The organism is Streptomyces sp. NPDC060035 (genome assembly GCF_042736635.1).
Classification (GTDB): Bacteria; Actinomycetota; Actinomycetes; order Streptomycetales; family Streptomycetaceae; genus Streptomyces.
The window spans coordinates 1-228,757 of record NZ_JBHWVO010000011.1 but is presented as its reverse complement, the minus strand read 5'-3'; the positions used below and the strand labels follow the sequence as shown (position 1 = coordinate 228,757).

Annotated in this window: 195 protein-coding genes, 1 tRNA gene, 4 pseudogenes and 1 riboswitch (1 of these 201 cut by a window edge); of the genes and pseudogenes, 65 read left to right on the top strand and 135 right to left on the bottom strand. The window is 69.7% G+C overall.

Annotated elements, in window-relative coordinates; genetic code table 11:
• From ACFWBQ_RS19850 to ACFWBQ_RS19810, 9 genes are all read right to left on the bottom strand, one after another.
• Positions 1–2,567: the 5' portion of a glycoside hydrolase family 3 N-terminal domain-containing protein gene (locus tag ACFWBQ_RS19850; RefSeq protein WP_385490429.1), read on the bottom strand. It extends 520 nt beyond the left edge of the window; 2,567 of the gene's 3,087 nt are visible here — the first part of the coding sequence; it begins with the start codon at positions 2,565–2,567; the stop codon falls past the left edge of the window.
• A gap of 39 nt (positions 2,568–2,606) precedes the next feature.
• Positions 2,607–4,478: a discoidin domain-containing protein gene (locus tag ACFWBQ_RS19845; RefSeq protein WP_385490426.1), complete on the bottom strand. Its 1,872-nt coding sequence runs from the start codon at positions 4,476–4,478 to the stop codon at positions 2,607–2,609.
• Positions 4,479–4,499: 21 nt separating this feature from the next.
• Positions 4,500–5,912 carry a GH1 family beta-glucosidase gene (locus tag ACFWBQ_RS19840; RefSeq protein ID WP_385490424.1) on the bottom strand — a complete coding sequence of 471 codons (1,413 nt, stop codon included), beginning with the start codon at positions 5,910–5,912 and terminating at the stop codon, positions 4,500–4,502.
• 48 nt (positions 5,913–5,960) lie between these two features.
• Positions 5,961–6,956: an ABC transporter ATP-binding protein gene (locus tag ACFWBQ_RS19835; protein WP_385490421.1), complete on the bottom strand. Its 996-nt coding sequence runs from the start codon at positions 6,954–6,956 to the stop codon at positions 5,961–5,963.
• Positions 6,953–7,966, bottom strand: a complete 1,014-nt coding sequence (locus ACFWBQ_RS19830) for an ABC transporter permease (protein ID WP_385490418.1) — start codon at positions 7,964–7,966, stop codon at positions 6,953–6,955. The genes ACFWBQ_RS19835 and ACFWBQ_RS19830 overlap by 4 nt, the downstream gene beginning before the upstream one ends.
• 2 nt (positions 7,967–7,968) lie before the next feature.
• A complete protein-coding gene (locus tag ACFWBQ_RS19825; RefSeq protein WP_385490416.1) occupies positions 7,969–8,949 on the bottom strand; it encodes an ABC transporter permease in 981 nt (326 codons plus the stop codon).
• Positions 8,946–10,001, bottom strand: a complete 1,056-nt coding sequence (locus ACFWBQ_RS19820) for an ABC transporter ATP-binding protein (RefSeq protein ID WP_385490413.1) — start codon at positions 9,999–10,001, stop codon at positions 8,946–8,948. Before ACFWBQ_RS19820 ends, ACFWBQ_RS19825 begins: the two co-directional genes overlap by 4 nt.
• A 19-nt stretch (positions 10,002–10,020) precedes the next feature.
• Positions 10,021–11,700: an ABC transporter substrate-binding protein gene (locus ACFWBQ_RS19815; protein ID WP_385490411.1), complete on the bottom strand. Its 1,680-nt coding sequence runs from the start codon at positions 11,698–11,700 to the stop codon at positions 10,021–10,023.
• Positions 11,701–11,838: 138 nt separating this feature from the next.
• A complete protein-coding gene (locus ACFWBQ_RS19810; RefSeq protein ID WP_385490408.1) occupies positions 11,839–12,813 on the bottom strand; it encodes a LacI family DNA-binding transcriptional regulator in 975 nt (324 codons plus the stop codon).
• 302 nt (positions 12,814–13,115) lie between these two features.
• Between ACFWBQ_RS19810 and ACFWBQ_RS19805 the strand changes: the two genes are divergently transcribed.
• On the top strand, positions 13,116–14,984 hold the full coding sequence (locus ACFWBQ_RS19805) for a ricin-type beta-trefoil lectin domain protein (protein WP_385490406.1): 1,869 nt from the start codon (positions 13,116–13,118) through the stop codon (positions 14,982–14,984).
• A gap of 13 nt (positions 14,985–14,997) precedes the next feature.
• Here the strand turns inward: ACFWBQ_RS19805 and cimA are convergent, their stop codons facing one another.
• From cimA to ACFWBQ_RS19780, 5 genes are all read right to left on the bottom strand, one after another.
• Positions 14,998–16,605, bottom strand: coding sequence for a citramalate synthase (cimA, locus tag ACFWBQ_RS19800; protein ID WP_385490403.1), 1,608 nt, complete (start codon positions 16,603–16,605; stop codon positions 14,998–15,000).
• Between the two features lie 373 nt (positions 16,606–16,978).
• A complete protein-coding gene (locus ACFWBQ_RS19795; RefSeq protein WP_385490400.1) occupies positions 16,979–18,082 on the bottom strand; it encodes a branched-chain amino acid aminotransferase in 1,104 nt (367 codons plus the stop codon).
• Positions 18,083–18,351: 269 nt separating this feature from the next.
• Positions 18,352–19,395 carry a 3-isopropylmalate dehydrogenase gene (locus ACFWBQ_RS19790; protein ID WP_385490398.1) on the bottom strand — a complete coding sequence of 348 codons (1,044 nt, stop codon included), beginning with the start codon at positions 19,393–19,395 and terminating at the stop codon, positions 18,352–18,354.
• Positions 19,396–19,513: 118 nt separating this feature from the next.
• Positions 19,514–19,642, bottom strand: a complete 129-nt coding sequence (locus ACFWBQ_RS19785) for a hypothetical protein (RefSeq protein WP_385490396.1) — start codon at positions 19,640–19,642, stop codon at positions 19,514–19,516.
• A gap of 286 nt (positions 19,643–19,928) precedes the next feature.
• The gene (locus tag ACFWBQ_RS19780; RefSeq protein WP_385490393.1) at positions 19,929–20,528 is read right to left on the bottom strand and encodes a TetR/AcrR family transcriptional regulator; all 600 of its coding nucleotides are present in this window, start codon (positions 20,526–20,528) and stop codon (positions 19,929–19,931) included.
• A gap of 137 nt (positions 20,529–20,665) precedes the next feature.
• Between ACFWBQ_RS19780 and ACFWBQ_RS19775 the strand changes: the two genes are divergently transcribed.
• On the top strand, positions 20,666–22,957 hold the full coding sequence (locus ACFWBQ_RS19775) for a glycoside hydrolase family 3 N-terminal domain-containing protein (RefSeq protein ID WP_385490390.1): 2,292 nt from the start codon (positions 20,666–20,668) through the stop codon (positions 22,955–22,957).
• 119 nt (positions 22,958–23,076) lie between these two features.
• On the opposite strand, the gene pruA is transcribed toward ACFWBQ_RS19775, so the two are convergent.
• Both pruA and ACFWBQ_RS19765 read right to left on the bottom strand, forming a co-directional pair.
• A complete protein-coding gene (pruA, locus tag ACFWBQ_RS19770; protein WP_385490387.1) occupies positions 23,077–24,708 on the bottom strand; it encodes an L-glutamate gamma-semialdehyde dehydrogenase in 1,632 nt (543 codons plus the stop codon).
• 57 nt (positions 24,709–24,765) lie between these two features.
• Positions 24,766–25,692, bottom strand: a complete 927-nt coding sequence (locus ACFWBQ_RS19765) for a proline dehydrogenase family protein (RefSeq protein ID WP_385490384.1) — start codon at positions 25,690–25,692, stop codon at positions 24,766–24,768.
• Between the two features lie 180 nt (positions 25,693–25,872).
• On the opposite strand from ACFWBQ_RS19765, the gene ACFWBQ_RS19760 reads away from it, so the two are divergent.
• Complete coding sequence (locus tag ACFWBQ_RS19760; RefSeq protein ID WP_385490381.1) at positions 25,873–27,012, top strand: PucR family transcriptional regulator; 1,140 nt, start codon at positions 25,873–25,875, stop codon at positions 27,010–27,012.
• A gap of 468 nt (positions 27,013–27,480) precedes the next feature.
• Here ACFWBQ_RS19760 and ACFWBQ_RS19755 read toward each other — a convergent pair whose 3' ends face one another.
• The 8 genes and pseudogenes from ACFWBQ_RS19755 to ACFWBQ_RS19720 all read right to left on the bottom strand — a co-directional run bounded on the left by ACFWBQ_RS19755 (position 27,481) and on the right by ACFWBQ_RS19720 (position 37,997).
• Positions 27,481–28,020 carry an RBBP9/YdeN family alpha/beta hydrolase gene (locus ACFWBQ_RS19755; RefSeq protein ID WP_385490378.1) on the bottom strand — a complete coding sequence of 180 codons (540 nt, stop codon included), beginning with the start codon at positions 28,018–28,020 and terminating at the stop codon, positions 27,481–27,483.
• 51 nt (positions 28,021–28,071) lie between these two features.
• A pseudogene (locus ACFWBQ_RS19750) lies at positions 28,072–28,137 on the bottom strand (hypothetical protein); the annotation flags it as partial.
• 195 nt (positions 28,138–28,332) lie between these two features.
• Complete coding sequence (gene serA / locus ACFWBQ_RS19745; protein ID WP_385490375.1) at positions 28,333–29,925, bottom strand: phosphoglycerate dehydrogenase; 1,593 nt, start codon at positions 29,923–29,925, stop codon at positions 28,333–28,335.
• A 297-nt stretch (positions 29,926–30,222) separates the two neighbouring features.
• Positions 30,223–31,221, bottom strand: coding sequence for a ketol-acid reductoisomerase (gene ilvC, locus ACFWBQ_RS19740; protein WP_385490372.1), 999 nt, complete (start codon positions 31,219–31,221; stop codon positions 30,223–30,225).
• A gap of 105 nt (positions 31,222–31,326) precedes the next feature.
• Positions 31,327–31,854 carry an acetolactate synthase small subunit gene (gene ilvN, locus ACFWBQ_RS19735; RefSeq protein ID WP_385490368.1) on the bottom strand — a complete coding sequence of 176 codons (528 nt, stop codon included), beginning with the start codon at positions 31,852–31,854 and terminating at the stop codon, positions 31,327–31,329.
• Positions 31,855–31,876: 22 nt separating this feature from the next.
• Positions 31,877–33,733, bottom strand: coding sequence for an acetolactate synthase large subunit (locus tag ACFWBQ_RS19730; RefSeq protein WP_385490365.1), 1,857 nt, complete (start codon positions 33,731–33,733; stop codon positions 31,877–31,879).
• A gap of 217 nt (positions 33,734–33,950) precedes the next feature.
• On the bottom strand, positions 33,951–36,779 hold the full coding sequence (locus tag ACFWBQ_RS19725) for a putative bifunctional diguanylate cyclase/phosphodiesterase (protein WP_385490362.1): 2,829 nt from the start codon (positions 36,777–36,779) through the stop codon (positions 33,951–33,953).
• A 267-nt stretch (positions 36,780–37,046) separates the two neighbouring features.
• Positions 37,047–37,997, bottom strand: coding sequence for a 2-hydroxyacid dehydrogenase (locus ACFWBQ_RS19720; protein ID WP_385490359.1), 951 nt, complete (start codon positions 37,995–37,997; stop codon positions 37,047–37,049).
• Between the two features lie 131 nt (positions 37,998–38,128).
• Between ACFWBQ_RS19720 and ACFWBQ_RS19715 the strand changes: the two genes are divergently transcribed.
• The 3 genes from ACFWBQ_RS19715 (at position 38,129) to ACFWBQ_RS19705 (ending at position 40,640) form a co-directional block, all read left to right on the top strand.
• Positions 38,129–39,085: an aldo/keto reductase gene (locus ACFWBQ_RS19715; protein WP_385490530.1), complete on the top strand. Its 957-nt coding sequence runs from the start codon at positions 38,129–38,131 to the stop codon at positions 39,083–39,085.
• A gap of 93 nt (positions 39,086–39,178) precedes the next feature.
• On the top strand, positions 39,179–40,399 hold the full coding sequence (locus tag ACFWBQ_RS19710) for a PQQ-dependent sugar dehydrogenase (RefSeq protein WP_385490357.1): 1,221 nt from the start codon (positions 39,179–39,181) through the stop codon (positions 40,397–40,399).
• A gap of 37 nt (positions 40,400–40,436) precedes the next feature.
• Positions 40,437–40,640 (top strand): DUF6191 domain-containing protein, encoded by a 204-nt coding sequence (locus ACFWBQ_RS19705; RefSeq protein WP_385490355.1) that lies wholly within the window; start codon positions 40,437–40,439, stop codon positions 40,638–40,640.
• Positions 40,641–40,954: 314 nt separating this feature from the next.
• Here ACFWBQ_RS19705 and ACFWBQ_RS19700 read toward each other — a convergent pair whose 3' ends face one another.
• The 14 genes from ACFWBQ_RS19700 to ACFWBQ_RS19635 form a co-directional block, all read right to left on the bottom strand.
• Positions 40,955–44,089 (bottom strand): AAA family ATPase, encoded by a 3,135-nt coding sequence (locus ACFWBQ_RS19700; RefSeq protein WP_385490352.1) that lies wholly within the window; start codon positions 44,087–44,089, stop codon positions 40,955–40,957.
• Positions 44,090–44,091: 2 nt separating this feature from the next.
• Complete coding sequence (locus tag ACFWBQ_RS19695; RefSeq protein WP_385490350.1) at positions 44,092–44,277, bottom strand: hypothetical protein; 186 nt, start codon at positions 44,275–44,277, stop codon at positions 44,092–44,094.
• Between the two features lie 154 nt (positions 44,278–44,431).
• A complete protein-coding gene (locus tag ACFWBQ_RS19690) occupies positions 44,432–45,082 on the bottom strand; it encodes a hypothetical protein (protein WP_385490347.1) in 651 nt (216 codons plus the stop codon).
• 43 nt (positions 45,083–45,125) lie between these two features.
• Positions 45,126–45,680: a GNAT family N-acetyltransferase gene (locus ACFWBQ_RS19685; protein ID WP_385490344.1), complete on the bottom strand. Its 555-nt coding sequence runs from the start codon at positions 45,678–45,680 to the stop codon at positions 45,126–45,128.
• Positions 45,681–45,698: 18 nt separating this feature from the next.
• On the bottom strand, positions 45,699–47,918 hold the full coding sequence (locus ACFWBQ_RS19680; RefSeq protein ID WP_385490342.1) for an MMPL family transporter: 2,220 nt from the start codon (positions 47,916–47,918) through the stop codon (positions 45,699–45,701).
• A gap of 214 nt (positions 47,919–48,132) precedes the next feature.
• The gene (gatB, locus tag ACFWBQ_RS19675; RefSeq protein ID WP_385490339.1) at positions 48,133–49,641 is read right to left on the bottom strand and encodes an Asp-tRNA(Asn)/Glu-tRNA(Gln) amidotransferase subunit GatB; all 1,509 of its coding nucleotides are present in this window, start codon (positions 49,639–49,641) and stop codon (positions 48,133–48,135) included.
• A 16-nt stretch (positions 49,642–49,657) separates the two neighbouring features.
• On the bottom strand, positions 49,658–49,891 hold the full coding sequence (locus ACFWBQ_RS19670; RefSeq protein ID WP_385490527.1) for a hypothetical protein: 234 nt from the start codon (positions 49,889–49,891) through the stop codon (positions 49,658–49,660).
• Positions 49,892–49,896: 5 nt separating this feature from the next.
• Positions 49,897–51,399: an Asp-tRNA(Asn)/Glu-tRNA(Gln) amidotransferase subunit GatA gene (gatA, locus tag ACFWBQ_RS19665; protein WP_385490336.1), complete on the bottom strand. Its 1,503-nt coding sequence runs from the start codon at positions 51,397–51,399 to the stop codon at positions 49,897–49,899.
• 5 nt (positions 51,400–51,404) lie between these two features.
• Positions 51,405–51,701, bottom strand: coding sequence for an Asp-tRNA(Asn)/Glu-tRNA(Gln) amidotransferase subunit GatC (gatC, locus tag ACFWBQ_RS19660; protein WP_014048481.1), 297 nt, complete (start codon positions 51,699–51,701; stop codon positions 51,405–51,407).
• A 143-nt stretch (positions 51,702–51,844) separates the two neighbouring features.
• Positions 51,845–54,007 (bottom strand): putative bifunctional diguanylate cyclase/phosphodiesterase, encoded by a 2,163-nt coding sequence (locus tag ACFWBQ_RS19655; RefSeq protein ID WP_385490333.1) that lies wholly within the window; start codon positions 54,005–54,007, stop codon positions 51,845–51,847.
• 327 nt (positions 54,008–54,334) lie between these two features.
• On the bottom strand, positions 54,335–56,530 hold the full coding sequence (gene ligA, locus ACFWBQ_RS19650; protein ID WP_385490330.1) for an NAD-dependent DNA ligase LigA: 2,196 nt from the start codon (positions 56,528–56,530) through the stop codon (positions 54,335–54,337).
• A 31-nt stretch (positions 56,531–56,561) separates the two neighbouring features.
• Positions 56,562–57,587: a methionine synthase gene (locus ACFWBQ_RS19645; RefSeq protein ID WP_385490327.1), complete on the bottom strand. Its 1,026-nt coding sequence runs from the start codon at positions 57,585–57,587 to the stop codon at positions 56,562–56,564.
• Between the two features lie 33 nt (positions 57,588–57,620).
• Positions 57,621–58,310 (bottom strand): SDR family oxidoreductase, encoded by a 690-nt coding sequence (locus tag ACFWBQ_RS19640; RefSeq protein WP_385490324.1) that lies wholly within the window; start codon positions 58,308–58,310, stop codon positions 57,621–57,623.
• 28 nt (positions 58,311–58,338) lie between these two features.
• Positions 58,339–58,878 (bottom strand): TIGR00730 family Rossman fold protein, encoded by a 540-nt coding sequence (locus ACFWBQ_RS19635; protein WP_385490321.1) that lies wholly within the window; start codon positions 58,876–58,878, stop codon positions 58,339–58,341.
• A 76-nt stretch (positions 58,879–58,954) separates the two neighbouring features.
• Between ACFWBQ_RS19635 and ACFWBQ_RS19630 the strand changes: the two genes are divergently transcribed.
• On the top strand, positions 58,955–59,290 hold the full coding sequence (locus ACFWBQ_RS19630; protein ID WP_385490318.1) for a DUF427 domain-containing protein: 336 nt from the start codon (positions 58,955–58,957) through the stop codon (positions 59,288–59,290).
• 62 nt (positions 59,291–59,352) lie between these two features.
• Positions 59,353–60,153 carry an alpha/beta fold hydrolase gene (locus ACFWBQ_RS19625; protein WP_385490315.1) on the top strand — a complete coding sequence of 267 codons (801 nt, stop codon included), beginning with the start codon at positions 59,353–59,355 and terminating at the stop codon, positions 60,151–60,153.
• Positions 60,154–60,220: 67 nt separating this feature from the next.
• Here ACFWBQ_RS19625 and mnmA read toward each other — a convergent pair whose 3' ends face one another.
• A complete protein-coding gene (mnmA, locus tag ACFWBQ_RS19620; RefSeq protein ID WP_385490312.1) occupies positions 60,221–61,351 on the bottom strand; it encodes a tRNA 2-thiouridine(34) synthase MnmA in 1,131 nt (376 codons plus the stop codon).
• A gap of 61 nt (positions 61,352–61,412) precedes the next feature.
• On the opposite strand from mnmA, the gene ACFWBQ_RS19615 reads away from it, so the two are divergent.
• A complete protein-coding gene (locus tag ACFWBQ_RS19615; protein WP_385490309.1) occupies positions 61,413–62,111 on the top strand; it encodes an N-acetylmuramoyl-L-alanine amidase in 699 nt (232 codons plus the stop codon).
• Here the strand turns inward: ACFWBQ_RS19615 and ACFWBQ_RS19610 are convergent.
• From ACFWBQ_RS19610 to ACFWBQ_RS19600, 3 genes are all read right to left on the bottom strand, one after another.
• Positions 62,104–63,273 (bottom strand): cysteine desulfurase family protein, encoded by a 1,170-nt coding sequence (locus ACFWBQ_RS19610; RefSeq protein WP_385490306.1) that lies wholly within the window; start codon positions 63,271–63,273, stop codon positions 62,104–62,106. The genes ACFWBQ_RS19615 and ACFWBQ_RS19610 overlap by 8 nt on opposite strands.
• Before the next feature lie 190 nt (positions 63,274–63,463).
• Positions 63,464–63,808: a DUF4190 domain-containing protein gene (locus ACFWBQ_RS19605; protein WP_385490303.1), complete on the bottom strand. Its 345-nt coding sequence runs from the start codon at positions 63,806–63,808 to the stop codon at positions 63,464–63,466.
• 47 nt (positions 63,809–63,855) lie between these two features.
• Complete coding sequence (locus ACFWBQ_RS19600) at positions 63,856–64,011, bottom strand: hypothetical protein (protein WP_383177001.1); 156 nt, start codon at positions 64,009–64,011, stop codon at positions 63,856–63,858.
• Between the two features lie 106 nt (positions 64,012–64,117).
• Between ACFWBQ_RS19600 and ACFWBQ_RS19595 the strand changes: the two genes are divergently transcribed.
• Both ACFWBQ_RS19595 and ACFWBQ_RS19590 read left to right on the top strand, forming a co-directional pair.
• Complete coding sequence (locus ACFWBQ_RS19595) at positions 64,118–64,741, top strand: TetR family transcriptional regulator (protein ID WP_385490299.1); 624 nt, start codon at positions 64,118–64,120, stop codon at positions 64,739–64,741.
• A gap of 10 nt (positions 64,742–64,751) precedes the next feature.
• Positions 64,752–65,585, top strand: a complete 834-nt coding sequence (locus tag ACFWBQ_RS19590) for an alpha/beta fold hydrolase (RefSeq protein ID WP_385490296.1) — start codon at positions 64,752–64,754, stop codon at positions 65,583–65,585.
• Here the strand turns inward: ACFWBQ_RS19590 and ACFWBQ_RS19585 are convergent.
• The 11 genes from ACFWBQ_RS19585 to ACFWBQ_RS19535 all read right to left on the bottom strand — a co-directional run bounded on the left by ACFWBQ_RS19585 (position 65,557) and on the right by ACFWBQ_RS19535 (position 77,069).
• Entirely contained in the window at positions 65,557–66,528 is a 972-nt protein-coding gene (locus ACFWBQ_RS19585) for a helix-turn-helix transcriptional regulator (RefSeq protein ID WP_385490293.1), read from the bottom strand. The two genes, ACFWBQ_RS19590 and ACFWBQ_RS19585, sit on opposite strands and share 29 nt — an antisense overlap.
• An 82-nt stretch (positions 66,529–66,610) precedes the next feature.
• A complete protein-coding gene (locus tag ACFWBQ_RS19580; RefSeq protein ID WP_385490290.1) occupies positions 66,611–67,477 on the bottom strand; it encodes a thioesterase family protein in 867 nt (288 codons plus the stop codon).
• Positions 67,478–67,528: 51 nt separating this feature from the next.
• Positions 67,529–68,200 carry a trimeric intracellular cation channel family protein gene (locus ACFWBQ_RS19575; protein WP_385490287.1) on the bottom strand — a complete coding sequence of 224 codons (672 nt, stop codon included), beginning with the start codon at positions 68,198–68,200 and terminating at the stop codon, positions 67,529–67,531.
• 46 nt (positions 68,201–68,246) lie between these two features.
• Positions 68,247–69,629: an oligopeptide/dipeptide ABC transporter ATP-binding protein gene (locus ACFWBQ_RS19570; RefSeq protein WP_385490284.1), complete on the bottom strand. Its 1,383-nt coding sequence runs from the start codon at positions 69,627–69,629 to the stop codon at positions 68,247–68,249.
• On the bottom strand, positions 69,626–70,618 hold the full coding sequence (locus tag ACFWBQ_RS19565; protein WP_385490281.1) for an ABC transporter ATP-binding protein: 993 nt from the start codon (positions 70,616–70,618) through the stop codon (positions 69,626–69,628). Before ACFWBQ_RS19565 ends, ACFWBQ_RS19570 begins: the two co-directional genes overlap by 4 nt.
• Before the next feature lie 6 nt (positions 70,619–70,624).
• The gene (locus ACFWBQ_RS19560; protein WP_385490277.1) at positions 70,625–71,587 is read right to left on the bottom strand and encodes an ABC transporter permease; all 963 of its coding nucleotides are present in this window, start codon (positions 71,585–71,587) and stop codon (positions 70,625–70,627) included.
• A gap of 1 nt (position 71,588) precedes the next feature.
• Positions 71,589–72,593 (bottom strand): ABC transporter permease, encoded by a 1,005-nt coding sequence (locus tag ACFWBQ_RS19555; protein ID WP_385490274.1) that lies wholly within the window; start codon positions 72,591–72,593, stop codon positions 71,589–71,591.
• Positions 72,594–72,678: 85 nt separating this feature from the next.
• Positions 72,679–74,346 (bottom strand): ABC transporter substrate-binding protein, encoded by a 1,668-nt coding sequence (locus ACFWBQ_RS19550; protein WP_385490271.1) that lies wholly within the window; start codon positions 74,344–74,346, stop codon positions 72,679–72,681.
• 186 nt (positions 74,347–74,532) lie between these two features.
• Entirely contained in the window at positions 74,533–75,324 is a 792-nt protein-coding gene (locus tag ACFWBQ_RS19545; protein ID WP_385490268.1) for an enhanced serine sensitivity protein SseB C-terminal domain-containing protein, read from the bottom strand.
• Positions 75,325–75,484: 160 nt separating this feature from the next.
• Positions 75,485–76,252, bottom strand: a complete 768-nt coding sequence (locus ACFWBQ_RS19540) for an enhanced serine sensitivity protein SseB (protein WP_385490265.1) — start codon at positions 76,250–76,252, stop codon at positions 75,485–75,487.
• A gap of 142 nt (positions 76,253–76,394) precedes the next feature.
• Positions 76,395–77,069 (bottom strand): AAA family ATPase, encoded by a 675-nt coding sequence (locus tag ACFWBQ_RS19535; protein WP_385490263.1) that lies wholly within the window; start codon positions 77,067–77,069, stop codon positions 76,395–76,397.
• Positions 77,070–77,257: 188 nt separating this feature from the next.
• Positions 77,258–77,355, top strand: a riboswitch (glycine riboswitch).
• A gap of 156 nt (positions 77,356–77,511) precedes the next feature.
• Here ACFWBQ_RS19535 and gcvT point away from each other — a divergent pair.
• The 5 genes from gcvT (at position 77,512) to ACFWBQ_RS19510 (ending at position 83,273) form a co-directional block, all read left to right on the top strand.
• Entirely contained in the window at positions 77,512–78,633 is a 1,122-nt protein-coding gene (gene gcvT, locus ACFWBQ_RS19530; RefSeq protein WP_385490260.1) for a glycine cleavage system aminomethyltransferase GcvT, read from the top strand.
• Positions 78,634–78,723: 90 nt separating this feature from the next.
• Positions 78,724–79,101 carry a glycine cleavage system protein GcvH gene (gcvH, locus tag ACFWBQ_RS19525; RefSeq protein WP_385490257.1) on the top strand — a complete coding sequence of 126 codons (378 nt, stop codon included), beginning with the start codon at positions 78,724–78,726 and terminating at the stop codon, positions 79,099–79,101.
• An 18-nt stretch (positions 79,102–79,119) separates the two neighbouring features.
• The gene (gene glyA / locus ACFWBQ_RS19520) at positions 79,120–80,379 is read left to right on the top strand and encodes a serine hydroxymethyltransferase (protein WP_385490255.1); all 1,260 of its coding nucleotides are present in this window, start codon (positions 79,120–79,122) and stop codon (positions 80,377–80,379) included.
• Between the two features lie 155 nt (positions 80,380–80,534).
• A complete protein-coding gene (locus tag ACFWBQ_RS19515; protein WP_385490252.1) occupies positions 80,535–81,920 on the top strand; it encodes an L-serine ammonia-lyase in 1,386 nt (461 codons plus the stop codon).
• Positions 81,921–82,295: 375 nt separating this feature from the next.
• Positions 82,296–83,273, top strand: a complete 978-nt coding sequence (locus ACFWBQ_RS19510; RefSeq protein WP_385490249.1) for a terpene synthase family protein — start codon at positions 82,296–82,298, stop codon at positions 83,271–83,273.
• A 213-nt stretch (positions 83,274–83,486) separates the two neighbouring features.
• Here the strand turns inward: ACFWBQ_RS19510 and ACFWBQ_RS19505 are convergent, their stop codons facing one another.
• Positions 83,487–83,702, bottom strand: a complete 216-nt coding sequence (locus ACFWBQ_RS19505) for an EF-hand domain-containing protein (protein ID WP_385490245.1) — start codon at positions 83,700–83,702, stop codon at positions 83,487–83,489.
• Between the two features lie 103 nt (positions 83,703–83,805).
• Between ACFWBQ_RS19505 and ACFWBQ_RS19500 the strand changes: the two genes are divergently transcribed.
• Complete coding sequence (locus tag ACFWBQ_RS19500; protein WP_385490243.1) at positions 83,806–84,444, top strand: GNAT family N-acetyltransferase; 639 nt, start codon at positions 83,806–83,808, stop codon at positions 84,442–84,444.
• A gap of 20 nt (positions 84,445–84,464) precedes the next feature.
• Here ACFWBQ_RS19500 and ACFWBQ_RS19495 read toward each other — a convergent pair whose 3' ends face one another.
• From ACFWBQ_RS19495 to ACFWBQ_RS19470, 6 genes are all read right to left on the bottom strand, one after another.
• Positions 84,465–85,652, bottom strand: coding sequence for a hypothetical protein (locus tag ACFWBQ_RS19495; RefSeq protein WP_385490240.1), 1,188 nt, complete (start codon positions 85,650–85,652; stop codon positions 84,465–84,467).
• Complete coding sequence (locus ACFWBQ_RS19490) at positions 85,652–86,443, bottom strand: polysaccharide deacetylase family protein (protein WP_385490237.1); 792 nt, start codon at positions 86,441–86,443, stop codon at positions 85,652–85,654. The genes ACFWBQ_RS19495 and ACFWBQ_RS19490 overlap by 1 nt, the downstream gene beginning before the upstream one ends.
• A gap of 379 nt (positions 86,444–86,822) precedes the next feature.
• Complete coding sequence (locus ACFWBQ_RS19485; RefSeq protein WP_385490524.1) at positions 86,823–87,338, bottom strand: ATP-binding protein; 516 nt, start codon at positions 87,336–87,338, stop codon at positions 86,823–86,825.
• A gap of 251 nt (positions 87,339–87,589) precedes the next feature.
• On the bottom strand, positions 87,590–88,357 hold the full coding sequence (locus tag ACFWBQ_RS19480) for an enoyl-CoA hydratase-related protein (protein ID WP_351168796.1): 768 nt from the start codon (positions 88,355–88,357) through the stop codon (positions 87,590–87,592).
• A 90-nt stretch (positions 88,358–88,447) separates the two neighbouring features.
• Positions 88,448–89,701, bottom strand: coding sequence for an Ig-like domain-containing protein (locus ACFWBQ_RS19475; protein ID WP_385490233.1), 1,254 nt, complete (start codon positions 89,699–89,701; stop codon positions 88,448–88,450).
• Between the two features lie 204 nt (positions 89,702–89,905).
• Positions 89,906–91,129: an Ig-like domain-containing protein gene (locus ACFWBQ_RS19470; protein ID WP_385490231.1), complete on the bottom strand. Its 1,224-nt coding sequence runs from the start codon at positions 91,127–91,129 to the stop codon at positions 89,906–89,908.
• A gap of 269 nt (positions 91,130–91,398) precedes the next feature.
• On the opposite strand from ACFWBQ_RS19470, the gene glgX reads away from it, so the two are divergent.
• Positions 91,399–93,519 carry a glycogen debranching protein GlgX gene (gene glgX / locus ACFWBQ_RS19465; protein WP_385490521.1) on the top strand — a complete coding sequence of 707 codons (2,121 nt, stop codon included), beginning with the start codon at positions 91,399–91,401 and terminating at the stop codon, positions 93,517–93,519.
• Between the two features lie 9 nt (positions 93,520–93,528).
• Here glgX and ACFWBQ_RS19460 read toward each other — a convergent pair whose 3' ends face one another.
• The 4 genes from ACFWBQ_RS19460 to ACFWBQ_RS19445 are packed head-to-tail and all read right to left on the bottom strand — an operon-like array spanning position 93,529 to position 97,183.
• Positions 93,529–94,182, bottom strand: coding sequence for a response regulator (locus tag ACFWBQ_RS19460; protein ID WP_385490228.1), 654 nt, complete (start codon positions 94,180–94,182; stop codon positions 93,529–93,531).
• A 22-nt stretch (positions 94,183–94,204) separates the two neighbouring features.
• Positions 94,205–95,446 (bottom strand): sensor histidine kinase, encoded by a 1,242-nt coding sequence (locus ACFWBQ_RS19455; RefSeq protein ID WP_385490225.1) that lies wholly within the window; start codon positions 95,444–95,446, stop codon positions 94,205–94,207.
• A gap of 55 nt (positions 95,447–95,501) precedes the next feature.
• On the bottom strand, positions 95,502–96,278 hold the full coding sequence (locus tag ACFWBQ_RS19450) for an ABC transporter permease (RefSeq protein ID WP_385490222.1): 777 nt from the start codon (positions 96,276–96,278) through the stop codon (positions 95,502–95,504).
• Positions 96,275–97,183 (bottom strand): ABC transporter ATP-binding protein, encoded by a 909-nt coding sequence (locus ACFWBQ_RS19445; protein WP_385490220.1) that lies wholly within the window; start codon positions 97,181–97,183, stop codon positions 96,275–96,277. The genes ACFWBQ_RS19450 and ACFWBQ_RS19445 overlap by 4 nt, the downstream gene beginning before the upstream one ends.
• Positions 97,184–97,336: 153 nt before the next feature.
• Between ACFWBQ_RS19445 and ACFWBQ_RS19440 the strand changes: the two genes are divergently transcribed.
• From ACFWBQ_RS19440 to ACFWBQ_RS19430, 3 genes are all read left to right on the top strand, one after another.
• Positions 97,337–99,142 carry an ABC transporter ATP-binding protein gene (locus tag ACFWBQ_RS19440; protein ID WP_385490218.1) on the top strand — a complete coding sequence of 602 codons (1,806 nt, stop codon included), beginning with the start codon at positions 97,337–97,339 and terminating at the stop codon, positions 99,140–99,142.
• Positions 99,139–101,007 carry an ABC transporter ATP-binding protein gene (locus tag ACFWBQ_RS19435; RefSeq protein WP_385490215.1) on the top strand — a complete coding sequence of 623 codons (1,869 nt, stop codon included), beginning with the start codon at positions 99,139–99,141 and terminating at the stop codon, positions 101,005–101,007. The genes ACFWBQ_RS19440 and ACFWBQ_RS19435 overlap by 4 nt, the downstream gene beginning before the upstream one ends.
• Positions 101,008–101,390: 383 nt before the next feature.
• On the top strand, positions 101,391–103,424 hold the full coding sequence (locus ACFWBQ_RS19430) for a M4 family metallopeptidase (protein WP_385490213.1): 2,034 nt from the start codon (positions 101,391–101,393) through the stop codon (positions 103,422–103,424).
• Positions 103,425–103,539: 115 nt separating this feature from the next.
• On the opposite strand, the gene ACFWBQ_RS19425 is transcribed toward ACFWBQ_RS19430, so the two are convergent.
• The 3 genes from ACFWBQ_RS19425 to glgP form a co-directional block, all read right to left on the bottom strand.
• Entirely contained in the window at positions 103,540–104,769 is a 1,230-nt protein-coding gene (locus ACFWBQ_RS19425) for an alginate lyase family protein (protein WP_385490210.1), read from the bottom strand.
• 198 nt (positions 104,770–104,967) lie between these two features.
• Positions 104,968–106,758 carry a SpoIIE family protein phosphatase gene (locus tag ACFWBQ_RS19420; protein WP_385490207.1) on the bottom strand — a complete coding sequence of 597 codons (1,791 nt, stop codon included), beginning with the start codon at positions 106,756–106,758 and terminating at the stop codon, positions 104,968–104,970.
• 256 nt (positions 106,759–107,014) lie between these two features.
• Positions 107,015–109,705 carry an alpha-glucan family phosphorylase gene (gene glgP / locus ACFWBQ_RS19415; protein WP_385490205.1) on the bottom strand — a complete coding sequence of 897 codons (2,691 nt, stop codon included), beginning with the start codon at positions 109,703–109,705 and terminating at the stop codon, positions 107,015–107,017.
• Positions 109,706–110,415: 710 nt separating this feature from the next.
• On the opposite strand from glgP, the gene ACFWBQ_RS19410 reads away from it, so the two are divergent.
• The 4 genes from ACFWBQ_RS19410 (at position 110,416) to glgB (ending at position 118,439) form a co-directional block, all read left to right on the top strand.
• Entirely contained in the window at positions 110,416–112,536 is a 2,121-nt protein-coding gene (locus ACFWBQ_RS19410; RefSeq protein WP_385490202.1) for an alpha-1,4-glucan--maltose-1-phosphate maltosyltransferase, read from the top strand.
• Positions 112,533–114,239: a maltose alpha-D-glucosyltransferase gene (gene treS, locus ACFWBQ_RS19405; protein ID WP_385490199.1), complete on the top strand. Its 1,707-nt coding sequence runs from the start codon at positions 112,533–112,535 to the stop codon at positions 114,237–114,239. The genes ACFWBQ_RS19410 and treS overlap by 4 nt, the downstream gene beginning before the upstream one ends.
• A 229-nt stretch (positions 114,240–114,468) precedes the next feature.
• Positions 114,469–115,914, top strand: coding sequence for a maltokinase (locus ACFWBQ_RS19400; RefSeq protein ID WP_385490197.1), 1,446 nt, complete (start codon positions 114,469–114,471; stop codon positions 115,912–115,914).
• Between the two features lie 50 nt (positions 115,915–115,964).
• Positions 115,965–118,439: a 1,4-alpha-glucan branching enzyme gene (gene glgB / locus ACFWBQ_RS19395; protein ID WP_385490194.1), complete on the top strand. Its 2,475-nt coding sequence runs from the start codon at positions 115,965–115,967 to the stop codon at positions 118,437–118,439.
• Positions 118,440–118,532: 93 nt separating this feature from the next.
• Here glgB and ACFWBQ_RS19390 read toward each other — a convergent pair whose 3' ends face one another.
• Genes ACFWBQ_RS19390 through ACFWBQ_RS19375 form a run of 4 tightly spaced genes read right to left on the bottom strand, consistent with a single transcriptional unit; the run spans position 118,533 to position 123,405 of the window.
• Positions 118,533–119,705 carry a Gfo/Idh/MocA family protein gene (locus ACFWBQ_RS19390; RefSeq protein WP_385490191.1) on the bottom strand — a complete coding sequence of 391 codons (1,173 nt, stop codon included), beginning with the start codon at positions 119,703–119,705 and terminating at the stop codon, positions 118,533–118,535.
• A gap of 39 nt (positions 119,706–119,744) precedes the next feature.
• Complete coding sequence (locus ACFWBQ_RS19385; RefSeq protein WP_385490188.1) at positions 119,745–121,385, bottom strand: hypothetical protein; 1,641 nt, start codon at positions 121,383–121,385, stop codon at positions 119,745–119,747.
• 53 nt (positions 121,386–121,438) lie between these two features.
• A complete protein-coding gene (locus tag ACFWBQ_RS19380; protein ID WP_385490185.1) occupies positions 121,439–122,398 on the bottom strand; it encodes a carbohydrate ABC transporter permease in 960 nt (319 codons plus the stop codon).
• Entirely contained in the window at positions 122,395–123,405 is a 1,011-nt protein-coding gene (locus tag ACFWBQ_RS19375) for an ABC transporter permease (protein WP_385490182.1), read from the bottom strand. The genes ACFWBQ_RS19380 and ACFWBQ_RS19375 overlap by 4 nt, the downstream gene beginning before the upstream one ends.
• 399 nt (positions 123,406–123,804) lie before the next feature.
• Between ACFWBQ_RS19375 and ACFWBQ_RS19370 the strand changes: the two genes are divergently transcribed.
• On the top strand, positions 123,805–125,049 hold the full coding sequence (locus ACFWBQ_RS19370) for a DUF3472 domain-containing protein (protein ID WP_385490179.1): 1,245 nt from the start codon (positions 123,805–123,807) through the stop codon (positions 125,047–125,049).
• 42 nt (positions 125,050–125,091) lie between these two features.
• On the opposite strand, the gene ACFWBQ_RS19365 is transcribed toward ACFWBQ_RS19370, so the two are convergent.
• Complete coding sequence (locus ACFWBQ_RS19365; RefSeq protein WP_385490177.1) at positions 125,092–125,892, bottom strand: DeoR/GlpR family DNA-binding transcription regulator; 801 nt, start codon at positions 125,890–125,892, stop codon at positions 125,092–125,094.
• 185 nt (positions 125,893–126,077) lie between these two features.
• Here ACFWBQ_RS19365 and ACFWBQ_RS19360 point away from each other — a divergent pair, with 185 nt between their 5' ends.
• Both ACFWBQ_RS19360 and ACFWBQ_RS19355 read left to right on the top strand, forming a co-directional pair.
• Positions 126,078–126,962: an SIS domain-containing protein gene (locus ACFWBQ_RS19360; protein WP_385490175.1), complete on the top strand. Its 885-nt coding sequence runs from the start codon at positions 126,078–126,080 to the stop codon at positions 126,960–126,962.
• A gap of 53 nt (positions 126,963–127,015) precedes the next feature.
• The gene (locus ACFWBQ_RS19355) at positions 127,016–127,858 is read left to right on the top strand and encodes an acyl-CoA thioester hydrolase/BAAT C-terminal domain-containing protein (RefSeq protein ID WP_385490173.1); all 843 of its coding nucleotides are present in this window, start codon (positions 127,016–127,018) and stop codon (positions 127,856–127,858) included.
• On the opposite strand, the gene ACFWBQ_RS19350 is transcribed toward ACFWBQ_RS19355, so the two are convergent.
• The 6 genes from ACFWBQ_RS19350 to ACFWBQ_RS19325 all read right to left on the bottom strand — a co-directional run bounded on the left by ACFWBQ_RS19350 (position 127,819) and on the right by ACFWBQ_RS19325 (position 132,369).
• Positions 127,819–128,697 carry a ketose-bisphosphate aldolase gene (locus tag ACFWBQ_RS19350; RefSeq protein WP_385490170.1) on the bottom strand — a complete coding sequence of 293 codons (879 nt, stop codon included), beginning with the start codon at positions 128,695–128,697 and terminating at the stop codon, positions 127,819–127,821. The two genes, ACFWBQ_RS19355 and ACFWBQ_RS19350, sit on opposite strands and share 40 nt — an antisense overlap.
• Positions 128,678–129,610 carry a 1-phosphofructokinase family hexose kinase gene (locus tag ACFWBQ_RS19345; RefSeq protein WP_385490519.1) on the bottom strand — a complete coding sequence of 311 codons (933 nt, stop codon included), beginning with the start codon at positions 129,608–129,610 and terminating at the stop codon, positions 128,678–128,680. The genes ACFWBQ_RS19350 and ACFWBQ_RS19345 overlap by 20 nt, the downstream gene beginning before the upstream one ends.
• Entirely contained in the window at positions 129,607–130,587 is a 981-nt protein-coding gene (locus ACFWBQ_RS19340; RefSeq protein WP_385490167.1) for an ROK family protein, read from the bottom strand. Before ACFWBQ_RS19340 ends, ACFWBQ_RS19345 begins: the two co-directional genes overlap by 4 nt.
• A complete protein-coding gene (locus ACFWBQ_RS19335; protein WP_385490165.1) occupies positions 130,580–131,530 on the bottom strand; it encodes an SIS domain-containing protein in 951 nt (316 codons plus the stop codon). The genes ACFWBQ_RS19340 and ACFWBQ_RS19335 overlap by 8 nt, the downstream gene beginning before the upstream one ends.
• A gap of 90 nt (positions 131,531–131,620) precedes the next feature.
• Entirely contained in the window at positions 131,621–132,199 is a 579-nt protein-coding gene (locus ACFWBQ_RS19330) for a DUF664 domain-containing protein (protein ID WP_385490162.1), read from the bottom strand.
• Positions 132,145–132,369: a hypothetical protein gene (locus ACFWBQ_RS19325; protein WP_385490159.1), complete on the bottom strand. Its 225-nt coding sequence runs from the start codon at positions 132,367–132,369 to the stop codon at positions 132,145–132,147. Before ACFWBQ_RS19325 ends, ACFWBQ_RS19330 begins: the two co-directional genes overlap by 55 nt.
• Before the next feature lie 262 nt (positions 132,370–132,631).
• On the opposite strand from ACFWBQ_RS19325, the gene ACFWBQ_RS19320 reads away from it, so the two are divergent.
• The gene (locus ACFWBQ_RS19320; protein ID WP_385490156.1) at positions 132,632–132,967 is read left to right on the top strand and encodes a hypothetical protein; all 336 of its coding nucleotides are present in this window, start codon (positions 132,632–132,634) and stop codon (positions 132,965–132,967) included.
• A 103-nt stretch (positions 132,968–133,070) separates the two neighbouring features.
• On the opposite strand, the gene trxA is transcribed toward ACFWBQ_RS19320, so the two are convergent.
• From trxA to ACFWBQ_RS19305, 3 genes are all read right to left on the bottom strand, one after another.
• Positions 133,071–133,409, bottom strand: coding sequence for a thioredoxin (gene trxA / locus ACFWBQ_RS19315; RefSeq protein ID WP_385490153.1), 339 nt, complete (start codon positions 133,407–133,409; stop codon positions 133,071–133,073).
• A complete protein-coding gene (locus tag ACFWBQ_RS19310) occupies positions 133,406–133,822 on the bottom strand; it encodes a MerR family transcriptional regulator (RefSeq protein ID WP_385490150.1) in 417 nt (138 codons plus the stop codon). Before ACFWBQ_RS19310 ends, trxA begins: the two co-directional genes overlap by 4 nt.
• 175 nt (positions 133,823–133,997) lie before the next feature.
• Entirely contained in the window at positions 133,998–135,398 is a 1,401-nt protein-coding gene (locus ACFWBQ_RS19305) for a cation:dicarboxylate symporter family transporter (protein WP_385490148.1), read from the bottom strand.
• A gap of 154 nt (positions 135,399–135,552) precedes the next feature.
• On the opposite strand from ACFWBQ_RS19305, the gene ACFWBQ_RS19300 reads away from it, so the two are divergent.
• The 3 genes from ACFWBQ_RS19300 (at position 135,553) to ACFWBQ_RS19290 (ending at position 138,664) form a co-directional block, all read left to right on the top strand.
• The gene (locus ACFWBQ_RS19300; protein ID WP_385490146.1) at positions 135,553–137,205 is read left to right on the top strand and encodes an ATP-binding protein; all 1,653 of its coding nucleotides are present in this window, start codon (positions 135,553–135,555) and stop codon (positions 137,203–137,205) included.
• Complete coding sequence (locus ACFWBQ_RS19295) at positions 137,202–137,882, top strand: response regulator (protein WP_385490143.1); 681 nt, start codon at positions 137,202–137,204, stop codon at positions 137,880–137,882. The genes ACFWBQ_RS19300 and ACFWBQ_RS19295 overlap by 4 nt, the downstream gene beginning before the upstream one ends.
• A 158-nt stretch (positions 137,883–138,040) precedes the next feature.
• On the top strand, positions 138,041–138,664 hold the full coding sequence (locus ACFWBQ_RS19290) for a helix-turn-helix domain-containing protein (RefSeq protein WP_385490516.1): 624 nt from the start codon (positions 138,041–138,043) through the stop codon (positions 138,662–138,664).
• A gap of 108 nt (positions 138,665–138,772) precedes the next feature.
• Here ACFWBQ_RS19290 and ACFWBQ_RS19285 read toward each other — a convergent pair whose 3' ends face one another.
• Entirely contained in the window at positions 138,773–139,798 is a 1,026-nt protein-coding gene (locus ACFWBQ_RS19285; RefSeq protein ID WP_385490140.1) for an ATP-dependent 6-phosphofructokinase, read from the bottom strand.
• Positions 139,799–140,072: 274 nt separating this feature from the next.
• On the opposite strand from ACFWBQ_RS19285, the gene pta reads away from it, so the two are divergent.
• The 3 genes from pta to pyk all read left to right on the top strand — a co-directional run bounded on the left by pta (position 140,073) and on the right by pyk (position 144,879).
• Entirely contained in the window at positions 140,073–142,145 is a 2,073-nt protein-coding gene (gene pta / locus ACFWBQ_RS19280) for a phosphate acetyltransferase (RefSeq protein WP_385490138.1), read from the top strand.
• A gap of 5 nt (positions 142,146–142,150) precedes the next feature.
• A complete protein-coding gene (locus ACFWBQ_RS19275) occupies positions 142,151–143,374 on the top strand; it encodes an acetate kinase (protein WP_385490136.1) in 1,224 nt (407 codons plus the stop codon).
• Positions 143,375–143,448: 74 nt separating this feature from the next.
• Positions 143,449–144,879 carry a pyruvate kinase gene (gene pyk, locus ACFWBQ_RS19270; protein WP_385490132.1) on the top strand — a complete coding sequence of 477 codons (1,431 nt, stop codon included), beginning with the start codon at positions 143,449–143,451 and terminating at the stop codon, positions 144,877–144,879.
• A 287-nt stretch (positions 144,880–145,166) separates the two neighbouring features.
• Here the strand turns inward: pyk and ACFWBQ_RS19265 are convergent, their stop codons facing one another.
• The 4 genes from ACFWBQ_RS19265 to ACFWBQ_RS19250 all read right to left on the bottom strand — a co-directional run bounded on the left by ACFWBQ_RS19265 (position 145,167) and on the right by ACFWBQ_RS19250 (position 149,340).
• The gene (locus ACFWBQ_RS19265; RefSeq protein ID WP_385490129.1) at positions 145,167–146,450 is read right to left on the bottom strand and encodes a hypothetical protein; all 1,284 of its coding nucleotides are present in this window, start codon (positions 146,448–146,450) and stop codon (positions 145,167–145,169) included.
• Complete coding sequence (locus ACFWBQ_RS19260) at positions 146,440–147,024, bottom strand: DUF6114 domain-containing protein (RefSeq protein ID WP_385490126.1); 585 nt, start codon at positions 147,022–147,024, stop codon at positions 146,440–146,442. The genes ACFWBQ_RS19265 and ACFWBQ_RS19260 overlap by 11 nt, the downstream gene beginning before the upstream one ends.
• A 97-nt stretch (positions 147,025–147,121) precedes the next feature.
• Complete coding sequence (locus ACFWBQ_RS19255; RefSeq protein WP_385490123.1) at positions 147,122–147,760, bottom strand: DUF6230 family protein; 639 nt, start codon at positions 147,758–147,760, stop codon at positions 147,122–147,124.
• A gap of 599 nt (positions 147,761–148,359) precedes the next feature.
• Positions 148,360–149,340 (bottom strand): tetratricopeptide repeat protein, encoded by a 981-nt coding sequence (locus ACFWBQ_RS19250; protein ID WP_385490120.1) that lies wholly within the window; start codon positions 149,338–149,340, stop codon positions 148,360–148,362.
• 316 nt (positions 149,341–149,656) lie between these two features.
• On the opposite strand from ACFWBQ_RS19250, the gene ACFWBQ_RS19245 reads away from it, so the two are divergent.
• Positions 149,657–150,283: a TetR/AcrR family transcriptional regulator gene (locus tag ACFWBQ_RS19245; RefSeq protein ID WP_385490117.1), complete on the top strand. Its 627-nt coding sequence runs from the start codon at positions 149,657–149,659 to the stop codon at positions 150,281–150,283.
• 45 nt (positions 150,284–150,328) lie between these two features.
• Here the strand turns inward: ACFWBQ_RS19245 and ACFWBQ_RS19240 are convergent, their stop codons facing one another.
• The 3 genes from ACFWBQ_RS19240 to ACFWBQ_RS19230 all read right to left on the bottom strand — a co-directional run bounded on the left by ACFWBQ_RS19240 (position 150,329) and on the right by ACFWBQ_RS19230 (position 153,033).
• A complete protein-coding gene (locus ACFWBQ_RS19240; RefSeq protein WP_385490114.1) occupies positions 150,329–152,029 on the bottom strand; it encodes a methylmalonyl-CoA mutase in 1,701 nt (566 codons plus the stop codon).
• 106 nt (positions 152,030–152,135) lie between these two features.
• Positions 152,136–152,468, bottom strand: a complete 333-nt coding sequence (locus ACFWBQ_RS19235; protein WP_385490112.1) for a DUF3817 domain-containing protein — start codon at positions 152,466–152,468, stop codon at positions 152,136–152,138.
• Positions 152,469–152,523: 55 nt separating this feature from the next.
• On the bottom strand, positions 152,524–153,033 hold the full coding sequence (locus tag ACFWBQ_RS19230) for a MarR family winged helix-turn-helix transcriptional regulator (RefSeq protein WP_385490109.1): 510 nt from the start codon (positions 153,031–153,033) through the stop codon (positions 152,524–152,526).
• Positions 153,034–153,128: 95 nt separating this feature from the next.
• Here ACFWBQ_RS19230 and ACFWBQ_RS19225 point away from each other — a divergent pair, with 95 nt between their 5' ends.
• Positions 153,129–153,254, top strand: coding sequence for a hypothetical protein (locus ACFWBQ_RS19225; RefSeq protein WP_385490106.1), 126 nt, complete (start codon positions 153,129–153,131; stop codon positions 153,252–153,254).
• 23 nt (positions 153,255–153,277) lie between these two features.
• Here the strand turns inward: ACFWBQ_RS19225 and ACFWBQ_RS19220 are convergent, their stop codons facing one another.
• The 4 genes from ACFWBQ_RS19220 to ACFWBQ_RS19205 form a co-directional block, all read right to left on the bottom strand.
• Positions 153,278–155,233, bottom strand: coding sequence for a galactose oxidase-like domain-containing protein (locus ACFWBQ_RS19220; RefSeq protein WP_385490514.1), 1,956 nt, complete (start codon positions 155,231–155,233; stop codon positions 153,278–153,280).
• Between the two features lie 9 nt (positions 155,234–155,242).
• Positions 155,243–157,009, bottom strand: coding sequence for a glycosyltransferase family 2 protein (locus ACFWBQ_RS19215; RefSeq protein ID WP_385490511.1), 1,767 nt, complete (start codon positions 157,007–157,009; stop codon positions 155,243–155,245).
• Between the two features lie 158 nt (positions 157,010–157,167).
• Positions 157,168–157,461 carry an MTH1187 family thiamine-binding protein gene (locus ACFWBQ_RS19210; RefSeq protein ID WP_015578763.1) on the bottom strand — a complete coding sequence of 98 codons (294 nt, stop codon included), beginning with the start codon at positions 157,459–157,461 and terminating at the stop codon, positions 157,168–157,170.
• Entirely contained in the window at positions 157,458–157,808 is a 351-nt protein-coding gene (locus tag ACFWBQ_RS19205) for a DUF3817 domain-containing protein (RefSeq protein WP_356423900.1), read from the bottom strand. Before ACFWBQ_RS19205 ends, ACFWBQ_RS19210 begins: the two co-directional genes overlap by 4 nt.
• Positions 157,809–158,029: 221 nt before the next feature.
• Between ACFWBQ_RS19205 and ACFWBQ_RS19200 the strand changes: the two genes are divergently transcribed.
• Both ACFWBQ_RS19200 and ACFWBQ_RS19195 read left to right on the top strand, forming a co-directional pair.
• Complete coding sequence (locus tag ACFWBQ_RS19200) at positions 158,030–158,662, top strand: AIM24 family protein (protein WP_385490509.1); 633 nt, start codon at positions 158,030–158,032, stop codon at positions 158,660–158,662.
• Positions 158,662–159,312: an AIM24 family protein gene (locus tag ACFWBQ_RS19195; RefSeq protein WP_385490103.1), complete on the top strand. Its 651-nt coding sequence runs from the start codon at positions 158,662–158,664 to the stop codon at positions 159,310–159,312. The genes ACFWBQ_RS19200 and ACFWBQ_RS19195 overlap by 1 nt, the downstream gene beginning before the upstream one ends.
• Here ACFWBQ_RS19195 and ACFWBQ_RS19190 read toward each other — a convergent pair.
• Positions 159,263–160,549: an RNA-guided endonuclease InsQ/TnpB family protein gene (locus ACFWBQ_RS19190; protein WP_385490100.1), complete on the bottom strand. Its 1,287-nt coding sequence runs from the start codon at positions 160,547–160,549 to the stop codon at positions 159,263–159,265. The two genes, ACFWBQ_RS19195 and ACFWBQ_RS19190, sit on opposite strands and share 50 nt — an antisense overlap.
• Before the next feature lie 50 nt (positions 160,550–160,599).
• Here ACFWBQ_RS19190 and ACFWBQ_RS19185 point away from each other — a divergent pair, with 50 nt between their 5' ends.
• The 3 genes from ACFWBQ_RS19185 (at position 160,600) to ACFWBQ_RS19175 (ending at position 162,170) form a co-directional block, all read left to right on the top strand.
• Positions 160,600–160,758 carry an Arc family DNA-binding protein gene (locus tag ACFWBQ_RS19185; RefSeq protein WP_385490097.1) on the top strand — a complete coding sequence of 53 codons (159 nt, stop codon included), beginning with the start codon at positions 160,600–160,602 and terminating at the stop codon, positions 160,756–160,758.
• Positions 160,759–160,824: 66 nt separating this feature from the next.
• Positions 160,825–161,598 (top strand): AIM24 family protein, encoded by a 774-nt coding sequence (locus ACFWBQ_RS19180; protein WP_385490094.1) that lies wholly within the window; start codon positions 160,825–160,827, stop codon positions 161,596–161,598.
• 95 nt (positions 161,599–161,693) lie between these two features.
• Positions 161,694–162,170 carry a MarR family winged helix-turn-helix transcriptional regulator gene (locus ACFWBQ_RS19175; protein WP_385490091.1) on the top strand — a complete coding sequence of 159 codons (477 nt, stop codon included), beginning with the start codon at positions 161,694–161,696 and terminating at the stop codon, positions 162,168–162,170.
• Positions 162,171–162,190: 20 nt separating this feature from the next.
• Here ACFWBQ_RS19175 and ACFWBQ_RS19170 read toward each other — a convergent pair whose 3' ends face one another.
• Together ACFWBQ_RS19170 and ACFWBQ_RS19165 are read right to left on the bottom strand one after the other, a co-directional pair.
• Positions 162,191–163,654, bottom strand: a complete 1,464-nt coding sequence (locus tag ACFWBQ_RS19170; protein ID WP_385490088.1) for an ATP-binding protein — start codon at positions 163,652–163,654, stop codon at positions 162,191–162,193.
• Positions 163,651–164,313 carry a response regulator transcription factor gene (locus tag ACFWBQ_RS19165; RefSeq protein WP_385490086.1) on the bottom strand — a complete coding sequence of 221 codons (663 nt, stop codon included), beginning with the start codon at positions 164,311–164,313 and terminating at the stop codon, positions 163,651–163,653. The genes ACFWBQ_RS19170 and ACFWBQ_RS19165 overlap by 4 nt, the downstream gene beginning before the upstream one ends.
• 116 nt (positions 164,314–164,429) lie before the next feature.
• Here ACFWBQ_RS19165 and ACFWBQ_RS19160 point away from each other — a divergent pair, with 116 nt between their 5' ends.
• On the top strand, positions 164,430–165,029 hold the full coding sequence (locus tag ACFWBQ_RS19160) for a PepSY domain-containing protein (protein WP_385490083.1): 600 nt from the start codon (positions 164,430–164,432) through the stop codon (positions 165,027–165,029).
• A 71-nt stretch (positions 165,030–165,100) separates the two neighbouring features.
• On the opposite strand, the gene meaB is transcribed toward ACFWBQ_RS19160, so the two are convergent.
• Both meaB and ACFWBQ_RS19150 read right to left on the bottom strand, forming a co-directional pair.
• Entirely contained in the window at positions 165,101–166,069 is a 969-nt protein-coding gene (gene meaB, locus ACFWBQ_RS19155; RefSeq protein ID WP_385490506.1) for a methylmalonyl Co-A mutase-associated GTPase MeaB, read from the bottom strand.
• A 38-nt stretch (positions 166,070–166,107) separates the two neighbouring features.
• Complete coding sequence (locus tag ACFWBQ_RS19150) at positions 166,108–167,310, bottom strand: acetyl-CoA C-acetyltransferase (protein ID WP_385490081.1); 1,203 nt, start codon at positions 167,308–167,310, stop codon at positions 166,108–166,110.
• A gap of 134 nt (positions 167,311–167,444) precedes the next feature.
• Here ACFWBQ_RS19150 and mce point away from each other — a divergent pair, with 134 nt between their 5' ends.
• The 7 genes from mce (at position 167,445) to ACFWBQ_RS19115 (ending at position 177,060) form a co-directional block, all read left to right on the top strand.
• Positions 167,445–167,873, top strand: a complete 429-nt coding sequence (gene mce, locus ACFWBQ_RS19145; protein ID WP_385490078.1) for a methylmalonyl-CoA epimerase — start codon at positions 167,445–167,447, stop codon at positions 167,871–167,873.
• Between the two features lie 165 nt (positions 167,874–168,038).
• Positions 168,039–171,833, top strand: a complete 3,795-nt coding sequence (scy, locus tag ACFWBQ_RS19140; protein ID WP_385490075.1) for a polarized growth protein Scy — start codon at positions 168,039–168,041, stop codon at positions 171,831–171,833.
• Positions 171,834–172,017: 184 nt separating this feature from the next.
• Positions 172,018–172,956 carry a cellulose-binding protein gene (locus ACFWBQ_RS19135; protein ID WP_385490072.1) on the top strand — a complete coding sequence of 313 codons (939 nt, stop codon included), beginning with the start codon at positions 172,018–172,020 and terminating at the stop codon, positions 172,954–172,956.
• An 86-nt stretch (positions 172,957–173,042) separates the two neighbouring features.
• On the top strand, positions 173,043–174,050 hold the full coding sequence (locus ACFWBQ_RS19130; protein ID WP_385490069.1) for an ATP-binding cassette domain-containing protein: 1,008 nt from the start codon (positions 173,043–173,045) through the stop codon (positions 174,048–174,050).
• Positions 174,051–174,055: 5 nt separating this feature from the next.
• Positions 174,056–174,835 (top strand): ABC transporter permease, encoded by a 780-nt coding sequence (locus ACFWBQ_RS19125; protein WP_385490066.1) that lies wholly within the window; start codon positions 174,056–174,058, stop codon positions 174,833–174,835.
• Between the two features lie 174 nt (positions 174,836–175,009).
• Complete coding sequence (locus ACFWBQ_RS19120) at positions 175,010–176,167, top strand: ATP-binding cassette domain-containing protein (protein ID WP_385490064.1); 1,158 nt, start codon at positions 175,010–175,012, stop codon at positions 176,165–176,167.
• Entirely contained in the window at positions 176,164–177,060 is an 897-nt protein-coding gene (locus tag ACFWBQ_RS19115) for an ABC transporter permease subunit (RefSeq protein ID WP_385490061.1), read from the top strand. Before ACFWBQ_RS19120 ends, ACFWBQ_RS19115 begins: the two co-directional genes overlap by 4 nt.
• A 16-nt stretch (positions 177,061–177,076) precedes the next feature.
• Here ACFWBQ_RS19115 and ACFWBQ_RS19110 read toward each other — a convergent pair whose 3' ends face one another.
• The gene (locus ACFWBQ_RS19110; RefSeq protein ID WP_385490058.1) at positions 177,077–177,406 is read right to left on the bottom strand and encodes an ATP/GTP-binding protein; all 330 of its coding nucleotides are present in this window, start codon (positions 177,404–177,406) and stop codon (positions 177,077–177,079) included.
• A 209-nt stretch (positions 177,407–177,615) separates the two neighbouring features.
• Between ACFWBQ_RS19110 and ACFWBQ_RS19105 the strand changes: the two genes are divergently transcribed.
• On the top strand, positions 177,616–178,647 hold the full coding sequence (locus tag ACFWBQ_RS19105; protein WP_385490055.1) for an LLM class flavin-dependent oxidoreductase: 1,032 nt from the start codon (positions 177,616–177,618) through the stop codon (positions 178,645–178,647).
• A gap of 97 nt (positions 178,648–178,744) precedes the next feature.
• Here ACFWBQ_RS19105 and ACFWBQ_RS19100 read toward each other — a convergent pair whose 3' ends face one another.
• Positions 178,745–179,137: an SCO5389 family protein gene (locus ACFWBQ_RS19100; RefSeq protein ID WP_385490052.1), complete on the bottom strand. Its 393-nt coding sequence runs from the start codon at positions 179,135–179,137 to the stop codon at positions 178,745–178,747.
• A 262-nt stretch (positions 179,138–179,399) separates the two neighbouring features.
• Between ACFWBQ_RS19100 and nucS the strand changes: the two genes are divergently transcribed.
• Positions 179,400–180,071 (top strand): endonuclease NucS, encoded by a 672-nt coding sequence (gene nucS / locus ACFWBQ_RS19095; RefSeq protein WP_385490049.1) that lies wholly within the window; start codon positions 179,400–179,402, stop codon positions 180,069–180,071.
• Between the two features lie 249 nt (positions 180,072–180,320).
• On the opposite strand, the gene ACFWBQ_RS19090 is transcribed toward nucS, so the two are convergent.
• The 4 genes from ACFWBQ_RS19090 to ACFWBQ_RS19075 form a co-directional block, all read right to left on the bottom strand.
• Positions 180,321–182,822 (bottom strand): ATP-binding protein, encoded by a 2,502-nt coding sequence (locus tag ACFWBQ_RS19090; RefSeq protein ID WP_385490046.1) that lies wholly within the window; start codon positions 182,820–182,822, stop codon positions 180,321–180,323.
• A 216-nt stretch (positions 182,823–183,038) separates the two neighbouring features.
• Positions 183,039–183,362, bottom strand: a complete 324-nt coding sequence (locus ACFWBQ_RS19085) for an STAS domain-containing protein (protein ID WP_385490044.1) — start codon at positions 183,360–183,362, stop codon at positions 183,039–183,041.
• Positions 183,363–183,605: 243 nt separating this feature from the next.
• Positions 183,606–184,454 carry a 3-hydroxyacyl-CoA dehydrogenase family protein gene (locus ACFWBQ_RS19080; RefSeq protein ID WP_385490040.1) on the bottom strand — a complete coding sequence of 283 codons (849 nt, stop codon included), beginning with the start codon at positions 184,452–184,454 and terminating at the stop codon, positions 183,606–183,608.
• Positions 184,455–184,586: 132 nt separating this feature from the next.
• The gene (locus ACFWBQ_RS19075) at positions 184,587–184,832 is read right to left on the bottom strand and encodes a hypothetical protein (protein WP_385490037.1); all 246 of its coding nucleotides are present in this window, start codon (positions 184,830–184,832) and stop codon (positions 184,587–184,589) included.
• A gap of 28 nt (positions 184,833–184,860) precedes the next feature.
• Between ACFWBQ_RS19075 and ACFWBQ_RS19070 the strand changes: the two are divergent.
• Both ACFWBQ_RS19070 and ACFWBQ_RS19065 read left to right on the top strand, forming a co-directional pair.
• A pseudogene (locus tag ACFWBQ_RS19070) lies at positions 184,861–185,238 on the top strand (ABC transporter permease); the annotation flags it as partial.
• A gap of 13 nt (positions 185,239–185,251) precedes the next feature.
• Positions 185,252–185,824, top strand: coding sequence for a cob(I)yrinic acid a,c-diamide adenosyltransferase (locus ACFWBQ_RS19065; RefSeq protein ID WP_385490034.1), 573 nt, complete (start codon positions 185,252–185,254; stop codon positions 185,822–185,824).
• On the opposite strand, the gene ACFWBQ_RS19060 is transcribed toward ACFWBQ_RS19065, so the two are convergent.
• Positions 185,825–186,382, bottom strand: coding sequence for a hypothetical protein (locus ACFWBQ_RS19060; RefSeq protein ID WP_385490032.1), 558 nt, complete (start codon positions 186,380–186,382; stop codon positions 185,825–185,827).
• A 151-nt stretch (positions 186,383–186,533) separates the two neighbouring features.
• On the opposite strand from ACFWBQ_RS19060, the gene ACFWBQ_RS19055 reads away from it, so the two are divergent.
• The 3 genes from ACFWBQ_RS19055 (at position 186,534) to ACFWBQ_RS19045 (ending at position 190,430) form a co-directional block, all read left to right on the top strand.
• Entirely contained in the window at positions 186,534–187,730 is a 1,197-nt protein-coding gene (locus ACFWBQ_RS19055) for a sensor histidine kinase (protein WP_385490029.1), read from the top strand.
• Positions 187,727–188,377 carry a response regulator gene (locus ACFWBQ_RS19050; protein ID WP_385490027.1) on the top strand — a complete coding sequence of 217 codons (651 nt, stop codon included), beginning with the start codon at positions 187,727–187,729 and terminating at the stop codon, positions 188,375–188,377. The genes ACFWBQ_RS19055 and ACFWBQ_RS19050 overlap by 4 nt, the downstream gene beginning before the upstream one ends.
• A 172-nt stretch (positions 188,378–188,549) precedes the next feature.
• Entirely contained in the window at positions 188,550–190,430 is a 1,881-nt protein-coding gene (locus ACFWBQ_RS19045; RefSeq protein WP_385490025.1) for a glycosyl hydrolase family 18 protein, read from the top strand.
• Between the two features lie 97 nt (positions 190,431–190,527).
• Here the strand turns inward: ACFWBQ_RS19045 and ACFWBQ_RS19040 are convergent, their stop codons facing one another.
• The 26 genes from ACFWBQ_RS19040 to ACFWBQ_RS18915 form a co-directional block, all read right to left on the bottom strand.
• Positions 190,528–190,974, bottom strand: coding sequence for a DUF2550 domain-containing protein (locus ACFWBQ_RS19040; protein ID WP_385490022.1), 447 nt, complete (start codon positions 190,972–190,974; stop codon positions 190,528–190,530).
• 142 nt (positions 190,975–191,116) lie between these two features.
• Positions 191,117–191,491, bottom strand: coding sequence for a F0F1 ATP synthase subunit epsilon (locus tag ACFWBQ_RS19035; RefSeq protein ID WP_385490019.1), 375 nt, complete (start codon positions 191,489–191,491; stop codon positions 191,117–191,119).
• 109 nt (positions 191,492–191,600) lie between these two features.
• On the bottom strand, positions 191,601–193,043 hold the full coding sequence (gene atpD / locus ACFWBQ_RS19030) for a F0F1 ATP synthase subunit beta (RefSeq protein ID WP_385490016.1): 1,443 nt from the start codon (positions 193,041–193,043) through the stop codon (positions 191,601–191,603).
• Entirely contained in the window at positions 193,043–193,960 is a 918-nt protein-coding gene (locus ACFWBQ_RS19025) for a F0F1 ATP synthase subunit gamma (RefSeq protein ID WP_385490013.1), read from the bottom strand. Before ACFWBQ_RS19025 ends, atpD begins: the two co-directional genes overlap by 1 nt.
• A gap of 3 nt (positions 193,961–193,963) precedes the next feature.
• Positions 193,964–195,535, bottom strand: a complete 1,572-nt coding sequence (gene atpA / locus ACFWBQ_RS19020; RefSeq protein ID WP_385490010.1) for a F0F1 ATP synthase subunit alpha — start codon at positions 195,533–195,535, stop codon at positions 193,964–193,966.
• Positions 195,536–195,678: 143 nt separating this feature from the next.
• Entirely contained in the window at positions 195,679–196,494 is an 816-nt protein-coding gene (locus ACFWBQ_RS19015; RefSeq protein ID WP_385490008.1) for a F0F1 ATP synthase subunit delta, read from the bottom strand.
• On the bottom strand, positions 196,491–197,036 hold the full coding sequence (locus tag ACFWBQ_RS19010) for a F0F1 ATP synthase subunit B (RefSeq protein ID WP_351165893.1): 546 nt from the start codon (positions 197,034–197,036) through the stop codon (positions 196,491–196,493). Before ACFWBQ_RS19010 ends, ACFWBQ_RS19015 begins: the two co-directional genes overlap by 4 nt.
• Positions 197,037–197,073: 37 nt before the next feature.
• Positions 197,074–197,313 (bottom strand): ATP synthase subunit C, encoded by a 240-nt coding sequence (locus tag ACFWBQ_RS19005; protein ID WP_005311859.1) that lies wholly within the window; start codon positions 197,311–197,313, stop codon positions 197,074–197,076.
• A gap of 71 nt (positions 197,314–197,384) precedes the next feature.
• Positions 197,385–198,206: a F0F1 ATP synthase subunit A gene (gene atpB, locus ACFWBQ_RS19000; protein ID WP_385490005.1), complete on the bottom strand. Its 822-nt coding sequence runs from the start codon at positions 198,204–198,206 to the stop codon at positions 197,385–197,387.
• A 225-nt stretch (positions 198,207–198,431) separates the two neighbouring features.
• Positions 198,432–198,869: a hypothetical protein gene (locus tag ACFWBQ_RS18995; RefSeq protein ID WP_385490002.1), complete on the bottom strand. Its 438-nt coding sequence runs from the start codon at positions 198,867–198,869 to the stop codon at positions 198,432–198,434.
• Between the two features lie 265 nt (positions 198,870–199,134).
• Positions 199,135–200,544 carry an MraY family glycosyltransferase gene (locus tag ACFWBQ_RS18990; RefSeq protein ID WP_385490000.1) on the bottom strand — a complete coding sequence of 470 codons (1,410 nt, stop codon included), beginning with the start codon at positions 200,542–200,544 and terminating at the stop codon, positions 199,135–199,137.
• Between the two features lie 84 nt (positions 200,545–200,628).
• On the bottom strand, positions 200,629–201,909 hold the full coding sequence (glyA, locus tag ACFWBQ_RS18985) for a serine hydroxymethyltransferase (RefSeq protein WP_385489998.1): 1,281 nt from the start codon (positions 201,907–201,909) through the stop codon (positions 200,629–200,631).
• Between the two features lie 196 nt (positions 201,910–202,105).
• The gene (locus tag ACFWBQ_RS18980) at positions 202,106–202,747 is read right to left on the bottom strand and encodes a protein-tyrosine-phosphatase (RefSeq protein ID WP_385489995.1); all 642 of its coding nucleotides are present in this window, start codon (positions 202,745–202,747) and stop codon (positions 202,106–202,108) included.
• Positions 202,744–203,391, bottom strand: a complete 648-nt coding sequence (locus tag ACFWBQ_RS18975) for an L-threonylcarbamoyladenylate synthase (RefSeq protein ID WP_385489993.1) — start codon at positions 203,389–203,391, stop codon at positions 202,744–202,746. The genes ACFWBQ_RS18980 and ACFWBQ_RS18975 overlap by 4 nt, the downstream gene beginning before the upstream one ends.
• Before the next feature lie 67 nt (positions 203,392–203,458).
• A complete protein-coding gene (gene prmC / locus ACFWBQ_RS18970) occupies positions 203,459–204,304 on the bottom strand; it encodes a peptide chain release factor N(5)-glutamine methyltransferase (protein WP_351165906.1) in 846 nt (281 codons plus the stop codon).
• A 42-nt stretch (positions 204,305–204,346) separates the two neighbouring features.
• Complete coding sequence (prfA, locus tag ACFWBQ_RS18965; RefSeq protein ID WP_385489991.1) at positions 204,347–205,423, bottom strand: peptide chain release factor 1; 1,077 nt, start codon at positions 205,421–205,423, stop codon at positions 204,347–204,349.
• Between the two features lie 157 nt (positions 205,424–205,580).
• Positions 205,581–205,805 carry a 50S ribosomal protein L31 gene (rpmE, locus tag ACFWBQ_RS18960; protein WP_385489987.1) on the bottom strand — a complete coding sequence of 75 codons (225 nt, stop codon included), beginning with the start codon at positions 205,803–205,805 and terminating at the stop codon, positions 205,581–205,583.
• 177 nt (positions 205,806–205,982) lie between these two features.
• On the bottom strand, positions 205,983–207,086 hold the full coding sequence (locus ACFWBQ_RS18955; RefSeq protein WP_385489984.1) for an LCP family protein: 1,104 nt from the start codon (positions 207,084–207,086) through the stop codon (positions 205,983–205,985).
• Positions 207,087–207,430: 344 nt separating this feature from the next.
• Positions 207,431–209,212 (bottom strand): trypsin-like serine protease, encoded by a 1,782-nt coding sequence (locus ACFWBQ_RS18950; RefSeq protein ID WP_385489981.1) that lies wholly within the window; start codon positions 209,210–209,212, stop codon positions 207,431–207,433.
• Between the two features lie 209 nt (positions 209,213–209,421).
• Positions 209,422–211,485 (bottom strand): transcription termination factor Rho, encoded by a 2,064-nt coding sequence (rho, locus tag ACFWBQ_RS18945; protein WP_385489978.1) that lies wholly within the window; start codon positions 211,483–211,485, stop codon positions 209,422–209,424.
• 389 nt (positions 211,486–211,874) lie between these two features.
• Positions 211,875–212,792: a homoserine kinase gene (gene thrB / locus ACFWBQ_RS18940; protein WP_385489975.1), complete on the bottom strand. Its 918-nt coding sequence runs from the start codon at positions 212,790–212,792 to the stop codon at positions 211,875–211,877.
• Between the two features lie 282 nt (positions 212,793–213,074).
• Positions 213,075–214,145: a threonine synthase gene (thrC, locus tag ACFWBQ_RS18935; protein ID WP_385489972.1), complete on the bottom strand. Its 1,071-nt coding sequence runs from the start codon at positions 214,143–214,145 to the stop codon at positions 213,075–213,077.
• A 6-nt stretch (positions 214,146–214,151) separates the two neighbouring features.
• Positions 214,152–215,453, bottom strand: a complete 1,302-nt coding sequence (locus tag ACFWBQ_RS18930; RefSeq protein WP_385489968.1) for a homoserine dehydrogenase — start codon at positions 215,451–215,453, stop codon at positions 214,152–214,154.
• Between the two features lie 95 nt (positions 215,454–215,548).
• The gene (lysA, locus tag ACFWBQ_RS18925) at positions 215,549–216,940 is read right to left on the bottom strand and encodes a diaminopimelate decarboxylase (protein WP_385489965.1); all 1,392 of its coding nucleotides are present in this window, start codon (positions 216,938–216,940) and stop codon (positions 215,549–215,551) included.
• Between the two features lie 19 nt (positions 216,941–216,959).
• The gene (gene nrtL / locus ACFWBQ_RS18920) at positions 216,960–218,024 is read right to left on the bottom strand and encodes an ArgS-related anticodon-binding protein NrtL (protein ID WP_385489962.1); all 1,065 of its coding nucleotides are present in this window, start codon (positions 218,022–218,024) and stop codon (positions 216,960–216,962) included.
• Positions 218,025–218,127: 103 nt separating this feature from the next.
• Complete coding sequence (locus ACFWBQ_RS18915; protein WP_385489957.1) at positions 218,128–218,562, bottom strand: response regulator; 435 nt, start codon at positions 218,560–218,562, stop codon at positions 218,128–218,130.
• Positions 218,563–218,817: 255 nt separating this feature from the next.
• Here ACFWBQ_RS18915 and ACFWBQ_RS18910 point away from each other — a divergent pair.
• From ACFWBQ_RS18910 to ACFWBQ_RS18885, 6 genes and pseudogenes are all read left to right on the top strand, one after another.
• A tRNA-Arg gene (locus ACFWBQ_RS18910) sits at positions 218,818–218,889 on the top strand.
• A gap of 1,150 nt (positions 218,890–220,039) precedes the next feature.
• Positions 220,040–220,321, top strand: a complete 282-nt coding sequence (locus tag ACFWBQ_RS18905; RefSeq protein ID WP_385489954.1) for a hypothetical protein — start codon at positions 220,040–220,042, stop codon at positions 220,319–220,321.
• Positions 220,322–220,629: 308 nt separating this feature from the next.
• Positions 220,630–221,022, top strand: coding sequence for a hypothetical protein (locus ACFWBQ_RS18900; protein WP_385489951.1), 393 nt, complete (start codon positions 220,630–220,632; stop codon positions 221,020–221,022).
• Between the two features lie 195 nt (positions 221,023–221,217).
• Positions 221,218–222,216, top strand: a complete 999-nt coding sequence (locus tag ACFWBQ_RS18895; protein WP_385489949.1) for an ArsR/SmtB family transcription factor — start codon at positions 221,218–221,220, stop codon at positions 222,214–222,216.
• A 154-nt stretch (positions 222,217–222,370) separates the two neighbouring features.
• Positions 222,371–223,084 (top strand): annotated as a pseudogene (locus ACFWBQ_RS18890) (C39 family peptidase).
• Between the two features lie 202 nt (positions 223,085–223,286).
• Positions 223,287–224,276, top strand: a complete 990-nt coding sequence (locus ACFWBQ_RS18885) for an alpha/beta hydrolase (protein WP_385489946.1) — start codon at positions 223,287–223,289, stop codon at positions 224,274–224,276.
• 525 nt (positions 224,277–224,801) lie between these two features.
• On the opposite strand, the gene ACFWBQ_RS18880 is transcribed toward ACFWBQ_RS18885, so the two are convergent.
• Positions 224,802–225,533, bottom strand: a complete 732-nt coding sequence (locus tag ACFWBQ_RS18880) for a hypothetical protein (protein WP_385489943.1) — start codon at positions 225,531–225,533, stop codon at positions 224,802–224,804.
• 304 nt (positions 225,534–225,837) lie between these two features.
• Between ACFWBQ_RS18880 and ACFWBQ_RS18875 the strand changes: the two genes are divergently transcribed.
• Both ACFWBQ_RS18875 and ACFWBQ_RS18870 read left to right on the top strand, forming a co-directional pair.
• Positions 225,838–226,461 carry a hypothetical protein gene (locus tag ACFWBQ_RS18875; protein WP_385489940.1) on the top strand — a complete coding sequence of 208 codons (624 nt, stop codon included), beginning with the start codon at positions 225,838–225,840 and terminating at the stop codon, positions 226,459–226,461.
• 60 nt (positions 226,462–226,521) lie between these two features.
• On the top strand, positions 226,522–226,884 hold the full coding sequence (locus ACFWBQ_RS18870; RefSeq protein WP_385489937.1) for a DUF4180 domain-containing protein: 363 nt from the start codon (positions 226,522–226,524) through the stop codon (positions 226,882–226,884).
• A gap of 71 nt (positions 226,885–226,955) precedes the next feature.
• On the opposite strand, the gene ACFWBQ_RS18865 is transcribed toward ACFWBQ_RS18870, so the two are convergent.
• The 3 genes and pseudogenes from ACFWBQ_RS18865 to ACFWBQ_RS18855 all read right to left on the bottom strand — a co-directional run.
• On the bottom strand, positions 226,956–227,576 hold the full coding sequence (locus tag ACFWBQ_RS18865) for a hypothetical protein (RefSeq protein WP_385489934.1): 621 nt from the start codon (positions 227,574–227,576) through the stop codon (positions 226,956–226,958).
• A gap of 28 nt (positions 227,577–227,604) precedes the next feature.
• Positions 227,605–228,279, bottom strand: a complete 675-nt coding sequence (locus ACFWBQ_RS18860) for a formylglycine-generating enzyme family protein (RefSeq protein ID WP_385490503.1) — start codon at positions 228,277–228,279, stop codon at positions 227,605–227,607.
• 100 nt (positions 228,280–228,379) lie between these two features.
• Positions 228,380–228,757: pseudogene (locus tag ACFWBQ_RS18855) on the bottom strand (2-oxoacid:ferredoxin oxidoreductase subunit beta); the annotation flags it as partial.

Below are 228,757 nucleotides of genomic sequence, written 5' to 3'. Positions count from 1 at the left end.
CAGACCTTGTCGACGGCTGCCTTGTCGGCGGCCGTGAGCTCCAGGTCGTGGCCGTTGCCGACGTCACCGATGCCTTCGGCGTACGGGGTCTCGCCGACGACCACGACACCGACGTCGTAACCGTCCGTGGCAGCCGAGGCGTCCTTGGAGTACGTGGCCGAGGCCGTGTTCTTCCTGATGCCCTCCAGGATCGTCGTGCCCGTGGTGGTTTTGCCGGAGGCACCCTGCCAGCTGATGGTCCAGCCGCCGGCCTGGTTGCCGATGTCGTCGGCGTTGGAGCCGGCGACGTAGACCTTCTGGGCCGGCTTGAGCGGGAGGACCGCACCGTCGTTCTTCAGGAGGACCTGGGACTTGGCGACTGCCTCGCGGGCGACCGTGCGGTGTGCGGCCGAGCCCACCTTGTCCAGGTTGGAGGGGTCCGCGTACGGCTTCTCGAAGAGGCCGAGGCGGAACTTCTGGGTCAGGATCCGGGACACCGCGTCGTCGATCCGGGCCTGGCTGATCCGGCCGGCGGTGACCTCGTCCTGGAGGGTCTTCGTGAATCCCTGGTACGCCGTCGGCACCATGATCATGTCGAGGCCGGCGTTGATCGACGTACGCACGTCACTGGCGTAGTCGCCGGGGATCTGGTCGATGGCCTGCCAGTCGCTGATGACGAAGCCCTCGAAGCCCATCCGGTCCTTCAGCACACCGTTGATCATCTCGGCGTGGGCGTGCATCTTCACCGGACCCTCGTCGTCCCCGATGATGTCCAGCGAGGAGTACGACGGCATGACCGTGCCGACTCCGCGCTTCACGGACTCGGCGAACGGCGCGAGGTGGACCGCTTCGAGCTCCTCGCGGGTGACCTTCGTGATGCCCTGGTCGATGGGGTACGAGCCGGTGGTGGACGAACCGAACTCCGTACCGCCGTCACCGACGAAGTGCTTGGCGCTGGCCAGCACCTTGTCGCTCCGGTCCAGGTCCTTGCCGGAGGGGTGGCCCTGCATACCGGTGATCACCGTCTCCATGGCTTCCACCAGGGCCGGGTCCTCGCCGTAGGCCTCGTAGGAACGGCCCCAGCGCTCGTCGCGGGACACGCAGACACAGGGGGCGAAGTCCCACGGGATGCCGGTCGCGCGCACCTCGCTCGCGGTGACGGCCCCGGTCTTCTCGGCGAGCTTCGGGTCGCGGCCCGCGCCGATGCCGATGTTGTGCGGCATGATCGTCGAGCCGATCACGTTGTTGTGGCCGTGCACCGCGTCCACGCCGTAGATCAGCGGGATCTGGAAACGGGTCGTCCGGGCGCGCAGCTGGTAGGCGTCGACCATCTTCGCCCAGGCCGCGGCCGTGTTCGGGTTGGGCACGGAACCGCCGCCGGAGAGCAGCGAGCCGAGGTCGTACGTGGCGATGTCGCCCTGGGACTTCAGCGCGTTGCGCTCGGCCTGGGTCATCTGGCCGGCCTTCTCGGCGGGCGACATGCGGGACAGCAGATCCGCGACGCGCTTCTTCACCGGAAGCTTCGCGTTCTGGTACGGGAGTCCGTGGGCATCGATGACGACCTGCGGGTTCTCCTTGGGCGGCTTGGCCCCGGTGACGGTGAGTTCGAGCGGGATCGTCTCGGCCGACTCGGCGCCGTCGTCCTTCGCCGTGGTCACCGAGACCGTGTGGGTGGTGCCGGAAGCGGTACCCGCGGGGAAGGTGTGGGTGCCGGTGACCGGGGTGTAGTCCTTGCCGGACTCGGCGCTGCCGCCGTTGGTCGTGTACGCGACGGTGACGGGCTCCTCGATGGGGACGGAGCCGGTGGTGGCGACGGAGATCCTGATGTCCGCCGTGCCGCCCTCCTTGACCGGGTGCACGGCCGAGTCGATGACGACGCTCGACTTCAGCGCCGGGTCGGCCTTCCCGTACAGCTCCACGGCGTCCATGGCGAACGCGCCGGGGGCGCCGGTCGGGAGGGTGAGGGCGTAGCCCCACATCTCATCGAGGCCGAGGACCTGGTCGATGCCGCCGACAGGCTGGTAGTCCGCCCGGTAGACGAAGTCCGCGAACGGGATCTCGACCTGCTGCCAGCCCTCCCAGTCGTCGGTGAAGGACGTGGTCCACAGCTCGGACGCGCCGCCGCTGGCGCCGCCGTCCTTGATCTCGAAGTTGATGCGCTTGCCCGAACCGGGCGGCAGGGGCGCGGTGTTCTGTCCGTACCACCAGAAGCGGATGCCCTTGTGGGCGGTCCAGTTCTTCGGGGACTGGTCGACGGCGAACTCGTGGCTGAGTCCGCCCCAGGCGCTGATGTCGTAGGTGCCCTGAAGGACCTTGGTGCCCTCGGGGGCGTCGGCGCGCTCCTTGAACTCCAGAGCGGGATGGTCGTCGGCGTCGCCGCCCCAGGTGAAGAGGGAGTCGGCGGGCGGGTTGCCGAGCGGGACCTCGCCCTCGAAGCGGTCGACGAGGACCGGTGCGGGTTCGTCGCCCTCGACAGCCGCGCTGGGGACGGCCCCGGCGAGCAGTCCGGCGAGGACGGTGACGGCGGCGAGCGCGGCGGTCGCCGGTCTCGCTCGGTTGAGTGCGCGGGTGTGCGGTGTGCGTGGCATTGCGGCTCGTCCTTCGTTTCTGTCGTTCTCTGGCGTCGGCTACTTCTGTTCGACCCGCACCCAGTCGATCTCCGCCTTGATGCCACCCTGCGCGACACGGTCGACGCTGGACTGCGGAAGACCCCAGTAGGGCTGGGTGACCTTGTTCCACCCGGCGGGGTAGGCGCCGCCGAGGGCCAGGTTGAGGATCACGTACTGGTTGTGGTCGAAGACCCACTTGCCGCGGGTCGACTCCAGCTTCTGGCGGGAGGTCTGCTGGACGACACGGTCGTCGACGGTGAACGTCATGCCTTCGGGCGTCCACTCGACGCCGTAGGTGTGCCACTGATCGGCCCGGCCGCCGTTCGCGAAGGTCTGCTGCTTGCCGATGTTGCCGTCGGCGGAGTAGCCGGGGCCGTGCAGGGCGGAGCTGGTCCAGTCGCCGTAGCCGATGTTCTCCATGATGTCCGTCTCACCGGAGCCCGGCCAGGAGACCGCCGGGTCGTCGACATCGCTGCCCAGCATCCAGAAGGCGGGCCAGTAGCCGTCGCCGACCGGCAGCTTCATACGGGCGCTGACCTTGCCGTAGGTGAAGTCGAACTTGGTGTTGGTGTCGACGCGGCCGGAGGTGAAGTCGAAGGTGCCGTTGGGCGTGGAGGTGCAGCCCTTGCAGTACTTCGACTCCAGGACCAGAGCCCCGTTCTCCGTGCGGATGTTGTCCGGTGAGTCGACGTAGGCCTGCGACTCACCGTTGACCGGACCCATCTCCGTACCGGTGCGCACCGCACGCCACTTGGAGCGGTCGAGGCCCGAGCCGGTGAAGTCGTCGAAGAAGGTGGTGTTGTAGGCGCCGCCCTGGTCCTTGGGCAGGGCCGGGTAGGCGGCGCCGGCGTTGCCTCCCGTGCCCCAGACCTGGAACTCGTAGAGGGAGTAGCCGAACTGGGCGGTGGAGGGCGCCGGGTTGTAGAAGGAGCGGCGCTCCTTGCCGAGCATCCGGACGTACCGGCCGTTTGCCGGGGCGGCCAGGTTGATCGTGTCGTGGCGCCCGACGGCGTCGCCCGGGGATTTCACGTCGGCGCGCCTGGCGGCGACCTCGGCGGCGGACGGGCGGTGGACGGTCCGCCAGTTCCTGTTGTCGTCGGAGACCTGGATCTCGTAGTCGACGGCGTAGGCCGCCTCCCAGTACAGGTCGACGCTGCTGATGGTGGAGGTGGCGCCGAGGTCCACGCCGACCCAGCGGTCCGCGTTCCAGTCGGAGGACCAGCGGGACCGGTCGGCCTTGAGGTCGGCCGGCCAGCCGCCGTCGGTGACGTAGGCGGGCGAGTTGCCTGCGTGCTGGTAGAAGTTGCCGAAGGTGGGGTGGTTCAGGGCGAGGTTGGCGCGGGTCGTCGAGGCGGGGGCCGGCTCACCTCCGTACACCTGGAAGGAGAAGAGGGAGTAGCCCCAGCCGGTGGCCCGCTGCACTCCGCGCATCCGGACGTAGCGGCCGGTGACTTCCTGCGGGTAGGTGTGGGCGGTGACGGTGCCGCCGGTGCCTTCGGTCTCGGTGTAGAAGTTCGTCCAGTTGGTGCCGTCCGCGGACACTTCCAGGACGTACTTCTTGCCGTAGGCGGCTTCCCACTCCAGCTTGACCTGGTTGATCCGGACCTGCGCGCCGAGGTCGATCCGTATCCAGGCGTCGTCGGCGGCATTGCTGGACCATCTGGTGGTGGCGTTGCCGTCGGCGGCGGCCCCGGGCACCGTTGCGGCGTTCTCACTGCCGGACGCGGTGACCGCGCCGGGGTCGGCCGTGTAGGCGGCCGCCGCCCTGTCCGTGTCCCAGGCGACTGCGGCGGCGGCTTTCACGGCGGGGGCGGGGGCGGCGAGGGCGACGGGGGTGGCGAGGGCCACCAGGGCGGCGGTGGTGGCGATCAACGTCGTACGAGAGGGCATGTGGGGGTGCTCCGATACGGGTCAGTCGTGACGAGCGTTCCGGGTGAGGTGGATCGTGTCGCGGTACCACTTGGCGCTGTCCTTGAGCGTCCGCTCCTGCGTGTCGTAGTCGACCCGGACGATCCCGAACCGCTTGTCGTAGCCGTAGGCCCACTCGAAGTTGTCCATCAGCGACCAGGCGAAGTAGCCCCGGACGTCGGCGCCCTGGGAACGGGCGTCGGACACGGCGGCGATGTGGTCGGCGAGATAGGCGGTGCGATCCGCGTCGGGGACGGAGCCGTCGGCGGCGACGGTGTCGTCGAAGGCCGCCCCGTTCTCCGTGATGACGGTCGGCAGCGCGTAGTCGCGCTGGAGGCGCAGCAGCAGACCGGTGAGTTCGGTCGGGGTGATCTCCCAGTCCATCGCGGTGCGGGGCAGGTCGCGCTCCACACCACGGGTGACGGGGAGTCCGTCGGCATCGGTGGGCGATCCGTCCTCGGTGACTCCGGAGAACAGGGCGCCGCGGTAGAAGTTGACGCCGAGGACGTCGAGGGGGGTGGCGATGGTGGCCAGGTCGCCGTCCTGGACGGGCAGTTCGATGCCCTGGGCCGCGAGGTCCGCGACGATGTCCTGCGGGTAGCTGCCGCGGACGATCGGGTCGAGGTAGAGGCGGGTGCCCATCCCGTCGGCACGGCGGCAGGCCTCGCGGTCGGCCTCGCTGTCGGTCTCCGGGGTGGCGGTGCCGAGGTTGAGGGTGATGCCGAGCTCGAGCGGGTTGTCGCCCGCCGCCTCGCGCATCCGCTGCGACGCGAGGCCGTGGCCCAGCAGGAGGTGGTGGACGGCACCCATGGCGTCGCCCATGTCGCACCGGCCGGGGGCGTGCGCTCCGTAGGCGTACCCGAGCATCGCCGAGCACCACGGCTCGTTCAGCGTCGTCCAGTGCTCGACCCGGTCGCCGAGCGCCTCGTAGGCGAGCATCGCGTAGTCGGCGAAGCGGAACGCGGTGTCACGGGCGGGCCAGCCGCCGGCGTCCTCCAGCTCCTGCGGCAGGTCCCAGTGGTAGAGGGTGATCCACGGAGTGATGTCCCTGCCCTGGAGCTCGTCGATCAGCCGCTTGTAGAAGTCCAGGCCCTTGGCGTTGGCGGGTCCCCGGCCGCCCGGCTGGATGCGCGGCCAGGCGAGCGAGAAGCGGTACGTGTCGACGCCGAGGCCGTCGATGAGCTCCACGTCCTGGGGCATCCGGTGGTAGTGGTCGCAGGCCACATCGCCGTTCTCCGCGTTGTGCACAGCGCCCGGGACCTCACAGAAGGTGTCCCAGATCGACGGGGTGCGGCCGTCCTCCCGTGGCGCCCCCTCGATCTGGTACGAGGAGGTGGCGACGCCCCAGCGGAAGTCGGCCGGGAGTCCCTGGACGGCGGCGGGCTGCAGGCTGCTGCGGGGCGTGGCGAGATTCATGGGTCTCCGTAAGTCCTTTGTGGGGTGCGGTGGGACGTGAGGCGCAGGTCAGGCCGGCTGGGTGTGCAGCCAGCAGGCGACCTCGCGGTCCTGGACGGCGTCCGGCGCGGCCAGGACCGGGACCCGCACGGTGCACGGCTCGAAGGCCTTGTCGCAGCGCGGGTGGAAGGCGCAGCCGGTGGGCATCGCGCTGAGGTGCGGGGGAACCCCGGGGATGCCGGTGAGCTCGCGTCGGGGGCCGTGCAGGGCGGGGAAGGAGTGCAGCAGCCCGTCGCTGTAGGGGTGGCGGGGGTCGCGGTAGATCTCGGCCGCGCCTGCCTGTTCCACGATCCGGCCCCCGTACATGATCGCGATCCGGTCCGAGAACTCGATCAGCAGGGAGATGTCGTGGGTGATGAACACGACGGAGAAGGAGAGCTGTTCCCTCAGCTGGACCAGCCGGCGCAGGATCTGGCGCTGCATCACGACGTCGAGCGCGGTGGTCGGCTCGTCCATGATGACGATCTCGGGTTCCAGGGCGAGCGCCATCGCGATCATCACGCGCTGGCGCATGCCGCCGGAGAGCTGGTGCGGATAGGCGGCGAGCCGGTCGGCGGAGATGCCGACCAGGGTCAGCAACTCCTCGGCCCGCGCGGTCCGTTCGCGGGACCGCATGTCGGGGCGGTGCGCCTTGAGCACATCGGTGAGCTGACTGTGGACGGTGTGCACGGGGTTGAGGGAGTTCATCGCCCCCTGGAACACGATCGACAGCTCCTGCCAGCGGAAGGCACGCAGCTCGTCCGGGGACAGGGAGAGGATGTCCACGGGCTCGGCGCCCGGCCGGTGGTAGTGGACGTCGCCTCCGGTGATCACCCCGGGCGGGGAGAGCAGCCGGGTGACGGCGTACGCGAGTGTGGACTTCCCGGATCCCGACTCTCCTGCCAGGCCGAGGACTTCGCCGCGGTGCAGGGTGAGGTCGATGTCGCGCAGCGCCTGGACGCCGCTCGCGCCGGTGCCGTAGTCGACGTTCAGTCCGCTGATGGTGAGGATCGGGTCGCCGGTCATTCGCTCTGCTCCTTGGTGCGCGTGCCGGTGCGGGCGGCGGGGGTGCCGGTGCGGTCCGTACGGGCCACCGGGGTGAATCCGACGCGCATCCTGACCTTCCGCGAGGCGCCGGTCGCCGTACGCAGTCGCGGGTTGACGAACTCGTCGATGCCGAAGTTGATCAGGGCGAGGGCGGTGCCCAGGAGGGCGATGCACAGGCCTGCGGGGACGAACCACCACCAGGCGCCCTGGGCCAGGGCCTGGTTGGACTGGGCCCAGAAGAGCACGGTGCCCCAGTTCCAGTGGGAGATGTCGGCGACGCCGATGAAGGCGAGGGTGATCTCCGAGAGGATGGCGAAGATGACGGTGCCGACGAAGCCGGACGCGATGACGGCGGTGAGGTTCGGCATGATCTCGAAGAGGATGATCCGCCAGGTCGACTCGCCGGTGGCGCGGGCCGCTTCCACGTAGTCGCGCCGTCGGAGCGACAGGGTCTGCGCCCGCAGGATCCGCGACCCCCAGGCCCACGAGGTGAGGGCGATCACGGAGGCGATGAGCAGATCCCCGGTGTCCGGGACGAAGCTCGCGATGATGATGATCAGCGGCAGTCCGGGGATGACCAGGAAGATGTTGGAGAGCATCGAGAGGATCTCGTCGGCGGCCCCGCCGATAAATCCGGCGCTGACCCCGATCAGTACGGACAGGGCGGTCGCGAGGATGCCGGCGATGAAGCCGACGACGAGGACGCCCCGGGTGCCGACGAGGATCTGCGAGAGGACGTCCTGCCCGGTCTGGGTGGTGCCGAACCAGTGGGCGGCGGACGGCGCCTGCAGGAGGTCCTCGCTCATCAGGTCGGGGTCGTACGGGGCGAGCCAGGGGCCCGCGACGGCGAGGATCACGAAGACCGCGAGGATCAGCAGCCCGGTGCGGGCCTTCCCGCCGCGCAGGAAGCGGAACCTGGCCCTGCTGGTGGGTGCGGCCGGGGCGGGCACCCCTTCGAGCACGGCGGTGTCGGTGGCGGTGACGGCCATCGTCAGGCCTCCTTACGGGTGCGCGGGTCGAGGAGGGCATAGATCATGTCGGCCAGCAGGTTCGCGGCGAGCACCGAGAGCGTGATGATCAGGAAGACGCCCTGCATCAGCGGGTAGTCCTTGGCCCCGACGGCCAGGAAGAGCTGGTAGCCGATGCCGGGATAGGAGAAGACCATCTCGACCAGCAGCGTGCCGCCGACGATGAAGCCCAGGGAGAGGGCGAATCCCGAGATGTTCGGCAGGACCGCGTTGCGGGCGGCGTAGCTGAACATCACGCGCCGCTCGGAGAGCCCCTTGGCCTGCGCCACCATGACGTAGTCCTCGGAGGAGACGGTCACCATCATGTTGCGCATGCCGAGGATCCAGCCGGCGATGGCGCTCAGGACGATCGTCACGCCGGGCAGCACCGCGTGGTAGAGCGCACTGGAGATGAACGGCCAGTCGAAGGCCGGGACGAGGGAGTTGTCGTACCCTCCGGCGGCCGGGAAGAGCGGCCACTTCACGGCGAACAGGGCGATGGCGATGAGGCCCAGCCAGAAGTAGGGGATGGCGGAGATGAAGGTGGTGACGGGCAGCAGGCCGTCCAGCCAGGAGCCGCGCCGCCAGCCGCTGTAGACGCCGATCCCGGTGCCGAGAAGGAAGCTGATCATCGTGGTGACCCCGACGAGTGCGAGCGTCCACGGCAGTGACTGGGAGATCACCTCGCTGACCGGCGTCGGGAAGAAGGTGAACGACAGACCGAGGTCGCCGTCCAGGAGATGCGACCAGTAGTCGGTGTACTGGTCCCAGATGGACTGGTTCTCGTCGAGTCCGAACAGTGCCTTCAGGGAGGCGATGGCATTGGTGTCGAGCTGGCCCTGGTAGCGGCTGATCAGCGCCTCGACGGGGTCACCCGGCATCATTCGCGGGATCAGGAAGTTGATGGTGATGGCGGCCCACGCGGTGACGGCGTAGAAGGCGAGCCTCTGGAGCATGTACTTCACTTGCCGGCCCCCTGTGCGGTGGTTCCGTCGTACAGCCAGCAGGCGGCCCACTGGCCGTCCGCCAGGTCGAAGCGCGGCGGCAGCTCGGTGCGGCAGCGTTCCATGGCCTTCGGGCAGCGGGGGTGGAAGCGGCAGCCGCCCGGCGGGGAGATCAACGAGGGCGGTTCGCCGCTTCCGGTCTCTTCCTGCGCCCGCTCGTCGGCCACCCGGTCGGGGTCCGGCGCGGAGGCGATCAGCAGCTGCGTATAGGGGTGCGCGGGGCTCTGGGTGACGGTCTCGCTGTCCCCGCCCTCGACGATCCGGCCCGCGTACATCACCAGGGTCGTGTCCGCGAAGTAGCGGGCGGAGGCGATGTCGTGGGTGATGTAGAGGATCGCGAGGTGCATGCGCTCCTTGAGGTCGCGCAGCAGGTTGAGGACGCCCAGCCGGATCGACACGTCGAGCATCGACACCGGCTCGTCGGCCAGCAGCACCTGCGGGTCGGCGCCGAGCGCGCGCGCGATCGCGACGCGCTGGCGCTGCCCTCCCGACAGCTCGTGGGGGAACTTCTCCAGGAACTGCTGAGGAGGGGTCAGCTGGACCCGCTCCAGCAGAGCGGCCAGGTTCTTCTCCAGGTCCACCTCCCCGTTCCCCGCCCGGCCGTGGATCTTCAGCGCCCGGGTGAGGTGGTAGCGCACCGTGTGCACGGGATTCAGTGAGGCGAACGGGTCCTGGAATATCAGCTGGACCTGTTTCACATAGGTACGGAAGGACCGGCCACGTCCGGCCTTCACCGCCTTGCCGCCCATGTGTATCTCGCCCTCGGTGAGCGGATACAGCTGGGCGAGCAGCCGTGCGACGGTGGACTTCCCGGAGCCGGACTCCCCCACCAGGGCCGTGACGGTGCCGCGCCGGAGCTTCAGCGAGACGTCGTCGACGGCGTGGACGGTACGGCGTCTGCGGGCGAGGATGTCGCCGCCCGTACGCCGCACGGGGAAGTGCTTGGTGACTCCGCGTGCTTCGAGGACCACATCGGTCTCGGGGTGCACGTCTTGGGGCTGTTCGGTGCTCATGGCCGGTTCTTCCCTGTACTTACTTGGCGGGCGTCAGGTTCAGCACGATCTCCAGCGCGGTCGGCTGGGTGTGCTGCGGCGGCGCGTAGGGAGAGGCTTCGGTGGGCCAGCCCGCCCAGTTCTTCGTGGAGTACTCGGCACCGATGGGCGCTGCGGCCGTCGGGATGACGGGGGCTTCCTCGACCATGATCTTCTGAATGACGTTCAGGGCCTTGGTGCGGGTGGCGTCGTCCTTGGCGTTGGCGTACTCCTTGAGCGCGGCGGTGGCCTCGGGGCTCTTGAAGCGGCCGAAGTTGCCGAGCTGGGCGCTCTTGCCGATGGGCTGGAGGATCGCGCCGTCCATGATGTTCTGGTACAGGTCGTACGGCGTGGCACCGCTGTTGGTCCAGTGCAGAGTGGCGTCGAAGTTGCCGGTGGCGACGTCGTTGCCCCAGGCCTCGGCGGTCTGCGTCTTGACCTTGGCCTCGATACCGAGCTGCTTGATGTTGTCCTTGATGATCGCGAGCCCGGTGATGTAGTCGTTCCAGCCGGCCGGGTCGGTGAGGGTCAGCTTCACCGGCTTGCCGCTCGGGTCCTTCAGGACGCCGCCGCTGAGCTTGAAGCCCGCCTCGTCGAGGATCTTCTTGGCGCCGGCCACATCGGGCTTGGTGGTGGCGTTCTTGTACTCCGGCGCGAGGAACGGCTCACCTGCGGGCAGCGGGATGCCGGTCGGGTTGGTGATCTCCGGGTAGAGGGTCGCCTCGGCCTGGACGTAGATGGCCTTGCGGTCGACGACCATGGCCATCGCCTTGCGCAGCGCCGGGCTGTCGAACGGCTTGCGGGCGGTGTTGAACCACAGCCCGTGGATGCCGAGGCCCGAGGGGAACCACAGCTTGTGGTTCTTGGGGTCCTTGGACACGTACAGCTGCTTGTAGTTCGGCATGAAGACGAACGACCACTCGACCTTGCCGCCCGCGAGCGCCGTGGTCGCCGCGCTGTTGTCGTTGTACGCGGTGTAGCGCAGCTCCTTGACCTTCGTCTTGCCCTTCCAGTAGGTGGGCGTGGCGGTCAGGGTGGTGGTCTGCGGGGTGAACGTCTTCAGCTTGTACGGGCCCGAGCCGATCGGGGTGCGGTTGGGCCAGGTCTCCGGGTTCTCGACCTTCTCCCAGATGTGCTTGGGCACGATGAACGTCTGGATGATCTTGTTCTGGTTGACGAACTGGGATTCCTTGAAGGTCAGGACGACCTTCTGGCCCTCGACGGTGATCCCGTCGAACGGGATGCCGTTGCCGTTGAGCGCGGGGTGCTTCTTGAGGAGCTCGAAGGTGTACGCGACGTCCGCAGCGGTCAGCGGCTTGCCGTCGGCCCACTTGGCCTTGTCGTCGAGGCTGAAGGTGACCTTGGTGAAGTTGGCCTCCCACGTCCAGTCCGTCGCCAGCCAGGCATCCGCCTTCTCGGTGGGGCGGATCTGGTTCGTCATCGCCAGCGGCTCGTAGATCATGTGGCGGTAGCCGAGCACGGCGCCCGCCGACGTCGACAGGAACGGGTTGCTGTTGTTCGTCTGCGGCCCGTCCGGCTTGCCGATGGTCAGAACGCCGGAGGCCCCGGCGCCGCCCCCTTTGTTGGCGCCCGAGTTGGCGGACGAGCAACCGGTGGCGAGTGCGACCACGGCGGTGGCAACGGCGACCGCTCTGAGCGTGGTGTGACGGCGTGCGGACATGGCGACTCCAGGAAGGACTGCGGGTCTGGGAGATCCGGGATACGGGCAGCGCTCGGCGCGCCGGTTACGGGTCGTGCGACTACGGGTGGTGCGTCGTGAAGGACTTCAGGAACGGACGGGGCCTGTCGGCCCTGCCCGTTACGGCGCCGAGTGGCGCACGACCAGTTCGGTGGGCAGCACGACCGGTTCGTCCGGTACGGCGGTGCCGCCCAGGTGGGAGAGCAGCAGCCGCGCCGCCGTCTCGCCCATCTGCCGTGTGGGCTGGTGCACGGTGGTGAGTGGCGGTTCGGTGTGTTCGGCCATCGGGATGTCGTCGAAGCCGACCACCGCGATGTCGTCCGGCACGCGACGGCCGGCGGCCCGCAGGGCCCGCAGGACACCCGCCGCACTGATGTCGTTGTGGGCGAAGACCGAGTCGAACTCCGTACCGGCGGCAAGGAGTTGTTCCACCGCCAGCCGGCCGCAGCGTTCGGTGAAGTCTCCGCTCACGACCAGATCGGTGGGCAGGACCGACCGGAATCCTGCGAGCCGGTCACGTACGCAGCCGAAGTTCTCGGGTCCGGTGAGGACCAGGGGCCTGGTGCGTCCGGCTGCCCGCAGATGGCGGGCGGCCGACGCGCCTCCTTCGTAGTTGGTGGTCACGACGGAGGGGAATTCCGGGTGGTGGCCGCGATCGTCGATGAGCACGATCGGCAGACCGGACCGGTGCAGCTCGGTGAGGTGGTCGAGCGTGTTCTCCGGTTCGACGACGACGAGTCCGTCGAAGGCGCGCGCCGACACCTGGCTGGTGAAGCGCTCCACGGACTCGGCACCCCGGTTGCAGGTGAAGAGCAGCAGTCCGTAGTCGGCGGCCTCCACCGTGTCGACGACGCCCTGGAGCACTTCGCCCATCCAGGGCCAGGTGAGCGAGGGCACCAGCATCCCGACCGTGCGGCTGCTGCCGCGGGCCAGTCCGACGGCACCCGAGCTGGGCACATAGCCGAGATGTGCGATCACTTCACGAACGCGGGCGGCCGTGGAACCGTCGACGTCTCCCTTGGTGTTGATGACCCGGGACACGGTCGTCTTGCTGACGCCGGCCTGACGGGCGACATCGGCGATGGTGACACGCAACGGGGCCTCCAGGGACAAGGCAGGACAGGTCAGGGCAAGCGGTGGACCACGACTTCGGTACCGGTTCCGCAACCGGTACCGGAACCGGTACCGGCGTTGCGGCTGGAGTTAACCCCGCCGGAACAGAGCCGTCAATACTTCACGCCGAGATTGGTCCGTACCCATTGTCGAAGCAGGTCCGGCGAGCCGTTCGTTCACTTCTTGAACGTACGAATCTCTTGACGCGAACGCGTAAGAGCAGTTCACTCACGCCTCGTTCGACGGCACTTCCCCCACGCCCCTGCCGAGAAAGGCAGCAGCCCATGATCCGAACAAGCAGAGCGGCGAGAGTCATCGTCGCCACGGCGCTCGCGACCGCAGGCCTGGCCGGGCTCTCCTCCGGTACCGCGCAGGCGTCCGGCGAGAGCGTGAACATCGTGCTGACCACGACGGACGACTCCGGTGGCCGCCATGTGACCCGGGGCCTCCAGGCACAGACGCCGGTCTCCTTCGGCGCAGGCAACGGCGGCTCCGGCACGAACATCACGATCGACGAGAACACCCGGTACCAGACCTTCACCGGCGGCGGCGCCTCGTTCACGGACACGGCGGCGTGGCTGATGAAGGGCAGCGGCGCGCTCAGTCAGGCCACCCGCGACGAGACGATGAAGAAGCTGTTCTCCCCCACGGACGGCATCGGGCTCTCCTTCGTACGCAATCCGATGGGCGGTTCCGACCTGGCTCGGTTCGGCTACACGTACGACGACATGCCCGCCGGCCAGACGGACCCAAATCTCGACAACTTCTCGATCGCACACGATCTGCAGGACGTGCTGCCGCTCACCAAACAGGCCAAGCAACTCAACCCGGCCCTCACGACGGTCGCTTCGCCGTGGACCGCGCCGGCCTGGATGAAGGACAACGGGCAGCTGAACGGGGGCTGGCTGAAGGCCGAGAACTACGGCGCGTACGCCAACTACTTCGTGAAGTACCTCCAGGCCTATCGGGACCAGGGCATCGCGGTCGACTACGTCACCGCGCAGAACGAGCCGACGTGCTGTTCGGGCTACCCCTCGATGAGCTGGAACGGCTCGGGGCTCGCGTACTTCACCAAGAGCGAGCTGCTGCCCAAGCTCCAGTCCGCCGGCCTCGCCACCAAGGTGCTGGCCCACGACTGGAACTGGGACACCTACGACGCGTACGCCGCCGCGACGGTCGACGACGCCGCGGTGCGCAACCACCCCAACTTCGGCGGGATCGCCTGGCACGGCTACGGCGGTGACATCGCCAAGCAGACCGCCGTGCACAACCAGTACCCGGAGCTGAACGCCTTCCAGACCGAGCACTCGGGCGGCACCTGGATCGCCGACCAGCAGCGCGAGGACATGCTCAACATCATCGACTACACCCGCAACTGGGCGAAGTCGGTGACCAAGTGGTCACTCGCCGTGGACCAGAACCGCGGCCCGCACAACGGCGGTTGCGGCACCTGCGACGGGCTGGTCACCGTGCACAACGGGGACAGCAGGCACGGCCAGGTCGACTACACCGTCGAGTACTACACGATGGGCCACCTGACGAAGTACGTCCGGCCGGGCGCCGCCCGCATCTCCTCGACCGCCAGCTCCACCGTGCCCAACGTGGCCTGGCGCAACCCGGACGGCTCCAAGGCCCTGATCGCCTACAACGGCTCGGCCTCGGCCCAGCAGGTCACGGTCAACTGGGGCGGGCAGAAGTTCACCTACTCGCTGCCCGGTCGCACGTCGGCGACGTTCACCTGGTCCGGCACCCAGTCCGGATCGTCCGGAACCTCCGGCGCCCTCACCGGCATCGGGGGCAAGTGCCTGGACGCCACCGGCAACACCCCGGCGGACGGCACACCCGTCCAGATCTGGGACTGCACGGGCGCGGCCAACCAGCGCTGGACGGTCTCGGGCGACGGTTCCATCAAGGTTCTCGGCGCCTGCCTGGACGTGACCTCGGGCTCGACGGCCGACGGAGCAAAGGTCCAGCTGTACAACTGCAACGGGTCGGGGGCGCAGCGCTGGACGTACAACTCCTCGACCGGGGACGTGGTCAACACGGCCGCGGACAAGTGCCTCGACGTGACCGGCCAGTCCTCGGCGAACGGGGCCCTCGCCCAGATCTGGACCTGCACCGGAGCCGCCAACCAGAAGTGGCGGCTCCAGTAGGGGCTCCGGCGGGCTAGTCGGTGGGCTCGACGCCGGCCCGCAGCAGACCGTAGGTGTACGCGTCCTCCAGGGCCTGCCAGGACGCGGCGATGACGTTCTCGGCCACGCCGACCGTCGCCCAGTCACCGGATCCGTCACCCGTGGTGATCAGCACCCGGGTGGTGGATTCGGTGCCGGTGCGGCCCTCCAGGATGCGGACCTTGTAGTCGACCAGCTCCAGCTTGGCCAGCTGCGGATAGATCCGCTCCAGACCGACGCGCAGCGCCCGGTCCAGGGCGTTGACCGGGCCGTTGCCCTCGGCCGTGGCGACGATCCGCTCGCCCTTCGCCCAGAGCTTCACGGTCGCCTCGTTGGCGTGGGTGCCGTCGGGACGGTCCTCGACGATCGCCCGCCAGGACTCGATACGGAAGTAGCGGCGGGGCCTGCCCTCGACCTCCGCGCGCAGCAGCAGCTCGAAGGAGGCGTCGGCCGCCTCGAAGGTGTAGCCCTTGAGTTCGCGCTCCTTGACCCGCGCGACGACCCGCCCGACGAGCTCCCGGTCGTCGCCCAGGTCGATCCCGAGCTCCTTGCCCTTGAGCTCGATGGACGCGCGGCCCGCCATGTCGGAGACGAGCATCCGCATGGTGTTGCCGACGAGCTCCGGATCGATGTGCTGGTACAGGTCCGGGTCGACCTTGATCGCGGAGGCGTGCAGCCCTGCCTTGTGGGCGAAGGCGGAGACACCCACGTAGGGCTGGTGGGTGGACGGGGTGAGGTTGACGACCTCGGCGATGGCGTGCGAGATGCGGGTCATGTCGGCGAGCGCGCCCTCGGGCAGGACGGTCTTGCCGTACTTGAGTTCCAGCGCGGCGACGACGGGGAAGAGGTTGGCGTTGCCGACCCGCTCGCCGTAGCCGTTGGCGGTGCACTGCACATGGGTGGCGCCCGCGTCCACCGCGGCAAGGGTGTTGGCGACCGCGCAGCCGGTGTCGTCCTGGGCGTGGATCCCGAGCCGGGCACCGGTGTCGGCGAGGACGGTGGCGACGACGGCCTGGACCTGGGCGGGGAGCATGCCCCCGTTGGTGTCGCAGAGGATGACCACGTCGGCGCCGGCCTCGGAGGCGGTGCGCACGACCGACTTGGCGTACTCGGGGTTGGCGCGGTAGCCGTCGAAGAAGTGCTCACAGTCGACGAAGACCCGGCGGCCCTGTTCGCGGAGGTGGGAGACGGTGTCGCGGACCATCTCCAGGTTCTCCTCGAGGGTGGTGCGCAGGGCCAGTTCCACATGGCGGTCGTGGGACTTGGCGACCAGCGTGATCACCGGGGCGCCCGACGCCAGGAGCGCCTGGACCTGGGGGTCCTCGGCGGCCTTGCCCCCCGCTCTGCGGGTGGCGCCGAAGGCGACGAGCTGGGCGTGCTCGAAGGTGATCTCCTGCTGTGCGCGGGCGAAGAACTCGGTGTCGCGGGGGTTGGCACCCGGCCAGCCGCCCTCGATGAATCCCACACCGAAGTCGTCCAGATGCCGGGCGATGGTCAGCTTGTCCGCGACCGTCAGGTTGATGCCTTCACGCTGCGCTCCGTCGCGCAGGGTGGTGTCGAAGACATGGAAGCTGTCGTCGGAGGCCGTGGCCTTGGTGGTCATGCTGTCTGACTCCTGTCGGTGAGCGGATCCGGACGAATCGGCTCCACTTGCCCCCATCATCTCGCGCGCCTCGCCCCGGCCGTGGTGGGGGCCGGAAAACGAAAAAACCCCTCGCGGGTGCGAGAGGTCTGCGCGCGGGTCTGGGGCACGATGGCCGTGCCGTACGAGGTGGTACGGGACGGTCACTGCGGACCGGCGCGCCTGCTGCCGATAATCATGGCGAACGAGGACACGCACGCAGTCTTGCACAGCACCGCGCCCGCACTCCGGCCCGTCTCAGGATGCGGGCGTGATGTCCGCCGCGCCGGGCGGGACGGCGCAAGGGCCGCGCCCTGCCGGGTGCGGCCCTTGCCTGCGTACGACCGAGGCGACCTCAGCCGAGGGGGTGCATCCAGCCGTGGGTGTCCTCGGCGATGCCGCGCTGGATGTCCAGCAGACGCTCGCGCAGCCTGAGGGTGACCTCGCCGGGCGTGCCGTCACCCTGGGTCCACTCGCCGTCCGCGGACTTCACCGTGCCGACGGGCGTGATGACGGCGGCGGTGCCACAGGCGAACACCTCGGTCAGGGTGCCGTTCGCCGTGTCGTCCCGCCACTGGTCGATGGAGACGCGGCCCTCCTCGGAGGCGTAACCGAGGTCCTTGGCGACGGTGAGCAGCGAGTCACGGGTGACGCCGGCGAGCAGCGAGCCGGTGAGGGAGGGGGTGACGATCCGCTTGCCGCCGTCCTCCTGGTCGTACACGAAGTAGAGGTTCATGCCGCCCAGTTCCTCGACCCACTTGTGCTCGACGGCGTCGAGGTAGGCGACCTGGTCGCAGCCCTTCGCGGCGGCCTCGGCCTGGGCGAGGAGGGAAGCGGCGTAGTTGCCGCCGGTCTTGGCGTCTCCCATGCCGCCGGGAACGGCACGCACCCGGTCCTGGGAGAGCCAGATCGAGACAGGCTTCACACCACCGGGGAAGTAGGCGCCGGCAGGCGAGGCGATGACGAGGAAGAGGTACTCGTTGGCGGGCCTCACACCGAGACCGACCTCGGAGGCGATCATGAACGGGCGAAGGTAGAGGGACTCCTCACCGCCGTGGGCCGGAACCCAGTCCTTGTCCTGCTGGACCAGGGCGTCGCAGGCCGCGATGAACGTCTCGGCCGGCAGCTCGGGCATGGCGAGCCGGGCGGCGGACCGCTGGAAGCGCGCGGCGTTGGCCTCCGGGCGGAACGTGGCGACCGTTCCGTCGCTCTGGCGGTAGGCCTTGAGACCCTCGAAGATCTCCTGCGCGTAGTGCAGGGTCATGTTGGCGGGGTCGATCGACAGCGGCCCGTACGGGACGAGCTGGGCGTCGTGCCAGCCGCGGCCCTCGGTCCAGCTGATCGTCACCATGTGGTCGGTGAAGTGGCGGCCGAATCCCGGGCTGACCAGGATCGCCTCGCGCTCCGCGTCGGACAGCGGGTTCGAGGAGGGCTTGAGCTCGATCGTGGGCGTCGTCATGAGTGCGTGTCCTTCACCGGTCTTGTGTGTGATGGACCGCGCTCACGCCCGCTCCCGTCCGACACATACCAGACAGGTTGTAGGACGTCCGAGCTCTCCCGCAAGCCGCGGCCCCGCGTTCGATTATCTCTCGCGGGCGTCCGTGCACGAAATGGTGCGCTTGCGGTGACGTGATTGCGGTCCAGGGGTCGATGGTGGCACCCGGAGACCGCAAGGTGAAGCCGCCGGGTGCGGATGCGACCCGGCGGCTTCGAAGTGGAGGCGTCGGGTCAGCTCGCTACGCGTACCGCGAGCGCGTCACCGATCTCGTCGGTGGTCCGCGCCGTCTTCCCGTCACGCTCCGCGAGGTCGGCGGAGACGGCCTCCTCGATGCGCACGGCCTCGGCCTCGTAGCCGAGGTGCCGCAGCAGGAGGGCGACGGAGAGGACCGTGGCGGTCGGGTCGGCCTTGCCCTGGCCCGCGATGTCGGGGGCAGTGCCGTGGACCGGCTCGAACATCGACGGGAACGCGCCCGTCGGGTTGATGTTGCCGGACGCGGCCAGGCCGATGCCGCCGGTCACGGCAGCGGCGAGGTCGGTGAGGATGTCACCGAAGAGGTTGTCGGTGACGATGACGTCGAAGCGCTCCGGCTGGGTGACGAAGAAGATCGTCGCGGCGTCGACGTGCAGGTAGTCGGTGGTGACCTCGGGGTACTCGGCCGCAACCTTGTCGAAGATGTTCTTCCACAGGTGGCCCGCGTACACGAGGACGTTGTTCTTGTGGACCAGCGTCAGCTTCTTGCGCGGGCGGGCGGCCGCACGCGCAAAGGCGTCACGGACGACGCGCTCGACACCGTAGGCCGTGTTGACGCTGACCTCGGTGGCGATCTCGTGCTCCGTACCGGTGCGCAGGGAACCGCCGTTACCCGTGTACGGACCCTCGGTGCCCTCGCGGACAACGATGAAGTCGATCTCGGGCAGGCCTGCCAGCGGCGTCGCGGTGTTCGGGAAGAGCTTCGACGGCCGCAGGTTGATGTAGTGGTCGAACGCGAAGCGCAGCTTCAGCAGCAGCCCGCGCTCCAGTACGCCCGACGGCACCGACGGGTCTCCGATGGCGCCGAGCAGGATCGCGTCGTGGCTCTTGAGAGCCTCCAGCTCCGCATCCGGGAGGGTTTCACCGGTGCGGTGCCAGCGCTGGGCGCCGAGGTCGTACTCCTTGGTCTCCAGCTTCACGTCCTGCGGGAGAACAGCGTTGAGGACCTTGAGGCCCTGGGTCACGACCTCCTGGCCGATACCGTCGCCGGGGATCACTGCGAGATTGAGGCTGCGAGACATAACGGCACCCTAGCCCTCCGTCCCACCCAATGACATCCGCTGTCCATGATGCGGACACCGCATGCGGACGGCGCAATGCGTACGGCGAGCCCGGGGGCCAAGGGCGCACCGAGGGCCGTCAGTGGCCGGTGGAGCCGCCGTTGTCCCGGCGGTCGAGGGCCCGCTGCAGAGCGGCGGCGGCGTTCTTGCGCTCCGAGTCGGTCGGGCGGGGGGTGTGACGGACGCGGCGGACAGTCGTCTCGGCCATGGTGGATCGACTCCTTGAGATCGCGTGGATTTCGAGATCGGGACTTCGGGGAAACGTGATGTCGAGATCAGGATTTCGAGGCGCCGGAAGGGGCGGGGAGCGGTGCCGCAGGGGTTGCCTGCTTCGGGGCACGTGCTCGCGACCGCCAGTCGCTGGATCATGCGAGTCGTTCGGCTTCTACAAAGTTAGGACAGCTCGGGCCATCTGTCTCTACAGATACTCGGACTTCCTACTATCTGAGACGGGCACGCGAGCGCCACGTGCTACGGGCGCCCCTGCGAGCCGCTCAGAACGGCACGGTGAGCTGCGCCTGGACATGGGCGCGCAGGACGCCCGCCATGTCCGTCGCACCGTCGGCCAGGAGCCACTGCACCTGGAGCCCGTCCATCAGAGCGATCAGCTGCTGCCCCGCCGCCGCGGGGTCGACGCCCTCGCGCAGCGCACCCTCCTCGCGCACCTGGGCGTAGGCGTCCTGCGCCCCCGACACCGAGTTGCGGTAGCGCTGTACGAAATAGGCGTGGGCCGGGTGCTCGGCCGAGGTCGCTTCGGCCGAGCACACCGAGAACAGCTCGACGATCCCGCGGCGGGTGGCGTTCAGCGCGGCCAGCTCGGCGAACCTGCGGAGCCGGTCGACGCCGGTGACCGCATCGGTCGAGAGCCACTCGCCATCCACTTCGTCGCGGTGTTCGAGCACCGCGAGCAGCAGGGACTCCTTGGTCGGGAAGTGGTGCAGCAGACCGGGGTGCGAGATACCGCACCGGTTCGCGATGACCCGCAGAGACGCCCCCCGGTATCCGGCCTCGCCGAACTGGGACATGGCCTGGTCGAGGATCTCGCGTCGCTTCGCACGGCCCTTGGCGTAGCCACGCCGTACTTCGGCGGTCACGCGCCACCTTCCCGGTTCTTCCGACCGGTTTGCGCCGGCCGGAATCGATGATCGGACTCGCACACCCGAAGTTACTTACCAGGTGGTCGGTATTGACTCTATGGTGAACCCGAACCGTGTCGCGAAAGGACCCCCTCGTGTCCCCCACCCTGCCCTACCTCGACCCCGCGCTGTCCGTCGCCGAGCGGGTCGGCGACCTCCTCGGCCGTATGACGCTGGCCGAGAAGACCGGTCAGATGCTCCAGCTGAACGCCAAGGACGGGGTGCGGGACCTCATCGAGGACCTGCACGCGGGTTCGATCCTCCACGCCTCGCCCGACAGCGTCCTCGAAGCGGCTGCGCTCACCGAGCGCACGCGCCTGCGCATCCCGCTGCTGGTCGCCGAGGACTGCATCCACGGGCACTCCTTCTGGGAAGGGGCCACGATCTACCCGACACAGCTCGGCATGGCCGCGACCTGGGACCCGGAGCTCGTGCAGCGCATCGCCAGGGCGACCGCCGTGGAGGTCGCCGCGAGCGGGGTCCACTGGACGTTCTCCCCGGTGCTCTGCATCACGCGCGATCTGCGCTGGGGCCGGGTCAGCGAGACGTTCGGCGAGGACCCCTTCCTCATCGGCGAGCTCGCCTCGGCGATGGTCCGCGGCTACCAGGGCGAGGGGCTTTCGGACCCGACGGCGATCCTCGCGTGTGCCAAGCACTTCGCGGGCTACTCCGAGACGCAGGGCGGCCGTGACGCGAGCGAGGCCGACATCTCGCGGCGCAAGCTGCGCTCCTGGTTCCTCCCCCCGTTCGAGCGGGTCGCCCGCGAGGGCTGCCGTACGTTCATGCTCGGCTACCAGTCCATGGACGGTGTGCCGGTCACGGTGAACAACTGGCTGCTGAACGAGGTGCTGCGCGGGGAGTGGGGCTACACCGGCACCCTGGTGACCGACTGGGACAACGTCGGCCGCATGGTGTGGGAACAGCGGATCCACGCCGACTACGCCCAGGCCGCTGCCGCAGCGGTCCGCGCGGGCAACGACATGGTGATGGCGACTCCGAAGTTCTTCGAGGGCGCGCAGGAGGCGGTGGCCCGGGGCACCCTCGACGAGGCGGAGATCGACGCGGCGGTCCGTCGCATCCTGACGCTGAAGTTCGAGCTCGGTCTCTTCGAGAACCCGCGCCACCCCGACGCCGACCGACAGGCCGCGGTCATCGGCAGCGCCGAGCACGCCGTACTGAACCTCGAGGCCGCCCGCCGCTCGCTGGTCCTGCTCACCAACGACGGCACCCTGCCGCTGGCCGGCGGCCTCGAGCCGGGCCGCGACGGCCGCGCCCTCGCCGGCCCCGGCTCGGGACCGCGCACGGTTGCCGTCATCGGGCCCAACGCCGACGACGCGCAGACCCAGCTCGGCGACTGGGCGGGTTCCTCGGGACAGGCGAACTGGCTGCCGGACGGCCACCCGCGCGGAATGATCCGTACGGTGCTCGACGGATTCCGCGCGCACGCCCCTGAGAGCTGGACCGTCTCCTACGCCCGTGGCGCCGAGATCCTCACGGTGGGTCCCGACCCGGAGGGGGCGCTCTTCCCGGACGGGCAGCCCCGGCCCCATGTCGTCGTCCCGGCAGAGCCCAGTGGCGCTCTCATCGCCGAGGCGGTGGCCGCCGCCGAGGCGGCCGACCACGTCGTCGCGGTCGTGGGCGACCGCATCGAGCTGGTCGGCGAGGGGCGCTCGACCGCGACCCTGGAACTGGTCGGCGACCAGATCGCGTTGCTCGACGCGCTCGCCGCGACCGGCAAGCCGCTGGTCGTCGTCGTCATCAGCTCCAAGCCGCTGGTGCTGCCGCCGTCCGCGCTCGGCGCGGCGGCGATCGTGCACGCCTTCAACCCGGGCATGCAGGGCGGCCGGGCCGTGGCCGAGCTGGTGCTCGGCCTCATCGAGCCGTCTGGGCGGCTGCCGGTCTCCTTCGCTCGGCATGCGGGCCAGCAGCCGACCTACTACAACCAGATCCGCGGCCAGCACGGCACCCGGTACGCCGATCTCACCCAGAGTCCGGAGTTCGTGTTCGGCGAGGGCCTGAGCTACACGACCGTCACGTACGCGGATCTGGAGGTGCTCACGACGAGCGTCGGCGTGTCCGACACCGTGCACGCACGCGTCACGGTCAGCAACACCGGTGACCGGCCCGTACGGGAGACCGTGCAGGTGTACATCAGCGACACGGTGACCTCGGTGACCTGGGCCGAGAAGGAACTGAAGGCGTACCGGCAGGTCGAACTCGCCCCCGGCGAGACGCGCGAGGTCCTGGTCGAGCTGCCCGTCGCCGCGTGCACGCTCGTGGACGCCGAGGGCGCCCGTATCGTCGAGCCGGGCGGCTTCGAGCTGCTTGTCGGCCCGTCCTCACGCGACGATGTCCTCCTGCGGGCGGGCTTCACCGTGAAGGGCTGAGGTCACTGCCCGCACCCCGCCGCCCGGAAATGGAAACCGCCTCCCGGCCGGCGGGGGGGGGAGCCGGTCGGGAGGCGGAGTACGGGGCGGGGCGCCGCAGTGCGGTGCCCCGGGGGGTGTCAGCCCTGGTGGGGGTAGACGTAGTCGGTCGGCGGGACCAGCGTCTCCTTGATGGCGCGGGTCAGCGTCCAGCGCTGCAGGTTCTGCGGGGCGCCCGCCTTGTCGTTGGTACCCGAGGCACGGCCGCCGCCGAAGGGCTGCTGGCCGACGACGGCGCCGGTCGACTTGTCGTTGATGTAGAAGTTGCCCGCGGCGTAGCGGAGCTTGTCCATCGTGTACGCGGCAGCCGCCCGGTCGTGGGAGATGACCGCGCCGGTCAGCGCGTAGTCGGAGACCGACTCCATCTGCTCGAGCATGGCGTCGTACTTCTCGTCCTCGTAGACGTGCACGGCGAGGATCGGGCCGAAGTACTCGGTCGTGAAGACCTCGTTGGCCGGGTCGTCGCAGGCGATGACCGTCGGACGGACGAAGTAGCCGACGGAGTCGTCGTACGTACCGCCCGCAACGATCGTGCAGGACGGATCGGCCTTCGCACGGTCGATCGCGGCCTTGTTCTTCGCGAACGAGCGCTCGTCGATGACGGCACCGATGAAGTGCGACAGGTCGGTGACGTCGCCCATGGTGATGGAGTCGACCTCGGCCGCGAACTCCTCCTTGAAACCGGAGTTCCAGATGGAGGCCGGGACGTACGCACGGGAGGACGCGGAGCACTTCTGGCCCTGGTACTCGAACGAGCCACGGGTCAGCGCGGTCTTCAGGACGGCGCGGTCGGCGCTCGGGTGCGCGACGACGAAGTCCTTGCCGCCGGTCTCGCCGACGAGCCGCGGGTAGGTGCGGTAGTTGGCGATGTTGTTGCCGACCGTCTTCCACAGGTGCTGGAAGGTCGGGGTCGAGCCGGTGAAGTGGATGCCGGCCAGGTCACGGTGGTTCAGCGCCACCTCGGAGACGGCCTTGCCGTCGCCGGTGACCAGGTTGATGACGCCCTTGGGCAGACCGGCCTCTTCCAGGAGCTGCATCAGCAGCACGGCGGCGTGGGTCTGGGTCGGGGACGGCTTCCACACCACGACGTTGCCCATGAGGGCGGGCGCGGTGGGCAGGTTGCCCGCGATGGCGGTGAAGTTGAAGGGCGTGATCGCGTAGACGAAGCCCTCCAGCGGGCGGTGGTCCATACGGTTCCACACGCCGGGGGAGTTCGCCGGGGGCTGCTCGGCGAGGATCTGGCGCGCGTAGTGCACGTTGAAGCGCCAGAAGTCGACGAGCTCGCAGGGGCAGTCGATCTCGGCCTGCTGGGCGGTCTTGGACTGGCCGAGCATCGTGGACGCGGCCAGCGTCTCGCGCCAGGGGCCGGCCAGCAGCTCGGCGGCGCGCAGGATGATCGCTGCGCGGTCGTCGAAGGACATCGCGCGCCAGGCCGGGGCTGCGGCGAGGGCGGCGTCGATTGCGTCCTGCGCGTCCTGCTGCGTGGCGCCGGCGAACGTACCGATGACGGCCTTGTGGTTGTGCGGCTGTACGACGTCGAAGCGCTCGCCGCCACCCATCCGCTTCTCGCCGCCGATGGTCATCGGCAGGTCGATCGGGTTCTCGGCGAGCTCCTTGAGCTTCAGCTCGAGGCGGGCACGCTCGGGGGAACCGGGGGCGTAGGAGCGGACCGGCTCGTTGACCGGCGCGGGGACCTGGGTCACAGCGTCCATGAGTGCCTTGTCTCCTTGGTTGGGGTGGGTGGTCGGCCGGGCGGGTCAGCCCTTGGTTCAGCCCTTGGTGAGGATCGAGCGGGCGAAGAACAGCAGGTTGGCCGGCTTCTCCGCGAGGCGGCGCATGAAGTAGCCGTACCAGTCGGTGCCGTACGCCGTGTAGACGCGCATCCGGTGGCCCTCGGCCGCGAGCCGGATCTGCTCGTCGCTGCGGATCCCGTACAGCATCTGGAACTCGTACTCGTCCAGTTTGCGCCCGGCCTGGCGGGCGAGCTCCTGGCCGATGGCGATGAGGCGCGGGTCGTGCGAACCGATCATCGGGTAGCCGTCGCCCAGCATCAGGGTCTTCAGGATCCGGACGAACGCCTTGTCGATCTCCGGCTTGTGCTGGTACGCGACGGAGGCGGGCTCCTTGTACGCACCCTTCACCAGGCGGACCCGGCTGCCGGCGTCGGCGAGGCGTCGGGCGTCGTCCTCGGTGCGGAACAGGTAGGCCTGGATCACGCAGCCGGTCTGCGGGAAGTCCTTCCGCAGCTCCTCGTGGATGGCGAACATCGAGTCGAGGGTGGTGTGGTCCTCGGCGTCCAGCGTGACCGTGGTGCCGATCGCGGCGGCGGCCTCGACGACCGGCCGGATGTTGGCGAGCGCCAGCTCGTGGCCGCCGTCGAGGGACTGGCCGAACATCGACAGCTTGACCGACATCTCGGCCTTGGTGCCGAGCCCGAGCTGCTCGAGGCGGCCGATCAGCTCCAGGTAGGCGTCACGCGCGGCGGCGGCCTGCTCGGGGGTGGTGATGTCCTCACCCACGACGTCCAGGGTGACCTCGAGGCCCTGGCCGGCCGAGTCCCGGACGACCTGGACGACCTGGTCGACCGCCTCACCGGCGATGAACCGGTCGACGACCTGCTTGGTGCCCGGGGCAGCCGAGATGAAACGACGCATCTTGTCGCTGCGGGACGCGGCGAGAATCACGGGACCCAGCACGGGGCACCTCCACGGAATGTACGAACGAGGGCCGTACCGGTACGCATATGAACAGACCGGGACGGCACGGAGAACCACCGTGAAATCTATGGATCCTTCCGATCCTGTGCCATCGACACCTGTCACGCATCCGTGGCCGTCACCTCAGACATATGTCTGAAGAGATGCGAGACTGGCGGGGTGAAGGGCGATTACCAGGAGCTGGTCGACGAGATCTCCGCGCTGCTCGGCGCCCCCGCGACCCTGGAGAACCGGGACTTCGGCCTGGTCGCCTTCGGGGCCCATGACAGCGACGACGACACGGCGATGGACCCCGTCCGTACGCGCTCGATCCTCACCCGGCGCTCCACTCCCGCGGTCCGGGCCTGGTTCGAGGGCTTCGGCATCGCGCGCGCGACGGGCCCCGTCCGCATTCCGGCCGCCCCGGAGGCCGGAGTGTTCCGGGACCGGATCTGCCTTCCGGTACGCCATCGGGGTGTCGTACTCGGGTACGTATGGCTGCTCGACGCCGACCCCCGTCCGACCCCCGACCGGCTGACGGCTGCGATGGACGTGGCAGCCCGGATCGGCGCGCTGCTCTCCGACGAGGTGCGGGCGGGCGCGGACCTGTCCCGGGAGTTCGGCGCGGTCCTCGCGGCCGGGCGGGGGTGGCAGCGCGACATGGCGGTGGCCGCGCTGCACGAGGCCCTGGGACCGGACGCGGACGGGCTGCACACCGTGGTGTGCGTGACCCCGTGGCCGGACGAGGCCCCGTCGGTCGCTACGGTGCCCTCCGCAGCGGCCCTCGCCACGGTCGCCTCGGCAGGCACCCTGTCACTGGCCGCGCTGATGCGGCTGCGCTCCCCCGACACCCTGGACCCGGCGACGACGGCCGCGGACCGTCTGCGCACCACTGCGGGACCCACCGCCACGGGCGGGATCGCGATCGCCCGCCGGGGTCTGGCGGAGCTGGCCGACTCCTGGCACGAAGCCCTGTCCGCGGCCCGCGCGGCCGGGGCGGAATCCCGCTTCGGCCACGTCGCCGACTGGCGGGCCATCGGCCCGTACCGGCTGCTGGCCTCACTGCCCCCGGGTCCGGACACCGCCCCGGACCACACGGTCCGCACCCTGCTGACCCCGCCGCACACGGAACTGGCCCGCACCGCCGAGGTGTTCCTCGACTGCGCGGGCCAGGCGAGCCGGACGGCGGCCGAGCTGGGCATCCACCGCCAGACGCTCTACTACCGCCTCGCGCGGGTCCAGCAGCTCACCGGCCTGGACATGAACGACGGCGAGGACCGGCTGCTCCTCCACATGGCACTGAAGGCGGCGCGGCTGTAAGTCGGCGGTGCGGGGCCCGCGGTTTCGTGAACAGTTCCACGTGATCAAGAGCGCTGTCAGGGCGGATCCGGGTGGCCGGGAGAGCCCGGACGTCCTCACGCGGCTCGTACAGCCGGTGATGCCACCGCCACCGCCGTTGTCAGGTGGCCGCCGTCGGGGCCGCAGGGTGTGCCGTCGTTCGGTGATCCCGCCCGCCGACCACGGCCGGCGGCCCTCTGTGGCGGACCAGCACGGTGAAGAGGGTCCCGACGGCGAAGGCCAGGGATACCGCGCCGTGACGTCAGCGGTGCACTCCGTGGTCCTGTCCGCCTCCCGCGGCGCGGCGGCCCCGGGCACGTCCAGGGAGCCGCGGCAGCCGTCAGGACCGGTCGGAGCCGGGGCGCTTTCCGAAGTCGGTGCCGTCCGCCCGCGGGGCATGCGGGACTTCCGGAACACGCTTCGGCGGAGGGCACGGCTCCCGGCAGGTGATCAACGGGCGAACCGGTCACTGAAGACGGACCAGCCCTCGGGCCAGTCGCCGACCCCGGATTCGACGTTGAGGTGTCCCTTGCGGCCGACGTTCACCAGCCGGGCTCCCAGTTGCTCGGCGCCTGCCGCCGCATGCTCCAGGGAGCCGTAGGGGTCGTTCTCGCTGGCGACCACGACCGCCGGGAAGGGCAGCCGGCCGTGCCGGGACGAGTCGAAACCAACCGCCGCAGTGGGGAAGGCGGCGCCGGACACATCCGGCATCGCGACCAGGAACGCACCGGCCACGGTCTCGTCCTGGTGCGCCGAGGCCCATTCGGCCACCAGCGTGCAGCCGAGGCTGTGGGCGATGAGGACCTTGGGACCCTCGATCGCCCGGAGGGCGTCATCGAGCTCCTTCACCCACACGTCGCGCACGGGGGTGTCCCAGGAACTGTGCTCCACCCAGACGCTGTTCGCCATCCGGCTGCGCCAGACGGACTGCCAGTGCGCCGGTCCGGAGTTGCTGATACCGGCGATGAAGACGTGCGTTGCCAAATCCATGTCAGACCTCGTACTCGACGCGACGCCGTCGAGGCGCAGGCGATCCTGGATGAGGACACGGCTGTCGTTCTTGTCGTGTCCGAGCAGCAGGCCCGCTTCCCCCAGGCGGATGACGATCTGCGCACAGCCGCGGCGGTTCGGTGCCGAGCCGGGGAGCGGACGGCCGTCCGGGGGGAGTCAAGAACTCTTCCCGGCGCGGAGCACTGCTCCGGCCGGCCCGGACCGCGGCGGGTGCGTGTCTCCGGACAGCAGTGCACCCGACAGGCAGATGTTGCGTCTGCCTGCCGGGTGCGGTTGCCGTGCGGCCGTGAATCAGTCGGTGAGGTTCACCGAGCGGGCCGAAGTGGCGCCGATCTCCTCCGCGATCTCGGTCAGGACCGACTGCGGGATGGTGTCGTCGACGGTGAGGACGACCAGCGCCTCGCCGCCCGCGTCCTGCCGCGAGACCTGCATGCCCGCGATGTTCAGTCCGGCCTCGCCGAGGATCTTGCCGACCGCGCCGACGACGCCGGGACGGTCCTCGTACCGCAGGACGACCATGTGGTCGGCGAGCGCCAGGTCCACGTCGTGCTCGCCGATGCCGACGATCTTCTGGAGGTGCTTGGGGCCGGCCAGCGTGCCGGAGACCGCGACCTCCTCGCCGTTGGACAGCGTGCCGCGGACGGTCACCACATTGCGGTGGTCCGGCGACTCGGAGCTGGTGGTGAGGCGGACCTCGACACCGCGTTCCTGCGCGAAGAGCGGGGCGTTGACGTACGAGACCGTCTCGTCGACGACGTCCTCGAAGACACCCTTGAGCGCGGAGAGTTCGAGCACCTTCACGTCGTGCTGGGTGATCTCGCCGTAGACCTCGACGTCGAGCCGGGCCGCGACCTCGCCCGCGAGCGCGGTGAAGATACGGCCGAGCTTCTCGGCGAGCGGCAGCCCGGGGCGCACGTCCTCGGCGATGACGCCGCCCTGGACGTTGACCGCGTCCGGCACGAGCTCACCGGCGAGGGCGAGGCGAACGGACTTGGCGACCGCGATGCCCGCCTTCTCCTGCGCCTCGTCGGTGGAGGCACCGAGGTGCGGGGTGCAGACGACCTGGTCGAACTGGAACAGCGGGGAGTCCGTGCAGGGCTCCTTCGTGTACACGTCCAGACCGGCTCCGGCGACCCGGCCCTCCTTGAGGGCGGAGGCGAGCGCCTCCTCGTCGACGATGCCGCCGCGCGCGGCGTTGACGATCCTCACCGAGGGCTTCACCTTGTGCAGCGCGTCGTCGCCGATCAGGCCGAGCGTCTCGGGGGTCTTGGGGAGGTGCACCGTGATGAAGTCGGAGACCTCGAGCAGCTCGTCCAGGGTGAGGAGCTTGACGCCCATCTGCGCGGCGCGCGCGGGCTGCACATAGGGGTCGTACGCAACGATCTTCATGCCGAAGGCCGACATGCGCTGCGCGACGAGCACGCCGATACGGCCGAGGCCGACGACACCGAGGACCTTCTCGCTGAGCTCGACGCCCGTGTACTTCGAACGCTTCCACTCGCCGTTCTTGAGGGCGGTGTTGGCCTGCGGGATGTTGCGCGCGGTGGCGACGAGCAGACCGCAGGCGAGCTCGGCGGCCGTGACGATGTTGGACGTCGGCGCGTTGACGACCATCACGCCGGCCTTGGTGGCCGAGGAGACGTCGACGTTGTCCAGACCGACGCCCGCGCGGGCGACGACCCTGAGCTTCTTCGCGGCGGCGATGGCCTCGGCGTCGACCTTGGTGGCCGAGCGCACCAGGATCGCGTCGACATCGGCGATCGCGGGGAGGAGTTCGGCGCGGTCCGCGCCGTTGCAGTGCCGGATCTCGAAATCCGGACCCAGAGCGTCGACCGTGGCGGGCGACAGCTCTTCAGCAATGAGTACGACAGGTTTCGAGCTCACGTGTGTCCTCACAAGTCCAGTGCGGACGGCCGTCCCGACGGCCGCAGGCGGTGGAGGGGCTAGCCGCGTGGGAGACGCACGACACTGTGGGCCCTGACGCGTGTATGTGTTGAGAAGTGTAGTCATGCGGCCGGGCGGCATCTGCGCCCCGGTGGAAGGATCACCCGCACGAGGTGGACGGCCTGTACAGACGTACGGTGCCGTCTCCTTCCACCGCCCCTCCCCCGCAGTGACACGGGGCCGAGACAGACCGTGCACCGGGGGCGGGCCCGTGCGGACCCGCCCCCGGTCAGAGGCTCAGGCCTCGTTGTCGACCCAGCTCATGAGCTTGCGCAGCTCCTTGCCGGTGCTCTCCAGCAGGGACTCGCTGTCGGCCTTCTTGTACTCGTTGTACTTGGGCAGACCGTTGTGGTACTCCGCCATCCAGGCCTTGGCGAAGGTGCCGTCCTGGATCTCGGTGAGGACCTTCTTCATCTCGGCCTTGGTGTCGGCCGTGATGATGCGCGGGCCGGTGACGTAGTCGCCCCACTCGGCGGTCTCCGAGATGGACCAGCGCATCTTCTCCAGGCCGCCCTCGTACATCAGGTCCACGATGAGCTTCAGCTCGTGCAGGCACTCGAAGTACGCGATCTCCGGCTGGTAACCGGCCTCGGTCAGCGTCTCGAAACCGGCCTTGACCAGTGCGGCCGTTCCGCCGCAGAGGACGGCCTGCTCACCGAACAGGTCGGTCTCGGTCTCCTCGGTGAAGGTCGTCTTGATGACGCCGGCGCGGGTGCCGCCGATGCCCTTCGCGTAACTGAGAGCGAGCGCCAGGCCCTTGCCGGTGGCGTCCTGCTCGACGGCCACGATGCACGGAACGCCGCGGCCCTCTTCGTACTGGCGGCGGACCAGGTGACCCGGGCCCTTCGGGGCGACCATGCAGACGTCGACGCCCGCCGGCGGCTTGATGAAGTCGAAGCGGATGTTCAGGCCGTGGCCGAAGAACAGCGCGTCGCCGTCCTTGAGGTTGCCCTTGATGGACTCCTCGTAGACCTGGGCCTGGATCGGGTCCGGGACGAGGATCATGATGACGTCGGCCTCGGCGGACGCCTCGGCCGGGGTCACCACGCGCAGGCCCTGCTCCTCGGCCTTGGCCTTGGACTTCGAACCCTCGTGCAGACCGACTCGGACGTCGACACCCGAGTCGCGCAGCGACAGCGCGTGGGCGTGGCCCTGGCTTCCGTATCCGATGACCGCGACCTTACGGCCCTGGATGATGGACAGGTCGGCATCGTCGTCGTAGAACAGCTCGGCCACTGGGTCTTCTCCTTGGTGTGCAGGTGTTGCGTCCCACCGTACGGCGGGGTGCGTCAGATACGTTGTCGGGTCTCGCCATGCGAGCGGCGAGAGTGCCCTGAATGATTACGCCGAGCGGTCGAGTGCGCGCAGAGAACGGTCGGTGATCGAGCGCGCGCCGCGCCCTATGGCGATGGTGCCGGACTGGACGAGCTCCTTGATGCCGAACTGCTCCAGCATCTTGAGCATGGCCTCCAGCTTGTCGGCGCCCCCGGTCGCCTCGATCGTGACGGCCTCGGGGGAGACGTCGACGGTCTTGGCGCGGAACAGCTGGACGATCTCGACGATCTGGGAGCGGGTCTCGTTGTCGGCGCGGACCTTCACCAGGACGAGCTCCCGCTGGATCGCAGCGGAGGGCTCGAGTTCGACGATCTTCAGGACGTTGACCAGCTTGTTGAGCTGCTTGGTCACCTGCTCCAGGGGCAGGCCCTCGACATTCACCACGATGGTGATGCGGGAGATGTCGGGATGCTCGGTGGTACCGACCGCGAGTGAGTCGATGTTGAAGCCGCGCCGGGAGAACAGTGCCGTGATCCGGGCGAGGACACCTGGCTTGTTCTCGACCAGGACGGAGAGCGTGTGCTTGCTGGACATGGAGTCGGTCTCTCTCTGTCTCTCAGTCGTCTTCGTTGTCGCCGAAGTCGGGGCGGACACCGCGGGCTGCCATGACCTCGTCGTTCGAGGTGCCGGCGGCGACCATCGGCCACACCATGGCGTCCTCGTGGACGATGAAGTCGATGACGACCGGGCGGTCGTTGATCGCGTTGGCCTCGGCGATGACCTTGTCCAGGTCTGCCGGGTCCTCGCAGCGGATCGCGTAGCAGCCCATGGCCTCGGACAGCTTGACGAAGTCCGGCACGCGGGTGCCCTTCGCCGGGGCTCCGTCCGTGTCCGCGCCGGAGTGCAGCACGGTGTTGGAGTACCGCTGGTTGTAGAACAGGGTCTGCCACTGGCGGACCATCCCGAGCGCGCCGTTGTTGATGATCGCGACCTTGATCGGGATGTTGTTGAGCGCGCAGGTGGTGAGTTCCTGATTGGTCATCTGGAAGCAGCCGTCGCCGTCGATCGCCCAGACGGCGCGGTCCGGCATGCCGGCCTTGGCGCCCATCGCGGCCGGAACCGCGTACCCCATCGTCCCGGCGCCGCCGGAGTTCAGCCAGGTGGAGGGCTGCTCGTAGTTGATGAAGTGCGAGGCCCACATCTGGTGCTGGCCGACGCCCGCGGCGAAGATCGTTCCTTCGGGGGCGAGTTGACCGATGCGCTGGATGACCTGCTGCGGTGAGAGGCTGCCGTCCTCCGGCAGGTCGTAGCCGACCGGGTAGGTGTCCCGCCAGCGGTTGAGGTCCTTCCACCAAGCGGTGTAGTCGCCGGTGTTGCCCTCGGTGTGCTCCGCCTGGACCGCCTGGACGAGGTCGGCGATGACCTCGCGGGCGTCACCGACGATCGGCACGTCGGCGGCGCGGTTCTTGCCGATCTCGGCCGGGTCGATGTCGGCGTGGACGATCTTGGCGAACGGGGCGAAGCTGTCCAGCTTGCCGGTGACGCGGTCGTCGAACCTGGCCCCGAGCGCGACGATCAGGTCGGCCTTCTGCAGCGCGGTGACGGCGGTGACCGCACCGTGCATGCCGGGCATTCCCACGTGCAGCGGGTGGCTGTCGGGGAAGGAGCCGAGCGCCATCAGAGTCGTGGTGACGGGCGCTCCGGTGAGCTCGGCCAGGACCTTCAGCTCGGCGGTGGCGCCGGCCTTCATGACTCCGCCGCCGACGTACAGCACCGGGCGCTTGGCCTGGGTGATGAGCTTGGCGGCCTCGCGGATCTGCTTGGCGTGCGGCTTGGTGACCGGGCGGTAGCCGGGCAGGTCCATCGCCGGCGGCCAGCTGAAGGTCGTCTTCGCCTGCAGCGCGTCCTTGGCGATGTCGACGAGGACCGGTCCCGGGCGGCCGGTCGAGGCGATGTGGAAGGCCTCGGCGATCGTGTGCGCGATGTCCTCGGCGCGGGTGACCAGGAAGTTGTGCTTGGTGATCGGCATGGTGATGCCGCAGATGTCGGCTTCCTGGAAGGCGTCCGTACCGATGGCGGCGGAGGCCACCTGACCGGTGATCGCGACCAGGGGCACGGAATCCATGGCCGCGTCGGCGATCGGGGTGACCAGGTTGGTGGCGCCGGGGCCCGAGGTGACCATGCAGACACCGACCTTGCCGGTGGCCTGCGCATAACCCGTGGCCGCGTGACCGGCACCCTGCTCGTGGCGGACGAGGATGTGGCGGACCCGGGTGGAGTCCATCAGCGGGTCGTACGCCGGGAGGATGCAGCCGCCGGGGAGGCCGAATACGGTGTCGGCCCCGACTTCCTCGAGAGAGCGGATGAGGGACTGCGCGCCCGTGAGGTGCTCAACAGAGGCGGAGGACGGTCCGCCGTTACGGGCCCGCGGCTGCGGGTGGTGGGCCCCGGTGGCCTGCTCGGTCATCGGCATTCTCTTCTCGAAGCTGAGGGTTTATGCGGCGTGTTTGTGGGGTTTTGAGTGGTGCCGGTGCAACAAAAAACCCCTCGTGCCGTGAGGCAAGCGAGGGGAGCGCGCCGGTGCGGTCTGCAAGGTGTCCATGAGTGACCCTGCTTCAGCCGACGCGCTTTCCAAGTACGAGAATTCGGGTGCGCATGGCATTGACCCTCTCTCCGGCACGTACACGGTGTCAAGTAGGTGGGACGGGCGTCTCATCATGTGAGCGGCACTGGAGCGGGATCGAGCCGCCCGCAAGGACGGGCTGCGCGGTGGGGCCACCGCCTGGAACAGGGAACTTTCCGCGGATCAGGGCGCGCCGCAGCCGGTACTCGTCGAGCGGTCCGGAGAAGGCCATCCCCTGGCCGTGCGTACATCCCATGGCCCGCAGCGCGCGCACCTGCTCGGGCAGGTCGACGCCGTCGGCCACGGACTGCATGCCGAGGTCGCAGGCGATGCGCAGCAGCCCACTGGTGATCTTGTGCAGGCGGGCGGACTCCACGACTCCCTCGACCAGGCCCCGGTCCAGCTTCAGTACGTCGATGGGGAGCCGGCGCAGGGCATTGATCGCCGCGTAACCGCTGCCGAAGCCGTCGAGCGCGATCCGCACCCCGAGCCTGCGCAGCGTGACCAGCCGCTGCTCCAGGTCTTCGAAGGCGATCCGCGGGTCGCTGTCGGCCACTTCGATCATGAGGGCCCCGGAGGGCAGCCCGTGCCGGGTGAGGAGCGCCTCCACGGAACCGAAGGGCAGGGAGCGGTCAAGGAGCCGTCCGGCCGGCACGCGGACGGAGACCGGGACCGGGTGGCCGGCCCTGGCCCGCTCGGCGGCCTGTTCGACGGCTTCCTCCAGCAGCCAACTGCCGAGTTCGGCGGCGCGGTCGCTGTCTTCGGCGACACGGAGGAATTCGGCCGGGGTGAAGAGAATCCCCTGCGCGGAGCGCCAGCGCGCCTGGGCGGCAACGGCTGCGACGGTGCCGCTGGCCAGATGGATCACGGGCTGGTGCAGCAGCGCGAACTCGCCGTCCCGCAGGGCTGTGCGCAGCCGCACCGCGATCTCGGAGCGGCGGACGACCTCGGCCTGCATCTGGGGGGCGTAGAGCTCTACCCGGTCCTTGCCGCTCGCCTTGGCGCGGTACATGGCGAGGTCGGCATTGCGCATGAGGTCCTTGGGCGTGATGGTGGGCTCGGCGAAGGCGACCCCGATGGAGGCGGCCACCCGGACCTCGCCGGTACCGATCCGGTAGGGCTGGGAGAGCGTGAGACGCAGCCGGTCAGCGATCTCGTGGACCTGGTACTCCCGGGCGGCCTGGTCACGGGTGCCGTCGCCGACGATGAGCGCGGCGAATTCGTCGCCCCCGAGGCGTGCGGCCGTGTCGGAGGCGCGTACGGACTCCTGGAGGCGGCGGGCGGCCTGGATGAGCAGTTCGTCGCCCGCCTGGTGGCCGATGGAGTCGTTGACCGCCTTGAAGCCGTCCAGGTCGATGAAGAGCACGGCGGTGCCCGGGTCGCCGGAGCGCCGGCCGCCGAGCGCCTGGCTGACCCGGGCGGTGAACAGGGCGCGGTTGGGCAGGTCGGTGAGCGGGTCGTGCTCGGCGTTGTGCTGCAACTGGGCCTGCAGCCGGACTCGTTCGGTCACGTCGCGACTGTTGAGCAGCAGACCGCCCTGGTGGCGGTTGACGGTGGACTCGACGTGGAGCCAGTCGCCGCCCCCCGACCTGAAACGGCATTCGATCCGGGTGGTGGGTTCTTCACGGGGCGGTGCCGCGAGGAACCGCCGGACCTCGTGGACCACGCCTCCGAGATCCTCCGGGTGGATGATCGAGGCCAGCTCGGCGCCGACGAGGTCGTCGGCGTCGCGCCCGTAGACCCCGGCCGCCGCGGGGCTGACGTAGCGGAGCATGCCGGTGGGAGCGGCGATCATGATGACGTCGCTGGACCCCTGCACCAGGGAGCGGAAGTGGTTCTCCTTCTGGGCCAGCTCGTGGGTGAGGGCGATGTTGTCGAGGAGCATGATGGCCTGGCGGACGACCAGTGCGAGCACCACCGCGCAGCCGGTGAAGATGACGACCCGGTCGACCCTGCGTCCCTCGACCACGTTGTACAGAATGCCGAGGGTGCACACGGCAGCGGCCAGATACGGCGTGAGCGCGGCCAGGGAACCGGCGACGGGACGGCTGGTGGTGCGCGGCTCCCTGCTGGGCTCGACAGCGTTGTCCTCACTGCGACGAGCCCCCCACGGCGCATAGGCGAGCAGCAGGGATCCGGCGAACCAGCCCGCGTCGAGCAGCTGGCCGGACCGGTAGGTCGAGCGGAGCAGCGGCGAGGTGAACACCGCGTCGCACAGCACGGTCAGGGCGAGAGCGGCGATGGCCGTGTTCACTGCCGAGCGGTTGACGTTGACCCGCCGGAAGTGCAGGGCGAGCACCATGGAGACCAGCACGATGTCGAGCAGCGGGTAGGCCAGGGAGAGAGCGGCCCGGGCGACGCTCTCCCCCTCCACGTTCGCGACATGGGCGGTGTGGGCGAGCGCGAGGCTCCAGGAGAGCGTGAGCAGGGACCCGCCGATCAGCCAGGCGTCCAGCACCAGGCAGACCCAGCCGGCCCGGGTGACGGGCCGCTTGGCGAGGACAAGCAGCCCGACGATGGCCGGCGGGGCGAAGCAGAGGAAGAAGACGTCGGCCAGGGACGGGGAGGGCACCGGGAGCCCCAGCACCACTTCGTACCAGCCCCAGACCGCGTTGCCGCCGGCGGCCATCGCGGAGGAGAGCGAGAACAGCAGCCAGGCGGGCCGGAACCGGCTGCCGCTCCTGCGCGCGTGGAGGAAGCAGGACACGGCGGCGATCAGAGCGGCGATGGTGAGGCCGAAGTCACCCATGAACAGGGCCAGTCCGGGCGATCCCCAGTCGACCGCCGCCCCCACGGCGTATCCGGCGCAGATGGCGGCGAGGAGCAGCTGGGAGCGCAGTCCCGCACTCCGGCCTGAGACCGGCTGCCGGGAGAGCAGCGCCCCGAGGGCGCTCACCGGAGAGCTCCTCGGGCCGAGCCCGGGGTCCTCGGCGCCGACGACCGGCGCCGTCCGCCCTGCCGCGTCGGATCATCTCTCCATCGCCCGCGCATCGTCTGTCGCCCCCTCTCGTTCCGCTTCCTCCCCGGCACCGCCCCTGCCATGGCGCTGCCCCTTCTGGACGATACACCAGAGCCGTCACGCAGGGACATAGCTTCTCTACTCTCCGTGACCACCTGGGGTGTTGTGGGAAACCTCGTACGGCCGAACCGTTTCGGAGCGTCGTCAGCCGGTCGTGAGTACGAGGTTGTGAACCGGTTCTCCTGCGGCGAACCGGGTGAGCTGGCCGGCCAGCAGACGCTTGGCGCGCGGCAGGAACGCCGAGGTGCTGCCGCCCACATGGGGGGTGATCAGAACGTTGGGAGCATGCCAGAGCGGATGGCCCGCGGGCAGGGGTTCGGGATCGGTGACATCGAGTGCGGCACGCAGCCTGCCGGACTCGAGTTCGGACAGCAGGGCCGCGGAGTCGACAACGGCTCCCCTGGCAACGTTGACGAGCAGGGCGCCGTCCGGCATCGCGGCGAGGAAGTCGGCGCCCACCAGCCCTTGCGTGGAGGGGTTCAGCGGGGTGGACAGAATGACGATGTCGGCTTCGGGCAACAGTGCGGGCAAGTCCTCGAGTGCATGTACGGGGCCGCGCCCGGTTGTCCGTGCGGAGCGTGCGACGCGCACGACCCGCGCGCACTCGAAGGGTTCGAGCCGGTCCTCGATGGCCGCGCCGATCGATCCGTAGCCCACGACGAGTACCGACTTGTCGGCGAGCGCGGGATAGAAGCCGGAGAGCCACTCCTCCTTGTCCTGACCGCGCACGAAGCCTGGGAAACCGCGCAGCGAGGCAAGGATCAGGGCGAGAGCGAGTTCGGCGGTCGACGCCTCGTGAACACCCTTGGCGTTGCACAGCCGTACGCCGGTCGGCAGGAGGCCGAGACCCGGCTCCACATGATCGATCCCCGCGGACAGCGTCTGCACGACCCGGACCCCGGCCATCTCCTTGAGCGGGCGGACCGCGACCTCCGGTCCCTTCATGTAGGGAACGACGTAGAAGGCACAGTCCGCGGGGTCCGCCGGGTAGTCCCGGCCGCCGTCCCAGAAACGGTAGTTGAGACCCTCGGGGAGCCCGTCGATCTCATCGGCCGCGATCGGCAGCCATACGTCGGTGGCAGGTGTCGAAGTCATGGTCAGGAGGCTATGCGAAGGGCACGGGACGGCAGAGGCTACTTTGGGGTCCGGAGTGGTCCAGCGACGGCGGGACCGAGGGAGGGTTCGGGGAGTTGGAGCGCAGGACTATCGGTGCGGCGGCACTCGCCGTGGGCGCGGTCGGGCTGGGGTGTATGCCGATGAGCTGGGCCTACAGCACGTCTCAGCAGCGCGGCGACCGTTCACTGCGGACGGTGCACGCCGCGCTGGACGCCGGCGTCCAACTGCTCGACACGGCCGACATGTACGGCCCCTTCACCAATGAGCTGCTGGTCGGGCGGGCGCTCAAGGGGCGCCGCTCCGACGCCTTCCTCTCCACCAAGTGCGGGCTGCTGGTGGGCGATCAGCACATCGTCGCCAACGGGCGCCCCGGCTATGTGCGCCGGGCCTGCGATGCCTCGCTCAGGCGGCTGCAGACCGATGTGATCGATCTGTACCAACTGCACAGGGCCGACCCCGAAGTGCCGGTGGAGGAGACCTGGGGCGCCATGGCGGACCTGGTGACCGCGGGAAAGGTCCGGTCGCTCGGACTGTGCGCGGTGGGAGCACGGGCCGAGCGACGGCCGGGGGCCCGGATGCACGACGGAACGATCCGCCAGCTGGAGCGGGTGCAGCAGGTCTTTCCCGTCAGCGCGGTCGAGGCGGAGCTCTCCGTGTGGTCACCGGAGGCGCTGGAGCAGCTGCTGCCCTGGTGTACGGCGCGGGGTGTCGGCCTGCTGGCGGCGATGCCGCTGGGCAACGGCTATCTGACAGGGACACTGAAGCCCGGCCAGGGCTTCGAACCGGACGATCCGCGGGCCAGGCACCCGCGGTTCACCGCGGAGATGATGGCGGCGAACCAGCCGGTGGTGGCGGGTCTGCGGCGGATCGCGGAGCGGCACGGCGCCACTCCCGCCCAGGTGGCACTGGCCTGGGTGCTGCGGCAGGGCCGGCATGTGGTGCCCGTACCCGGCGCCAAGCAGGAGCGGTGGGCCGTGGAGAACGCGGGGGCGGCGGAACTGGTCCTCACGGACCGGGATGTGGCGGAGATCGCCGGGCTGCCGCGGGCCCGTGGGTCGTGGGACTGATCACGCGGCGGGAGAATTGGCGGAGATCGGGAACCCGCGGCGGGGCAGCGGTGTAAGAACAGTAGTCATGCGGCCGTCGAAAGGATCGGTGCTGTGCGCGGTGCTGTGTTCGGATCTGTGCAAACTCCTGCGGTGCGCAAGGGGGTAGTGGCCCTGTGTGCGGCGGCCTCGCTGCTGCTGTCCGCCGCCTGTTCCTCCGGTGGTGAGTCCGGTGACGGCCCGGCGGGCCGTGAGGGCGACACCTCGCCACCGGCGAGCGCTTCCTCTCCCGCCCCCGCCTCGTCGAGCCCCGCGGCCGATCTGCCGCCGGCCAAGGGCTCCGTGGAGGTGGTCTCGACACTCACGGAGGACCTCGCGTCGCCGTGGGGGCTGGCGGCATTGCCCGGGGGTGATCTGCTGGTGGTCTCGCGCGACGAGGCGACGATCAGCCGGATCGACGGGCGGAGCGGCAAGAAGACCCTGCTGGGCTCCGTGCCCGGGGTCGCCCCCGGCGGTGAGGGCGGGCTGCTGGGCCTGGCGGTCGCCCCGACGTACGGCGCGGACCATCTGGTGTACGCGTACTTCACCACCGAGTCCGACAACCGCATCGCCCGCATGCAGTACGACGAGCGGAAGCCGGCCGGCCGGCAGCTGGGCGCCCCGGACACGATCCTGCGGGGCATCCCGAAGGGCTCCGTCCACAACGGCGGGCGGATCGCGTTCGGCCCGGACCGCATGCTGTACGCGGGCACGGGCGAGACGGGAGACACGGGTCTCGCCCAGGACAAGGCGTCTCTCGCGGGCAAGATCCTGAGGATGACGCCCGACGGCGAGCCGGTGCACGGGAACCCCGAGGCCGACTCGTTGGTGTATTCGTACGGGCACCGCAATGTTCAGGGGCTCGCCTGGGACGGCCGGAAGCAGCTCTGGGCGGCCGAGTTCGGCCAGGACACCTGGGACGAGCTGAACAGGATCGAGCCGGGGAAGAACTACGGCTGGCCCGACGTCGAGGGCAAGAAGGGCGAGAAGGGTTTCGTCGACCCGGTTGCCCAGTGGAGGACATCCGAGGCGTCCCCGAGCGGTATCGCCTTCGCAGAGGGATCGATCTGGATGGCGGGCCTGCGCGGCCAGCGGCTCTGGCGGATTCCGCTGTCCGGCACCGCGGACAAGGAACCATTGGCCCCGCCCCAGGCGTTCCTCGAGGAGAAGTACGGTCGGCTGCGCACCGTGCTTGCTGCGGGCGGCGACAAGCTGTGGCTGGTCACGAGCAACACGGACGGACGCGCCACCCCGAAGCCGGGGGACGACCGGATCCTGCTGCTGAAGGTGCGGTAGCGACCTACCGGGCGGCATGTCGGAGGGAGCACGGGCGGTGTTCAACTTCTTCGAGGAACTGTTCGCGCCGGGCCGTAAACACACGGCCGAGGAGCAGAGACGGCTGGAGCTGAGCCGCGTGGACCTGGGCATCGGCGACCCTGCCCGGGGCCCGATAGACCTCACCTCCGGCAAGGTAAGGGTGCGCCGTGCACCAACTGATCCAGCCCCGCCGACTGATGCGGCCCCGCCGGACGCCTGAGCCCGCAGCGCGTCCGAATCACCGCCCGAGTTCCCAGCGCGCTCAAACACTGCCCGAGCCCGTCCACCACGCCCATCCACCACCTGGGCACACCCGCGTGAACCGAACCACGCCCCTCCGGCACCCGAGCACACCCGCGTGAACCGAACCACGCCCGCCCGGCACCCGGGCACACCCACCCGAGCCCAGCCGACCACGCCCCTCCGGCACCCGGGCACACCCCGGCACACCAGGGCGTTCGGCGACCTCCGTAGCCGCACTGAGCCCCACGGGGATCGAGGGCACAGAGACCTCGCCCGCCAGGCGCCAAGCCCTCACCTCGCCGGGTACAACCGGAACCGGTGCGCGAGCGCGGCCGCCTCGCCCCGGCTGGAGACGCTCAGCTTGGCGAGGATGTTGGAGACGTGCACACTCGCGGTCTTCGGCGAGATGTAGAGCTCCTCGGCGATCCTGCGGTTGGTGTAACCCGCAGCGACCAGCCGGTGCACCTCCTGCTCCCGGGACGTCAGGCCGAAGGACTCGATCGCATCCACCGCCGGGCCCGGTACGGCCGGGTGAATTTCGCCCTCGGCATCCACGTGGTCCACGTCGCCCCCGGCATCCCGCACCCCCGGGGCCGACGCTTCGAGCGTGATGCGGGCGCGGCCGGCGAGCAGCTCGACGCTCTCCCTGAGCGGCCGGGCTCCGAGCCGCCCCGCCACCGCGTGGGCCTCGCGCAGGAGGGCCGCTGCCGAAGCCCTGTCACCGGCCCCGGACGCGGTGAGCATCGCCTCCGCCCAGCGGTGCCGGATCTGGGCCAGTTCGAAGGGCCGCTGAAGAGGCATGAAGGCCTCGGCGGCGCGGGACCAGTGGCCCGGGGTGTCGGCACCCTCCGCGCGGGCCAGTTCGGCCTCGATCAGCACACCGTAGGCCGCCCACACGGGAACGAGCATCGCCAGCCGCTTGAGGTGGCCGCGGATGCGGTCCAGGATCGCCGGACGGCCCGGCTCGGTGGCGGGCAGCCCGCGTGCATCGGCCTCGAGCGACGCCGCGACGTACAGCAGCGGCAGGGCGTAGCGCTGGGTGCCCGGCGGGAAGCCCTCCTCGGACTGCGCCTCGAACGCGGCTCGCGCCTCGGGGAGCCGGCCCTGCTGGGCGGCCAGGGTCATGGCATACCGGACAGGACTGATCAGATGCTGGGGCTGCGGGTCGTTCCGGCCCAGATGGCGCCGGTTCAGAGCCAGTTGCTCCTCCGCCTCGCCGAAGTCGCCGCGGGCGAGTGCCAGCTCCGTGCGGCGTGAGGCGACGAGCCCCTGGGACTTGCGGGACCGCGCGACCAGAGCCGCCGCGTCGACGGCCGCCCGGCTCTCGTCCCAGTGCCCGAGCGAGAAGTACGACTCCGCCTGGTTGGCCCGGACCCAGGCCTCCGAGTCGGGGATGCCGTGGCTGTGGCAGATCCGGATGCCGTGGTCGGCGGCGGCCACCGCTTCCAGGGAGCGGCCCGTGGACTCCAGCGAGGACGGAAGGTTGATGCTGGCACGGCTCATCACGCCCACCAGGTGCAGCTCGTCGGCCCGGTCGCGGACGGCGTACATCTCGGCGATCCCCTCCTCGACCCCGCCCGCGTCGATGGTGAGCCGTCCACGGGTGAGCCGGGCGTGCAGCTTGATGTACTCGTCGCCGACGAGGCGTGCGTACTCCACGGCACGGTCGGCCGCGGCCAGCGTGTCCGGGCCCGGACAGTGCAGTGCGCCCCAGATCGCCACGTTGGACAGCACGTCGGCGTGCACCGACGACGGGTGCAGACCGCGCACCAGGTCCTGGGCCTTGGCCAGTTCCTGCCATCCGTCGCCCCGGGACAGGTTCTGCGTCAGCAGGGAACGCTGCACCCAGAACCACGCGGCGCGCAGTGGATCCGCGTCGCCGTCCAGGATGCGCAGTGCCTTCTTGGCGATGGCCAGGGCCCGTTCGCGGTCGCTGCCGAAGCGCGCCGCGACGGTGGCCTCGGCCATCAGGTCGAGGTAGCGCAGCGGTGCCGTCTCGGGGTCGCAGCCACAGCCCGGATAGACCTCGGCGTAGTCGATCGGGCGCAGGGTGGCGCGCACCTCTTCCGGTACGTCGTCCCACAGCTCCATGGCCCGCTCCAGCAACCGCAGTTGCTCGGAATAGGCGTAGCGGCGGCGGGCCTCGACCGAAGCGCCCAGCACGGCCGGCAGAGCTCTGGCCGCGTCGTGCGAGGCGTACCAGTAGCTTGCGAGCCGGGCAGCGCGTTCCTCGGCGCGTACGAGGGACGGGTCGGCTTCCAGGGCTTCGGCATAGCGGCGGTTGAGGCGGCAGCGTTCGCCGTGCAGCAGGTCGTCGCTGACGGCCTCGCGGACCAGGGAGTGCCGGAAGCGGTATCCGTCGGAGTCGGGGGCCGGCAGCAGAAGATTGGCACCGACGGCGGCCCGCAGCGCTTCGTCGAGGTCGTCCTCGGGCAGCCCGGCGACGGCGGCGAGGAGCATGTGCTCGACCGTGGAGCCGCCCTCGGCGACGATCCTGGCGATCCGCTGGGCATTCTCGGGCAGCGCCTCGACGCGCACGAGGAGGAGGTCACGCAGCGAGTCGGAGAGCCCGGAGCTGTCACCGCAGCACTCCAGGCTGCGGGCGAGCTCCTCGACGAAGAAGGCGTTGCCGTCGGAGCGGTAGAAGATGTCGTCGACGAGCTCGGCCTCGGGAGCAGCGGCGAGGATGCCGGTGAGCTGTCGGCCGACCTCGGCGCGGCTGAACCGGTCGAGTTCGACGCGGCGGACCGTGCGGAGCCGGTCGAGCTCGGCCAGGAGAGGGCGCAGAGGGTGGCGGCGGTGGACGTCGTCGGCGCGGTACGTACCGATGACGACGAGACGGCCGTCGCGCAGGGTGCGGAAGAGATAGGCGAGGAGGTGGCGGGTCGAGGCGTCGGCCCAGTGCAGGTCCTCCAGGACGAGGACGACCGTGCGGTCGGCGGAGATGCGCTCCAGCAGCCGGGCGGCGAGTTCGAAGAGACGGGCGGTGCCGTGCTCGTCGTTCGATGCCCGGTCCGGTTCGCCCAGTTCGGGCAGCAGCCGGGCCAGTACGCCCTCCTGGCCTGCGAGTGCCTCGGTCAGTTCCTCGGGGAGTGCGCGTCGCAGGGCACGCAGTGCCGTGGAGAACGGGGCGTACGGCAGGCCGTCGGCGCCGATCTCCACACAGCCACCGACAGCCACCACGGCCTCGCGGCGGCAGGCCACCGTGACGAACTCCTCGACCAGCCGGGTCTTGCCGACCCCTGCCTCGCCACCGATGAGCAGTGCCTGCGGTTCCCCTGCCGAGGCGCGGGCGAGCGCATCGGTGAGCGAGGCCAGTTCACCGGCTCGGCCGACGAACACGGGGCTGACGGTGTTGGTCTCCACATCGCTGAGCATCGCATACGCGTACGACACCGCGGTGGCCGCAGGAGGACGGACGGCCATCCTTACGCGGCGTGCACGAACCGGTCCAGGTACTTGCTCACCCGCCCTTCGGTGTCATCCCGTCCGGCACGGCGGACCGAGCGGCGGGCGGCCCGGCGGGCGAGCACGACCTGGCGGACGGTGTGCTGCTCGTCCGCCCGGCGGATCATCTCGGCGGCATGGATCCGGTGGAGGTCGTAGGCGTACATGGTCTTCTCCCTGGTGACGACGGCCCGTTGGGGCACGGCTTGCTGCCGTGCCCCAACTGTGGTCTGCCAGGGGGTGCCGCCGCATCGGGCGAGTGCCGCATCCGAGCGCGGCAAAGTGCCTTAGCCCCGGGTGCCCGGTGCCTTAGGGCGGCGGTCAGCTTCCGCTCGCCGGCGCGCCCGCGCTCGGCAGGGACACGAAGAGGTCGAAGTACATGCCTACGGAGATCAGTACGCCGAGCACGCCGAGTGCGATGCCTGCCAGCGCAACGGCGCGGATCCAGCCCGGCTGCGGACGGGCGGAGGGTGCGCCGAAGGCGGGGCGCAGGAGGACGAAGGCGCCGACCAGCAGGGCGACGAGCGCGAAGAGCCCGTTGACGAGGGCCGTGGTGTGCCAGGCGTCGGCGTAGATCTCGGAAATCTGCTGGGCCGCGCTGCCGCCGCCGGAGGTCTTGATCTGGCCGATCAGGGTCTCGCGCTCGGCGGCGACCCGCCCGGTCCAGGCCCCCGAAAGAGAGACGATGCCCAGCCCGGCGGCAACGACGGCCCCGGCTCCTCCACCGACCCCGGCGGATGCCGCGGCTTCCGCCTCGGCGTAGGGGTCGGACTCCGGATCGTCGTCGTCCTCCGCGGCCGCATGCCCTACGGCATCGTCGGACGCGTCATCGGCGGTGTCGTCGGAGGCTTCATCTGCGGGCTCCGTCTTCGTCAGGTCCGCTACGGCGCTCTCGTCCGCTGCCGGCTTCTCCTCGCGGTCGTCGTCGACGGCGGAGGTGGTCTTGGAGGGGGTGGTCTTCATGCGCCGCACGCTAGGGGGCCCGGATGAGAACCTCCTTAACGCGGTGCGCCTCTCACCCCCGCGCGGCACGCCATTCAGCGGCCAGTACGGACCAGATCTCCTCGTCGTGCCGCACGCCCCGGTACAGACAGGCCTCGCGCAGCACGCCGTCGCGCGTCATGCCGAGCCGCTCGGCTGCGGCGACGCTGCGGGTGTTGGCCGCGGAGGCGACCCATTCCACCCGGTGCATGCCCCGTACGTCGACGGCCCAGTCGATCAGCTTGCTCGACGCCCGGTTCACCAGCCCCCGCCCCTGCCCGGCAGGCTCCAGCCAGCAGCCGATCTCGCAGTTCCCCGACTCCGCCGCGAAGATCCGGAACAGGACGCCCCCGACGAGCGTGCCGTCCAGCCAGATCCCGTAGAGCCGGCCGGTGTCGGCCGCCTGCTTGTCCGCGTACCTCTGGAGCAGGGCGCGCGCGGAGGAAAGGTCCGTCGCGGCCGAGGCGAACGGGATCCAGGGGTCGACGAGGCCACGCGCCCGGTCCATGTGGGCCAGGAACTCCTCCGCCTGCCAGGGTTCGAGCGGGCGCAGCTGCGCCCCGTCATCGCCCAGGGACACCGCGAACACAGGAACGTCTCCTCGGCCTCAGTGGACGCGCTGCGCGACGGACCGGTCCTGGTCGCCTGCGCGCTCCCTCGGGATCTTCGCATGCGGTGCCGCGTGGTCCGGCGGCTCGATGCTGATGCGCGGGAGCACCCGGTCGAGCCGGGCGGGCAGCCACCAGTTGGCGCCGCCGAGCATGTGCATCAGGGCAGGCACCAGCAGGGTGCGCAGGACGAAGGCATCGAGTGCGACGGCGGCGGCCAGCGCGATGCCGAACATCGCGATGACGCGGTCTCCGCTGAGCACGAAGGCGAGGAAGACCGAGATCATGATCACCGCGGCGGAGTTGATCACCCGGCCCGTCTCGGCGAGGCCGACACGGACCGACCTGCGGTTGTCCCGCGTCTCCAGCCACTCCTCGTGCATCCGGCCGACCAGGAAGACCTGGTAGTCCATCGAGAGCCCGAAAAGCACGGACACCATGATCACCGGGAGGAAGGGCTCGATCGGGCCGGCACTGCCGAGCCCCAGCAGCTCGCTGCCCCAGCCCCACTGGAAGACCGCGACGACGACCCCGAAGGAGGCGGCGACGGCGGCCACGTTCATCACAGCGGCCTTCAGCGGGATGGCGACGGACCGGAAGGCCAGCAGCAGGAGCAGGCAGCCGAGCCCGATGACGACCCCGACGAAGAGCGGCAGCTTGCTGACGATGATCTCGGCGAAGTCGTCGTAACTGGCGGTCACACCGCCCACATGGACCTGGAGAGACGTGTTCTCCTGGATCGGCGGCAGCACGTCGTCGCGCAGCCGGTCGACGAGTTCGCTGGTCCGCTGCGACTGCGGGGCTGACTCCGGGACGACAGTGACGAACGCGGTGTCGCCGCTGTTGTTGTACGTCACCGGGCTCACGGACGCGACGCCGTCGGTGCCCCGCAGCAGACCGGGCAGACCGTCCAGGGCGAGCCGGTCGTCGGCTCCGTCGAGGTGGGCGGCGATCGTCAGTGGCCCGTTGACGCCGGGGCCGAAGCCGTGGGCCAGCAGGTCGTACGCCTGCCGGGTGGTCGCCGTGGCGGGGTTGTTGCCCTGGTCGGAGGTGCCCAGATGCAGCCCGAGGGCGGGCAGGGCGAGCACCGCCATGACGGCGGCGGCAACCACTCCGAGCAGTTTGGGGTGCCGCTCGACGAATGCGGACCAGCGGGCGGCGAAGCCGGTGGTCCGTTCACGCTGCGGCCCGTGCTCGGCGAGCTGCCTGCGCTCGCGCCGGCTCAGCGCCCGCATGCCGATGAAGGAGAGCAGTGCGGGCAGCAGGGTCACGGAGGCGGCGACGGTCAGCACCACGGTGAGCGAGGCGGCGATCGCGACACCGTTGAGGAAGCCGAGCCGCAGGACCAGCATGCCCAGCAGCGCGACGCAGACGGTGGCTCCGGCGAAGACGACGGCACGCCCGGTGGTCGCGACGGCGTTCTGCGCCGCTTCGGAAACGGACAGCCCACGCCGCAGGCCTCTGCTGTGCCGGGTGACGATGAACAGCGCGTAGTCGATGCCGACGCCGAGCCCGATCAGCATGCCCAGCATCGGTGCGAAGTCGGCGACGGTCATGGCATGGCCGAGCAGCACGATCCCCGCGTACGCCGTGCCGACGGAGACGAGGGCGGTTGCGATGGGCAGCAGGCTGGCGGCGAGCGAGCCGAAGGCGAGGAAGAGGACGAGAGCGGCGACGACCACTCCGATGGCCTCGCTGACGTGGAGGCCCGGCGCTTCGGTCAGGGCGACTGCGCTGCCGCCGAGCTCGACCTGGAGCCCGTCGCTCGCGGCTGCCTTCGCGGTGTCGACGACGGCCTGGGCATGTTCCCGCGGGATCTCGTCGGCCCGGTGGTCGAAGGTGATCGTGGCGTAGGCGGTACGGCTGTCCGCGCTGATCTGTCCGTTGCCGACCGCCCCGTAGGGTCCGGTGACATCACCGACTCCGGGCAGCGCGTCGATGGCCTGCAGGGTCCTGGTCATGGTCTGCTCGACATCGGCGGCACGGACGGTGGGGCCCGTGGTGTGCCAGACGACGGTGTCGGTGTCGCCACCGAGGTTCGTGAACCCCGCCTGGAGGAGCTCGCCCGCACGGCCGGACTCGGTTCCCGGCACCTCGTAGTTGTTGGAGTACGCGGAGCCCGCGACGACCGCCGCACCGGCCGCGCCGCCGAGGGCGAGCAGCCAGATGAGGACAGCGGCGAGGCGGTGCCTGAGGCACCAGCGTGCGATGGCGGCCAACGGACGTGCTCCCTGAGGGTTCGTGGACCATTGACGGGAATAAGGGGAACATCCCGAAAAAGTCGCATGACCTGAGAACCGTCACTCTGTCAGGCAATAGTGATCAATTGTCCTATTCGTGGCCATGGTCACAGACTTCCCACGCCACAAAAGGGCGGTGCCCCCGTGGTCCGGGTGCACCGCCCTTCGCTCATACGGTCTCTGCGGGAAGGCCTCAGCCCTCGACGCCGAGCTTCTCCAGGATCAGCTCGCGTACGCGCGCCGCGTCCGCCTGACCGCGGGTGGCCTTCATGACCGCGCCGACCAGGGCGCCCGCCGCGGCGACCTTGCCGCCACGGATCTTGTCGGCGATCGCCGCGTTGCCTGCGATGGCCTCGTCGACGGCCGTGCCCAGCGCGCCCTCGTCGGAGACGACCTTCAGGCCGCGCTTCTCGACGACGGTGTCCGGGTCGCCCTCGCCCGCGAGGACACCCTCGAGGACCTGACGTGCCAGCTTGTCGTTGAGGTCGCCACCGGAGACGAGCTCGGCCACCCGGGCGACCTGCGCCGGGGTGACGGGCAGCTCGTCCAGGCTGCGGCCGGTCTCGTTGGCGTTACGGGCGAGCTCGCCCATCCACCACTTGCGGGCCTGGTCGGAGGGGGCGCCCGCGTCCGTCGTGGCGACGATCAGGTCTACCGCCCCCGCGTTGAGGATGGACTGCATGTCGTGCTCGCCCACACCCCACTCCTCCTTGAGCCGCTTGCGGCGCAGCCGGGGCAGCTCGGGAAGCCCCTTGCGGAGCTCCTCGACCCACTCGCGGGCCGGCGCGACCGGCACCAGGTCGGGCTCGGGGAAGTAGCGGTAGTCCTCGGCGTTGTCCTTGATGCGGCCGGCCGTGGTGGAGCCGTCCTCCTCGTGGAAGTGCCGGGTCTCCTGCACGATCGTCCCGCCGGAGTTCAGCACCGCGGCGTGGCGCTGGACCTCGAAGCGGGCGGCGCGCTCGACGGAACGCAGCGAGTTCACGTTCTTCGTCTCGGAGCGCGTACCGAACGCCTCGCGGCCGTGCGGGCGCAGCGACAGGTTGACGTCGCAGCGCATCTGGCCCATCTCCATGCGGGCCTCCGAGACACCGAGCGCCCTGATCAGCTCGCGGAGCTCGGCGACGTACGCCTTGGCGACCTCGGGGGCGCGTGCGCCCGCTCCCTCGATCGGCTTGGTGACGATCTCGATGAGCGGAATGCCCGCACGGTTGTAGTCGAGCAGCGAGTGGGACGCGCCATGGATGCGGCCCGTGGCACCGCCGACGTGTGTCGACTTGCCGGTGTCCTCCTCCATGTGCGCGCGCTCGATCTGTACGCGGAAGATCTCGCCGTCCTCCAGCTGGACGTCCAGATAGCCGTTGAAGGCGATCGGCTCGTCGTACTGGGAGGTCTGGAAGTTCTTCGGCATGTCCGGATAGAAGTAGTTCTTCCGGGCGAATCGGCACCACTCGGCGATCTCGCAGTTCAGCGCGAGCCCGATCTTGATGGCGGACTCGACGCCGATCTCGTTGACGACCGGGAGCGCGCCCGGCAGACCGAGGCAGACCGGGCAGGTCTGCGAGTTGGCGTCCTGCTTGAGCTCGGTGGAGCAGCCGCAGAACATCTTGGTCCTGGTGCCGAGCTCGACATGGACCTCGAGGCCCATGACGGGGTCGTACGTCGCGAGGGCGTCCTCGTACGACTCCAGATCAATGACAGTCACGGTGAAACTTTCCCTCTCAGCCCAGCAGGACGTCGTCGTCGCCGAGACGCTTGAGTTCGCGGTAGAGGATCGCAATCCCGGTCACGATCGCGGCGGCCGATACGGCGGCGTCGATCAGCCGGAGCGTGTCCTCGTCCTGGCGGGCCATCTTCACCTGCTTGATGACGCTGAGTGCGCCGAAGGCGGTGGTGCCCAGGGACACGTACAGGCCGGACTTGGACTTCTTGAAGTTCTTGGCCTTCTTTGCCATTGCACTCACAGTGACGGAGCCTCCTCAAGCAGCGGGTGTCCCCACTTTTCCACGAACGCGGCCTCGACGGCGGCTCCGACCTTGTACAGCCGGTCGTCCTTCATGGCGGGGGCGATGATCTGCAGCCCGACCGGCAGGCCGTCCTCCGGGGCCAGGCCGCAGGGCAGCGACATGGCGGAGTTGCCGGCGAGGTTGGTCGGGATGGTGCACAGGTCCGCGAGGTACATCGCCATCGGGTCGTCGGCACGCTCGCCGATCGGGAAGGCGGTGGTGGGCGTCGTCGGCGAGACGATGACGTCCACCTGCTCGAACGCCTTCTCGAAGTCCTGGGTGATGAGGGTGCGGACCTTCTGCGCCGAGCCGTAGTACGCGTCGTAGTAGCCGGAGCTGAGCGCGTACGTACCGAGGATGATGCGGCGCTTGACCTCGTCGCCGAAGCCGGCCTCACGGGTGAGGGCGGTGACGTCCTCGGCCGAGCGCGTGCCGTCGTCGCCGACCCGCAGGCCGTAACGCATGGCGTCGAAGCGGGCCAGGTTCGACGAGCACTCGGACGGCGCGATCAGGTAGTACGCCGAGAGGGCCAGGTCGAAGGACGGGCAGTCCAGCTCGACGATCGTGGCGCCGAGCGACTTCAGCAGCTCGACCGACTCGTTGAAGCGCTGGACGACACCTGCCTGGTAGCCCTCGCCCGCGAACTGCTTGACGACTCCGACGCGCATGCCCTGTACGGAGCCGTTGCGCGCGGCCTCGACGACCGGCGGGACCGGGGCGTCGATGGACGTCGAGTCGAGCGGGTCGTGTCCGGCAATGGCCTCGTGCAGGAGCGCCGCGTCCAGAACCGTACGGGCGCAGGGCCCGCCCTGGTCGAGGGACGAGGAGAAGGCGACCATGCCGTAGCGGGAGACGCCGCCGTAGGTGGGCTTGACGCCGACGGTGCCGGTGACGGCCGCGGGCTGGCGGATGGAGCCGCCGGTGTCCGTGCCGATGGCCAGCGGCGCCTCGAAGGAAGCGAGCGCGGCGGCGGAGCCGCCGCCTGAACCGCCCGGGATGCGGGTGAGGTCCCAGGGGTTGCCGGTCGGGCCGTAGGCGCTGTTCTCGGTGGAGGACCCCATGGCGAACTCGTCCATGTTGGTCTTGCCGAGGATGACGACGTCGGCGGCCTTCAGCTTCTTGGTGAGGGTCGCGTCGTACGGCGGGACCCAGCCCTCGAGGATCTTCGAGCCGACGGTGGTCGGCATGTCCTGCGTGGTGAAGATGTCCTTGAGCGCGAGCGGGACGCCGGCCAGCGGGCCGAGCTTCTCGCCCGCCTCACGCTTGGCGTCGACGGCGCGGGCCTGCGCGAGCGCGCCCTCGCGGTCGATGTGCAGGAAGGCGTGGACCTTCTCGTCGATGGCGTCGATCCGGGCCAGGTGCGCCTCGGTGACCTCGACGGCCGTCAGCTCGCCGGAACCGATCTTCGCGGCGATCTCCGCCGCGGTGAGCTTGATGATGGTGCTGATGTCCGTCATGGCTGTTAGTCCTCCCCCAGGATCTGCGGCACCTTGAAACGCTGCTGCTCCTGGGCAGGGGCGCCGGAGAGCGCCTGCGCGGGGGTGAGCGACGGACGGACCTCGTCCGCGCGCATGACGTTCGTCAGCGGCAGCGGGTGGGAGGTCGGCGGTACGTCTTGGTCGGCGACCTCGGAAACGCGGGCGACCGCGCCGATGATGTCGTCGAGCTGACCGGCGAAGTGTTCGAGCTCTTCGCCCTTCAGCTCCAGACGCGCCAGCCGGGCGAGGTGGGCGACCTCCTCGCGCGTGATGCCAGGCATGCAGCGATCCTCAGGGTTCGGTGTGTGGTTTTGGCCCAATCCTATGGGGTCGCCCGCTGCTGCCCCGCAATCACCGTCGGGGCACAGCGAGCCCGTCCGGCGATTAAGGACAAAACGACCACTGGCCAGCCCTGCCCGGTCCCTCAGGCCGTGGCCGGACCGGGGTTCAGCGCGCGCCCCACAGGCCTGGATTCCAGCTCGGGCGCCACCACCACCGCTGCCGCTGCGGCAGCAGCAGCAGCGGCCTCCAGGTCCGCCGGCCTCCGCCATCCGTGCTCGCCGCGCGCCCGCAGCCAGGCCGTCGTCTCCTGCGGCGGCATCGCGGCTGCGACGAGCCACCCCTGCACCGCGTCGCAGCGCAGGTCCCGCAGCCGCTCCCACGTCTCGTCGTCCTCGACGCCCTCGGCGACGACCAGCAGACCGAGCGAGTGGGCCAGGTCGATGGTGCAGCGGACGATCTCCGCGTCCTCGTTGTCGATGGCGAGCCGGGCCACGAACGACCGGTCGATCTTGAGCTCGCTGACCGGCAGCTTGCGCAGGTGGACCAGCGAGGAGTAGCCGGTACCGAAGTCGTCGAGGGACATCTTGACCCCGTGTGCGGTCAGCCCGGCCAGGGTGTCGGCGGCCCGCTGCGGGTCCTCCAGCAGGACGTGCTCGGTTATCTCCAGTTGCAGCGCGCCGGCCGGGACGCCGTGCCGGGCGAGCCGGGCTGCGACGCTTCCCGCGAAGCCGGGGGTGTGGACATCGCGCGGGGAGACATTGACCGCGACGGGGACGAACAGCCCCTGCGCGCGCCACCGGGCCACCTGGGCCAGTGCCGTCTCCAGCACGTACTCGGTGAGGTGCGGCATCAGGCCGGACGACTCCGCGATCGCGATGAACTCGTCCGGGGGAACCCGCCCGCGCTCCGGATGCACCCAGCGCACCAGGGCTTCGAGCCCGGCGACCTGACCGTCGAACCGGACCTTCGGCTGGTAGTGGAGCTCCACCTCCTGAGCGTCCAGGGCGCGCCGCAGATCGCCCAGCAGACCGAGCCGGTCCGGGGTGTTGCTGTCCCGCTTGGACTCGTACACCTCCACGCCCGTACGGTCCCGCTTGGCCTGGTACATGGCCACGTCCGCACGCCTGAGCAGCCCTTCGGCGTCCAGTGCGTGGTCGGGGTGGACGGCGACCCCGGCGCTCGCCTCGAGCACCAGCGTGAGCCCGTCCAGATCGAGGGGCGAGGAGAGCTCGGCAACCAGATGCCGGGCGACGCGCTGTGCGCTGGTGGTGGAGTCCACGGTCGGCAGCAGTACGGCGAACTCGTCGCCGCCCAGCCGTGCGGCCTCCGCACCGCGCGGCAGGGCGAGGCGCAGGCGGTCCGCTATCTGGAGCAGCAGCCGGTCCCCCGCCAGGTGCCCGAGGGTGTCGTTGACAGCACGGAAACGGTCGAGGTCGATGAGGACGAGCGCCGACCTGGAACCGGTACTCGCGGCCTCCTCCAGCGCCGTCCACGTTCTCTCCAGCAGCCACTGGCGGTTGGGCAGACCGGTCAGCGGGTCCCTCAGCTGCTCCTCGGCGCGGGCACGGGCGATCCAGAGGGTGGAGTCGAGAGCGATCAGCGGGACCGCGAAGAGCGGCAGCAGCACGGGCAAGGCCGATGCCACGACGCAGATCAGCGGGGCGATACCGAGCAGGGCGACCGCGACGAGGCCCTGGCGCAGGAGCGCGGTGCGGGCGATCGTCGGCAGCCCGCCGCCCTGGGACGCCCTCGCGTACCACAGCAGGACGCGGGTGACGAGGAGATACGTGGAGGCCGCGAGGAGCACTTCCGGGACGGCGTCGATCCCCCAGTCGAGTGGCCGCCAGGGTGCGGCGACCGTCGGCACTTCTCCGAAGGCGGACAGGACGAGTGCTGCGGCTCCGATACCGAGGATGTCCACGGCACCGTGCAGCAGCCCCTGCCACCAGCGGTGCCGCCGGGCGGTCCCGACGAGCACCACGACGACCAGGCTGACCAGACCGGCGGGCACCCAGCCGTAGAGCAGCAGTACGGCGAGTGTGAGGGCGGCGCCGGAACCGGTGCCGCCCCACCAGCGGTCGCGCCCGAGGGCGACCAGATGGCCGACGATGATGCCGGTGAGAAGCGCGAGCGACCAGCCCGCGGTGCCGTCGGGAAAGAGCGCCTCGCCGTCGCGGACCGTCCGGTAGAACCCGGTGGCCAGCTGGACCGTGGCAACTCCCACGACGACAGCTCCCACTTTTGACGTGAGGCCGACGAAACCCTGAAGCCGCGACACCGGTGCGGCGCTCTCGGTCGGTTTCATTCCGTCCCTCTCACAGCCGGCGGTGCCGATGTCCCACGGTGGCCCGCGCTCCCACGCCACGACGGCCCAATTCCCACCACGCGGCCGGGAACGGCAGGTGCACGTTCAACAGTAGGCCGCCAACGGCCCTCGCGGGCAGCGCTCTACAGCTCTTGCCCGAATGCGGACCCTGCACCCTCACCGTCCGATATGAGCCGAACGGGTGGTACCGACCGGCTCGGCGGGATCACTCGCCCCCCTCTTGTCCGCTTTATTCCCTTCTCGTTCACAGCCACTCCCCGGCAGCGTCTCGATCGAGCCTCGATCGCCTCGGCCATCGGGGCTCGATCACGCCTCTACCGGCACAGCCGCCTCACGCGCCGCGTCCGGCCCCTGCTCGAGCAGCACGGCGAACCCCTCCTCGTCGAGGACGGGCACCTTCAGCTGCATCGCCTTGTCGTACTTCGACCCGGGGTTCTCGCCCACCACGACGAAGGAGGTCTTCTTCGAGACGGAACCGGTCACCTTCGCCCCCCGGCTCTGCAGCGCGTCTTTCGCACCGTCCCTGGTGTGGGTGGCCAGCGTGCCCGTGACGACGACGGTGAGCCCTTCGAGCGGCCGCGGCCCCTCGTCCTCGCCCGCTCCCTCGTCCTCCATCCGGACGCCCGCCTCCCGCCACTTGCGCAGGATCTCGCGGTGCCAGTCCTCGGCGAACCACTGCTTGACCGACGCGGCGATGATGGGTCCGACCCCGTCGGCGGCGGCCAGCTCCTCCTCGGACGCCTCGTCGATCCGGTCGATGGACCGGAACTGCCTGGCCAGCTCCACGGCGGCCACCGGCCCGACATGACGGATCGAGAGCCCGGTGAGGATCCGGGCCAGAGGGGCCTGCCGTGCTTCCGCGATGCCGTCGAGCATGGCGAGGGCGTTCTTCTTCGGTTCGCCCTGCTGATTGGCGAAGACCGTCGCGATCTTCTCCTCGCCGCTCTTCGGATCGCGCTTGGGCAGCCCGCTGTCCTGGTCCAGGACATAGGCACGGATCGGCAGCAGCTGCTCCACCGTCAGTCCGAAGAGGTCTCCCTCATCCAGCAGGGGCGGTTCGGCGGGCTCCAGGGGCTTGGTCAGAGCAGCGGCCGCCACATAACCGAAGTGGTCGATGTCCAGGCACTTGCGGCCCGCGAGGTAGGCCACCCGTTCCCGCAACTGCGCGGGACAGGAGCGGGCGTTGGGGCAGCGGAGGTCGATGTCGCCCTCCTTCATGGGGCGCAGCGCCGTACCGCACTCGGGGCAGTCGGCAGGCATGACGAACTCCCGCTCGCTGCCGTCGCGCAGATCGACGACCGGGCCGAGAATCTCCGGGATGACGTCACCCGCCTTGCGGAGCACGACCGTGTCGCCGATGAGGACGCCCTTGGCCTTCACCACGTTCTGGTTGTGCAGGGTGGCGAATTCGACCTCGGAGCCCGCCACCTCGACCGGTTCCACCTGGGCGTACGGCGTGACCCTGCCGGTGCGCCCGACACCGACCCGGATGTTGACCAGCTTGGTGTTGACCTCCTCCGGCGCGTACTTCCAGGCGATCGCCCAGCGCGGTGCGCGCGAGGTGGAACCCAGCCGGCCCTGGAGCGGGATCTCGTCGAGCTTGACGACGACCCCGTCGATCTCGTGCTCCACGGAGTGACGGTTCTCACCGAAGTACGCGATGAACTCCCGTACGCCGTCGAGGGAGTCGACCACCTTGTTGTGCCGGGCTGTCGGCAGGCCCCATTCGCTCAGCAGCTCGTAGGCGTGCGAGAGGCAGTCGATGTCGAAGCCCTCGCGTGCGCCGATGCCATGCACCACCATGTGCAGCGGGCGGGTGGCGGTGACCTTCGGGTCCTTCTGGCGCAGGGAACCGGCCGCCGCGTTGCGCGGATTGGCGAAGGGCTTGTCGTCGGCCTCCACCAACCGGGCGTTGAGTCCTTCGAAGGCCTCCATCGGGAAGAAGACCTCGCCGCGGATCTCGACGAGCGCGGGGATCCTGTCCCCCTTCAGCCGGTGCGGGATCTCCGCGATCGTACGGACGTTGGGTGTGATGTCCTCGCCGGTGCGGCCGTCACCGCGGGTCGCCGCGCGGGTCAGCTTCCCGTGCTCGTACGTGAGGTTGACGGCGAGACCGTCCACCTTGAGCTCGCACAGGAAGTGGTAGCCGCCCGTGCCGACGTCCCGTGCGACCCGTTCGGCCCAGGCCGCGAGCTCTCCGTCGTCGAAGGCGTTGTCCAGGGACAGCATGCGCTCGCGGTGCTCCACGGAGGTGAACTCCGTGGTGTAGGGCCCGGCGACCTTCTGGGTCGGCGAGTCCGGCGTGCGCAGCTGGGGGTACTGGTCCTCAATGGCTTCCAGCGCACGCATCAGCCGGTCGAACTCGGCATCGCTGACGACCGGCTGGTCCTTCACGTAGTACCGGAAGCGGTGTTCCTCGATCTGCTCGGCCAGGAGCGCGTGCTGCTCCTGCGCATCTGCCGGCACACCGGTCAGCTGCTGTGCCTGCTGTTCGCCGGCCATCGTCCGATCCTCCCGTTAGCCCGTCGTCCCGTTACTCAGGGTTGTCTGCGAGCGACCTCGCGGCCCGGGCGCAGTGGGCGAGCGCGGCGCGCGCGTACGCGGGCGATGCCCCTGCCAGCCCGCAGGACGGGGTGATCACGACGGACTCGGCGAGAGTCCCCGGATTCAGCCCCAGCCTGCTCCACAACGTCCTGACATCCATGACGCTACCGCCAGGGTCCGACAATCCGGTCGAGGCCGCGTCGACCGCGGGAACCACGCCGAGCAGGAGCTGGGTGCCGCCCTCGACGGCTTCCCCGATCGCCTCCTCCTCACGCTCGGTGAGAAGGGAGAAGTCGAAGGAGACGGAGTCGGCTCCGGCGCGGCGCAGCAGCGCGAACGGCACCTCCGGAGCACACGAGTGAACAGCCGTCGGCGCTTCGCCGTTCACCGCGAGAAGCTCGCGCAGAGTTCCTTCGACGACCTGACGGTCCACGGCCCGGTAGGTCCGGTAGCCGCTCGCGGACCTGACCCGTCCCAGCAGTACGGCGGTCAGGGACGGTTCGTCGAGCTGGAGCACGACCTCGGCACCGGGAACTCTGCGCCGGACGTCAGCGAGGTGCACGCGCAACCCCTCCGCCAGCGAACCGGCCAGGTCACGGCATGCGCCCGGGTCGCCGAGCATCGCCTCGCCGCCCCGCAGCTCCAGGCCGGCGGCCAGTGTCCAGGGGCCGACGGCCTGGACCTTGAGGAGCCCCTCGTAGCCCTGGGTGTGCTCCTCCATCGCGTCGAGGTCCTCGCCGAGCCAGGAACGGGCGCGGCGGGTGTCACGGCCGGGCCGGTCGCTGATCCGCCAGCCGCTGGGCTCGACGTGGCCGTACATCTCGACGAGCATTCCGATGGTCCGCCCGATCATGTCCGCACCGGGTCCTCGCGCGGGCAGCTCCGCCAGGTACGGCATGCCCTGCCCGTCGGCGAAGGACCCGGCGACGGTCTTGGCCGCCTCCCGTGCGTCGCCTCCCGGCATGGATCCGATACCAGTGGCGGCACACCCGCTGAACTTGCTCTTCTCGCTCACGCCGAAAGCGTACGGGCCCCTGCCCGCGGGTTCTCAGCGGCCGGGGCGCACGGTCAGATTGTTGATCTCGGCGTCGCGCGGCAGGTCGATCGCCAGCAGGATCGTGGTGGCCACGGACTCCGGGTCGATCCACCGGGAGGCGTCGTACTCCTTGCCCTCCTGCTGGTGGACCTTGGCCTGCATGGGGCTGGCGGTGCGCCCGGGGTAGACAGATGTCACCCGGACACCACTCCCGTGCTCCTCGTGGCGCAGCGAGTCGGCGAGCGCCTTCAGGCCGTGCTTGCTCGCGGCGTACGCACCCCACTCGGCGTGCGCGTCGAGCCCGGCGCCCGAGTTCACGAAGACGACGTGGCCCTGCGAGACGCGCAGCTGCGGCAGCAGCAGCCGGGTCAGCTCGGCGGGGGCGATCAGATTGGCGTTGAGCTGGAAGTGCCAGGCCTTGGGGGTGAGGTCGCCGATCCGGCCGAGCTCGACGACGCCCGCGATGTGCAGCAGCGAGTCGAGACGTTCGGGCATCGGCTGCTGCCCGAAGGCCCAGGAGAGCCGGTCGGGGTTGCCGAGGTCGCCGACGAGTGTGCGGGCCCCGGGGTGGAGCGCGGCCAGTTCCTTGGCGCGTCCCGCGTCCCGGGCCAGCAGCACGAGCTCGTCGCCGCGCTCCAGGAGCCGGCGGGCGACGGCTGCGCCGATACCGGAGCCGGCGCCGGTGATGAGGTGAGTAGGCATGCCCCTCATGCTGTCATCCCGCCGGGCCTCACAGCAGGCCGGCCGACTCCTCCAGGTAGGCGAGCGCCCCTACACCGTCCTTGGCGAAGAAGACCAGGTCGGTGAGGGGCAGCGGCAGGAAGCCCTCGTCCTCCATGCGCTGGAACTGCTGGCGCAGACCGTCGTAGAACCCGGCCGTGTTCAGCAGGACGACGGGCTTGCCGTGCTTGCCGTGCTTCTTCAGCTCCAGGATCTCCGTGGCCTCGTCGAGCGTCCCCGTGCCCCCGACCATGACCACGACGGCGTCGGCCTTCTCCAGGAGCAGCGCCTTGCGCTCGGCCAGGTCCTTGGCGATCACCATCTCGTCGGCGTCGGTCCTGGCCTTCGCCGCCAGGAAATCCACCGACACGCCCACGAGCCGCCCGCCGGCCGCCTGCACCCCGTCGGCGACGACCTTCATGAGTCCGCTCTCCGACCCTCCCCAGACCAGGGTGTGCCCGCCCCGTCCCAGCAGTTCGGCGAATTCCCGGGCGGGCACGGTGTAGCGGTCGTCGAGGTCGGCGGCGGAGAGAAAGACACAAATGTTCATGCGACCACGGTACGGGCTGCCCCTGACGCTCCCCCGGAGAGGGAAGAAACCGGCCCGCCGAACGGCTGAACCGGTCATGACGACCACACGAGGACACCGCATCACCGTCGGACCCGAAGCCGTGCACGTGCGCGCGGTACGCGACGGGCAACTGCTCGCCGAGAGCCACCGTCCGCTCGTGCTGCGCGAGACGGGCTGTCCCGTCAGGTACTACCTGCCGCCCGAGGATGTCCGTACCGACCTGCTGACCCCTTCGGATACCCGTACGTACTGCCCGTTCAAGGGAGATGCCTCGTACTGGTCACTGCCGGACGCCGCGGACCTCGTCTGGGTCTATCCGGAGCCCAAGGAGCACGTCGCGGCCGTCAGGGACCACTTCTGCTTCTACGACGCGGAGGTGGTCGCCGACTGAGCGTCAGAAATATTTCTCCGCCGCGGCGATGAGTTCTGCGCGGCGGGACAGTCCACCCTCACATGGACAAGACTCTCTCCCGCGACGGCACGTCGATCGCGTATCGCCGGCGGGGGGACGGGCCACCGGTGGTCCTGGTCGGCGGGGCACTCAGCACCGCGGCGACCGAGGAGGCGCTGGCCGCTCTGCTGGCACCGCGCTTCACGGTGGTCACGTACGACCGCCGGGGACGCGGCGCCAGCGGTGACAGCAGGCCGTACACGGTCCTCCGGGAGATCGAGGACCTGGCCGCGGTGGCGGGCCGGGCGGGTGAGCGGGTGTCCCTGTTCGGCATGCTGTCGGGCGGGGCGCTGGCCCTGGAGGCGCAGGCGGCGGGGCTGCCCGTGGATCTCCTCGCGGTCTACGAGCCGCCGTACACCCCCGGGCCCGCCGGCCTCCTGTACAAGTCCCGCTGCACGGCCCGGCTGCACCGGATGCTGTCCATCGGGGACCGCGACGGCGCCGTCGCCCTGTACATGTCCCGGACCGGCGTCCCGGAGGAGACGATCGCCCGTATGCGCCACTTCCCGCTGTGGAAGGGCCTGGAAGCGCTGGCACACACCCTGGCGTACGACGACACACTGCTGGGCAACGGCACGGTCCCGGCCGAGCGGTTCGCGTCCGTGACGGCGCGCACGCTGGTGGTCTGCGGCGGCTTCAGCCCCGACCGGACCCGTGAGACGACTCTCGCCCTCGCTGCGGTGGTCCCCAGGGCGCGGCACCGCACCCTGACCGGCCAGACGCGCGAGCTGGCACCCCAGGCGATCGCCCCGGTGCTGGCGGACTTCTTCGCCAGGGACGTGTTCCTGCGCGAATTGATCTAGCGGAGCCCCTGGACAATCCGGACCGGCCGGGTCGCCGCAGGGGAGCGACCCGGTCCGAGGCCGCGCGTCAGCCCGCTGCCGCCCTCTCGCGGCGGACGGTCGTCGCGATGGTGGCGGAGCCGACCACCCTGGTGCCGTCGTACAGCACCACCGCCTGGCCGGGGGCCACACCCCGTACGGGCTCGGCGAACGAGACGTACAGGGTGCCGTCGGTCAGCTCCGCCGTCACCTCGGTCTCGCCGCCGTGGGCGCGCAGCTGCGCGGTGTACGTACCGGCGCCGGCCGGGGCCGTACCGCACCAGCGGGGCTTGATGGCGGTGAGGGCCGTGACGTCGAGGGCTTCGGCCGGGCCGACCGTCACCGTGTTGTTCACCGGGGAGATGTCCAGGACGTAGCGCGGCTTGCCGTCGGGGGCCGGGTGGCCGATGCGCAGGCCCTTGCGCTGGCCGATGGTGAAGCCGAAGGCGCCCTCGTGGGTGCCCACCTTCGTACCGGACTCGTCGACGATGTCACCCTCCGCGGGGCCCCCGAGGCGGCCGGCGAGGAAGCCCTGGGTGTCGCCGTCGGCGATGAAGCAGATGTCGTGGCTGTCGGGCTTCTTGGCGACGGCGAGCCCGCGGCGCTCGGCCTCGGCCCGGATCTCGTCCTTGGTGGTGAGGGTGTCGCCGAGCGGGAACATCGCGTGGGCGAGCTGCTTCTCGTCCAGCACGCCGAGGACGTAGCTCTGGTCCTTGGCCATGTCCGAGGCGCGGTGCATCTCCCGGGTGCCGTCGTCGTTCAGTACGACGGTGGCGTAGTGGCCCGTGCAGACCGCGTCGAAGCCGAGCGCCAGGGCCTTGTCGAGCAGTGCGGCGAACTTGATCTTCTCGTTGCAGCGCAGGCAGGGGTTGGGGGTGCGCCCCGCCTCGTACTCCGCGACGAAGTCGTCCACGACGTCCTCGCGGAAGCGTTCCGCGAGGTCCCAGACGTAGAACGGGATGCCGATGACGTCCGCCGCACGGCGGGCGTCCCGGGAGTCCTCGATGGTGCAACAGCCGCGTGCCCCGGTACGGAAGGACTGCGGGTTCGCGGAGAGGGCGAGGTGCACACCGGTCACGTCGTGGCCTGCCTCGGCGGCACGGGCCGCGGCGACGGCGGAGTCGACTCCGCCCGACATGGCGGCGAGCACACGGAGGGGGCGCTGGGAGGTCTGAGTCATAGCTTTACCAGGGTACGGGGCCCCGGGAACCGAATGCGCGCGGATAAGCGTTGACGATCACATGGGGAGCAAAGGGAAGGCCGAAGGATCCGGGAGCGGGTCGCGCGCCCTCAGCAGACGCACTCTGCTGATCGGCGGGGGTGCGGCCGCCGTGGGCACGGCCGCACTGGCCGCGGAGGAGATCCGGCGCGTCTGGTGGCGGGTGCCGGGCGTGGAGAAGCCCCGCAAGCCGGGTGAGCTGGACTTCGCGGGTGCCCGGTGGGTGGCGGCCTCCGAGGCGAACTGGCGTCGGGCCGACCGCCCCGACGACTACGGCGTGGACCGGGTCATCATCCATGTCACGCAGGGCAGCTTCGCCAGCGCGGTCAAGGTCTTCCAGGATCCGGCGCACCGCGCGGCGACGCACTACATCGTCGGCCAGGACGGCCGTGTGACCCAGATGATCCGCGAGCTGGACGTGGCGTACCACGCCGGTAACCGCTCGTTCAACGAACGCAGTGTCGGCATCGAGCACGAGGGCTTCGTGGACCGCCCGAAGGACTTCACGGACCGGATGTACGAGTCGTCGGCGCGGCTGACGGCCGCGATATGCGCGCGGTACGGGATTCCCGTGGACCGCGAGCACATCATCGGGCACGTCGAGGTGCCGGGCACGGACCACACGGATCCCGGACCGCACTGGGACTGGGACCGCTACATGAAGCTGGTCCGGGCCGCGTCGAAGGCGGCGAGGACAGCAGGGGCGACGGAGGCTAACTGAGCCCGGCCGTCCTGGCCCGCTCGACCGCGGGGCCGATCGCCCGTGCGACGTCCTCGATGTCCTGCTTGACGGACGTGTGGCCGAGCGAGAAGCGCAGAGTGCCGCGCGCCAGATCCGGGTCGGTGCCCGTGGCCAGCAGTACGTGACTCGGCTGGGCGATTCCGGCCGTGCACGCGGAGCCGGTGGAGCACTCGATGCCCTGGGCGTCGAGCAGCAGCAGGAGGGAGTCCCCCTCGCAGCCGGGGAAGGTGAAGTGGGCATTGGCGGGCAGCCGGCCGCCGGGGGCCGGGTCGCCGCCGAGAACGGCATCGGGAACAGCCCGCAGGACCGCTGCGGTCAGGTCGTCGCGGAGTGCGCCGATCTCCCGGGCGAAGTCCTCACGTCCATCGGCGGCGTGCCGTCCGGCGACGGCGAAGGCGGCGACAGCGGGCACGTCGAGGGTGCCGGAGCGTACATGGCGCTCCTGTCCGCCGCCGTGCAGCACGGGCACAGGGGTCTGGTCGCGGCCGAGGAGCAGCGCGCCGACGCCGAAGGGGCCACCGATCTTGTGGGCGCTGACGGTCATCGCGGCCAGCCCCGAGCGGGCGAAGTCGACCTCCAGCTGCCCGAAGGCCTGCACCGCGTCGGCATGCATGGGTACATCGAACTCGCGTGCCACATCGGCCAGTTCACGGACCGGCATGACGGTGCCGATCTCGTTGTTGGCCCACATGACGGTGACCAGGGCCACATCGTCGGGGTTGCGGAGGATCGCCTCACGCAGGGCCTCGGGGTGCACCCGCCCGTACCGGTCGACGGGCAGGTATTCGACGGTGGCGCCCTCGTGTTCCGCGAGCCAGTCGACGGCGTCGATCACGGCGTGGTGCTCCACGGGGCTGGCGAGGACCCTGGTGCGACGGGGGTCCGCGTCGCGGCGGGACCAGTAGAGGCCCTTCACTGCGAGATTGTCGGCCTCGGTTCCGCCCGAGGTGAGAACCACCTCGCTGGGGCGCGCACCGAGGGCGTCGGCGAGCGTCTCTCTGGACTCCTCGACGGTACGGCGGGCCCGGCGCCCGGCGGCATGCAGGGAGGACGCGTTGCCGGTGACGGCGAGGTGCGCGGTCATCGCCGCGATCGCCTCCGGAAGCATCGGAGTGGTCGCGGCGTGGTCGAGGTAAGCCATGGTGGACCCGATTCTACGAGTCCGCGGCGGGGCTCACGCCGGGCGCATCGCGTCACTACTCCCTCAGGGGTCCTGGGAGGTGCGCCGGGCGCATCGCGTCACGGCTCCCTCAGGGGTCCCGGGAGGTACGCCGCCCGCCCCGGTCCGGAGCCCGATCCGGTACCGGGAGTGAGCTCTCGACCCGCCCCGGTCAGCCGCCGAAGTTCCAGGAGACGGTGCCGTTTTCGGTGACCAGGACGGCGAGAACGACCAGGTCGGCGATGCCGAGGGCGAGCCCGAGCAGGGCGCGGCCGCGGCGGGCGGTGGAGCGGGCGAGGGCGATGACCGCCATGACGATGGCGACGGGCCCGAGCAGGATGTTCATCACCAGGAGACCGAGCAGCCCGAGCACGAACGAGGCGACGGCCAGTCCGTCCGCCTCACGGGAGGCCTCGCGGGTGCCGGGCGTCCGGTCGGAGCGCGGAGCGGCCCCTGTCCCGGTCTCGTTCCGGGTTCGGGTTCGGGTTCGGCGGGCGAATGCGGTGGTGAGTGTCATGGTGCGTGCTCCTTCGGATCCGGTGGGATACGGAGTCGGGTGCCGGATCAGCGGGTCCGGCGGCCGAGGCGCTCACGGACTCCGAAGAGCGCCAGCCAGAGGCCGATCAGGGCGCCTGCGGTCAGCGCCAGGGGCAGCGGCAGATGCGCGACCGCTCCGAGGACGACCCCCAGCAGGAGCAGGGCAGCGACGAGGACGAACATGTGTGGCCCTTTCTGCGAGCATTTGAGAGTACGAGTGTTCACTGACTTTGCAGTCTAGACCCGTCACCCCTTCCAAGACTCGGAGAACGGTTGTTTACTGAATGGCATGAGTCACACCGTCGGCATCCGCCAGACCCAGAAGCTGAAGACACGTCAGGCACTCCTGGACGCCGCCCTGCGGCTGCTGGAGCACCAGAGCCTGAGCAGCCTGGGTCTGCGCGAGGTGACGCGGGCCGTGGGCGTGGCCCCGACCGCCTTCTACCGCCACTTCGACGGCACGGCGGCGCTGGGCGTGGCCCTCGTCGAGGAGACCCTGGGAAGCCTGCACGGCATGATCGGCGCGATCCTCGCCGAGACGGGTGACAGCGAGGAGCGGCTGGACCGCAGCGTCGAGCTGATCGCCCGCCATGTCTCCGGGCAGCCCGCCCACTTCCGCTTCATCGCCCGCGAGCAGCACGGCGGCGTCGGCCCCGTACGCGAGGCCATAACCTGCCAGCTGCGCCTCTTCGCCGAGGAGGTGGCGGCGGCTCTCGGCACGGAGCCGGAGTCGGCGGGCTGGGACCGCGAGGACCTCCTGATGCTGGGCGGGCTGTACGTCGACCACATGGTGCTCACCGCATCGGCGCTCCTGGACGCGGGCCCCGAGGGTGAGCGGGCGGTCGTCCGGCAGGCGCGGCGCCGGCTGCGCCTGGTCACGCTGGGCCGGGCCCACTGGCTGGACAGCCCATAGGGTCCTTGCCATGAGCGAATGGACTCTCGACCGGACCTTCACCAGTTCCTCGGGCGAGGTGCGCTGGGCCGTGCTCGGCCCGGAGCAGGCTCCGCCGGTCGTCCTGGTGCACGGCACGCCCTTCTCCTCGTACGTCTGGCGCGGCATCGCCCGTGCGCTGGCCCAGGACCACCGTGTGTACGTATGGGACCTGCCCGGCTACGGCGCGTCCGCCCAGTTCACGGACCAGGACGTGTCCCTGCGCGCCCAGGCCTGGGTCTTCACCGAGCTCCTCGCCCACTGGGGGCTGCCCGAACCGGCCGTGGTCGCCCACGACTTCGGCGGCTGCGTCGCCCTGCGCGCCCGCCTCCTGCACGGAGCCCGCTACCGGCGCCTCGCGCTCGTCGACCCGGTGGCGCTGGCCCCGTGGGGGTCGCCCGCGTACCGGCTGCTGGGCGGCCACGCGGAGGTCTTCGGCGAGCTTCCGGCCTCTCTGCACCGGGCCCTGGTGACCCAGTACGTGAGTTCCGCCAGCCGTCCGGGGCTGCGTCCCGCGGTGCTCGAGCGGCTCGTCGCCCCCTGGTGCACCGAGGCCGGACAGCCCGCCTTCTACCGGCAGATCGCCCAGAACGACCAGCGGTTCACCGACGACATCCAGCACCGTTACGGGGAGCTGGAGCTGCCCGTACTGATCTGCTGGGGCACCGAGGACACCTGGATCCCAGTCGCGCGCGGCCATGAACTGGCCGCGCTGATTCCGGGCGCCGTACTCCGGCTGATCGCCGGGGCCGGGCACCTCGTCCAGGAGGACGCGCCGGCCGAGCTGACCGCCGCCCTCACCGGCTTCCTGAGTACACGTCCCTGACCGCCGCCGCGGTCTCGGCGAGCAGGCGGCGCGCCTCGGGTGGCGACAGCACTTCGAGGTCCGGCCCGAAGGCGAGCAGGGAACGCGCCCATGCCACCTCGGCCACGGCCAGTTCGGCGAGCAGCCACTCCTGCGGCTCCGCCGCGTCGGGCAGGGGCGGGCCCGTGAGCACGCCGGCGTTCAGGCGCACGAAGAGGTCCAGCCTGGAACGGTGCACGCGCACCCGGAGCCGTACGCCGCCCGGGCGTTCCTCGACCTGTCTGCGCAGCTGCGCCCATGCGTCGGACAGCTCCACCCCGCCCCGGCGCACCACGGGCTCCTCGGCCAGGGATGCACGCCGCACCCGGTCGGCGCGGAAGAGCCTGGGTGCGCCGTCGAGATCGGCGACCAGGTACCAGACGTCGGCCTTCACCACGAGACCGTACGGATCGACGGTGTAGTCGCACGGGGTCTCGGTGCCGCTGTGCCGGTAGCGGATCATCAGCCGGCGGTCGGCGAGGACCGCCTCGTGCAGTTCGCCCACGTCGACGGTGGGCTGCGGTCCGCGCATCCAGCGGACCGGGTCCACGAGAATGCGCCGGCTCGTCTGCTCCGCGGCGGGCCTGTGCGGCGCGGGGAGCGCTGCCATCACCTTGCGCAGGGCGGAGCCGAGCGCGGCATCGAGGCCGAGTGCGGAGTGGGCTCCCCGGGCGGCGAGAACGAACAGGGCGCGCGCCTCGTCGGTGGTGAGCCCGGTGACATCGGTACGGAAGCCCGGCAGGAGCGCGATCCCGCCGTGGCGCCCCCGCTCGGCGTAGACGGGCACGCCTGACGCCGAGAGTGCCTCGATGTCGCGGTAGATGGTGCGTACGGAGACGTCGAGGCGCTCGGCCAGCTCGGAGGCGGGGACCAGGCCGCGGGTCTGGAGCAGCAGGAGGACGGAGAGCAGCCGGTCGGATTTCACCGCACCATCATGGCGCGGCGGCCCGGCCCGGTGCGGCGGCCGCCCGCACACACGTACGGCCGGAAGACCGGCCGCCCGGCACTCAGCCGCGCGGTGCGCGGGCCAGCTGGCGGGACTGTGCCACCAGGCGGTCGGCGCTGTCCCAGACCTCCGCGTCCTCCTCCAGGAAGCCGCCCGCGAGGTTGCGGGTGGTGATGGAGACGCGCAGCGGCCCGGGGGCGGGACGGCAGCGGATGTGGGTGGTGAGCTCGATCGTGGGCGTCCAGCCCTTCAGCCCCAGCTCGAACGAGGTCGGCGGCATCGCGTCGACGGTGAGCAGCAGCGAGAGCGGGTCGGCGTCACGGCCGTCCGCGAGTCCGAACCAGCCCCGCATCTCGCCCTTGCCGGACGGTGCGCCGATGGCCCAGCCGATCGTCGCCGGGTCGAGCTTGATGTCGAGACGTTCGGTGATGGCGGAGCTGCCGGGGATCGCCGCCGGGCCGTCGGCCGGGCCGAGGCAGTGCTCCCGCGGCGGGATGGCGGGCAGCTCGGCGGACGTACGGACGTCATCGGTCAGGCCGTCCAGGTCACCGTAGGTGGCGAGTACCCGGATGCGCTCGATCTCGGTGCCGTCCTCCGCGAACTGGAAGAGCGAGGCCTCACCGGTGGACAGCGTGCGGCCGGTACGGACCACCTGCGTACGGATGACGGCGGGGCCCGGGACGGAAGCCGTGAGGTAGTGCGCGGAGACCGAGAACGGGTCGGAGTGCGGCAGCGCCTCGCCGAGTGCCCGGCCGAGCATGGCCAGCAGATAGCCGCCGTTGACCGCGTGGATGATGGTCCATCCTGCGGAGAGCTCGGCGTCGTAGACGCCCTCTTCACGGAGTGAGACGGCGGTGTCGCGGTCGAACTCGCTGTCGCCGATGATTGCCTGCGCTGTGCGCGGCGCCTGCGCTGCTGCCTGTGCCATGCGATGCACCGTACACCGATTGTGTTACTGAGCGGTAGCTTTCTCTTGCATTCACATACCCGCCGGGGATTCCTCCGCGGTGGCCGAGCGCCGGTTGTAGGCGCGCGGGGCACGCCAGTGGAAGCGCATCGCCAGCAGCCGCAGAACGAACGCGGCGATCACCGCGGTACCGCTGGTGAAGGCGTTGAGGGCGTCGAAGCGGATGCAGAGCACCACCATGACCGCGCCGACGATCGCGGGCACCGCGTACAGGTCGCGGTCCCAGCGCAGCAGGGACGGCACCTCGTTGGCGAGTACATCGCGCAGCACACCGCCTCCGACGGCGGTGGCCAGCCCCAGAGCGGCGGACGCGGTGAGGCCGAGGCCGTAGTCGTAGGCCTTGACGGTGCCGGCGACGCAGAAGAGGCCGAGACCGGCCGCGTCGAAGACGTTGACTCCGACCTGGATCCGCTCGACGTGCGGATGGAGGAAGAAGACGAGGCCGGCGGCGAGCAGCGGGGTCAGGAAGTAGCCGAGATCCGTGAAGGCCGCGGGCGGGATCGCCCCGATCATCACATCGCGGAAGATCCCTCCGCCCAGCGCTGTCACCTCGGCGAGCACCGCGATGCCGAAGACATCGAAGTTCTTGCGTACGGCGAGCAGGGCACCCGAGATCGCAAAGACGAAGATCCCGACGATGTCGAGCGCATGCTGGACGGAGGGAGTGAAGAGTTCGTTGAGCACCGGACAGTTCTACAACGTCCGGTGCCCACGATGTCGCCCGGAGGCGTCAGGCAGTGCCGGCCTTCCCCTCGGCCCCGGCCCCGGCCGCGTCTACCGCCTTCTCCTCTTTGGACCCGGCCGTGTCTGCCGCCTCGTCCGTGGCGTCTGCTGTATCCGCCGCTTCGCCCTCGGGCGCGGACGCTTCCCCGGACTCGTTCTCCGGATCCGCTGCCACGGACTTCTCCGCGACGGGCTCCTCGGCAACCGGCTCCTCGGCGACCGGCTCGGCGGCGACCGGCTCGGACGCCTTCTGTGCGGGCACCTTCCCAGCGGGTACCTTCTCGGCGACGGGCTGCTCGACGGGCGCAGCCGCCGTGTCCGCAGACGTGTCCACTGCCGCGTCCGCGGTCCTGTCCGTCCCCACGACCGCCTCGATGCCCGTGGCCCGGGTCAGCCCGATCGTCCCGTCCTCGATCTCGGCCGCGAAGTGGCAGGCCACCTTGTGCCCGTCACCCAGGTCCGTCAGGACCGGGCGCTCGAGCGCGCACTTGTCCTGCACCCACGGGCAGCGGGTGTGGAACCGGCAGCCGGCGGGCGGGTTGGCCGGCGAGGGCAGGTCGCCCTGGAGCAGGATCCGCTCCCGCCGGTCCTCGACCTCCGGGTCGGGCACCGGCACCGCGGACATGAGCGCCCGGGTGTACGGGTGCTTCGGTCCGGCGTACAGCGCGTCGCTCGGCGCCTCCTCCACCAGGGAGCCCAGGTACATGACCCCGATGACGTCGGAGATGTGCCGGACGACGGCGAGGTCGTGGGCGATGACGAGGTACGTGAGCCCCAGCGACTGCTGCAGCTCCTCCAGCAGGTTGATGACCTGCGCCTGGATCGACACGTCGAGCGCCGAGACCGGCTCGTCGCAGATGATCACATCCGGCTCGAGCACCAGCGCGCGGGCGATGCCGATGCGCTGGCGCTGTCCGCCGGAGAACTCGTGCGGGTAGCGGGACAGCGAGTTCGCGGGCAGACCGACCTTGGCGAGAATCGCCTTGATCTTCTCCCGGCGGTCGTCCCGGTCGGCGCCGATCCCGTGGGCCGCCATGCCCTCGGAGAGGATCGACTCGATGTTCTGCCGCGGGTTGAGGCTGCCGAGCGGGTCCTGGAAGACCATCTGGAGCCGGCGGCGGTACCGGCGCATCTCCTCGTCCGGCAGCTTGGCCAGGTCGGTGCCGTCGAAGACGACCTCACCGGAGGTGATGTCCACCAGCCGCAGCACGGCCCGGCCCAGCGTCGTCTTGCCGCAGCCCGACTCACCCACGAGCCCGTACGTCTGTCCGGCCTCAACGCTCAGCGAGATGCCGTCCACGGCGTACACGTGTCCGACCGTACGGTCGAAGAAGACCCCCTTCCTTACGGGGAAGTGGACCTTCACATCGTCGAGTTCGAGCAGGCTCATGCCGAAACCTCCGCCTTGGGCAGGACCGGGTTGACACAGCGCACCTTGTGTCCGGCCGTGCGTGGTTCGGTCAGTTCGGGAGTGCCCGTGAGGCACTCCATCGTGTAGAAGTCGCAGCGGGGCGCGAAGGCACAGCCGTCGGCCCAGGCGATCTTGTCGTTGATCGATCCGCGGATCGGGTGGAGCGGCTCCCCGCGCGGTGCGTCCAGACGCGGGATGGATCCGAGCAGCCCGTGCGCGTACGGGTGCGTGGGTGCGGCGAACAGCTCACGCCGGTCCGCGGACTCCACCGTCCGTCCCGCGTACAGCACGTTGACCTCGTCGCAGATACCGGCGACGACCCCGAGGTCGTGGGTGATCATCAGCAGGGCGGTGCCCTCCTGGTCGACCAGTTCCTTGAGGAGTTCCAGGATCTGGGCCTGGATGGTCACATCGAGCGCGGTGGTCGGCTCGTCGGCGATGAGCAGCCGGGGTGCGCAGGCCACCGCCATGGCGATGAGCGCACGCTGCCGCATACCGCCGGACAGCTGGTGCGGGTACTCCTTCAGCCGTCGGCGCGGGTCCGGGATACCGACCCGGTCCAGGAGGTGGGCGGCCTCCTTGCGGGCGGCCTCCCCCTTCAGGCCGCGGTGCCGCTGGAGGATCTCGGTCACCTGAATGCCGATGGGGATCACCGGGTTGAGCGAGGACAGCGGGTCCTGGAAGATCATCGCGAGCTGGCTGCCGCGCATGTCGCGGAGCTTGCGCCGGCTGATGGTCAGCAGGTCCTGGCCGTCGAACTCCACGCGTCCGCCGACCTTCACGCCCTTGTCGGGCAGCAGGCCCATCAGGGCGAGCGAGGTCACGGACTTGCCGCAGCCGGATTCGCCCACCAGGCCGACGACCTCGCCCTGGTCCACGGTGAAGGAGACACCGTCGACGGCGACGGAGTCCTTGCGGCCGCGTCCTCCGAAGGTGACGCTGAGCTGGTCAACATTGAGCAGTGCCATGGGAGATCAGCCTCGCAGCTTCGGGTCGAGGGCTTCGCGCATGGCCTCGCCGAGCAGGGTGAAGCCCAGTGCGGTGATGATGATCCCGACGGCCGGATAGGCGGCCATCATCGGCTCGTTGTCGAAGAACCGCTGCGCCTGGGAGAGCATGACGCCCCATTCCGGGATCGCCGGGTCGGGGTTGCCGAGGCCGAGGTAGGACAGGGCCGCGGCTTCGATGATCGCGGTGGCGAGGCTGAGCGTCGCCTGGACGATCACCGGGCTCAGCGAGTTGGGCAGGATCTGCGTGAGGACGATCCGCTTCTTCCGGATGCCGAGCGCCTTGGCCGCCAGTACGTAGTCCGCGCCGCCCTGGGCGAGCATCGAGCCGCGCAGCAGACGGGCGAAGACGGGGATCTGGACGACGCCGACGGCGATCATCACGGTGGTCAGGGACTGGCCCATCACGGCAGCGATGGAGACCGCCAGGAGCAGGGACGGCAGCGACAGCATGAGGTCGGTGATACGCATGATCACGGTGTCGATCCGCTGACCGACCTTGCCGCCGAGGGTCACGGCGGCACCGGACAGCACACCGACGACCGCGCCGATGACCAGACCGATGAGCATCGAGACCACACCCACGAGCAGGGTCTGGCGTGCACCGACGAGCATGCGGGAGAACAGGTCGCGGCCGAGGTGGTCGAGGCCGAACCAGTTCTCGCCGCGCATGCCGACGAACTTGCCCTGGTTGGCGAAGACTTCGCCGCGCCAGGTCTGGGCGGTGGGGCTGTAGGGGGCGATCCACGGTCCCACGATCGCCAGCACCACGAACACGCCGATGACGACGGCGCCGATGATGGCCATCTTGCTGCCCCTGAGCCGCCGCAGGGCCTCGCGCCACAGGCTCGCGCCTGTGGTCGACTCGGTCTGCTGGGTCAGCTCGGCGAGCCGGTCGATCTTGTCGGCCCTGTTGGTCAATGTCGTCACGTCAGTGCACCCGCACTCTCGGGTCGATGATGCTGTAGGCGACGTCGACCAGCAGGTTGATGAGGACGTACACCATCGCGATGAAGAGGATGAACCCGACCAGCACCGGGTAGTCGCGGGCGTCGATCGAGAGACGGATGAAGGAGCCGATGCCTCCGAAGGAGAAGACCGACTCGGTCAGCACCGCACCCGACAGCAGGCTTCCGGTCAGCAGGCCGACCGCGGTGACCACGGGGAGCAGCGCGTTGCGCAGCACGTGGCGGCCGCGAACGACCCGCTTCTCCAGGCCCTTGGACTCGGCGGTGCGGATGTAGTCCTCGCCGAGGACCTCCAGGACGCTCGCCCGGGTCATGCGCACGATCACGGCGAGCGGAATGGTCGCGAGGGCGATCGCGGGCAGCACCAGGTGCATGATCGCGTCCCAGGTCGCGTCGAGCTCACCGGTCAGCAGGCCGTCCAGGGTGGCGAATCCCGTGATGTTCGTGGCGTCGAGCCCCGTGGAGAGCCGTCCGTAGCTCGGGAAGATATGCAGCTGGACGGCGAGGATGCCCTTGAGTATCAGTGCGAGGAAGAACACGGGGATGCAGATGCCGATCAGCGATCCGGACACCGAGGCGACGTCGAGCCAGCCACCGCGGTGGCGGGCGGCGAGGTAGCCCATCGGGATGCCGATCAGGACCGCGATGACGATCGCGGCGACGCTGAGTTCCACGGTGGCCGGGAAGCGCAGGACGAATTCGTCCCACACCGGCTGACCGGTCTGGGTGGAGGTGCCGAGATCCAGTTCGAAGATGCGCTTGAGGAAGCGCCAGTACTGAACGTAGACGGGCTCATCGAGCCCCAACACCCGGTTGATACGCGCCACTTCGGCTTCGGTCGCCCGCTCGCCCAGGATCGCTGAGGCGGGTCCGCCGGGCAGCCGGTTCAGCCACAGGAAGAGCAGAACCGACAGGCCGAGCAGGGTGGGTATGAGCTGTAGCAGTCTTCGAACGACGAGTCGCAGCACCCCGCGTGCCCCTTTCTAACGTGTCGAAAAGTGGGCCCGCCCGGCCACCGGAAAAGGGTGGCCGGGCGAACCCACTGATGTGCGGTTACTTGAAGGAGACCTCGGCGAAGTTCTCCTGCGTCAGCGGGGAGACCTTCGGCGGGTTGACGTTCTTGGCGAACGCGATGGCGGGCGGCGAGGACGAGATCGGGAGACCCGGCAGGTACTCCATGATGGTCTCGTTGGCCTTCTTGTAGGCCTCGACGCGTCCGGCGGGGTCGACGACCTTCGACGCGGCGTTCACCGAGTCGAAGACCTTGGCGTCCTTGAAGCCCCACTGCTTGTCGGCGCCGGCGAACCAGGTACCGATGAAGTTGAAGCCGTCGTTGAAGTCACCGGTCCAGCCCAGCATGTGCAGGGCGCAGGAGCCGGCCTCGGTGGCGTCCAGGTAGTCCGGGGCCCACTTCATGGCCTTCGGGACGACCGTGATGCCGGCCTTCTCCAGGTCGGCCTTCATCAGCTCGAACATGTCCTGCGGGGCAGGCATGTAGGGGCGGGTGACCTCGGTCGGGTAGCAGAACTCGAGCGAGAGCTTGCTCTCGCCGGCGTCCTTGAGGAGCTGCTTCGCCTTGTTCGTGTCGAAGGCGTACTGCTTCACCTTGTCCGAGAAGCCGGCGACCGTGTCGGGCATGAACTGCGTGGCGACCTTGCCGCCCTCGGGCAGCTGGGTCTTGACGATGTTCTCGCGGTCGATGGCGTGCGCGATGGCCTGGCGGACCTCGGGCTTCTTCAGCGCCGGGTTCTTCGACTGGGTCATGCCCACGTAGAAGAGGTTGAAGACGTCACGGGTCGGGACCTCGTAGCCCTCGGCCTCCAGCGTCTTGATGTCCGCGGGGGCGACCAGGTCGTAGCCGTCGATGTCACCGGCCTGGAGCGCCTGGCGGCGGCCCTCTTCGGTGTCGATCGTGCGGAAGACCAGGTTCTTCACCTTGGCCTTGGTGCCCCAGTAGCCGTCGAAGCGCTCGAGGCTGACTTCCTTGTTGCTCTTGTTCCACTTGGTGATCTTGTACGGGCCGGTACCGGCGACCGTGCCGGCCACCTGGCTGTACTTGGGGTACGTGATCGCGTCGCCCTTGGCGGTCGCGTCCTGCTTCTCGTACTCCTTGAGGGCCTTCGGCGAGTGGATCGCCAGGGCCTGGAGGGAGAAGCCGCCGGGCAGGTTGGCCGAGGGCTCGTTGACCTCGATGACCGCCGTGTTGGCGTCCTTCGCGGTGCAGGACTTGTAGTTCGCCTTCGGCGCCTCGGCGTCCTCGTTCTTGGCGAAGCCGCCCATGATGGACTGCCAGTAGTACGAGACCGCGCTGGACTGGTACGTGCCCGCCCAGTTGAACCAGTGGTCGTAGTTCGCGCAGACCGCGGCGGCGTTGAACTCCTCGCCGTCGTGGAACTTCACGTTCTTACGGAGGTTGAACGTCCACACCTTGCCGGCGGGGTCGCTCTCCCACGTCTCGGCCAGTCCGCCGACGAGCTTGCTGCCGCCGGGCTCGTGCTCGAGCAGGGCCTCGAAGGCCTGACGCGTGACCCTGAAGGTCTCACCGTCGCTGGCCAGCGCCGGGTCCAGGGACCCGGGGTCGCCCGCACCTGCGAAGACGAAGGTGTCCTTCGCTCCGTCCTTGGCATCGTTGTCCCGCTCGCTGGAGCAGCCCGTGGCGATCAGGCCGACGGCGACAGCCGCCGTGATCACCCGAACAGTTCGGGACTTGAATATTCGCATGTGGGTCCACCCCAGGTCAGCAGTGTGTGGAGAGGTATTGATTCGCCCGAACCCTACATTCGCGAAGCAGCGCGGAGAACAGTCCGCATAGCGGTGATACCTACCTGAGACCCGGACACTCAACAAACCGGACAGATACGGGACATCCTGCCCACGCTTGTTAACCGGTCGGAAATCGGGGCGGGTTCAGTGAAGTTGCGAGGGCGGGTAGCCGTACCCGGGCGCGGCAGCGGGCGGCGGGCCTGCCGGGGCGTGCGCCTCGCGGTCGTAGAACGGACGGGAGTTGGCTCGCAGCCACATGGCAACGGGGTCGTACTCGTCGGACATGGAGACCGTCGAGACCGGCAGCCCGTCGGGGACCACACCGATCGACTGCTGCATCATCGCGCGGACCGCGTCGACGGAGGGGCGGCCCGTGTCGTAGAGATCGAGTCCGATCGCGAGATACGGGGCGCCTAGCGCGGGCTGCACCCAGGCACGGCGCAGCGCCCGGACGGCAGGAGTGCGGTGGGCATTGTGCGACAAAAGGGCATAGAACTGCGGGATCTCGACGGCGGGTTCGGAGAGCCGCAGCGGGCCCGCGGGCATCCGGTCGAGCCCTGTCGCGATGCGGCGCAGGTCCAGCCAGGGGATGCCGACGCCGCCGCCGGGGGCATGCGGATTGAGCCAGATGCCCCAGCGGTCGGGGAAGAGGGACCGGGCGATGTCGCGGCCGGTGACCAGCTCGTGGGACCTGTTCCAGCCGCTGGCCGAGAGCTCCTGGGCCGAGGTCACACAGGGGGCGTAGCCCAGTCCGCCGATCTCCATGTTGCCGTACTGGGCATCGGGCGAGCCCGCCGTGCCGTGCCAGAGCAGCATCCAGATCCGGCCGTCCGCCAGGGCCTGCAGCAGCGCCTCGTAGGCGTCGAGGCGCCCGGGGGTCAATTGCCGCAGCATGTGCTCGACCTGCCCGGCCTCCGCGGTGCCTGACGCACTCACCCTGGGTCCCGCCCCTCTTCGATCCGCTGCCCCGTTGTGCCGCGGTGTTGTTGTGCCGCGGTGCTGTTGTGTCACTCCCGGGCACACGGGCGCGACTTCGTCATCAAACCAGCTTATGCGTCGCCCCTGACACCGGCTTGACGCCACGGGTGAAGCCGGCTCAGTACCCCTCGCGCCGGTAGAACGGCCTTACCTTCTCCAGCATCCAGTCACCCACGGGGTCCTGGGCCACGTCGAGCAGGACCAGATTGACCGGCCACGGCAGCTGGACCCGGCCCAGCGCACGGCCCAGCGCATCCATCGGGGCGCTCTGTCCCGCGCCGTCCCAGGTGGCGAACTCGACGCCGACGAAGAGAACGGGGTCGCCGCCTTCGATGCTGGCCAGCGCCCTGCGCGCGGTGCTCACGACGCCGATGTCCTGGAATTCGCCGGCGACCGCGGTGAGGAAGTCGACGGGATCCTCCTTCCAGTCCGGCTCGTAGAGCCGCACCCGCCCGCCGGAGGGCCCGTCCAGCGGGGTACGCCCGGCCCGGCAGAGCTCGGCGACGGCGGGCGGCGGCAACGGCACGCCGACAGCCCCGCCGGGATTGACGGCGATACCCAATTGAGGGGGCAGCCCGCGGGCGAATTCACGGGCGGGCGCGACGGTGAAGGAGAAATGGGGGCCGACGCAATGCAGGAACTGGGCCTCGGAGCTGAACACCGGGACGTACGCGACGCCGTCGATGTCGACTGTCGGCAGGTCGAGGTCGGGGCTCTCGGGCCCGCCGCCGTTCGGCAGGGGCACCCAGACGCGGCTGCGGCCGAGCACCTCGACCAGCCGGCCGCCGGCCCCGGGCACGCCGAGTGAAGCGCTGAGCACTTCCTCGAGCTCGTTGGCCGGCCATCCGTGCTGCGGATGAACGGGGGCCTGGGCCGGAATGTCCACGGTGTCTGTGTCCCTCTCTCGCCATGCTGTGCGCCAGAAACCTTAGTCCGAGCCGCGCCCGGACGGCAGTGACACGGGCAACGGCGCAGGCCGGGGCCGCCCTACCGTCCAGATTCCGGACGGCCGGACGGAGATCACCGGTCTATGCGTTTGCGAACGAAATCCGGTCGATCGCCGCGGCGGCTTCCCTGTCGAGCAGCACCGCGGACGCGCACCCCGGCGGCAGCAGCCCGCTCTCCGTGTCGCGCAGCAGCCGTCCGACCGCGCGACGGTGCCGGGCGAAGGCGTATCCGGAGACGCCACGTCCACGCTCCCGCTGGCCCGCCCTGGCCACATGAGGGGTGACGTCGAGCAGGACGAGGTGCAGCGTGCTGCGCCGGCGCCCGGCCTCCCGGGCCAGCCAGCGCCGCACCCAGGCCTGCGTACCGCAGTCGTGCACGACGACGGATCCGCCCGAGCGCAGCGCCCGCCACAGCCCGAGGTAGTGCGCGACGCGGACAAGGGGGCGGTAGAGGGCGTACGGAAGTAAGGCGGGCAGGGAGCCCGCCCAACGGTCCCTGGCGTCCTGGGAGTCGATGGCGTGCTCCTGCACCGCGCGCCGGATCAGCGTCGACTTCCCGCTGCCGGGCAGCCCGGAGACCACCACCACATCCCCCGCCACGAAGTCCAGACTGCGCGGACCACGCCCGCCCCTGCCCCGCAGATCACGCACCACCGGAGCGTGCGTGCCCAGGAGCTCCCGGGCGGGTGCGCCCGGCTGCGCGGGCATCGCACCGCGCGCTGCCCCTGCGGTCGTCGCGTACCGCTGCAACGTCATCGCCCTCCCCCTGCCGAGTCACCCACGCCTGGCCTGCCCAAGAAGTGTAAAGAAAAGGTAATGCGGCACAACCGGTTCCGGTCGCACGTGTCGGCACCGGCGCGGCCATGGGTGCCCGCGCGGATCCGGACACCCCACTCTGGCGCAATGCGTGCGATGATGACCCCGCCAACTGCATACCGGCCGTTTGAATCCGCGCGGGAGAGTCCCGGTCACTGTGTGCGCCGGGCGCCGAAGGAGCAAGTTCCTCCCTTGAATCTCTCAGGCCCCGTACCGCGTGGATGAGGCAGATCTGAAAAGCGGGCCGCTCACGCGGCTCCACCCAAGGTGCAAGCCGACCCTGTAGGGGCTGACCCTTTCAGGGGCTCTCGGCGAACCTCTCAGGTTCCGATGACAGATGGGGAGGGATCGTCCTCTGTCGTCATGCCCTGGAGCCATGTCCATGAGCACTGCCCCCGCCCCCCGTCTCACCGCCCTCGATGCCCTGCATCGTTCCCTGGGCGCGACCATGACCGACTTCGCCGGCTGGGACATGCCCCTGCGGTACGCCAGTGAGCGCGACGAGCACAACGCCGTGCGCACCCGGGCCGGGCTCTTCGACCTGTCGCACATGGGCGAGATCACCGTCACCGGACCGCAGGCCGCGGCCTTCCTGAGCTTCGCGCTCGTGGGCAACATCGCCACCGTCGGCGTGGGCCGGGCCCGCTACACGATGATCGTCGCCGAGGACGGCGGGATCCTGGACGACCTGATCGTCTACCGCCTGGGCGAGACCGAGTACATGGTCGTCGCCAACGCGGGCAACGCCCAGCTCGTGCTCGACACGCTCGCCGGGCGCGCCGGGGGCTTCGACACCGAGGTACGGGACGACCGCGACGCGTACGCCCTGCTCGCTGTCCAGGGCCCCGAGTCCCCCGCCATCCTGAAGTCGGTCACGGACGCCGACCTGGACGGGCTGAAGTACTACGCGGGCCTGCCCGGCACGGTCGCCGGCGTTCCCGCACTCATCGCCCGTACCGGCTACACCGGCGAGGACGGCTTCGAGCTCTTCGTCGCCCCCGGGCACGCCGAGCAGCTGTGGAAGGCGCTCACCGAGGCGGGCGCCCCGCACGGCCTGATCCCGTGCGGCCTCTCCTGCCGCGACACACTGCGCCTCGAGGCGGGCATGCCGCTGTACGGACACGAGCTGACCACAGCGCTGACCCCGTTCGACGCGGGACTCGGCCGCGTCGTGAAGTTCGAGAAGGAGGGCGACTTCGTCGGCCGCGAGGCGCTGCTGGCCGCCGCCGAGCGCGCCGAGTCCGCCCCGCCCCGCAAGCTCGTCGGCCTGGTGGCCGAGGGCCGCCGGGTGCCGCGCGCCGGTTTTGAGGTGGTCGCCGAAGGCAAGGTCATCGGCGAGGTCACGTCCGGTGCGCCGTCGCCGACACTGGGCAAGCCGATCGCCATGGCGTACGTGGACGCGGCGTACGCCGCGCCCGGCACCGAGGCCGTCGGCGTGGACATCCGGGGCACGCACGAGGCGTACGAGGTCGTCGCACTGCCCTTCTACAAGCGTCAGAAGTGACATCGGCCCTTCCGCACGTGATGCAGTCCCGTCTCACACCGTAAGACCACCGTTCATCAGCACTCCCTCGCGTACAGGAGAATTCAGGTCATGAGCAACCCCCAGCAGCTGCGGTACAGCAAGGAGCACGAGTGGCTGTCGGCCCTCGAGGACGGTGTGGCCACGGTCGGTATCACCGAGTTCGCGGCCAACGCGCTCGGCGACGTCGTCTACGCCCAGCTCCCGGAGGTCGGTGACACGGTGACCGCGGGCGAGACCTGCGGTGAGCTGGAGTCGACCAAGTCGGTCAGCGACCTGTACTCGCCCGTGACCGGCGAGGTCACCGCGGCCAACCAGGACGTCGTGGACGACCCGGCGCTGGTGAACTCCGCCCCCTTCGAGGGCGGCTGGCTGTTCAAGGTGCGCGTCGCGGAGGAGCCGAAGGACCTGCTCTCCGCCGACGAGTACACCGAGTTCTCCGGCAACTGAGACCCAAGGGACCACCTGATGTCGCTTCTCAACTCCTCCCTCCACGAGCTGGACCCGGACGTCGCCGCCGCTGTCGACGCCGAGCTCCACCGTCAGCAGTCCACCCTCGAGATGATCGCCTCGGAGAACTTCGCTCCGGTCGCGGTCATGGAGGCGCAGGGCTCCGTCCTCACCAACAAGTACGCCGAGGGCTACCCGGGCCGCCGCTACTACGGCGGCTGCGAGCACGTCGACGTGGTCGAGCAGATCGCGATCGACCGCATCAAGGCGCTCTTCGGCGCCGAGGCCGCGAACGTCCAGCCGCATTCCGGTGCGCAGGCGAACGCCGCCGCGATGTTCGCGCTGCTGAAGCCGGGCGACACGATCATGGGCCTGAACCTGGCCCACGGCGGTCACCTGACCCACGGCATGAAGATCAACTTCTCCGGCAAGCTCTACAACGTGGTCCCGTACCACGTCGACGACACCGGAATCGTGGACATGGCCGAGGTCGAGCGCCTGGCCAAGGAGTCCAAGCCGAAGCTGATCGTGGCCGGCTGGTCCGCGTACCCCCGTCAGCTCGACTTCGCCGCGTTCCGCCGCATCGCGGACGAGGTCGGCGCGTACCTGATGGTCGACATGGCCCACTTCGCGGGCCTGGTGGCCGCGGGTCTGCACCCCAACCCGGTGCCGCACGCCCATGTCGTCACGACCACCACGCACAAGACCCTCGGCGGTCCGCGCGGCGGCGTCATCCTGTCGACGCAGGAGCTCGCCAAGAAGATCAACTCTGCGGTCTTCCCCGGTCAGCAGGGCGGCCCGCTGGAGCACGTGATCGCGGCCAAGGCGGTCTCGTTCAAGATCGCGGCGGGCGAGGAGTTCAAGGAGCGCCAGCAGCGCACCCTGGACGGCGCCCGCATCCTCGCCGAGCGTCTGGTGCAGCCGGACGTCACCGAGGTCGGCGTCTCGGTCCTGACCGGCGGCACGGACGTGCACCTGGTCCTCGTGGACCTTCGCAACTCCGAGCTGGACGGCCAGCAGGCCGAGGACCGCCTCCACGAAGTCGGCATCACGGTCAACCGGAACGCCATCCCGAACGACCCGCGCCCCCCGATGGTCACCTCGGGTCTGCGGATCGGTACGCCGGCGCTGGCAACCCGCGGTTTCCAGGACGAGGACTTCACCGAGGTCGCGGAGATCATCGCCTCGGCGCTGAAGCCGGTCTTCGACGCGGACGACCTGAAGGCCCGCGTGATCGCGCTGGCCGAGAAGTTCCCGCTGTACCCCGGCCTCAAGTAGGCCACCCGCAATTTGCATGTCGGGTGGGGGCACCGCGCACACTGAACAGTGTGCGCGGTGCCCCCACCCTTGTCCCCCGCGCTCTTCGGGCCCACCGGCCCGGCCCGCACCACCCGGCAGACAACGGCGTCTACCAACCCCTTAGGAGTCCTCCCGTGGCCATCTCGGTCTTCGACCTCTTCTCGGTCGGCATCGGCCCGTCCAGCTCCCACACGGTCGGCCCGATGCGCGCGGCCCGCATGTTCGCCCGCCGCCTCAAGAACGAGGGCCTGCTGGCCCACACCGCGTCGATACGGGCGGAGCTGTACGGCTCGCTCGGCGCGACCGGCCACGGCCACGGCACCCCCAAGGCCGTCCTGCTCGGCCTGGAGGGCGAGTCCCCCCGTACCGTCGACGTCGAGGGCGCCGACAGCCGGGTCGAGGAGATCCGCTCCACGGGGCGTATCAGCCTCCTCGGCATGCACGAGATCCCCTTCGACACCGACGAGCAGCTGGTCCTGCACCGCCGCAAGGCGCTGCCGTACCACGCCAACGGGATGACGATCTTCGCGTACGACCACGAGGGCGCCCCGCTCCTGGAGAAGACGTACTACTCGGTCGGCGGCGGCTTCGTCGTCGACGAGGACGCGGTGGCCGGGGAGAACCCGATCGTCCCGGACGACACCGTCCTCAAGCACCCCTTCCGCACCGGTGACGAGCTGCTGCGGCTCGCCCGCGAGACGGGCCTGTCCATCTCCTCGCTCATGCTGGAGAACGAGAAGGCCTGGCGCACCGAGGACGAGATCCGCACCGGCCTCCTGGAGATCTGGCGCGTCATGCAGGCCTGCGTCTCACGCGGCATGTCCCGCGAGGGCATCCTGCCCGGCGGTCTGAAGGTCCGCCGCCGCGCCGCGAACTCGGCCCGCCAGCTGCGCGCCGAGGGCGACCCGCAGGCGCACGCGATGGAGTGGATCACCCTCTACGCGATGGCCGTCAACGAGGAGAACGCCGCGGGCGGCCGCGTCGTCACCGCCCCGACCAACGGCGCCGCCGGCATCATCCCCGCCGTCCTGCACTACTACATGAACTTCGCCGCGGGCGGCTGCACCGAGGCCGAGAAGGACGACAGCGTCGTCCGCTTCCTGCTGGCCGCCGGGGCCATCGGCATGCTCTTCAAGGAGAACGCCTCCATCTCCGGCGCCGAGGTCGGCTGCCAGGGCGAGGTCGGATCCGCCTGTTCGATGGCCGCGGGCGCCCTCGCCGAGGTCCTCGGCGGCTCCGCCGAGCAGGTGGAGAACGCCGCCGAGATCGGCATGGAGCACAACCTGGGCCTGACCTGCGACCCGGTGGGCGGTCTGGTCCAGATCCCGTGCATCGAGCGCAACGGCATGGCGGCCGTGAAGGCGGTCACCGCGGCCAGGATGGCGCTGCGCGGCGACGGCAGCCACAAGGTCTCCCTCGACAAGGTCATCAAGACCATGAAGGAGACGGGCGCGGACATGAGCGTCAAGTACAAGGAGACGGCGCGCGGCGGGCTCGCGGTCAACATCATCGAGTGCTGACAGGACACAACCCCAGAGACCCCCTAAGTGCTCATAGATGAGCAGCTGTTCGCCGCGATCATGCAATTTCGGTCACAAGTGGCTTCCCTCTGTCGCCCACAAGGGGTTCACTGGACGTGACGCATGGTGACGCGGTCGCCCCACCGGCTCGCGGATCCGGCTCCGATGTCCAGGCCCCTGGCAGAGGAAGGAGGGCCGCCTTGGCCGCCTCACCTCGTACGGTGACCCTCTGCCCAGGGCTTGTCGGGTGCGCGACGTCCGCTCCGGCGGGCCGGCACCGGCACATCGCGCCGATGAAATCCCCGCTCCCATCCTTCATTCGCAGCATTTCGACGAGGGGCACCAATGAGCCAGATTGTTTTACCGGTGTTTCATATGCCGTTCCAGAGCGCAGGGTGTAACCCGGGCGTGGAGGAAACCAAGAAGGCCGTCTGGGAATGGGCGGATTCGAATGGTCTCGCCCTGGCTCCGGCCGCCCGGAAGAAGATGCTCCGCACTCGCCCGGAACTCTGGATATCCCTCATGTTTCCGGGGGCTTCGCAGGCGCACCTCGATCTCTTCTGCCAGTGGCTCTTCTGGGCGTTCCTGGTCGACGACGAGTTCGACGACGGACCGGCCGGGCGGGACCCGCACATGTGCGAGGACGCGATCGCCCGACTGGTGGACGTCCTGGACGGCGCCGATCCGCAGGGCCCCATGGAGCACGCGCTGACCGGCCTGCGGGAGCGGACCTGCCGGGGCCGGTCGCCCGTCTGGATCCGGCAGTTCCGCCGTGACACGGTTTCCTGGCTGTGGACCTACTACGCGGAGGCCGTCGAGCGGGCCGCCGGACAGGTGCCGAGCCGGGCCGATTTCGTGAAGCACCGCCGGGACTCGGTGGCCATGCAGCCCTTCCTGGACCTCCACGAGATCACCGCAGGAATCGATCTTCCCGAGTCGGCCCGCAGCCTTCCCGCGTACATCGCACTGCGGAACGCGGTGACCGACCACTCGGGTCTGTGCAACGACATATGCTCCTTCGAGAAGGAGGCAGTTCTCGGTTACGAGCACAATGCCGTCCGCCTCATTCAGCGGGACCGCGGCTCCACTCTCCAAGAGGCTGTGGACGAGGCCGGAATTCAACTGGCACGTATCGCGGAGCGAGTTCAGCGGGCCGAAAAGGAACTGGCCGAGGAGATAGAGGCCGCGGGTATTGACGGACGGACACGGGCGGCGCTGGAACGCTGTGCGCGGGACTATCGCGGTATGGTCCGCGGTGACTTCGACTACCACGCCCGTGCGGAGCGCTATACGCGTCCTGATCTGGTCGAGATCGACCGGCGCGAGACGCTGTCCCAGTACTTCGCCGCCTGACGGTGCACCTTCCACGGCAGGGCCCGAGGGATCCCGGCAACGGGGTACCGGGCCCTGCCGACCGTGGTCAGGTCGCGTCCCGCCGGGCCGGGGCAGCACGCGGTCGGCCGGCGACGATCACTGGACTGCCGGACCCACCGGTCACAATCGGCCAGACCTGTCCAGCTCCGCAGACGAGTTGGCCCCCGCGCCTCGGGCCGGGGGCCACCGCGCTCAGCCCTTGTTCTGAACGGCCCAGAACTCGTCGAACGTGAGCTGCCCGTCACCGTTCGCGTCGTGTGCGTTGATGATCGCCTGCGCCACCGTCTCGGTGACGAACGGGTCGCCGAGCTGCGCCATCGCGCTCTTGTACTCGGCCGCCGTGATCAGGCCGTCGCCGTTCTGGTCGAACCGCTCGAATGCCTTGCGTGCCGACTCGATGTCCGCCACTGTCCCGCCCCTTCGTAAAGCGTTGCTGACGTGGTCAGATTATCGGGCGGAAATCCGACGCAGTGCGGCGGCCGGTCGGCGGCCGGTCAGTGATCATGGAGGCATGGCCGACACACTTGCTCAGATCCTCGCAGCCGCGGCGCGCGGGACGTTTCCGGCGCCGGACGGCAGCACCACCATCGTGGAACAGCCGAGTGTCCGCGACGCCGGCGTGCTCGCGCTCACCGCGCACTCGGTGGTGTTCACCGACGAGGACCCCCGGTGGATACGGTCCACGCTGGCGGCCACCCCTTCCGACGAGCTGGGCGCCACCATGAACCCGCACTTCCTGTGCGCGCTGCTGGCCCGCACCGGACGCCGGACGAACACCATCGATCTGCTGACGGTCGCCGACGCGCTGCCGGGCGGCCCGGATCTGCCGCTGCGGGAGATCCGGGACCCCGAACACCCCCGGGTGGCACGCGCGATGACATACCGGGACGAGGTGCGCGTCTGGGCCACGGACGGCGGCGTGGTGCTGCTGGGCCGAGGGGTCGCCGGACGCTGGGAGACCGCGATCGAGGTGGACGAGGCGGCACGTGGCCGAGGGCTCGGGGAGCGGCTGGCGCGAGTGGCCCGGCAGCTGGTGCCGGACCCGTTCGTGTGGTCGCAGCAGTCGCCGGGCAACGCGCGCAGCGTACGGACGTTCCAGGCGGCGGGGTTCCGGCCGGTGGGCTCGGAGGCTCTGCTGATCCCCGGGTAGCGCCGCGCCGGACGCAGCGGTCAGCGGAAGACGCCGGTGTGGCCGAGCGAGTAGCGGCCGGGCTGCGGGTAGACGGCCAGCCCGTGCGGCCCGCTGCCGACCGGGATCCTGGCCAGCTGCTCGCCGCTGGCGGTGTCGATCGCGTAGACCTCCGCGTCGTAACGCCCGGACAGCCAGAGCACCTTGCCGTCGGCCGAGACGCCACCCATGTCCGGGCTGCCGCCGTCGGGCAGGTGCCACTTCTTGGTGAGCTCGTTCTTCGCGAAGTCGAAGACGGAGACGGAGCCCTCGCCCCGGTTGGAGATGTACATCTCCTTGGAGTCCCGGCTGACATAGAGCCCGTGGCAGCCCTTGCCGGTGGGCAGCAGCTTCGGGGTGGTGAACTTCTTTCCGTCGAGCACCCACATGCCGTGCGCCATCATGTCGGCGATGTAGAAGGTCGATCCGTCCGGGGAGAGCTTCACGTCCTGCGGCATGGCGCCCTGCATCGGCAGCCTCTGCTGTCCGACGACCTCCATCTTCTCCGTGTCGACCTTGAGGAGTTCGCCGGAGAACTCGCAGGAGACGATGAAGTACTGCCCGTCCGCCGAGAAGTCCGCGTGGTTGACGCCCGCGCAGCTCACCGGGACGGTCTTGGCCCGGTCCATGGTCTTCGGGTCGCGGAAGACCAGCTCACGGTCCAGCGAGGCCATGACGACGGCGTACTTGCCGTTCGGGGTGAAGTAGAGGTTGTACGGGTCGGAGACCTCGAGCGTGCGACCGGTCTTCCCGGTGGCCGGGTCGATGGCGGTGAGGCTGTCGCCCACGTCATTGTTGACCCAGAGGGTCTTCAGGTCCCAGGAGGGGACGACGTGCTGGGGCTGCCGGCCGACGGGGATGGTCTCGATGACCTTGTACGTCACGGGATCGATCACCGACACGGTGTCGGAGTTGGTGTTGGGGACGTACACCCGGGACGGGAAGTCCTTGACGGCCGGTGCCAGTTTCCCCGCGCGGTCGGCGGCGTAGACGTCCTTGGGGTCGAGCACCGGCGGCATCCCGGGCAGTCCGGGCGGGGTCGCGGCCCGCGTCGGCTTGACCGGCGGTGCGGCGGCCTCGGTACGGGAGGCCCGTGCGTGGTCCACGGGCGTCCCGCAGGCGGCGAGCGCTGCGACGAGTACGCCCCCGAGCAGGGCCGTGGCGGTGGTGGTGCGCATGGAGGGAAGCATCAGGTCAGCAGCTCCGTCGTGGTCACCGCGCGCAGTTGGCGCCGGTCGATTTCGGTGAGGAGGAGGGGCAGTGCGGCGACCGTGTCCCGGTAGCCGAAGTGCAGGCTCACCACGGATCCGTTTCGGAGTTCGCCTGCGACCTTGCGGGTGACGGCCGCGACACCCGGCGAGGTGAAGTCCAGCGAGTCCACGTCGTAGGCGAGGACGTGCGCGTAGCCGGCCCGGCGGGCGAGGTTCTGGACGAGCGGGGTGGCGTGCTGGGCGCGCGACGGCCGGAACCAGGTGCCGATGGAGCCGGTGAGACGGTGCAGACGCTGGGCGCAGCCGGTGATCTCGGCGTACGCCTGTGCTTCGTCCATCGCGTTGATGTCGAGGTGGCGCTGGGTGTGGTTGCCGAGGTCGTGGCCGCCGTCGAGGATCCGGCGGGCCATTTCGGGGTGTTCGTCGAGCCAGCTCCCGACGGCCAGGACGGTGAGCCGGGCTCCGGCCCGTTCGGCTTCGGCGAGGACGGTGCGCGCGAGGGCCGGGTCGCCCTGGCCGTGGAAGGTGAGGGCGACGCGGTTCCGGTTGCGGGGGCCGTGCTCGATCTGGACCGGCCGGCCCGGGAAGCGGTGCGGGGCGGGAGCGGTGCGGACGGCGACGGGGGGCTTCTGGCCCTTTTGGCCCTTCTGCAAGGCGGGGGTGGCGGTGTCGTCCTGCGTACAGCCTGCGGTGCCGGCGCCTGCCAGGAGTGCCCCGGCGCTCGCGCGCAGGGCGCTGCGGCGGGGAACCGGTGTCCTGCGACCGTTCATGGCCGTCCACCTCGCGGGGTTCGGTTCGGGTGCTGTTTCCCCGAGACCCGAGACACAGTAGGGCGAGATGGGCGGAATATATTGATTGACGCTTTTCTGGGATGATCAATGAATCACCCGCCAAAGCCCACAAGCACGCAAAGAAAGCCAGGCCAGTGACTCATCACACCTGTGATTCAGAAGCTGAATATGACCATTTTGGATGATTTGCCTGGTTTATCGCTTTGGCGGCAGGGTCGCCCGTCTGCCATAGTCGGTGACACGACCTCCTCCGACCCGAGCCAGGTCCCACCAGCGGCCGTGGACACACCCCCCATTCCACGGCCTGCACAGAAGCCCTCGAGGCGCCGCACCACGGCCGACCGGGGGCTTCTGCACGTCAACGGTCGGAGGTGCGCATCTCGAACCACGTGGTCTTCCCACGGGGCAGAAGATCCACGCCCCAGCGGTCGGAGAGTTTGTCGACGAGGAAGAGCCCTCGCCCGCTGACATCCATCTCCCGGACGGGCATCAGACACGGCAGCCCGCGCGAGGGATCGCGCACCTCGACCCGGATCCAGCCCCGGCGGCGCAGCATCCGCAGCCCGAAGACCCGAGCCCCGGTGTGCCGCACCGCGTTGCCGACGAGCTCGGAGACGAGCAGTACGGCGTGTTCCGCAGTCTGCGGGGGCAGTCCCCACTGGCGGAGCATCACGCACGAAGTGAGCCGGCGAGCGGTGGCCGCGGACTCGGGGCGCGAGGGCAACCGGACTTCGTCCTCCGTCGGATTTCCGAACAACTCCAGCGCCTTGAACGCCTGTTCGTCATCGACGGCCGGCATCCAGCGTGCCGCTGTTGCGCTGCTGCGCGGTCGCGGCTGTTCCACACCCTCCAGGCCCGCCATGCCCACCATCATGGCCGCACGGAACGCTCTCTGTGACCGTTCCTGCGGAATCCTCTCGCCGGAATCCATCATTCCGAGACGGTGCTTTGACATATGCCAGGGGCAGAATGTCACCCCTCGCAGCCGCGATGAGCTGCACCGACATACCTTCGTCGGGTAATTGCACAAGGGGTGCGGGCGCCAGACCTTAAGGCTCTCTTAAGGTCCAGCTAATCCGCCCACACGGATGAACACACGCCCCTCTGTACCCAACTGGCTTTCGGTCAGAGGAATTTGGCCTTGCCCGGACCCTCCTCCACAAAACTACGCATACCGCGCTCCCGGTCCTCGGTGGCGAACAGACCGGCGAACCAGTTCCGCTCGATCGTGAGCCCGGTGTCGATGTCCGTCTCCAGACCCGCGTCCACGGACTCCTTCGCGGCGCGCAGCGCCAGCGCGGGTCCCTGGGCCAGCCGGGCGGCCCAGGCGTGCGCCTGCTCGTACACCTCCGCGGCGGGCACCACGCGGTCCACCAGGCCGATTCTCAGGGCCTCCTCGGCCTTCACGTGGCGGCCCGTGAAGATCAGGTCCTTGGCCCTGGACGGACCGACCAGCCGGGCGAGCCGCTGGGTGCCGCCGGCGCCCGGGATCAGCCCGAGCAGGATCTCGGGCTGGCCGAGCTTGGCGTTGTCCGCGGCGATCCTGAAGTCGGCGCAGAGCGCCAGCTCGCAGCCGCCGCCCAGTGCATAGCCGGTGACGGCGGCGACCACGGGCTTGGGGATCCGCGCCACTGCGGTGAACGAGTCCTGCAGGGCCTTGGAGCGCACGATCATCGCCGTGTGGTCCATCGCCTGCATCTCCTTGATGTCCGCGCCCGCGGCGAACACCTTCTCGCCGCCGTAGAGGATCACGGCACGCACGTCGTCGCGCCGGGTCGCCTCCTCGGCGAGCTCGCGCAGCCGGTCCTGGGTGGCGACGTCCAGGGCGTTCATCGGCGGGCGGTCCAGCCGGATCGTGCCGACGTTGTCGCTTACTTCGAGGGTTACGGTCATGGAAGGCAGGTTAACCACGACTAACGCCGACGGGCCCGGTGCTGTTGGTCACAGCACCGGGCCCGTCCCGGACGAGACGCTCCGGGGGACCTACTTGGTCCACTCCGACCAGTCCATGTTCCAGCCGTTGAGGCCGTTGTCCGGCTGGATCACCTTGTCCTTGGAGTTCTTCACGACCACCACGTCACCGATCAGCGAGTTGTCGAAGAGCCAGGCAGCGGGGGTCTTGCCGTCCCAGGCACCGCGCACGTCACGCAGACCGACACAGCCGTGGCTGGTGTTGGTCGAGCCGAAGATGCTCGATGCGCCCCAGTAGTTGCCGTGGATGAAGGTGCCCGACGTGGACAGCCGCATCGCGTGCGGCACGTCCTTGATGTCGTACTCACCGCCGAAGCCGACGGTGTCACCGTTCATCCGGGTCACCTTGAGCTTCTCGCTGATGACCATCTGTCCGTTGTACGTGGTCGTCGACGGGGCGCCCGCGGAGATCGGGATGTCCTTGATCTGCTTGCCGTCGCGGACCACCTTCATCCGGTGGGAGCTCGCGTCGACGGTGGAGACCTGGCTGCGGCCGATGGTGAACTTCACGGTCCTGGCCTGCTTGCCGTAGACCCCCGGCCGCCCCTCGACGCCGTCGAGGTCGAGGCGCAGCGTCACCTTGGTGCCCGCGGCCCAGTACTCCTCGGGACGGAAGTCGAGGCGGTCGTTGCCGAACCAGTGGGGCTCGATCTGTACGGCGGGCTCCGCCGTCACCTTGATCGCCCTCTCCACGGCGTCCGGATCGGTGATACCGCGGGTGAAGTGGATCGACACCGGCATGCCGACGCCGACGGTCGAGCCGTCCTCCGGCGTGTACTGCCCGATGAAGGTGTTCTGCGGGACCAGCGTCGTGAAGGTGGTGTCCTTCGCCGACTGACGGCCCTTCGCGTCCTTGGCGACCGCGTGCACGGCGTACTTGGTCGCCGCGGCCAGATGCCGGTCCGGCACCCAGCTCAGGCCGTTCCCGGCGATCTTGCCCTCGACCTCGTTGCCCTTCGGGTCGGCGACCTTGACCAGGCTCAGCTTGCCCTGTGCGGCCGTGACCTTCAGCGCCCCGCTGGTCGCGACGTCGTCGGCACCGTCCTTGGGCGCGATCGTCACCACCGCCTGGGATGCGCTGGTGTCGTCGACCTCGGTGCCGGCGCCCGCCTTACCGTCCTTGCCCCCGTCGGCGTTGCCGCCCCCGCATGCCGTCACCAGCAACAGCAGCGCACCCAGTACCAGTGCGAGAAGTCCGGGGGCCCCACGCCCGCGCCGTCCTCTGCTCGCCCCGGCCGATGCCCCCGATATCGGCTGCCCGTTCAATGTGGTCGTCTCCCCTCGCACGGCCTGGCCCCGCCATGGCCCGCACCCCCGAGCGCTGTACGTGCACGCCCGGCGCAAGATAATCACACCGGGCGCTGGGAGAACTCCCCCGGAATGTCACCGTTCCGTCCCAAGTCGTCCGGCCCCGCCCCCGGTGGTCCCGGAGACGGCGCCTCCGGGACCTGCGCAGGTCGGACCGGGTGGTCAGCGCAGCGCCGAGCCCGCCTTCCACCGGCCCCAAGCGAGATTCCATCCGCCGAGCCCGTTGTCCGGAGCGACCGTCGTGTCGGGGGAGTTGATCACCTCGACCACGTCGCCCACGAGCGTCCGCTCGAAGAACCACCCGGCCGGCGTGTCCGAGCTGCCGCCCTTCACATCACGCAAGCCGATGCAGCCGTGGCTGGTGTTCTCGGAGCCGAAGATGTCGGGAGATTCCCAGTAGTTGCCGTGCAGGAAGGTCCCCGACTTGGTCAGCCGGATGGCGTGCGGCACGTCCTTGATGTCGTACTCGCCGCCGAAGCCGACCGTGCGGCCGTCCATCCGGGTCACCTCGTGCAACTCGGAGACCACCATCTTCCCGTTGTACGTGGTCGTCCTCTCCGCGCCCGCGGTGATGGGCACCGTACTGACGAGTTCGCCGTTGCTGCGTACCTCCATGGTGTGGGCCCGGGCGTCGACCACGGACGTCTGCGACCGGCCGACCCGGAAGGTGACCTTCTTCTGCTGGCTGCCGTACACCCCGGGCGCACCCTTGACATCGCGCAGCCCCACATCGACGGTGACCTCGGTGCCCGGCTTCCAGTACGTGGCCGGACGGAAGTCGAGGCGGTCCTTCCCGAACCAGTGGCCGATCACTTCGACCGCGGGCCGCGCGGTGACCCTGATGGCCTTCTCGACGGCGGCACGATGCCTGACCGGCCGGTTGAAGTTGAAGGAGACGATCATTCCGGTGCCCACGGTGGACCGGTTCTCCGGCTTGAAGTAGCCGATGAAGCGGTCCTTGGGTACAAGGGTCGTGAAGGTGGTGTTGCGGGCCGAGCGGCTGCCGTCGCCGTCGACCGCGACCGCCTCGACGCTGTACTTGGCGGCGAGCCCGAGCCGGCGCCCGCCGTCCTTGGGGGCCCACGAGTGGCCGTCCTCGGCGATCCGGCCCGGCACCTCCTCGTGTTCCGCGTTCTCGATCCGTGTCACCTTCACCCGCTCGAGCCGTCCGTAGGGGACGGTCACCTCGATCCGGCTCCTGGCTCCGACGTTCTCGGCGCCGTCCTTGGGGACGATCCGGATGACCTCCCCGGGGGATCGGTTGTCCCCGCCGAAGAACGACGCTCCCTCGGTGCAGCCGGTCAGTACGGCCAGCACGGTCAACAGTCCTGCCCATGTCAGCACGGCGGCCGAACCCGCCCGTGCTCTCTTCGCTACGTGGTTCACGTTCCCCCAACGACAAGGGGAGGCCGGGGGAAACGTGAGTGCGGGCCCCGCCGTGGGCAGAACAGAGGGGGAGGACCACACCGGGAGGGCCGCGGCCGGGACGCCGTGCGCCCTGTCTGCGGTGCCGCGTCCGACGAGCCGCGGGAGGCCGAGAGGTGTCGAGCACAGCCGAGCAGGAGGAAGCGTCACCGACGATCGAGAGGGTGGTGGAGCGCGGACCGGCCCTGCGTAAGGAGCCGGCCGGACCACCCGTATGGCCGGGTGCCCCGATGCCGCTCGGAGCCCGGTTCCGGGTCGGTCCGGACGGTGTTGCGGGCACCAACTTCGCCCTCTGGGCCGGCGGGGCGGAGGCCGTCGAGCTCTGTCTCTTCGACACGCAGGGCAGCGAGACACGGCTGCCCCTGACCGAACTGACCCACGAGATCTGGCACGGTTTCGTCCCCGGCGTACAGGCCGGACAGCGCTACGGCTACCGGGTGCACGGGCGCTGGGACCCCTGGACCGGCGCCCGCTGGAACGCGGCGAAACTGCTCCTCGACCCGTACGCCCGCGCGGTGGACGGTTCGTTCACCCTGCCGCCCGAGGTGTACGGCCATGTGAGGGACTGGCCGCAGCAGCATGTCGCCGACACCGTGCGCGACGACCGGGACTCGGCTCCGTACGTACCCAAGGGCGTCGTCGTCCACGACGACGACGACTGGGTGGACGACCGCAGGCCCAAGACGCCGTGGGCGGACTCGGTCATCTACGAACTGCACGTGCGCGGCTTCACCAAGCTCCACCCGGACATCCCTCCGGAGCTGCGGGGCACCTACGCCGGACTCGCCCACCCCGCCGCCGTCGGACACCTCCAGCGGCTCGGCGTGACGGCCGTCGAGCTGCTCCCCGTCCATCAGTTCGCCCACGAGGACCACCTGCTGCGGCGTGGGCTGCACAACTACTGGGGCTACAACTCGATCGGCTACTTCGCCCCGCACGCCGACTACGCGGCGAGCGGCACGGCGGGCGGGCAGGTCGGCGAGTTCAAGAAGATGGTGCGCGCCCTGCACGACGCCGGGATCGAAGTGATCCTCGACGTGGTCTACAACCACACGGCGGAGGCGGGCGAGCTCGGCCCGATGCTGTCCCTGCGCGGCATCGACAACCGCGGCTACTACCGCCTCCAGCCGGACGCCCGCCGCTACGCGGACTACACCGGCTGCGGCAACACCCTGCACGTGGTGCAGCCGCAGGTGCTCCGCCTGATCACGGACTCGCTGCGCTACTGGGTGACGGAGATGGGCGTCGACGGCTTCCGCTTCGACCTGGCGGCGGCCCTGGCCCGCTCGATGCACGACGTCGACATGCTCTCCCCGTTCCTCGCGGTGATCGCCCAGGACCCGGTGCTGCGCCGGGTCAAGCTGATCGCCGAACCGTGGGACATCGGCAACGGCGGCTACCAGGTGGGCGCCTTCCCCCCGCTGTGGACCGAGTGGAACGACCGCTACCGCGACGCCGTACGGGACTTCTGGCGCGGTGCGCTGCCCGACGTACGGGACATCGGCTACCGGCTCACCGGGTCGAGCGATCTGTACGCCTGGGGCGGCAGGCGCCCGTACGCCTCCGTCAACTTCGTCACCGCGCACGACGGCTTCACCCTGCGCGACCTGGTCACCTACGAGAACAAGCACAACGAGGCCAACGGCGAGAGCAACCGCGACGGCACGAACGACAACCGTGCCTGGAACTGCGGCGCGGAGGGCGAGAGCGACGACCCCGGCATCACCGCACTGCGCCGCCGCCAGCTGCGCAACCTGCTGACCACGCTGCTCCTGTCGACCGGTGTGCCGATGCTGGTGGCGGGCGACGAGATGGGCCGTACGCAGGGCGGCAACAACAACGCGTACTGCCAGGACAACGAGACCAGCTGGCTGGACTGGTCACTCCTGGACCGGCCGGAGTGGCGGGAGCTGACCGAGCTGACCACCCGGGTGCTCGCTCTGCGCCACACCCATCCGGTACTGCGCCGCCGCGCCTTCTTCGCCGGGACCCCCCAGGCCCCGGACGGGCTGCGGGACCTGGCGTGGTTCACGCCGCAGGGCGCGGAGATGACGGAGGCCGACTGGTACGCACCGGCGGCGACGCTCGGCCTCTACCTCTCCGGGCGCGACATCCCGGGCCGGGACGCCCGGGGCGAGCAGATCACCGACGACAGTTTCCTGGCGGTCCTGCACGCCGCGCACACCCCGTGCGACTTCCATCTGCCCGGCCCGCCGTGGGCCCGGTCGTACGAACTGCTCCTGGACACCTCGCGGGAGGACCAGTCCACGGCCCCCGGCACGGTCCACCGGGGCGGCACGGAGCTGACGGTGCCGGGGAGGTCGATGCTGCTGCTGCGGGTCAGGGAGTGAGGGAGCGGTTCAGCCGAGGATGCCCCGCTCGTAGGCGACGGCGACGGCCGCGGCGCGGTCCTTGGCACCCAGTTTGGCGAAGACATGGGTGAGGTGGGTCTTCACGGTCGCCTCGCTGATGAAGAGCTCGGCCGCGATCTCGCGGTTCGACGTCCCCTTGGCGACGAGGCCCAGCACCTCGCGTTCGCGGGTGGACAAGGACTCGTGGCCGGGGGCCGGAGTGCGCACCCGCGAGATCAGCCGGGACGCGACGGCCGGCGAGAGCACGGTGCGGCCGTCGGCAGCGGCACGGACGGCGGTGAAGAGATCGTCGCGGGGCGCGTCCTTGAGCAGATAGCCGGTCGCGCCCGCCTCGATCGCCGGCAGGGTGTCGGAGTCGGTGTCGTACGTGGTCAGGACGAGCACCTTGGACCGGGCACCGAGCCGGGTCAGTTCGGCGATGGCAGCCACTCCCCCGCCGCCCGGCATCCGCAGGTCCATGAGCACGACGTCGGGGTCCAGCCGGACGGCCAGCGCGACGGCCGCGACACCGTCGGCCGCCTCGCCGAGTACCTCGAATCCGGGGGCCGGGGCGAACATGCCGCGCAGACCGTCCCGTACGACGGGGTGGTCGTCGACGACGAGAAGGGTGATGACGCGCGCGGTTCCCGGGGCCTCGGTCATGGTCGCTCCAGGCTACGTCCCGTCAGGTGCGCCGGACCAGGGGCACCCGGGCGGAGACGGCCGTGCCCAGTCCGGGTTCCGTCTCGATCTCGACCGTGCCCGCGATCCGTTCGGCGCGGGCCCGCATCCCGCCGAGGCCGAAGCCGCCCGTGCCGCTGTGCGGGGGCAGGAGGAGGGGGTCGAAGCCGCAGCCGTCGTCGCGTACGTCCAGAGTGATCTCGTCGCCCATGTAGGAGAGCGTGACGCCCGCCCGGGTCGCACCGGCGTGCCGGGCGGCGTTGGCGAGGGCCTCCTCCGCGATGCGGAGCAGCGTGGCGCCGACCTCGTCGTGAAGCGGCTCGACGGTTCCGGTGACCGTGAACTCCGCGCGTACGCCGGTGCGTTCCGTCCAACCGCTGACCGTCTTCTTCAGCGCTCCCGGCAGGTCGTCGTCCTCCAGAGCGGCGGGCACCAGGTTGTGCACCGAGCGGCGTGCCTCGCCCAGACCGTGCCGGGCGAGTCCCGCCGCACGGTCGAGGTGCTCGCGGGCCAGGGTGGGGTCGGCGGTGGAGGTGACGGCCTGGAGCTGGGCGATGATGCCGGCCAGACCCTGCGCGAGGGTGTCGTGGATCTCGGCGGCCAGCCGGCGCCGCTCGTCGGCGATCCCGGCCTCCCGCGCCTGGAGCAGGAGTTGGGCGTGCAAGGTCGCGTTCTCGGCGAGGGCCTGTTCCAGCCGGGTGTTGGCACATTCCAGCTCGGTGATGGTCTCCTTCTGTCGCCGGGCCTTCTCCTCCTCGTGGGCACCGATGTTGCCGAAGAGGAGGGCGACGGAGGAGTGCAGTACGAAGAGCGCGCCGAAGGCCACCCAGTTGGTGAGGGAGGCCGGCGGCAGACCGCTGCCGGACTGCGCTCCGGCCATCGTGACGGCGGTGCTCATCAGCCCGAGGCGTACGAAGCGCCTCGGCAGCAGTGCGCCGACGTCGAAGTAGCCGACGGTGGCGTAGATGGAGAAGAAGGGGTTGCACCAGCAGAGCGCGAAGCCCAGCACGGTCCGCAGAACGTAGTAGACCTGGGCGGCCCGGTCGTGCGAGGGCAGCTGCCGGATCCGGCCCCACCACACCTGGAGGGCAACGGCCGCCGAGACCAGGGCCGCCGCCGCGTACATGTCTGTCCTGGACATTCCGACAGGCCCGGCGGACAGGGCGGACATCAGGACGGCGACGCCCAGGAGCGTGTACGGGCCGTACCGGTAGAACCGCTCCGCCGTCGTGCCGTCGCCCTTCATCGGTGCCTCCGCCGCCTCGTCCGGGACCCAGTCTCGCCCTACGTCACGCCCCGCGTCACTCCCAGCGGAAGAGCCTGGTCGAGGCCGTACCCAGCGCCGCGGTCCACACCACCATGACGCCGAGGTGCACCGATCCGGGCCAGTTCCCCGAGGCCGCCTGGTCCAGTGCCTGGGAGGCGGCACCGAACGGGGTGAACTCGACGATCGTGCGCAGCAGGTCCGGCATGGTCTGGACGGGCACCCAGACGCCTGCTGTGAACATCATCGTGAGGTAGGCCACCGAACCGACGGCGGTCGCGACCTTGGACGTCCGGGACAGTGCGCAGATGGTCCCGCCGAGGGCGAGGACGCAGGCGACCGCCAGCAGGAGGGCCAGCAGGTAGCCGAGCGCCTGCCCCGGCAGCCGCACGCCGAAGGCGACCCTCCCGACGGCGATGACCAGTACCGCGGAGCCCAGCGAGGCCGCACCGTGCAGCACGATCTGTGCGGTGAGCAGGGCCGATGGACGTACCGGTGTCGCCGACATCCGGCGCAGGATGCCGCGTTCGCGGTATCCGGTGAGAACCGGTGGCATGGCCTGCAGACCGGCCATGATCATGGCGAGCAGCACGGCCACCGGTACGTAGAGGTCGATGACGCTGCGGCCGCCGAGGGCTTCGTCGGCCTCCCGGAAGGACGGGATCAGACCGAGGATCGTCATCAGGGCGGTCGGGAAGCCCAGGATCCAGAACAGGCTGCCGGGTTCGCGCAGGAAGAGCCGGGTCTCCGTCCTGAGGACGGCAGCGAGCGGGGCCGGGCGGGGCCCGGCGGTCGTGGTGGCGGTCGTGGTCATGAGGCCTGTTCCGTGAGGTCGAGGAAGACGTCGTCCAGGCCGGCCTCGGCGACGCGCAGCTGACGGGCGGTGATGTGGTGGCGGGCCAGGAGCGTGATCACGGCGTTGGCGGTGTCGTCCGTACCGTGGATGACCACCCGGCCGCCGGGATCGGTCACGTCGACGCGGACGGCACCCGGCAGCGTCCCGAGTTCGGCGTACGCGATCGGCTCCGAGGGGGTGAAGGAGATGGCGGTCGATCCCGCCGCCCCGCCGATCAGCCCGCCGGGGGTATCGAGCGCGACCACACGGCCCTTGTCGATCACCGCGACCCGGTCGCAGAGCCTCTGGGCCTCCTCCATGAAGTGGGTGACCAGCAGGACGGTCACCCCGCTGTCCCGGATCTCCTCGATGAGCCGCCAGGCGTCCCTGCGGGCCCTGGGGTCGAGGCCGGTGGTCAGTTCGTCGAGCACGACCACCCGCGGATTGCCGATGAGCGCGAGGGCGATGAACAGCCGCTGCTTCCGGCCGCCGGACAGCTTGGCGAAGCGGCGGTCGAGGTGGCTGTCCAGCCCGAGCCGTTCGGCGAGCGACCGCCAGTCGGCGGGCCGCGGATAGAAGGCGCTGTACAGCTCGAGCGCCTCGCGTACGGTCAGCTTGGGCTGCAGCTCGCTCTCCTGTAGTTGGGCGCCGAGCAGGAGCGTCACCTTTTCGCGGTCGGCGACAGGATCGAGTCCGCCGACGCGGACCGTGCCTTCGTCGGGGATCCGTAGCCCCTCGACGCATTCGACGGTGGTGGTCTTGCCCGCGCCGTTGGGGCCGAGGATCCCGAAGATCTCCCCCTCGGCCACGGAGAAGCTCACCCCGTCGACCGCGGGGCGGCCGGCGTAGGCCTTGCGTACCCCGTTCACTTCGATGACTGGCATGCGGTCAAGGATTCCGGCGGGCAGCGGGCCGCGGTATCCGCCGTCCCGCTCGGACCGGCATCAGCCGATCGGTTGATACGGCCTGCGACCCGGTGCGGAGCGACCGGAAAACCGGATGAGCGATGTCAGTGGTGAACCATAAGCTCGCTCCTGATGCCCGAAAAACCTGCAGAGCCCACGGACCGGTCCGCCGTGCGCTCCCTCATGCGTCTGTGGCCCTATGTCCGACCCGTGCGAATGCGCTGGCTCAGTGCTGCCTTGGTGGCGGTTCTGGCCTCCTGTCTCGGCCTGGTGATCCCCCTCGTCCTGAAGTGGATGGTGGACGGTCCCGTCGCGGACCGGGATCCGGGCGGAGTGTGGCTGGGCGCGCTCTATCTGCTGCTGCTGGGGATCGCCGAGGCCGGGCTCTTCGGGCTCCGGCGGTGGCTCGTGGCGCGGCCGCTGGCGGGGGTCGAGGCGTCGATGCGCGCCGATCTCTACCGGCATCTGCAACGGCTTCCGGTGGCCTTCCACGACCGCTGGCCCTCGGGGCAGCTGCTCTCGCGCGGGACCACGGATCTGATGCTGATGCGGATGTTCCTGGCTTTCCCGCTGACGTTCCTGCTGGTCAACGCCACCACGATCCTGGTCGGTTTCGTCATCCTGTTCGCACAGGACTGGTCGCTCGGGCTGGTGCTCCTGGCGCCCGCGGTGCCTCTGGTGGTCCTGTGCTCGGTCTTCGAGACGAAGTACGCGGTGGTGGCCCGCTCGGCGCAGGACCAGGTCGGTGATCTGACGACGGTCGTCGAGGAGAGCGTGCTGGGCATCCGCATCATCAAAGGCTTCGGCCGGAACCGTAGCCAGGCACAGGCGTTCCGTGCGCTCGCGCAGCGGCTGCGGGGTACGGAGCTGGGCAAGGCCCGGCTGCTCGCGGGGATCTGGGCGCTCATCACCGCCATTCCCGAGCTGGCGATCGGTGCCGCACTGGTGCTCGGCACGATCCAGGTGGCCGACGGCGAGCTGTCGGCCGGGACGCTGGTCGCGTTCCTGTCGACGGCGCTCGCACTGCGCTGGCCGGTCGAGTCGATCGGCTTTCTGCTGGCGATGAGCCAGGAGTCGGCGACGGCCGCCGACCGCTACTTCGAGGTCATGGACGTGGCGGAGGAGCTGGACGCGGGCGCCGCGGATACGGCGGCCGGGCCGGCCGGTGCGGGCATCGTCTTCGAGGGGGTCGAGTTCCGCTATCCGGACGCCGAGCCCGGCTCCGTGCCCGTCCTGGCCCGGATCGACCTGCGGATCCGTCCCGGCGAGACGATGGCCCTGGTGGGGGCCACCGGTTCCGGGAAGACGACGCTCACGGCGCTCGTCCCGCGGCTGCACGAGGTCTCCGGCGGGCGGATCCTGCTGGACGGTGAGGACATCGCCGAAATGGACCGGCCCAGGCTGCGCGAGCTGGTGTCGGTGGCGTTCGAGGAGCCGACACTGTTCTCGGCGACCGTCGGGGAGAACGTTCTGATGGGCGCGGACGGTGCCGGCGAGGAGGGGCTGAGCAGGGCGCTCTCGGTGGCGCAGGCCGACTTCGTGTACGACCTGCCGCAGGGTGTGGACACCCAGGTCGGGGAGCAGGGACTGAGCCTCTCCGGCGGCCAGCGCCAGCGCCTCGCGCTGGCCCGTGCGGTGGTCGGCGAGCCCCGGTTCCTCGTGCTCGACGACCCGCTCTCCGCCCTGGATGTGCACACGGAGGCGCTGGTGGAGGCGGCGCTGCGGCGCGTGCTCGAGGACACGACGGCCGTCGTGGTCGCCCACCGGCCGTCCACCGTGATGCTGGCCGACCGGGTGGCCCTGCTGTCCGAGGGCCGGATCACCGCCGTCGGGACCCATCAGGAACTTCTGCGCACCAATGGCGAGTACGCCTGGCTGATGTCCGGGGCCGAGAACGACGCCCGTGCGCTTTCTGCCGAGGAGGGCAGCACCCGATGACCAGTGCCACCACCGACGGATCCGCCCTCGCCGACGAGGACCTGTCCGGGACGAAGCCGCAACAGCCGGGCCCCGGGGATGCCTTCGACCACGACGCCCTTCCCGCGCCGCCCGGTTCGACCTGGGCTCTGCTGACCTCACTGCTCGGCCCGCTGCGCGCCCGGGTGGTCGTGGCGTCCCTCCTGCTGCTGGTCCAGCAGGCCGCGGTGCAGGCGGGGCCGCTGCTGGTCGCGTACGCCATCGACAGCGGCGTGCCCGCGTTCCGGGACCATGACTACGGGCCGCTGCTCGCCGTAGGGGTGGGGTACGGCGTGTGCTCGGTCGGTGCGGGAGTGCTGCAGTACGCGTTCATCCGGGTCGCCGCGCGGATCAACCAGGACGTGCTGCTCGATCTGCGCGGCCGGATCTTCCGCCATGCGCAGGCGCTCAGCGTGGACTTCCACGAGCGCTACACCTCCGGCCGGCTGATCTCGCGCTCGACCACGGATGTGGAGTCCCTGCGGGAACTGCTGAGCGAGGGACTGCAGGAACTCATCGGTGTGGTCCTGTCGTTCGTTTCGATCTCGCTGTTGCTGCTGTGGCTGGATCTCGGTATCGGCGCGATCGCGGTGGCCTCCTTCGTGCCCCTGTATCTGCTGGTGCGGGGGTACCGGAGCCGGGCGTCCCAGGCCTATTCGGCGCGCTCCTCGGCCATCGCCGCGGTCATCGTGAAGTTCGCGGAGACGATGAACGGGATCCGTCCCGTGCAGGCCTTCCGCAGGGAGCGGGGCAACGACGCGGACTTCGCGGTGCTCAACCGCCGCCATGAGCGGCGGAACGGGGACGCGCTGCTGGAGATGGCCCGCTATGTCGTCGGTTCCCGGCTGGTCGCCAACACGGCGGTGGCCGCGATGGTGCTGTGGGGTGCGTACCGGGTGGCGTCGGGGACGCTGGCGCTCGGGGTGCTGGCCGCGGCGGTGCTGTATCTGCGGCGGCTGTACGACCCGATCGACCGGCTCGCGATGTTCCTCAACTCCTACCAGTCGGCCGCTGCTTCGCTGGAGAAGATCGCGGGTCTGCTGGCGCAGACGCCCACCGTTCCCGAGCCGGCCGCACCGAAGGAACTGCCCTCCCCGGCCGGTGAGCACCCGGGCCGTGAGGTGACGTTCGACGGGGTGCGGTTCGCCTACCGGACAGGTGGCGAGGTCCTGCCCCGCTTCGGCCTGACGATCCCGGCGGGCCAGACCGTGGCAGTGGTCGGTTCGACGGGTGCGGGCAAGTCGACGCTCGCCAAGCTGCTGGCGCGTTTCTACGATCCGACCGAGGGCCGGGTCCTGCTGGACGGCACCGATCTGCGCGATCTGGCGACGCCGGAGCTGCGGCGGGGTGTGGTGATGGTGACCCAGGAGGCGTTCCTGTTCTCCGGGACGATCGCCGAGAACATCGCGATCGGCCGTCCGGACGCGACGCCCGAGGAGATCGAGCACGCGGCCAAGGCCATCGGGGCGCACGACTTCATCAGCGGCCTGCCCGACGGCTACGCCACGGACGTACGCAAGCGGGGCGGCCGGATCTCGGCCGGCCAGCGTCAACTGGTGGCGTTCGCCCGTGCGTTGCTGGCGGACCCCGCCGTACTGATCCTCGACGAGGCGACGAGCTCGCTCGACATCCCCGGCGAGCGGGCGGTACAGCGCGCCATGGACACCGTGCTGCACGGCCGCACTGCGGTGGTCATCGCGCACCGCCTGTCGACCGTGGAGATCGCGGACCGGGTCCTGGTGATGGAGCACGGCCGGATCGTGGAGGACGGGACTCCCGCCGAACTCATCGGCACCGACGGCAGGTTCGCGGGGCTGCACCGCGCCTGGCGGGAGAGCCTGGCCTGACGACGTACCGACGGGTAGGCGCGCGGCCATCCAGGGACGGCGCAGAACTGGCCACAGTTCCGCGCCGTCTCAGCACGTGGTCATCGTCCGTTTGCCGCTTCGTTGTTCGAACATCATGAATTCGAACGAAATCTCAACTCACCCTGCGAATTCTGGCCCCGGGCGGTTCCGGAACCCGCTCCACGGCGCCTGGATGACACACGGCGAAACGTCCGCTTAACGAACATGACCATTCCGCCAACGGACGAATTTCGGCCAATGTGTTGACGCGGTCCTGACATACACCCCTTTCTGCTGGGACTCTTCCCCCGTTCTGCGCACCGCCTGCTCTGCCCGGCCGGCTCACCCAGCCGCCCGTCACCCCCCTCGCAGAAGGAGTCCGCGTGAGATCCAGATCCAGCCGTCGCGCCACCGCGACCGGCGCTCTCATAGCCGCAGCAGCCCTCCTCGCCGTCGGAGTACAGACCGGCGCGGCCACCGCCGCTCCCGACGGCACCGCCGCCTCGGCCGCCGCCGCCAAGGGCGCCGACCCGGGTTCGCTGCCCGCGAAGCTCTCCCCCGCCCAGCGTGCCGAACTCCTCCGCGAGGCCAACTCCACCAAGGCGGCCACCGCCCAGGAGCTCGGTCTCGGCGCCACGGAGAAGCTCGTCGTCCGCGATGTCGTCCAGGATGTCGACGGCACCACGCACACCCGCTACGAGCGCACCCTCGACGGCCTCCCCGTCCTCGGCGGCGACCTGGTCGTGGCCGAGACGAAGGCCGGGAAGACCGAGGGCGTCACCAAGGCGTCCAAGGCCACCAGCGCCCAGCTGAAGGCGGTCGGCACCACGGCCGACATCGCACCCGCCGCCGCCCAGAAGCAGGCCCTGACCGCGGCGAAGGCCGAGGGCTCGCAGAAGGCCGAGGCCGACAAGGCCCCGCGCAAGGTGGTCTGGACGGCGAACGGCACGCCGCAGCTCGCGTACGAGACCGTCGTCGGCGGCCTCCAGCACGACGGCACCCCGAGCGAGCTGCACGTCGTCACCGACGCCTCCTCCGGCGCCAAGCTCTACGAGTGGCAGGCCATCGAGACCGGCACCGGCAACACCCAGTACAGCGGCCAGGTGACGCTCGGCACCTCGGGCTCGTACAACCTCACCGACACGACCCGCGGCAGCCACAAGACGTACAACCTGAACCACGGTACGTCGGGCACCGGAACTCTCTTCTCCGGCACCGACGACATCTGGGGCAACGGCAGTCCGTCGAACGCCGAGACCGCGGGCGCCGACGCCCACTACGGCGCGGCCGAGACGTGGGACTACTACAAGAACATCCACGGCCGCACCGGCATCCGGGGTGACGGGGTCGGCGCGTACTCCCGCGTCCACTACGGCAACAACTACGTCAACGCCTTCTGGTCCGACAGCTGCTTCTGCATGACCTACGGGGACGGCAGCGGCAACTCCGCGCCCCTGACCTCCCTCGACGTGGCCGCCCACGAGATGACGCACGGCGTCACCTCCAACACCGCCGGCCTCAACTACAGCGGCGAGTCCGGCGGCCTCAACGAGGCGACCAGCGACATCTTCGCCGCCGCCGTCGAGTTCTACTCCAACACCGCGCAGGACCCCGGCGACTACTTCGTCGGCGAGAAGATCGACATCAACGGCGACGGCACCCCGCTGCGCTACATGGACAAGCCGAGCAGGGACGGTGCGTCGAAGGACTCGTGGTACTCGGGCATCGGCTCGGTCGACGTCCACTACTCCTCCGGCCCGGCGAACCACTGGTTCTACCTGCTCTCCGAGGGCAGCGGCGCCAAGACCGTCAACGGGGTCTCGTACGACTCCCCGACCTCCGACGGCCTCCCGGTGACGGGCATCGGCCGCGACAAGGCCGCGCAGATCTGGTTCAAGGCGCTCACCACCAAGTTCACCTCGACGACCAACTACGCGGCCGCCCGCACCGGCACCCTCGCCGTGGCCGGTGAGCTGTACGGCACGACGAGCGCCGAGTACACGGCGGTCGCCCATGCCTGGGCCGGCATCAACGTGGGATCGCGCCCCGGCGGCGGCGACCCCGACCCGGGCGGCACGGTCTTCCAGAACACGACCGTCAAGGCCCTCGCCGACCGGAGCACCACCAGCATCCCCGTCGCCGTCACAGGCATCACGGGCAATGCGCCGAGCGACCTCTCGGTCGCGGTCAACATCACCCACACCTACCGCGGCGACCTCGTCCTCGACCTGGTCGCCCCGGACGGTACGGCCTACCGGCTGAAGAACTCCTCCTCGAGCGACTCCGCGGACAACGTGGTGGCGACCTACACGGTCAACGCCTCGTCCGAGGTGGCGAACGGCACGTGGAATCTGAAGATCCAGGACGCCTACTCGGGCGACACCGGGACGTTCAACAGCGTCAAGCTGACCTTCTGACCCGGTGAGCAGGCACCTGCTGCGGCAGAACGGGAGCAACTGACGTACCCAGGACGGCCCGGGAGAGCATCGCGCCTCTCCCGGGCCGTCGCGTGCGTCGGTTGCGCGTGCTGCCTCAGCTGGGGTTGTCGGCGTGGGTCAGGGTCTCCCAGGCCACGAACAGGTTGTTCGACGCGGCGGGCCGCTGCCGCTCGGTGAGGGTCTGGGTGTTCGTCATCGCGTAACCCATGCGGTTGTGCAGGGCGTTGAAGCCGACCTCGGTGACGGGGCCGAGATTGTCCTTGAGCGAGCCGCCGCACAGCGAGGACGGAACCGCCGTACCCAGCTGGTACTTGGCGTGCAGACCGAGCGCGTGACGCAGCCGGTCGGCGACCTCGGGATAGAGGTCCTGGCCCTGGATGCGGCTGGTCTCGGCGATGTGGGAGATGGCGGAGAGCCCGTAGCCGGTGTGGGTGAGGTCGCGGCAGGTCTCCTGGGAGAGCCCGTCCATGAAGGTCGACTGCCCCTGCCAGTACGCGATGATCTCGTCCCGCGTGTCGAGACCGCTGCCGGGTGCGGCCTTCGGCAGCGAGCCGTCGGCGGTCACATAGATGTACGCGGGGACGCGCCCGCGGAACTTCGAGACGGCCTTGTCGTACGCGGCGCGGTCCTCCAGGAAGACCGCGATACCGATGGCGGCCTCGGTCATGGACAGTTCCCAGTTGCCGTTGCTGTGCGAGCCGTTGGTGACCTCGGGCAGGTACACGTTGCGCAGCATCGTGCCGAAGCGGCCGGAGTTCGGCCAGCTGCTGTAGGTGTACTTGATGATCTCGGCGGCACGCGGCCAGGAGGAGCCGGCCCAGCCGGTCTGCAGGGGTGCGTTGCTGTTGGTGTGGTCCGTGATCACGTTCGACCAGGCGTCCATGATCTGGATCGCCTTCTGTGCGTAGCGGCTGTCCTGGCTGATGTACCAGGCCAGCGAGAGGGTGTACGCGGCGATCGCGTCCTCGCGCTCGTCGGTACAGCCGTAGTTGGGGTTGGAGTACGACCCGCACTCGACGACGGAACGGGGCTTCGCGGTCCGGGTGAGCGAGGCGTACTTACTGGCCAGCATCTGGTCGTACGCCCCCTTCCAGGGCTGGGCGCCCGCCTGGACCTTCGCGCGTACGAAGTCGAGCTGGGGGCGGCTGACCAGGACGCCGGGGTGGGTGAAGGCGGCCGGCGCTGCCGTATTCACGGTCCGGTCGGGGGCCGCTTCGGCGGGACCCGGCCGGCCGGCCATGGCCGGGGACATGAAGGCGGTGGTGATCAGTGCGGCCAGGGCGGCGACGAGGCCGATGACGCGAGCGATGGTGCCGGTACGCATGTGGGGGTGCCTTCCGGTGGGAGGTGTTCCACCAACTCGATTCACATCCATGAACAGTGAGCCGAGTTGTGAACTCTGCGATGAGTGAGGAACGTAAAGCCATCTCATGGACACGTCAAGGCTTTGCGTTCAGGAAACGAACGGCGCAGGACGGCGCAGGAGGTGCCGCAGGAGAAGGCGCCGCAGCAGCTGACGCCCTTAGCGGGGGAGGTTCTGCTCCGCCCAGACGACCTTGCCGGTCGCCGTGCGGCACGAACCCCACCTGCGGCACAGCAGGTTGATGAGTTGCAGCCCGCGGCCACCCTCGTCGCTCACATCGGCGTGCTGGATCTGCGGCAGGTCGGGACCCGTGTCCGAGACCTCCACCCGGAGCCGCTCGTCGCACAGCAGTCGCAGCTTGCCGGGGCCGCCGCCGTACCGCAGGGCGTTGCCGACCAGCTCGCTGACGACCAGTTCGGTGACGTCCGCGAGCTCGGTGAGGCCCCACTGCGACAGCTGCTCGGTGACCAGCTTCCGGGCGGTGGAGGCGGGGTTGCCGTCGGTGGGCAGGTCCCACACCTGCAACCTGACGTCCTCGGACAGCTCATGGCCCCCGGCGACCAGCAGCACCGCCTCGTCGAAGCGGCCGTCGGCCGCCCGCAGCGAGGTGAGCAGGCTGCCGTCGTCGAGCTGCTCGGGCGCCATCGCGGCGACCGCAGCGCGCAACCCCTCCAGCTGGGTGTCCACATCGTCGACGCGGGTCTTGATCAGGCCATCGGTGTAGAGCACCAGCCGGCCGCCCACCGGCCCGCGCAGCCGCAGCGGGTCGTACGGGATGACCCCGGCGCCCAGAGGCGCGCCGACCGGCACGTCCAGAAAGCGGGGAACACCGTCCGCGCCCACCAGCAGCGGCGGCGGATGGCCCGCACTCGCGATGGTGTAACTGGAGTCCGCCGGGTCGTAGACCGCGCACAGACAGGTGGCGACCTGGTCGTCCTCCAGGTCGCGGGTGGCCAGATCCAGCCGGGCGAGCACCCGGTCGGGCTCGATGTCCAGCGTCATGAGCGTACGGGCGACGGTGCGCAGCCGCCCCATCGTGACCGCCGCGGGCAGACCGTGGCCGGTCACGTCGCCGACGACCAGCGCCGTACGCCCGCTGGGCAGCGCCACCACGTCGTACCAGTCGCCACCCACACCGTGCGCGTCGAAGGCGGGCGCGTACTGCGCATGCACCCTCAGCCCGGGGGTGTGCGGGGTGGCGCGCGGAAGCAGGCTGCGCTGGAGCGAGAGGACATGCTCGCGCTCGCGTCCGTAGAGCCGGGCGTTGTCCATGAAGACCGCGGCCATGGCGGCGAGCTGTCCCGCCAGCTCCACATCGGCCCGGTTGAAGGGCGGGCTGGAACCGGCGCGTACGAAGTCGGCGGAGCCGAGCAGTACACCGCGGGCGATCAGCGGCACCGCCATGTAGCTGTGGACGCCCTGGCGCCGCATCGCCACAGCGGCACTGGCCGTCGGCGCGACGCGCTCGTAGTCCTCATGGGTCATCCGGCTGACCAGTACCGACTGGCGGTTGCGCAGACAGTGGACGGTCAGCAGGGTCTCGCGGTACTGCCGGCGGTCGACCACCTTGCCGACCGGGGCGGGTTCAAGTCCTGACAGCGTCTCGACGGCCTTGACCGCCATGGCCCGGGTGACCGGCACACCCGAGCCGGTGACGCGCTCGCCCTCCTCGCCGAGGAGTACGGACTCCAGGAGGTCGACCGCCGCGCCGTCGGCCAGCCGGGGGACGCTGAATTCGGCCAGCTCCTGCGCCGTCCGTTCCAGGTCGAGGGAGGTGCCGATCCGGGTGCTTGCCGCATGCAGCCAGCGCAACCGGGCGGCTGTGGTGAAACGGTCGCCGCGCAGCGCGCCGACAGTGCTCGCGGGGCGGACGTGCAGCCTCCGGGAGGCGATGCCCTGCGCGGCCAGCCGACGGCTCAGGCGTCTCGCTCGGCTTTCGCCGCCGTTCACCGTGCTGACCTCCAGTCGCGTCCGGGGACGCCTCGATGTCTCGACGGTGACTCCGGAGCCACTCCAGCATCTGCCGACGCTGTCATGTTAGTCAGATCGCGGTGATTTCACCCCTGCCGGTGCCATGGCCATCTCCCGGCGGACCAAGGGGCGAGCGGCCCGCCCGAGCCGGGCGAAGGGCGCAGGCGCCGGACCGGGCGGGAGCAGCAGGGCCCGGCACCGCACGGGTGCCGGGCCCACCGGACATGACGGGCTGTCAGCGAAGCAGTACGCCGCCCCCGTCCTCGCCCGTCGCCGCGTTCGGCACCGCGACCAGTCCGAGCTCCGCACCCGAGGCGAGCAGGGGGTGCGAGGGCAGGACGCGCACGGTGTAGCCGTACGGCCCCGTACGGTCGAGCGCGAGCGGACCCTCGTACAGCCAGCGGTTCTCCAGATCGTGGCCGCCCGCCGGCTTCAGCGGAAACGTCTGGGCCTCCGCGATCGCATCGCCGGAGTCGACCCGCCCGGCGACCACCTGCACCTCCACGTCGTCCGGCTCCAGACCGCCCAGTGCGATCCGGACCCGGAGCGCCAGGGTCGACCCCAGCTCCGCCGAGCCACCGACGACGGTGTCGGCCGAGGCCTCCACATGGTCGACGGCCACCTGCGGCCAGGCGGCGTGGATCCTGGCCTTCCATTCGGCGAGCTGCCGGGCCGCGGCGGGATTCAGTGCCCTGCGCGCCTGGGCGGCCGGGGCGTACAGCCGCTCCACATACTCACGCACCATGCGTCCCGCGAGAACCTTGGGCCCCAGCGTGACCAGGGTGCGCCGGACCATCTCGATCCACCGCTCGGGCAGGTCCTCGGCGTTGCGGTCGTAGAAGCGGGGGGCGACCCTCTCCTCGATCAGCGAGTAGAGGGCGTTGGCCTCCAGCTCGTCGCGCCGCTCCTCGTTCGTGGCGGAACCGTCGGCGGTGGGGATCGCCCAGCCGAAGTCCGGCTCGAACCACTCGTCCCACCAGCCGTCGCGCACGGAGAGGTTGAGGCAGCCGTTGAGCGCGGCCTTCATCCCGCTGGTGCCGCACGCCTCCAGCGGGCGCAGCGGGTTGTTGAGCCAGACGTCGCAGCCCGGGTAGAGCTTCTGCGCCATGCCCATGCCGTAGTCCGGCAGGAAGACGATGCGATGGCGCACCTTCGGATCGTCCGAGAACCGCACCAGCTCCTGGACCAGCCGCTTCCCGCCGTCGTCCGCGGGGTGAGCCTTGCCCGCGACGACGATCTGGATCGGGTGCGTCGGGTGGAGCAGCAGCTCCCGCAGCCGGTCGCGGTCGTGCAGCATGAGCGTGAGGCGCTTGTACGAGGGCACCCGTCGGGCGAAGCCGATCGTCAGCACGTCCGGATCGAGGACGTCGTCGATCCAGCCCAGCTCGGCCGTGCCCGCGCCGCGCCTGCGCCAGGAGGCGTAGAGGCGCTTGCGCACCTCGGTCACGAGCTGCTCGCGCAGCCCGCGGCGCAGGTCCCAGATCTCCCGGTCCGGGACGCTGGTCACGGCGTCCCAGCGTCTGGGGGTGCCGGCCCGGCCGCCTTCGGCGCTGCCGACGCCGACGCCCTCGCCGACCTCGGCACCCGCGAGCGCGTTCTCCGCGCGTTCGGAGCCGAATTTCCTGGCACCGAGGCGCAGGACCTCGGGTGCGACCCAGGTCGGCGCGTGCACCCCGTTGGTCACCGAGGTGATCGGCACCTCGGCGGGGTCGAATCCCGGCCAGAGTCCGGAGAACATCTCCCTGCTGACGGCCCCGTGCAGGGTGGATACGCCGTTGGCCCGCTGGGCGAGCCGCAGCCCCATCACCGCCATGTTGAAGAGACCCGGCTCGCCGCCTGTGTAGGTCTCCATACCGAGTCGGAGAATTCGCTCCACCCCGACGCCGGGCAGCTCACCGTCGTCACCGAAGTGCCGGGCAACGAGCTGGCGTTCGAATCGGTCTATCCCGGCGGGCACCGGGGTGTGCGTGGTGAAGACCGTCCCGGACCGCACCACCTCCAGGGCGGCGTCGAAGTCGAGGCCCGTCTCGGAGAGTTCACGGATCCGTTCGAGGCCGAGGAATCCGGCGTGCCCCTCGTTGGTGTGGAACACCTCGGGGGCGGCGTGACCGGTCAGCCGGCAGTAGGTCCGCACGGCGCGCACCCCGCCGATGCCGAGCAGCATCTCCTGCAGGAGGCGGTGGTCGCTGCCGCCGCCGTACAGCCGGTCGGTGACATCGCGCTCGCCCGGTGCGTTCTCCTCCACGTCGGAGTCGAGCAGCAGCAGGGGGACCCGGCCGACCTGGGCCTGCCAGATCGAGGCGTACAGGGAGCGCCCGCCGGGAAGGGCGAGCACCACCCGGCTGGGGGTACCGTCCGCCTCCCGTACGAGGGTGAGCGGCAGTTCGTTGGGGTCGAGGACGGGATAGTGCTCCTGCTGCCAGCCGTCCCGGGACAGGCTCTGGCGGAAGTAGCCGTGCCGGTAGAGCAGCCCGACTCCGATGAGCGGGACACCCAGGTCGCTGGCGGCCTTGAGATGGTCCCCGGCCAGGATGCCGAGCCCGCCCGAGTACTGGGGCAGGGCCGCGGTGACCCCGAATTCGGGTGAGAAGTAGGCGACGGCGGCGGGGAGCTCCGCGCCCTGGGAGAGCTGGTTCTGGTACCACCTCGGGCCGCCGAGGTACTCCCGGAGGTCCTCGGACACCTCGGTGAGCCGACGCAGGAAGTGCTGGTCCCCGGCCAGCTCGGCGAGGCGTCCGGCGGACACGGCGCCCAGCAGGCGCACAGGGTCGGCGTCTGCGGGCCGCCAGCCCTCCGGGTCGGCGGCCTGGAAGAGATTCTGGGTCTCGGTGTGCCAGGACCAGCGCAGGTTGCGGGCGAGGTCGCTGAGCGGTTGCAGGGGTTCGGGGAGGACGGGACGCACGGTGAATCGACGAATGGCCTTCACGTATCCCACCTTTACAGGGGACGTACGGATCCGAGGGGACGCACCACGGTGTACGCCCTCTCCGTCACCCTCGACGGTAGCGGCGCACCGCCGTACGCAACCACGGCGCACGACCGGCTCAGTGGGTCCGGGGCCGTCGACACGCCCGCCCCCGGCCCGGCAGTTGCACCGTGCGCGCCCTCCCCCGACCCCTCGGGAGCCACGCCCGTCCCCTGGGTCCCGACCGTCCCATCTGCCCCGGTGGCCGCGTGGGCCAGATGCGCACACATCCGTCACGGGCGATATGGCTGATTTCCCCTCGTCGCGCGACCTTGTGGCGCTTCGCACCACAGGGAAAGCTGCGGTGGTGCGTCCACGCGACGGCCGGGGACCGGCGCGCGGCGCACAGCGCGTGCACCGAGTGCACCCAGGAGTTAACACGCCGTCGGGTTGGCCGCCCGAAGACGGTGGGAAGGCTTCCCCGGTACTCAGCCCGACCACGGCTCGCGCAGCACGTCCCAGGTGCCCCGATCCGAGCACGAACCCCCCGCGCACCTGCCATTCGAGTGCCATTCGAGTGAACGCGGACAGGAGCGGCCATGCACACAGCCCGCCAGCCGACAACTGAGCAGCTACAAAGGACGCAACCCCACCATCGCGGCGCGCGCGGTCAGCCCTTCACGCCCACGCCGCGCTCCGTGCATGCCGAGCTCCAGCCCCCAGGTGATTCCATGATCGGTCGCATTCCCGTCCAGGACGTCCGTCCTCTCGTCGACTGCGGCAGAAGGCCGGCCAAAGCCGTCGCAGGTGAGACCTTCCAGGTCAGCGCCACCGTCTTCCGTGAAGGCCATGACGCGGTGGCCGCCAACGTCGTCCTTGCCGATCCGAGCGGACGGCCCGGCCCCTGGACGCCGATGCGCGAGCTCGCTCCGGGCACTGACCGCTGGGGCGCCGATGTCACCCCGGCTGCCGAGGGTCACTGGACCTACACCGTCGAGGCGTGGAGCGACCCGGTCACCACCTGGCGCGGACATGCGCAGATCAAGATTCCGGCCGGTATCGACACCGCGCTGGTCCTCGCTGAAGGGGCCGAGCTGTACGAACGGGCCGCCGCCGGCGTACCGAAACGGGACGGGCGCGAGGCGGTGCTGGCCGCCGTCGACGCCCTGCGCGACACGAACCGGCCGGTGGCCTCCCGGCTCGCCGCCGCGCTCACCCCCGAGGTGAACGAGGCGCTCGGCCGTCACCCCCTGCGTGAGCTGGTCACCACCTCCCGCCCCCTGCCCCTGACCGTCGAGCGCCGACGCGCCCTGTACGGCTCCTGGTACGAGCTGTTCCCGCGCTCCGAGGGCGCGAGGCCGGAGCCGGCCGCCCCCTCGAAGCCCGCACGGAAACCGCGAGCCACGAAGGCCACCAGGGCCGCCGCGGGCTCGGCGGTCCCTGCGGCCTCCGCGGCGTCGAAGAGGAGCGCGGCAGTGAAGGCGGAGCTCCCTCCGCCGCCCCCCAGGATCATCAGCGGCACCTTCCGTACCGCCGCAGAGCGGCTTCCGGCCGTCGCCGCCATGGGGTTCGACGTCGTCTACCTTCCCCCGATCCACCCCATCGGCACCACCCACCGCAAGGGCCCCAACAACAGCCTCTCCCCCGGCGTCGGGGACCCGGGTGTGCCGTGGGCGATCGGTTCGGCGGAGGGTGGCCACGACACCGTCCACCCGGACCTCGGCACGCTCGACGACTTCGACCACTTCGTGGAGACGGCCCGCACCCTGCGGATGGAGATCGCGCTGGACTTCGCGCTCCAGTGCTCCCCGGACCACCCCTGGGTGACGGAACACCCCGAGTGGTTCCACCACCGGCACGACGGGTCCATCGCCTATGCCGAGAACCCGCCGAAGAAGTACCAGGACATCTATCCGATCGCCTTCGACAAGGATCTGCGCGGCATCGTCGCGGAGACCGTCCGCATCCTGCGCTTCTGGATGGATCACGGCGTACGGATCTTCCGCGTGGACAATCCGCACACCAAACCGGTGATCTTCTGGCAGAAGGTGATCACCGACATCAACCGCACCGACCCCGATGTGATCTTCCTGGCCGAGGCCTTCACCCGCCCCGCGATGATGCGCACGCTGGCCGCGGTCGGCTTCCAGCAGTCGTACACGTACTTCACCTGGCGTAACTCCAAGCAGGAACTCACCGACTACGTCCAGGAGCTTTCGGGCGACAGTTCCTCGTACATGCGGCCCAACTTCTTCGTGAACACCCCCGACATTCTTCCCGGTTACCTCCAGGACGGCGGCCGCCCGGCCTTCGAGGCGCGGGCCGTGCTCGCCGCCACGCTGTCCCCCTCCTGGGGCGTGTACGCGGGCTTCGAGCTGTGCGAGAACACCCCGGTGCATCCCGGGAGCGAGGAGTACCAGAACTCGGAGAAGTACCAACTCAAGGTCAGGGACTGGGAGTCGGCGGAACGTGAGGGCCGCTCACTGGCACCCCTGATCACCTCCCTCAACCGCATCCGGCGACGCCACCCGGCTCTCCAGCAACTGCGCGACGTCCACTTCCACTCCGTCGACAACGAGGCGCTGATCGCGTACAGCAAGCGCTCCGGCTCGAACACCGTTCTAGTGATCGTCAACCTCGACCCTCACCACACCCACGAGGCCACGGTCTCGTTGGACATGCCGCGCCTCGGCCTCGACCGGCACGAGAGCGTGCCGGTGCGCGACGAGCTCACCGGCGCCACCTATCACTGGGGCAGGTCCTTCTATGTGCGCCTGGAACCGGGTGTGACACCCGCGCACATCGTCGTCCTGCGACCGTCCCCGCCGACCGGAGGGTCACCCACGCCATGATCGTCAATGAGCCCGTCCACGACCTGTTCGAGGACACTCCCGCCAAGGACCGCGATCCCGACTGGTTCAAGCGCGCCGTCTTCTACGAGGTACTCGTCCGGTCCTTCCAGGACTCCAACGGCGACGGCGTGGGCGACCTCAAGGGTCTCACCGCCAAGCTGGACTATCTGCAGTGGCTCGGCGTCGACTGCCTCTGGCTGCCGCCGTTCTTCAAGTCCCCGCTGCGCGACGGCGGTTACGACGTCTCCGACTACACCGCCGTACTGCCGGAGTTCGGTGACCTCGCCGACTTCGTGGAGTTCGTCGACGCCTCGCACCAGCGCGGCATGCGCGTGATCATCGACTTCGTCATGAACCACACGAGCGACCAGCACGACTGGTTCCAGCAGTCCCGCACGGACCCGGACGGACCGTACGGCGACTACTACGTCTGGGCCGACGACGACAAGCAGTTCCCGGACGCGCGGATCATCTTCGTCGACACCGAGACGTCCAACTGGACCTTCGACCCGGTGCGCAAGCAGTACTACTGGCACCGGTTCTTCTCGCACCAGCCCGATCTCAACTACGACAACCCGGCCGTGCAGGAAGAGATCATCTCGGCGCTCCGCTTCTGGCTGGACCTCGGCATCGACGGCTTCCGCGTCGACGCGGTGCCGTACCTCTACCAGCGCGAGGGCACCAACTGCGAGAACCTCCCCGAGACCCACGACTTCCTCAAGCGGGTACGCAAGGAGATCGACGCCAACTACCCGGACACGGTGCTGCTGGCCGAGGCCAACCAGTGGCCCGAGGACGTCGTCGACTACTTCGGCGACTTCCCGGCCGGCGGCGACGAGTGCCACATGGCGTTCCACTTCCCGGTGATGCCGCGGATCTTCATGGCCGTACGGCGCGAGAGTCGCTATCCGGTCTCGGAAGTCCTGGCGAAGACCCCGGCCATCCCGTCCGGCTGCCAGTGGGGCATCTTCCTGCGCAACCACGACGAGCTCACGCTCGAGATGGTCACGGACGAAGAGCGCGACTACATGTACGCGGAGTACGCCAAGGATCCGCGGATGCGGGCCAACATCGGCATCCGCCGCCGCCTCGCGCCCCTCCTGGACAACGATCGCAACCAGATCGAGCTGTTCACGGCGCTGCTCCTGTCCCTGCCCGGCTCCCCGATCCTCTACTACGGGGACGAGATCGGGATGGGCGACAACATCTGGCTGGGCGACCGCGACGCCGTACGCACCCCGATGCAGTGGACGCCCGACCGCAACGCCGGATTCTCCTCGAGCGACCCGGGGCGGCTCTACCTCCCCACGATCATGGACCCGGTCTACGGCTACCAGGTCACCAATGTCGAGGCGGCGATGGCCTCGCCCTCGTCGCTGCTGCACTGGACGCGGCGGATGATCGAGATCCGCAAGCAGAATCCGGCCTTCGGCCTCGGCTCGTACAGCGAACTGCCGTCGTCGAATCCCGCCGTGCTCGCGTTCACCCGCGAGTACAAGGACGATCTCGTGCTGTGCGTCCACAACTTCTCGCGGTTCGCGCAGCCGACGGAGCTCGATCTGCGGGCGTTCAACGGGCGTCATCCGGTGGAGCTGATCGGCGGGGTGCGCTTCCCGGCCGTAGGTCAGTGGCCCTACCTGCTGACTCTCGCGGGTCACGGTTTCTACTGGTTCCGGCTGCGAAAGGAAGCTCCGGTCAGCTGACGGCGTCTCACTTTCCGGCGCCACCCGCGGGGCGGTTTCCGCCGCCCCGCACGGGGAACTCTCCCCACATATCGAGCTCTTCCGGGCTCCTCAGGGCCCTTCGGGCCCTTCTGTCGAGTCCGTACGGACCTTTCTTCACCCGACACGTCCCGCACAGCCGGACAGCCATTGCCGCAATCCGGGACACTCTTCGCATCCTGTGGTGTGCCCGGGGAAAGGACGCGATGCCATGTCGGAGGCTGCATCCACTCGAGTCGCCCTGGCCAAGAGCACTGCGAGAAACACCAAGAGAAGAACGAACGCGCGGACGACGTCGGCGGCCCTTCTCCCGTCGCTCGCCCCCCTGCTCCACGAATGGCTCCCCCGGCAGCGATGGTTCGCGGGCAAGGGCAGGCCGGTCACCGGCTTCTCCCTCGTGGCGGCGACCGAGATACTGCCGTTGGACGCCGCCGGCACGGGCCCCGGACTGCTGCATCTGCTCGTCCGGGCCCACCAGCCGGACACGGCCGCGCAGGCGCACGGCGACTGCTACCAACTCCTGCTCGGCGTACGCACCGCGCTGCCCACACGACTGGCCGCCGCCCGGATCGGCCAGGTCGCGGACGGTCCGCTGGCGGGCCGCACCCTGTACGAGGGGCTGCACGACCCGCGCGTCGCCGACCTCCTGCTGGAACGATTCCGCCGCCCCGGGTCCCTCGGTCTGCTCCGCTTCGACCGGGCGGCGCCGATCCCCTCGGGGCTCGCTCCCCGTTTCCTGGACACCGAGCAGTCCAACTCCTCGCTCGTCTACGGCGACGCCTACATCCTGAAGATCTTCCGCCGGGTCTTTCCCGGCACCAACCCCGATCTGGAGCTGCCGCTCGCCCTCAGCCGTGAGGGCTGCGGTCGGGTGCCGGCCCCGGTTGCCTGGTTCGAGGCGACGACGCCCGACGCGACCGCTGCGGAGCCGCTCACACTCGGTGTGCTGCAGCCGTTCCTGCGCGGTGCACAGGACGGCTGGCAGCTCGCCCTCTCCTCGCTCGGCGGGGGGCGCGACTTCGTGCCCGAGGCGCATGCGCTCGGCCGCGCCACGGCCGAGGTGCACACGGCGCTCGCCGCCGCGCTGCCCACACCGGCTCTCGCCCATGCGCAGACCAGGCACCTGGTGGCCGGGATGATCGAGCGGCTGGACGCCGCCGCACAGGCGGTCCCGGCACTCGCGCCCTACGTGCCGGGTCTGCGTACCGCCTTCGACGCCGTCACCGCGCTGGGGCACACGGGCCGCAGCTGGGCCGCGCAGCGGGTCCACGGTGATCTGCATCTGGGCCAGACCCTGCGCGGGCCCGACGGATTCTGGTCACTGATCGACTTCGAGGGCGAACCGGCCAGGCCGCTGCCCGAGCGCCGCAGCCCGCAGTCCCCGGTGCGCGACGTCGCGGGGATGCTCCGCTCCTTCGACTACGCAGCCCGCTCGCACCACCCGTGGAATCCGGAGTGGGCGGCCCGCTGCCGCGCCGCGTACTGCGAGGGCTACGCACGGGGCGCGGGAGCCGATCCGCGCAGCGAGCCGGAACTGCTGCGCGCCCATGAGACCGACAAGGCGGTGTACGAGGTGCTGTACGAGGCCCGGCACCGCCCCGACTGGCTGCCGGTCCCGATGGCCGCCATCCACCGCCTGGCCACGACGACCGCGTGAGCCCGGCACCCGCACCCCTCCCCTCCTCACTCTCCTAGGAGGCAGTCCCTGTGACCGCCCGCAAGCCGTCCCGCAAGTCGTCCGAGCCCATCGAGGTCCCGGCCGCTCCCCAGCCGGTCACCACCGAGATCACCACCGAGATCACCGCCCCTCAGCCGGTCGCGGCCGACCACAAGGCCCCGTCCGCCGCACCGGCCGAGCCCGCCTCAACGGCCGCCTCGGCCCGCTCGGCCACCTCGGCCCGCCCGGCCCCCGCCAAGCGCCCCCGGGCCAAACAGCCGGTGTCCGCCGGCAGTGCCGCCACCACCCCCGCCCCGCCCCGGCCCCGGCGCGGCGGCGGCAGCAAGGGCGTCCTGCCGGCGACGGCCCTCGACGACGGGGACCGCGCCCGGCTGCTCGCCGGTGAGCACTACGCCCCGCACGATCTGCTCGGCGCGCACCTGACCCGGGGCGGGGTGGAGTTCCGGGCACTGCGCCCGTTCGCGCGCTCCGTGTCCGTCCTGGCCAAGGGGCTGCGGGCGGAACTGCAGAGTGACGGTGACGGCTTCTTCTCGGGTGTGCTCCCCACACCGGCCGTCCCCGAGTACCGGCTGCTGGTCGCGTACGACGACAACGAGATCGAGGTGGAGGACCCGTACCGGTTCCTGCCCTCGCTCGGCGACCTCGATCTGCATCTGATCGGCGAGGGCCGTCACGAGGAGCTGTGGACGGCGCTGGGTTCGCAGCCGATGGAGCACCAGGGCGTCGCAGGCACCCGCTTCACGCTCTGGGCACCCAACGCACGCGGGGTCCGCGTCACGGGTGACTTCAACTTCTGGGACGGCACCGGCTTCCCGATGCGTTCGCTGGGCTCGACCGGCGTATGGGAGCTGTTCGTCCCGGCGGTCGGTGAGGGCACCCTGTACAAGTTCGACATCTGCCGTCCCGACGGTTCGCACACCCAGCGCGCCGACCCGATGGCCCGTTACGCCGAGGTGCCGCCCGCGAACGCCTCGGTGGTCACGGCCTCGCACCACGAGTGGCAGGACGCCGACTGGATGGCCCACCGCGGCGACCGCCCGGTGCACGAGGCCCCGTTCTCCGTCTACGAGGTTCATCTTTCCTCCTGGCGACCCGGCCTGACATACCGTCAGCTTGCCTCGCAGCTGCCCGCGTACGTCAGGGACCTCGGCTTCACGCATGTCGAGCTGATGCCGGTATCCGAGCACCCCTTCGGCGGCTCCTGGGGATACCAGGTCACCGGTTTCTACGCCCCCACCTCCCGTATGGGCGCCCCGGACGACTTCCGCTCCCTGGTCGACGCGCTGCACGCGGCGGGCATCGGCGTCCTCATGGACTGGGTGCCGGCGCACTTCCCCCGCGACGACTGGGCACTCGCCGAGTTCGACGGCCGCCCGCTGTACGAGCACTCCGACCCGAACCGGGCCGCGCACCCGGACTGGGGCACCCTGGAGTTCGACTACGGCCGCAAGGAGGTCCGCAACTTCCTGGTCGCCAACGCCACGTACTGGTGCGAGCAGTTCCACATCGACGGGCTGCGGGTCGATGCGGTGGCCTCGATGCTCTACCTCGACTACTCCCGCGAGGACGGCCAGTGGTCGCCGAACGAGCACGGGGGCCGGGAGAACCTGGACGCGGTCGCCTTCCTCCAGGAGATGAACGCGACGGTCTACCGGCGCAATCCCGGTGTCGTCACGATGGCGGAGGAGTCCACCGCCTGGGACGGCGTCACCCGCGCCACGGAACACGGCGGCCTGGGCTTCGGCCTGAAGTGGAACATGGGCTGGATGCACGACTCTCTCGTGTACATGTCCAAGGAGCCCGTCCACCGCAAGTACCACCACGACGAGATGACCTTCTCGATGGTGTACGCGTACAGCGAGAACTACGTGCTGCCGATCTCGCACGACGAGGTGGTGCACGGCAAGCAGGCCCTGGTCAGCAAGATGCCCGGTGACTGGTGGCAGCAGCGTGCCAACCACCGCGCCTATCTCGGCTTCATGTGGGCCCACCCGGGCAAGCAACTCCTCTTCATGGGACAGGAGTTCGCCCAGGGCGCCGAATGGTCCGAGGGCCATGGTCCCGACTGGTGGCTGCTCGACCCGACGTACGAGGCATCCGGCGACCACCGCGGCGTACGCACCCTGGTCACGGACCTGAACGCGGTGTACGGGGCGTTGCCCGCGCTGTGGCAGCGCGACACGGACCCGGAGGGCTTCGCCTGGATCGACGGCGGCGCGGCGGAGGACAACGCGTTCGCGTTCCTGCGCTACGACGCGGACGGGTCGCCGTTGCTCGCGGTCTCGCACTTCTCCCCGGTGGTACGGCACGACTACCGGCTGGGCGTACCGGATGGTCCGGAGGCCTGGGTGGAGATCCTGAACACGGACGCGGCGCGGTACGGCGGCAGCGACGTGCGCAACGAGGACCCGCTGAAGCCGGAGGCGGTGCCGGCCCACGGCAGGGGGACGAGCGTGACGCTGACGCTGCCGCCGCTGGCGACGGTGTGGTTCCGGCCGGCCTGACCGCCGCAACCACACGTGCGGGGATGGGGCCGGAGCGAAAGCAGCGCCACGCGACGACCCCATCCCCTCCTCGGATTCCGGCCCGGGCTCTTCCTAGCGCACCTGACCGCGTTCGAAGTACGCGATCAGCCCGGGGTCGAGAGCCGGCACGTCGAACGGTGCACCGCCCTCGCGCAGCGAGCGGGTCGCGAGCACACCGGCGGCGACGCTCATCCGGGCGGCGACCGGCGAGGTGTCGGTGACGCCGCCGTCGCGGACGAACCGGCAGAACTCCTCCATGATCCGGCTGTCCCCGCCGCCGTGCGAGCCGTCGGCCTCCGGCACCCGGTAGGTGATGTCGGCCTCGGCGCGGTAACCACTGGGACCGGTGTTCCAGACCTTGACCTCGTCACCCGGGCTGTCGCCGAAGTTCTCCAGCCGCCCCTCGGTGCCGATGACGGTGTAGTTGCGCCAGTAGTCCGGGGTGAAGTGGCACTGCTGGTAGGCAGCCACGACGCCGTTGTCGAGCTGCATGTTCATCACCGAGACGTCCTCGACGTCCACGATGTGGTGCAGGTCCTTGCGTGCCGTCGGCGGCCAGTCGAACTCCCGCAGCCAGTTGTCAGGCCGCGGGGTGTCCGCCTCTCGGCGCGGCAGGTCGCCGTAGACGAGGAGATCGCCCAGCGCGTTGACGCGCCGGGTGTAGCCGCCTGCCAGCCAGTGCAGGACGTCGATGTCGTGCGCGGCCTTCTGCAGGAGCAGACCGGTGGTGCGGGTCCGGTCGGCGTGCCAGTCCTTGAAGTAGTAGTCGCCGCCGTAGCCGACGAAGTGCCGCACCCAGACGGCCTTCGGCTCGCCGATGTCACCGCGGGCGATGATGTCGCGCATCAGCCGCACGACGCCCATGTGCCGCATGTTGTGGCCGACGTACAGCCGCGACCCCGTCTCGTACGCGGCGCGCAGGACGTTGTCGCAGCTCTCGACGGTGATCCCGAGCGGCTTCTCGACGAAGACCGCCTTGCCGGCCCGGAGGGCATCGATGGCGATGACCTCGTGGGTGTCGTCCGGGGTGGCGATGATGATCGCGTCGAGGTCGTCCCGGTCGAGGAGCAGCTTGTAGTCCTCGACGGCGACATCGGCGGCGAAGCGCTCGGCCTCGCGTCGGCGCACCTCGGGGTCGAGGTCGCAGACCGCGGTGATCGCGGAACCCTGTCCGGGGTGGTGGGCGGACATCGCGATGGAACGGCGCAGGCCGAGCCCGATGACGCCGAGTCGCAGGTCTGACACGGGAGTCCCTTCTGTATGTACGGGTCGTGCGGGCGGTGACTACTTACCGGCGAGCGAGGCCTCGAACTCGGCACGCATCTTGTCGCCACCCCCGGAGCGCCACTTGCTCAGCTGCTCCTTGTACGCGGAGAGCGGCTTGCGGCCCGCGACGATGTCCAGCATGCAGTCGCTCATCGCGGTGGTGAGCGAGGGACTCTTGCTGGTGGACGTGTCGGAGAAGTGCCCGCTCGTCGGGTTCGTCTGGCTGATCTTGAGGAGCTCCTGCTGCCATCCGTGGATGTTCCCGGCCAGCTCCGACCTGCCCGGCAGGTAGATGTACTCGGGGCCCGCTGCGAGAAAGGCCAGCGGCATGGCCGTGGTCACCGCTTCGGAGTTCCCCTTGGCCGTGAGTTCGACGTCGCCCTTCGGCGTACGGGTGAAGTGCTTGCCCTCGATGCCGTTGTCGAGGAAGAGCCGCTCCTCGGTGCCGAAGGGGGCTGCCAGGTAGTCCATGACGCCCAGCAGCATCTTCACGCGCTCGGCGTCGGCCTTCTTGTTGATGGCGGTGTAGCCCACCGAGCCGTAGCCCATGTTGTACCGCGGCTTCGAGCCGGCCGTGGCAGCGAACGGCACGATGACGCCGAACGGGAAGTCGTACGTCTTGGCGTCCACCAGGAAGCTGGGGAAGGACTGCACATAGGCGCCGAGGGTCCCCTGCGCCATCTTCTCCATGGTGGTGCTGAGGTTGGGGTCGGGCCAGAACAGACCGGCCTTGGCCACCTTGACGGCGAAGGCCACGGCCTCCTGGTACTCCTGCGTCTCGTACATGTGCGTCAGCTTGCCGCCCTCCAGCCGCCAGCCGAGGGGCGCGCCGAACCACTGGCCGAACATGCCGATGTGGTTCACGTACGCCGGCTCCAGGACGTACTTGTTGCGCTTGACGTCCAGGAGCTCCTTGCCCTTGGCGAGGAAGTCCTCGGCGCTGCTGAACTCGGCACCGCCGACGGGCTTCCAGAAGTCCTGGTTGACGACGTAGACCTGGCCCATGGAGCCGTAGGCCACGGTGACGCCGCGGATCTTGCCGTTGACCACGGCGGTCTTCCACGCGGTGGTCGGCAGGTTCGCCAGGTTCGGGTAGTCCTTGACCGCGTCGCCCGAGAGATACGGGGTGAGGTCGTGGAACTTGGCGTCCAGCAGCTCCGGCACGCGCTGGATGCCCTGGTTCGGGGGGAACCAGACCAGGTCGGGTATGTCGCCGCCGGCCATCATGGCGTTGAACTTGGTCAAGTACGCGTCGACGCCCTGGTCCACGACGATCGTCATGTCGAACTGCGACCCGAGGCGCTTGTTCAGCTCCTGCCAGTAGGCGTTCTTGGCCTGCGGAGGGGCGGGGGTGGTGAAGGTCTCGGTGAGGGCTGTGATGCGGCTGCCGTCACCGGGTGCCTTGGCCACCGACTTGGTGAGGGCCTTGGGGTAGCGCAGATACGTGGCGTCCAGACCGGCGGCGTTGCCCGCCAGGTCCGCGGGGGCGGTCTGTGCGGCCACGTACGTCGGCAGCTTGAGCTTGGCCGACGCCTTGGCACCGCCCTTGTTGACCGTGGCACCGCTGCCGCATGCGCTCAAGGTCGACAGGCCGGCCACGGTCAGGCCGGCGATCCCCGCCGCGCCCATGAAACCGCGCCTGGACAAGTTGGTGGACATGGAGGCTCCTTGAAGTGGGTGAAGTGCCGGGGGGCGGTGGCCGGGTGGGCTGATCAGCCCTTGATCGCCCCGGTGAGGACGCCCTTGACGAAGAACTTCTGAAGGAAGGGGTAGACGCAGAAGATGGGCACGATGGCGATGATCAGCACGGCCATCTGCAGGGACGTCGCAGGCGGCACCGCATGGACGCCCATGGCCTGCGCGTTGATGCTCTGTCCGTTGAGCACGTAGCTGCGCAGGATCACCTGGATGGGGAACTTGCTCGCGTCGTTGAGGTAGAGCACCGCGTTGAAGAAGCTGTTCCAGTACCCGACCGCGTAGAACAGGCCGACCACCGCGAGGACCGCCTTGGACAGCGGGAGAACGATCCGGAAGAGGACGGTGACCTCACCGGCGCCATCGATCCGCGCCGCGTCGTACAGCTCCTCGGGAATGCTCTGGAAGAAGGAGCGGACGACCACGATGTTGAACGCGTTGAGCAGTACGGGAAGGATCAGCGCGGCGTAGGTGTCCAGCATCCTGAACTGCTGGACCGCCAGGTACGTCGGGATGATGCCGGGGGCGAAGAGGAACGTGCCGAGCACCAGCAGCAGGATCGGCTTGCCGAGGACCGTGCCGGGGCGCGAGGTGCCGTACGCGATCATCACCGTGCACGCGAGGCTGAGCGCGGTACCGATCAGCGTGACGAAGATGGAGACCACGGCGGCCTGGGTGACGACGCCACCGGAGAGGACGACCCGGTACGCCTCCAGCGTCGGGTGGTGCGGCAGCAGTACGTATCCGCCGTTGGCGTTCAGCTCCTCCCGGCCGGCCAGGCTGGTGCCGATGGCGAGGACGAACGGGTAGAGCACGATCACGGTGAGGACGGCCAGGGCCGCCGCCTTCGCGCCCTGCCCGTACCAGTGGGGGCGTTCCATCCACGGCGGCCTGCCGTGGGAGGCGCGGCCGCGCGCACGGCCCCGGGAGCCGGACCGCGCGGCGCGCAGTCGGGTCGCGACGGACTGCTGACTCATCGGTACACTCCCTGCTCGCCGAAGCGATGGGCCAGCTTGTTGGCGGCGAGGATGAGGGCGAATCCGATGACGCCCTTCATCAGACCGGCGGCGGTGCTCATGCCCCAGCTGCCGTCGATGACGCCGTGGAAGTAGACGTAGGTGTCCATGACCTCGGAGGCGTCCGGGCCGACCGCGTCACGCTGCAGGATGATCTGCTCGAAGCCGACCGAGAGAATGTCGCCGAGTCGCAGGATCAGCAGCATCAGGATCACCGGCCGGATGCCCGGCAGGGTGATGTGCCAGATCCTGCGGAGCCAGCCGGCGCCGTCCATCGCGGCGGACTCGTACTGGCCCATGTCGATGGAGGCGATGGCCGCCAGGAAGATGATCGTGCCCCAGCCACAGTCCTTCCAGATGGCCTGGGCGGTGATCAGCAGCTTGAAGGTGCCGGGGTCCGTCATCACGTTGCCGATGTCGACCCCGTGCGCCATCAGGAGCGTGGTGACCGAGCCCGCGCCACCGAGCACCTGCTTGAACATCGCGACGACGACGACCCAGGACAGGAAGTGCGGGAGGTACACGACGGTCTGGATGAACCGCTTGATCTTCTCGCTGATCAGCGAGTTGAGCAGCAGCGCCAGGGCGATCGGTGCGGGGAAGTACAGCAGGAGCTGGATCGCGGTGATCTGCAGCGTGTTGGACACCGCGCTCCAGAACTCCGGTTCGGCCAGCAGCGCGGTGAAGTTCGCGAGGCCGACGAACGGGCTCTGCTTGAAGCCCAGGAACGGCTGGTAGTCCTGGAAGGCGATGACGTTGCCCGCGAGCGGCAGGTAGAAGAACAGCGCGAAGTACAGAACACCTGGAAGGCAGAGCATCAGAAGTGCCCTGTCCCGCTTCAGGCGGAATCGGAGCGGCTTCCGCATGCCGGTCTTCCTGCGCTTCTTCCCGGCGGGCCGGTCCGCGTCGTCCGGGTCACGGGGCTGCGGCACGGGCGACCGCACGGCTGTGACCGGCGCATCTGCCATCGTCACAGGCACCTCCAGGGCTGATGGAGCGAAGGGATCGTCCCGCGATCGCGGATGCGGCACGCACCGGTGACGGTGCGGCCACGGCTCCCTCGCGGCGACAGCCACATAGTTCATGACAGCGCACCTCCATGGCAAGAGTTGTTCATTTCGCAGAGATAACGAACACCTACAGACATGTAAAAGTTCGGCAGATGGTCCGATTTATCCTCGCTTGGGCCCGAAGTCAGGCACGCATCGTGCACGGGCGAGCCACGGACGGGGCAAGGGATTGCCTCAACGTGATCGTCGAATCTCTTGCCAGAGCATTCATCACGGGTCCAGGATGCGTCCCGATGCTCGAACTTGCACCAGAAGGCATACCTTCCAACATCCTCAAGCAGAGATGGGTGAGCCCGTATGAGCTCCCGTACGCCCACGTCCGGCCTCGGTCGGCTCGGCCGCATCGCCGGAAGTGCCCTCACGGCACTGGCACTCGCAGCCGGCATCGGAATGTCCACGGCGGGCACGGCACACGCCAATGAGGACGGCTGGGGGGACACCCCCGGCACGTACACCCACTACGACTTTCCCGCCGGGACCCCGGACCTGTCCTCCGTGACGTGGAGTACCACGGTCACCGCCGACCCGGGCTTCACCTCGCACACCTTCTGGTCGCACCAGTTCGGCTTCAACCAGGGGAACGGCGGCTACATCGGCATGCAGGACAACGGGGGCGAGGACCAGCTGTTCCTTTTCTCCGTCTGGGACGTGAACCAGGCCAGGCCGGGCAGCAGTGGCAGCTGGTGCCAGGACTTCGGCGGTGAGGGCACCGGCTACAGCTGCCGGATGAACGTCCCGTGGAAGGCCGGTCACACCTACACGTTCGACGTGACGTCGGAGGGTGGCGGCTGGTTCGGCGCCACCGTCGAGGACACCACCGCCCACACCTCGTTCAAGCTGGGCAGCATCCTGACCCCGGCGACCGGCATCAAGACGGCCGGCATGGTCGACTGGGTCGAGTACTACGAGTGGAGCATGACCCGCTCCACCTGCGTGCAGCAGCCCTACAGTGCGGCCACGTTCGGTCTGCCCGAGGCCACAACCCTGGACAACACCCAGGTCACCGCCAGGGCCACCCGACCCGAGAACAACGGCGACTGCGCCAACGTCACCAGCACGGTCGGTCCCGACGGCGGTGTGCAGGTGCTGGGCATCGGCAACTCGACCCGGGACGCCGTGACCAACCGGGCCGGCAACTGCCTGGATGTGGACGGCGTGGACCACCCCCAGCTCGAATGGGCCGAGGACGCCGATCTGGCCGCCGACGAGAACCGGGCCGCCGTCGTCGAGACCTGCCACCGGCGTACCGACCAGGGCTGGGTGCACGGCGCCGACCGCACGCTGCGCCTGGTGAACAACTTCTGTCTGACCGCCGCGCCCGAGCCGCTCGGGAACGGCAAGAAGGTCCCGGTGACGATCACGACCTGCGCGGGCGCGCCCGGGCCGCTGACGACCTGGACGTACGGCGCACGCGGCTCGATCGTGAACGACGCGACCGGCCGGTGCCTGTACGCGCCGGGCGGCGACGAGACCGGGCACCGCGTGGAGCTGCGCGACTGCACCGGCAAGGCGGACCAGGAGTGGACCGCGCCCCGCAGCTGATCCTGCGGAGGAGCGGCCCACCCGGACGGGCCGGTGTCACGGTCACACAGCGATGACGGTGACACCGACCTCGGTGAAGCGGGCCCTCGCCTCGGGGGTGATGCCGGTGTCGGTGACCAGGAAGTCGACCTGCCCGAGATCGCAGACCCGCGCGAAGGCCCGCTTGCCGATCTTCGAGGAGTCGGCCGCCACCACCACTCGCTGGGCCTGCTGGGCGAGCAGCCGGTTGATGCTGGCCTCGCCCTCGTGGTGGACGTACGCGCCCCGCTCGGTGTCGATCGCGTTGACGCCCAGCACGGCGACGTCGAGGGTGATCTCACCCAGTACGCCACTGGCCAGCGGGCCCGTCAGCTCGAACGACTGGGGCCGGGCCACGCCTCCGGTGACCACGATCTTTATCTGCGGCCGGATCACCAGCTCGTTGGCGATGTTGAGGGCGTTGGTGACGACCGTCAGGGTCGGCTGGCCGACTGCCCCGACCACACCGTCACCCACGAGATCCGAGCGCACAGCGAGCGAGCGGGCCACCTCCGTGATGGTGGTCCCGCCGGTCAGCCCCACCACCTCGCCCACCGCGACCAGGTCGGCGACGGCACGGCCGATGGCCTGCTTCTCCGGAGCGTTGCGTCCCGTCTTGTAGCGCAGCGCCAGCTCGTAGCTGACGCCGTGCGCGACCGCGCCGCCCCGGGTGCGGGTGAGCAGTTGCTGTTCGGCAAGCTGGTCCAGATCGCGGCGGATGGTCGCGGCCGAGACATCCAGTGTCCTGGCGGCGTCCTCGACGTCCACCCTGCCGTTCTTACCGACGAGTTCCAGCAGTTCGTTCCACCGGGCATCCCTGGACAAGAGAAATCTCCTTACGGGTCCGGGATGCGAGCACCCATCCCCTTGGGCGCGGTCACCGGACACGCGCAAGCGTCGCACAAGACTCCAACGAGTCAAGTCATCTGCAATAAGAATGCTCTACAATGCTCGCACATTGCGATTAGCGCACGTAAACGAGCATCCCATCACGAGTTCGGAGTGCACAAGTGTCATTTGTCGAGATCGAGACAGCCAGCCAGCCGGACTGCTGGCGTCGCGCCGCCGACCTGGCACCGAGCCAGTCGGCCGCCCTGCCCGTGACCGGTGAGCGCATCGCCGTCGTCGGCTGCGGCACGTCGTTCTACATGGCGCAGGCCTACGCCGCACTCCGCGAGGAATCCGGGCAGGGCGAGTCCGACGCGTTCGCCGCCTCGGAGTTCCCCTTCGGCCGCAGCTACGACCGGGTCGTCGCGCTCACTCGCTCGGGCACCACGACCGAGGTGCTGAACCTGCTGGGCCGGCTCCGCGGCGTCACCCCTACCGTCGCGATCACGGCCGACCCGACCACCCCGGTGATGACCTCGGCCGACGCTGTCGTCGTGCTCGACTTCGCCGACGAGCAGTCCGTGGTGCAGACCCGGTTCGCCACGACCGCGTTCACGCTGCTGCGCGCCCACCTCGGCCTGCACACCGACGCCGTGGTCCGCGACGCGGAGACGGCACTGGCCGAGCCGTTGCCCGAAGGACTGCTGGACTGCACCCAGTTCACCTTCCTCGGCCGGGGCTGGACGGCCGGTCTTGCCAACGAGGCCGCGCTCAAGATGAAGGAGGCATCGCTGTCCTGGACGGAGTCGTACCCCGCGATGGAGTACCGCCACGGACCGATCAGCATCTCCACCACCGGCACCGCCACCTGGATGTTCGGAGCCGCGCCGGAAGGGCTCGACAGCCAGGTGCTGTCGACCGGGGCCCGCTGGGTGGAGAGCGGCCTGGACCCGCTGGCCGAGCTGGTCCGCGTACAACGCCTGGCGATCGCCCGCGCCGAGGCCGCGGGCATCGACCCCGACAGCCCCCGCCACCTGACCCGCGCGGTGATCCTCGCGGACGCCTGACCGGCGGATGAACATCGTCGAGCGCACGCTCACCGTTGCGCACAACGGTGGGCGTGGCGGCACCTGCGAGGGGTTTCTCGCCGCTCCGGTACGGGGCGGCGGGCCCGAACGTCCTCGTCCTTTCCGGGTCGAGCGGCCGGATCGAGGACGAGCGATGCCGGATCCTGGCACGGGAGGGCATGACCGCCCTGTCGGTCCGCTGGTTCGGCGGTCCGGGGCAGCCGCCGGGCATCTGCGAAGTCCCGCTGGAGACATTCGTGTCCGCGACCGAACTGCTCCGGTCGCGCGGTGCCCGGCGTATCGGGGTGCTGGGCGTCTCCAAGGGAGCGGAGGCCGCCCTGCACCTCTCGGTGCTGGACCCTGGTACCGATGCCGTGGTGGTGCTCTCCCCCACCTCGCTGACGTGGGCCAACATCGGCCCCGGCCGCGACGGCCGGACACGGCCCTACCGGTCCTCCTGGACCTGGCGGGGCGAGGGGCTGCCGTTCGTCCCCTACGACGACAGCTGGACGCCGACCGGGGCGGAGGGGGATCCCGTCGCCGTCCTCGGCTGGTACGAACGCAGCCGGCGCACTTTCGCCGACCGCCTCGACGCAGCTGCGATCCCGGTGGAACGGTCCGCCGCAGACCTGCTGATCGTCGCGGGCGGGGACGATGCGATGTGGCCGTCGCTGCGCTGCGCCGAGGATCTGGCCGCCCGGCGGCGGGCGGCCGGCCTGCCGGTACGGGTGATCGCCCGTGCCGACGCCGGACACCGCCCGCGCTTCCCCGGAGAGGGCCCTGCGCCGGTCTCCGAGCGGTTCCTGCACGGCGGTTCGCCCGTCGCCGACGCGGCACTCGGCGCTGCCGCCTGGCCTTACGTACTCGACGTACTGCGGGGACCGGACGACACCTGAACCGGCGCGGACGCGAGGACTCCCAGGAGTCGTGCTACTTCCCCGGCGACCGCAGCGCGTGCGGGGCCGAGGTACGAGCGGGGGTCGACGGTGTCCGGGTGGGCGCCGAGATACTCACGCACGGTGCGGGTGAAGGTCTTGTTGAGGTGCGTGGACACGTTCACCTTGGTCATACCCGCGGCGACCGCCTCGGCGAGGCCCGCGTCGCCGACCCCGGACGATCCGTGCAGGACGAGGGGAACGCCGACGGCTGCCCGCAGACGTGCGATGAGCTCGAAGTCGAGGACGGCGTCCCGGGTGAGCATGGCGTGAGAACTGCCGACAGCGACGGCGAGGGAGTCCACGGCGGTCGCCGCGACGAAGGCCGCGGCCTCGTCGGGGTCGGTGCGCACACCGGGGGCGTGCGCGCCGTCCTTGCCGCCCACCTCGCCGAGTTCGGCTTCGACCAGGACGTTCGCGCGGTGGCAGTAGTCCGTGATCTCCCGGGTTGCGGCCACGTTCTCGCCGTAGGGGAGCTTGGAGGCGTCGAACATCACGGAGGTGAAGCCGAGTTCGACGGCCTGGCGGACCAGGCCGGCCGATTCCGCATGGTCGAGGTGGACCGCAACCGGGACCTGTGCCATCCGGGCCAGGGCGATGGACGCGAGCCCGATCGGAGCGAGCGAGCCGTGATACCTGGCGGTGTTCTCGCTGATCTGGAGAACGACGGGCAGTCCGGCGCTCTCCGCTCCGGCGACTATGGCCTCGGCGTGCTCGATCTGTACGACATTGAATGCCCCGACGCCCGAAACACCGGCGTACGCGGGGTTGATGATGTCGTCAATGGGTGACAGGGGCATGGGTTCTCTCCACGGAGACGGTGCTTCGGAACTGGTCGTAGACGCCGGCGTCGAAGTCGCCGGCCAGGGGACAGGGAACAGCGGCGGCCGAGAGAGCCACGGCCTCGCGCAGGATGCTCGGCCACGGCGTTCCCGCGTGGAGCCCGGCGGCGATCGCGGCGACGCAGGCGTCCCCGGCACCGGTCGGGTTACCGGTCAGCCGGCGCGGGGGTGCGGCGCGCCAGGTTCCCCCCGGTGTGACGGCATGGAGGCCGTCCGGCCCCCTCGACGCAACGACGGCTCGGGCGCCCAGTTCCCGCAGGGCTTCGGCGGCGGCTGCGGGATCGTCGCGACCGGTGGCCTCGATGATCTCCGCCGCATTGGGCTTGACGACGGTCGGACGGGCGCCCAGGGCCGCGAGCAGGGCGGGTCCGGCGGCGTCCAGGATCGTCGTCGCCCCCGTCCCGGCGGACAGCCGGACGAGTTGCGCGTACGCGTCGGACGGCAGGCCGGGAGGCAGGCTGCCGGACAGGACCACCACCCGGGCGTCACGTACCAGCTCGGCGAACCGCGTCACGAAGTCCACCCAGGCCGACATCTCGACGTGAGGTCCGGGCTCGTTGAAAACGGTGGCATCGCCGTCCTCGCGGGACACCACCGTGACCGTTCGCCGCGACTCGCCTCGCATGGGAACCAGCTCGTCCCTCAGACCGGCCGCGCTCAGGCCGTTCCGCAGCGCACGGCCTGTCGAACCGCCCGCGAGCCCGGTCACTGCCGTCGGTGCGCCCAGGGCCGACAGAACGCGAGCAACGTTGATGCCCTTGCCCCCGGCCCGTTCGGAGGATCGGCTGACACGGTGTGAGCCGTGCGGCACAAGAGCGTCGATGTCGTAGGTGACGTCGAGGGCCGCGTTGAGGGTGACGGTGAGGATCACGACGTCGGCACCGCCGAGGTCTGTGGCCGGCGGCGAGGCGTTCTCGCGTCGTTCGCCGCGTGCCATGCGGAAAGCCCCGCGCCCAGGCAGCCGGCCAGGTCGCCGAGCGCCGCGCGGACCAGCTTGGGCTCCCGCTGGAAGGTGAGCCGCCGGGCCAGGGACAGGCGCAGCGGGTCCAGGAGCCGGCTGCCGGCTTCGGCGAGGCCGCCGCCGAGGACGACGACCTCGGGCGCGAGCAGCGTCACGGCGCTCGCCAGCGCTGTGGCGAGCGCCTCCACCGCGCGGTCCCAGACCGCCTGGGCATCGGGGTCGCCGTGCGAGAGCTGTGCCGCAACGGCGGCTGCGCCGTCGACCTGGCGCCCGGAGCGTGCGCCGTACGCCGAGGCGATCGCTGCTGCCGATGCGACGGTCTCCAGACATCCCCGGGCGCCGCAGGCACAGGCCTCTCCGTCCGGCTCGACGACGACATGGCCGAGCTCGCCCGCGTAGCCGCCGGCGCGGACCGGCCTCCCGTCACAGAAGACGGCTGCGGAGATCCCTGTCCCGACGGGTACGAACAGGACGTTCTGTGCTCCGCGGCCTGCACCGAGACGGCATTCGGCGGCGCCTCCGGCCCGCACGTCGTGCTCCAGGGCGACAGGAAGGCCAGAGGTTCCTTCGAGGAAGGCGGCCGACGGCACGTCACGCCAGCCGAGGTTGGCCGAGTGGACAGCTGTCGCTCGTTCCTCATCGACGATGCCCGGCACTGCCAACCCCACACTCCGTACGGCCAGCCCCCGTTCCGCCGCACTTCGGTCGAGGCCACGCAGGGTTGCGGCTATCTCGGTGATCACCGCGTCCGGACCCGACCGGCGGGGCGTCGCTCTTCGCACGGTCCGCAGGGACTTCAGGTCGCGGTCGAGCAGCGCCCCCTTCATGCTGGTGCCGCCCACGTCCAGAGCGATGACGCAGTCGCGTTCGTCGCCGCTGTCACGCATGGAGGTGGCCGAGAATCACGGAGCGGCTCAGGTTACGGGGACGATCGGGATCGTAGCCGCGGACCTCGGCGAGGTGGACGGCCAGCCGCTGAGCCAGGATCAGGTCCGCCAACGGGTCCAGATCACCGGTGGCGTTCCCCGACCCGGCGACGATCGTTCCGCCGACCCGGGTGACGTCGCCGTCCAGCCCCTGCGGAGTCGGGCCGAACACCCAGGCGACCCGGCCCGGACCGGTGATGCTGATCGGCCCGTGCCGGTACTCCATCGCCGGGTACGCTTCCGTCCACGCTCCGGCGGCCTCGCGCATCTTCAGCCCGGCCTCCAACGCGAGACCGTAGGTCCAGCCGGTGCCGAGGAAGGTGAACTGCTCGGCGGCGCACACCGCGACGTCGAGGCTCACCGCGATCGCCCGCCGTGCATCCGCAATCGCCAGATCGACCGGACGCGTACCGGCCGGCAGTGCACCCTCCGCCTCCAGATGCGCCCGCAGCAACACCAGGGTGGTGGTGGCGAATCGCGTCTGCACCACCGACTCCTCGTCGGCGAATCCGAGCACGGCGACACCGTCGGCCGTCCGCATGACGGGGCTCTCCGGATCCGCGGTGATCACACCGGTCCGGGTGACTCCCTTCAGCCGCGCCAGGAGGTCCAGGACCTCCGTCGTGGTTCCCGACCGGCTGATCGCGAGAACGCGGTCGTAGGTGCGTCCGTAGGGGAACTCCGAAGCGGCAAAGGCATCGGTCTCACCGTGCCCACCGCTCTCACGCAGCTCCGCGTACGCCAGGGCCATGAACCAGGACGTTCCGCAACCGACGACGGCGACGCGTTCGCCACGCCGCGGCAGAACATCGGAGAAGAGGCCGAGGGACTCCACGGCCTGCAGCCACGTGTCCGGCTGCGAGGCGATCTCGACACCTGTGCGGGAAGACGCTGTGATGGACATGTGGACGACTCCTCGGAGGGGAAGCGGGCCAGTGACGACGACATCCCACAACGGTGCGTGAAATTGCACGCCAGGAGCCGACTGTAAACATTATTGAGCATAGCAATGCTGGAAGTATGGCCGACGGCGCTCCTGCGGTCCAGAGGTTGCCGCGCCGGATGCCCGGAGCGGTCTGTCACGCTCCGGGCCACTGAGCTCCGCCTCTGCCGGCGACACGAGCGGCCGGGTGCGGAGGCGGCCCGGCCCGACAGCCGGAACCACATTGCGAGGACGGGGCCCCGCTGCACACCCGCAGGGGCCCCGTCCCCGCCTGCCGGTGGTGGCGCACATCCCGTTGGCCACCCCATCGGGGCCACGCCCCTCACCGCTTGCCGAAGAAGCGGATGCGTGGCACGGCCTCCTGTACGGAACCGTTGTGGTCGTGGTCGCCGACGTCGGTGATCGTGAACCGGGCACCGTTCGCCTTCGGTTGCGCACCGCAGTACTCGGCGTGTGTGAACGCGACGTCCTTGTCGGCGCGGCCGTCACCCCGCCGGTCCGCTCCCGCAGCAGGTCGGCGTGGCCGTCGTGGCGGGCGTACTCCTGGATCGTCAACAGGTGGACCCGGCGCCGACTCAGGGGGCATCCGTCCGTGGATGCGAAGACCTCGTCGAGACCGTGTCCCGCCACTGCCGCATCGCAGGCGGCGTCTTCGGCCCGGAAGAGTCCGAAGTCCTCTCCGCGTCTGCCGGGTCGACTCCGTCGAGTTCCTCGTCCCCGTCCGAGGGGCACGCACGGACATCGCCGAGATCCTCACCCCTGAACTGCCGCCGGAACCACCAGCGTTCCGCTTCCGCCATCTGGCGGACCAGGCCGAGGAGCGAGAGGCTCGACGGCTCCGGGCCGGCCGCACCGGATCCAGTCCGGCGCGCTTGGCCGGCCAGGTCTCACGATGCCTGGTCAACCAGCCCTGCAGCATCCGGCGTTCGCCCACGGTGCCCAGGCTGCCGAGCTGCGCCGTACGTTCCACCGGCGGTGCTGTCCATGTCATGGACTCATCCCCGCGCGACCACGGACGCGTACCGGCAGGCGCTCCGAATCCGGGCGGATACCCTTCCGCCCATGACACGGCCCACGACACCCACGGCAGGGTCCGAAGCATTGCCGGCCGGCCCGAATCAGCTGCGGGGCATCGCCATAGCCTCGTTCGTCGTCTTCCTCATCGCCTGGGGCCTGAGCTGGATCAAGGCGTATGTGATCAACGACGACCTGCCCAACACCTGCGGCCACGTGCGCAGACAGGTCTTTCCCCCGGAGGTGACGTGCGTGTCCGCAAACGGCGTGGTCACCGGTGCGGACTCAGGGTGGGTCGAGGTTCTTTTCTTCGCCTCGTTCGTGGTGACGGTGATGTTCGCGGCCCTGGCTCTCGCGGTGACATGGGCCGTCCGCAGGAAGTGACGTACGTGGGACTGCCACGAGGAGGCCGACGACGCGTTGCGGCTGAATCCCGCCGCTCGCTGCCCGCCGCCCCGCGCAGCACTCAGACCGTCTCGAGCAGCACTCAGACCGTCTCGAGCACGTCCTCGAGCTCCTGGAGCAGCCGGCGCTTCGGGCGGGCACCCACCATCGACTTCACCGGTTCGCCGTCCCGGAACACCATCAGCGTCGGCATCGACAGCACCGCATAGCGGCTCGTGATGCCGGGGTTGGCGTCCACGTCGATCTGCACGACCTTGATGTGGTCGGTCTCCGCCGCAATCGAGCTGAGCACCGGGGCGAGCTGGCGGCAGGGGCCGCACCAGTCCGCGGTGAATTCGACCAGAACCGGACGGTCTGCCCCCAGGACCTCCTCGTCGAACGTCGTGTCGGTGACCTCGGCGACACCTTCTGCGTGGATCATCTGTCGTCCTCCCAGTTCAGTTCACATCGTGGTTCGGGGCCGCCCGGCAGATCTGCGGAAGCCTCCAGCTCGGCGCGCGCAAGCTGTGCGCCCACCTCGCTACGGACCGTCCGGAGCTGCCCGATGAGCGCGTCGAGCTCGTCGAGCTTGCGCCGGTAGACGGCCAGGGACGCGGGGCAGGCGTCGCCCGCCGGGTGGCCGGCGCGCAGGCAGTCGACGAAGGGGCGGGTCTCCTCCAGGTCGAACCCGAAGTCCTGGAGGGTCCGGATCTGCTGGATCAGCCGCAGGTCACCTTCGTCGTACGTGCGGTAGCCGTTCTCCGCGCGGCGTGCGGGCAGCAGGCCGCGCGACTCGTAGTAGCGCAGCGTCCGTGTGGTCGTCCCGGCGCGTTCGGCCAGTTCCCCGATTCGCATACGCCGACGGTAATCCTTGACGCCGACGTCAAGGCAAGGACGGGCATCACCCGCGCCCCGCCCCACCAACGCGAACCGCCCGCACCGTGACGGTGCGGGCGGTTCGGGGCGAGGCGGTCGGGTTCCGGGGGGAGTCCCTCGACGGAGGCCTCGCGGGCGGTTGGTTTCGAGGGCCTCAGACCTTCGCCAGCGACGGCTTGTCCCCGTCGCCGTCCCTGGACTCCGGGACCGTCTTCCCTTCGTCGCCGTGCCCGGACTCCGGGGCGTACGGCTCCGTGGGGCCTTCGTCCACGATCATCTTCTCGTCGAACGGCAGGAGGCCGGAGAGGACCTGGTCCACCCGAGTCCGGTCGATCTCCTTGGTCCAGGTGCCGACCAGGACCGTGGCCACCGCGTTGCCCGCGAAGTTCGTCAGGGCGCGGGCCTCGCTCATGAAGCGGTCGATGCCGACAATCAGGCCGACGCCGTCGACCAGTTCGGGGCGGTGGGACTGCAGGCCGCCCGCGAGGGTGGCCAGTCCGGCGCCGGTGACGCCCGCGGCACCCTTCGAGGCGATCACCATGAAGATCAGCAGCGAGATCTGCTCGCTGATGCTCAGCGGGTCGCCCGTCGCGTTGGCGATGAAGAGGGAGGCCATCGTGAGGTAGATCGCGGTGCCGTCGAGGTTGAAGGAGTAGCCGGTCGGCACGGTGATGCCGACGACCGGCTTGCTGACGCCCATGTGCTCCATCTTCGCGATCAGCCGCGGCAGGGCCGACTCGGAGGAGGAGGTGGAGAGGATCAGCAGGAACTCGCGGCCCAGGTACTTCAGCAGGGAGAAGAGGTTGACCCCGGCCACCACCCGCAGGATCGTGCCCAGGATCACGAACACGAAGAGCGCGCAGGTGACGTAGAAGCCGACCATGATGATCGCGAGGGACTTCAGCGCGTCCACGCCCGTCTCACCGACCACCGCCGCCATCGCGCCGAACGCGCCGACGGGGGCCGCCCACATGATCATGGCGAGGATGCGGAAGACGAGGTGCTGGATGTGGCCGATGCCGCGCAGGACCGGTTCGCCGGCCGAGCCCATGGCCTGCAGGGCGAAACCGGCGAGCAGGGCGATGAGCAGGGTCTGCAGGACCTCGCCCTCGGTGAAGGCCGAGACCATGGTCGTCGGGATGATGCCGAGCAGGAAGTCCACCGTGGACTCGCTCGCCCCCGCCGCCTGCTTCTCACCGGCGGCGCGTGCCGCCTCGGTGAGGTGGAGGCTGGAGCCGGGCTCCAGGATGTTGCCGACGACCAGGCCGATGGCCAGGGCGACGGTCGACATCACCAGGAAGTAGCCGAGGGCCAGGCCGCCGACGGCACCGACCTTGGCGGCCTTGCGTACGGAGCCGACGCCCAGCACGATCGTGCAGAAGATGATGGGCGAGATCATCATCTTGATGAGGTTGACGAAGCCGGCGCCGATGGGCTTGAGCTCCACGGCGACGCCCGGAGCAACGAAGCCCACCGTGATGCCCAGCACCACGGCAGCGATCACGGCCAGGTAGAGATAGTGCGTGCGGTCCCGTCGTGCGGCTTTCTCTGCCACGGGGGCCTCCTCGGGGTTGCGGTCGCTCCCCGTCCCTGGGGGCCCCGGTGACTATTCACTTACCTGTGACAGCGGTCACCCTTGCGTTCATATCGTTCACGGACGCATTCGAGCCACCTTGGGCCGCCGGTCGCCGCCAGGCAGACTGGGGGCCATGCGCCTCCCCCGTGCCCGCCCCCACAGCCTGGCCGGCCAGCTGTTCGCGATGCAGGTCGTGCTCATCGCCGCCGTCGTGGCCGGATGCGCGTTCTTCACGTACGTCTCCGGCTCCGCACAGGCGGAGGAGACCGCGGCACGGCAGGTGCGGGCCGCAGCCGTCGCGATGGCCGATTCACCCTCCGTCCGGGAGGCGATCCGCACTCCGGACCCGTCCGCCGTGCTCCAGCCGTACGCGGAGAAGGTCCGCGAGGACACCGGGATCGCCTTCGTCACGATCATGGATCCGGACCGGGTGCGCTGGACGCATCCGAACGCCTCCCAGATCGGGAGGACCTTCATCGGGAACACCGCCCGGGCCCTGCACGGCGAGACGTTCACGGAGACGTACGCCGGCACGCTCGGGCCCTCGATACGGGTGGTGACGCCGATCCGTGACGGCGGCAGGATCGTCGGTCTGGTCAGTGCGGGCATCACCGTCGAACGCGTCTCCACGCAGGTACGCGAACTGCTCGGCGCTCTCGGGATGGCGGCGGGCGCCGCACTCGCGCTCGGCGGGCTCGGGACGTATGTGATCAACGCCAGGCTGCGGCGCCACACGCACGGGATGAACGCCCGTGAGCTGAGCCGCATGCACGACTACCACGAGGCCACGCTGCACGCGGTGCGCGAGGGGCTGCTGATGCTGGACGGGCAGCGCCGGATCGCCCTGATCAACGATGCGGGCCGGGAACTGCTGGGGCTGGCGCCGGGATCGGTCGGGCGGAAGGTCGACGAGCTCGCCCTGCCCGCGCCGCTCACCGGAGCCCTCCTGGCGTCCGAGCCGCGGGTCGACGAGGTCCATCTGACCACGGACAGCGTGATCGTCCTCAACACCAGCCCCGTGGTGGGCGGGGAGCAGCGCGGCACGGTGGTGACGCTGCGGGACCACACGGAGCTGCAGGCCCTGTCCGGCGAGCTCGACTCGGAGCGCGGCTTCACGCAGGCGCTGCGCTCGCAGGCGCACGAGGCGGCGAACCGGCTGCACACCGTGGTGTCACTGATCGAACTGGGCCGGGTCGAGGAAGCGGTGGACTTCGCCACGGCGGAGCTGGAGCTGGCGCAGGTCCTCACCGACCGGGTCGTCGGAGCGGTCGCCGAGCCGGTGCTGGCCGCGCTGCTGCTCGGCAAGGCGGCGCAGGCCAATGAGCGCGGCGTGGAGCTGGTCCTCGCGGAGGACAGCCTGATCGACGACGGGGCGCTGCCGCCGGCCCTTGCACCGCGTGATCTGGTGACGGTCCTGGGCAATCTGATCGACAACGCGGTGGACGCGGCGTCGGAGACGGGAGCGGGAGGCGGTGACGTTCCCGTACCCGCCCAGCGCGGTGCGACGCGGGCCCGCGTCACTGTCACCGCACTCACGGAGGGCGGCGAGCTGCTGCTGCGGGTCGCCGACACCGGGTCCGGGGTCGGCGAGGACGACGTGGACGAGGTGTTCCGGCGCGGCTGGAGCACGCACGGCACGGGGCGCGGGCTCGGGCTGGCGCTGGTGCGGCAGACGGTCCACCGCAACGGCGGGACGGTGGTGCTCGGCCGGGGGCCGGACGGCGGCGCGGAGTTCACGGTGCGGCTGCCCCTGACCGGCCGGCCGGCGCAGGTGGTCCGGGCATGATCCGGGTGCTGGTCGTGGAGGACGACCCGGTGGCGGCCGACGCCCATCAGCTGTACGTGGGCCGCGTACCCGGCTTCGAGGTCGCCGCCGTCGCACACACGCGGGCGGAGGCAGTGCGGGCCCTGGACCGGATGCCGGTGGATCTGCTGCTGCTCGATCTGTATCTGCCCGACGGACACGGACTCCAGCTCCTGCGGGCCCTGCGGGCGGCCGGGCACGGTGCGGATGTCATCGCGGTGACGTCGGCCCGTGATCTGGCGGTGGTGCGGGAAGGCGTGTCGCTCGGGGTCGTGCAGTACGTGCTGAAACCGTTCACCTATCCCACCCTCCGCGACCGGCTGGTGCGCTATGCCGAGTTCCGGGCGGCGGCGGGTGAGGCGAGCGGCCAGGAGGAGGTGGACCGGGCGCTGGGCGCGCTGCGGATCGCGCACCCGGCCTCGCTGCCCAAGGGACTGAGCGGTCCGACGCTTCAGGCGGTGACCCGGGCGCTGCGGGAGTCGCCGGACGGGGTGACGGCGTCGGTCGCCGGGGAGGAACTCGGGATCTCCCGGATCACCGCCCGCCGGTATCTGGAGCACCTGGTGACGGCGGGCCGCGCCGAGCGCCGGCCGAGCTACGGCCACGTCGGGCGGCCGGAACTGCGGTACCGGTGGGTGGCTGAAACTCGTCGACCGTAGGGAGGCCTCCGAGCGGCCCTCCTAGGAGGATCATACGAAGGGTGAACTGTTAGGAACAGCCTGTAGCCAGGCGGTTCCCGTGCTCCTACGGTGGGGCCGTGCAACCCACTCCGCCCTTCAATGCCCCCGCCGCGCGCCGCCTCCGCGAGGCGCTGGGAATGGCTCCCGGCCATGTTGCGTACGGGCTCGGCGCCCAGTACGGACTTCAGATCACCGCCGAGACCGTGATGGCCTGGGAGCGCGGAGTCGCCCTGCCCGGCGAACGCGAACTCATGGCGCTCGCCGGTGTGCTGTGGTGCGCTCCCGGTGAACTACTGGGCGCTGCAAGCACGTTGCGCGAGCACCGGCTGTCCCGGGACATGGCCGTGGACGACCTCGCGCGGCAGCTCGGGATGACCGGTGCCGCGTATCTGCGGATCGAGGAGTCCGGCCGCTGGCGCGGCAACGAGCGCCAGGCCTTCACGCTCTGCGAGACCCTGGACATGTCGGCAGCGCAGTTCGTCACGGCGACCGGCCGCAACGAGGAGATGGCGGAGCTGCTGAACAGGGCGGTGACGACGCGCTGGCAGGCGTACGTCCGGCCGGTGGCCAAGCTCGTACCGCTGGACCGGGTGCTGGTGCAGGACGTGCTGGAGCAGCTGCAGGCCGACTACCAGGCCCTCATGGTGACGACGCTGAGCTGGGACAGCACGGGCCGGGAGCGGTCCGGGGCGTCGGGCGAAGCGGGACGGGCGTTCCTGGACCGGGTGGTCGAGCAGTTCTGGCGGACGGCGGGCATCTGAGCGTGCCCCGGGTTCCGGTTCACGGAACCGGCCCGGCTCCGGCTCACAGGACCGGCCCGCCTCCGGCTCGCAGGACCGGCCCGGCTCGGACGACCGACTCGGCCCGGCTCAGAAGACCGACTCGGCCTCATACATGCGGTCGCTGGGCACGGTCTTCAAGCGGGTGACGGCATCGGCGAGCGGGACCATGGCGATGTCGGAGCCGCGCAGGGCCGTCATGCGGCCGAAATCACCGCGGTGGACGGCCTCCACCGCGTTCCAGCCGAAGCGGGTCGCGAGCACCCGGTCGTACGCGGTCGGCGTGCCGCCGCGCTGCACATGGCCGAGAATGACCGGTCGGGCCTCCTTGCCGAGCCGCTTCTCCAGCTCGACGGCGAGCCGGTTGCCGATGCCCTGGAAGCGCTCGTGGCCGAACTGGTCGATCTCGCCCTTGGCGTACGCCATGGAGCCCTCGGCCGGGTGCGCACCCTCGGCGACGCAGATGACGGCGAACTTCTTGCCGCGCGCGAAGCGCTCCTCCACCATCTTGACCAGGTCGTCGACCTGGAAGGGCCGCTCCGGAAGGCAGATTCCGTGGGCGCCGCCGGCCATGCCGGACTCCAGCGCGATCCAGCCCGCATGGCGGCCCATCACCTCGACGACCATGACCCGCTGGTGCGACTCGGCGGTCGTCTTGAGACGGTCTATGGCTTCGGTGGCGACGCCCACGGCCGTGTCGAAGCCGAAGGTACGGTCGGTGGCGGAGATGTCGTTGTCGATCGTCTTCGGGACGCCCACGACGGGCATTCCGGCGTCCGACAGCATCCGGGCGGCTGTGAGTGTGCCCTCGCCACCGATCGGGATGAGGGCGTCGATGCCGTAACGGCGCGACAGCTCCTCGCAGTTCTCGGCGGCCTCACGCAGCCGGTCGCGCTCCAGCCGGGCCGAGCCGAGGATCGTGCCGCCGCGCGCCAGGATGCCGCTCACCGCGTTGAGGTCGAGGGGCCGGAAGTGCCCGTCGAGCAGGCCCTTGAACCCGTCCTCGAATCCGATGACTTCATCGCCGTGCCCCACAACGGCACGGTGCACGACCGACCGGATCACGGCGTTGAGGCCTGGGCAGTCGCCGCCTGCGGTGAGAATTCCGATGCGCATCGTGCTCTGTCTCCTGCTCGCTGGGGCCATGCATTTCGGGGGCCGCTGGACAAACCCCCGTACCGTGAGCCACGACGATTGTCCCACGCCCGGTCCGGCACTCGCGCTTCCGGCTGCTCCGGCGCAGGGCGGCGCAGGTGGGCACGGAGTCGGGACCGGGACCGGGCATGGCCCGGGGCAGGCCGCGCACGGGTGCCGCCCGGCGGGCGACTTACCCGCCTCCGTAGGTATCGTCAAGAGGGCAATGCCAGCCAGCCAGGACGGGAGAGCACGCGTGGCGCGCAGCGTGTACGTGACCGGGATCGACCGGGGAGACGGCCGTCAGGTCGTCGATCTGGGAGTCATGGAGCTACTGACGCGTCAGGTGGACCGGGTCGGTGTCTTCCGGCCGCTGGTCCATGACGGACCCGACCGGCTGTTCGAGCTGCTGCGGGCCCGCTACCGGCTCTCGCAGAGCCCGGAGACCGTCTACGGGCTGGATTACCACGAGGCCTCTGCCGTCCAGGCGGAGAAGGGTACGGACGAGCTGGTCTCCCGGCTCGTCGAGCGCTTCCACCGGGTGGCACGCGACTACGAGGTGGTGCTGGTCCTCGGCAGTGATTTCGCCGCCACCCAGCTCCCGGACGAGCTCGCACTCAACGCGCGGCTCGCCAACGAGTTCGGCGCCTCGGTGATCGCGGTGGTCGGCGGCGGGGGCCAGGACGCCGAGTCCGTACGGGCCGAGACGCGCAACGCCTACCGCGCGTACGCCGGTCTGGGCTGCGATGTCCTGGCGATGATCGTGAACCGGGTGGCCTCCGAGGACCGTGCCGCCATGGCCGAGCGGCTCGCGGCCACTCTGCCGGTCCCCTGCTCGGTGCTGCCCGACGATCCGGCGCTCTCCGCGCCGACCGTCGCCCAGATCACCACGGCACTGGGCGGAACGGTTCTGCTCGGCGACGACGCGGGCCTCGCCAGGGACGCGCTGAACTTCGTCTTCGGCGGCGCGATGCTGCCGAACCTCCTCAAGGCGCTGACCCCGGGCTGCATGGTCGTCACCCCCGGCGACCGGGCGGACCTGGTCATCGGTTCGCTCGCCGCGCACAGCGCGGGCACCCCGCCCATCGCGGGCCTCCTGCTGACCCTGGACGAGCGTCCCGGCGAGGAGATACTCAGGCTGGCCGCCCGCCTCGCACCGGGCACCCCGGTCGTCGCGGTGGCCGGCGGCTCCTTCCCCACGGCGGCCGAACTCTTCGCACTGGAAGGAAAGTTGAACGCGGCCACGCCCCGTAAGGCGGAGACCGCGCTCGGCCTCTTCGAACGCCATGTGGACACCGGCGCCCTGCTGGAGCGGATCTCGGTGGCCCGCAGCGGCCGGGTCACCCCGATGATGTTCGAGCACGAGCTGCTGGAACAGGCCCGCTCGAACCGGCGCCGGGTCGTCCTGCCCGAGGGCACGGAGGAGCGCGTCCTTCGCGCCGCCGATGTGCTGCTGCGCCGGGACGTCTGCGATCTGACGCTCCTCGGCGATGTGGATGTCATCCGCAAGAAGGCCGCCGACCTCGGCATCGATCTCGCCGAGACCCAGCTGATCGACCCGCAGACCTCCGAGCTGCGCCAGAGCTTCGCCGAGCAGTACGCCCAGCTGCGCGCGCACCGCGGCGTGACGGTGGAGCTCGCGTACGACGTCGTCGCGGACGTCAACTACTTCGGCACCCTGATGGTCCAGGAGGGGCTGGCCGACGGCATGGTCTCCGGCTCGGTGCACTCCACCGCGGCGACCATCCGCCCGGCCTTCGAGATCATCAAGACGAAGCCGGACGCCTCGATCGTCTCCTCGGTCTTCTTCATGTGCCTCGCCGACAGAGTCCTGGTGTACGGCGACTGCGCGGTCAACCCGGATCCGGACGCGGAGCAGCTCGCGGACATCGCCGTGCAGTCGGCGGTCACCGCGGCGCGCTTCGGCGTGGACCCGCGGATCGCGATGCTGTCCTACTCGACGGGCACCTCGGGCACGGGCGCGGACGTCGACAAGGTGCGGGAGGCCACCGAGCGGATACGCGCCTCGCGGCCGGACCTCAGGATCGAGGGCCCGATCCAGTACGACGCGGCGGTCGAGCCGTCCGTCGCCGCGACCAAGCTGCCGGCGTCCGAGGTGGCGGGGCGGGCGACCGTCCTGATCTTCCCGGACCTCAACACCGGCAACAACACCTACAAGGCCGTGCAGCGCTCGGCGGGCGCCGTCGCGGTCGGCCCGGTCCTGCAGGGGCTGCGCAAGCCGGTCAACGACCTGTCGCGCGGGGCCCTCGTCCAGGACATCGTCAATACCGTGGCCATCACGGCGATCCAGGCGCAGGGCGAGGAGTGAACCCGATGACCACCACACACACCGGCGGGGCGGGCCGGGTGCTCGTCCTCAACTCGGGCTCCTCGTCGCTCAAGTACCAGCTCCTGGACATGCGTGAGCGGGTGCGCCTCGCGACCGGCCTGGTCGAGCGGATCGGTGAGGAGACCTCCCGGCTGGTGCACACCCCCTCGGCCGGCGGCGGCGGGCCCCGCGAGCGCACCGGAAGGATCGCCGACCACGAGCAGGCCCTGAAGGCTGCGGCGGAGGAGCTGGCGGCCGACGGGCTCGGCCTGGACTCCCCCGAACTCGTCGCCATCGGCCACCGGGTGGTGCACGGCGGGCTGAAGTTCAGCGAGCCCACCGTGATCACCGACGAGGTGCTGGCCGAGATCGAACGGCTCGTCCCGGTGGCCCCGCTGCACAACCCGGCGAACATCACCGGAATCCGTACGGCACAGGCGCTGCGCCCGGACCTGCCGCAGGTCGCCGTCTTCGACACGGCGTTCCACACGACGATGCCGGAGCACGCCGCGCGGTACGCGATCGACGTGGAGACGGCCGATGCGCACCGCATCCGCCGCTACGGCTTCCACGGCACCTCCCACGCGTATGTCTCGCGCAGGACGGCCGAGCTGCTGGGCAGGCCGGTGGCCGACGTGAATGTGATCGTGCTGCATCTGGGCAACGGCGCCTCGGCCTCCGCGGTCGCCGGCGGCCGGTGCGTGGAGACGTCCATGGGACTGACCCCCTTGGAGGGGCTGGTGATGGGTACGCGTTCGGGAGACATCGATCCGGCCGTCACCTTCCATCTCAAGCGGGTGGCGGGGATGTCGGTGGACGAGATCGATGTCCTGCTGAACAAGAAGAGCGGCCTGGTCGGCCTCTGCGGCGACAACGACATGCGGGAGATCCGGCGCCGGGTGGACGAGGGCGACGACCGTGCCGCGCTCGCCTTCGATATCTACGTCCACCGGCTGAAGAAGTACATCGGCGCCTATTCGGCGGTCCTCGGGCGGGTGGATGCCGTGGTGTTCACGGCGGGGGTCGGGGAGAACGCGGCTCCGGTACGGGAGGCTGCGCTCGCGGGACTGGAGGGATTCGGCCTGGCGGTGGACGCGGATCTCAACGCCGTACGGTCCGGTGAACCGCGGCTGATCTCCCCTGCGGACGCACGGGTGGCGGTCGCCGTGGTGCCTACGGACGAGGAGCTGGAGATCGCCGGCCAGACCTTCGCACTGGTCCACAACTGAGCGGGCCCGCGCCCCTTTGTATCTTCCACCAGACGGAATATTCCGCAGCGAAACAAACCGATAGGATCCGCCTCATGCGCCGTTCCAAAATCGTCTGCACCCTCGGTCCCGCCGTCGACTCGCATGAGCAGCTCGTCGCTCTGATCGAGGCCGGCATGAGCGTGGCCCGTTTCAACTTCAGCCACGGCTCCCATGCGGAACACCAGGGTCGATACGACCGTGTCCGCAAGGCCGCCGCCGAGACCGGCCGGGCGGTCGGCGTTCTCGCCGACCTCCAGGGGCCGAAGATCCGCCTGGCGAAGTTCGCCGAGGGCCCTGTCGAACTGGTCCGCGGGGACGAGTTCACCATCACCTCGGAGGACGTCCCCGGAGACAAGTCGATCTGCGGCACCACCTACAAGGGCCTGCCCACCGACGTCTCCAAGGGCGACCCGATCCTCATCAACGACGGCAACGTCGAGCTGAAGGTCGTCGCGGTCGAGGGCAACAAGGTCAGGACCATCGTCATCGAGGGCGGTGTCATCTCCGACCACAAGGGCATCAACCTGCCCGGCGCGGCGGTGAACGTCCCGGCCCTGTCCGAGAAGGACGTGGAGGACCTCCGTTTCGCCCTGCGGATGGGCTGCGACCTGGTCGCTCTGTCCTTCGTACGGGACGCCGAGGACGTGAAGGACGTCCACAAGGTGATGGACGAGGAGGGCCGCCGGGTCCCCGTCATCGCCAAGGTCGAGAAGCCGCAGGCCGTCGAGCACATGGAGGGCGTTGTCGCCGCCTTCGACGGGGTGATGGTGGCCCGTGGCGACCTGGCCGTCGAGTATCCGCTCGAGAAGGTCCCGATGGTTCAGAAGCGCCTCATCGAGCTGTGCCGCCGCAACGCCAAGCCGGTGATCGTGGCGACCCAGATGATGGAGTCGATGATCACCAACTCCCGGCCGACCCGCGCCGAGGCGTCCGACGTCGCCAACGCGATCCTGGACGGCGCGGACGCGGTCATGCTGTCCGCGGAGTCCTCCGTGGGCGCGTACCCGATCGAGACGGTCAAGACGATGTCGAAGATCGTCGTCGCCGCCGAGGAGGAGCTCCTGTCCAAGGGCCTCCAGCCGCTCGTGCCGGGCAAGAAGCCCCGCACCCAGGGTGGTTCGGTCGCGCGTGCGGCCTGCGAGATCGCGGACTTCCTGGACGGCAAGGCGCTGGTCGCCTTCACCAAGTCCGGTGACACCGCCCGCCGGCTCTCCCGCTACCGCACGACCCAGCCGATCCTGGCCTTCACCACGGACGAGGCCACCCGCAGCCAGCTCGCCCTGAGCTGGGGCGTCGAGGCCCACGTGGTGCCGCACGTGGCCAACACGGACGAGATGGTCGACCTGGTCGACGAGGAGCTCCTGAAGCTGAACCGCTACAACACGGGCGACATCATGGTCATGACCGCCGGCTCGCCCCCCGGTGTCCCCGGCACCACGAACATGGTCCGGGTCCACCACCTGGGCGGCGAGAAGCGCGACTGACGAGCCCACGGTCCGCACCTCCTCGCGGATCGTCGGCCGGTCGGCCCCGGTCACCGGTCGGTGACTGCGGAAGTCCGGGAAACGAAGGGCGGCACCCTGGGCACCCCAGGATGCCGCCCCGAACGGCTGCCGTTGAGACGGATCGAAGCCCACACCTCTCGAGAGCCGTGCCTCACGGAGGAAGTCCGCCACGATCCGGGACGCAGTTCTCTGCTCACGACTGCGGGCCGCGCCTCCACAAGAGGCGCGGCCCGCAGTCGTTTTGCGGCTCCCGAAAGGGTCTGTGACTAGCTGTTGCCGCCGGTGAAGAAGTTCTGCAGTCCGGGCACGGCGAGCGTGCCGCCGAACTGACCGGCCTGGGTCACCTTCACGTTGGTGAAGAAGGCGAAAGGTACGTTCAGCGGCGGCGGGGTCTCCGGGCTGAAGGTGATCGGGATGAGACCGAAGAGGTTGCCCTTCAGCTCCTCCGTGTACATCGTCACCGTGCCGTTGCGGATGGTCGACGTGGAGCCTTCCCGCGACTTGACGTGACCGGTGGTGCCCGCGGGACCGACCGTCAGCTGGTGGAGGTCCTTGATGTCGATGGAACTCGCGGTGAACTTCAGCACCTTCTTCGTGCTGCCGTCACCCTTCCTCACCTCGACGATGCCCTTGTAGTCCAGCCCGGCGAGCGTGAGCTTGGACGACTCCAGGATCCACGGGTCGTTCGGGAGCAGCGGGATGCCCTGCTCCAGGTCGGCCGCGGCGAGCGCCTCGGGGTCGGCGGTCGGGCACGGGAAGCGCTCCTTGGCGCCGTCCGGGATGTCCTCGTCCTTCACCGGGTCGAGGCCCTTGGCGCCGTCCTCGAGCTCCTCGACGCCCTGGCCGGCCTTGTCGGCCGCGTCACGGATGGCGTCGGCGGTCTTGTCGACCGTGTCCTTCGCTTCCTCCGTGACCTTCTCGACGGGCTTCGTGGTGGCGCTCTCCGTCGGCTTCGGAGCCTCCGTGGCGGCGCTCTCCGCCTGCTCGGGAGCCTCCGTGGTGGCACTCGGGGACGGGCTGGCCGTCGCCTTGTCCGGTCCGTCGAGGAGGTCCTTGAGCGCGTCACCGACGCCCAGCGGGTCGAGCGGGTTCTTCGACTGGGTGGGCGTGGGCGTGGGAGTGGGCGTCGCCGGAGCCTTGTTCTCTGCTGTGTCGCCCGCTGCCGGAGCGCTCGCACTCGCAGAGGGCTTGGGCTCGGCGGTCTCCTCCTTGCCCGGCTTCTCGTCCTTGTCGGCGGCTTCGCCGGTGGACGTGGCGCTCGGGGTCGGCTTGGCCTCCGGCTCCTGCGACTCGCTCGGTTCGTCGGAGCGTGTCACACAGGGACCGGGGGCGAAGGGTATGTCCGCACTGTCGTCGGCCAGGGCGAGCCTGGGCGTGAGCCCCATGCCCACGAAGACCGCCGTGGGCATCGCGGCGAGCGCGAACGCCTTCTTGCCTGCGGGCATGTGCAGCTTCGTCAGCAGCGACTTCCTGGGGGCCGCGTGGCGCGGCCCGCTTCTCACCCGGTCGTCCTCCCCGGTCGAGTTCGGCTGCGTCTCGTCACCCCGCACTGTTCCTCCCGCCGTTGGCGTCAACGTGTCCGTTCGTGCTGCCGTCGCTCCACGTTTCGGATGCGTCGGCACCGTGCGACGGCTCGGCCGCCTGCGCCCGATCGGCGCCGTACTGGGACTCGGTCTCCGGCTCCTGCGGCGCATACCCGGCCGCGTGCTTGGCCGTCGTCCGCTCGGCGTCGGGTATGCCCGGCGCCCAGGAAAGGGCGAGGCAGCCGCCGACCATGGACAGCAGGAACCCGATCAGGAAGCCGCCGAGGTTGGACACCGGAATGGAGACCAGTGCCAACAGGATCGTGGCCACACCGGCGAACACCCGGACGATGTGGTGGTACCACATGGTCAGACCGAGCGTGATCAGCAGTACACCGATGATCAGTGAGCCCGCGCCCGCCGTGGTCGCCATGGCCAGCGTCAGATGGCCGATCTTGAGATTCGCGTACGGGAGGTACGCGATCGGACCGCCACCGAGCGCGGTCAGGAGGCCCGCCCAGAAAGGCCGGGTGTGCCGCCAGTCACGGAACCGCAGCTGCCAATAGGCGAAGTCGCGGGTGCCTGTGGTCTCGGCGCTCATGGAAACAGCTCCCTGGAACCGGTCGTGCTGTGAGAAGAAGAGGGAGTCGGACGGGCGGGCCGGCGTGGCCGCCGCCCCGCCCGTCCGGGCGGAGTGCTTAGTAGCACTCCTTGACGCCGTTGTAGAGCTTCATGCTCAAACCGCTGAGCTTGAAGGTTCCGGCCGTGGTTGCCCACGCCGTCTGCTTCACGTTCCGCAGCTGCGCCCGGTCCGCCTGCTGGGCGAAACCGTTCTCGTTGACGTTCTCGCCGGACTTGATGGCCGGACCCTTGGAGGCGTCCTTGGCCGCAACACCGATGTCGATGTTGGTGAACTCGGCATCGGCCTGGAGGTCCGCGACATCGATGTACAGGTTCTCGGCCTGAACCGGCGTCTTGCCGCCACCGGCCTTCAGCTGAAGGCTGACCGAACCCAGGAGCGGGATGTCCGGCGTGACGACGGACTGGCACATGTTCGTGATCTCAGCCGTCTTGAACGACGAGATCGCGACCGGGTGCAGAGTCTTCTTGTCACCCTTCATCTCCGCGTAGCCGGCGTCTATGCCGCCGTACTGCGCGAAGCCATGACCGTCGAGGTAGTCGGCCGACACCTTGAACGACTGGCCCGACACGCTGAACGACGCGGCGAGCGCACCCTGCGCCAGCCCGACGCCCACCGCGGCGGTCGCGAGAACACTCGGCACCATGACCAGAGCGAAACGCTTCCATCTGGTTCCACCGCGAACTTGGGAACTCATAAATTTCCTCCTTCTCGGACGTACATCTCCGGTGCGGGCATCGTGCCCGTCCTGGGATGGGAGAAGTGCTACGTCCTCGGGAAGGAGAGCGCCCGGACCGGAGGCGCGTACCGCATCCGAATCACCGGCGATCACCCCCGAGCGACAACCACTGGTCACGCGTCTGCGCAACCGGTTCGGACAGGCCCTGCCTATGGGCAGGAACCCCCCTGTCCGCGATCGGCACCACTGCCGCCGACCACTCGGTGGGGACCCAACTGGCCGCCGACGCCGACTGGCCGTCGGGCTGGCGGGTATTGGACCGAGCGTGGCCGATCGTGGTGCATTCGCGGCCGCGACACAAGGGGGGTCGTTACTCGCTAGTAACGACCCGATAACCAGGGTGCGACAGGGGGGTACCGTCCGGCCACACAGGGTGGCGCCGAAGGGGCGTGCGAATAGTGAGATTGACGTCCTAAAGCGGACAGATCCCAGGATGCGATTTACTGCGAGTAACAGCGCGTACTTTTATCAAGATTTGGTAAAGCGAGGGCATCCATTGTCGTCGGCCCGCGAAAACGGCCGCGGCGCCCCGCGGGCACCACGGCCGTGTTGTCACATCAGAACAAGACGCGCGCCAGGGCCGTCCGCGCTGCGGTGACCCTGGGATCGTCGGGGCCGATCACCTCGAAGAGCTCGAGAAGCCGTACCCGGACCAGGTCCCTGTCGTCACCGAAATTGCGGCGGACCGCCTCGACGAGGCGTCCGAACGCGTCCTCGACATGACCGCCGACGAGATCGAGGTCGGCGGCGGCCAGCTGAGCCGCCGGATCGGCCGGATTCTCCGCGGCGTCCTTACGGACGCGCTGCGGATCCAGGTCGGCGACCCGGCCGAGCAGTTCGGCCTGGGCGAGGCCCAGCTTGGCCTCGGTGTTGACCGGGTCATCGGCGAGCACGCTCTTGTACGACTGGACGGCGCCGCTGAAGTCATTGGCATCCAGCGCCTGCGCGGCTGCCTCCAGAAGCGCGTCGTACGGCCCGGCGGGCACCTCGGCCGGGACGCTGTCCGCCGCCACGTCCGCCGCGGCATCCGGATCGACCACGATCCCGGTGAGACCGAACCGCTCCTCGCCCACCTGGATCAGCTGGTCCAGTGTCTGGCGGATCTGGGTCTCGGGGGCCGCGCCCTGGAAGAGCGGGAGGGCCTGTCCGGCCACCACGGCGAAGACCGCCGGGATGCCCTGGATCCCGAACTGCTGCATCAGCATCTGATTGGCGTCGACGTCGACCTTGGCGAGCACGAAACGGCCGTTGTACTCGGTGGCGAGGCGCTCCAGGAGCGGGCTGAGCTGTTTGCACGGCTCGCACCACTCGGCCCAGAAGTCGATGACTACCGGGACTTCGGCGGAGCGCTGGAGGACGTCGCTCTCGAAGCCCGCCTCATCGACGTCGATCACCAGGGAGGCCGGGGCGACACTGCCACCACCGCCCTGCCTGGCGGACTCCGCGCGGGTCTGCTCCGCCTTTGCCTTGGCCTCGCCGGCCGCCTTCACAGCGGCGAGGTCGACGACGCCGCTCATGGACATGTTCCTAGGCTGCATATGTACATCCTCCCCCCTGTGCGCACGGATTCGGAAAGCGATCCGCGAACCGCCTCCGTCCACAGCCACGCCGGTGTGCGCGGCGCGCGGACGGAAACGGTTCCGGGGCCCTGAAAAACCCCGTTCTCGGCGCCGGATCCCCACCCGGCACCTGTGGCTGTCGATCAGTCGTGACGCAGGACGGATGAACCATCGTCCTTACGCTACGACCCGTAGCGTAACTGGCCGGACCCCCTTCCGGGCAAGAGCGTCCGGTGATCTGTCTCACGGGTACCGGAACCCGCCAGCAGTACTTACTGGCCGGTATGGTCACCGCATGCTGAGCCGCAGCCACCCCAAACCCACCCGATCGGGACGTCCGCGCAGTGCCGCCGCCGACGAGGCGATCCTGGAGGCGACCCGTGCGTCACTCGTCGACCTCGGCTGGTCGAAGCTGACGATGGGTGACGTGGCGACCCGGGCGGGGGTCGCCAAGACGACCCTCTACCGCCGCTGGGCCGGGAAGAACGAGCTGGTCGTGGACGCAGTCGCGGTTCTCTTCGACGAACTGGAGCTGCCCGACCTGGGCAGCCTGGCGGCCGATGTGGAGGGTGTGGTGCTGCAGTTCGCGGCGCTGCTGGAGCGGCCGGAGACCAAGACGGCCCTGATGGCGGTGGTCGCGGAGTCGACCCGCGACGAGGCGCTGCGGGACCGGATCAGGAACTCCATCGTGGACCGGCAGAAACGGCTGGTCCTCGAGGGCCGGGCGCGGGCGCAGGAGCGCGGCGAACTGCCCGCCGAGCCGGACCCGTCGGCGGCGGCCCGCACCGCGGATCTGATCTTCGATGTGATCGCCGGTGCCGTCGTGCACCGGGCGCTGGTGAGCGCCGAGCCCGTCGATGCCGACTGGGCCCGGCGCTTCACCCTGCTGCTGCTCTCGGGACTGGGAGCGGCGTCCGCCTAGACGTCACGGGCGGACGGCGCATCGGACGGTACGTCGGACGGTGCGTCAGAAACCGGGCGGCTCCGTGTAGGTGCCCCACTCGTCGCGCAGGACGCCGCAGATCTCGCCCAGGGTCGCCTCGGCCCGTGCGGCCTCCAGCATCGGCCCGATCATGTTCGAGCCGTCGCGGGCGGCGGCGAGCATCGCGTCCAGCGCGGCACCGACCCGGGCGGCGTCCCGGCCCTCCTTGCGTCCGGCGAGGTCGCGCACCTGGTCCCGCTCGACCTCGTGGCTGACGCGGAGGATCTCCAGGTCACCGGTGACCGAGCCGAGCGCGACGTTGACGCCGACGACCCGCTTCTCGCCCTTCTCCAGCGACTGCTGGTACTGGAAGGCCGATTCGGCGATCTCACCGGTGAACCAGCCGTCCTCGATACCGCGAAGGATGCCCGAGGTCATCGGGCCGATCGGGTGCTTGCCGTCCGGGTGGGCCCGGGTGCCGCGCTCCTTGATCTGGTCGAAGATCTTCTCGGCCTCGGCCTCGATACGGTCGGTGAGCTGCTCGACGTACCAGGAACCGCCCAGCGGGTCCGCCACATTGGCGACGCCGGTCTCCTCCATCAGCACCTGCTGGGTGCGCAGGGCGATCTCGGCCGCCTGCGCGGAGGGGAGCGCGAGGGTCTCGTCCAGGGCGTTGGTGTGCAGCGAGTTGGTGCCGCCGAGGACGGCGGAGAGCGCCTCGACCGCGGTGCGCACGACGTTGTTGTACGGCTGCTGGGCGGTGAGCGAGACACCGGCTGTCTGCGTGTGGAAGCGGAGCCACTGCGCCTTGTCGGTCTGCGCTCCGTACGTCTCCTTCATCCAGCGGGCCCAGATGCGGCGGGCGGCACGGAACTTGGCGATCTCCTCGAAGAAGTCGAGGTGCGCGTCGAAGAAGAAGGAGAGGCCCGGTGCGAAGGTGTCCACGTCCAGCCCGCGGGAGAGGCCGAGCTCCACGTAGCCGAAGCCGTCGGCCAGCGTGTACGCGAGTTCCTGTGCGGCCGTCGCTCCGGCCTCGCGGATGTGGTAGCCGGAGACGGAGAGGGGCTTGTAGTCGGGGATGTCGCGGGCGCAGTGCTCCATCAGGTCGCCGATGAGGCGCAGGTGGGGCTCGGGCTGGAAGAGCCACTCCTTCTGCGCGATGTACTCCTTGAAGATGTCGGTCTGGAGCGTCCCGTTGAGCACTCCCGGGTCGACGCCCTGGCGCTCGGCGGCGACCAGGTACATGCAGAAGACGGGGACGGCGGGGCCGCTGATCGTCATCGAGGTGGTGACGTCGCCGAGCGGGATGTCCTTGAAGAGGACCTCCATGTCGGCGGCGGAGTCGATGGCCACACCACAGTGCCCCACCTCGCCGAGCGCGCGGGGGTCGTCGGAGTCGCGGCCCATCAGGGTCGGCATGTCGAAGGCGACGCTGAGTCCGCCGCCGCCCGCGGCCAGGATCATCTTGTAGCGCTCGTTGGTCTGCTCGGCGTTACCGAAGCCGGCGAACTGGCGGATGGTCCAGGTGCGGCCGCGGTACCCGGTCGGGTGGAGCCCCCGGGTGAACGGGTACTCGCCGGGCCAGCCGATCCGCTCGAACCCCTCGTACGTGTCGCCGGGGCGGGGCCCGTACGCGGGCTCCACCGGATCCCCGGAGAGCGTGGTGAAGTCCGCGTCGCGCTTGCGGGCCTTGTCGTAACGGGCCTGCCAGCGGAGGCGGCCTTCCTCGATCGCGTGAGCGTCCATGGTTCAAATTTACTAGGACGTCCTAGTAAATGTCGATGGCAAACCGCCCGGTGCTTTGCACGGGGCGGTTCGGTACGGCGCGGAGCGGTACGGTCCGGCAGTCCGGTCAGGCCTTGACGGCCTGCGCGGAGCCGTCCGTGATCAGCGGCTCGACGTCCTGGACGACCTTGCGCTCGACGAAGAACGCGGCCGTGGGGATGGTGCCGGAGACCAGCACCCAGAGCAGCTTGCCGATCGGCCACTTCGCCTTGGAACCGAGGTCGAAGGCGAAGATCAGGTAGATGATGTAGAGGACACCGTGGACCTGCGAGACCACGAGGGTGAGTCCCTCGCCGGTGTCGAATCCGTACTTGAAGACCATGCAGGTGCACAGCACCAGCAACATGACGGCGGTGACATAGGCCATCACCCGGTAGCGGGTCAGCACACTGCGTTTCATGGCATCGAGCCTAACCGGACGACCGTGGCGATCTTGCAGCGCCCTGCCCCTGCGGTTACCTGTCCTCGAAGTCCTGGGCGGCCACCCGGAGCGGGCGCAGCATCGCGAAGATCTCGGCGCACTCCTCGGCGTCGTACACCCCGAGCCCGAAGTCCATCGCCATCAGGTCCTGCGTGGCCGCCTCGACGACCTCACGGCCCTTGCCGGTGATGGAGGCGAGGGTTCCGCGGCCGTCGTTGGGGTTGGGGCGCTTGTCGACCAGCCCCGACCTCACCAGGCGGTCGACGGTGTTGGTCACGGAGGTGGGGTGCACCATGAGGCGCTCGCCGATCTTGGACATCGGCAGCTCACCGGCCTTGGAGAAGGTGAGCAGGACCAGTGCCTCGTAGCGGGCGAAGGTCAGCCCGTACGGCTTGACCACCGCGTCCACCTCGGCGAGCAGGATCTGCTGCGCCCGCATGATCGAGGTGATGGCGCCCATGGAGGGCACCGGCCCCCAGCGCTGGTGCCAGAGTTCTTCGGCGCGGGCGATGGGATCGAAGGGAAGGCTGAGCGGCTTCGGCACGGCACGACCTTACCCACTGGTCACATGCCGGTCAGCCTTGTCTCGCACTTCGGTACCGGACGCTTGTTCTACCGACCTCCGCGACCAGGAAGAGGGTGCGCACGGTCCCGATCGCCCCGGAGGCCGCGACCTTCCCGGTGCACCGGGAAGAACTCGGCGGCAAGGCCGGCCAGGGCCATGCCGGTGCGGTACCGACCGCACACCGCCCGGCACCGCCCTGACGGCGCAGGACCCGTGAGCGTGCTCAGCCGACCTTGACCCACTTCGCTTCGGAGGGCGTGCCCTCGGCGTCCGTGAGGAAGAGCATGTACCAGCCGGGCGGCACCAGCGTGGCATCCTGCGGCACCGCGACCGTCACCTTGCCCGCGGTCCTCTTCAGACCCAGCTCGATGGAGCGCTGCTCGACGTCCGTGGTGTGCGTGACCGCGCTCGGCCGCAGCAGTCGGGCTGCGGCGATCCTCCCGGAGCCCTCGACGGCGTACGTCGCCGAGCCACCGCGTACGAGGGCCTCGGGCCCGCTCCCGATCACAGGCCGTTCGCCCTTGCCGCGGTGCAGGGCGGGCGGTGTGAAGACCTCCATCCGCTGCTCGAACGTGCCGAGCCTGGTGTTGGCCCTGTCGCCGTACAGGGAGTCGGAGCCGAAGGTCGCCACCCGCCCGTCGGGCAGCAGCAGCGCCTCCGAGTGGTAGTTGCGCCCGATGGTCGGATCGGCCGCCGCCGTGAACTCGTTGGTCCCCGGGTCGTAGAACTGCGCCTTGAGGATGTTGCTGGCGCCGCGCCCCCGGTAGTCCCTGGAGCCCCCGGTGGTGAAGACGGTGTCGTCCGGCATGAGCACGCTGTTCAGATAGCGGGTGCCCTGCGGAAGGTCGGGGCCCTGCTCGAAGACCGGGTTGTCCTTCGCCAGATCGACGATCGCGGTGCGGGCGGTCGACTTCCCGGACTCGCCGACCCCTCCTCCGCCGAGGACCATCACCTTCTGGTCCTGCACGGGCGGCAGCATGAGGGAGGCCGCCGTCTCGAGCTCGTCGGTGTCGGTCAGCCCGCCGGTCGCCGTGAAGGTGTTCTTCTCCGGGTCCCAGAGCCCGGGGATCCGCCCCTTGTCCGCGGGCCCGTAGCCGGCGTTCGCTCCCGGGTAGAAGAGCTTGCCGCCCTTGGTCAGGAAGAGCGCCGGGTAGGTCGGAAAGTAGCGGAAGGGCCCCTTGGACCACTTCTTCGCCCTCGGATCGTAGATCTCGTTGTCGCCGGTCAGGATCTCGCCGACGTCGTCCAGCCCGGACACCGCGAGCACCTTGCCGTCCTCCAGGCCCACGAGCGTCGGGTACCAGCGGGCCTCCTTCATGGGGGCGACCGGAATGTACTTCTCGGCCACCGGATCGAATTCGTACGCCGCCCTGATCCCCTGGAAGTCCTGCTTGTCCATGGTGATCTTCTCTGCGAGCCCGTACGCGTTGTCGGCCGCCTTCCCCTTGAGGCCCTGGATCCTGTACTGGGCGGCCCCGGTGGCCACCGCCCGCGGACCGTCCTTCACCGCTTCCACGAAGACGCGCTGTTCGGAGGCGGTCACCTTCGTCTTCCACGGCTTCATCGCGCCGCTCCCGAAGTAGTCCACCTCGAAGGCACGCTTCGCCTTCGGCACGGTGACGTCGAACCTGGATACGTACTCGACACCGGCCGGTGACCGGAAGACGGTGCCCTTCCTGAGGGTGAGCGGCTTGTCCGGGTTCTCGTTCTTCACCCGCATCCCGCCGCCGGCGTGCCGCACCTTGCCGTCGAGCACCTCGTAGCGCGCGGTACCGCCCGCGATCAGGAGACGGCCGTCCGGGAGGGCGGCATGGCCGCCGCAGAAGAAGTCCTCCGGGGTGTCGATCTTCTTGAAGGTGTTGGCCGCCGGGTCCCACAGGACCGTGTCGAAGGTGCCCGCGTCGAAGTGCTTCTCGTCGTTGCCCGAGCCCGCCACGATCAGCACCTTCCCGGTGTGCAGGAGGGCCGCGTGAATGGCGTTCGTCCGGTATTCACCGGGGATGACGACCCTTTCCCAGGAGCCGTACTCGGCCTTGTACGCCGGCCGGTCGATCTTGTACGCGCGATACCTGTGCTCCGCGAAGGACAGCACCGCGGGGGCGTTGAGCCCGGCGAGAACGACCACGGCGCCGCCGCCCAGGAGGGTCTTCTTCATCTGTTGCGTGGGCCGGTAGGACAAGGGCATGTATCAGTTCCCTCCTGCGGGGGTGCTCGCGCTCGTGGTGGTGACGATCGCCGGTTCCGTCTCCTGCACGGAGCCGGCCGGCCGGGCGGCGCGCGCCCTGCGGTGCCGCAGCCGGCCGAACGACCACACGGCGACCGGGGAAAGGGCGATCACCATGGCCAGCACCGCCCAGGTGCGCATCGCCGCATGGCTGTGGTCCAGCACCGCCGACGCGATCAGCGAGGCCAGCAGCAGTGCCGCCCAGAAGAGATGCACCCGGAAGGTGCGGAGCCGGTCGGGGCTGACCGAACCGCCCTTGGGGGTGACGACGAACCGGCCGTCGGTACGCAGTACGGCCGCGCCCAGCGACTTCAGGTAGATCGGGGCGCAGAGCGCCGACATCGCCATGCCGGCCAGACCGCCGGAGCCCTCGGGTTCGTGAGGGGAGACGTTGTGGCGGCGGTTCCACAGGTAGAGCCCGATCTGGAGTGCCGCGGCGTCGCTGTACAGCATCAGCCAGAGCGAGGCGGCGACCTGGGTGCCGGAGGCTCCGAGCCAGAGGAACAGCATGCAGCTCAGCACACCGAGCAGCCAGTTGACGGCGTTCATGGGGTAGTAGACGAGCATCAGCGTGTAGCTGAGGAGCCGTCCGGGCGGCACCCGGAACAACGCCTTCCCGTACTGCCTCAGCAGGGTCTCGTACGTCCCCCTCGACCAGCGCAGCTGCTGGCTGAAGAAGTCGGTCCAGGAAGCGGGCCCCTCGCCGACGGCCAGCACGTCCGGGGTGTAGACGGAACGCCAGTGACGGCCGGTCAGCGGGTTGCGGTGGCGGTGGATCTCGAAGCCGGTGGCCAGGTCCTCGGTGATCGAGTCGTAGAGCCCGCCGACCTGGCGCAGTACCGCCATGCGTACGACGTTGTTCGTGCCGACGAACATGGGCGAGCCGTAGCGGTTGGCGGCACGCTGGATCAGCGCGTGGAAGAGGAACTGCTGGGACTCGGCCGCCTTGGTGACGGCCGCTTCGTAGTTCCCGTAGACCTGGGGGCCGACGACGAAGGCGGTGTCCGGGTCACGGAAGTAGCCGAGCATCCGTTCCAGGAAATTGGGCTGCGGTACATGGTCGGTGTCGACGGATGCGAAGAAGTCGTAGGCGTCGCCGTGTCTGGCGATCCAGGCGTTGTAGTTGCCGTGCTTGGTCCTTGCCCTGTGCGGGCCCTTCGCACAGTTCCACTCGGGCACCCCGCTGCGCGTGAAGTGATGGACCCCCAGCTCGGCGCAGAGCATCCTGGCCCCGGGGTCGTCGCCCTCGTCGAGCAGCCAGACGTCCAGCGGCCCGGAGTGGTGCACCGAGACGGCGCCCTGCAGGGTGGCCCGCACCATGGAGAGCGGTTCCTTGCCGGGGACGTACGTGGTGAGGAAGGCCACCCTGGTACCGGGCTCGGGCGTCACCGGGACGGGGTCTCTGGCCACCATCGTGGCGTGGGCGATCGAGACCACGTTGACCAGCATGAACAGCTCGATCAGGCCGATGGAGACGAGCATCCCCGTGTCGGCCAGGACGAGCCATCGTTCGCCGTTCTCGCGCTCCGTCCAGTGCGTGGGCCAGACGAGGTAGAGCAGGAGGAGTCCGGCGAGGACGGGGGCGAGCGTCATCAGGAGGACTGCTCTCGTCCGGTGCTTCTCCGCCGAGAGGAGGCTGCGGTACTGCACCCGGTACCCGCTCGCGGCCGGCTCGGTGAGCGGCCCCGCGAGCCGGCTGTAGCCGGCGTAGTCATAGCCCTCCGACGGCACCACACCTCCAACTGTCGAATGGGTTGATATCCCCACAGAAGGTGACAGACGGCTACATGTCGAGCTAGCAGGTCCGTGTGAGGGGCTTTCATCCCCCGAACGGGACGAGCCCCCGGCAGGCGCCGGGGGCTCGGTGTGCTCGGTGGGCGGACGGGGCGTCAGCCCGCGAGGTGCCGCTCGACCGTCTCGACCTTGGAGGTCAGGCCATCGGTGACACCCGGCCTGATGTCGGCCTTCAGCACCAGGGACACCCGTCCGGCGCGGGCCTCGACAGCGGCGACGGCCCGCTTGACGACGTCCATGACCTCGTCCCACTCACCTTCGATGGAGGTGAACATCGCGTCCGTACGGTTGGGCAGTCCGGACTCGCGGACGACCCGCACGGCGTCGGCGACGTACTCACCGACGTCCTCGCCCACGCCCAGCGGGCTCACGGAGAAGGCGACGATCATGCGCTGACCTTGCCTTCGGCGCGGGCGCGGGCGGCGATGACACCGTCGGCCTCGTACTGCTTGAGCAGCTTGTCGCCGTAGAAGCCACCGAAGGGCACGACCGCGAGGAGGAAGAACAGCGCGACACGCTTGAGCGGCCACTTGGCCTTGACCCACACGTCCAGCAGGAACACCACGTAGATCGTGAAGAGCAGGCCGTGCAGGGCGCCGAGGGGCGGCATCAGGAAGTCGATGTCCGAGACGCGCATCAGGAGCGAGCCGAAAATGAGCAGCGCCGGGAAGGAGAGCGCCTCAGGAACCGAGATGAGGCGCAGCCGGTGCAGGGCGGAAGCGGTCTTGATGTCCACGAGGGCACCTTCGGTGGGAGGGGGCGGTACGGCTTGTGAACGCAGGCACAAGCACCGCCATTGTGGCATCGTCCCCGACCGGCTCCGGTGGCGGGGCCCGGTAGCCGCCGGGCGGGCCGCGATTGCACGTATCGGCGCATATCAGGGTCCTGTCGGGGTCCGGATCGTCCTTACGGGCCCTGTCCGCCGGGCGCCGCTGCGGCTACCGTCGCATCGTGGCAATGTTCCGGCTCCAGGGCAGCAAGACGCTCGCCGTCGACCTCACGGGCGATGCGGTCAGAGCGAAGAACGGCTCGATGGTCGCGTACGACGGCCGGATGGCCTTCAAGAAGATGTCCGGCGGCGGTGAGGGCGTCCGCGGCATGGTGACCCGCCGGCTGACCGGCGAGCAGATGACGATGATGGAGGTGAAGGGACAGGGAACCTGCTACTTCGCCGACCGGGCGAGCGAGATCAGCCTGGTCTCGCTGCACGGCGACAAGCTGCACGTCGAGGCGAGCAACCTGCTGGCCACCGACGGCGGGCTGCGCACCGGCACCACCTTCACCGGCCTGCGCGGCGGAGCGAGCGGCAACGGCCTGTTCACCACCACCGTCGAGGGCACGGGCCAGGCGGCGATCATGTCGGACGGCTCGGCCGTGGTGCTGCGGGTGACACCCCAGTACCCGCTGAACGTCGACCCGGGTGCCTACATAGCCCATCAGGGCAACCTTCAGCAGCACTTCCAGTCCGGGGTCGGTTTCCGGACGTTCATCGGAGAGGGCTCCGGCGAGTCGTTCCAGATCCGCTTCGAGGGCGACGGCCTCGTCTACGTACAGCCGAGCGAGCGGAACACCGTCGGAGGCGATGTCTGATGCCGTTCCGTGAGATCAACTCGAAGATGGTCGAGGCCACGGTGGTGCCCGGCCAGAAGATGTACAGCCAGCGGGGCGCGATGCTCGCCTACCGCGGCGATGTGTCGTTCACCCCGAACATCCAGGGCGGGCAGGGAGGCCTGGCCTCGATGATCGGCCGGCGGGTCGCCAACGAGGCGACCCCGCTGATGACGGTCGAGGGCAACGGCACGGTGATGTTCGGCCACGGCGGTCACCACGTCCAGGTGATCGGACTGGCCGGCGACACCCTCTACGTGGAGGCCGACCGGCTGCTCGCCTTCGACGGGACGCTCCAGCAGGGCACGATGTTCATGGGATCCCAGGGCGGCGTGATGGGCATGGTGCGCGGCCAGGTGACCGGCCAGGGCCTGTTCACGACGACGCTCAAGGGGCACGGGGCGGTCGCCGTGATGGCACACGGCGGAGTGATCGAGCTGCCGATCACCCCGGGGCGCCCGGTGCATGTGGACCCGCAGGCGTATGTCGCCCACCACGGTGACGTGACGAACAAGCTCTCCACCGCGCTCGGCTGGCGCGACATGGTGGGGCGCGGCTCCGGCGAGGCGTTCCAGCTGGAGCTCAGCGGCTATGGCGCGGTGTACGTCCAGGCGTCGGAGGAGAAGCTTTGACATCCTCCCCGGCCTGGAGACCGGGGATCCCTGGCTCACGTTGGCTGAGGACCGGCGGCCCGTCAGTTCTTACACGATCAGCACCAGCCGGGTTGAGACCAGCCCGGACGAGCATCACGCGTGCGGAGTTCTTGTCCCTGGGAGAGACAGCCCCACACGCGGTGCAGGTATAGGTACGTTCCGAAAGAGGTAGCGCGTGCTTGGTTCTCGCTCCGCACTGTGCGCAGTCCATGGTGGTGTGCGCGGGGTGTACGAGATGCAGTCCACGACCATGCTTGCGGGCCATATGGATCAGGGCGGCCTTGGTGGCCCCGATCGCGGCGTCGGCCGCCTTGCGAGCCATCGTGGACTTGGACAGGAACCTCGGCCGGAAGTCCTCAACCGCAATACGGTCATGGTCCCGGACCACAGTCTTGGCCCACTTACGGCCGGCGTCCTGCCGCTGCCGGGCGACCTTCTTGTAAAGCTTCGTCGCCTGCTTTTGTGCCGCGCGGTACCCCTTCGACTGGGGCTTACCCTTCGGTGTGCGTCGGCGGGCCATCATCCGCTGATAGTGAGCGAGGCGCTGAGCCGCGTGCTTGCCGTGTTGGGCATGCGGCAGATCATGCGTGTCACTGGTAGTGGTCGCGGTTTCTTTGACACCCCAGTCGACGCCGATGTCCCGCCAGGTGACAGGCAGCGCCTCAACGGTTGTTTCCACGACGAACGAGGCATACCAGTGCCCCAGGGCGTCACGATAAATCCGCACCGAAGACGGCGCCTTTGGCAGGTCCCGCGACCACACGACTGTCAGGACGATGCCGCCCGCCAGGTGCAGGCGGCCGTTCTTCAAGCGGAATCCGCGCTGGGTGTAGTTCAGGCTCGGGTCGGCCGCGCGCTTCTTCTTGCACTTCGGCATCCCGGCCCGTTGCCGCTGCGGCATCCCGGATTTGATGTCCTTCAGTGCTTTCGCACGGGACTTGGCGAAGTCCCGAATGATCTGCTGCTGTGGCACCGAACTGCCTTTACTCAGCCATGCGTTCGCCGCGCGGGCCTCGGTCAGCATCTTGTCCAGGCGCGCCGGACCACACTTCTCACCTATGGCGTGGGCCTTCTTCGACCGGGCGCAGCATTCGTTCCAGATCCACCGACACCGCGCCCACTCGTCGACCAGGGCCGTACCAGCGGTGGACGACACGCGGAGCCTGTAGGTGTACCGGGCGTGCCCGGCGCCCTCGACTTCCCGCTGCGTCGTCATGGTGTCACAATACCACCATCCACCCGTCGGTTTGTCACTACTATGGAGTCATGGATGAGACAACACGCATCACGCTCCGCCTCCCCGGCGACCTCCATGAGTGGCTGGCCGCAGAGGCCAAGTCGGCTCGCAGATCACTCAACTCCGAGATCGTCTACCGCCTGGAGCTTGAGCACGCCACCGCAGAGAAGGAAGACGGGTCACCCTGACAGCGATTCACCTCTCTCCGCCCTGCCCCACAGGACCCCGTCCCGCCACCCCGACGGAGGCTGCCGGTGAGCACGCCCGTGATCTTCGATCCGATGACGCTGCCGTCGGACGACAACGTCAACGCGTACACCTTCTGCGTGGAGCTCAAGGGGAGCCGGTGGTTCCTGCAGAAGGGCAAAATGATCGCCTATTACGGGCAGATCGACTTCAACGGGATCGGGCACGGCCGTTTCGAGCGCCTGATCCGCACGAGCTTCCACTCCCCGCTGCACGCGAGCGACTGGGTGGTGGCCGAGGGCAGCGGGAAGATGCTGCTGGCGGACCGGGCCTTCGATGTGAACTCCTTCGACCTGGAGAACGGGAATCTGACGATCAGATCAGGGAATCTGCTGGCGTACCAGCCGACGCTGGCGCTGAAGCAGTCGATCGTGCCGGGCTTTTTGACCCTGATCGGCACGGGGAAGTTCGTGGCCGCTTCCAACGGCCCTGTCGTCTTCATGGAGCCGCCGGTGCGGGTCGACCCGCAGGCCCTGGTGGGCTGGGCGGACTGTCCCTCGCCGTGCCACCACTACGACCACGGCTACATGGCGGGCGTGATGGGCGGCCTCCGGTCGCTGACCGGCATCGGCGGTACGTCGGGCGAGGAGCACCAGTTCGAGTTCGTCGGGGCGGGCACGGTCCTGCTGCAGTCGACCGAGGTGCTGATGCCCGAGCAGGCGACGGGTGCGACCCCGCACCAGCCGGGGGTTCCGGGCGGCTCCGGCGGCACGGGTCAACCCGGGTCCACGCCCCGCATACCCGGTCAGCTGGGGGACCTCCAGCGTCGCTTCGGATGGTGAGCGGTAGTCTGCGGAGTGTGACGCGGGGCATCGCGTGCGCGGTGTCACACCCCCCAATTTCGTCCGTCTTTCAACTTCTTAGGTAGAATCCATACATGGAGACCGAGACGGCCACCCGTTGGCTGACCGATGCGGAGCAGTGTGCCTGGCGCACCCACCTGGACGTCAGCAGGCTGCTGACCCACCAGCTGGAGAAAGACCTCCAGCCATTCGGGCTGACCATGAACGACTACGAAATCCTGGTCAACCTCTCGGAGTCGGACGACCAGCGCTTGCGGATGAGCGACCTCGCCGCCGCCACCCTGCAGTCCAAGAGCAGGCTCTCGCACCAGATCACCCGCATGGAGAGTGCGGGTCTCGTGCGGCGTGAGCACTGCGAGTCGGACCGGCGCGGGCTGTACGCGGTGCTCACCGAGCTCGGTGCGGAGACGATGCGCAAGGTCGCGCCGCACCACGTCGAATCGGTGCGCAGGCATTTCATGGACCTGCTGTCGCCGGCGGCGCTCGCCGATCTGCACGCTGCGCTGACACCGATCGCGGGCCATCTGCGCGGGCGGCGCGGCAAGCCGTAACAAACGGCCCGCAGGACCGGCTACGAGTGCGGCAGCCGCAGCGTGAACAGCGCCCCGCCCTGCGGCGCCGTGCCCACCGTGAGCGTGCCGCGGTGGCGGGTCGCCACATCGCGGGCGATGGCAAGGCCCAGGCCTGCCCCGCCGTCGTCCCGGCTCCGTGCGTCGTCGAGACGGACGAAGCGCTCGAAGATCCGCTCGCGTTCCTCTTCGGGCACACCGGGGCCGTCGTCCGCGATCGCCACGAGGACATCGCCCCGGTCGGTCGTCACGGAGACGGCCACCGAATGCTCCGCGTGGCGCTCGGCGTTGTCCAGCAGGTTGCCGATCACCCGGGTCAGCTGCCCGCGCGAACCGCGGACCTCCAGCGGCCCGGACGCCGTGACGGACACCGCCACCGCGATCCTGTCCCCCGTACGGTGCGGGACCTCCTCGCGGACCAACGCCCTCAGATCGACCACCGCCCGCCCCGGCCGCTCCCCCGCGTCCAGCCGGGCCAGCAGCAGCAGATCGGCGGCCAGTACCTGCAGCCGTACGGTGTCGGCGACCGCGCCGGGCACGTCCAGGAGCTCCGGATGCGCGGCGCCCACCTCCAGCTGGGTGCGCAGCGAGGCGATGGGGCTCCGCAGCTCGTGCGAGGCGTCCGCGACGAAGCGCCGCTGCCGGTCCACCGAGGCCTCGAGCACGGTCAGGGTCTCGTTGGTGGTACGGGCCAGCCGGGCGATCTCGTCGCGCGAGCCCGGCTCCGGCACCCGGCGGCCGAGATCCTGGGACGCGGTGATCGCCGCCAGCTCCCGCCTGATGCCCTCGACCGGGCGCAGCGCGCGACGGGTGACCAGCCAGGTGACCCCTGCGACGACGAGGAGCAGGACAGGCAGGCCGGTCAGCATGGTGGTGCGTACGGAGTCCACGGCCTCCTGTTCGGCGGTGAGCGGGGCGCCCGCGTGGACGATCACGGGGAGGCCCGCGCGTGTGACGGCCTCGACGGCGGCGAAGCGGTAGTCGGCCGTGTCGCCCTCGACAGTGGCACTGCCGTTGCTGAAGTCGGGGTCGTCGGAGGAGACTTCTCCGCGGTCCGGGTCGTTGCCGCGGCTGCCGTCGTCATCGTCGCCGTCGTCGTCGCCACCCTTGTCGTCACCGGACGTCTCGCCCCCGGGACTCCCGGCCGACGCCGAGGGGGCCGGGGTCACCTCTGACGTGGCGGTCCCCGAAATGGCCTCCAGGCCCTCCGAGACGACCAGCACGCGCCCTTCCTCGTCGGTCACCTGGACCGGGTGGATGTCCTCGTCGCTCAGGTCCAGATCCTCGTACGGCACGTCCAGAGCGACCTGTCCGGCCACCTCGCGCGCCACGACCTCCGCCTCCAGGCCGGCGCGGCCCGTCAGGTTGCCGCGCAGCACCTGGAGCACGACGAGCCCGGCGGCCATCAGGGCCACGGTGACGACCAAGGTGGCGCCCAGGGCGGCTCTGGCCCGTACGGACCTCACAGCGCCTCCAGGCGGTAGCCCGCACCGCGCACCGTACGGATGGACGCCGCGCCGAGTTTGCGCCGCAGGGTGCTGATGTAGACCTCGACGATGTTCGGGTCGCCGTCGTACGCGAAGTCCCAGACGTGCTCCAGGATGTCGGCCTTGCTGACCACCTCACCGGCCCGCAGTGCGAGCTGCTCCAGCACGGCGAACTCCTTGGCCGTGAGGGTTACTTCGTCCTCCCCCCGGTGGACCCGGCGGGCGGCGGTCTCCATCCGCAGGGTGCCGACGGTGAGCACCGGCGAGGCGGTGCCGCTGCCCCGGCGGCGCAGCAGGGCCCGGATCCGGGCGACGAGAACGACGTACGAGAACGGCTTGGTCAGATAGTCGTCGGCGCCGGTGTCGAGGCCCTCCGCCTCGTCGTACTCCCCGTCCTTCGCGGTCAGCATCAGGATCGGCACATCGTGGCCGGCATCGCGCAGCTCGGCACAGACCCGGTAGCCGTTCATCCCGGGCAGCATGATGTCCAGGACCACGAGGTCGTGGACGCCCTCCCGGGCCCGGTACAGCCCTTCGAGGCCGTCGTGCACGACATCGACGGCGAAGCCCTCGGCGGCGAGTCCCCCGGCCAGGGACATCGCCAGACGCTTCTCGTCCTCCACGATCAACAGGCGCATGGGGACAGCCTCCCAAACCGAACCTGAAGACGGCTTCAGGTGGCTTCAGGCTGAGTTCAGGATCGCTTTGCCAGTGTGGATCCCGTCGAGCCACACACCCATCGGGGAGGACCCTCATGCAGCGCAACATCGCCGTCATCGCCGTCACCGCAGCCGTGCTCATCGGCGGTGGAGCCGCAGCTGCCGCGGCGTTCACGGACAACGGGAGCAGCGGCGGCAACAGCAGCGGGAAGCACGCGGCCCCGGCCGGGGCGACGAGCGGCGTGATCACCGTCGACGACGCCGTGGCCGCCACGCTGAAGGCCGTCCCGGGCAGGGTGACCGAGGCGGAGCTGGACGACGACGACAACGAACGGCTGGTCTGGGAGCTCGATGTGTACGGCTCCGACGAGGTCTGGCACGACGTGACGGTCGACGCGGGCAGCGCGAAGGTGCTGTCCGACCGGGGCGACGACGACAACCGGCGCCCGGTGCCCGGTTCGGTCCGGGTCTCGCTGATCGCCGCGGTGGACGCCGCACGCGGGGCCGAGCCGGGAACGGTGACGTCCGTGGACCTGGACGGCGACGGCGGCGCCCTGGTCTGGGACGTCGACATCGCGGGCAAGGGCGGCAGGGACCACGAGCTGGACGTGGACGCGAAGACGGCCCAGGTCACCCGGGGCCACGACGACGGGGACGACGACCACGATGACCGCGATGGCCGCTACGACGACTGACGCTCTCCCCGCAACGCGCCGTGCCGTTTCGGCGGCGGTTCCCGGGCGGCCCGCACGCCGCCCGGGAGCCGTCAGCTGCCGGCCGGGAGCCCGGTGAGTCCCGCCACCAGCTCGTCCGCCGCCGCGTACGGGTCGAGGCGGCCGGCCACGATCCGTGCCGCCAGCGCGTCCAGTCGGCGGTCTCCGTGAAGATCGGCGATCCGCTCACGCAGGGCGGTGACGGTGATCGTCTCGACCTCGCGGGCCGCACGTGCCGTGCGCCGCTCGGTCAGGACGCCGTGCTCCTCCATCCAGGCCCGGTGCTTCTCGAGCGCCTCGACGACCTCGTCGATACCCTCGCCCCGGGCCGCGACCGTCTTCACGATCGGCGGCCGCCAGTCGCCGGGCCCCCGGGACTCCCCGAGCCCGAGCATGTGGTTGAGCTCGCGGGCGGTGGCGTCCGCGCCGTCCCGGTCGGCCTTGTTGACGACGTACACATCACCGATCTCCAGGATTCCGGCCTTCGCCGCCTGGATGCCGTCGCCCATGCCCGGGGCGAGCAGGACGACGGAGGTGTCGGCCTGGGAGGCGATCTCCACCTCCGACTGGCCGACGCCCACCGTCTCCACGAGGATCACGTCGCAGCCCGCCGCGTCCAGCACCCGGATCGCCTGCGGAGCGGACCAGGCGAGGCCGCCCAGATGCCCGCGGGTGGCCATCGAGCGGATGTAGACGCCCGGGTCGGAGGCGTGCTCCGACATCCGGATCCGGTCGCCGAGGAGCGCGCCCCCGGAGAACGGGGAGGACGGGTCGACGGCCAGGACCGCGACCCGCTTCCCGGCCTTCCGGTAGGCGGAGACCAGTGCCGAGGTCGAGGTGGACTTGCCGACACCCGGCGAACCCGTGAGCCCGACGACGTACGCATGGCCCGCGAGCGGGGCCAGGGCCGCCATCACCTCGCGCAGCTGGGGCGAGGCCCCCTCCACCAGGGAGATGAGCCGGGCCACCGCACGTGGCCTGCCCTGGCGTGCCTGCTCGACCAGGGTGGGGACGTCCACCATCACGCTCGGTCTCCTCGCTCGCTCATACGTACGGCTGACTACTTGCCCGGAACGCGGATGATCAATGCGTCGCCCTGACCGCCGCCGCCGCACAGCGCAGCCGCGCCCGTGCCGCCGCCGCGCCGCTTCAGCTCCAGCGCCAGGTGCAGCACCACACGGGCGCCGGACATGCCGATCGGGTGGCCGAGGGCGATGGCGCCGCCGTTCACGTTGACCTTGTCGGGGGTGACACCGAGGTCCTTCATCGACTGGACCGCGACGGCCGCGAAGGCCTCGTTGATCTCGATGAGGTCGAGGTCCTCGACGCCGATGCCCTCCTTCTTCACGGCGTGCCGGATGGCGTTGGACGGCTGCGACTGGAGCGAGTTGTCCGGGCCCGCCACATTGCCGTGGGCGCCGATCTCGGCGATCCAGTCCAGGCCCAGCTCCTCGGCCTTGGCCTTGCTCATGACGACGACCGCGGCCGCACCGTCGGAGATCTGCGAGGAGGTACCCGCGGTGATCGTGCCGTCCTTGGCGAACGCGGGGCGCAGCTTGCCGAGCGACTCGGCGGTCGTCTCGGGGCGGATGCCCTCGTCCTTGGAGAAGAGGATCGGGTCGCCCTTGCGCTGCGGGATCTCGACCGGGGTGATCTCGGCCTCGAAGATGCCGTTCTTCTGGGCGGCCGCGGCACGCTGGTGGGACAGGGCGCCGATCTCGTCCTGGGCCGCACGGTCCAGTCCGAGGCGGGTGTTGTGCTTCTCGGTGGATTCGCCCATCGGGATGTTCTCGTAGGCGTCGGTCAGACCGTCGTGCGCCATCGAGTCGAGCAGCTCGATCGCACCGTACTTGTAGCCCTCGCGGGACTTCGGCAGCAGGTGCGGGGCGTTGGTCATCGACTCCTGGCCGCCGGCCACCACGACATCGAATTCACCGGCGCGGATCAGCTGGTCGGCGAGCGCGATCGCGTCGAGCCCGGACAGACACACCTTGTTGATGGTGAGCGCGGGAACGTTCATCGGGATCCCGGCCTTGACCGCTGCCTGGCGCGCCGGGATCTGCCCTGCCCCGGCCTGGAGCACCTGGCCCATGATCACATACTCGACCTGGTCGCCGCCGATCCCGGCCCGGTCGAGCGCGGCCTTGATGGCGACGCCTCCGAGGTCGGCTCCGGAGAAGGTCTTCAGCGAGCCGAGGAGACGGCCCATGGGCGTACGGGCGCCCGCGACGATCACTGAGGTGGTACCGGTCGTTCCTGACATGAGGCGCAGCCCCTTGGATTGGTTGTGAACGAGGGTTTACCTGAATGTACTGAGCAGTACCGCGCCCGTCATCCGGCAGCGGGTGTGATCGCGCGCACGTTGCGTAACCATCCCCGGGGCGCTGCACTGGTTCCATGCTGACGCGAATCGACCACATCGGGATTGCCTGTTTCGACCTCGACAAGACGGTGGAGTTCTACCGCGCGACCTACGGCTTCGAGGTGCACCACTCCGAGATCAACGAGGAGCAGGGCGTCCGGGAGGCCATGCTCAAGATCAACGACACCTCGGACGGCGGGGCTTCGTACCTCCAGCTGCTGGAGCCGACCCGTGAGGACTCGGCCGTGGGCAAGTGGCTGGCAAAGAATGGGGAGGGTGTCCACCACATCGCGTTCGGGACCGCGAGCGTGGACGAGGACGCCGCGGACATCCGCGAGAAGGGCGTCCGGGTGCTGTACGACGAGCCCAGGACCGGTTCGATGGGGTCCCGGATCACCTTCCTCCACCCCAAGGACTGCCACGGCGTACTGACGGAACTGGTCACGGCCCGGGCAGAGCACTGACCTGACCGATACCCGGCCCGGTAGAGTGGGCGGTTCCGGGCCGGGGCCGGGTCGGGGCCGCGCCGCGTCCTCGCCGTTGATCTGTCACCATTCCCCGGGGGACCGTTCGCCGGCGAGCGGTACTCGTTTGGAGAATTGCGACCAGGGGACGGATGGGACCGCGCAGTGCGGGGCTACGAAAGCCAGCAGAGCCACCGAGCTGACGACGACCATCTCTCGCGGTTCGAAGCCGAGATGGACCGGCTGAAGACCGACCGGGAGAAGGCCGTCCAGCACGCCGAGGACCTCGGTTACCAGGTCGAGGTCTTGCGTGCCAAGCTGCACGAGGCCCGGCGCAATCTCGCGACCCGTCCCGCGCACGACAGCGCGGACATCGGCTACCAGGCCGAACAGCTGCTCCGCAATGCCCAGATCCAGGCCGACCAGCTGCGCACCGACGCCGAGCGCGAGCTGCGCGACGCCAGGGCACAGACCCAGCGGATCCTGCAGGAGCATGCGGAGCACCAGGCACGCCTGCAGGCCGAGTTGCACGCCGAGGCGGTACAGCGGCGCCAGCGGCTCGACCAGGAGCTGGCGGAACGCCGCCAGACCGTCGAGTCCCATGTCAACGAGAACGTCGCCTGGGCCGAGCAGCTGCGGGCACGCACCGAGTCCCAGGCCCGCAGACTCCTGGAGGAGTCGCGCGCCGAGGCGGAGCAGTCCCTGACCGGCGCCCGTGCCGAAGCCACCCGGCTCGCGGACGAGACCCGCCAGCGCGTCAACTCCGAGGCCGAGTCGGCCCGTGCCGAGGCCGAGGCCACCCTGCTGCGGGCCCGCCGGGATGCCGAGCGGCTGCTCAGCGCCGCCTCCACCCAGGCCCAGGAAGCCACCAGTCACGCCGAACAGTTGCGCTCGACGGCCACCGCCGAGACGGACCAGACCCGGCAGCAGACCGCGGAGCTGAACCGCACCGCCGACCAGCGCATGCAGGAGGCCGAGACCCGGCTGCGCGAGGCCCGGCTGGAGGCCGAGAAGGTCCTCGCCGAGGCGAAGGAGGCCGCGGTCAAGCGGCTGGCCGGCGCCGAGTCGCAGAACGAGCAGCGCACCCGTACGGCCAAGTCCGAGATCGCACGGCTGGTCGGCGAGGCCACGAAGAACGCCGAGGCGCTCAAGGAAGAGGCCGAGCAGGCGCTCGCCGACGCCCGTGCCCAGGCCGAGCGGCTGGTCGCCGAGGCCGCCGAGAAGGCCCGCACGGTCGCCGCCGAGGACGCCGCCGCCCAGCTCGCCAAGGCGGCCCGCTCCGCCGAGGAGGTCCTGACCAAGGCCTCCGACGACGCCAGGTCCACCACCCGGGCAGCCGGCGAGGAAGCCGAAAGGATCCGCCGCGAGGCGGAGTCCGAGGCGGACCGGCTGCGCGGTGAGGCGGCCGAGCAGGCCGACCAGCTCAAGGGCGCGGCCAAGGACGACACCAAGGAGTACCGGGCCAAGACGGTCGAGCTGCAGGAGGAGGCGCGCCGGCTGCGCGGCGAGGCCGAGCAGCTGCGCTCCGAAGCGGTCGCCGAGGGCGAGCGGATCCGTGGCGAGGCCCGCCGCGAGGCCGTCCAACAGATCGAGGAGGGTGCCCGCACCGCCGAGGAGCTGCTGACCAAGGCGAGGGCGGACGCCGACGAGCTGCGGACCTCCGCCGGCGCGGAGAGCGAGCGGGTCAGGACCGAGGCGGTCGAGCGCGCGGCCACGCTGCGCAAGCAGGCCGAGGAAGCGCTGGAGCGCAGCCGTACCGAGACGGAGAAGCTGCGCGCCGAGGCCGAGGAGCAGGCCACCGCTCTGACCGCCGCGGCCGAGCAGGCCGCGGAGGGCCTTCGCGCGGACACCGAGCGCGCCATAGAGGTGCGCACGGCCGACGCCGCCGATGAGCTGACCCGTCTGCACACGGAGGCAGAGACCCGGGTCACCGCCGCCGAGCAGGCGCTGAGCGAGGCCCGTGCGGAGGCGGAGCGGATCCGCCGCGAGACGAGCGAGGAGTCCGAGCGGCTGCGCGCGGAGGCCGCCGAGCGGCTGCGTACGCTCCAGGAGCAGGCCGCGACGGAGGCCGACCGGCTGCGTACCGAGGCCGCCGCCGACGCCGCGCAGTCCCGTGCCGAGGGCGAGTCCGTCGCCGTACGGCTGCGCACCGAGGCCGCCACCGAGGCGGAGCGGCTCAGGACCGAGGCACAGGAGAGCGCCGACCGGGTGCGCTCCGAGGCCGCCGCCGCCGCCGAGCGCGTGGGTACGGAGGCCGCCGAGGCCCTCGCCGCCGCCCAGGAGGAGGCCAACCGGCGCCGCCGCGAGGCCGAGGAGACGCTCGGTGCCGCGCGCGCCGAGGCGGAGCAGGAGCGCGAGCGGGCCCGTGAGCAGAGCGAGGAGCTGCTGGCCTCCGCCCGCAAGCGGGTCGAGGAGGCGCAGGCCGAGGCCCAGCGGCTGGTCGAGGAGGCGGACGCCCGGGCGACCGAGATGGTCTCCGCGGCCGAGCAGACCGCCCAGCAGGTACGGGACTCCGTCAACGGGCTCCACGAGCAGGCCGAGCAGGAGATCGCCGGGCTGCGGTCCGCCGCGGACCACTCCGCGGAACGCACGAGGACCGAGGCCCAGGAGGAGGCGGACCGGGTACGCGCCGACGCCTACGCCGAGCGCGAGCGGGCCACCGAGGATGCCAACCGGATCCTCCAGGTCGCGCACGAGGAGTCGGAGGCCGCGAAGTCGCTGGCCGAGCGGACCGTCTCCGAGGCGATCACCGAGTCGGAGAAGCTGCGCTCGGACAGTGCGGAGTACAGCCAGCGGGTCCGTACCGAGGCGTCCGACGCGCTCGCCTCGGCGGAACAGGACGCCTCGCGCGCCCGCGCCGAGTCCCGCGAGGACGCCAACCGGATCCGTTCGGAGGCGGCGGCGCAGGCCGACCGGCTCATCGGTGAGGCGACGAGCGAGAGCGAGCACCTGCGTACCGAGGCCTCGGAGCAGACGGAGCGCCTCCTCGGTGAGGCGGCCGACGAGGCGGAGCGGCTGCGTGCGGAGGCCGCGCAGACCGTGGGTTCGGCGCAGGAGCACGCGGCCCGCACCCGCGAGGAGTCGGAGCGGATGCGCGCCGACGCGGAGTCCGCGGCCGAGCAGATGCGCGCGGAGGCCCGCCAGGAGGCGGACCGGATGCTGGACGAGGCGCGCGAGGCCGCGGCGAAGCGCCGTACCGACGCCGCCGAACAGGCCGACCAGCTCGTCAACAAGGCTCAGGAGGAGGCGCTGCGCGCCGCCACCGAGGCCGAGGGGCAGGCCGACAGGATGGTCGGCGCCGCGCGCAACGAGGCCGTACGGATCACCTCGGAGGCGACGGTCGAGGGCAACACCTTGGTGGAGCGGGCCCGTACGGACGCGGACGAGCTCCTGGTCGGCGCCCGCCGTGACGCGACCGCGACGCGGGAGCGGGCGGAGGAGCTCAGGGCCCGGCTGGAGAGCGAGATCGAGGAGCTGCACCAGCGCGCCCGCCGGGAGACGTCCGAGCAGATGAAGACGGCGGGCGAGCGCGTCGACAAGCTGATGAAGGCGGCGACCGAACAGCGCGCGGAGGCCGAGGCGAAGGCCAAGGAGCTGCTGTCGGACGCAAATTCGGAGGCGAGCAAGGTCCGTATCGCCGCCGTGAAGCGTGCCGAGTCGCTCCTGAAGGAGGCCGAGTCCAAGAAGGCCGGGCTGACCCGCGAGGCCGAGAAGCTGCTCGCCGACGCCGAGGTGGAAGCGAAGCAGATGGTCGACGAGGGCCGTCGTGAGCTGGATCTGCTGGTGCGCAGACGCGAGGACATCAATACGGAAATTTCCCGTGTCCAGGACGTACTCGAGGCGTTGGAGTCTTTCGAGGCTCCGGCCGGGGCCGCCAAGGCGGCGGGCGGCGGCGCCACGGGCGTCAAGGCGGGCGCCGCAGCAGGTAACCGATCGGGTGGCAAGGCCTCGGACGGGTGATCGGTCCGCGGCATCGCGTGCTTCGGCATGAACATTCAACCCTTCGAGTGGCAAGCACTCCGGAGGTCAGCCACTCAAAAGGGGTGTCATTCTCCATACCAAAGCGGCATCTTCACGTTGACACGCCGCCCAGGCCCCTAGGATTCCCCCTAACACCTCACCGGTCTCATTCGACAGGAACCCCATGAGCGACCCTTCCTCCCCCTTCGGCTTCGAGCTCGTGCGACGTGGATACGACCGCGGTCAGGTGGATGACCGCATTACCAAACTCGTCGCCGACCGTGATAGTGCCCTCGCCCGCATCACCTCTCTGGAAAAGCGCATCGAGGAGCTTCACCTCGAGACGCAGAACGCCCAGGCCCAGGTCAACGACGCCGAGCCGTCGTACGCCGGCCTCGGTGCCCGCGTCGAGAAGATCCTCCGCCTCGCCGAGGAGGAGGCGAAGGACCTGCGTGAGGAGGCCCGTCGCGCGGCCGAGCAGCACCGCGAGCTGGCCGAGTCGGCCGCCCAGCAGGTGCGCAACGACGCGGAGTCGTTCGCGACCGAGCGCAAGTCGAAGGCCGAGGACGAGGGCGTTCGCATCGTCGAGAAGGCCAAGGGCGAAGCGAGCACGCTGCGTACCGACGCCCAGAAGGACGCCCAGCAGAAGCGCGAGGAGGCGGACGCCCTCTTCGAGGAGACCCGCGCCAAGGCCGCCCAGGCCGCCGCGGACTTCGAGACGAACCTCGCCAAGCGCCGCGAGCAGTCGGAGCGCGACCTCGCGTCCCGTCAGGCGAAGGCCGAGAAGCGTCTCGCCGAGATCGAGCACCGCGCCGAGCAGCTCCGCCTGGAGGCCGAGAAGCTCCGCACGGACGCCGAGCGCCGGGCCCGCCAGACGGTGGAGACCGCGCAGCGCCAGGCCGAGGACATCGTGGCCGACGCGAACGCCAAGGCCGACCGGATCCGCAGCGAGTCCGAGCGCGAGCTGGCGGCGCTCACCAACCGCCGCGACTCGATCAACGCGCAGCTGACCAACGTCCGCGAGATGCTGGCGACGCTGACCGGTGCCGCGGTGGCCGCCGCCGGCTCCCCTGCGGACGAGGAGCCCGCCTCCCGAGGCGTCCCGGCCCAGCAGACCCGCTGACCCGCCCGTACATCAGCTGTACCCCTTGCGCGCCCGGTTCCGCCTTTGTGGTGGCGCCGGGCGCGCGGCCGTTCTAGCGTGAACGCATGATCGAGCTTGACGGCCTCACCAAGCGCTTCGGCAACAAGGTTGCCGTCGACCATTTGTCATGCCAGGTCAGGCCAGGAATGGTGACGGGATTCCTGGGTCCGAACGGGGCGGGCAAGTCCACCACCATGCGCATGATGCTCGATCTCGACAACCCGACCAGCGGCTCGGTGCGCATCGACGGCAAGCACTACCGCGAGCTGCAGGAGCCGCTGAAGCACATCGGAGCTCTGCTGGACGCCAAGTCGATGCACGGCGGGCGCAGCGCGTACAACAATCTCCTCTGTCTCGCGCAGAGCAATCGCATCCCGGCGAGCCGGGTCTCCCACGTGCTCGACACGGTCGGCCTCAGTGCGGTGGCAAGGAAGAAGTCCAAGGGTTTCTCCCTCGGCATGGGCCAGCGGCTGGGAATCGCGGCGGCGTTGCTCGGCGATCCCGAAATCCTGATGTTCGACGAACCCGTCAACGGTCTGGACCCCGAGGGAATTCACTGGATCCGGAATCTGATGAAGGCGCTCGCCTCGGAAGGCCGGACGATCTTCGTTTCCTCCCACCTGATGAGCGAAATGGCGCTCACCGCGGATCACTTGATCGTGATCGGCCAGGGCAGGCTGCTCGCGGACACCTCGATGGCCGACTTCATCCAGGAGAACTCCCGCAGTTATGTGCGGATGCGTTCCCCGGAGCAGGAGCGGCTGCGCGACGCACTGCACTCCGCGGGCATGGTGGCGGTCGAGTCGGGCAACGGCATGCTGGAGATCGACGGGGCCACGACGGAACGGCTCGGCGAGTTCGCCGCCGAGCACGGGTTCGTGCTGCACGAGCTCAGCTCCCAGCGGGCCTCGCTGGAGGAGGCGTTCATGCAGATGACGGCGGGCTCGGTGGAGTACCACGCACATTCCGACCGGGACGAGGAGCAGCCGCCGCCCGTGGGCCCGCACTGGGGCGACCAGTGGAACCAGCAGCCCGGCAGCGGTACGCCCGGCGACGAAGCCAAGGGGGTATGACGGCGATGGCATCGCTGCCCGCGGTCCTCAACTCCGAATGGACCAAGATCCGTACGGTCTCCTCGACCACCTGGACCCTGATCTCCGCGTTCGTCGTCACCATCGCGATGGGGGCGGCGCTCAGCGCCCTGCTGAACGCCCAGTTCGACGACCTGTCCGATGCGGAGCGCGCCACTTTCGACCCCACGTTCGTCGGCTTCTCCGGGATGATCCTCGGCCAGCTCGCGATGGTCGTCTTCGGTGTCCTGGTGGTCGGTACGGAGTACAGCTCCGGCATGATCCGCACCTCGCTCGCGGCCGTACCGCAGCGCGGCTCGTTCCTGTTCAGCAAGATCGCGGTGGCGGGCGTCCTGGCCCTGGTGGTCGGCCTCGCCACCAGCTTCGTGACGTTCTTCCTGAGTCAGGCCCTGCTGGGCGACCACCGTACGGACATCGGCGCGGACCACGTGCTGCGCGCGGTCTTCGGCGGCGGGATCTACATGGGCCTGATCGCCGTCTTCTCCATGGGCGTGGCCTCGATGCTGCGCAGTTCCATGCTCTCGCTCGGCATCCTGATGCCCTTCTTCTTCCTCGTCTCACAGATCCTGTCGGCGGTCCCGGGTGCCAAGACCGTGGCCCGCTACTTCCCCGACCAGGCCGGATCCAAGATCATGCAGGTGGTCCCCGAGGCCATGAACAGCGATCCGGCGCCTTACGGGCCGTGGGGCGGGCTCGGCATCATGGCCCTGTGGGTGGTGGCGGCGGTGGCCGGCGGCTATCTCGTACTCAAGGAGCGGGACGCGTAGCCCCAGGAGCAGGCCCGAGGAGCGCGACGCCGGTCGGCCGTACGGGAAGAGCCGATGCTCGGCACAACCACTTGGCCGGAACCGCAGCGCGCTGGTTATCCTCCTAACTCTTACGGGGGCGTGCGGCCGAGTGGCCTGGGCCCCGACCGACAGATAAGTCGATGGGGCTGGAGAATGATCGAGGCAGTCGGCCTGACGAAGCGCTATGGCGCCAAGACAGCCGTGTACAACCTTTCCTTTCAGGTGCGGCCGGGGGCTGTCACGGGGTTCCTCGGTCCCAACGGGTCGGGCAAGTCCACGACCATGCGCATGATGCTCGGCCTGGACCGGCCGACCGCGGGACATGTGACGATCGGCGGCCACGCCTTCCGCAGCCTGCCCAACGCACCGCGCCAGGTGGGCGCGCTGCTCGACGCCAAGGCCGTGCACGGCGGGCGCAGTGCCCGTAACCACCTCCTCTCGCTGGCCCAGCTGGCCGGTATTCCGAGCGCCCGGGTGGACGAGGTCCTCGGTGTCGTCGGCCTGCAGGACGTCGCGAAGCGGCGGTCCAAGGGCTTCTCCCTCGGCATGGGGCAGCGGCTCGGCATCGCGGCGGCACTGCTCGGCGACCCGCAGGTCCTCCTCTTCGACGAGCCGGTCAACGGCCTCGACCCCGAGGGCATCCTCTGGGTCCGTAATCTCATGAAGCAGCTGGCCTCCGAGGGACGCACGGTCTTCGTGTCCAGCCACCTGATGAGCGAGATGGCGGTCACCGCCGATCATCTGATCGTGATCGGGCGGGGCCAGCTGCTCTCCGACATGAGCGTCACGGACTTCATCTCCGCCAACTCCGCGGACTTCGCCCGGGTCAGGGTTCCCGCGGACCAGCCGGAGCAGCGGGAGAAGCTGACCGCCTCGCTGACCGAGGCGGGCGGCCAGGTCATGTCGGAGCCGGACGGGGCCCTGCGGGTCACCGGCCTCCAGCTGCCCCGCATCAGCGATCTGGCGCACGCCTCGGACGTCCGGCTGTGGGAGCTCTCGCCGCACCAGGCATCCCTGGAGGAGGCGTACATGCGGATGACGCAGGGCGCAGTGGACTACCGCTCGACGGCGGACGCCAAGGCGGGGCTCCGGCAGCCGCAGCCGGGCTACGGGCAGCACCCGGGCTACGGGCCTCCTCAGCCGGGCTACGGGCAGCAGCCCGGCCATGCGCAGCCTCCGGTGGAGGTGCCGCAGCAGGGCTGGTACGCCCCGCCGCCCCCGGGACAGAACCCGTACGCCGGCCCGCCCGCACCCGCACCGGCCGCCCCCGCAGACCTGATCAAGAGCGAGACCAGCGAGGACTCCCGATGACTACGCCGGCAACTCCGCCGTCCCCGCAGGCACCCCAGGCGCCCTACCAGCAGCCGCAGCAGCCCCCGGCACAGCAGAACTGGCAGGGCGGCGGCCCGGCCGGCCTGTACGCCTCGCCCATTCCGGTGCGGCGTCCCGGCCTGGGCGACGCGATCGCCTCCGAGTGGACGAAGATCCGCTCCGTCCGCTCCACGATGTGGACGCTCGGCGTGATGATCGTGCTTCTGCTCGGCGTCGGGCTGCTGTCCGCGTTCGCCGTCAGCGCCTCGGACGCCGATCTCGGCGAGACCCCGGTGCTCAGTCTCGGCTTCTTCGGGGTGCTGCTCGGTTCGATCTGTGTGATCACCCTCGGCGTGCTGACCATCGCCTCCGAGTACGGCACGGGAATGATCCGTACGACGCTGACCGCCTGCCCGAGCCGGGCGCGGGTGCTGATCGCGAAGTCGATCGTCTTCTTCCTGCTCTCCTTCACCATCACCACGATCACGACCGGAATCGTCGGTGTGCTGCAGACGGCCATGCTGGACGGCGGAACGCCCAGCGGCAGCGACTGGCTGCGCGCCACGGTGGGCGTCGGCCTCTACATCGCCACGCTCGGGCTGCTCTCGCTCGCGCTCGGTGCGCTCATCCGGCACTCCGCGGGTGCGATCACGATCATGATCGCGGTGGTACTGCTGCCGCTCGTGCTGGCGATGTTCATGTTCTCCGAGACGCTGGCCGACCTCCAGCAGGCACTCTTCGAGTACTCGATCCCCAGCCAGCTCAGCGCGTTCTACGGTGAGTCGGTGACCTCGTCGGGACCGACCGGCTGGGACCCGCTGTGGATCATTCTCGGTGTGACCGCCGTGGCCATGGCCGGCGCCTTCGCGTCCCTGGACCGGCGCGACGTGTGACGCACGCGACGCGCGGTCAGTAGCGTGGCGCGTTCCTGGACCGCTGCACCCTCGTGGTGCGGCGGTCCTTCGCGTTCCAGCAGGCCTTGTGCCAGTGCCTGCGGTCGTCGATCCCGCCGAACTCGGGCCAGGCGACGAGGTGCGGCACGCCGGACGGGATCTCCTGGTCGCAGCCGGGGCAGCGGTACCGCTTGCCCATCGCGCTCGCGCCGCTCACCGGGCGCACCGACCACTCCTCGCCCTGCCAGCTCTCGCCGGCTCCGCCCCCGCCGTACCGCTCCGCCGCCTCTCCTGCGTTGCCGGTGGGACTCTCGCCGCCTCGGGGGCGGTTGCGGCGCGGGGACACGTGACACCTCACGGGGCGGTACGGGCAGATTCCATCCAGCGTAGAGCCATCGGCAGAGCCTTCGTGCCCGCTTGTGGCCCGTGTGCACCCGCGAGACGTGTGAGTTACCGGAAAATCGCAACAACTTCTCTCCGGACCGTGCCTTTGGCACGTGTCAGACGTTGTTGCGGGTAGGGGGAGTCGCGTCGGCCGCAAGGAGGCAAAAAGCGATGCGCGTAGGAACATTCGTACTGGCAGCGCAGTTTCCGGGCCAGGGACAGGGAGAAGCCCTGCACCGGGCCGTCCGGTCCGCCGAGGTCGCGGAGGAGTCCGGACTCGATTCGGTCTGGCTGGCAGAACATCATTTCGTGCCGTACGGGGTGTGCCCGTCGGCCGTGACACTGGCCGCTCTGCTGCTCGGCCGCACCCGCCGAATCCGTGTGGGCACGGCGGTGAGCGTGCTGCCGACCCAGCATCCGGTCGCGCTCGGCGAGCAGGCCGCACTGCTGCATCTGACCAGCGGCGGCCGCTTCACGCTGGGTGTGGGGCGCGGCGGGCCCTGGGTGGATCTGGAGGTGTTCGGAGGCGGCCTCGATGCGTACGAGAAGGGCTTCCCCGAGTCGCTGGAGCTGTTGCTCGACTGGCTCGGCAAGCCGCGTGTGGCGGGCCGCGGGGAGCGCTACGACTTCCGCGAGGTGGCGGTCGTGCCCCGGGCGGACGAGCTCCTCGGGGACGGCCCTGCCGGCCCTGAGGTGATCGTGGCCTGCACCTCGCCGAAAAGCGTGAAACTCGCCGCTGAAAAGGGTTTGCCCATGCTTCTCGGGATGCATTGCGACGATGCGGAGAAGGCCGACATGGTCGCTCTGTGGCGGTCGGCCGCCCGGGAGGCCGGTCAGCCGGCGGAGGTGGTGGAGAAGGTCGGACATGTGTCCGCAGGGGTGGCCCAGATCGCGGACCGTCCCGTCGACGCGGTGGAGACCCTCGTGAAGGCGATGCCTGGCTGGCTGCGGCAGGGGCTCGGCGCCCATGTGACGGTCGACGGCAGGCACCGGGTGATGCGCGACCCCGTGGCGTACACGGAGTTCCTGTGCGGTCTGCATCCGGTGGGTCCGCCCCGGCTCGCGGCCGACCGGCTGGCGGCGACGGCGGAGCGGACGGGCATCACCCGCTTCGCCCTCCTGGTGGAGGGATCGGGCGATCTCGCGGCGACGGAGGAGAACGTGCAGCGGCTGGGCACCGAGGTGCTGCCGTTGCTGAAGTGATCTGTTCATACAGGTTGCCCTGGTGGTGCGGTGGTACGGGAGCTGCCGCCCCGGAGCCAGTTGCACCTCCCGCGGCCCGAAGCGGCAGCAGGAGTGTTCAGCAGTCCCGTAGTTCGGGCGACTGGTTGAGCAACTGGCCCCTCACCGAGGTGAATCGGGCCAATCGTTCGTCGACCGAGGCGTCCAGTGGGAACACCGCGATGCGGTGGCAGTTCTGGAATGCCAGACGCACCCCGAAGTGCCGCTGCAGCGCGCCGCGTATCGCATCACTCGCAAGCGCACGCAGCAGCTGACCACGTGCCTGCTCGTCCGGCGGCGGCGTCTGGTTGTCGGCGAACTGACCGCCGTCGACCTTCAGCTGGGCCACCAGAGAGCTGATCATCTCCCATGCGTAGGGCAGGGAGGTCCGGACGCAGTCGACGAAGTCGGCTTCGTCGACCTCGCCTCGCTCGGCCTGTTCCAACAGCGCCGGTGAGACGTCGAGCGACATGGGTTCTCCTCTCGCGACCCCGACGGTGGCCGGGGCCTTACGGGCAGGGAAGGAGGACGGCGACGCTGTGTGCACAGACGGCGACCTCCTGCTTCCACGTTAAGGGTGCAGTCCGGGCCGCACCAGGAGATTGGGAACACAACCGGCCAATAACGAACGGTCGCAAAGAGGGGCAAGCCAGAAGCGCGGCCGTCAAGGGGGGTGTCCGCTGCGGGGTAGGGGAATCGCGTGGACCGCCCGCAGTCGAGTAGCGTTGCCGACCATGCGTCTCGTCATCGCCCGTTGCTCCGTCGACTACGCGGGCCGGCTCACCGCCCACCTGCCCTCCGCCCCCCGTCTGATCCTGGTGAAGGCGGACGGCAGCGTCTCGATCCACGCCGACGACCGGGCCTACAAACCTCTCAACTGGATGTCCCCGCCGTGCACCCTGAAGGAGGGCGCCGACGACAGCGAAGGCGTCTGGACCGTGGTGAACAAAGCGGGCGAGAAACTGATCATCACGATGGAGGAAATCCTCCACGACTCGTCCCATGAGCTGGGTGTCGATCCAGGGCTCATCAAGGACGGTGTGGAAGCGCACCTCCAGGAACTCCTCGCCGACCGGATCGACACGCTCGGCGAGGGCTACACCCTGATCCGCCGCGAGTACCCGACCGCCATCGGTCCGGTCGACATCCTGTGCCGGGACGCGGACGGGAAGACCGTGGCCGTCGAGCTGAAGCGGCGGGGCGACATCGACGGCGTGGAGCAGCTGACCCGCTACCTGGAACTGCTCAACCGGGACCCTCACCTGGCCCCGGTCAGGGGTGTGTTCGCCGCCCAGGAGATCAAGCCGCAGGCCCGCGTGCTGGCGACGGACCGCGGGATCGGGTGTCTGGTCCTCGACTACAACGCGATGCGGGGCATCGAGGACGACAAGCTGCGGCTGTTCTGAGCCGTGCCGGTGTTCCCGGCCGCCGGACGGGCTTGAATTCCGGACCGTCCGGCGATAGCGATCTGGTGCACGACAGCGAGTGGATCAGCGAGCGACGTCCTGCGGCTCCGCATCCAAGGCGGAGGCGCAGGGCGCCCTGCGCCCGCTCGCTGTCGTGCACCACGTCGTAGGGGGCCCGGCCGACGGCCGGTGCGGGTGTCCTCGGCCGCCGGAAGGGCCCGAGTGTCCCGTCCGGCGGCTTTCTGGGTTTCACGCCACCGTCGGAGTGCCGTCGGATGTCCCCGCCGTGCTGGGCCCGGCGCTCGTTGCCGAGGCGGTCGTCGACTCTGCCGGTCCACTCGCCGAGTTGGATATTTCCGGCTCGGTCGGGGGCTCCTCCGTAGGAGTCGGGCTCGTGGAAGGCGTCGTCGGGCTCGTGGAGGGCGTCGGCGGCGGCGTGGTGGGCGCAGTGGTCGGCGACTTCGTCGGCTTACCCGTCGGCGAGGGGTTGCCTGACGTCGGCCGGCCGCTGGGACGGCCGCTCGACGTGGCGCCCGTCGTCGGGCCCGAGTCCGGACCCGATGCGCCCGGGGACGGGGTGCCGTTGCCGGACGGAGTTGCCCGGCCCGATGCTCCCGGGCTCTTGGCTCCGCCGGGTGTGGCGTCGCCGGAGGCCGTACCGTCCGTCGGCTCGTCCGCGGAGAGGCCGCTCTCGCTGTCGTCCTCGTTCGCGGACTGCTCGGTCGTGACGTTCTGGCCCTCGGGGTCCTCGCTGCCGGACGTCGCGCCCAGGGTCACCACCGTGCCGAGCACGGCGGCCAGCAGGGCACCCGCACCCACCGCGACCAGATTGCGCCGGGCGCCCTGGAGTACCGCGATACGCCCGCCGAACGATCCCTTGCCGGCCCCGGGAGCACTCTGCCGGGAGACCAGCGTGGACGACTCCTCTGCCTGCCGGGGGAACAGGGGCATGGCTGCCGGTATGCCACCGGGCGGCGATGCCGACTCCTCGTGGCGCGCGGCCGGCACCTCCTCGCCCGCGGGGGTGCGACCGATCTGCACCGGACCGCCGGAGCGGTCCGCGACCAGGGCGAGCGCCCTGCGTCCCGCCACCGCACCGGACTTGTCGGCGAGTGCGCCGCGCATGCCGACGGAGGCCTCCAGCTCTGCCCGGGCCCGGTCCAGATTGCCGGTGCACAGCGCGAGGACGCCCAACTCATGGTGGAAGTAGGCCTCTTCGGCCACCTCTCCGGCGATCCTGGCGGCCTCCTGGCCGACCCTGAGGGCCTTCTCCCAGGCGCCCCAATGCATCCCCGCCGCAAAGGCGGGAGAGGCGCTACGGGCCAGCAGAACAGCAGCGCTGGCCTGCCCGGCCCGGTCGCCCAGGACGAGGTGCGCCAGGGCGGCGAGGATGGCATCGGCCTCGGCGACCGCCCGCTCGGAGGTGACGGAGGGGTGCCCCGCCCACCAGGCGTAGTGCTGGGCGGCGGTCCGGGCGCGCACGTCCGCGTCCTCGCCGTAGCCGGTTGCCTCCAGCTGGGCCAGCACACCGGCGGCGAGCCGGTAGCGGGAGCCCGCCGGGGAGAGCAGCCCGCACGCGGCCAGCTCGCCCATCGCGGCATCGGCATGGGTGTCCCCCACCAGCGCCGGCAGATGCGCCTGGTGCGGGACCTCCCCGCCGAGTGCGACGGCGAAGTGCAGGGTGTCCTGCGCGGCCTCACTCAGCCGGGAGGCGAGCAGGGCGGCGGGCGCCGCACCTTCACCGAGGCTGGGCAGCGGTATCTCCTGGGCCTCGGACCGGCCGAAGGGCGCGTCGGCCGGCTCGTCGTCGTATCCGTCGGCGAATATCTCCGGGTCGGTGCGCAGCTGGTCGCGCTGGCGCAGCAGCGCGCCCGCCTGGACGAAACGCAGCGGCAGTCCTTCGGACTCGAACCAGAGGTCGCCCGCCCAGTTCGCCTCGTCATCGGTGAGCGGGCGCTCCACGACGCGCTCGAGCAGCTCGATCGAGGAGCTGCGGCCGAGTCCGGTGAGGAAGACCTCTTCGAGGTTCGAGTCGGCGGTGGGCGCGGCGACGTCGGGTGTCGTGCCGAACAGGAACGCGCACTCGGGCGTCGCGTCGAGCAGTTCCTGCAGCGCGGCGCCGCCGAACTCCAGGTCGTCGAGGACGACGACGGCGCCGATGCCGTGGACGAGAGCCAGGAGGCCCTCGCGGTCGGGCCGGTGCAGCGGAGCCTGGTGGACGGCTTCGAAGAGGTTGTACAGCAGGTCGGTGGTGGTGCGCTTGTATCCGGAGAGGTGTACGACCCCGTCGGGTGCCAGGTCCGCGCAGTCCGCGGCCACGGCGGTGAGCAGGGCCGTGCGGCCGGAACCGGCCGGGCCGGTCAGCCGCACCGAGCGCCCCCGTGCCAGCAGCCGCACCAGCCGCTCCCGCTCCTCCTGGCGTTCCAGGAGAGGCAGCTGCGGTCCGGGAGGCCCCGGCGGTACGGGCGGTGCGGTGGCTCGCTCGCGGTCGGCGCGCTCCGTGGCCGTGTGCCGTACGGGCGTGGCGGGCTGCTCCCCCGGCCTGCAGGGCTCGATCTCGCTGCCGTCGACCGGATTGACCGTGAGCAGGAAGTCGCCCGATATGAGCTGCACCGTGCGGGACTGCTGTGGTGTCTGGTGCGCGAAGTCGGGCGTCAGAGGATCGCGGGACTGCCGTCGCCGCGCGGCGTCCTCCCCGGAACGGTCGTGTTCACGGCCGTACTCTTCCGGCCCCCGGTTGGTCGGGTCCATCGTCAAAGCCCCCCAGACGCGTAGCGCGCGGTTGCCCCTCCCGGCCTCGCACGCCCCGCTGTCGTTTCCGGTCCGGTGTCTGCTCCATGGGTTCCGTCGATCAGCAGACGGCCGAACCCTAAACCTTCGCACAGTATCTACGAACGAGTGGGGGGCCGCGCCGCCCAAGACGTCACAGTCTCGTGAGGATTGTGACTGATCCGCCGCTCGGCCGCGTTATACGCGCGGCAGGGAGTCTGCGGCGATTCCGCCCTCGATGGCCAGAATGCGGTGCAGTCTGGTCGCCACCAGCAGGCGCTGCATCTGCGGCGGCACGCCGCGCAGCACCAGCCGCCGGCCTGCCCGGCCGGCTCTGCGGTGCGCGCCCATGATGACGCCGAGTCCTGTGGCGTCCCACGAGTCCAGCTCGGTCAGGTCCAGCACGAGGTCGCCGGCTCCGTCGTCGACGGCCGAGTGCAGAACCGTACGGGCGTCCGCCGCGCTTCGGACATCGAGGCGGCCCCCGATGACCAGCTCGGCGTGGTCGCCCCTGATGTACATATGCGCTCCCCGGAAGTACTCCGTAGCAAGGTCGGTCGGTCTGGTTTTCTCGTCTGCTTCTGTCACCACTGACTGCCGCAGCGACGGAGAAGTTGCCGTCTGTAAGCGAACCGATACCGAATTCACCCTGAGGGGTGACAGCGGTCCGCCGGAAAAGCCCGCTCCGGATCCCGGACAGCGCCGGGCCCCGGAGCTCCCGGGCCTGATTGACGGCAGATCAGGCATCCGGGGGCCTCGAAACGATCAGTAGGTGTAGAAGCCCTGCCCACTCTTGCGGCCGATGTCACCTGCATCGACCATTCGGCGCATCAGCTCCGGAGCGGCGAACTTCTCGTCCTGCGACTCGGTGTAGATGTTGCCGGTGGCGTGCAGCAGGATGTCGACGCCGGTCAGGTCGGCCGTGGCGAGCGGGCCCATGGCGTGGCCGAAGCCCAGCTTGCAGGCGATGTCGATGTCCTCGGCCGAGGCGACGCCCGACTCGTACAGCTTGGCGGCCTCGACGACGAGTGCCGAGATCAGCCGGGTGGTGACGAAGCCCGCGACGTCACGGTTGACCACGATGCACGTCTTGCCGACGGACTCGGCGAACTCCCGAGCGGTGGCGAGGGTTTCGTCGCTGGTCTTGTAGCCGCGCACCAGCTCGCAGAGCTGCATCATGGGCACCGGCGAGAAGAAGTGCACACCGACGACGCGCTCGGGCCGCTCCGTCACGGCCGCGATCTTGGTGATCGGGATGGCGGAGGTGTTGGAGGCGAGGACGGCGTCCTCCCGTACGACCTTGTCCAGTGCCCGGAAGATCTCGTGCTTGACCTCGAGCTTCTCGAAGACGGCCTCGACGACGACATCGGCGTCCGCCACCGCGTCGAGGTCGGTGCTCGTGGTGATGCGGGCGAGTGCCGCCTCGGCGTCGGCCGCCTCCAGCTTGCCCTTGGAGACGAACCTGTCGTAGCTGGCCTCGATGCCGTCGCGGCCGCGGGTCAGGGCCGCGTCGGTGACATCACGCAGCACGACGTCCCAGCCCGCCTGGGCGGAGACCTGCGCGATACCGGACCCCATGAGTCCGGCGCCGATGACGGCGAGCTTCCTGGCCACGTTCGCACCCCTATGCATTCAGCAACGGTTCTTCCACATGCTCTCCGGCGGAGATTAGTACCCGTGAGGGGCGCTGGGGCTGCGAAGAGATGCGCGTCACGTCTCACATGACGGACATCACACCGGCGGAGGTCATTCGGCGGCGCGCCGCGCGTAGTTGAGTACGCCCGCGCCGAGCAGCCCCTCGATGTCGTCGAGGACGGCACGCGCGTCCCCGGAGACGTCGACGGCCTTGCGGCCGGCCCTCATCTCCTTGCTGATGAATCCGACGACGGCGCTCTCGATCCAGGCGATCTGGCCACCGACGAGCAGCGGCATCGGGTCCTCGGCGGCTGTGCCCGTCTCCTCGCAAAGAGGCGTGACGACGGCGTCGAGCACCTCCTGCTGGAGGTACCGGAGGCGGGCCTTGAGCGTGGGCGCACCGCTGCCCGGGGTGCTGATCGAATTCGCGTTCGTCGGCCTGCCGACCGTCTCGCCGGCCTCGCTGTCGTACGCCCTGGCCATGAAGGTCCGTACGCCGCAGGAATCCGGGCCCGTGATCAACACGCTCACGATGCCGGCCATGCTGCTCTCCGGGCTGATGCGGCCGATGACACCGGCCCCGGCGTGGCGGGACGTTCTGTCGCACCTCACGCCGCTCCGGTATCCGGTGGACGCTGTGCGGGACGCGTACGGGGGCTCGTACGCCACGGCGCACATGCTGTACGGGGTGCCGGTGTCGCTCGGCTTCACCCTCCTGGCCGTGACGGTCGGCACACGGGTCTTCCGCAAGGCCGGAGCGTAACTAGTCTGGCCGCATGGTCAATCTGACGCGCATCTACACCCGTACCGGCGACCAGGGCACCACCGCCCTCGGCGACATGAGCCGGACCGCCAAGACCGATCTGCGGATCTCGGCGTACGCCGACGCCAACGAGGCCAATGCCGCCATCGGCACGGCGATCGCGCTCGGGCAGCTCTCCGAGGACGTCGTGAAGGTCCTCGTCCGCGTCCAGAACGACCTGTTCGACGTGGGCGCGGATCTGAGCACGCCGGTCGTGGAGGACCCCAAGTACCCGCCGCTGCGGGTCGAGCAGTCCTACATCGACAAGCTCGAAGGGGACTGCGACACATTCCTGGAGGACCTGGAGAAGCTGCGCAGCTTCATCCTGCCGGGCGGTACTGCGGGAGCGGCGCTCCTGCACCAGGCGTGCACGGTGGTCCGGCGGGCCGAGCGGTCCACCTGGGCGGCGATGGAGGTGCACGGCGATGTGATGAACGCGCTGACGGCGACGTACCTCAACCGCCTCTCCGACCTCCTGTTCATCCTCGCGCGGACGGCGAACCAGGAGGTCGGGGACGTGCTGTGGGTGCCGGGCGGCGAGCGCTGATCAGCGACCCGCCCCGACCCGGCCCTTGGGCTCCTGCTTGGGGAACAGCGTGTAACCCCCGGCGATGATCAGGTTGATCCCGATCACCCAGAGCATCTTCTGCTGCCACATCCGCAGCGAGCCGGAGTCACCGTCCCCGCCCACGTACCAGACCGCCGCCTGCAGCAGCGCCGTGGCCGTCACCGCGGCGACGATCCAGCGGGCGGCGGTGCGCCACTCGTGGGCCGCCCGCGCCATCCCGTACTTCGGGGGCTTCACCGGCGGCGGACCGCCCGCGAAGCGGTGGGCGACCCTGGCGTCGACCCACTGGATGGTGGAGTGGCCGAGTCCCACGGTGAAGCCGATGTAGACGGCGGCCAGGCCGTGCTTCACGCCCGGCTCGGCGCCGTTCTTCAGGTCGATGGCCGTCACCACCAGCAGAACGACCTCCAGCAGGGGCTCGCACAGCAGCACGGCCGCGCCCAGCCGGGGCTTCTTCGCGACGTAGCGCAGTCCGAGTCCGGCGGCGAGCAGCACCCAGAAGCCGGCCTCGCAGAGCACGATCAGTGTGACGATCACGGCACTTCTCCTTCCGGTCCCCTCCAGCCTCCCGTCCGCAGGGCACCGGATCGTCGTCGGCAGTGACGAATCGTGACTGCATAGTTCGATGTAGCCGCACCTCACCCCTCGAACGGACGTCCGGCGCCGCCCCGGCGTGTTGGATGGACGGGTGTCCACCTTTGTGCGCCCGCACCGTCACGACGTACTGATCGCGGTCATCGGGCTGTCCGGTGGTCTGGTGCTCTGGCTGGCAGGCCTGCACCCCCAAGGCGGCCGGCTCCTCACCGCGCACTGGACGGCTCTCGTGCCGCTCGCGTCGATGGCCGGGATGGAACTGCTGCGGCGGACCGCACCGCAGACCGCGCTGGTCCTCGGCACGCTCACACTGGTCGCCGATCAGTGCACGACAGGCAGCCTGGCCACCACGCTGATGTTCACCGACATCATGTACGCCGCCGTGGTGTACGGAACCCCGGCCGCCGCACGCCGGATCCCGGTGACCACGTTCCTGATCACGGTCGCCGTCACGATCGGCTTCCTCGCCTGGTTCCGCACCGCCGAGGCGCTGCTGATCGGCATCGTCACCGGACTGGTCTCGTTCGCCCCCGCCATCACCGGCGTCAGCGTCCGCAACCACCGCGACGCGGCCGAGACCGCCCGGCTGCGCGCCGACCAGACCGCGCTCCTGGCCGAGATGGACCGGGTCCAGGCGGTGACCGCCGAGCGTTCCCGAATGGCCCGCGAACTGCACGACATGGTCGCCAACCATCTCTCGGCGATCGCCATCCACTCCACCGCCGCGCTCTCCATCGACGACCCGGACACCTCACGCAACGCCCTCGGAGTGATCCGGCAGAACAGCGTCGACGGCCTGGCGGAGATGCGGCGGCTGATCGGACTGCTGCGCGACAGCGGCGGTGACGCCCGGCCGAGCGCGGCACCGACCCTGGCGTCCCTGGACGCCCTCGTCGAACAGGCGGGGGCGAACTCGTCGTCCAGCGGACTGACCGTCACGCTCGCCGACGCCCGCGAGCAGCCGGAACCGCTGCCCGCACCGGTCGAGCTGGCCGCGTACCGCATCGTCCAGGAGTCCCTGACGAACGCGCTGAAGCATGCCGCACCGGGCCCGGTGGCGGTCGGGCTCGGCCGGTCGGGCAACCTGCTGACGGTGGAGGTCAGCAGTGTGTTCGGCAGCCGGCCGGGACCGCGTGCGCCCGGTTCGGGTGCCGGCCTCGTGGGAATGCGGGAGCGGGTTGCCCTGCTCGGCGGGACGATCGAGGCGGGGCCCGTATCCGCGGAGGACGGCACGAAGATCTGGCAGGTGCGGGCCGAACTGCCCGTCGAGAAAGAGGTGTTGGGACGATGACGATCCGGGTACTGGTCGCCGAGGACCAGGCGGCGGTCCGCGCGGGGCTGGTGCTGATCCTGGGCAGCGCAGCGGACATCGAGGTCGTGGGCGAGGCCGGCGACGGCGAGAGTGCCGTGTACCTGGCCCGCGAACTGCGCCCGGATCTCGTGCTGATGGACATCCAGATGCCCCGGCTCGACGGGGTGTCGGCGACCAAGCAGGTCGTTGCGGAGCAGCTCGCCGACGTACTGGTGCTGACGACCTTCGATCTGGACGAGTACGTCTTCGGGGCGCTGCGGGCGGGCGCGTCGGGCTTCCTGCTGAAGAACACCGACGCACACGACCTGCTCGATGCGGTTCGTACGGTGGCACGCGGCGAGGGACTGATCGCGCCGGCCGTGACGCGACGGCTGATCGCGGAGTTCGCCGTGACCGCCCCCGCGCGCCGGGTGGGCGCACCGGATCCGGCGGTGCTCGATGCGCTGACACCGCGGGAGCGCGAAGTGCTGGGCGCTCTCGGTGAAGGGCTGTCGAACGCGGAGATCGCGGTGCGGCTCTCGATGGCAGAGGCAACGGCGAAGACGCACGTCAGCAGGCTGTTGGGGAAGCTGGAGCTACGGAGCAGGGTCCAAGCTGCGGTACTCGCACAGGAGTTGGATCTTTGAGGTTGAGCGCGGATCTTTGGTCTGGACCTCTTGACGATTGGTCCAGACCTTCCTAATCTCACCGAACACGCACGCTGCGATGAGTACGCCATGACAAGGCGCTCTCAGGGCGACGCAGGGTTTGCAGTCCACGGACCACCCCCGTTTGTCGGACCTCACCCGAGGAGCACCGTTGAGCACTGAAACCCCCCTACGCCGATCCAGACTCAGATGGAGACTCGGAGCCGGCGGAGCCACCAGATCGAAGGCGGTCGCGGGCTTCACCGCGCTGCTTCTGCCGCTCGCCGCGATGGTCGGGCTGGCCTCCCCCGCCGAAGCCGCCACATCGGCAACCGCCACCTACGTCAAGAAGACCGACTGGGGCACCGGTTTCGAGGGCCAGTGGACGGTGAAGAACACCGGCACCACCGCCCTTTCCTCCTGGACGATCGAGTGGGACTTCCCCTCCGGCACCGCGGTCGGCTCCGCCTGGGACGCCGCCGTCACCAGCTCCGGAACCCACTGGACCGCCAAGAACCTCGGCTGGAACGGAACCGTAGCTCCGGGCGCCAGCATCAGCTTCGGCTTCAACGGCACCGGCACCGGCTCCCCCACCGGCTGCAAGCTGAACGGCGGCTCCTGTGACGGCGGCAGCGTCCCCGGCGACAATGCCCCGTCCAAGCCCGGCACCCCCACCGCCGGCAACGTCACCGACACCTCGGTGAAGCTCACCTGGAGCGCAGCCACCGACGACAACGGCATCAAGAACTACGACGTCCTGCGCGACGGTGCCAAGGTCGCCACGGTCACCACGACGACGTACACCGACACCGGCCTCACCAAGGGCACCGATTACTCCTACACGGTGCAGGCCCGCGACACCGCCGACCAGACCGGTCCGGTCAGCTCCTCGGTGGCCGTCCGCACCACCGGCACCACCGACCCGGGCCCCGGCCCCGGTGGCAAGGTCAACCTCGGCTACTTCACGGAGTGGGGCGTCTACGGGCGCAACTACCACGTCAAGAACCTGGTGACGTCCGGCTCCGCCGCCAAGATCACGCACATCAACTACGCGTTCGGCAACGTCCAGAACGGCAAGTGCACCATCGGTGACACCTACGCCGACTACGACAAGGCGTACACGGCCGACCAGTCGGTCGACGGAGTCGCCGACACCTGGGACCAGCCGCTGCGCGGCAACTTCAACCAGCTGCGCAAGCTCAAGGCGAAGTACCCGCACATCAAGGTCCTCTGGTCGTTCGGCGGCTGGACCTGGTCCGGCGGGTTCCCACAGGCTGCCCAGAACCCCGCAGCCTTCGCCCAGTCCTGCTACGACCTGGTCGAGGACCCCCGCTGGGCCGATGTCTTCGACGGCATCGACATCGACTGGGAGTACCCCAACGGCTGCGGTCTCACCTGTGACACCAGCGGCCCGGCGGCACTGAAGAACGTCGCCTCCGCACTGCGGACGAAGTTCGGCGCCAACAACCTGGTCACCGCCGCGATCACCGCGGACGGCTCGAACGGCGGCAAGATCGACGCGGCCGACTACGCCGGCGCGGCCCAGTCCATGAACTGGTACAACGTGATGACGTACGACTTCTTCGGCGCCTTCGCACCGGCGGGCCCGACGGCACCGCACTCGCCGCTGACCTCGTACTCCGGCATCCCGCAGGAGGGCTTCAACTCCGCCGCCGCCATCGCCAAGCTGAAGGCCCAGGGCGTCCCGGCCTCGAAGCTGCTCCTCGGCATCGGCTTCTACGGCCGCGGCTGGACCGGTGTCACCCAGTCCGCCCCCGGCGGCACTGCGACCGGCGCGGCCCCGGGCACCTACGAGGCGGGCATTGAGGACTACAAGGTCCTCAAGAACACCTGCCCCTCCACCGGCACCGTCGCCGGCACCGCGTACGCCCACTGCGGCACCAACTGGTGGAGCTACGACACCCCGGCCACCATCGCGTCCAAGATGGCGTGGGCGAACGGCCAGGGGCTGGGAGGCGCGTTCTTCTGGGAGTTCAGTGGTGACACCGCCAACGGCGAGCTCGTGAGCGCCATGGACGGCGGTCTCAACTAGATCCCCACGCTGTAGGCACGCCCCCGCAAAAAGCGCCGGGGAGACAGGTCCGCCCCCTGTCTCCCCGGTTTTCGCATGTACTGCGCAGATACGCTTCTCAGGCCACGTTGACCCGCTGGCCGGGCGGAGCCGCCTCCAGCCAGGCGAGGAAGCCCGTCAGCGCGTCCTCGCTCATCGCCAGCTCCAGGCGGGTCCCCCGGTGGAGACAGCCGAGTACGACGGAATCGGACAGGAGAGCCAGCTCCTCCTCGCCCTCGGGCAGCCGGCGCGCGACCACCTCGATCGAGGAGCGCTCCAGGCCGCGGCGCGGACGGGGCGCATAGGAGAAGACGCGGAACCAGTCGACGCGGTCACCGCTGTAGCGCGCGACGCCGTACACCCAGCCCTTGCCGGACGGATCCGGCTCCTGCGACACGTCCCAGCGCAGACTGCAGTCGAAGGTCCCACCGGAGCGCTGGATCAGCCGCCTGCGCAGACCGAAGACGAACAGACCCACCGCGACCAGTACGACGACCAGACCGCCCACCCACAAAGCGAGGACCATCTCCACCGACCTCCTCGCATCGTCGAGTAACGGATACCGAACCGAGCCGAACCGAACTGCACCTGCATCGCCTCAGCCGCGACACGGTCTGGATAATTCCAGCTCGGGCCGCGGCTGAGTCAAAAAACACATCGTGGGGGTGCTAGTGCACCGCCACCGCACGCAGTCGCACATCGGCGCGCCGCTCGGCGGCGGCGTCCGTGTCCGACTTCGCACGCTCCAGCGCACGCTCGGCGCGCTGGACGTCGATCTCGTCCGCAAGCTCGGCAATCTCCGCAAGCAGCGAGAGCTTGTCGTCAGCGAACGAGATGAAACCGCCGTGCACAGCGGCGACAACCGTCGCGCCGTCGCTCGTACGGATCGTCACCGGGCCCGATTCCAGCACACCCAGAAGCGGCTGGTGACCGGGCATGACGCCGATGTCGCCGGACGTGGTACGTGCGACAACGAGGGTGGCCTCGCCGGACCAGACACTGCGGTCCGCGGCGACCAGCTCGACATGCAGCTCAGCAGCCAAGGGTGGCTCCTCGGGTCACCACCCGGCGGTCATGCCGGGTGTTGGGTCAATTCTACGGGGCGTGGTGAGGGGGGCGGGACACACCCACCCCCCTCGGTGAGCCGGAGGCTCAGGAGACGCCGAGCTCCTTGGCGTTGGCCTTGAGGTCCTCGATGCCACCGCACATGAAGAACGCCTGCTCGGGGAAGTGGTCGTACTCACCGTCGCAGATCGAGTTGAACGCGGCGATCGACTCGTCGAGCGGCACGTCCGAACCGTCCAGGCCGGTGAACTGCTTGGCGGCGTGGGTGTTCTGCGACAGGAAGCGCTCGACGCGACGGGCACGGTGGACAACGAGCTTGTCCTCCTCGCCCAGCTCGTCGATACCGAGGATCGCGATGATGTCCTGGAGGTCCTTGTACTTCTGCAGGATCCCCTTGACGCGGCTGGCCGTGTCGTAGTGGTCCTGCGCGATGTAGCGCGGGTCCAGGATGCGGGACGTGGAGTCCAGCGGGTCCACGGCCGGGTAGATGCCCTTCTCGGAGATCGGACGGGAAAGAACCGTCGTCGCGTCGAGGTGGGCGAACGTGGTGGCCGGGGCCGGGTCGGTCAGGTCGTCCGCGGGGACGTAGATCGCCTGCATCGAGGTGATCGAGTGACCACGCGTCGAGGTGATGCGCTCCTGGAGCACACCCATCTCGTCGGCCAGGGTCGGCTGGTAACCCACTGCGGACGGCATACGGCCGAGCAGCGTGGAGACCTCGGAACCGGCCTGCGTGAAGCGGAAGATGTTGTCGATGAAGAGCAGCACATCCTGCTTCTGCACATCGCGGAAGTACTCCGCCATGGTCAGGGCGGACAGTGCGACCCGCAGACGGGTGCCCGGCGGCTCGTCCATCTGGCCGAAGACCAGCGCGGTCTTCTCCAGGACGCCCGACTCGGTCATCTCGTCGATGAGGTCGTTGCCCTCACGGGTGCGCTCGCCGACACCGGCGAACACCGACACACCGTCGTGCAGCTTCGCCACACGCATGATCATTTCCTGGATGAGGACCGTCTTGCCGACGCCCGCACCACCGAACAGACCGATCTTGCCGCCCTTGACGTACGGGGTCAGCAGGTCGACGACCTTCAGGCCGGTCTCGAACATCTCGGTCTTGGACTCGAGCTGGTCGAAGGCCGGGGCCTTGCGGTGGATCGGCCAGCGCTCGGTGATCTGCGCCTCGGCCTCCGGCTCGTTCAGGATCTGACCGAGGGTGTTGAACACCTTGCCCTTGGTGATGTCACCGACCGGGACGGTGATACCCGCACCCGTGTTGGTCACCGCGGCCTGGCGGACCAGACCGTCGGTGGGCTGCATCGAGATCGCGCGGACCACGCCGTCACCCAGGTGCTGGGCGACTTCGAGGGTCAGCGTCTTACGAGCGCCGGCCTCGGCCGGGTCGTCGACCTCGACGTGCAGGGCGTTGTAGATCTCCGGCATCGCGTCGACGGGGAACTCCACGTCGACGACCGGGCCGATGACCCGGGCGACGCGGCCCGTGGCAGCGGCCGTCTCAACTGTCGTCGTCATTACTTGTCACTCCCCGCGGACGCGTCGGCCAGCGCACCTGCACCGCCGACGATCTCGCTGATTTCCTGGGTGATTTCGGCCTGGCGGGCCGCGTTGGCAAGCCGGGAAAGGCTCTTGATCAGATCCCCGGCGTTGTCGGTCGCCGACTTCATCGCACGACGGCGGGCGGCGTGCTCGGAAGCAGCAGCCTGCAGCAGTGCGTTGTAGATGCGGCTCTCGACGTAGCGCGGCAGAAGGGCGTCGAGGACGTCCTCGGCCGACGGCTCGAAGTCGAACAGCGGAAGGATCTCGTCCTTCGCACCGCTCTCCTCCGCGACCTGGTCGAGCGAGAGCGGCAGCATCCGGCCGTCGACCGCGTTCTGCGTCATCATCGACACGAACTCGGTGTAGACGATGTGCAGCTCGTCGACGCCGCCCTCGGCCGTGTCCTTCTGGATGGACTCGATCAGGGGCGCCGCGATCTTCTTGGCGTCCGCGTACTCCGGGCTGTCGGTGAAGCCGGTCCACGACTCCGCGACCTTGCGCTCACGGAAGCCGTAGTAGGCGACACCCTTGCGGCCGACGATGTACGTGTCGACCTCCTTGCCCTCGGCCGCCAGCCGCTCCCGCAGCCGCTCCGCCGCCTTGATGGCGTTGGAGGAGTAGCCGCCGGCCAGACCGCGGTCGCTCGTGAGGAGCAGAACCGCGGCCCGCACCGGGGCGTCGGCCTCGGTGGTGAGCGGGTGCCTGGTGTTCGAGCCGGTCGCCACCGCGGTCACCGCACGGGTGAGCTCGGTCGCGTACGGCATCGACGCCGTCACCTTGCGCTGCGCCTTGACGATGCGCGAGGCGGCGATCATTTCCATCGCCTTGGTGATCTTCTTGGTCGCGGTGACGGCTTGGATGCGGCGCTTGTAAACGCGAAGCTGAGCGCCCATCGATCAGCCCTCGCCCAGAAGCTTGCCGTCCGAGGTCTCGAACTGCTGCTTGAAGGCGGCGATCGCGTCAGCGATCGACTGCAGCGTGTCGTCGGACATCTTGCCGCCCTCGGCGATGCTGGTCAGGAGGTCCTTGCGCTCACGGCGCAGGTACTCCAGCAGCTCGCCCTCGAAGCGGCGGATGTCCTCGACCGGGACGTCGTCCATCTTGCCCGTGGTGCCGGCCCAGACGGAGACGACCTGCTCCTCCATCGGGAACGGGGCGTACTGCGGCTGCTTCAGCAGCTCGACCATGCGCTTACCGCGCTCCAGCGACGCCTTGGAGGCCGCGTCCAGGTCGGAACCGAAGGCGGCGAACGCCTCCAGCTCGCGGTACTGGGCGAGGTCCACGCGCAGACGGCCGGAAACCTGCTTCATGGCCTTGTGCTGGGCGGAGCCACCGACTCGGGAGACCGAGATACCGACGTTGAGTGCCGGACGCTGACCCGCGTTGAACAGGTCGGACTCCAGGAAGCACTGGCCGTCGGTGATGGAGATGACGTTGGTCGGAATGAACGCCGACACGTCGTTCGCCTTGGTCTCGACGATCGGGAGACCCGTCATCGAACCGGCGCCCATGTCGTCGGAGAGCTTGGCGCAGCGCTCCAGCAGACGCGAGTGCAGGTAGAAGACGTCGCCCGGGTAGGCCTCGCGGCCCGGCGGACGGCGCAGCAGAAGCGACACGGCGCGGTAGGCGTCGGCCTGCTTCGAAAGGTCGTCGAAGATGATCAGAACGTGCTTGCCGGCGTACATCCAGTGCTGGCCGATGGCCGAACCGGTGTACGGCGCCAGGTACTTGAAGCCGGCCGGGTCGGACGCCGGGGCGGCGACGATGGTCGTGTACTCGAGCGCGCCGGCCTCTTCCAGGGCACCTCGCACGGAGGCGATGGTGGAGCCCTTCTGACCGATGGCGACGTAGATGCAGCGCACCTGCTTGTTCACGTCGCCCGAGCGCCAGTTGTCGCGCTGGTTGATGATCGTGTCGACAGCCAGAGCGGTCTTACCCGTCTGACGGTCACCAATGATCAGCTGACGCTGGCCGCGGCCGATCGGCACCATGGCGTCGACGGCCTTGTAGCCGGTCTGCATCGGCTCGTGCACCGACTTGCGGACCATGACGCCAGGGGCCTGCAGCTCGAGGGCGCGGCGTCCTTCGGTCGCGATCTCGCCGAGACCGTCGATCGGGTTGCCGAGCGGGTCGACGACACGGCCGAGGTAGCCCTCGCCGACGCCGACGGAGAGCACCTCACCGGTGCGCTGCACCGGCTGGCCCTCCTCGATTCCGCTGAACTCGCCGAGGACGATCGCACCGATCTCGCGCTCTTCGAGGTTGAGGGCGAGACCGAGGGTTCCGTCCTCGAACTTCAGCAGTTCGTTCGCCATGGCGGAGGGCAGGCCCTCCACCTTCGCGATGCCGTCGCCGGCAACGCTGACCGTTCCGACCTCCTCGCGCGAGGCCGCGTCCGGCTGGTACGACTGGACAAAGTTCTCCAGTGCGTCCCGGATCTCCTCCGGCCGGATCGTGAGCTCCGCCATCTGGGTTCCCTGCTCTCCTTGTTGGGCCCGAAGTTTCTTAAGGGGGTCTGGGGGCGACCCCCAGGAATCTTCTGCAATTTCTGCACGGCCCAACCGGGCCGCTGTTCTTGCTCGTTCAGTTGGTGCGGTTGCGCTGCTCGCTGTCAGCCGGCCATCCGGCGGGTGGCCTCTTCGAGGCGCTCCGCGATCGTGCCGTTGATGACCTCGTCACCGACGCGCACCGAGATCCCGCCGAGGACCGCGGGGTCCACGTCCAGGTTCAGGTGCATCTGCCGGCCGTAGATCTTCGCCAGGGCGGCGCCGAGGCGCTGCTTCTGCCGATCGGACAGCGGCACCGCCGAGGTGACGACAGCGACGATGCGGTCCCGGCGCTCCGCGGCGAGCTTGGACAGGGAGTCGAGTCCCGCTTCCAGGCTACGTCCACGGGGCTGGGTCACGAGACGCGTGACGACGCGCTCGGTGACGGGCTGCGCCTTGCCGCCGAGCAGGCTGCGGAGCAGCTCGCCCTTGGCGGCGGTGGACGCGGTCCGGTTGGTCAGGGCGGAACGCAGTCCCTTGTCGGAACCGACGATCCGGCCGAACCGGAACAGCTCGTCCTCGACGTCGTCGAGTGCACCGCTGCGCTGGGCGGCGGTGAGGTCTGCAGTGTTCGCCAGTTCCTCGACCGAGTCGACCAGGTCACGCGACTGCGACCAGCGGGAGCGGACCATGCCGGAGATCAGGTCCACGGCTTCGCCGCCCACCTGACCGCTCAGCAGCCGTCCGGCCAGCTCGGCCTTGGCCTCGCCGCCCTGCGACGGGTCGGTGAGGACCCGGCGCAGCGATACCTCGCGGTGGAGCAGCGCGGTGACGGCTGCCAGCTCCTCGGCGAGCTTCGCCGCGTCGACCGACGTGTTGTCGGTCAGTGCGTCGAGACGCTCACGTGCGGCAGCCAGTGCCTCGCGGCTCGCTCCGTTCATCGGACAGCCTCGGCCTTCGCCTCGAGCTCGTCGAGGAAACGGTCGACGGTGCCGCTCTGTCGGGCGTGGTCCTCGAGGGACTCGCCGACGAGCTTGCCGGCCAGGGCGGTGGCGAGTGTGCCCACGTCCTGACGCAGCGCGGAAGCCGCAGCCTTGCGGTCGGCCTCGATCTGGGCGTGGCCGGCGGCGATGATCTCTTCGCGCTGCCGCTGACCTTCCGTCCTCATCTCCTGGATGATGACGGCACCCTGCTCCTGCGCCTCCTGGCGCAGTCGGGCGGCCTCGTGGCGGGCCTCGGCGAGCTGAGCCTTGTACTGCTCAAGAACGCTCTGGGCCTCGGTCTGGGCCGCATCGGCCTTTTCGATACCGCCTTCGATGGCCTCGCGGCGCTCGTCCAGAACCTTGTTGATGTTCGGGAGGAGCTTCTTGGCGAGGAAGCCGAAGACGATGAGGAAGGCGATGAGGCCGATGACGAGCTCTGGAACCGGCGGGATGAGGGGGTTTTCCAACTCCTCAGCCGCGACCGTAATCAGCTGGCTCACATCAGTGCCTTTCGTCTCGGTTCGTCAGACCTGAAGATCAGGAGCCGTAGACGAACGGCATGACCAGACCGATGAGGGCGAGCGCCTCACAGAAGGCGAAGCCGAGGATCTGGTTGGCGCGGATGAGGCCGGCGGCCTCGGGCTGGCGGGCGAGGGCCTGCGTGCCGTTACCGAAGATGATGCCGACGCCGACGCCGGGACCGATGGCGGCGAGGCCGTAACCGATGGAGCCGAGAGCCTTCAGGTCGCCAGTGACAGCGGCGAGGGTCTGGGACATGCCAGTCTTCCTTCTCTTTCAAGGACCGATGGGGGTTGGCCACCGGACGAATAAGGGTCGGTGCGCGGTGCTCAGTGGTGCTTGGCGAGCGCGCCCTGGATGAAGGTGCAGGTCAGGAGTACGAAGACGTACGCCTGCAGCGCCTGGACGAAGAGCTCGAACGCGGTCATGACGATGACCATGACGAACGAGACGCCTGCGTACGCGATACCGATGCCGTTGAGCAGGTACCAGCTGGCGATCGTGAACAGCAGCAGCAGCGTGTGGCCTGCGAACATGTTCGCGAAGAGTCGGACCGCGTGGGTGAACGGCCGCACCAGCAGGTTCGAGAAGAACTCGATGGTCATGGCGAGCGGCAGCACCGGGCCGAGCGACTTGTCGTAGCCGGTGATGTTCTTGAACCCGCCGACGAACCCGTGCCGCTTGAAGGTCAGGCTGACCCAGAGCACGTACACGAGCAGGGCCAGCACGATCGGGTACGCGATGATCGACGTCACGGGGAACTGGGCGACCGGAATGATCGACCAGAGGTTCATCATCCAGACGAAGAAGAACAGCGACACGACCAGCGGGACGTACTTCTCGCCCTCGCGCTTGCCGATGGTCTCGTAGACGATGCCGCGACGGATGAAGTCGTAGCCCATCTCCGCGACCGACTGCAGCTTGCCGGGGACCATCTTGGGCTTCCGGAACGCCGCCCAGAAGAAACCGACGATGATGATCGAGCCGAGGAGCGCCAGCAGCATCGGCTTGTTGAAGTACAAGTTGCTGTCCGGGTCACCCCACAGCGGCTCGAACAGGAACGAGTGCAAGCCGGGTGCCGGGAAACCACAACCGTCGAAGATGTGGCAATCGGTCTCGAAGGCGAGCACCTGTGTCGGGTCAGCACTCACCGCGGGCTCCTTCAGCGTGGCGCATAGGTACGGCAACCTCGATGTGTCGGCGCGGCGCACGGCCGCGGTTCGGCACTGGACTGGTGTTACGAATGTGTGAGCGGCAGTCAGGCATTGAGCCTCGCGATCGAGCAGGCGTCAGCTCACATGCCCGCGCCCGCAGTGCCGCAGTTGAAACCGGACGATAGCAGGGTCCGGAGAGCGCCTTTATTCCGCCCCTACCCTTCACGTCGACGGCCCCGTCTTCTTGGGCTTGTCACCCTTGCTGGACTCGGGTTCGACGTAGAGGATCTTGGCCTTCATGTGCGCACGCGCCTGTGCGCCGATCCACACGAGAGTCGTCGCAACCAGCGTGATCGCGAAGGCCTTCGGGTTGAACAGCGAGGTGTCCTTGAACACGGCGACAAAAATGAACAGCAGCAGGAGCTGTGCCGTATACAGCATCAGCCCCATCGCCTGGAACAAGTGCGGGAGGGACTTCGCGGTCCGCTGCAGGACCAGCAGCCCGATCCCCATGAAGAGGATCACCACCAGCGTCGCAACGACCGCGCCCAGAGCTCCTTTGCCACCGGCGACGCCAGCACTGACCGCGGCGGCAACAGCGCCGGCGGCAGCGGTGGGTACGGCGGCCTGGAGGAGGGTCCGGACGTCGTTGGACGGCATGGCGGCAACTCCGCTTGTGCAGGGGGTGGGCAGTGGTGTCGTCATGGACGAGCGTAGGCCCGGTTCGAGTCGATGCCTCGGGCCAATGGACCGTCTCACAAGGGTCCTTCGGCTCCGTCACCGGGCTTAGTGAACGGTATCACAAACTATTTGATGAGGTCTTTACCTGGAAAGTGTGCCAACTGTCACACATGAGAGTTAGTCCGCGCGTGTGTGCAGGACAACACGGCACATTGCCTGGTAATGAGCCTCGGCGTCCGAATCGTCAACGCGGTGAATCGGCGCGGTCGCGATCCTTGAAGCGCGAACGGGGGCCGATCGCGGTCGCGCCGTTGACGCCGGAGACACCCACGGCCACGGGGGCCTGTTCCGGGGTCCCGGAGGCCATCTGCGAGCCCGTGGGGCCCTGTTGATCCTTGGGGGCGTCCCCGGAAGCCTCCGAAGCCTTCGCGGAAACGACGTCCGAGCCCGGCTCCTCCGCCTCGTCACCGCCGCGGCGCCGGTAGCGCGGCGGCACGAAGGCCTCCGCCCAGAGAGGAGCGCGGGGGGTGAAGCGCGGCATGAGCAGCAGCACCAGACCCACGGCGCTGAGACCCACGATCACCAGAACGATCCACAGCGACGCCGAGTGCACGGAGTAGCCGACCGCCCCGAACGCGATCAGCGCGGACCAGAAGTACATGATCAGCACGGACCTGCTGTGCGAGTGCCCGATCTCCAGCAGCCGGTGGTGCAGATGCCCGCGGTCGGCCGCGAACGGTGACTGCCCGTTCCAGGTGCGCCGCACGATCGCGAGCACCAGGTCGGCGGCCGGGATCGCGATGATCGTCAGCGGCAGCAGCAGCGGGATGAAGACGGGCAGCATCGCGTGGGTCGCCTGCCGCTCGCTGCCTTCGAGGAAGAGCTTCATGACATCCGGGTCGACCTGCCCGGTGACGGAGATCGCACCCGCGGCCAGCACCAGACCGATCAGCATCGACCCCGAGTCGCCCATGAAGATCCGGGCAGGGTGCATGTTGTGCGGCAGGAAGCCCAGGCACATGCCCATCAGGATCGCGGCGAAGAGCGTCGCGGGGGCGGCCGCCTCGATTCCGTACCCGTACCAGAGGCGGTAGGTGTACAGGAAGAACGCCGCGGACGCGATGCACACCATGCCGGCCGCGAGGCCGTCCAGGCCGTCGACGAAGTTGACCGCGTTGATGGTGATCACGACCAGCGCGACCGTGAGCAGCGTGCCCTGCCACTGGGTGAGGGCGACTGTGCCGACGCCGGGGATGGGCAGCCACAGGATCGTCAGACCCTGGATGACCATGACCGCTGCGGCGATCATCTGTCCGCCGAGCTTGATCAGCGCGTCGATCTCGAACTTGTCGTCCAGGACGCCGATCAGCCAGATCAGGGCGGCGCCGGACAGCAGCGCACGTGGTTCGTTGGAAAGCTCGAAGACACCGTTCAGATTGAACAGATGGTCCGCGACGATCAGTCCCGCGCACAGTCCGCCGAACATGGCGATGCCACCGAGCCGCGGTGTCGGTTCTCGGTGTACGTCACGCGCACGGATCGCGGGCATCGCCCCGACCGCGATGGCGAACTTCCGCACCGGCCCGGTCAGCAGATAGGTAACTGCGGCCGTGACACAGAGCGTCAGCAGGTAATCACGCACGGGCTGCCCCACAGAATTCGCCGACCATCTCAGCCCCACACCCTAGTCTCATGAACAAGGACTCCACGGTACGGGTGATGGTTGCACAGGCATCACCTACCCCGGATACGGCGGATTCCGCTCCGCGAGCCCGCGCACCTCGGCCCGCAGCCGGTCGGCGTCGGCCCCGTCCCGTACCGCCGCACCGAACAGTGCGGCGATCCGCGCCATGTCGGATTCGTCCATGCCCTGGGTGGTGACGGCCGCGGTGCCGAGCCGGATCCCGCGGGCGTCCCCGTACGGCAGGGCGCAGGTGTCGAGCACCATGCCCGCCGCGACGAGCCGTTCGCGGGCGGTGCGGCCGTCGACACCCAGCGGGCCGGGGTCGGCGACGACGATATGCGTGTCCGTGCCGCCCGTGGTGATCTCGAAGCCCTCGGCCTCCAGTCCGGCCGCGAGCATCCGCGCATGGGCGACCACCTGGTGGGCGTAGAGCGCGAAGGCCGGGGTGGCCGCCTCCCCGAACGCGACGGCCTTGGCCGCGACGGTGTGCATCTGGGCGCCGCCCTGGGTGAACGGGAAGACCGCGCGGTCGATCCGCTCGGCCAGATCCGCACCGCACAGGATCATGCCGCCGCGGGGCCCGCGCAGCACCTTGTGCGTGGTGGCGCACACCACGTCCGCGTACGGGACGGGGCTGGGCGCCGCTCCCCCGGCGATCAGGCCCATCGGGTGGGCGGCGTCGGCGATCAGATACGCACCCACCTCGTCGGCGATCTCCCGGAAAACCTCGTAGTCGGGGTGCCGCGGGTAGGAGATGGAGCCGCAGACGATCGCCTTGGGGCGGCGGGCTCGGGCCAGGGCGCGCACCTGTGCGTAGTCGATCAGTCCGCTGTCGGGGTCGACGCCGTAGCCGGTGAAGTCGAACCAGCGGCCGGAGAAGTTGCCGGGGGCGCCGTGGGTGAGGTGCCCGCCGTACGGGAGTCCCATGGCCAGCACCGCGTCGCCGGGCCGCAGCAGCGCCGCGTAGGCGGCCAGAACGGCCGAGGAGCCGGAGTGGGGCTGCACGTTGGCGTGCTCGGCGCCGAAGAGCGACATGGCCCGTCTGACCGCGATGCGCTCGGCCTCGTCGGCCTGTTCGCAGCCGCCGTGGTGGCGGGCGCCCGGGTAGCCCTCCGCGTACTTGTTGGCGAGCGGGGAGCCGAGGGCGGCGAGGACCGCGGGCGAGGTGAAGTTCTCGGCGGCGATGAGCTGCAGCGTGCTCGACTGGCGGTGGACCTCCCCCAGCAGGATGCCGGCGATCTCCGGATCCTGGCGGGCCAGGGCGCCGAAGTCCTGCGGCAGCGCGGTGTCGGACGGGGACACGGCTGCGGGTGCGGCTGGAGTGGTGACCGGCATCTGACGGCTCCGGGCCTGGGGAGGGGGCGCTGGCTTCAGATCCAATGTAGGCCCGCTCCGGGCCCCTTGCCCGCCGCCGTGCGGCCCCGTACGCCGGTCGGGCGCACTCGGGCCCCGGGGGTGCCCGTCGGTACGGGTTCGCATTCACCCGTCAGCGCCGTACCGGCTCCCGCGCCTCCGGCAGCGACCGGTGGTGTCAGTGCGGGTCGTGTACGCCCGTCAGCGCGGTCACCACGGGGTCGAGCGCCTGGTTGATCTCGTCGCCGATGGAGCGGAAGAACGTGATCGGGGCGCCGTACGGGTCGTAGACCTCGTCCGCCTCGGCGGTGGGCGCCAGCAGCCAGCCGCGCAGCGCCGCGGCGGCGCGCACCAGCGCGCGGGCGCGCTCGACGACACCCTCCTCGCGGGCGTCGGGCAGCGTCGCGGGGTCGATGGCTCTGACGAGCCGGGTGAATTCCTTGAGCGTGAAGGTCCGCAGGCCCGCCGAGTGGCCCATGGAGATCACCTGGGCCCGGTGGTCGCGGGTGGCGGTGAGCACCAGGTCGGCCCGGATCACGTGTTCGTCGAGCAGCTCGCGGCCGACGAAGCCGGTGGCGTCGGCGCCGAAGTCGGCGAGAACGACTTCGGCGTTGGCCTCCATGGGCGCGCCCTCGTGCCCCCAGGTACCCGCGCTCTCCACGATCAGGCCGCCGATGAGCGGATCGCCGAGGCGGTCGATGAGGGCATGGCGGGTCAGCCGCTCGGTGATGGGCGAGCGGCAGACGTTGCCGGTGCTGACGTGGAGGATGCGGAAAGTGTCGTTCTGCCCCGCTATGCCACGCCCCTCAGGGGCGATCAATTGGCCACCTCGAGGTCCGGTACTACCTTGCGGAGGTCCTCGACGGACAGCGCACCGGCCCGCAGCAGCAACGGGACCTTACCGGTGACGTCGACGATGGAGGACGGGACGATGCCGGGGGTCGGGCCGCCGTCGAGGTAGACCGACACGGAGTCGCCGAGCATTTCCTGGGCGGCGTCGCAGTCCTCGGGCGAGGGGTGTCCGGTGAGGTTGGCGCTGGAGACGGCCATCGGGCCGACCTCCGTGAGGAGCTCGATGGCGACCGGGTGCAGCGGCATCCGGATGGCGACGGTGCCCCGGGTGTCGCCGAGGTCCCACTGCAGCGAGGGCTGGTGCTTGGCGACAAGGGTGAGGGCGCCGGGCCAGAAGGCGTCGACGAGCTCCCACGCCTGCTCGGAGAAGTCGGTGACCAGACCGTGCAGGGTGTTCGGGGAGCCGATCAGCACGGGCGTCGGCATGTTGCGGCCGCGGCCCTTGGCGTCGAGCAGGTCGGCGACGCCCTCGGAGCTGAAGGCGTCCGCACCGATCCCGTACACGGTGTCGGTGGGCAGCACGACCAGTTCGCCGCGGCGGACGGCGGACGCGGCTTCACGCAGGCCGGTCGTACGGTCGGTCGCGTCGTTGCAGTCGTATCGCCGTGCCATCAGCCGGCCTCCTCGGACATGTACGGGTCTGGCGGGTAGGGGTCGTGCGGTGCCGGAGTCCCGGTGGTCACGGCATGGCCTTGCGGGCCGTCGCGAACCGGGGCCGGTTGTTCAGGTCGGGGTGGTCGGCCGCATCGGCCCAGCCCCGCTCCTCGGTGAAGATCCACGGCACCTGGCCGCCCTGGGTGTCCGCGTGCTCGATGACGACGAGACCGCCGGGACGCAGCAGGCGGTGCGCGGTGCGTTCGATGCCGCGGATGGTGTCGAGGCCGTCCTCGCCGGAGAAGAGCGCCATCTGCGGGTCGTGGTCGCGGGCCTCGGGCGCGACGTACTCCCACTCGGTGAGCGGGATGTACGGCGGGTTGGAGATCACCAGGTCGACCTGGCCGTCGAGCTCGGGAAGGGCGCTCAGGGCGTCTCCGCGGTGGACGGTGACCCTGGACCCCTCGGCGTTCTTCCGGGTCCACCTCAGGGCGTCCTCGGACAGCTCCACGCCGTGCACGCGCGAGCGCGGCACCTCCTGGGCCATGGCGAGGGCGATCGCGCCGGATCCGGTGCAGAGGTCGACGATCAGCGGTTCGACGACATCCATCGCGCGGACGGCGTCTATCGCCCAGCCGACGACCGACTCGGTCTCCGGGCGGGGCACGAAGACGCCGGGGCCTACCTGGAGCTCCAGGTAGCGGAAGAAGGCGCGGCCGGTGATGTGCTGGAGCGGCTCGCGGGCCTCCCGGCGGGCGATCGTCTCCCAGTAGCGCGCGTCGAAGTCGGCGTCCGGCACATGGTGCAGCTCGCCCCGCTTGACGTCGTGCACGAATGCGGCGAGTTCCTCGGCATCGAAACGCGGCGAGGGGACACCGGCGTCGGCCAGCCGCTGGGTGGCCTGGGCCACCTCGGCGAGCAGCAGGTTCATCGCGGTTCTCCGTACAGGTTCACGTGCGGGGCGGGGCGCAGCTTATGCGGCGGCGAGCTTGGCGGCCGAGTCGGCGTCCACGCAGGCCTGGATGACGGCGTCGAGTTCGCCGTCGAGCACCTGGTCCAAGTTGTACGCCTTGAAGCCGACTCGGTGGTCCGAGATCCGGTTTTCCGGGAAGTTGTACGTGCGGATCTTCTCGGACCGGTCGACGGTACGGACCTGGCTGCGGCGGACGTCGGAGGCTTCCTGCTCGGCCGCCTCCTGGGCGGCGGCCAGCAGCCGGGACCGCAGGATGCGCATGGCCTGCTCCTTGTTCTGGAGCTGGCTCTTCTCGTTCTGGCAGGAGGCGACGACACCGGTCGGCAGGTGCGTGATGCGGACCGCGGAGTCGGTGGTGTTGACGGACTGGCCGCCGGGTCCCGAGGAGCGGTAGACGTCGATACGCAGGTCGTTGGCGTGGATCTCCACCTCGACCTCCTCCGCCTCGGGCGTGACGAGCACACCGGCGGCGGAGGTGTGGATACGGCCCTGGGACTCGGTGGAGGGCACGCGCTGCACGCGGTGCACGCCGCCCTCGTACTTCATCCGGGCCCAGACGCCCTGGCCGGGCTCGGTGGCGCCGTTGCCGCCCTTGGTCTTCACGGCGACCTGGACGTCCTTGTAGCCGCCGAGCTCGGACTCGGTGGAGTCGATGATCTCGGTCTTCCAGCCGACGCGCTCCGCGTAGCGCAGGTACATGCGCAGCAGATCGCCGGCGAACAGGGCGGACTCGTCGCCGCCCGCGCCCGCCTTGATCTCCAGGAGCACGTCCTTGTCGTCGCTGGGGTCGCGCGGGACCAGCAGGAGCCGGAGCTTCTCGGTGATCTCTTCGCGCTGCTTCTCCAAGACCTTGACCTCGGCAGCGAAGTCGGGGTCGTCGGCGGCGAATTCGCGTGCGGTCCCGATGTCGTCACCGGTCCGCTTCCAGGACGTGTACGTGGAGACGATCGGGGTCAGCTCCGCGTAGCGCTTGTTGAGCTTGCGCGCGTTGGCCTGGTCGGCGTGGACCGACGGGTCGGCGAGCTTCTTCTCGAGATCGGCGTGTTCGCCGATCAGTTCCTCGACCGCCTCGAACATCTTCGGGCTCCTGGTTCCGTGCGTCATACGTCTGCGGGCCTGCTGGACAGCGTGCTGCCGGCTGTGCGACCGGAGGACACCCCGGACCGCACAGCCGGAAAAAACGCCGGCCCCGGCGCCCCCGCAAGAGGGCGCCGGGAACCGGCGCAGTGGCGCGCTACTTGCTGGCGGAGCCGGCAGCCTTGCCGAAGCGGGCCTCGAAGCGGGCCACACGGCCACCGGTGTCGAGGATCTTCTGCTTGCCCGTGTAGAACGGGTGGCACTCGGAGCAGACGTCGGCGCGGATCGCACCGTTGTCGATGGTGCTCCGGGTGGTGAACGACGCACCGCAGGTGCAGCTGACCTGCGTCTCGACGTACTGGGGATGAATGTCGCGCTTCAAGGTGTCTCCTAGTTTCGGGAGGGCGCCGGGTCGTACGCGCGGATTGCGCGTCCGTGAACCGGGGCCGACGTACCAGTCTGCCAGGACCGGCCGTATCTCCCAAAACGGGGGAGCGGCCGTGCATATTCCCGTACGTTCCGGGAACGCTCCGCGACCGGACGGTGACGGAAACCGCCGTTACCGCACAACCTCTCCCGCTTCACCCTTGTCGCCGGCCGACTTCTCGGTGGCGGACGCGGGAATCGGCTGGTCCTGCTTGAGCGCCGCCCACACCTGCCGGCCCGCCTTCTCCTGCGGCAGCACACGGTTCGGGTCGGCCGGGTCGTACTCCACGGGCAGTGTGACCATCCGGACGTCCTCGGAGCCGAGGCCCTTGAGACCGTTCGCGAAGCCGGTGAGCTTCTTGACCGATGCCAGCTCCGAGTCGGTGGTGACGGCCTTCGTGGCGGTATCGGCGAGGCCGAAGAGTGTCTTGGGGTTCGAGAACACCCCGACGCTCTTCGCCTGGTCCATCAGTGCCTTCACGAAGGCCTGCTGGAGCTGGATGCGGCCCAGGTCGCTGCCGTCGCCGACGCTCTTGCGGGTACGGACGAGACCGAGCGACTGCTCGCCGTTCAGGGTGTGGGTGCCGGGCTTCAGATCCAGGTGGCTCTTGGAGTCGTCGATCGCCTTCCCGGTGGTGATCTTTACACCGCCGAGCTCGTCGATGAGCTTCTTGAAGCCGGTGAAGTCGACCTCGACGTAGTGGTCCATGCGGATACCGGACATCGCCTCGACGGTCTTCACCGCACAGGCGGGCCCGCCGACCTCGTACGCGGTGTTGAACATGGCCCGCTGTTCCGCGCCGACCTTCTCACCGGTCGTGTCGCTCGTGCAGGCGGGGCGGTCGATGAGGGTGTCGCGGGGGACGGACACCACACTCGCCGACTTGTGGCCCTTGTCGACGTGCAGGATCATCGCGGTGTCCGAGCGCGCGGCTCCCCCGTCGGCGCCGTACCCGGAGTTGGCGCCGGAGCGGGAGTCCGATCCCAGCACCAGGATGTCCTGCGAACCGTTGTCCACGTCGTCGGGACGCTGCGCGCCCAGGGCGGCGTTGATGTCGACGCCCTTGAGATTGCCGCTGAGCTTGAAGTACGCGTACCCGAGCCCGGAACCTCCGGCCACGACCACCGCGGCAGCGGTCCACAGCGCCACGGTCTTCACCCGGCGGCCCTGCGAAGGCTTCCTTCGGCGGCTGCCGGTGCCGCGTATTCGGCCGGTGCTCCTGCTCTGCTCGCTCATGCGGCTCCCTAGGTCGGCGGTGCTCCCTGGTCCCCTGCCAGGAGATTCAGTAGTGGCTGCCGGCGGTGCGCCGGAGCCGAAGCAGGGAAAAGAGTTGCACAGCGGAACCGGGGTCCGATGAGTGCGACGGGCCCTCGTGACGGTTTCCGCGCAGCCCGGCCGGAGCAGCGCATCGCGGGCCCCACCTGCGGGTTCGCCGTACAGCTCCGGGGCCGTCCGGGCGGGTGCGCCGGACCGGTCGCTGTGGGCAAGGTCTCGCTCCCGGCCCGTCCGCACGCGCAGCGGACCGGCTCCGGGCCCCTTTGCGGGATCCGGAGCCGGTCCGGGAGTCAAACAGGTTCGCGCTAGCCGAGGAGGCTTATCGACTGCCACCCCACGCCGAGCTGCACCCGCACGCCGGTCTGGAACGGCGTCGTCGCCGAGCCCGAGCCCTTGTACGCCCACAGCTTGCCCGCGGTGTCACGCACGATGAAGTCGGAGCGGCCGTCACCCGTCACGTCGCCCGTGGCGGCATAGGCGGTGAAGTTCCAGCCGCTGCCCACCTTGACGCGCGCGGAGAACGGCCCGGTGGCCGAACCCGTGCCCTTGTACAGCCAGAGCACGGCGTTGGCGTCGCGGGCGATCAGGTCGGGCTTTCCGTCCCCGCTGAAGTCGCCCTTGCCGTACACCTGGAAGGTGCTCCACCCGACGCCGATCTGAACCTTGGACTTGAACGTTCCGTTGCCCCGGCCCGTCCACATCCACAGCTTGCCCGCGGAGTCGTTCGCCGTCAGGTCCACCAGGCCGTCGCCGGTGGCATCGCCGGCGAGCGTGATGTTGCGAAGACTGCCCCAGCCGGGCCCGATCCTGTGGTCCATGTACGTCTCGGCTGCGCTGTCGTAGCCCCACCAGTACAGATCGCCCGCCGTGGTGCGGTAGACGTAGTCCTGGTAGAAATCGCGGTTGACATCTGCCTGGCGCACCAGATTGATGCCCTGCCAGTCGCCCACCGACTCACGGTTACCGAGCGAAGTGCCCCGCGAGTAGTAGTTGAAGCCCTCACCCGACGATGCGCGGGCGAACAGGTCCGCCTTGTCGTCGAAGTTGAGGTTGGCATCGTCGATGCGGGGGTTGACCAGCCCGGCGAAGGTGGCGGTCTTGGCGTACACACCGTACGCACCCGCTGCCACACAGTCGGTCTGTCCCCAGGAGACGACACCGGCGATGCGGCCGTTGACCACGAGCGGCCCACCCGAGTCGCCGTTGCACGGCGAGACCGTACCGGCGTCCTGGCCGCTGGCCGGCTGACCGGCGCAGACCATCTGCCCCGGAACGAAGTCGCTGCCGAAGTAACCGGAGCACGCCGAGTCCGCCTGCACGGGCACGGAGGCCTTGAGCAGGGTCGGCGAGATGTCGTTGCTGGTGGAGCTGGTGCGCCCCCAGCCGTAGACGGTCGCCGGTGTGCCGCTCTTGTAGCGCGCCGTGTCACCGGACGCTGCCGGTTGCAGCGTCGGGTACGGGAGCGCGGAGCCGAGCGTCAGAACGGCGACGTCGCCCTTGATCGCGGCATCGTCGTAGTTCGGGTTGACCCACTGACGCCAGACGCCGACCGCCGTACCGCCATGGAGGTCGCCGTCGACCGGAAGCTGCGCGGTGCCGCCGAGCACGGCTCCGTTGGCCTGCCAGTCCAGACCGTCCACGCAGTGCGCGGCGGTGAGGACCTTCGCCGGGGCGACGAGCGTGCCACCGCAGAAGTAGCCCTCGTCGTCCGCCGTGTCAGCGGTGCCCTTGTCGTCGTAGTAGTGCAGCTGCACCATCCACGGGGCCTCGCTGAGCGTGGCGGGGGTACCACCGATGATCTTCGGGTCCATGGTCCGCCCGGAAGCCTCCGGTGTGGGTTCCGAGCCGCTGTCCGCCTCGGCGGGTGCACCGGACTCGCCCTGCTGCAGCTCCGCGACCGAACCCTTGACGGTTTCGCGCAGTTCGGCCTGCGAGGCCGTCGAGCGCTGCTGGACGCTCTGCTTTCCGGACGGCTGAGGCGTGTCGGCGGCCTGCACGGGCACGGCGGACAGTGCCGCAGTTCCCAGAGCGAGCGCGGCGACCGCCGCGGGGAGGGTGATAAAGCCCTTCCGTCTGCCAGATGTCACTCAAGAATCCCTTCGATCGACACGGCGCAACGCAAGTACGGCGCCGGGTAGTTGCACTCGAAGGAGAGAAAAAGATCCCACTGGAACACGACACAGTGGGCGTATGGAAAATACGTTCCCCCCCACATATAGCCAGCTGATCCTACAACGCAGAACTGCCCTCGTCACCGGAGTGACGAGGGCAGTTCTGCGTGAATCCTGATACGACGTCAGTCGTTGCCGTTACCCGGCGTCGTCTTCTGGATCTGGAGCAGGAACTCCGCGTTGGACTGCGTCTTCTTCATGCGGTCCAGGAGCAGCTCGATCGCCTGCTGCTGGTCGAGTGCGTGCAGCACCCGGCGCAGCTTCCAGACAACCGCCAGCTCGTCGCTGCCGAGCAGGATCTCTTCCTTACGGGTGCTGGACGCGTCCACGTCCACCGCCGGGAAGATGCGCTTGTCCGAGAGCTTCCGGTCGAGCTTGAGCTCCATGTTGCCGGTGCCCTTGAACTCCTCGAAGATCACCTCGTCCATGCGCGAGCCGGTCTCGACCAGCGCGGTGGCCAGGATCGTCAGCGAGCCGCCGTCCTCGATGTTGCGCGCAGCACCGAAGAAGCGCTTCGGCGGGTACAGCGCGGTCGAGTCGACACCACCGGACAGGATGCGGCCCGAGGCCGGCGCCGCCAGGTTGTACGCACGGCCCAGGCGGGTGATCGAGTCCAGCAGGACGACCACGTCGTGACCCAGCTCCACGAGACGCTTCGCGCGCTCGATGGCCAGCTCGGCGACCGTGGTGTGGTCCTCGGCGGGACGGTCGAAGGTCGAGGAGATGACCTCGCCCTTCACCGACCGCTGCATGTCGGTGACCTCTTCCGGACGCTCGTCGACCAGGACGACCATCAGGTGGCACTCGGGGCTGTTGACCGTGATCGCGTTGGCGATGGCCTGCAGGATCATGGTCTTACCGGTCTTCGGCGGGGCCACGATCAGGCCTCGCTGGCCCTTGCCGATCGGGGCGACCATGTCGATGATCCGGGTGGTCAGGGTGTTGGAGTCGGTCTCCAGACGGAGCCTGTCCTGCGGGTACAGCGGGGTCAGCTTCTGGAACTCGGGCCGGCCGCGGCCGGACTCCATGCCGTTGACCGAGTCGAGGCGGACCAGCGCGTTGAACTTCTCGCGGCGCTCACCGTCCTTGGGCTGGCGCACCGCACCGGTGACGTGGTCACCCTTGCGCAGGCCGCTCTTGCGGACCTGGGCGAGCGAGACGTACACGTCGTTCGGTCCCGGCAGGTAGCCGGAGGTCCGGATGAACGCGTAGTTGTCGAGGATGTCGAGGATGCCCGCGACGGGGATCAGGACGTCGTCGTCGGTGACCGGCGGTGCGTCGCTCGCGAAGTCCTCGCGGCCACGACGGCCACGGCGGTCGCGATAACGACCCCGACGGCCGCGCCGGCCGCCCTCGTCGTCGTAACCGTCGTCCTGCGGGCCGCCACCGCCCTGCTGGCCCTGGCCCTGGCTCTGGCTCTGACCGCCCTGGCTCTGGCTCTGGCCCTGCCCCTGGCGGCGCTGGCCGCCGCCCTGCTGGCCCTGGTCGTCGCCCTTGCCGCGCCGGTCGCGCTGGCGGTCACGGCGGTCACCGCGGTCGCCACGCTCACCGCGCTGGCCGCGGTCCTGGCGCTCTCCGCGGCGGCCCTCGGCGGTGTCGGCGGCGGACTCGGCCTTCGCGTCACCCTTCGCCTCGTCGCCACGGTCCTGACGGACCTCGGCCTTCGGCTCGGCCTGCGGCTCCGCCTTGACCTCGGCCTTGGCGTCGCCCTTGGTGTCGGGGCTGCCCGCCTGTGCGGTCGCCCGGCGGCGACGGCGCTCGCCCGTGGGCTGGTCGTCGCTGGCCGGCTGACCGGGGATGTCGATCTGCTGCTGGGCCGCGGGCTTCTCGGCCGCGGCGGCGGACTCGTCCCCGGTGCGCGACTTGGACGTGGCACGCCGCTTGGGCTTGCTCTCGGTGTCCGTACCGGCGGGGGCGGCAGCAGCCTTGGAGGCAGTCTTGGGTGCGGAGGAGCCCCCGGCCTGCGCCTCCTTGATGACCTCGATCAGCTGGCTCTTGCGCATCCGCGCAGTGCCCCTGATGCCGAGGCCGGACGCGACCTGCTGCAGCTCGGCCAGGACCATGCCGTCAAGGCCGGTGCCGGAGCGGCGGCGCCGTGCGGTGGTGCCAGTGGCAGCACCTTCGGCGGGCGCAGAGCTGTCGACGCTCTTGTCGGCAGTCACGCCCATCAGATCGGTGGTGTCGCTCACGAAGGGTCCTTCCCTGGAGCGGACGTCGGCCTTCTGGCTCGGCGACCGGTTGTGCTGTCCGACTGCGGTCTGTTGATCTTTTCGATCGCGGACCTTGCCGGGGCGGTGGTCCGCCGGGTACGGCGGAGAGATGAATGTGCGGGGTTCCGGCTCGAGATCCCCTGCTCGGCCCACTCCTGGATGAGCAAGAGGGTGTCGTGCCGGTTCCGGAGCGTGCTCGAAACTGCTCAGGCAGGCTGCTCAGGCAGTCGGGGAGGCTCCCGGAAGAGTGGTGGTCCCGAAGGGGGACACGAAGCAACGCGCCACAAAGACGTCGATTGCTGACTTGAGGTTAACACTACCGGCTCCAACAAACATTCCCCCTCTCATGCACCGGCAATCACGTGCGGCTACGCAGCGAGCGGCAATACGCTCGCGCCCGTGGTATCGAGCGCGAGCCGGTTCGCGGCCCATCCTTCACCCGCCAGCCGGGTGACCTTGTCGGCCGAGCCTTCCTCCGTGAGGGCGAGCACGGTCGGCCCGGCTCCGGAGATGACAGCAGGGACGCCATCGGCACGCAGCCGGTTCACGAGTTCCACGCTCTGCGGCATGGCGGGCGCCCGGTACTCCTGGTGGATCCGGTCCTCGGTGGCGGCGAGCAGCAGCTCCGGGCGCCTGGTCAGGGCCTCGACGAGGAGGGCCGCACGACCGGCGTTGGCAGCGGCGTCCACATGGGGAACCGTGCGCGGCAGCAGACCGCGTGCGGTCTCGGTGAGCACCGGCGTGGCCGGGACGAAGACCACCGGAACGACGGAATCCGCGGGATCCATCCTGATGGCCCTGGCCGCTCCGCCGTCCATCCATGCGAGCGTGAAACCGCCGAGGAGGCAGGCCGCGACGTTGTCGGGATGCCCTTCGATCTCGGTGGCGAGCTCCAGCAGGGCCGCGTCGTCGAGGCGGGCGTCGCCGCCCGTCGTCACAGCACGGGCGGCGACGATGCCGGCGCAGATCGCGGCGGACGAGGAGCCCATGCCCCTGCCGTGCGGGATGCGGTTGGCACAGACGATCTCGAGGCCGCGGGGCTGTCCGCCGAGCAGATCGAAGGCTGTGCGCAGGGAGCGTACGAGCAGGTGACTCTCGTCGCGGGGCAACGTCCCGGCGCCCTCACCGGCGATGTCGATGTGCAGTCCGGAGTCGGCAACCCGGACGACGACGTCGTCGTAGAGCCCCAGCGAGAGGCCCAGGGCGTCAAAACCGGGGCCGAGGTTGGCGCTGGTGGCGGGGACGCGCACCCGGACGGCGGCAGCTCGGAACGCGGGACCGGCCATCGGTTGGACGACTCTTCCTGTACGGCGGCGGGGATGTTGTGCGGGGTGGTGATGCGGTGCGGGGCCTTCGACGTGCGCGGTGTGCCGAAGTGCCGGAGTGGGGTACCCGGCAGCCACTACGGCGACTGCACCGCGGCGCATGCGGCGGGGCGGGTTGAGTACAGCTTATCGAAGGAAGGTTCTGTGGCGACATAGGGCGCACAGGAGGCGCACGATGCGTGTCGCACGCCTCCTATGCGCTCTCCGTCCCGAAAAGGGCGGTTGAGCTCACCGGACCGCCGGTTACGCGAGGCCCAGCTTCTCGGCGGCGGTGACCGCGTCGACGGGAACCGTGACCGGCTGCGGAGCACCCGCGACGGCCCAGTCGGGGTCCTTGAGGCCGTTGCCCGTGACGGTGCAGACGATCTTCTGGCCGGGGTCGACCTTGCCCTCTTCGGCAGCCTTGAGCAGACCGGCCACGGAGGCGGCCGACGCGGGCTCCACGAAGACACCCTCCTGCGAGGCCAACAGGCGGTACGCGGACAGAATCTGGCGATCCGTCACCTCATCGATGAAACCGCCCGATTCGTCCCGGGCCTCCAGCGCGAACTGCCAGGAGGCGGGGTTGCCGATGCGGATCGCGGTGGCGATGGTCGCCGGGTCCTTCACGATCTCGCCGCGCACGATGGGCGCGGAGCCGGATGCCTGGAAGCCCCACATGCGCGGGGTGTGCGTGGACAGTCCGTCGCCCGCGTACTCCTTGTAACCCCTCCAGTAGGCCGTGATGTTGCCCGCGTTGCCGACCGGAAGGACATGGATGTCGGGGGCGTCGCCGAGCGCGTCGACGATCTCGAACGCGGCGGTCTTCTGACCCTCGATCCGAACCGGGTTGACCGAATTGACCAGCGCCACCGGGTAGTTGTCCGAGAGGCTGCGGGCCAGGGTCAGGCAGTCGTCGAAGTTGCCGTCGACCTGGAGAATCTTCGCGCCGTGGACGAGGGCCTGCCCCATCTTGCCGAGCGCGATCTTGCCCTGCGGTACGAGTACGGCGCAGACCATACCGGCCCGCACCGCGTAGGCGGCGGCGGACGCGGAGGTGTTGCCGGTGGAGGCGCAGATGACGGCCTGCGCGCCCTCCTCCTTGGCCCGGGTGATCGCCATCGTCATGCCGCGGTCCTTGAACGACCCGGTGGGGTTGGCGCCCTCGACCTTGAGGTACACCTCGCAGCCCGTGCGCTCGGAGAGGACCTGAGCCGGAACGAGCGGCGTACCACCCTCACAAAGCGTGACGACCGGCGTCGTAGTCGTCACCGGAAGCCGGTCCCGGTACTCCTCGATGATGCCGCGCCACTGGTGGGTGCCCTTGCTGGTCATGGGTCCTTACTCCCCTTCAACACGCATGATGCTGGCGACACCGCGCACGGTGTCCAGCTTGCGCAGCGCTTCGACGGTCCCGGAGAGGGCGGCGTCGGGCGCGCGGTGGGTGACGACGACGAGGGATGCCTCGCCGTCTCCGTCCTGTCGGCTCTGCTGGCGGACCGTGTCGATGGACACGCCCTGTTCGGCGAAGACCGTCGCGACCTGGGCGAGTACGCCAGGCTTGTCGGCCACGTCGAGACTGATGTGGTACCGCGTGACGACCTCGCCCATGGGGCTGACCGGCAGACGCGTGTACGCGGACTCACCCGGGCCGGTGGTCTCGGCGATCTTGTTGCGGCAGACGGCGACCAGGTCGCCGAGGACCGCGGACGCGGTCGGGGCGCCACCGGCGCCGGGACCGTAGAACATCAGCTGCCCGGCCGCCTCGGCCTCGACGAACACCGCGTTGTACGCCTCGCGGACGGAGGCCAGCGGATGGCTGAGCGGGATCATCGCGGGGTGCACGCGGGCGGTGACGGACCGGCCGTCGGCGGCGCGCTCGCAGATGGCGAGGAGCTTGACCGTGCAGCCCATGCGACGGGCGGAGGCGATGTCGGCGGCGGTGACCTCGGTGATGCCCTCACGGTGCACCTCGCCGATCTTCACCCGGGTGTGGAAGGCGATCCCCGCGAGGATGGCGGCCTTGGCCGCGGCGTCGAAACCCTCGACGTCGGCGGTCGGGTCGGCCTCGGCGTACCCGAGCGCGGTGGCCTCGTCGAGTGCCTCGGAGTATCCCGCTCCGCTCGTGTCCATCTTGTCGAGGATGAAGTTGGTCGTGCCGTTGACGATGCCGAGTACCCGGTTGACCTTGTCCCCGGCGAGCGACTCGCGCAGCGGACGTACGAGCGGAATGGCACCGGCCACGGCCGCCTCGTAGTAGAGGTCCCGGCCGTACTTACCGGCGGTGGCGTGGAGGGCGGCGCCGTCCTCGGCGAGCAGTGCCTTGTTGGCGGAGACGACGCTCGCGCCGTGCTCGAAGGCGGTCGTGATGAGCGACCGGGCGGGCTCGATGCCCCCGATGACCTCGACGACGACGTCGATGTCACCCCGTTTGACCAGGGCGGTCGCATCGGTGGTGATCAGCGCGGGGTCGATGCCCTCCCGCACCTTGGAGGGTCGGCGCACGGCGACACCCGCGAGCTCGACGGGCGCACCGATGCGCGCGGCGAGGTCGTCGGCGTGCGTCGTCATGATGCGCGCCACCTCTGAGCCGACCACTCCACAGCCCAGCAGCGCCACCTTCAGCGGACGCGTACGCATCATCCGACCTCGTTTCTCATACTTCTGATGTGTGGACCAGTCTCACTCACCGGACGGGAGTTTCTGTCACCCGTCCGGATCCTGAGACCCTAATTTCATCAACCGACATCGAGACGCAGAAGATCTTCCTCCGTCTCGCGGCGGACGATCACCCGCGCCCGGCCGTCACGCACGGCGACGACCGGGGGGCGCAGGGCGTGGTTGTAGTTGCTCGCCATGGAACGGCAGTAGGCGCCGGTGGCGGGCACGGCGATCAGGTCGCCGGGGGCCAGGTCCGCGGGCAGGAAGGCGTCCTTGACCACGATGTCGCCGCTCTCGCAGTGCTTGCCGACGACGCGCACGAGCATGGGCTCGGCGTCGGAACTGCGCGAGACGAGGGCGACGCTGTACTCGGCGTCGTACAGCGCGGTGCGGATGTTGTCCGACATCCCGCCGTCGACACTGACGTACGTACGCAGCCCCTCGAGGGGCTTGATGGTGCCGACCTCGTACAGCGTGAACGCGGTGGGTCCGACGATGGCGCGCCCCGGCTCGACGGAGATGCGCGGGGTCCGCAGGTTCGCCGACTCGCACTCGCGGGTCACGATGTCACTGAGCGCCTTGGCGATCTCGTGCGGCTCGCGGGGGTCGTCCTCGGAGGTGTACGCGATACCGAGGCCGCCGCCGAGGTCGATCTCGGGCAGCTCGACACCGTGCTCGTCGCGGATCTCGGCGAGCAGCTGCACCACGCGTCGCGCGGAGACCTCGAATCCGGCCATGTCGAAGATCTGCGAGCCGATGTGCGAGTGGATACCGATCAGTTCGAGCCCGTCGAGGGTGAGCGCCCGGCGCACCGCCTCGGCGGCCTGTCCGCCGGCCAGCGCGATACCGAACTTCTGGTCCTCGTGCGCGGTCGCGATGAACTCGTGGGTGTGCGCCTCGACGCCGACCGTCACGCGGATCTGCACGCGCTGGCGCCTTCCGAGCTGCTGGGCGGCGTGCGAGACCCGGACGATCTCCTGGAAGGAGTCGAGCACGATCCGTCCGACGCCGGCTCCGACGGCCCGCTCGATCTCGGCGACGGTCTTGTTGTTGCCGTGGAAGGCGATGCGCTCGGGGGGCATCCCTGCGTCCAGCGCGGTGGCGAGCTCGCCACCGGAGCACACGTCGAGGTTCAGCCCCTCTTCCTTGAGCCAGCGCACGACGGCGCGCGACAGGAAGGCCTTCCCGGCGTAGAACACATCGGCGTCCGGCCCGAAGGCATCGGCCCAGGCGCGGCAGCGCGCCCGGAAGTCGCTCTCGTCGAGGAAGTACGCCGGAGTGCCGAACTCCTCGGCCAGTCTGGCGACTTCGATCCCGCCGACGGTGAGCGCACCGTCCGTGTCGCGGGTGACGGTGCGGGCCCAGACCTTCTCGTCCAGCACGTTCAGGTCGGTCGCCGGGGCGCTGTAGTGGCCCTCGGTGAAGACATCGGCGTGACGGGGCCCGGCGGGGTGTGCGGATCGGCTCATCGTTCTGTTCTCTCAGGTCTCAGAGGTGTTCGGGCGCGCTGATGCCGAGCAGGAACAGGCCGCCTGCCAACACCACCCCGGCGGCTTCGGCAAGGGCCAGCCGGGAGCGGTGGGCGGCCGAGGGTTTCTCGTCACCGACGGGGAGCGGCCGGGTCGTGTCGTGGAGGTCGAAGAAGGCGCGCGCCACGGTCTCCAGGTGCCGGGCGACCCGGTCGGGAGCGTGGTGGCGGGCGGCGGAGGCGAGTACGCCGGGGTGGTCGGCGAGCGCGGCGTGCAGGGCGGGCGCGTCGACGTCCTCCTCGTACGCGCCGGCGAACCCGAGCTGCTCCGCCCCCCTGGTGAGTGCGCGGGCGCGCGCGTGGGCGTAGCGGACCAGGAAGAGCGGGTTGGCTTCGCCCTGCACGAGGAGGTCGTCGCCCAGCGGGGCGTGGTCATGAGCCGCGGGCCGGAGCAGGCCCCACAGTGCGGCATCGCGCCCGAGGCGCCCGGTCAGCTCGGCGGCGGTGACGCGGCCGGCGGGCACGGGGCGGATCTCGACGCTCTCCTCCGGTCCGCGACGGGGGCCGACCACCACACGCAGCTGCTCCCAGCCGGGGTCGGTCTCTCCGGTGCAGCCGATGAGTACCTGGCCGCCCTGCGTCCGCAGGAGGCGCCCCACGGCCTGGGCAAGGACCGCGGCCCGGACCTCGGGCGGGTGGTGGAGCCGGGTGAGCCGTCCGGCGTCCGTGGTGCACCGCCCGTACCGGAGGCCCTGCTCCCGTACGGCGCGTACGAGCGCGGCGCGGGCGGCCGAATCGGCGGACGCGTCGAGCGTGAAGTTCAGGAACCCGGGCCCGGTGATCTCGACCCGCCCGATCCCCGGCGCGGCTGCCACCCGGTCCCGCAGGATCCTCGCGACCTCCCGCGCAGGGAGCGCGGCGGGACCGGCCAGCTGAAGGGCGACGGCGCAGGCGTAGTCGCCGCTGCCGCCGGGCCGTGTCCGCTCCACCCGCACGCGCGCGGGCACGGGTGCGCGCAGGGCGTTCTCGTCGACCGCGCGGCGCACAGCGTGCAGCACGGTTCGGGAGAGATCTGCGGGGGTCACGGGACAAGCGTATGGGAGGAAGGGGGGCACTTCGCGACCAGGTTTCGCCATCCGGTCAGCCGTGCGGGTCGGGGATGTGGATGGACAACGATCGGTCATGCCGTCACCCGGCCGCTCTCTCGGCCCTCCCGGCACCACGTATGCCGTCGGCGGACGGCGAGTCCTCCCCGTGCATCAGACGGCGGACGATCCGCACCAGCTCGCTCGGCTCGAACGGCTTCGCCAGGAAGGCATCGACCCCGGCGGCCACCCCCGAGTCCACCTCGTAGGGCGTGCAGCCACTGACGACGGCGACGGGCAGATGGCGGGTCCGCGGGTCGGCACGCAGCCGGACAGCGGTCTCGATTCCGTCGAGCCGGGGCATCACCACATCGAGCGTGATCACATCCGGGCCGACCCGGTGAACGAGATCCAGACACTCGACACCATCGGCCGCGGTCACGACCTCGAAGCCCTCCAGCTCGAGATTGACCCTGATCAGCTGCCGGATGACCTTGTTGTCGTCCACAACAAGCACGCGGCCGTACGCCCCTGACACCCTTCGAGAGTAGGTCGGCCGGAGGGGCTGCGTCCGGGTTTTGCCCACTTCCGTCCCCGGAGGGGCGGCCGGGCGCCCTTCGAAACGGGTTCCGCGCCCGGTTTCCCCGGGACGCGGCGCACGGTCTCATGACCCGTCCCCCGGACCGGCGCCCAACCGGCGACGAACCGGTGCGCCGACGCAGAAATACCTGTTCCCGGACACCCCACCGGAGCTGGTAGGGTTTCACTCGTCGCCGCCAAGTGCAGCGATATCGCCCCCGTAGCTCAGGGGATAGAGCATCGGCCTCCGGAGCCGGGTGCGCAGGTTCGAATCCTGCCGGGGGCACTTCCGCCAGAGCAGCGCGATCAAGTCGCTGAGCAGGCGAAGTGCCAGACTTCAAGAGCCGGACCCAGTCTCACTGGGTCCGGCTCTTTGTCGTTGTCCCCCACTGATCGCGAGTGACTGGCGAGTGGGTTTCAGGACCGCCGAACGGTCACTGGCCGGGCCCCTCAGGACCTCTCGATCTTGTGGTTGTTCAGCTCCTCGTGGCCGTCGATGCAGCCCACGTAGCGACGGTGCCCGACCTCCGGCGAGGTGCCTGCAGGGCGGGACGCTTCGGCCACGGGAATCCCCGCGTTCAGTCAGTCGGTGCTGCATGTGTGCCGAAGGTCGCACGGCCGGTGGGCGAGCGCGGAATCCGTCCTGCCCCGGGGCAGCGAACGGCGGGGGGTCCACCGCATCTCCTGTACGTGAGCCACCCCGCCGAAGGTTGGCCATCGGGTTGCCCTCCCGGTAGCCCCGTTCAACTGCGTGCTCCATGGCTGGGTTCAGACCCCGACGCCGACACTCGTGCGTCTCCCCCGCGACTGGCTTGCGTCCCGCTTGAGGGACAGCCGGTACCGGACGTCCCGCAGAACCTTCGGATCCAGCAGCGCCGAGAGTGGCAGCGAAGAGAGCAAGAGCCACGTCGTGCACGTGGCCAGTAGGTCCGGCCGCGGCTCCTCATCCCTGTGGGCAGGCACTACACGCCGGCGCATCGCACAGCGGACCTTCCAGCGTCGGCGCCTCGGCTCAGTCGCCCATCATGGCGAGCGCGGTCGTCGCGGGGCTGTCCGCGATGCCCTCGCGGGTCTTCAGAGTCTGCTCCCCCGCTGGAGGGCCACTGGGGGACCTGTGCACAACATCGCATTCCTGCTGCGGGGCCCGCTGCGCCTGTTCGGCCTCATGGTGCTCATCTGGGAATTGGACCGTGGGATGGCTGGATCGCTGGACGGAACTGGAGGAAACCGTGGCTCTTCTCCGCGGTAGCGGCGCTCGCTCCCGCTGAGCTGTTTGAAGCCGGCTGAGTGCCTGACTGCGCTACTACGGCCCCGCACCGGTGGTCCACCGACGTGGTCCACCGACGGGTGCCAGGCCTGTGGGCGGGGGAGAACGGCTGTGCCATGATCGGCGACGTTCGGCCCCATGGGGGGCCAGGCACCCAGGGGCGGGGCAGATGAACTGGTATGTGGCGGTGCCGTTTGCGGTCATGTCGATGGTCGTGGCTGGCGGAGGAATCGCTGCGATCAGAACAGGGTGGATGCTTCCGCGGGTGCGCAACAAGGTGTTCCGGCCGCGCCTGTGGGGCTACGCGTCGTTGCTGGTGGCTGCGTGCCTTGTCCTCCTGATATTCGACAGCCCGAAGGCGCATTTCCCGTTCGGCGACCTGGGAATGGCAGGCACGCTGATCGCCCTGGCGATGATGGCGGTCGCACAGCGGCCGACCAGGGGCGGCTGAGGTCGCAGCGGGGCATCCCAGCTCACCGACTGTCCGGATAGGCCCGTGACCAGCGAAAAAGAGCCGAACAGCTGGAGGCGAAGGTGTCCGGTTGCAGGCAGCTGCAACACTCTCCGTGTCGCAGCTACGCCCTCCGGAGCCGGGTGCGCAGGTTCGAATCCTGCCCGGGGGCTGTTCGCAGGAAGTGCCAAAAGACCTTCTGGCCAGTGACCATACTGATCGGAAGGTCTCTTTCATTCCCCGAGCCCACGGTGCACCCATTGATCTCCCTCCCCTCCCCCGTACCCGACGTATGTGTCCGCATACTGATGAGCATCGGCGCCTGCGGGCCGTACGCGCACATCGTGGCGCACTTCGAACCACCCGGCTCCGACGCCGAGTTCGAGCTGATCAGCGTCGCCCCGGAGAGGCAGCTGCCCGCGGAATACCTGCCGGCCCTGCGGGCGGGACTGCTGGAGGGGCTGGACGGGGTGGCGGCAGCGGTCCTGATCACGGAAGGCTCGTTCAGCGAGGTCGACTCGTCCGAGTACGGCTACCGGATCGCGGGCCGGCAGGCAGGACGGGCGGCGTTGATCGCCTCCGGCCTCCTGCCGCCCGCGGAGGGCGACGACCTGCGCTGGGCCGACTGGCCGGGCCGACAGGACCTGGCACGGGCCGGAAAGCGCGGCAGCCGCTCCGCGCGACGACCGGGCGGGCGCTGAACGTGGCGGACCTCACGCGTGCGTGGCCTCTCTCCCCGCCGGGGCCACGCGGCGATCGAGCGAGGGTACGCTGCCCGAAGGCAGCCAGCGAGGTGCGGCGGCGACTCGGGAACTTCCCCTGTCTGCCTGCTTGTTGATCCGACGGATGTGCCCGCGGTCGGCATCGGCGCACCTTGACCTCTCGTTGGAGGGACCATGTTGCGGGTGTACTTCACAGCCGAGGACCTGGCGCGGGTCCGGGTGGCCCCGGGACCTGACTTCCTCTGGGAGATCAGCAACAGTGTGCAGACCCTGCAACGCCGAGACGGCGACAGGGTGTTCGGGGCGTGGCGCCACTGGGTCCGGCCCAGGCTCTCGGACAGCCGCATGCTGTTGTCCGGCCTGCTGCCGCCCCGGGGCTACTCCCCCGACTTCCTCACTCCCACGTCCGGCGACCGCACCACCCTGCAGGCGGCCCTGGACACCCTGATGAGCACTCCGCACCCACGGCTGCGCACCGACCTGGCGCACCTGGCGTCTTCTCCGCAACTGCACGGCTGCGTAAGCTCCTTGGCCGCAGGCGACGCCGATGCCCTTCGCCGGCTGGGCGATGCCCTCCACACCTACCAGCTGGAGGCGCTCGCGCCGTACTGGCCGCGTGTCCGCGCACACATCGACGCCGACCGTGCGGTGCGGCTGGACAGCCTCCTCGACCGGGGCACCGAGGGGCTGCTGGCCGGTCTCGGTCCGCACATCCGCTGGCGGGCCCCCGTCCTGGAAGTCAGGTACCCGGTCGACCAGCAACTTCATCTGGGTGGACGGGGCCTCGTGCTGCAGCCGTCGTTCTTCTGCTGGCCCACGCCGACCACCCTGGCGGACGGCGAACTGCCACCTGTTCTGGTGTACCCCATCCACCACGCCACGGACTGGGCCGAGCCCGCGCCCGATGCCCGCCCCGCAGCAGGCTCCGGCCCCCTGGGGCCGCTGCTGGGGCATACCCGTGCGGGCATTCTGCGCGCGGCCCGCACCGGCTGTTCCACCGTCGAGGCCGCCCGTCTCCTGCAGGTGACCCACCCCGCCGTCAGCCAGCACGTGAACGTGCTGCGCGCGGCCGGTCTGATCACCACGGTCCGCAGGGCAGGCCGGTCCTTCCATGTCGTGACCGCGGAAGGTCGCGCCCTGCTGGCCACGGAGGAGCGGGCCGGACGACGGTAGCGCTGCGCGCCGACAGCCCAAGTCCTTCGGTAAGCCTGAACTTTCGGCGCTTGCGCCCGTAGCGGGTCACGAATCACGCTGGTCCCTGCTCTCGCACACGACCGGGTACCCCCCACAGCCGCTTCTTCCCGCCAGGGCCCCCCCAGGAGCCTTCATGCGTAAGAGACTTGTGTCCACCACGATCGCAGCCGTCGCCGTCGGAGCTCTCCTGCTGCCCGGCATGGCACACGCGTCGTCCGCACCGCCCATCCCTCAGGTGTCCGTACTCGACCACGGTTCGAAGGCCGGCACGGCCGTCGTCAGCGGGTTCAACGAGCCGGGCAGCCGGCTGAAGGTCGACTCCGGGCGCACCCGGAGCGCGCACTGGCTCCAGATCGACTACCAGGTCCAGGAGACCGGTTACTGGTGCGGTCCGGCCGCCACCCGCATCGCTCTTTCCGCCCGGACCGCCCCGCCCAGCCAGGGTGATCTCGCCTGGCAGCTCGGCACCACCGAGGCGGGCACCGACCATATCGGCCAGGTGACCCGCGTACTCAACGCGAACCTGGGCGGGGGCTGGTACGAGACCAAGGAGATGCCGAACGATCCGCCCACCCAGGGATAGCGGGACCTGCTCTGGTACGACATCGTGTTCGACATCGACCGGAACTATCCGCTGGTGGCCAACATCGTCGCCCCACCGGGCAACCAGCCGCCCGGGTACCCGTCGGACCAGACGATCTACCACTACTTCACCGTCTTCGGCTACGACGAGGTGGACCGCACCGTGCTCATAGCCGACCCCGCTTCCTTCAGCGGCAACCAGATCTACTGGATCTCCTTCGACCAGCTCGCCACGCTGATCCCGCCGAAGGGGTATTCCGCCTGACCCGGGCTGCCCGGTCGCGGGCCGGTCTCCTGTGCCACGGGCTTGCCCGAGGGCCCGGGCCGGCCGGCCCGCACCGGGCGTGTCCCTCCTCCGCCGCGTCCTCGCTCCGCCGGGCCCCCGTTCCTCGTGCATCCGCCGAGAGCGGGGGCGATGCCGATCGGCGCCCGCCTGTCGAGCCCGTCACTCTCTCCAGGAGATCGTGTTGAGTACGCACCGCCCCACCCGCAGAAACGTCATCAAGGCCATCGGTGGAATCACCGCGACGACGGCCCTCGGCGCAGGGAGCGTCCTGGCATCGGCATCGGCGGCCCAGGCGGCAGGCGACGGCTTCGGGTTACGCATCGTGGACCGCAGCGAGAGCGACCCCCGAATGTGGTACTACCGCTTCGCGACCGACGCGATCGGCTGGGATCCGGGCGTCAACGTCCTGCTTCCCGACGGCTACCACACCAGCGGGCGCGCCTACCCGGTCCTCTATCTGTTCCACGGCGGAGGCACCGACCAGGACTTCGTCACCTTCGACCGCATGGGCATCCGCGCCTGGACCGCCGGAAAGCCGGTCATCGTCGTGATGCCCGACGGCGGCCACGCGGGCTGGTACTCCAACCCGGTCAGCTCCAGCACAGGCCCCCGGAACTGGGAAACCTTTCACATCGCCCAGCTGCTCCCGTGGATCGATGCCAACTTCCGGACGTACGCCGAGTACAACGGCCGAGCTGTCTCCGGATTCTCGATGGGCGGCTTCGGGGCGCTGAAGTACGCGGCCAAGTACTACGGCCATTTCGCCTCGGTGAGCGCCCATTCCGGGCCGGCCAGCCTGCGCCGCGACTTCGGCCTGGTCACGCACTGGGCCAACGTCTCCTCCGCGGCCGTGGAGCTGGGTGGGGGCACGGTCTACGGTGCGCCGCTCTGGGACGAGGCGAGGGTCACCGCCGACAATCCCGTGCAGCGCATCGAGAGCTACCGGAACAAGCGGGTCTTCCTGGTCGCCGGCACCAGCCCCGACCCGGTCAACTGGTTCGACACGGTCAACGAGACGCAGGTACTGGCCGGCCAGCGCGAGTTCCGGGCCGGCCTCGGCGCAGCCGGTATCCCGCACGAGTGGCACGAGGTGCCCGGCGGGCATGTCGTCCGCCCGGACCTGTTCCGGAGTGACCTGGACGGCATCATCGCCCGGCTACGCAAGGCGTAGAGCGGCTCCGGTCGGCGAGGACGCCGCGCGTCACCCCCCGGCTGCCGTTCCGCACGTCGGCCGGCGGGCGGGTGCTGGACGTGGCGGAGCCCGGGAGTCGTATCCAGCTCCCGGGCCCCTGGGGATGCCACCCAATTGCGCTTGCCAGCGCCGTTTAAGAGTGCGGATCAGTCGTCAGACCGTCGCGTTCTTCCATTGAACTACCGCGCCGTGAAGAGGTGCAGGCCGGATTCGAACCAGCATTCAACGGTGTTCGTCCGTACTCGGTCGATCTGGCAGTCGGTGGCGATACTGAAGCTTGAGCGAGAGTCTGAGTGTGATCGCGGTTGCCTCTGCCATGTTGGGCCACCCCGGCCTGTGGTGCCGGGGGAAGGACTCGAACCTTCACCTTGACCGCGTCTTCAGGCTGAACGTCAGTTTCAGCTTGCGCTCGTCACACGGACCCGGCCTAAGCCGGCCGCGTGATGGTGCGCACCCCCACGACATTGCGTGGGGGCGAATGAGGGATGCTACCTGCGTCCGGTACTAGCCGAACAGGTAGCCGAACACCGCGTCGCCGACCCGCTGGTCGGTGACCTCGGCACCGTTGGCCTCCTCGCGGGCGAACTTGACCGCGTGCTGCAGCTTCTCGACCCGCTCCAGCAGCTCGTTGACCCGCTTCGCCGGAAGCGATCCGGAGAACTTCACGGTCGTCCAGTACCCGATCGGCACGTCCTCGTAGTACACGTCGACCTGCGCCGGGTGCTTCTCGGTCGCCTCGGCCTTGACGTGGTTGCGCGGGACCTTCTTCGTCCGGATCGTGCGGACCGGGTCGGTCTTCCACCAGTCCGTCGACGGGTCGAGCGACCAGGACTCGGAGGCGTCGAGCACGGGGAGCTTCTTCACGAAGGTGTGCAGGTCGGTGAGCTGCTTCTCCAGGAAGAGCAAGTAGCTGACCGGCACTTCGCGGACGATGGTCCGTCCGTCGACGGTGACGTCCGCGCGGGCGGAGCAGTTGGCCCAGTCCTTGGTCGCGGTCACGTCGAACAGCCGGGTCAGCGACGTGGACATCTCACGCAGCACGTCCTCGGTCTTGACCTGTACGCGCGTGGACTCGGGCGGCAGCTGCTCGCCCTCCTCGTCCTTCGGCTGGTAGGTACGCGAGATACCGGCCAACTGTACGGGCTTCTGCACCTTGTGGTGAGCCGCGGTGATGTCCTGGAGCGACTTGCTCTTGACACCCTTTTCCACGGCGATGATCTGGTTGAGCTTCGCCACTTCGCCCCCCTTCGGACGTCAGGAAGGTACCTCACCGGGTGTCGATCGTCCGTATGGTTTTTCTCGTGCCGCCGGGCGGATCGGCACGGCCCTCCCACGGCGCACGACTCGGGTGTGCACGACCCGTACGTCGTACTGCCGTCCACAGATCCGTCTGTTCCCGGTGACCAGGGCAGGCAGTTGGAGGGCGGATCGCTCCGGCTCACGCGACGGGCGTGTGCGTGGCCCCCTCTGTCATCGGGCATGGATCGGCGTGATGGTGGCACGGTGAGCCGGGGAATCCAGAGAAATCCAGGGGGATGTCATGGCTGGAGCAGGCGCGCGCGTAGTGGTGCGGCCGGACAATGCGATCTACCGCAAGCGGCTGGCCCTCTACGGGGTGATCGGTGTTCCGGCTCTCTGCTCGCTGGGAGCCCTCCTGATCGGCGAGTTCGGAATCGACTGGCTGATCCCGACCCTCGTGCTCATCGTGCTGCCCGTGCCGGCGACCGTCGTGATGATGGCGCTGCGCTCCTCCCTGGCACAGATCGCGGTCATCGGGGACGAACTCCGTGTCGACAACGCCTTCGGTGCGTCTGACTACTCCGTCCCCGTGGAGTTCCTGACCGGTCTGCACCCCATCACCTTCGGCGCCGGCCCCCTTACCCCGACGCCGGGGCGCGTGGTCATCACCTCGGCAGTGACCCGTCCCTACGTGCTCGACCTGCGGCCCTGGCAGCAGGCCGACGTGGAACGGCTCACCCGCCGTCTGCGGGACGTACCCGTAACCGACTCCGACGCCTCGTCGCTCAAGGAGCTGAGGAGCGCATTCTCCGGTGTCCGCCTCCCGTGGTGGCACGCCCACCCGTGGGGCGTCCTCGTCCTGCAGACCGCCCTCGTCGTCGGCTACTTCCTCGCGGCCTCCGCGCTGATGGGGTCCACCGCATGAGGCGACGGCAGGCGCACCCACGTCTTCCCGGCTCTCCGGCAGCCCTTAGCCTCGGTCTCCATGAGCAGCCTGCAGACGATCCATGACGTGTCCGTGCTGATGTGCGCCCCCGAGGGCGAGGTGATCGGCGGCGAAAGCGACGTCCTGGATCTCGTGGGTAATGCCGCCTACCAGGGCGCCCAGTGGGTGGTCGTTCCCGTCGCCCGGTTCGACGACGCGTTCTTCCAGCTGCGTACCCGGGTTGCAGGCGAGATCGTCCAGAAGTTCGTCAACTACCGCGTGGGGCTCGTCGTCCTCGGCAATATCTCCCGGCACACTGCGGCCAGTTCGGCGCTGCAGGACTTCGTCCGTGAGTGCAATCGCGGGCGCCAGACATGGTTCCTCGCGGACGCTGAGGAACTGCGGGAGAGACTGAAGGGCTGACTGATCGTTTCGCCATGAACCGCGAGGGGCTTGGCGTCGGCGTGCGCTGTCGGTGGTTCGTGGGCTACGGATCACGGACCGGGACGTGACCGGCCCACCGCATCCTGCGCGTCGACAGACGCAAGCACCTTCTCGACCATCGCTGTGACGGACTGCCCGCGACCTGCGTCGATGCGATCCAGGCCCCATGTGTCGACGGCATCGGTCACGAGCGTCTGAAAGCACGCGGTGCGGGCCAGAAATTTGTCCATCAGGTGTTGTTCCTCGCTCGTGGCCGCGTCGTAACGGCCTGCGGCATGCACCCGGGCGCGCACCACGGCGTGATCCGCGGTGAGCCATACAGCGGCCGTGCGCGGGACCTCCAGGCCGGCAACACGGTCGGGCAGGAGTGCCGACCCCTCCAGGACCACACCTCTGCCGCCGGCCTCGACCGCGTGGGTGGTGATCAGCTCTTCGATGCGGGGCCACAGGCTTTCGTAGTGCCGGAGAACGGACGCGATCAGCTCGTCAACCGTGAGTGATCCGTAGTGTTCGGTGACATGTGTCGGCACCTCCCACTCAGGGGTTCTCCAGGGCCGCCCGGGGTGCCGGGCCAGCCCGTCCGTCGACAGGCACTCGAACCCAAGCACTTCCGCCACGCCTTGGGCGACGGTGGACTTTCCGACGTTCGATGTCCCACCGATCAACACCACCCGCACATCGTGCACCCGGACCACACTCCTACCGATCACCCTGCGACGACGGATCCGGGCCACTGCGGGCCAGCCGGAAGCCGAGGTCGTCGATGGTGAACGTGGGATGGCTGCGGCGGCGTACCGTGGCGCCGCAGCCCCGCTCCGACTCGGCCCAGCCACCTCCGCGAAAGATGCGGTACGAGCCGTAGACCTCCTCGTCGTAGAGATCCCAGCACCACTCCCAGACGTTGCCCAGCATGTCGTGCAGTCCCCATGCGTTGGGCATCCTGGCGCCGACGTCGTGGACCCGGCCCCCGGAGGTGGCGTCGTACCAGGCGATCTCGTCGATCTCGCCGTACCGGTATCCGGTGGTCCCCGCCTTGCAGGCGTACTGCCACTCGGCCTCGGTCGGCAGGCGGTAGCCGTTGGACGCCCGGTCCCAGGTCACCTCACCGCTCCGTACGTCGAGGGAGTAGGCCTGCTCCAGCCCGGTTTGTGCCGAGATCAGGTTGCACACCTCGATGGCGTCGAGCCAGCTGATGTTCGTGACGGGCGCGGCGCTGTTCGCGGAGGGGCCGAGGGGATCTGCCCCTGTGACGACACGGTGGTATCCGGCGGTGACCGGATACCGGCCGAGCAGGAAGGGCTTGAGGTCCGCCTGCCAGAGGGTGCCGCGGCGGTCGTCCCGAAGGTCGACGGTTCCGCCGGGGATCTGAACCATGGAGGCGGCCATCGGGTCGTCGGTGAGCGGGTGCACGCGGTGGGCCTCTCTGTCCGGGAGGCCAACAGGCCGCCGTGGGCCCACGATACGGAGTCGCGGATCAGCCCACGACGGTCCAGGTGTCCTTGCCGGCAAGGAGCGTGTCCAGTTCTCCCTTGCCGTGTTGTTCGATGGCGGTGTCGAGTTGGTCGGACATGAGGGTGTCGTAGACGGGTCGTTCGACGCTGCGCAGGACGCCGATGGGGGTGTGGTGCAGGGTGTCGGCGTCGGCGAGGCGGGAGAGGGCGAATGCGGTGGTGGGGCTGGGGTTGTGGGCGTCGTGGACGAGGATGCGGGACTGGTTTTCCTCGGTGACGGCGACGACTTCCAGATCACCGGTGAGGGGGTCGCGGACGACGCCCTTGTGGCCGTCGGCTCCGAAGCGGATGGGCCGGCCGTGTTCGAGGCGGATGACGGCTTCCTCGGCCTGGTCCTTGTC

Excerpts from the sequence above, each read along its gene's own strand:
- ACFWBQ_RS19845 (WP_385490426.1), bottom strand. The coding sequence starts at position 4,478 with ATGCCCTCTCGTACGACGTTGATCGCCACCACCGCCGCCCTGGTGGCC.
- ACFWBQ_RS19840 (WP_385490424.1), bottom strand. The coding sequence starts at position 5,912 with ATGAATCTCGCCACGCCCCGCAGCAGCCTGCAGCCCGCCGCCGTCCAG.
- ACFWBQ_RS19835 (WP_385490421.1), bottom strand. The coding sequence starts at position 6,956 with ATGACCGGCGACCCGATCCTCACCATCAGCGGACTGAACGTCGACTAC.
- ACFWBQ_RS19830 (WP_385490418.1), bottom strand. The coding sequence starts at position 7,966 with ATGGCCGTCACCGCCACCGACACCGCCGTGCTCGAAGGGGTGCCCGCC.
- ACFWBQ_RS19820 (WP_385490413.1), bottom strand. The coding sequence starts at position 10,001 with ATGAGCACCGAACAGCCCCAAGACGTGCACCCCGAGACCGATGTGGTC.
- ACFWBQ_RS19815 (WP_385490411.1), bottom strand. The coding sequence starts at position 11,700 with ATGTCCGCACGCCGTCACACCACGCTCAGAGCGGTCGCCGTTGCCACC.
- ACFWBQ_RS19805 (WP_385490406.1), top strand. The coding sequence starts at position 13,116 with ATGATCCGAACAAGCAGAGCGGCGAGAGTCATCGTCGCCACGGCGCTC.
- cimA (WP_385490403.1), bottom strand. The coding sequence starts at position 16,605 with ATGACCACCAAGGCCACGGCCTCCGACGACAGCTTCCATGTCTTCGAC.
- ACFWBQ_RS19795 (WP_385490400.1), bottom strand. The coding sequence starts at position 18,082 with ATGACGACGCCCACGATCGAGCTCAAGCCCTCCTCGAACCCGCTGTCC.
- ACFWBQ_RS19790 (WP_385490398.1), bottom strand. The coding sequence starts at position 19,395 with ATGTCTCGCAGCCTCAATCTCGCAGTGATCCCCGGCGACGGTATCGGC.
- ACFWBQ_RS19785 (WP_385490396.1), bottom strand. The coding sequence starts at position 19,642 with ATGGCCGAGACGACTGTCCGCCGCGTCCGTCACACCCCCCGCCCGACC.
- pruA (WP_385490387.1), bottom strand. The coding sequence starts at position 24,708 with ATGGACGCTGTGACCCAGGTCCCCGCGCCGGTCAACGAGCCGGTCCGC.
- ACFWBQ_RS19755 (WP_385490378.1), bottom strand. The coding sequence starts at position 28,020 with ATGGATTTGGCAACGCACGTCTTCATCGCCGGTATCAGCAACTCCGGA.
- ilvN (WP_385490368.1), bottom strand. The coding sequence starts at position 31,854 with ATGTCCAGCAAGCACACGCTCTCCGTCCTGGTCGAGAACAAGCCAGGT.
- ACFWBQ_RS19730 (WP_385490365.1), bottom strand. The coding sequence starts at position 33,733 with ATGCCGATGACCGAGCAGGCCACCGGGGCCCACCACCCGCAGCCGCGG.
- ACFWBQ_RS19720 (WP_385490359.1), bottom strand. The coding sequence starts at position 37,997 with ATGACTTCGACACCTGCCACCGACGTATGGCTGCCGATCGCGGCCGAT.
- ACFWBQ_RS19700 (WP_385490352.1), bottom strand. The coding sequence starts at position 44,089 with ATGGCCGTCCGTCCTCCTGCGGCCACCGCGGTGTCGTACGCGTATGCG.
- ACFWBQ_RS19695 (WP_385490350.1), bottom strand. The coding sequence starts at position 44,277 with ATGTACGCCTACGACCTCCACCGGATCCATGCCGCCGAGATGATCCGC.
- ACFWBQ_RS19670 (WP_385490527.1), bottom strand. The coding sequence starts at position 49,891 with ATGGCAAAGAAGGCCAAGAACTTCAAGAAGTCCAAGTCCGGCCTGTAC.
- gatA (WP_385490336.1), bottom strand. The coding sequence starts at position 51,399 with ATGACGGACATCAGCACCATCATCAAGCTCACCGCGGCGGAGATCGCC.
- gatC (WP_014048481.1), bottom strand. The coding sequence starts at position 51,701 with ATGCCTGGCATCACGCGCGAGGAGGTCGCCCACCTCGCCCGGCTGGCG.
- ACFWBQ_RS19655 (WP_385490333.1), bottom strand. The coding sequence starts at position 54,007 with ATGAAACCGACCGAGAGCGCCGCACCGGTGTCGCGGCTTCAGGGTTTC.
- ligA (WP_385490330.1), bottom strand. The coding sequence starts at position 56,530 with ATGGCCGGCGAACAGCAGGCACAGCAGCTGACCGGTGTGCCGGCAGAT.
- ACFWBQ_RS19640 (WP_385490324.1), bottom strand. The coding sequence starts at position 58,310 with ATGCCTACTCACCTCATCACCGGCGCCGGCTCCGGTATCGGCGCAGCC.
- ACFWBQ_RS19635 (WP_385490321.1), bottom strand. The coding sequence starts at position 58,878 with ATGAACATTTGTGTCTTTCTCTCCGCCGCCGACCTCGACGACCGCTAC.
- ACFWBQ_RS19630 (WP_385490318.1), top strand. The coding sequence starts at position 58,955 with ATGACGACCACACGAGGACACCGCATCACCGTCGGACCCGAAGCCGTG.
- ACFWBQ_RS19625 (WP_385490315.1), top strand. The coding sequence starts at position 59,353 with ATGGACAAGACTCTCTCCCGCGACGGCACGTCGATCGCGTATCGCCGG.
- mnmA (WP_385490312.1), bottom strand. The coding sequence starts at position 61,351 with ATGACTCAGACCTCCCAGCGCCCCCTCCGTGTGCTCGCCGCCATGTCG.
- ACFWBQ_RS19615 (WP_385490309.1), top strand. The coding sequence starts at position 61,413 with ATGGGGAGCAAAGGGAAGGCCGAAGGATCCGGGAGCGGGTCGCGCGCC.
- ACFWBQ_RS19610 (WP_385490306.1), bottom strand. The coding sequence starts at position 63,273 with ATGGCTTACCTCGACCACGCCGCGACCACTCCGATGCTTCCGGAGGCG.
- ACFWBQ_RS19605 (WP_385490303.1), bottom strand. The coding sequence starts at position 63,808 with ATGACACTCACCACCGCATTCGCCCGCCGAACCCGAACCCGAACCCGG.
- ACFWBQ_RS19600 (WP_383177001.1), bottom strand. The coding sequence starts at position 64,011 with ATGTTCGTCCTCGTCGCTGCCCTGCTCCTGCTGGGGGTCGTCCTCGGA.
- ACFWBQ_RS19595 (WP_385490299.1), top strand. The coding sequence starts at position 64,118 with ATGAGTCACACCGTCGGCATCCGCCAGACCCAGAAGCTGAAGACACGT.
- ACFWBQ_RS19590 (WP_385490296.1), top strand. The coding sequence starts at position 64,752 with ATGAGCGAATGGACTCTCGACCGGACCTTCACCAGTTCCTCGGGCGAG.
- ACFWBQ_RS19580 (WP_385490290.1), bottom strand. The coding sequence starts at position 67,477 with ATGGCACAGGCAGCAGCGCAGGCGCCGCGCACAGCGCAGGCAATCATC.
- ACFWBQ_RS19570 (WP_385490284.1), bottom strand. The coding sequence starts at position 69,629 with ATGAGCCTGCTCGAACTCGACGATGTGAAGGTCCACTTCCCCGTAAGG.
- ACFWBQ_RS19565 (WP_385490281.1), bottom strand. The coding sequence starts at position 70,618 with ATGGCACTGCTCAATGTTGACCAGCTCAGCGTCACCTTCGGAGGACGC.
- ACFWBQ_RS19550 (WP_385490271.1), bottom strand. The coding sequence starts at position 74,346 with ATGCGAATATTCAAGTCCCGAACTGTTCGGGTGATCACGGCGGCTGTC.
- ACFWBQ_RS19535 (WP_385490263.1), bottom strand. The coding sequence starts at position 77,069 with ATGACGTTGCAGCGGTACGCGACGACCGCAGGGGCAGCGCGCGGTGCG.
- gcvT (WP_385490260.1), top strand. The coding sequence starts at position 77,512 with ATGAGCACTGCCCCCGCCCCCCGTCTCACCGCCCTCGATGCCCTGCAT.
- gcvH (WP_385490257.1), top strand. The coding sequence starts at position 78,724 with ATGAGCAACCCCCAGCAGCTGCGGTACAGCAAGGAGCACGAGTGGCTG.
- glyA (WP_385490255.1), top strand. The coding sequence starts at position 79,120 with ATGTCGCTTCTCAACTCCTCCCTCCACGAGCTGGACCCGGACGTCGCC.
- ACFWBQ_RS19510 (WP_385490249.1), top strand. The coding sequence starts at position 82,296 with ATGCCGTTCCAGAGCGCAGGGTGTAACCCGGGCGTGGAGGAAACCAAG.
- ACFWBQ_RS19500 (WP_385490243.1), top strand. The coding sequence starts at position 83,806 with ATGGCCGACACACTTGCTCAGATCCTCGCAGCCGCGGCGCGCGGGACG.
- ACFWBQ_RS19495 (WP_385490240.1), bottom strand. The coding sequence starts at position 85,652 with ATGCTTCCCTCCATGCGCACCACCACCGCCACGGCCCTGCTCGGGGGC.
- ACFWBQ_RS19490 (WP_385490237.1), bottom strand. The coding sequence starts at position 86,443 with ATGAACGGTCGCAGGACACCGGTTCCCCGCCGCAGCGCCCTGCGCGCG.
- ACFWBQ_RS19485 (WP_385490524.1), bottom strand. The coding sequence starts at position 87,338 with ATGATGGTGGGCATGGCGGGCCTGGAGGGTGTGGAACAGCCGCGACCG.
- ACFWBQ_RS19480 (WP_351168796.1), bottom strand. The coding sequence starts at position 88,357 with ATGACCGTAACCCTCGAAGTAAGCGACAACGTCGGCACGATCCGGCTG.
- glgX (WP_385490521.1), top strand. The coding sequence starts at position 91,399 with ATGCCGCTCGGAGCCCGGTTCCGGGTCGGTCCGGACGGTGTTGCGGGC.
- ACFWBQ_RS19460 (WP_385490228.1), bottom strand. The coding sequence starts at position 94,182 with ATGACCGAGGCCCCGGGAACCGCGCGCGTCATCACCCTTCTCGTCGTC.
- ACFWBQ_RS19455 (WP_385490225.1), bottom strand. The coding sequence starts at position 95,446 with ATGAAGGGCGACGGCACGACGGCGGAGCGGTTCTACCGGTACGGCCCG.
- ACFWBQ_RS19450 (WP_385490222.1), bottom strand. The coding sequence starts at position 96,278 with ATGACCACGACCGCCACCACGACCGCCGGGCCCCGCCCGGCCCCGCTC.
- ACFWBQ_RS19445 (WP_385490220.1), bottom strand. The coding sequence starts at position 97,183 with ATGCCAGTCATCGAAGTGAACGGGGTACGCAAGGCCTACGCCGGCCGC.
- ACFWBQ_RS19440 (WP_385490218.1), top strand. The coding sequence starts at position 97,337 with ATGCCCGAAAAACCTGCAGAGCCCACGGACCGGTCCGCCGTGCGCTCC.
- ACFWBQ_RS19435 (WP_385490215.1), top strand. The coding sequence starts at position 99,139 with ATGACCAGTGCCACCACCGACGGATCCGCCCTCGCCGACGAGGACCTG.
- ACFWBQ_RS19425 (WP_385490210.1), bottom strand. The coding sequence starts at position 104,769 with ATGCGTACCGGCACCATCGCTCGCGTCATCGGCCTCGTCGCCGCCCTG.
- ACFWBQ_RS19410 (WP_385490202.1), top strand. The coding sequence starts at position 110,416 with ATGATCGGTCGCATTCCCGTCCAGGACGTCCGTCCTCTCGTCGACTGC.
- treS (WP_385490199.1), top strand. The coding sequence starts at position 112,533 with ATGATCGTCAATGAGCCCGTCCACGACCTGTTCGAGGACACTCCCGCC.
- ACFWBQ_RS19400 (WP_385490197.1), top strand. The coding sequence starts at position 114,469 with ATGTCGGAGGCTGCATCCACTCGAGTCGCCCTGGCCAAGAGCACTGCG.
- ACFWBQ_RS19385 (WP_385490188.1), bottom strand. The coding sequence starts at position 121,385 with ATGTCCACCAACTTGTCCAGGCGCGGTTTCATGGGCGCGGCGGGGATC.
- ACFWBQ_RS19380 (WP_385490185.1), bottom strand. The coding sequence starts at position 122,398 with ATGAGTCAGCAGTCCGTCGCGACCCGACTGCGCGCCGCGCGGTCCGGC.
- ACFWBQ_RS19375 (WP_385490182.1), bottom strand. The coding sequence starts at position 123,405 with ATGGCAGATGCGCCGGTCACAGCCGTGCGGTCGCCCGTGCCGCAGCCC.
- ACFWBQ_RS19370 (WP_385490179.1), top strand. The coding sequence starts at position 123,805 with ATGAGCTCCCGTACGCCCACGTCCGGCCTCGGTCGGCTCGGCCGCATC.
- ACFWBQ_RS19350 (WP_385490170.1), bottom strand. The coding sequence starts at position 128,697 with ATGCCCCTGTCACCCATTGACGACATCATCAACCCCGCGTACGCCGGT.
- ACFWBQ_RS19340 (WP_385490167.1), bottom strand. The coding sequence starts at position 130,587 with ATGCGTGACAGCGGCGACGAACGCGACTGCGTCATCGCTCTGGACGTG.
- ACFWBQ_RS19335 (WP_385490165.1), bottom strand. The coding sequence starts at position 131,530 with ATGTCCATCACAGCGTCTTCCCGCACAGGTGTCGAGATCGCCTCGCAG.
- ACFWBQ_RS19325 (WP_385490159.1), bottom strand. The coding sequence starts at position 132,369 with ATGGCGGAAGCGGAACGCTGGTGGTTCCGGCGGCAGTTCAGGGGTGAG.
- ACFWBQ_RS19320 (WP_385490156.1), top strand. The coding sequence starts at position 132,632 with ATGACACGGCCCACGACACCCACGGCAGGGTCCGAAGCATTGCCGGCC.
- trxA (WP_385490153.1), bottom strand. The coding sequence starts at position 133,409 with ATGATCCACGCAGAAGGTGTCGCCGAGGTCACCGACACGACGTTCGAC.
- ACFWBQ_RS19310 (WP_385490150.1), bottom strand. The coding sequence starts at position 133,822 with ATGCGAATCGGGGAACTGGCCGAACGCGCCGGGACGACCACACGGACG.
- ACFWBQ_RS19300 (WP_385490146.1), top strand. The coding sequence starts at position 135,553 with ATGCGCCTCCCCCGTGCCCGCCCCCACAGCCTGGCCGGCCAGCTGTTC.
- ACFWBQ_RS19295 (WP_385490143.1), top strand. The coding sequence starts at position 137,202 with ATGATCCGGGTGCTGGTCGTGGAGGACGACCCGGTGGCGGCCGACGCC.
- ACFWBQ_RS19290 (WP_385490516.1), top strand. The coding sequence starts at position 138,041 with ATGGCTCCCGGCCATGTTGCGTACGGGCTCGGCGCCCAGTACGGACTT.
- ACFWBQ_RS19285 (WP_385490140.1), bottom strand. The coding sequence starts at position 139,798 with ATGCGCATCGGAATTCTCACCGCAGGCGGCGACTGCCCAGGCCTCAAC.
- ACFWBQ_RS19275 (WP_385490136.1), top strand. The coding sequence starts at position 142,151 with ATGACCACCACACACACCGGCGGGGCGGGCCGGGTGCTCGTCCTCAAC.
- pyk (WP_385490132.1), top strand. The coding sequence starts at position 143,449 with ATGCGCCGTTCCAAAATCGTCTGCACCCTCGGTCCCGCCGTCGACTCG.
- ACFWBQ_RS19260 (WP_385490126.1), bottom strand. The coding sequence starts at position 147,024 with ATGAGCGCCGAGACCACAGGCACCCGCGACTTCGCCTATTGGCAGCTG.
- ACFWBQ_RS19255 (WP_385490123.1), bottom strand. The coding sequence starts at position 147,760 with ATGAGTTCCCAAGTTCGCGGTGGAACCAGATGGAAGCGTTTCGCTCTG.
- ACFWBQ_RS19250 (WP_385490120.1), bottom strand. The coding sequence starts at position 149,340 with ATGCAGCCTAGGAACATGTCCATGAGCGGCGTCGTCGACCTCGCCGCT.
- ACFWBQ_RS19245 (WP_385490117.1), top strand. The coding sequence starts at position 149,657 with ATGCTGAGCCGCAGCCACCCCAAACCCACCCGATCGGGACGTCCGCGC.
- ACFWBQ_RS19240 (WP_385490114.1), bottom strand. The coding sequence starts at position 152,029 with ATGGACGCTCACGCGATCGAGGAAGGCCGCCTCCGCTGGCAGGCCCGT.
- ACFWBQ_RS19235 (WP_385490112.1), bottom strand. The coding sequence starts at position 152,468 with ATGAAACGCAGTGTGCTGACCCGCTACCGGGTGATGGCCTATGTCACC.
- ACFWBQ_RS19210 (WP_015578763.1), bottom strand. The coding sequence starts at position 157,461 with ATGATCGTCGCCTTCTCCGTGAGCCCGCTGGGCGTGGGCGAGGACGTC.
- ACFWBQ_RS19200 (WP_385490509.1), top strand. The coding sequence starts at position 158,030 with ATGTTCCGGCTCCAGGGCAGCAAGACGCTCGCCGTCGACCTCACGGGC.
- ACFWBQ_RS19195 (WP_385490103.1), top strand. The coding sequence starts at position 158,662 with ATGCCGTTCCGTGAGATCAACTCGAAGATGGTCGAGGCCACGGTGGTG.
- ACFWBQ_RS19190 (WP_385490100.1), bottom strand. The coding sequence starts at position 160,549 with ATGACGACGCAGCGGGAAGTCGAGGGCGCCGGGCACGCCCGGTACACC.
- ACFWBQ_RS19185 (WP_385490097.1), top strand. The coding sequence starts at position 160,600 with ATGGATGAGACAACACGCATCACGCTCCGCCTCCCCGGCGACCTCCAT.
- ACFWBQ_RS19175 (WP_385490091.1), top strand. The coding sequence starts at position 161,694 with ATGGAGACCGAGACGGCCACCCGTTGGCTGACCGATGCGGAGCAGTGT.
- ACFWBQ_RS19165 (WP_385490086.1), bottom strand. The coding sequence starts at position 164,313 with ATGCGCCTGTTGATCGTGGAGGACGAGAAGCGTCTGGCGATGTCCCTG.
- ACFWBQ_RS19160 (WP_385490083.1), top strand. The coding sequence starts at position 164,430 with ATGCAGCGCAACATCGCCGTCATCGCCGTCACCGCAGCCGTGCTCATC.
- meaB (WP_385490506.1), bottom strand. The coding sequence starts at position 166,069 with ATGGTGGACGTCCCCACCCTGGTCGAGCAGGCACGCCAGGGCAGGCCA.
- ACFWBQ_RS19150 (WP_385490081.1), bottom strand. The coding sequence starts at position 167,310 with ATGTCAGGAACGACCGGTACCACCTCAGTGATCGTCGCGGGCGCCCGT.
- mce (WP_385490078.1), top strand. The coding sequence starts at position 167,445 with ATGCTGACGCGAATCGACCACATCGGGATTGCCTGTTTCGACCTCGAC.
- ACFWBQ_RS19135 (WP_385490072.1), top strand. The coding sequence starts at position 172,018 with ATGAGCGACCCTTCCTCCCCCTTCGGCTTCGAGCTCGTGCGACGTGGA.
- ACFWBQ_RS19130 (WP_385490069.1), top strand. The coding sequence starts at position 173,043 with ATGATCGAGCTTGACGGCCTCACCAAGCGCTTCGGCAACAAGGTTGCC.
- ACFWBQ_RS19125 (WP_385490066.1), top strand. The coding sequence starts at position 174,056 with ATGGCATCGCTGCCCGCGGTCCTCAACTCCGAATGGACCAAGATCCGT.
- ACFWBQ_RS19120 (WP_385490064.1), top strand. The coding sequence starts at position 175,010 with ATGATCGAGGCAGTCGGCCTGACGAAGCGCTATGGCGCCAAGACAGCC.
- ACFWBQ_RS19115 (WP_385490061.1), top strand. The coding sequence starts at position 176,164 with ATGACTACGCCGGCAACTCCGCCGTCCCCGCAGGCACCCCAGGCGCCC.
- ACFWBQ_RS19105 (WP_385490055.1), top strand. The coding sequence starts at position 177,616 with ATGCGCGTAGGAACATTCGTACTGGCAGCGCAGTTTCCGGGCCAGGGA.
- ACFWBQ_RS19100 (WP_385490052.1), bottom strand. The coding sequence starts at position 179,137 with ATGTCGCTCGACGTCTCACCGGCGCTGTTGGAACAGGCCGAGCGAGGC.
- nucS (WP_385490049.1), top strand. The coding sequence starts at position 179,400 with ATGCGTCTCGTCATCGCCCGTTGCTCCGTCGACTACGCGGGCCGGCTC.
- ACFWBQ_RS19090 (WP_385490046.1), bottom strand. The coding sequence starts at position 182,822 with ATGGACCCGACCAACCGGGGGCCGGAAGAGTACGGCCGTGAACACGAC.
- ACFWBQ_RS19085 (WP_385490044.1), bottom strand. The coding sequence starts at position 183,362 with ATGTACATCAGGGGCGACCACGCCGAGCTGGTCATCGGGGGCCGCCTC.
- ACFWBQ_RS19065 (WP_385490034.1), top strand. The coding sequence starts at position 185,252 with ATGGTCAATCTGACGCGCATCTACACCCGTACCGGCGACCAGGGCACC.
- ACFWBQ_RS19050 (WP_385490027.1), top strand. The coding sequence starts at position 187,727 with ATGACGATCCGGGTACTGGTCGCCGAGGACCAGGCGGCGGTCCGCGCG.
- ACFWBQ_RS19040 (WP_385490022.1), bottom strand. The coding sequence starts at position 190,974 with ATGGTCCTCGCTTTGTGGGTGGGCGGTCTGGTCGTCGTACTGGTCGCG.
- atpD (WP_385490016.1), bottom strand. The coding sequence starts at position 193,043 with ATGACGACGACAGTTGAGACGGCCGCTGCCACGGGCCGCGTCGCCCGG.
- ACFWBQ_RS19025 (WP_385490013.1), bottom strand. The coding sequence starts at position 193,960 with ATGGGCGCTCAGCTTCGCGTTTACAAGCGCCGCATCCAAGCCGTCACC.
- atpA (WP_385490010.1), bottom strand. The coding sequence starts at position 195,535 with ATGGCGGAGCTCACGATCCGGCCGGAGGAGATCCGGGACGCACTGGAG.
- ACFWBQ_RS19015 (WP_385490008.1), bottom strand. The coding sequence starts at position 196,494 with ATGAACGGAGCGAGCCGCGAGGCACTGGCTGCCGCACGTGAGCGTCTC.
- ACFWBQ_RS19005 (WP_005311859.1), bottom strand. The coding sequence starts at position 197,313 with ATGTCCCAGACCCTCGCCGCTGTCACTGGCGACCTGAAGGCTCTCGGC.
- ACFWBQ_RS18995 (WP_385490002.1), bottom strand. The coding sequence starts at position 198,869 with ATGCCGTCCAACGACGTCCGGACCCTCCTCCAGGCCGCCGTACCCACC.
- glyA (WP_385489998.1), bottom strand. The coding sequence starts at position 201,909 with ATGCCGGTCACCACTCCAGCCGCACCCGCAGCCGTGTCCCCGTCCGAC.
- ACFWBQ_RS18975 (WP_385489993.1), bottom strand. The coding sequence starts at position 203,391 with ATGGCACGGCGATACGACTGCAACGACGCGACCGACCGTACGACCGGC.
- prmC (WP_351165906.1), bottom strand. The coding sequence starts at position 204,304 with ATGAACCTGCTGCTCGCCGAGGTGGCCCAGGCCACCCAGCGGCTGGCC.
- prfA (WP_385489991.1), bottom strand. The coding sequence starts at position 205,423 with ATGTTCGAGGCGGTCGAGGAACTGATCGGCGAACACGCCGATCTCGAG.
- ACFWBQ_RS18955 (WP_385489984.1), bottom strand. The coding sequence starts at position 207,086 with ATGAGCGAGCAGAGCAGGAGCACCGGCCGAATACGCGGCACCGGCAGC.
- thrB (WP_385489975.1), bottom strand. The coding sequence starts at position 212,792 with ATGGCCGGTCCCGCGTTCCGAGCTGCCGCCGTCCGGGTGCGCGTCCCC.
- thrC (WP_385489972.1), bottom strand. The coding sequence starts at position 214,145 with ATGACCAGCAAGGGCACCCACCAGTGGCGCGGCATCATCGAGGAGTAC.
- ACFWBQ_RS18930 (WP_385489968.1), bottom strand. The coding sequence starts at position 215,453 with ATGATGCGTACGCGTCCGCTGAAGGTGGCGCTGCTGGGCTGTGGAGTG.
- lysA (WP_385489965.1), bottom strand. The coding sequence starts at position 216,940 with ATGAGCCGATCCGCACACCCCGCCGGGCCCCGTCACGCCGATGTCTTC.
- ACFWBQ_RS18905 (WP_385489954.1), top strand. The coding sequence starts at position 220,040 with ATGAACTGGTATGTGGCGGTGCCGTTTGCGGTCATGTCGATGGTCGTG.
- ACFWBQ_RS18900 (WP_385489951.1), top strand. The coding sequence starts at position 220,630 with ATGAGCATCGGCGCCTGCGGGCCGTACGCGCACATCGTGGCGCACTTC.
- ACFWBQ_RS18895 (WP_385489949.1), top strand. The coding sequence starts at position 221,218 with ATGTTGCGGGTGTACTTCACAGCCGAGGACCTGGCGCGGGTCCGGGTG.
- ACFWBQ_RS18875 (WP_385489940.1), top strand. The coding sequence starts at position 225,838 with ATGGCTGGAGCAGGCGCGCGCGTAGTGGTGCGGCCGGACAATGCGATC.
- ACFWBQ_RS18870 (WP_385489937.1), top strand. The coding sequence starts at position 226,522 with ATGAGCAGCCTGCAGACGATCCATGACGTGTCCGTGCTGATGTGCGCC.
- ACFWBQ_RS18860 (WP_385490503.1), bottom strand. The coding sequence starts at position 228,279 with ATGGTTCAGATCCCCGGCGGAACCGTCGACCTTCGGGACGACCGCCGC.